Source organism: Photobacterium nomapromontoriensis, from assembly GCF_050336815.1.
In the GTDB taxonomy this organism is placed as follows: domain Bacteria; phylum Pseudomonadota; class Gammaproteobacteria; order Enterobacterales; family Vibrionaceae; genus Photobacterium; species Photobacterium nomapromontoriensis.
In genome coordinates this window covers 57,672-243,952 of record NZ_JAKJSL010000016.1, presented here as the reverse complement: position 1 = coordinate 243,952, position 186,281 = coordinate 57,672, and the positions used below count along the sequence as shown (strand labels likewise).

187 protein-coding genes, 2 pseudogenes and 1 riboswitch (1 of these 190 only partly in view) are annotated in these 186,281 nt (G+C 43.4%); of the genes and pseudogenes, 75 read left to right on the top strand and 114 right to left on the bottom strand.

Features of this window, described 5'->3' with window-relative positions:
* A pseudogene (locus L4D12_RS03115) lies at positions 1–902 on the top strand (phage tail protein); the annotation flags it as partial.
* Positions 903–1,016: 114 nt separating this feature from the next.
* Here the strand turns inward: L4D12_RS03115 and L4D12_RS03110 are convergent.
* Positions 1,017–1,454, bottom strand: coding sequence for a DUF2238 domain-containing protein (locus L4D12_RS03110; protein WP_428446357.1), 438 nt, complete (start codon positions 1,452–1,454; stop codon positions 1,017–1,019).
* A 292-nt stretch (positions 1,455–1,746) separates the two neighbouring features.
* Here L4D12_RS03110 and L4D12_RS03105 point away from each other — a divergent pair, with 292 nt between their 5' ends.
* On the top strand, positions 1,747–3,087 hold the full coding sequence (locus tag L4D12_RS03105; RefSeq protein WP_428446356.1) for a DEAD/DEAH box helicase: 1,341 nt from the start codon (positions 1,747–1,749) through the stop codon (positions 3,085–3,087).
* Between the two features lie 135 nt (positions 3,088–3,222).
* Here L4D12_RS03105 and L4D12_RS03100 read toward each other — a convergent pair whose 3' ends face one another.
* From L4D12_RS03100 to pdhA, 3 genes are read right to left on the bottom strand one after another with little or no spacing between them, the layout of a single operon-like run.
* Positions 3,223–4,410: a dihydrolipoamide acetyltransferase family protein gene (locus L4D12_RS03100; RefSeq protein WP_428446355.1), complete on the bottom strand. Its 1,188-nt coding sequence runs from the start codon at positions 4,408–4,410 to the stop codon at positions 3,223–3,225.
* Positions 4,407–5,390 carry an alpha-ketoacid dehydrogenase subunit beta gene (locus L4D12_RS03095; protein ID WP_428446354.1) on the bottom strand — a complete coding sequence of 328 codons (984 nt, stop codon included), beginning with the start codon at positions 5,388–5,390 and terminating at the stop codon, positions 4,407–4,409. The genes L4D12_RS03100 and L4D12_RS03095 overlap by 4 nt, the downstream gene beginning before the upstream one ends.
* Positions 5,383–6,471, bottom strand: a complete 1,089-nt coding sequence (pdhA, locus tag L4D12_RS03090) for a pyruvate dehydrogenase (acetyl-transferring) E1 component subunit alpha (RefSeq protein ID WP_428446353.1) — start codon at positions 6,469–6,471, stop codon at positions 5,383–5,385. Before pdhA ends, L4D12_RS03095 begins: the two co-directional genes overlap by 8 nt.
* A gap of 422 nt (positions 6,472–6,893) precedes the next feature.
* On the opposite strand from pdhA, the gene L4D12_RS03085 reads away from it, so the two are divergent.
* The 3 genes from L4D12_RS03085 to L4D12_RS03075 all read left to right on the top strand — a co-directional run bounded on the left by L4D12_RS03085 (position 6,894) and on the right by L4D12_RS03075 (position 11,214).
* A complete protein-coding gene (locus tag L4D12_RS03085; RefSeq protein ID WP_428446352.1) occupies positions 6,894–7,349 on the top strand; it encodes a hypothetical protein in 456 nt (151 codons plus the stop codon).
* Between the two features lie 579 nt (positions 7,350–7,928).
* Entirely contained in the window at positions 7,929–8,843 is a 915-nt protein-coding gene (locus L4D12_RS03080) for a cation diffusion facilitator family transporter (protein ID WP_428446351.1), read from the top strand.
* Positions 8,844–9,606: 763 nt separating this feature from the next.
* Positions 9,607–11,214, top strand: coding sequence for an EAL domain-containing protein (locus tag L4D12_RS03075; protein WP_428446350.1), 1,608 nt, complete (start codon positions 9,607–9,609; stop codon positions 11,212–11,214).
* 72 nt (positions 11,215–11,286) lie between these two features.
* Here L4D12_RS03075 and nagZ read toward each other — a convergent pair whose 3' ends face one another.
* Positions 11,287–12,291: a beta-N-acetylhexosaminidase gene (gene nagZ, locus L4D12_RS03070; RefSeq protein ID WP_428446349.1), complete on the bottom strand. Its 1,005-nt coding sequence runs from the start codon at positions 12,289–12,291 to the stop codon at positions 11,287–11,289.
* 326 nt (positions 12,292–12,617) lie between these two features.
* Between nagZ and L4D12_RS03065 the strand changes: the two genes are divergently transcribed.
* Complete coding sequence (locus L4D12_RS03065; RefSeq protein ID WP_428446348.1) at positions 12,618–13,103, top strand: DUF1097 domain-containing protein; 486 nt, start codon at positions 12,618–12,620, stop codon at positions 13,101–13,103.
* A gap of 31 nt (positions 13,104–13,134) precedes the next feature.
* Here L4D12_RS03065 and L4D12_RS03060 read toward each other — a convergent pair whose 3' ends face one another.
* Positions 13,135–14,073, bottom strand: a complete 939-nt coding sequence (locus L4D12_RS03060) for a precorrin-2 dehydrogenase/sirohydrochlorin ferrochelatase family protein (protein ID WP_428446347.1) — start codon at positions 14,071–14,073, stop codon at positions 13,135–13,137.
* 309 nt (positions 14,074–14,382) lie between these two features.
* On the opposite strand from L4D12_RS03060, the gene L4D12_RS03055 reads away from it, so the two are divergent.
* Both L4D12_RS03055 and L4D12_RS03050 read left to right on the top strand, forming a co-directional pair.
* Positions 14,383–15,504: an efflux RND transporter periplasmic adaptor subunit gene (locus L4D12_RS03055; RefSeq protein WP_428446346.1), complete on the top strand. Its 1,122-nt coding sequence runs from the start codon at positions 14,383–14,385 to the stop codon at positions 15,502–15,504.
* Between the two features lie 2 nt (positions 15,505–15,506).
* Positions 15,507–18,656 carry an efflux RND transporter permease subunit gene (locus tag L4D12_RS03050; RefSeq protein ID WP_428446345.1) on the top strand — a complete coding sequence of 1,050 codons (3,150 nt, stop codon included), beginning with the start codon at positions 15,507–15,509 and terminating at the stop codon, positions 18,654–18,656.
* A gap of 67 nt (positions 18,657–18,723) precedes the next feature.
* Here L4D12_RS03050 and L4D12_RS03045 read toward each other — a convergent pair whose 3' ends face one another.
* On the bottom strand, positions 18,724–19,818 hold the full coding sequence (locus L4D12_RS03045) for a trypsin-like serine protease (protein WP_428446344.1): 1,095 nt from the start codon (positions 19,816–19,818) through the stop codon (positions 18,724–18,726).
* 225 nt (positions 19,819–20,043) lie between these two features.
* Here L4D12_RS03045 and L4D12_RS03040 point away from each other — a divergent pair, with 225 nt between their 5' ends.
* Entirely contained in the window at positions 20,044–20,868 is an 825-nt protein-coding gene (locus tag L4D12_RS03040; RefSeq protein ID WP_428446343.1) for a DUF5718 family protein, read from the top strand.
* Between the two features lie 130 nt (positions 20,869–20,998).
* Here the strand turns inward: L4D12_RS03040 and L4D12_RS03035 are convergent, their stop codons facing one another.
* Complete coding sequence (locus L4D12_RS03035) at positions 20,999–21,991, bottom strand: lipid A deacylase LpxR family protein (RefSeq protein ID WP_428446342.1); 993 nt, start codon at positions 21,989–21,991, stop codon at positions 20,999–21,001.
* A 214-nt stretch (positions 21,992–22,205) separates the two neighbouring features.
* Here L4D12_RS03035 and L4D12_RS03030 point away from each other — a divergent pair, with 214 nt between their 5' ends.
* Entirely contained in the window at positions 22,206–23,054 is an 849-nt protein-coding gene (locus L4D12_RS03030; RefSeq protein ID WP_428446341.1) for a sulfurtransferase, read from the top strand.
* Positions 23,055–23,116: 62 nt separating this feature from the next.
* Here L4D12_RS03030 and L4D12_RS03025 read toward each other — a convergent pair whose 3' ends face one another.
* Positions 23,117–24,043, bottom strand: coding sequence for a GGDEF domain-containing protein (locus L4D12_RS03025; protein ID WP_428446340.1), 927 nt, complete (start codon positions 24,041–24,043; stop codon positions 23,117–23,119).
* 466 nt (positions 24,044–24,509) lie between these two features.
* On the opposite strand from L4D12_RS03025, the gene L4D12_RS03020 reads away from it, so the two are divergent.
* Together L4D12_RS03020 and viaA are read left to right on the top strand one after the other, a co-directional pair.
* On the top strand, positions 24,510–26,165 hold the full coding sequence (locus L4D12_RS03020) for an ATPase RavA domain-containing protein (RefSeq protein ID WP_428446339.1): 1,656 nt from the start codon (positions 24,510–24,512) through the stop codon (positions 26,163–26,165).
* 13 nt (positions 26,166–26,178) lie between these two features.
* Positions 26,179–27,627, top strand: a complete 1,449-nt coding sequence (gene viaA, locus L4D12_RS03015; protein ID WP_428446338.1) for an ATPase RavA stimulator ViaA — start codon at positions 26,179–26,181, stop codon at positions 27,625–27,627.
* Positions 27,628–27,654: 27 nt separating this feature from the next.
* On the opposite strand, the gene L4D12_RS03010 is transcribed toward viaA, so the two are convergent.
* Entirely contained in the window at positions 27,655–28,755 is a 1,101-nt protein-coding gene (locus tag L4D12_RS03010; protein WP_428446337.1) for a transporter substrate-binding domain-containing protein, read from the bottom strand.
* Positions 28,756–29,015: 260 nt separating this feature from the next.
* Here L4D12_RS03010 and L4D12_RS03005 point away from each other — a divergent pair, with 260 nt between their 5' ends.
* Together L4D12_RS03005 and L4D12_RS03000 are read left to right on the top strand one after the other, a co-directional pair.
* Positions 29,016–30,431 (top strand): NfeD family protein, encoded by a 1,416-nt coding sequence (locus L4D12_RS03005; protein ID WP_428446336.1) that lies wholly within the window; start codon positions 29,016–29,018, stop codon positions 30,429–30,431.
* Positions 30,432–30,436: 5 nt separating this feature from the next.
* Positions 30,437–31,210, top strand: a complete 774-nt coding sequence (locus L4D12_RS03000) for a slipin family protein (RefSeq protein ID WP_428446335.1) — start codon at positions 30,437–30,439, stop codon at positions 31,208–31,210.
* An 86-nt stretch (positions 31,211–31,296) separates the two neighbouring features.
* On the opposite strand, the gene pelG is transcribed toward L4D12_RS03000, so the two are convergent.
* From pelG to L4D12_RS02965, 7 genes are read right to left on the bottom strand one after another with little or no spacing between them, the layout of a single operon-like run.
* Complete coding sequence (gene pelG / locus L4D12_RS02995; protein ID WP_428446334.1) at positions 31,297–32,670, bottom strand: exopolysaccharide Pel transporter PelG; 1,374 nt, start codon at positions 32,668–32,670, stop codon at positions 31,297–31,299.
* Positions 32,651–34,195: a GT4 family glycosyltransferase PelF gene (gene pelF, locus L4D12_RS02990; protein WP_428446333.1), complete on the bottom strand. Its 1,545-nt coding sequence runs from the start codon at positions 34,193–34,195 to the stop codon at positions 32,651–32,653. Before pelF ends, pelG begins: the two co-directional genes overlap by 20 nt.
* Positions 34,192–35,160, bottom strand: coding sequence for a HEAT repeat domain-containing protein (locus L4D12_RS02985; RefSeq protein WP_428446332.1), 969 nt, complete (start codon positions 35,158–35,160; stop codon positions 34,192–34,194). The genes pelF and L4D12_RS02985 overlap by 4 nt, the downstream gene beginning before the upstream one ends.
* The gene (locus tag L4D12_RS02980; protein ID WP_428446331.1) at positions 35,123–36,469 is read right to left on the bottom strand and encodes a PelD GGDEF domain-containing protein; all 1,347 of its coding nucleotides are present in this window, start codon (positions 36,467–36,469) and stop codon (positions 35,123–35,125) included. Before L4D12_RS02980 ends, L4D12_RS02985 begins: the two co-directional genes overlap by 38 nt.
* A 39-nt stretch (positions 36,470–36,508) precedes the next feature.
* Positions 36,509–37,030: a hypothetical protein gene (locus tag L4D12_RS02975; protein WP_428446330.1), complete on the bottom strand. Its 522-nt coding sequence runs from the start codon at positions 37,028–37,030 to the stop codon at positions 36,509–36,511.
* A 14-nt stretch (positions 37,031–37,044) separates the two neighbouring features.
* On the bottom strand, positions 37,045–40,548 hold the full coding sequence (locus tag L4D12_RS02970; RefSeq protein WP_428446329.1) for a tetratricopeptide repeat protein: 3,504 nt from the start codon (positions 40,546–40,548) through the stop codon (positions 37,045–37,047).
* A 49-nt stretch (positions 40,549–40,597) separates the two neighbouring features.
* Complete coding sequence (locus L4D12_RS02965; RefSeq protein WP_428446328.1) at positions 40,598–43,210, bottom strand: bifunctional glycoside hydrolase/polysaccharide deacetylase family protein; 2,613 nt, start codon at positions 43,208–43,210, stop codon at positions 40,598–40,600.
* Between the two features lie 413 nt (positions 43,211–43,623).
* Between L4D12_RS02965 and rlmF the strand changes: the two genes are divergently transcribed.
* Positions 43,624–44,643 carry a 23S rRNA (adenine(1618)-N(6))-methyltransferase RlmF gene (rlmF, locus tag L4D12_RS02960; protein WP_428446327.1) on the top strand — a complete coding sequence of 340 codons (1,020 nt, stop codon included), beginning with the start codon at positions 43,624–43,626 and terminating at the stop codon, positions 44,641–44,643.
* A gap of 43 nt (positions 44,644–44,686) precedes the next feature.
* Here rlmF and L4D12_RS02955 read toward each other — a convergent pair whose 3' ends face one another.
* On the bottom strand, positions 44,687–46,318 hold the full coding sequence (locus L4D12_RS02955) for an electron transfer flavoprotein-ubiquinone oxidoreductase (RefSeq protein ID WP_428446369.1): 1,632 nt from the start codon (positions 46,316–46,318) through the stop codon (positions 44,687–44,689).
* Between the two features lie 203 nt (positions 46,319–46,521).
* On the opposite strand from L4D12_RS02955, the gene L4D12_RS02950 reads away from it, so the two are divergent.
* Both L4D12_RS02950 and L4D12_RS02945 read left to right on the top strand, forming a co-directional pair.
* Positions 46,522–47,280 carry an electron transfer flavoprotein subunit beta/FixA family protein gene (locus tag L4D12_RS02950; RefSeq protein WP_428446326.1) on the top strand — a complete coding sequence of 253 codons (759 nt, stop codon included), beginning with the start codon at positions 46,522–46,524 and terminating at the stop codon, positions 47,278–47,280.
* Positions 47,280–48,212 carry an electron transfer flavoprotein subunit alpha/FixB family protein gene (locus L4D12_RS02945; RefSeq protein ID WP_428446325.1) on the top strand — a complete coding sequence of 311 codons (933 nt, stop codon included), beginning with the start codon at positions 47,280–47,282 and terminating at the stop codon, positions 48,210–48,212. Before L4D12_RS02950 ends, L4D12_RS02945 begins: the two co-directional genes overlap by 1 nt.
* On the opposite strand, the gene L4D12_RS02940 is transcribed toward L4D12_RS02945, so the two are convergent.
* Entirely contained in the window at positions 48,213–49,172 is a 960-nt protein-coding gene (locus L4D12_RS02940; protein ID WP_428446324.1) for a LysR substrate-binding domain-containing protein, read from the bottom strand.
* A gap of 145 nt (positions 49,173–49,317) precedes the next feature.
* Between L4D12_RS02940 and L4D12_RS02935 the strand changes: the two genes are divergently transcribed.
* On the top strand, positions 49,318–50,709 hold the full coding sequence (locus L4D12_RS02935; protein ID WP_428446323.1) for an MATE family efflux transporter: 1,392 nt from the start codon (positions 49,318–49,320) through the stop codon (positions 50,707–50,709).
* An 80-nt stretch (positions 50,710–50,789) separates the two neighbouring features.
* Here the strand turns inward: L4D12_RS02935 and L4D12_RS02930 are convergent, their stop codons facing one another.
* Positions 50,790–51,200: an SPOR domain-containing protein gene (locus tag L4D12_RS02930; RefSeq protein WP_428446322.1), complete on the bottom strand. Its 411-nt coding sequence runs from the start codon at positions 51,198–51,200 to the stop codon at positions 50,790–50,792.
* Positions 51,201–51,529: 329 nt separating this feature from the next.
* On the opposite strand from L4D12_RS02930, the gene L4D12_RS02925 reads away from it, so the two are divergent.
* The 4 genes from L4D12_RS02925 to L4D12_RS02910 all read left to right on the top strand — a co-directional run bounded on the left by L4D12_RS02925 (position 51,530) and on the right by L4D12_RS02910 (position 54,591).
* Entirely contained in the window at positions 51,530–51,913 is a 384-nt protein-coding gene (locus L4D12_RS02925) for a LexA family protein (protein ID WP_428446321.1), read from the top strand.
* A gap of 4 nt (positions 51,914–51,917) precedes the next feature.
* Positions 51,918–53,219 (top strand): Y-family DNA polymerase, encoded by a 1,302-nt coding sequence (locus L4D12_RS02920; protein WP_428446320.1) that lies wholly within the window; start codon positions 51,918–51,920, stop codon positions 53,217–53,219.
* A 140-nt stretch (positions 53,220–53,359) separates the two neighbouring features.
* Entirely contained in the window at positions 53,360–54,217 is an 858-nt protein-coding gene (locus tag L4D12_RS02915; RefSeq protein ID WP_428446319.1) for an alpha/beta hydrolase family protein, read from the top strand.
* A 161-nt stretch (positions 54,218–54,378) separates the two neighbouring features.
* Positions 54,379–54,591 (top strand): hypothetical protein, encoded by a 213-nt coding sequence (locus L4D12_RS02910; protein WP_428446318.1) that lies wholly within the window; start codon positions 54,379–54,381, stop codon positions 54,589–54,591.
* 68 nt (positions 54,592–54,659) lie between these two features.
* On the opposite strand, the gene L4D12_RS02905 is transcribed toward L4D12_RS02910, so the two are convergent.
* From L4D12_RS02905 to L4D12_RS02890, 4 genes are all read right to left on the bottom strand, one after another.
* On the bottom strand, positions 54,660–55,532 hold the full coding sequence (locus L4D12_RS02905) for a YeiH family protein (RefSeq protein WP_428446368.1): 873 nt from the start codon (positions 55,530–55,532) through the stop codon (positions 54,660–54,662).
* A 253-nt stretch (positions 55,533–55,785) separates the two neighbouring features.
* The gene (locus L4D12_RS02900) at positions 55,786–56,109 is read right to left on the bottom strand and encodes a YdbL family probable chaperone protein (RefSeq protein WP_428446317.1); all 324 of its coding nucleotides are present in this window, start codon (positions 56,107–56,109) and stop codon (positions 55,786–55,788) included.
* 18 nt (positions 56,110–56,127) lie between these two features.
* On the bottom strand, positions 56,128–56,343 hold the full coding sequence (locus L4D12_RS02895; protein ID WP_428446316.1) for a YnbE family lipoprotein: 216 nt from the start codon (positions 56,341–56,343) through the stop codon (positions 56,128–56,130).
* 51 nt (positions 56,344–56,394) lie between these two features.
* The gene (locus L4D12_RS02890; protein WP_428446315.1) at positions 56,395–59,946 is read right to left on the bottom strand and encodes an intermembrane phospholipid transport protein YdbH family protein; all 3,552 of its coding nucleotides are present in this window, start codon (positions 59,944–59,946) and stop codon (positions 56,395–56,397) included.
* Positions 59,947–60,296: 350 nt separating this feature from the next.
* Here L4D12_RS02890 and L4D12_RS02885 point away from each other — a divergent pair, with 350 nt between their 5' ends.
* Positions 60,297–61,574 carry an NRAMP family divalent metal transporter gene (locus tag L4D12_RS02885; RefSeq protein ID WP_428446314.1) on the top strand — a complete coding sequence of 426 codons (1,278 nt, stop codon included), beginning with the start codon at positions 60,297–60,299 and terminating at the stop codon, positions 61,572–61,574.
* A gap of 167 nt (positions 61,575–61,741) precedes the next feature.
* Here L4D12_RS02885 and L4D12_RS02880 read toward each other — a convergent pair whose 3' ends face one another.
* On the bottom strand, positions 61,742–62,101 hold the full coding sequence (locus tag L4D12_RS02880; protein WP_428446313.1) for a hypothetical protein: 360 nt from the start codon (positions 62,099–62,101) through the stop codon (positions 61,742–61,744).
* Positions 62,102–62,418: 317 nt separating this feature from the next.
* On the opposite strand from L4D12_RS02880, the gene L4D12_RS02875 reads away from it, so the two are divergent.
* Positions 62,419–63,309 carry a LysR family transcriptional regulator gene (locus L4D12_RS02875; RefSeq protein WP_428446312.1) on the top strand — a complete coding sequence of 297 codons (891 nt, stop codon included), beginning with the start codon at positions 62,419–62,421 and terminating at the stop codon, positions 63,307–63,309.
* Positions 63,310–63,408: 99 nt separating this feature from the next.
* Here L4D12_RS02875 and L4D12_RS02870 read toward each other — a convergent pair whose 3' ends face one another.
* Together L4D12_RS02870 and L4D12_RS02865 are read right to left on the bottom strand one after the other, a co-directional pair.
* On the bottom strand, positions 63,409–66,120 hold the full coding sequence (locus tag L4D12_RS02870; protein WP_428446311.1) for a bifunctional acetate--CoA ligase family protein/GNAT family N-acetyltransferase: 2,712 nt from the start codon (positions 66,118–66,120) through the stop codon (positions 63,409–63,411).
* A 172-nt stretch (positions 66,121–66,292) separates the two neighbouring features.
* Positions 66,293–66,802 (bottom strand): DUF2301 domain-containing membrane protein, encoded by a 510-nt coding sequence (locus L4D12_RS02865; RefSeq protein WP_428446310.1) that lies wholly within the window; start codon positions 66,800–66,802, stop codon positions 66,293–66,295.
* A gap of 157 nt (positions 66,803–66,959) precedes the next feature.
* Between L4D12_RS02865 and L4D12_RS02860 the strand changes: the two genes are divergently transcribed.
* The 4 genes from L4D12_RS02860 to L4D12_RS02845 all read left to right on the top strand — a co-directional run bounded on the left by L4D12_RS02860 (position 66,960) and on the right by L4D12_RS02845 (position 69,722).
* Positions 66,960–67,529, top strand: coding sequence for an SPOR domain-containing protein (locus tag L4D12_RS02860; RefSeq protein WP_428446309.1), 570 nt, complete (start codon positions 66,960–66,962; stop codon positions 67,527–67,529).
* 279 nt (positions 67,530–67,808) lie between these two features.
* Positions 67,809–68,801 (top strand): D-alanine--D-alanine ligase, encoded by a 993-nt coding sequence (locus L4D12_RS02855; protein ID WP_428446308.1) that lies wholly within the window; start codon positions 67,809–67,811, stop codon positions 68,799–68,801.
* A 98-nt stretch (positions 68,802–68,899) separates the two neighbouring features.
* Positions 68,900–69,097, top strand: coding sequence for a YhfG family protein (locus L4D12_RS02850; RefSeq protein ID WP_428446307.1), 198 nt, complete (start codon positions 68,900–68,902; stop codon positions 69,095–69,097).
* Entirely contained in the window at positions 69,087–69,722 is a 636-nt protein-coding gene (locus L4D12_RS02845) for a putative adenosine monophosphate-protein transferase Fic (protein WP_428446306.1), read from the top strand. Before L4D12_RS02850 ends, L4D12_RS02845 begins: the two co-directional genes overlap by 11 nt.
* A 118-nt stretch (positions 69,723–69,840) precedes the next feature.
* On the opposite strand, the gene L4D12_RS02840 is transcribed toward L4D12_RS02845, so the two are convergent.
* Positions 69,841–70,815, bottom strand: coding sequence for a tyrosine-type recombinase/integrase (locus tag L4D12_RS02840; protein ID WP_428446305.1), 975 nt, complete (start codon positions 70,813–70,815; stop codon positions 69,841–69,843).
* A gap of 131 nt (positions 70,816–70,946) precedes the next feature.
* Between L4D12_RS02840 and L4D12_RS02835 the strand changes: the two genes are divergently transcribed.
* A complete protein-coding gene (locus L4D12_RS02835) occupies positions 70,947–71,372 on the top strand; it encodes a DUF3319 domain-containing protein (RefSeq protein WP_428446304.1) in 426 nt (141 codons plus the stop codon).
* A 79-nt stretch (positions 71,373–71,451) separates the two neighbouring features.
* On the opposite strand, the gene L4D12_RS02830 is transcribed toward L4D12_RS02835, so the two are convergent.
* Together L4D12_RS02830 and L4D12_RS02825 are read right to left on the bottom strand one after the other, a co-directional pair.
* The gene (locus tag L4D12_RS02830) at positions 71,452–71,967 is read right to left on the bottom strand and encodes an ATP-dependent zinc protease family protein (protein WP_428446303.1); all 516 of its coding nucleotides are present in this window, start codon (positions 71,965–71,967) and stop codon (positions 71,452–71,454) included.
* An 84-nt stretch (positions 71,968–72,051) separates the two neighbouring features.
* On the bottom strand, positions 72,052–72,657 hold the full coding sequence (locus L4D12_RS02825; RefSeq protein ID WP_428446302.1) for an HAD family hydrolase: 606 nt from the start codon (positions 72,655–72,657) through the stop codon (positions 72,052–72,054).
* A 115-nt stretch (positions 72,658–72,772) separates the two neighbouring features.
* Between L4D12_RS02825 and yciH the strand changes: the two genes are divergently transcribed.
* Positions 72,773–73,096, top strand: a complete 324-nt coding sequence (gene yciH / locus L4D12_RS02820; RefSeq protein ID WP_428446301.1) for a stress response translation initiation inhibitor YciH — start codon at positions 72,773–72,775, stop codon at positions 73,094–73,096.
* Between the two features lie 615 nt (positions 73,097–73,711).
* Positions 73,712–74,179 carry a phage protein gene (locus L4D12_RS02815; protein WP_428446300.1) on the top strand — a complete coding sequence of 156 codons (468 nt, stop codon included), beginning with the start codon at positions 73,712–73,714 and terminating at the stop codon, positions 74,177–74,179.
* A gap of 13 nt (positions 74,180–74,192) precedes the next feature.
* Here L4D12_RS02815 and L4D12_RS02810 read toward each other — a convergent pair whose 3' ends face one another.
* The 26 genes from L4D12_RS02810 to L4D12_RS02685 form a co-directional block, all read right to left on the bottom strand.
* Positions 74,193–74,348 (bottom strand): hypothetical protein, encoded by a 156-nt coding sequence (locus L4D12_RS02810; RefSeq protein WP_428446299.1) that lies wholly within the window; start codon positions 74,346–74,348, stop codon positions 74,193–74,195.
* A 9-nt stretch (positions 74,349–74,357) separates the two neighbouring features.
* Complete coding sequence (locus tag L4D12_RS02805) at positions 74,358–74,555, bottom strand: hypothetical protein (protein WP_428446298.1); 198 nt, start codon at positions 74,553–74,555, stop codon at positions 74,358–74,360.
* A gap of 94 nt (positions 74,556–74,649) precedes the next feature.
* Entirely contained in the window at positions 74,650–75,183 is a 534-nt protein-coding gene (locus L4D12_RS02800) for a virion protein (RefSeq protein WP_428446297.1), read from the bottom strand.
* A 2-nt stretch (positions 75,184–75,185) separates the two neighbouring features.
* Positions 75,186–76,655: a hypothetical protein gene (locus tag L4D12_RS02795; protein WP_428446296.1), complete on the bottom strand. Its 1,470-nt coding sequence runs from the start codon at positions 76,653–76,655 to the stop codon at positions 75,186–75,188.
* Entirely contained in the window at positions 76,652–77,260 is a 609-nt protein-coding gene (locus L4D12_RS02790; protein WP_428446295.1) for a hypothetical protein, read from the bottom strand. The genes L4D12_RS02795 and L4D12_RS02790 overlap by 4 nt, the downstream gene beginning before the upstream one ends.
* Positions 77,261–77,424: 164 nt before the next feature.
* Complete coding sequence (locus tag L4D12_RS02785; RefSeq protein ID WP_428446294.1) at positions 77,425–77,946, bottom strand: chemotaxis protein; 522 nt, start codon at positions 77,944–77,946, stop codon at positions 77,425–77,427.
* Positions 77,947–78,357, bottom strand: a complete 411-nt coding sequence (locus L4D12_RS02780; RefSeq protein ID WP_428446293.1) for a hypothetical protein — start codon at positions 78,355–78,357, stop codon at positions 77,947–77,949.
* Complete coding sequence (locus tag L4D12_RS02775; RefSeq protein ID WP_428446292.1) at positions 78,357–78,566, bottom strand: hypothetical protein; 210 nt, start codon at positions 78,564–78,566, stop codon at positions 78,357–78,359. The genes L4D12_RS02780 and L4D12_RS02775 overlap by 1 nt, the downstream gene beginning before the upstream one ends.
* On the bottom strand, positions 78,566–78,721 hold the full coding sequence (locus tag L4D12_RS02770) for a hypothetical protein (protein ID WP_428446291.1): 156 nt from the start codon (positions 78,719–78,721) through the stop codon (positions 78,566–78,568). The genes L4D12_RS02775 and L4D12_RS02770 overlap by 1 nt, the downstream gene beginning before the upstream one ends.
* Positions 78,721–79,002, bottom strand: a complete 282-nt coding sequence (locus tag L4D12_RS02765; RefSeq protein ID WP_428446290.1) for a hypothetical protein — start codon at positions 79,000–79,002, stop codon at positions 78,721–78,723. Before L4D12_RS02765 ends, L4D12_RS02770 begins: the two co-directional genes overlap by 1 nt.
* A gap of 9 nt (positions 79,003–79,011) precedes the next feature.
* The gene (locus L4D12_RS02760) at positions 79,012–79,845 is read right to left on the bottom strand and encodes a major capsid protein P2 (RefSeq protein WP_428446289.1); all 834 of its coding nucleotides are present in this window, start codon (positions 79,843–79,845) and stop codon (positions 79,012–79,014) included.
* Positions 79,846–80,114: 269 nt separating this feature from the next.
* Entirely contained in the window at positions 80,115–80,621 is a 507-nt protein-coding gene (locus L4D12_RS02755; RefSeq protein WP_428446288.1) for a hypothetical protein, read from the bottom strand.
* Between the two features lie 118 nt (positions 80,622–80,739).
* Positions 80,740–81,342 (bottom strand): ATP-binding protein, encoded by a 603-nt coding sequence (locus tag L4D12_RS02750; protein ID WP_428446367.1) that lies wholly within the window; start codon positions 81,340–81,342, stop codon positions 80,740–80,742.
* A 59-nt stretch (positions 81,343–81,401) separates the two neighbouring features.
* Positions 81,402–81,881, bottom strand: a complete 480-nt coding sequence (locus L4D12_RS02745; protein ID WP_428446287.1) for a hypothetical protein — start codon at positions 81,879–81,881, stop codon at positions 81,402–81,404.
* Positions 81,882–81,905: 24 nt separating this feature from the next.
* Positions 81,906–82,412, bottom strand: a complete 507-nt coding sequence (locus L4D12_RS02740; RefSeq protein ID WP_428446286.1) for a hypothetical protein — start codon at positions 82,410–82,412, stop codon at positions 81,906–81,908.
* The gene (locus tag L4D12_RS02735; protein WP_428446285.1) at positions 82,405–82,572 is read right to left on the bottom strand and encodes a hypothetical protein; all 168 of its coding nucleotides are present in this window, start codon (positions 82,570–82,572) and stop codon (positions 82,405–82,407) included. Before L4D12_RS02735 ends, L4D12_RS02740 begins: the two co-directional genes overlap by 8 nt.
* Before the next feature lie 13 nt (positions 82,573–82,585).
* Positions 82,586–84,748 (bottom strand): hypothetical protein, encoded by a 2,163-nt coding sequence (locus L4D12_RS02730; RefSeq protein ID WP_428446284.1) that lies wholly within the window; start codon positions 84,746–84,748, stop codon positions 82,586–82,588.
* Entirely contained in the window at positions 84,735–85,442 is a 708-nt protein-coding gene (locus tag L4D12_RS02725; RefSeq protein WP_428446283.1) for a DNA cytosine methyltransferase, read from the bottom strand. Before L4D12_RS02725 ends, L4D12_RS02730 begins: the two co-directional genes overlap by 14 nt.
* Position 85,443: 1 nt before the next feature.
* Positions 85,444–85,662 (bottom strand): hypothetical protein, encoded by a 219-nt coding sequence (locus L4D12_RS02720; RefSeq protein ID WP_428446282.1) that lies wholly within the window; start codon positions 85,660–85,662, stop codon positions 85,444–85,446.
* Complete coding sequence (locus tag L4D12_RS02715) at positions 85,662–85,820, bottom strand: hypothetical protein (protein ID WP_428446281.1); 159 nt, start codon at positions 85,818–85,820, stop codon at positions 85,662–85,664. The genes L4D12_RS02720 and L4D12_RS02715 overlap by 1 nt, the downstream gene beginning before the upstream one ends.
* Positions 85,817–86,104: a hypothetical protein gene (locus L4D12_RS02710; RefSeq protein ID WP_428446280.1), complete on the bottom strand. Its 288-nt coding sequence runs from the start codon at positions 86,102–86,104 to the stop codon at positions 85,817–85,819. Before L4D12_RS02710 ends, L4D12_RS02715 begins: the two co-directional genes overlap by 4 nt.
* Entirely contained in the window at positions 86,101–86,295 is a 195-nt protein-coding gene (locus L4D12_RS02705) for a hypothetical protein (protein ID WP_428446279.1), read from the bottom strand. The genes L4D12_RS02710 and L4D12_RS02705 overlap by 4 nt, the downstream gene beginning before the upstream one ends.
* Entirely contained in the window at positions 86,292–86,576 is a 285-nt protein-coding gene (locus L4D12_RS02700; RefSeq protein ID WP_428446278.1) for a hypothetical protein, read from the bottom strand. Before L4D12_RS02700 ends, L4D12_RS02705 begins: the two co-directional genes overlap by 4 nt.
* Positions 86,573–87,121, bottom strand: coding sequence for a 3'-5' exonuclease (locus L4D12_RS02695; protein WP_428446277.1), 549 nt, complete (start codon positions 87,119–87,121; stop codon positions 86,573–86,575). The genes L4D12_RS02700 and L4D12_RS02695 overlap by 4 nt, the downstream gene beginning before the upstream one ends.
* A complete protein-coding gene (locus L4D12_RS02690; RefSeq protein WP_428446276.1) occupies positions 87,118–87,348 on the bottom strand; it encodes a DUF3850 domain-containing protein in 231 nt (76 codons plus the stop codon). The genes L4D12_RS02695 and L4D12_RS02690 overlap by 4 nt, the downstream gene beginning before the upstream one ends.
* Positions 87,345–87,584, bottom strand: a complete 240-nt coding sequence (locus L4D12_RS02685; RefSeq protein WP_428446275.1) for a hypothetical protein — start codon at positions 87,582–87,584, stop codon at positions 87,345–87,347. Before L4D12_RS02685 ends, L4D12_RS02690 begins: the two co-directional genes overlap by 4 nt.
* A 154-nt stretch (positions 87,585–87,738) precedes the next feature.
* On the opposite strand from L4D12_RS02685, the gene L4D12_RS02680 reads away from it, so the two are divergent.
* Positions 87,739–88,002 (top strand): transcriptional regulator, encoded by a 264-nt coding sequence (locus L4D12_RS02680; protein WP_428446274.1) that lies wholly within the window; start codon positions 87,739–87,741, stop codon positions 88,000–88,002.
* Between the two features lie 903 nt (positions 88,003–88,905).
* On the opposite strand, the gene L4D12_RS02675 is transcribed toward L4D12_RS02680, so the two are convergent.
* Together L4D12_RS02675 and L4D12_RS02670 are read right to left on the bottom strand one after the other, a co-directional pair.
* Entirely contained in the window at positions 88,906–89,550 is a 645-nt protein-coding gene (locus L4D12_RS02675; protein ID WP_428446273.1) for a hypothetical protein, read from the bottom strand.
* Positions 89,551–89,891: 341 nt separating this feature from the next.
* Positions 89,892–90,632, bottom strand: coding sequence for an alpha/beta hydrolase family protein (locus L4D12_RS02670; protein WP_428446272.1), 741 nt, complete (start codon positions 90,630–90,632; stop codon positions 89,892–89,894).
* An 825-nt stretch (positions 90,633–91,457) separates the two neighbouring features.
* Between L4D12_RS02670 and L4D12_RS02665 the strand changes: the two genes are divergently transcribed.
* Positions 91,458–91,706, top strand: a complete 249-nt coding sequence (locus L4D12_RS02665; protein WP_428446271.1) for a hypothetical protein — start codon at positions 91,458–91,460, stop codon at positions 91,704–91,706.
* 313 nt (positions 91,707–92,019) lie between these two features.
* On the opposite strand, the pseudogene L4D12_RS02660 reads toward L4D12_RS02665, so the two are convergent.
* Positions 92,020–92,474, bottom strand: a pseudogene (locus tag L4D12_RS02660) (NUDIX hydrolase).
* A 430-nt stretch (positions 92,475–92,904) separates the two neighbouring features.
* On the opposite strand from L4D12_RS02660, the gene rpoS reads away from it, so the two are divergent.
* From rpoS to L4D12_RS02645, 3 genes are all read left to right on the top strand, one after another.
* Positions 92,905–93,780, top strand: coding sequence for an RNA polymerase sigma factor RpoS (gene rpoS / locus L4D12_RS02655; protein ID WP_428446270.1), 876 nt, complete (start codon positions 92,905–92,907; stop codon positions 93,778–93,780).
* Between the two features lie 198 nt (positions 93,781–93,978).
* On the top strand, positions 93,979–94,215 hold the full coding sequence (locus L4D12_RS02650) for a hypothetical protein (protein WP_428446269.1): 237 nt from the start codon (positions 93,979–93,981) through the stop codon (positions 94,213–94,215).
* 146 nt (positions 94,216–94,361) lie between these two features.
* Complete coding sequence (locus tag L4D12_RS02645) at positions 94,362–94,907, top strand: YceB family lipoprotein (RefSeq protein WP_428446268.1); 546 nt, start codon at positions 94,362–94,364, stop codon at positions 94,905–94,907.
* Positions 94,908–95,085: 178 nt separating this feature from the next.
* On the opposite strand, the gene chrA is transcribed toward L4D12_RS02645, so the two are convergent.
* Positions 95,086–96,237, bottom strand: coding sequence for a chromate efflux transporter (gene chrA, locus L4D12_RS02640; RefSeq protein ID WP_428446267.1), 1,152 nt, complete (start codon positions 96,235–96,237; stop codon positions 95,086–95,088).
* Positions 96,238–96,617: 380 nt separating this feature from the next.
* Here chrA and L4D12_RS02635 point away from each other — a divergent pair, with 380 nt between their 5' ends.
* Together L4D12_RS02635 and L4D12_RS02630 are read left to right on the top strand one after the other, a co-directional pair.
* A complete protein-coding gene (locus L4D12_RS02635) occupies positions 96,618–97,538 on the top strand; it encodes a LysR family transcriptional regulator (RefSeq protein WP_428446266.1) in 921 nt (306 codons plus the stop codon).
* A 127-nt stretch (positions 97,539–97,665) separates the two neighbouring features.
* The gene (locus tag L4D12_RS02630; protein WP_428446265.1) at positions 97,666–98,214 is read left to right on the top strand and encodes an OmpA family protein; all 549 of its coding nucleotides are present in this window, start codon (positions 97,666–97,668) and stop codon (positions 98,212–98,214) included.
* 93 nt (positions 98,215–98,307) lie between these two features.
* Here L4D12_RS02630 and L4D12_RS02625 read toward each other — a convergent pair whose 3' ends face one another.
* Entirely contained in the window at positions 98,308–99,426 is a 1,119-nt protein-coding gene (locus tag L4D12_RS02625) for a 1-acyl-sn-glycerol-3-phosphate acyltransferase (RefSeq protein WP_428446264.1), read from the bottom strand.
* Positions 99,427–99,697: 271 nt separating this feature from the next.
* Here L4D12_RS02625 and L4D12_RS02620 point away from each other — a divergent pair, with 271 nt between their 5' ends.
* Positions 99,698–100,381: a hypothetical protein gene (locus L4D12_RS02620; protein ID WP_428446263.1), complete on the top strand. Its 684-nt coding sequence runs from the start codon at positions 99,698–99,700 to the stop codon at positions 100,379–100,381.
* A 71-nt stretch (positions 100,382–100,452) separates the two neighbouring features.
* Here L4D12_RS02620 and L4D12_RS02615 read toward each other — a convergent pair whose 3' ends face one another.
* Both L4D12_RS02615 and L4D12_RS02610 read right to left on the bottom strand, forming a co-directional pair.
* Positions 100,453–100,902, bottom strand: a complete 450-nt coding sequence (locus L4D12_RS02615) for a hypothetical protein (protein ID WP_428446262.1) — start codon at positions 100,900–100,902, stop codon at positions 100,453–100,455.
* Between the two features lie 178 nt (positions 100,903–101,080).
* A complete protein-coding gene (locus L4D12_RS02610; protein WP_428446261.1) occupies positions 101,081–101,599 on the bottom strand; it encodes a nicotinate-nicotinamide nucleotide adenylyltransferase in 519 nt (172 codons plus the stop codon).
* Positions 101,600–101,781: 182 nt separating this feature from the next.
* On the opposite strand from L4D12_RS02610, the gene nadE reads away from it, so the two are divergent.
* On the top strand, positions 101,782–102,618 hold the full coding sequence (gene nadE / locus L4D12_RS02605; RefSeq protein ID WP_428446260.1) for an NAD(+) synthase: 837 nt from the start codon (positions 101,782–101,784) through the stop codon (positions 102,616–102,618).
* Between the two features lie 99 nt (positions 102,619–102,717).
* Here nadE and L4D12_RS02600 read toward each other — a convergent pair whose 3' ends face one another.
* The 10 genes from L4D12_RS02600 to L4D12_RS02555 form a co-directional block, all read right to left on the bottom strand.
* Complete coding sequence (locus L4D12_RS02600; protein WP_428446259.1) at positions 102,718–103,233, bottom strand: phosphohydrolase; 516 nt, start codon at positions 103,231–103,233, stop codon at positions 102,718–102,720.
* A gap of 222 nt (positions 103,234–103,455) precedes the next feature.
* Positions 103,456–103,626 (bottom strand): YoaH family protein, encoded by a 171-nt coding sequence (locus L4D12_RS02595; RefSeq protein WP_428446258.1) that lies wholly within the window; start codon positions 103,624–103,626, stop codon positions 103,456–103,458.
* A gap of 63 nt (positions 103,627–103,689) precedes the next feature.
* Positions 103,690–104,919, bottom strand: a complete 1,230-nt coding sequence (locus L4D12_RS02590; protein ID WP_428446257.1) for an NnrS family protein — start codon at positions 104,917–104,919, stop codon at positions 103,690–103,692.
* 73 nt (positions 104,920–104,992) lie between these two features.
* Positions 104,993–105,775 carry a DUF2861 family protein gene (locus L4D12_RS02585; RefSeq protein WP_428446256.1) on the bottom strand — a complete coding sequence of 261 codons (783 nt, stop codon included), beginning with the start codon at positions 105,773–105,775 and terminating at the stop codon, positions 104,993–104,995.
* An 83-nt stretch (positions 105,776–105,858) separates the two neighbouring features.
* Positions 105,859–106,521, bottom strand: coding sequence for a response regulator transcription factor (locus tag L4D12_RS02580; protein WP_428446255.1), 663 nt, complete (start codon positions 106,519–106,521; stop codon positions 105,859–105,861).
* On the bottom strand, positions 106,496–107,935 hold the full coding sequence (gene vxrA, locus L4D12_RS02575; protein ID WP_428446254.1) for a sensor histidine kinase VxrA: 1,440 nt from the start codon (positions 107,933–107,935) through the stop codon (positions 106,496–106,498). The genes L4D12_RS02580 and vxrA overlap by 26 nt, the downstream gene beginning before the upstream one ends.
* A gap of 319 nt (positions 107,936–108,254) precedes the next feature.
* Complete coding sequence (gene pntB, locus L4D12_RS02570; RefSeq protein WP_428446253.1) at positions 108,255–109,631, bottom strand: Re/Si-specific NAD(P)(+) transhydrogenase subunit beta; 1,377 nt, start codon at positions 109,629–109,631, stop codon at positions 108,255–108,257.
* 10 nt (positions 109,632–109,641) lie between these two features.
* Entirely contained in the window at positions 109,642–111,198 is a 1,557-nt protein-coding gene (gene pntA / locus L4D12_RS02565) for a Re/Si-specific NAD(P)(+) transhydrogenase subunit alpha (protein WP_428446252.1), read from the bottom strand.
* 293 nt (positions 111,199–111,491) lie between these two features.
* Positions 111,492–111,773 (bottom strand): HlyU family transcriptional regulator, encoded by a 282-nt coding sequence (locus tag L4D12_RS02560; protein WP_428446251.1) that lies wholly within the window; start codon positions 111,771–111,773, stop codon positions 111,492–111,494.
* Positions 111,774–111,948: 175 nt separating this feature from the next.
* The gene (locus L4D12_RS02555; RefSeq protein WP_428446250.1) at positions 111,949–112,140 is read right to left on the bottom strand and encodes a hypothetical protein; all 192 of its coding nucleotides are present in this window, start codon (positions 112,138–112,140) and stop codon (positions 111,949–111,951) included.
* 119 nt (positions 112,141–112,259) lie between these two features.
* Between L4D12_RS02555 and L4D12_RS02550 the strand changes: the two genes are divergently transcribed.
* Together L4D12_RS02550 and ribB are read left to right on the top strand one after the other, a co-directional pair.
* Positions 112,260–113,339: a hypothetical protein gene (locus tag L4D12_RS02550; protein WP_428446249.1), complete on the top strand. Its 1,080-nt coding sequence runs from the start codon at positions 112,260–112,262 to the stop codon at positions 113,337–113,339.
* A 139-nt stretch (positions 113,340–113,478) separates the two neighbouring features.
* Positions 113,479–113,651, top strand: a riboswitch (FMN riboswitch).
* A gap of 118 nt (positions 113,652–113,769) precedes the next feature.
* On the top strand, positions 113,770–114,441 hold the full coding sequence (ribB, locus tag L4D12_RS02545) for a 3,4-dihydroxy-2-butanone-4-phosphate synthase (protein ID WP_428446248.1): 672 nt from the start codon (positions 113,770–113,772) through the stop codon (positions 114,439–114,441).
* A 359-nt stretch (positions 114,442–114,800) separates the two neighbouring features.
* Here ribB and L4D12_RS02540 read toward each other — a convergent pair whose 3' ends face one another.
* Complete coding sequence (locus tag L4D12_RS02540) at positions 114,801–116,561, bottom strand: bifunctional metallophosphatase/5'-nucleotidase (protein WP_428446247.1); 1,761 nt, start codon at positions 116,559–116,561, stop codon at positions 114,801–114,803.
* A gap of 169 nt (positions 116,562–116,730) precedes the next feature.
* On the opposite strand from L4D12_RS02540, the gene L4D12_RS02535 reads away from it, so the two are divergent.
* On the top strand, positions 116,731–117,666 hold the full coding sequence (locus tag L4D12_RS02535; protein WP_428446246.1) for a YeeE/YedE thiosulfate transporter family protein: 936 nt from the start codon (positions 116,731–116,733) through the stop codon (positions 117,664–117,666).
* A gap of 76 nt (positions 117,667–117,742) precedes the next feature.
* Here L4D12_RS02535 and L4D12_RS02530 read toward each other — a convergent pair whose 3' ends face one another.
* Positions 117,743–118,135: a VOC family protein gene (locus L4D12_RS02530; RefSeq protein WP_428446245.1), complete on the bottom strand. Its 393-nt coding sequence runs from the start codon at positions 118,133–118,135 to the stop codon at positions 117,743–117,745.
* 221 nt (positions 118,136–118,356) lie between these two features.
* Between L4D12_RS02530 and L4D12_RS02525 the strand changes: the two genes are divergently transcribed.
* The gene (locus L4D12_RS02525) at positions 118,357–120,042 is read left to right on the top strand and encodes a DUF2813 domain-containing protein (protein WP_428446244.1); all 1,686 of its coding nucleotides are present in this window, start codon (positions 118,357–118,359) and stop codon (positions 120,040–120,042) included.
* A gap of 5 nt (positions 120,043–120,047) precedes the next feature.
* On the opposite strand, the gene L4D12_RS02520 is transcribed toward L4D12_RS02525, so the two are convergent.
* The 12 genes from L4D12_RS02520 to L4D12_RS02465 all read right to left on the bottom strand — a co-directional run bounded on the left by L4D12_RS02520 (position 120,048) and on the right by L4D12_RS02465 (position 131,800).
* Positions 120,048–120,599 (bottom strand): DUF3833 domain-containing protein, encoded by a 552-nt coding sequence (locus tag L4D12_RS02520; protein ID WP_428446366.1) that lies wholly within the window; start codon positions 120,597–120,599, stop codon positions 120,048–120,050.
* A gap of 38 nt (positions 120,600–120,637) precedes the next feature.
* On the bottom strand, positions 120,638–121,159 hold the full coding sequence (locus tag L4D12_RS02515; protein ID WP_428446243.1) for a chalcone isomerase family protein: 522 nt from the start codon (positions 121,157–121,159) through the stop codon (positions 120,638–120,640).
* Positions 121,137–121,685, bottom strand: a complete 549-nt coding sequence (locus tag L4D12_RS02510) for a DUF2878 domain-containing protein (protein ID WP_428446242.1) — start codon at positions 121,683–121,685, stop codon at positions 121,137–121,139. Before L4D12_RS02510 ends, L4D12_RS02515 begins: the two co-directional genes overlap by 23 nt.
* A 44-nt stretch (positions 121,686–121,729) precedes the next feature.
* Positions 121,730–122,968 carry a class I SAM-dependent methyltransferase gene (locus L4D12_RS02505; protein ID WP_428446241.1) on the bottom strand — a complete coding sequence of 413 codons (1,239 nt, stop codon included), beginning with the start codon at positions 122,966–122,968 and terminating at the stop codon, positions 121,730–121,732.
* A gap of 56 nt (positions 122,969–123,024) precedes the next feature.
* Complete coding sequence (locus L4D12_RS02500) at positions 123,025–123,798, bottom strand: DUF1365 domain-containing protein (protein WP_428446240.1); 774 nt, start codon at positions 123,796–123,798, stop codon at positions 123,025–123,027.
* 53 nt (positions 123,799–123,851) lie between these two features.
* Positions 123,852–125,192, bottom strand: a complete 1,341-nt coding sequence (locus L4D12_RS02495) for an NAD(P)/FAD-dependent oxidoreductase (RefSeq protein ID WP_428446239.1) — start codon at positions 125,190–125,192, stop codon at positions 123,852–123,854.
* A 2-nt stretch (positions 125,193–125,194) separates the two neighbouring features.
* Positions 125,195–125,938 carry an SDR family NAD(P)-dependent oxidoreductase gene (locus L4D12_RS02490; RefSeq protein WP_428446238.1) on the bottom strand — a complete coding sequence of 248 codons (744 nt, stop codon included), beginning with the start codon at positions 125,936–125,938 and terminating at the stop codon, positions 125,195–125,197.
* Between the two features lie 57 nt (positions 125,939–125,995).
* Positions 125,996–126,430, bottom strand: coding sequence for a nuclear transport factor 2 family protein (locus L4D12_RS02485; protein ID WP_428446237.1), 435 nt, complete (start codon positions 126,428–126,430; stop codon positions 125,996–125,998).
* A gap of 49 nt (positions 126,431–126,479) precedes the next feature.
* Positions 126,480–127,961 carry a deoxyribodipyrimidine photo-lyase gene (gene phrB, locus L4D12_RS02480; RefSeq protein WP_428446236.1) on the bottom strand — a complete coding sequence of 494 codons (1,482 nt, stop codon included), beginning with the start codon at positions 127,959–127,961 and terminating at the stop codon, positions 126,480–126,482.
* Positions 127,948–128,757: a MerR family transcriptional regulator gene (locus L4D12_RS02475; protein ID WP_428446235.1), complete on the bottom strand. Its 810-nt coding sequence runs from the start codon at positions 128,755–128,757 to the stop codon at positions 127,948–127,950. The genes phrB and L4D12_RS02475 overlap by 14 nt, the downstream gene beginning before the upstream one ends.
* A 22-nt stretch (positions 128,758–128,779) precedes the next feature.
* Positions 128,780–129,727 carry a YbgA family protein gene (locus tag L4D12_RS02470; protein WP_428446234.1) on the bottom strand — a complete coding sequence of 316 codons (948 nt, stop codon included), beginning with the start codon at positions 129,725–129,727 and terminating at the stop codon, positions 128,780–128,782.
* Positions 129,728–129,901: 174 nt separating this feature from the next.
* Complete coding sequence (locus tag L4D12_RS02465) at positions 129,902–131,800, bottom strand: alpha-amylase family glycosyl hydrolase (protein ID WP_428446365.1); 1,899 nt, start codon at positions 131,798–131,800, stop codon at positions 129,902–129,904.
* A 584-nt stretch (positions 131,801–132,384) separates the two neighbouring features.
* Here L4D12_RS02465 and L4D12_RS02460 point away from each other — a divergent pair.
* The 5 genes from L4D12_RS02460 to L4D12_RS02440 all read left to right on the top strand — a co-directional run bounded on the left by L4D12_RS02460 (position 132,385) and on the right by L4D12_RS02440 (position 135,914).
* On the top strand, positions 132,385–132,735 hold the full coding sequence (locus L4D12_RS02460) for a hypothetical protein (protein WP_428446233.1): 351 nt from the start codon (positions 132,385–132,387) through the stop codon (positions 132,733–132,735).
* 279 nt (positions 132,736–133,014) lie between these two features.
* Positions 133,015–133,869, top strand: coding sequence for a M15 family metallopeptidase (locus L4D12_RS02455; protein ID WP_428446232.1), 855 nt, complete (start codon positions 133,015–133,017; stop codon positions 133,867–133,869).
* A gap of 11 nt (positions 133,870–133,880) precedes the next feature.
* Complete coding sequence (locus tag L4D12_RS02450; RefSeq protein ID WP_428446231.1) at positions 133,881–134,411, top strand: hypothetical protein; 531 nt, start codon at positions 133,881–133,883, stop codon at positions 134,409–134,411.
* Positions 134,412–134,838: 427 nt separating this feature from the next.
* The gene (locus L4D12_RS02445) at positions 134,839–135,240 is read left to right on the top strand and encodes an MbcA/ParS/Xre antitoxin family protein (protein ID WP_428446230.1); all 402 of its coding nucleotides are present in this window, start codon (positions 134,839–134,841) and stop codon (positions 135,238–135,240) included.
* A gap of 17 nt (positions 135,241–135,257) precedes the next feature.
* Complete coding sequence (locus L4D12_RS02440) at positions 135,258–135,914, top strand: RES family NAD+ phosphorylase (protein WP_428446229.1); 657 nt, start codon at positions 135,258–135,260, stop codon at positions 135,912–135,914.
* Here L4D12_RS02440 and L4D12_RS02435 read toward each other — a convergent pair.
* Positions 135,901–136,806: an AraC family transcriptional regulator gene (locus tag L4D12_RS02435; protein ID WP_428446228.1), complete on the bottom strand. Its 906-nt coding sequence runs from the start codon at positions 136,804–136,806 to the stop codon at positions 135,901–135,903. The genes L4D12_RS02440 and L4D12_RS02435 overlap by 14 nt on opposite strands.
* 84 nt (positions 136,807–136,890) lie before the next feature.
* On the opposite strand from L4D12_RS02435, the gene L4D12_RS02430 reads away from it, so the two are divergent.
* Entirely contained in the window at positions 136,891–138,273 is a 1,383-nt protein-coding gene (locus L4D12_RS02430; RefSeq protein WP_428446227.1) for an MATE family efflux transporter, read from the top strand.
* 52 nt (positions 138,274–138,325) lie between these two features.
* Here the strand turns inward: L4D12_RS02430 and L4D12_RS02425 are convergent, their stop codons facing one another.
* Entirely contained in the window at positions 138,326–138,784 is a 459-nt protein-coding gene (locus tag L4D12_RS02425; RefSeq protein ID WP_428446226.1) for an AraC family transcriptional regulator, read from the bottom strand.
* Between the two features lie 67 nt (positions 138,785–138,851).
* Here L4D12_RS02425 and L4D12_RS02420 point away from each other — a divergent pair, with 67 nt between their 5' ends.
* On the top strand, positions 138,852–139,019 hold the full coding sequence (locus L4D12_RS02420) for a hypothetical protein (RefSeq protein WP_428446225.1): 168 nt from the start codon (positions 138,852–138,854) through the stop codon (positions 139,017–139,019).
* A 77-nt stretch (positions 139,020–139,096) separates the two neighbouring features.
* Here the strand turns inward: L4D12_RS02420 and L4D12_RS02415 are convergent, their stop codons facing one another.
* Positions 139,097–139,954 carry an endo alpha-1,4 polygalactosaminidase gene (locus L4D12_RS02415; protein WP_428446224.1) on the bottom strand — a complete coding sequence of 286 codons (858 nt, stop codon included), beginning with the start codon at positions 139,952–139,954 and terminating at the stop codon, positions 139,097–139,099.
* A 497-nt stretch (positions 139,955–140,451) separates the two neighbouring features.
* On the opposite strand from L4D12_RS02415, the gene L4D12_RS02410 reads away from it, so the two are divergent.
* Together L4D12_RS02410 and L4D12_RS02405 are read left to right on the top strand one after the other, a co-directional pair.
* On the top strand, positions 140,452–141,834 hold the full coding sequence (locus L4D12_RS02410) for a short-chain fatty acid transporter (protein ID WP_428446223.1): 1,383 nt from the start codon (positions 140,452–140,454) through the stop codon (positions 141,832–141,834).
* A 252-nt stretch (positions 141,835–142,086) separates the two neighbouring features.
* On the top strand, positions 142,087–142,983 hold the full coding sequence (locus L4D12_RS02405; RefSeq protein ID WP_428446222.1) for a LysR family transcriptional regulator: 897 nt from the start codon (positions 142,087–142,089) through the stop codon (positions 142,981–142,983).
* A 71-nt stretch (positions 142,984–143,054) separates the two neighbouring features.
* Here the strand turns inward: L4D12_RS02405 and L4D12_RS02400 are convergent, their stop codons facing one another.
* The 4 genes from L4D12_RS02400 to L4D12_RS02385 form a co-directional block, all read right to left on the bottom strand.
* Positions 143,055–143,687 (bottom strand): LysE family translocator, encoded by a 633-nt coding sequence (locus tag L4D12_RS02400; RefSeq protein ID WP_428446221.1) that lies wholly within the window; start codon positions 143,685–143,687, stop codon positions 143,055–143,057.
* A 65-nt stretch (positions 143,688–143,752) separates the two neighbouring features.
* Entirely contained in the window at positions 143,753–144,373 is a 621-nt protein-coding gene (locus L4D12_RS02395; RefSeq protein WP_428446220.1) for a hypothetical protein, read from the bottom strand.
* Between the two features lie 264 nt (positions 144,374–144,637).
* Positions 144,638–145,288, bottom strand: coding sequence for a BUD32 family EKC/KEOPS complex subunit (locus L4D12_RS02390; RefSeq protein WP_428446219.1), 651 nt, complete (start codon positions 145,286–145,288; stop codon positions 144,638–144,640).
* Between the two features lie 305 nt (positions 145,289–145,593).
* Complete coding sequence (locus tag L4D12_RS02385; protein ID WP_428446218.1) at positions 145,594–147,180, bottom strand: hypothetical protein; 1,587 nt, start codon at positions 147,178–147,180, stop codon at positions 145,594–145,596.
* A 415-nt stretch (positions 147,181–147,595) separates the two neighbouring features.
* Here L4D12_RS02385 and L4D12_RS02380 point away from each other — a divergent pair, with 415 nt between their 5' ends.
* From L4D12_RS02380 to L4D12_RS02370, 3 genes are all read left to right on the top strand, one after another.
* Positions 147,596–148,018 carry a DUF3859 domain-containing protein gene (locus L4D12_RS02380; RefSeq protein WP_428446217.1) on the top strand — a complete coding sequence of 141 codons (423 nt, stop codon included), beginning with the start codon at positions 147,596–147,598 and terminating at the stop codon, positions 148,016–148,018.
* A 71-nt stretch (positions 148,019–148,089) separates the two neighbouring features.
* Positions 148,090–148,728 (top strand): 3'-5' exonuclease, encoded by a 639-nt coding sequence (locus L4D12_RS02375; protein WP_428446216.1) that lies wholly within the window; start codon positions 148,090–148,092, stop codon positions 148,726–148,728.
* Positions 148,729–148,803: 75 nt separating this feature from the next.
* Positions 148,804–149,184, top strand: coding sequence for a PH domain-containing protein (locus tag L4D12_RS02370; RefSeq protein WP_428446215.1), 381 nt, complete (start codon positions 148,804–148,806; stop codon positions 149,182–149,184).
* A 30-nt stretch (positions 149,185–149,214) separates the two neighbouring features.
* On the opposite strand, the gene L4D12_RS02365 is transcribed toward L4D12_RS02370, so the two are convergent.
* Positions 149,215–149,874 carry an alpha/beta hydrolase gene (locus tag L4D12_RS02365; protein ID WP_428446214.1) on the bottom strand — a complete coding sequence of 220 codons (660 nt, stop codon included), beginning with the start codon at positions 149,872–149,874 and terminating at the stop codon, positions 149,215–149,217.
* Positions 149,875–149,968: 94 nt separating this feature from the next.
* The gene (locus tag L4D12_RS02360) at positions 149,969–150,412 is read right to left on the bottom strand and encodes an outer membrane lipoprotein (RefSeq protein ID WP_428446364.1); all 444 of its coding nucleotides are present in this window, start codon (positions 150,410–150,412) and stop codon (positions 149,969–149,971) included.
* A 305-nt stretch (positions 150,413–150,717) separates the two neighbouring features.
* Between L4D12_RS02360 and L4D12_RS02355 the strand changes: the two genes are divergently transcribed.
* The 6 genes from L4D12_RS02355 (at position 150,718) to L4D12_RS02330 (ending at position 157,527) form a co-directional block, all read left to right on the top strand.
* Positions 150,718–151,176, top strand: coding sequence for a hypothetical protein (locus tag L4D12_RS02355; RefSeq protein WP_428446213.1), 459 nt, complete (start codon positions 150,718–150,720; stop codon positions 151,174–151,176).
* A 114-nt stretch (positions 151,177–151,290) separates the two neighbouring features.
* Entirely contained in the window at positions 151,291–152,376 is a 1,086-nt protein-coding gene (gene rodA, locus L4D12_RS02350; RefSeq protein WP_428446212.1) for a rod shape-determining protein RodA, read from the top strand.
* 292 nt (positions 152,377–152,668) lie between these two features.
* Positions 152,669–153,937: an O-acetylhomoserine aminocarboxypropyltransferase/cysteine synthase family protein gene (locus L4D12_RS02345; RefSeq protein WP_428446211.1), complete on the top strand. Its 1,269-nt coding sequence runs from the start codon at positions 152,669–152,671 to the stop codon at positions 153,935–153,937.
* Positions 153,938–154,036: 99 nt separating this feature from the next.
* The gene (locus L4D12_RS02340) at positions 154,037–154,585 is read left to right on the top strand and encodes a hypothetical protein (RefSeq protein ID WP_428446210.1); all 549 of its coding nucleotides are present in this window, start codon (positions 154,037–154,039) and stop codon (positions 154,583–154,585) included.
* A 259-nt stretch (positions 154,586–154,844) separates the two neighbouring features.
* On the top strand, positions 154,845–156,755 hold the full coding sequence (locus tag L4D12_RS02335; protein ID WP_428446209.1) for a bifunctional metallophosphatase/5'-nucleotidase: 1,911 nt from the start codon (positions 154,845–154,847) through the stop codon (positions 156,753–156,755).
* A gap of 130 nt (positions 156,756–156,885) precedes the next feature.
* Entirely contained in the window at positions 156,886–157,527 is a 642-nt protein-coding gene (locus L4D12_RS02330) for a DJ-1/PfpI family protein (RefSeq protein ID WP_428446208.1), read from the top strand.
* A 62-nt stretch (positions 157,528–157,589) separates the two neighbouring features.
* On the opposite strand, the gene L4D12_RS02325 is transcribed toward L4D12_RS02330, so the two are convergent.
* The 4 genes from L4D12_RS02325 to L4D12_RS02310 form a co-directional block, all read right to left on the bottom strand.
* Positions 157,590–157,925, bottom strand: a complete 336-nt coding sequence (locus L4D12_RS02325) for a DUF1840 domain-containing protein (RefSeq protein WP_428446207.1) — start codon at positions 157,923–157,925, stop codon at positions 157,590–157,592.
* Positions 157,909–158,493, bottom strand: a complete 585-nt coding sequence (locus L4D12_RS02320; protein ID WP_428446206.1) for a rhomboid family intramembrane serine protease — start codon at positions 158,491–158,493, stop codon at positions 157,909–157,911. Before L4D12_RS02320 ends, L4D12_RS02325 begins: the two co-directional genes overlap by 17 nt.
* A gap of 35 nt (positions 158,494–158,528) precedes the next feature.
* Positions 158,529–159,338, bottom strand: a complete 810-nt coding sequence (locus tag L4D12_RS02315; protein WP_428446205.1) for a crotonase/enoyl-CoA hydratase family protein — start codon at positions 159,336–159,338, stop codon at positions 158,529–158,531.
* 83 nt (positions 159,339–159,421) lie between these two features.
* Positions 159,422–159,913, bottom strand: a complete 492-nt coding sequence (locus tag L4D12_RS02310) for a hypothetical protein (protein ID WP_428446363.1) — start codon at positions 159,911–159,913, stop codon at positions 159,422–159,424.
* Positions 159,914–160,078: 165 nt separating this feature from the next.
* On the opposite strand from L4D12_RS02310, the gene L4D12_RS02305 reads away from it, so the two are divergent.
* Together L4D12_RS02305 and L4D12_RS02300 are read left to right on the top strand one after the other, a co-directional pair.
* On the top strand, positions 160,079–160,288 hold the full coding sequence (locus L4D12_RS02305; RefSeq protein ID WP_428446204.1) for a hypothetical protein: 210 nt from the start codon (positions 160,079–160,081) through the stop codon (positions 160,286–160,288).
* 61 nt (positions 160,289–160,349) lie between these two features.
* On the top strand, positions 160,350–160,868 hold the full coding sequence (locus L4D12_RS02300; RefSeq protein ID WP_428446203.1) for a DUF4136 domain-containing protein: 519 nt from the start codon (positions 160,350–160,352) through the stop codon (positions 160,866–160,868).
* A gap of 97 nt (positions 160,869–160,965) precedes the next feature.
* Here L4D12_RS02300 and aroG read toward each other — a convergent pair whose 3' ends face one another.
* Complete coding sequence (gene aroG, locus L4D12_RS02295) at positions 160,966–162,021, bottom strand: 3-deoxy-7-phosphoheptulonate synthase AroG (protein ID WP_428446202.1); 1,056 nt, start codon at positions 162,019–162,021, stop codon at positions 160,966–160,968.
* A gap of 293 nt (positions 162,022–162,314) precedes the next feature.
* On the opposite strand from aroG, the gene L4D12_RS02290 reads away from it, so the two are divergent.
* The 4 genes from L4D12_RS02290 to L4D12_RS02275 are packed head-to-tail and all read left to right on the top strand — an operon-like array spanning position 162,315 to position 165,668.
* The gene (locus L4D12_RS02290; protein ID WP_428446201.1) at positions 162,315–163,052 is read left to right on the top strand and encodes an amino acid ABC transporter ATP-binding protein; all 738 of its coding nucleotides are present in this window, start codon (positions 162,315–162,317) and stop codon (positions 163,050–163,052) included.
* Positions 163,053–163,062: 10 nt separating this feature from the next.
* Positions 163,063–163,890, top strand: a complete 828-nt coding sequence (locus L4D12_RS02285; protein WP_428446200.1) for an amino acid ABC transporter permease — start codon at positions 163,063–163,065, stop codon at positions 163,888–163,890.
* Between the two features lie 52 nt (positions 163,891–163,942).
* Positions 163,943–164,749, top strand: a complete 807-nt coding sequence (locus L4D12_RS02280; RefSeq protein ID WP_428446199.1) for a transporter substrate-binding domain-containing protein — start codon at positions 163,943–163,945, stop codon at positions 164,747–164,749.
* Between the two features lie 4 nt (positions 164,750–164,753).
* The gene (locus tag L4D12_RS02275; protein ID WP_428446198.1) at positions 164,754–165,668 is read left to right on the top strand and encodes an amino acid ABC transporter permease; all 915 of its coding nucleotides are present in this window, start codon (positions 164,754–164,756) and stop codon (positions 165,666–165,668) included.
* A 15-nt stretch (positions 165,669–165,683) separates the two neighbouring features.
* Here L4D12_RS02275 and L4D12_RS02270 read toward each other — a convergent pair whose 3' ends face one another.
* From L4D12_RS02270 to cobU, 4 genes are all read right to left on the bottom strand, one after another.
* On the bottom strand, positions 165,684–166,223 hold the full coding sequence (locus L4D12_RS02270; protein WP_428446197.1) for a GNAT family N-acetyltransferase: 540 nt from the start codon (positions 166,221–166,223) through the stop codon (positions 165,684–165,686).
* Positions 166,224–166,332: 109 nt separating this feature from the next.
* Complete coding sequence (locus L4D12_RS02265) at positions 166,333–167,811, bottom strand: cobyric acid synthase (RefSeq protein ID WP_428446196.1); 1,479 nt, start codon at positions 167,809–167,811, stop codon at positions 166,333–166,335.
* A gap of 11 nt (positions 167,812–167,822) precedes the next feature.
* The gene (locus L4D12_RS02260) at positions 167,823–168,446 is read right to left on the bottom strand and encodes a histidine phosphatase family protein (protein ID WP_428446195.1); all 624 of its coding nucleotides are present in this window, start codon (positions 168,444–168,446) and stop codon (positions 167,823–167,825) included.
* 112 nt (positions 168,447–168,558) lie between these two features.
* Complete coding sequence (gene cobU, locus L4D12_RS02255; RefSeq protein WP_428446362.1) at positions 168,559–169,080, bottom strand: bifunctional adenosylcobinamide kinase/adenosylcobinamide-phosphate guanylyltransferase; 522 nt, start codon at positions 169,078–169,080, stop codon at positions 168,559–168,561.
* Between the two features lie 250 nt (positions 169,081–169,330).
* On the opposite strand from cobU, the gene L4D12_RS02250 reads away from it, so the two are divergent.
* Together L4D12_RS02250 and L4D12_RS02245 are read left to right on the top strand one after the other, a co-directional pair.
* Positions 169,331–169,705 carry a YgiW/YdeI family stress tolerance OB fold protein gene (locus L4D12_RS02250; RefSeq protein ID WP_428446194.1) on the top strand — a complete coding sequence of 125 codons (375 nt, stop codon included), beginning with the start codon at positions 169,331–169,333 and terminating at the stop codon, positions 169,703–169,705.
* 272 nt (positions 169,706–169,977) lie between these two features.
* Positions 169,978–170,784, top strand: a complete 807-nt coding sequence (locus L4D12_RS02245) for an alpha/beta fold hydrolase (protein ID WP_428446193.1) — start codon at positions 169,978–169,980, stop codon at positions 170,782–170,784.
* Between the two features lie 82 nt (positions 170,785–170,866).
* On the opposite strand, the gene L4D12_RS02240 is transcribed toward L4D12_RS02245, so the two are convergent.
* The 4 genes from L4D12_RS02240 to L4D12_RS02225 all read right to left on the bottom strand — a co-directional run bounded on the left by L4D12_RS02240 (position 170,867) and on the right by L4D12_RS02225 (position 174,229).
* The gene (locus tag L4D12_RS02240; protein ID WP_428446192.1) at positions 170,867–171,673 is read right to left on the bottom strand and encodes an alpha/beta fold hydrolase; all 807 of its coding nucleotides are present in this window, start codon (positions 171,671–171,673) and stop codon (positions 170,867–170,869) included.
* 35 nt (positions 171,674–171,708) lie between these two features.
* Positions 171,709–173,076 (bottom strand): MATE family efflux transporter, encoded by a 1,368-nt coding sequence (locus L4D12_RS02235; protein ID WP_428446361.1) that lies wholly within the window; start codon positions 173,074–173,076, stop codon positions 171,709–171,711.
* A gap of 124 nt (positions 173,077–173,200) precedes the next feature.
* Complete coding sequence (locus L4D12_RS02230) at positions 173,201–173,779, bottom strand: nucleoside triphosphate pyrophosphohydrolase family protein (protein WP_428446191.1); 579 nt, start codon at positions 173,777–173,779, stop codon at positions 173,201–173,203.
* Positions 173,780–173,872: 93 nt separating this feature from the next.
* Entirely contained in the window at positions 173,873–174,229 is a 357-nt protein-coding gene (locus tag L4D12_RS02225) for a YibL family ribosome-associated protein (RefSeq protein ID WP_428446190.1), read from the bottom strand.
* Positions 174,230–174,701: 472 nt separating this feature from the next.
* Between L4D12_RS02225 and L4D12_RS02220 the strand changes: the two genes are divergently transcribed.
* A complete protein-coding gene (locus tag L4D12_RS02220; RefSeq protein WP_428446360.1) occupies positions 174,702–175,415 on the top strand; it encodes a glycerophosphodiester phosphodiesterase family protein in 714 nt (237 codons plus the stop codon).
* Between the two features lie 181 nt (positions 175,416–175,596).
* Positions 175,597–176,889: a DEAD/DEAH box helicase gene (locus tag L4D12_RS02215; protein WP_428446189.1), complete on the top strand. Its 1,293-nt coding sequence runs from the start codon at positions 175,597–175,599 to the stop codon at positions 176,887–176,889.
* A gap of 131 nt (positions 176,890–177,020) precedes the next feature.
* On the opposite strand, the gene L4D12_RS02210 is transcribed toward L4D12_RS02215, so the two are convergent.
* The gene (locus L4D12_RS02210; RefSeq protein WP_428446188.1) at positions 177,021–178,874 is read right to left on the bottom strand and encodes a beta-ketoacyl synthase; all 1,854 of its coding nucleotides are present in this window, start codon (positions 178,872–178,874) and stop codon (positions 177,021–177,023) included.
* 126 nt (positions 178,875–179,000) lie between these two features.
* On the opposite strand from L4D12_RS02210, the gene L4D12_RS02205 reads away from it, so the two are divergent.
* The 3 genes from L4D12_RS02205 (at position 179,001) to L4D12_RS02195 (ending at position 182,746) form a co-directional block, all read left to right on the top strand.
* Positions 179,001–179,978 carry a GlxA family transcriptional regulator gene (locus L4D12_RS02205; RefSeq protein ID WP_428446187.1) on the top strand — a complete coding sequence of 326 codons (978 nt, stop codon included), beginning with the start codon at positions 179,001–179,003 and terminating at the stop codon, positions 179,976–179,978.
* Positions 179,979–180,110: 132 nt separating this feature from the next.
* A complete protein-coding gene (locus tag L4D12_RS02200) occupies positions 180,111–180,623 on the top strand; it encodes a hypothetical protein (protein ID WP_428446186.1) in 513 nt (170 codons plus the stop codon).
* 245 nt (positions 180,624–180,868) lie between these two features.
* A complete protein-coding gene (locus L4D12_RS02195; protein ID WP_428446185.1) occupies positions 180,869–182,746 on the top strand; it encodes a methyl-accepting chemotaxis protein in 1,878 nt (625 codons plus the stop codon).
* 81 nt (positions 182,747–182,827) lie between these two features.
* Here the strand turns inward: L4D12_RS02195 and L4D12_RS02190 are convergent, their stop codons facing one another.
* From L4D12_RS02190 to L4D12_RS02175, 4 genes are all read right to left on the bottom strand, one after another.
* Entirely contained in the window at positions 182,828–183,091 is a 264-nt protein-coding gene (locus L4D12_RS02190) for an FxsA family protein (protein ID WP_428446184.1), read from the bottom strand.
* A gap of 129 nt (positions 183,092–183,220) precedes the next feature.
* A complete protein-coding gene (locus L4D12_RS02185) occupies positions 183,221–184,117 on the bottom strand; it encodes an L-ribulose-5-phosphate 3-epimerase (protein WP_428446183.1) in 897 nt (298 codons plus the stop codon).
* Between the two features lie 49 nt (positions 184,118–184,166).
* Entirely contained in the window at positions 184,167–184,862 is a 696-nt protein-coding gene (locus L4D12_RS02180; protein WP_428446182.1) for an L-ribulose-5-phosphate 4-epimerase, read from the bottom strand.
* A 196-nt stretch (positions 184,863–185,058) separates the two neighbouring features.
* Positions 185,059–186,281, bottom strand: the 3' portion of a protein-coding gene (locus L4D12_RS02175) for an FGGY-family carbohydrate kinase (RefSeq protein WP_428446181.1). It continues 370 nt past the right edge of the window; only the last 1,223 of its 1,593 coding nucleotides appear in the window; its start codon lies beyond the right edge, outside the window — the gene reads right to left on this strand; it ends in the stop codon at positions 185,059–185,061.

Here is a 186,281-nt window from a genome sequence, read left to right as displayed (position 1 = left end):
AGCTGCCTTACTGGCTGTTGGCTAATACGCTCAATCCGTCCGAACTGGCGGCCATGAACGAATACACCTGCATTGTGGGTTGGTTGGCCGAGAAACCAACCAGCGATACCCTTGGTGCTGACCTCTATTACAGCCACTTTGACCGCTGGATCTACAGCCACCGGGCAAGCTTTGCGCCGTGCTCACTCTTACTTGCCCCCGCCTGTCGCACCGATACTCAGCTCAATCTGGCAGGGCGTGATTTTGCAGGACAAGAGCTGCCGATGATCTGCATGGTGGGTGACGAATTGGTTGTGATCATGAGCTTGGATGGTGATGTGGCTGAGGTAAAACGCGGGGTGCTGGATACGATGCCGCAAGCCCATAACGCCATGACGTTGGTGACCAGCCTTGATGGTGATGCACTGGCGACGGAATTTACCACCGGTGAGCGAGTCAGCCTGCGTGGCCTGACGGTAACAGCGAAAGGAACACTGGATGAAGCCGTCGCCACGGTTGCTGAGATTGAGATGGTAGGCCGAGCAATAAAACCATTATGCGTTGTGAACGTGCAGCTAAATGGCGAGTATTGGCCTGAGCAAGTCACGCTGCCATTGCTTGTGACATTGTCACACCGTAGTCGTATCAGCGAAGTGGCCGAACCCCAGCATTTATCAGACTGGTTCAGTAACAACCTACCCGAAACGGGCACAGAGACTAAGGTTACCCTGACTGATGCAGATACAGGTATAGTGTTGCATGAAGAGGTCACGGCTGAGACTGAATTGACCTTTGACGCTGTAGTGATACCGGAAGCCACCACCAACCTTCAAATCGAACTCACCGCTATACGAAATGGCCATGAAGCAATGCAAAGTTATACACAGCTGATTGCTGTTCAATATCCCCCGCAAACTGTTTAAACAGCGTTTACTGGGTTTTAATTTTTGACTGATTAAACACTGATTGCCGCTATTAACCAAAGAAACCGCATGGAATGACAAAAAATGATTTGCCATTTCATGCGGTTTCGTTTGTCAAACCTCGCGGTCGGCTACAATGATGGCAAAGAGGCCAAATATTGCGGCAAGCACGGGTTTACAATGTTCTTTTCGCACTAAGTATTCTGCAATAGGAAAGGCATAAAACCCGATAGAGTAATGAGCAATGCGATCGTAGTGATTACGTTCTGAGCCTATTGCATCATTGAACCAGTCAAAGGGGACATTGGCAAAGGTATAGTGCGCGCCGATGGCGTGCATGAATAGCCAGACAGACATGAAAATGTAAGCGGTATTGGAAAAGGTAAAGCGTTTATGAGTCAATACGAGCAATACAAAGGCAAGGGCAACAGGAACGATTTCAGCTACCCAGACCGCGTGAAATGCAGGGTTAATACCAGACCAAACAATAGTAGATCCAACCACTAACGCGAGAACCTGAGCTGTTTTTGAATAAGGTTGAGAGTTATCCATTCTTGGTGTGTCCTTTCTCTAGTTGATTTGTTGATGTAATAATACAGTGTTTTATTACAAAATTAGTGATTGTGCAAGCGCTGTATTGGGCAAGTCGCGATATGGTTCGCAAAAAAAACGGCAAAATAAGATAAAAAAGGAAGGCGTAAAACCACATGTATGGCGTGTCAGGAAAAAGAAATGTGGTATAATTCTCTGCTAACAAAATTCAGAACTATGTGAGAACCGTCACATAGGGTTAAAACTGTATCATATTTGCTCAGTTCTAGAGCATTATCACCGGAGCACCATTTTGTATTTTAAAGATCTTGGATTAGACCAGCGCCTGCTTCAAAAATTGAATCACCTGGCGTTCAATAAACCAACTGAAATTCAACAAACTGCCATTCCTGTTGCCATCATGGGCAAGGATGTATTGGCATCGTCGAAAACGGGCTCTGGTAAAACTCTTGCATTCCTTCTACCTGCAATGCAGCGTATGTATCGAAGCAAACCGTTCACACGTCGTGATCCTCGTGTATTGATTCTGACACCGACCCGTGAACTGGCTAAACAAGTATTTGCCCATCTGCGTATGTTGAATGCGGGTACACCGTATGATGCGACATTGATTGTTGGCGGTGAAAACTTCAATGATCAGGTAAAAGCGCTGCGTAACGATCCTATGTTTGTGATTGCGACACCGGGACGTTTGGCCGATCACCTTGAGCACCGTAGTACGAGTCTTGATGGCTTGGAAATGCTGATTCTTGATGAAGCTGACCGTATGCTTGATCTTGGTTTTGAAGCGCAACTTCGTCGTATTCATGAAGCGGCTAATCATCGTCGTCGTCAGACATTGATGTTCTCTGCAACGTTGGATCATACCGATGTTGTTAGTATTGCGGCTGAGATGCTTGATGCGCCAAAGCGTATCTCAATTGGTCACTCAGCAGAGCAACATACTGATATTACACAGCGTTTTTACTTGTGTGATCACTTAGATCATAAACAAGCGCTGCTTGATAAGATTCTGGAAACCGAAGATTACGATCAATTGATCATCTTTACGGCAACGCGTGCAGATACCGATCGCCTGACGAAAGAGCTTAATGAACGTAAGTTGAAGGCTGTTGCGCTAAGTGGCGATCTAAGCCAGCCTCAGCGTAACAGTATCATGAGCCAGTTTGAGCGTGACTGTCACAAGATCCTGGTAACGACAGACGTTGCCTCTCGTGGTCTGGATATTGAGAAGGTTTCTCACGTTATCAACTTCGATATGCCAAAGCATGCTGAAGAGTACGTGCACCGTATTGGCCGTACAGGCCGTGCTGGTAACAAGGGTGATGCGATTTCACTGGTTGGTCCGAAAGACTGGAAGAGCTTTAAAAATGTAGAAGCATTCCTACAGCAGGAAATTAGCTTCACGACATTAGAAGGTCTGGAAGGTAAATTTAAAGGGTTGAAACCAGCGCCTAAGAAGAAATTTACCAAGAAAAAACCAACGTCTAAGAAACCTGAAGTGAAGAAACAAACAGCCGCTGAGCAGCCGAAGCGTAAACGTGATAAGCGTTTTTACGACAATCAGGCGGTGGGTGATAACGTCTTTATCCCTAAAAAGAAAAAGCCAGTTGATCCATCAGCAGAAGATTAATCATACGTGCGCGTATAGTCAGTTTTCTATTCTTGTAATAATTTAGTTTAAAAGGCCCGTCAGCGATGACGGGCCTTTTTTATGTGTGTGTTTGTTTGGTCGCGACAGCCAAATTGGCGTCGAGGTTAGGTCTGATTAGGTTGTTGCTTGTTGTAAATGCAGTACTAGAGCTTTCATAAATCGTGCTGCTTCTCCACCAGTGCAGGCTCGATGGTCAAAGGTCATGGAAAGAGGCATGATATTGATCTGTGTGGGCTGTTTATCGTGAAGGACCAGCTTACTGATAACCCGTCCGGCACCAATAATGGCAACTTGTGGTGGAGTTACAACAGGAGTGGCATAAATACCTGCGATGGCGCCGAAGTTAGAGAGGGTGATTGTGGCATGCTGAAGTTGCTCACGGCCTATTTTACGTTCTCTGATCCCTGATACGGTCTTATCTACCCATTGCCTGATCCCTTTGTTACTGTATTCATCGGCATGCCGAAGCACTGGCACGTAAAGTCCATGCTCGCTATCGACGGCGATACCGATGTTAACCGTTGTATGGACGCAGCGGGTCATGGTTTCGGCATCAAACCACGCATTGAGTGCGGGTTCCTGACGACAAGCCGTTACAATCGCTTTAACTAAACGGCAGGTAATGTCCTCATCAGCTTGCCATTGATCTAACCGAGCTTCTTCGGTGATGGTAACGGCGGCAACAGATTGATGCGATGCGGCCATGGTATTGGCCATGGTACGTCGTGCACCCTTTAGCACTTCGGTTCCAGGCAGTTGTTTATCACAGGCATGGTAGATATCACAATCAAGGATCACTCCATCAGGCCCTGTGCCTTGTATTGCAGAAAGATCAACCCCGAGCTTTTTTGCCAGTACTCGCGCTGAAGGTAACGCCGTCAATTGCGTTGTATGGGGTTGCGACTGTGGTTGTTCATGTTCACGTTCGACCCAAAATTCATCGGTATTTACGTTGTGATCTTGCTGGGAGACATTACCAACGACAGTGGCTGCATCCATTTTTGTTTCGGTTTTTATTTCAAGATTGTTTGTGCTGTTAGTTTTGTTTTCTGTTTTGGCCTCAGGCTTGGTCTCTTCAATCTCTAACAAGAGGCTACCAATACCGATAATATCGCCTTCATTGCCGTAGCGGCTGACAATAGTGCCACTGTAGGGGGCTGGTACCTCGACCGTTGCTTTGGCAGTTTCCAGCGTCACGACAGGTTGATCAAGTTCGATATGATCACCGACATTGACATGCCATTGGATAATTTCTGATTCGGCAAGGCCTTCGCCTAAATCGGGCAATAAAAAGGTTTTCATTTCCAGCCCTCCACTAACTCTTCTGCTGCGCAGATAATGTCTTCTTCCTGAATCATGAAATACGCCTCATTACGATAATACGGCATAATGGTATCTGCTCCTGTTACTCGTTTCGGCGGGGCTTTTAATAAACACATTGCCTGCTCCGACACTCGGGCCAGAATTTCGGCTCCGACGCCGCAGGTTTTACTCGCCTCATGGACAACCAGTAGACGTCCCGTCTTCTCAAGTGAGGCAATAATGGTTGTCATGTCTAGTGGTTTGATGGTCGCCAGATCGATCACTTCTGCTTCTACGCCTTGTTTTGATAATGTCGCCGCTGCTTGTAATGATTCGACGACGCAGGCTCCCCAAGTCACTAAGGTGAGATCACGTCCTTTCCGTAGGGTAAAGCATGTATTGAGAGGAAGGGCTGTACCATCGTCAATGACATCAGACTTGACTGTGCGGTAAATGCGTTTTGGTTCAAAAAACATGACAGGATCATTACTGCGTATTGATGCTAGTAGTAAGCCGTAAGCCCGTTGTGGTGAAGAAGGTATGACGACACGGAGCCCGGGGATATGGGCAAACAGTGCTTCGATACTCTCAGAGTGATGTTCTGGGGCGTGGATGCCACCACCGAATGGCGCGCGAAACACCGCAGGGCAGGTGAGTCTGCCACGTGTACGGTTACGTATTCTGGCGGCATGGCAAATTAAGTGTTCCATGGCGGGGAAAACAAACCCCTGAAATTGAAATTCAGCAACAGGGCGCAAACCTTGGCTTGCCATACCGACGGCGACGCCACCAATCAATGCCTCTGCTAGTGGTGAATCAATTACGCGTTTACAACCGTATTTCTCTTTTAGTCCCACTGTAGCTCGAAAGACGCCGCCATTATCGCCGACATCTTCCCCCATAACTATGACGTTTTGATCGTGAGCCATTTCATGATGAAGGGCGAGGTTAACTGCTTCCAGTAAGGTAATCTCAGCCATGTTTACCCCCCTGCATACGCATTGCTTTGTTAATGATACCGTCGCGCTGTTTATTTAAGTCTGTATCTAACGACTCATAGAGGTAATCGAAACTTGACTCAGGCGGTTGAGGGGTGACGGTTTGGTATTTTTCGACGGCGGCCTCAACAACTTGTTTGCAATGGTGCAGCCATTCTGTTTCCTCATGATCTGACCAGGCGGATTGTTCAATGAGAAATATTTTCAAGCGCGACAGTGGTTCGTATTGCCAAGCTGTAGACAGTTCTTCATCACTGCGGTAACGGGAGGCATCATCAGCGGTTGTGTGATCACTAAGGCGATAGCTGATTGCTTCTATCAGTGTTGCTCCTTTACCTTTGCGGGCTTTGTTCATACAGTTGAGCACGATGTCATACATGGCAACAACATCGTTGCCATCGACGGTGATCCCCTCGATACCTGCACCCTTGGCTTTGTCTGAAAGAAATTCAGCGCCGCATTGTATTGCGCGGGGAACGGAGATCGCCCATTGATTGTTATTGATGACGAACACTAAGGGAATATTCCATGCGCCAGCACAATTAAGGGATTCCAAAAAATCGCCTTTTGACGTGGCACCGTCACCACAAGTGACAAGTGCAGCCTGATGCTGTCCTTGAATTTTAAGTGCGGCGGCGACCCCAACAGCGTGGGTACATTGCGTTGCAATAGGGACACAAAAAGGTAAGTCACGACAGTGGTGGTTATCTGATGAAAAGTCACTGCCGCGTTCATCGCCCCCCCAATATTGCAGGTTTTTTTCTAGGCCGATTCCACGGGCCCAGAGTGCCGGCAGATCGCGATAGTAGGGTATGAAAACATCGCTGGGCTTGAGTGCTTGGCCAATGGCAATGCCAATGGCTTCAGATCCTAAGTGGGATGGGTAAGTACCGAGTTTGCCCGTTCGTTGTAGGGCAACGGCTTTATTGTCATAGGTGCGGGTAAGTACCATGTCACAGTAAAACTTTTTCAGTGTAGTGAGATCAGCCCACTCTGGTAGGGGTTTTACCAAGGTACCGTGATGATCGATAAAGCGATGCATCTGCATAGCCTGTACATTCATCTGTAGCTCCTTATGTGCTGCCTCAAATGAGGCGGACAGCAAATTGAAGAGCTTGCCATTGGTAGCATATTTATTAAGCGATAACAGCAACAGCACAGCTCAATAGTACTAAGTGTAATCAAAATGTTAACCTTCGCTGAGGGTTACTGATTCAGTGGTAGTAAACAAATCGGTACACTTTGATTGCAGCGGCTTAAGTAAGACAATGAAGGCTGACTGAGAAGGCTGTCTCACTGTTGAGATTGATTGTGGATAGACAGATTATCCATATAGATTCAGACATACTTAATATCAGGCTGAATATTATTCAGCATCTACGTTCAAAATCTAATATCCCTCGTATCAAAGCCGACGGGTAACTTTGGAACCGTAAGTGTACTCGGAATAGTGGGCGGATACGGTCTACAGCGTGTGGGGGTGCAATGAAATGGTATAGTTGGTTAACCTTAATGGTTTTTGTTTCAGCTTGTACGTCACAGGCAAATGTAGATGATATTGCAAGCCAGCAGAGCCAGTTTGTAAAAGGTGAGTGCGGAACGAATAGTGTGCATTCATTGACAGATACATTTAATCAATTTATGGCCGATCGGCAGGAAGAGCTCAACATTTTACGGACTGAATTGAGTGCTGAAAATTATAAACAACTGGAATACGCACTTGAGCATTTTGTTAGTTACTGGGATCAGTTACAAGTCGAACGAAACGTCGCCTGTAAGCAGAATGCAACATGCCAGTTCTTTTCACTCAAAAATCCAGAACGTTATGCGAATAATGATTTTTGTGATGGTGTAGATTTTGAATATAGTGTTAGCCGAGCGAAGATCATAAATTTCTTTAATGATATTGAACGACTGCAATTACAAAAATCCTCACAATGAGAGGTGAGATATAGAGCTAAATATTAACTATAACTCAATGATATATCACTATTTTAGTGAGTTTGTATTATTATCAGCTCTTGATATGTTGATGTCAGCCATGCTGACAGTTGAAGTAAATAGATGCCTTGTTTGTATTTCTTTGTTATTATGACAAAAGTTAATCGTAGTGAGTGTATTTTATCTTTTTTCCAGCCAATAGCCTATATTTTGGCCTTCCTCTTTCGGTGACATTCCTGTCACTGTCTAACTGTTTTTGTCAGAAAAATGTTCAAAATAATCCTCTTAGCTACGTAAGTATAAGAAGAAAACCGCTTCTATGCGGTGTTCCGTGTGGAATACCTGCTTTGCTTTTAGCGTGTCTGATAAAGAAAAAACAGGGTGAAATGGACAGTTGGATTTGATGTCTAAATGATACTATAGCGATTAGCATGGTTGTTAACGGCTTGATTGTTAAATGTTGGCCGTGTTACAACTATAGTCTCTCAACCGATTTTAAGGGGGGAGAGGCGGAAGGGTAAATATAGGGTTGTTTCTAGCCTATTTACTTGATATTTCATTTAATTTTAGGAGGTATTTATGGCTATTAGCCGTAAAATTAGTAAAGAGCGTTTAGCGCTTAAAATGTCCCTGGCTGGTACAGTATTGCTGGCAAGCTTGGGGGTTGGCTATGGGTTGTATGTCGGATCCAATGCTATTCTGCTAGACGGCATGTTCTCATTACTTAGTATGGGTATGACAGGATTAAGCTTGTATACCGCCTACCTAGTATCAAAACCTGACGACAAATACTTCCAGTTTGGATACGCACACATTGAACCGTTAATTAACGTGGTCAATGGCTTGCTCATTTTAATAACGTGTATTTTTGCTTTTATTAATGGTGTGCAAACCATTGTCAGCGGTGGCCATGAAATTGTACTTGAGCATGCGATGGTGTATGCGGTGCTTTCGACCTTCTGTTGTTTTGCTATTTATTTTGCTGAAACCCATATTGCCAAAAGCGAACAATCAGAATTGGTTAGAGTAGATTCGCAGGAGTGGTTAATTGACGGCATTCTAAGCGCGGCTATCTTAGTCGGTTTTGTTGTAGTTATGATCATGGATCACTTAGGTTATTCACAATGGAACCGATATGTCGATCCTATTCTTGTATCAGCACTATCGTTAGCTGCGCTTGTTCTGCCAATTACAGTATTACGTCGTAACCTAAAAGAAGTGTTGTTGGTTGCACCTCAGGATGATGTTCAGCAAAATGTTGATCGTGTTATCGCGAAATTATCAAAACAGTACCATTTTGATGATTATTCACACCATTTTGCAAAAACAGGCCGTCAGTATGATCTTGAGGTGAACATCCTTGTTAAGGATGACAGTTTTTGGACGACAAAACGTCAGGATCATATTAGGCAATTGTTGTGGGAATCTTTATCTGATGAGCTTGGCGATACTTGGTTATCAGTGAGCTTTACGGGTCAGGCTCGTTGGCTGTAAAAGTGTAATAAAGATCACAAAGGGCGTTGAACGCCCTTTGTTTTATCTGATTTGTGACAATCATACTGAAATTAGATTATTGAATATGAGATAAAGCTAATGACGGATGAGCTTTATCAGCAAGATAACTGGTTATTTATTAATAATAACGGGTTATATGTTTATTTAGCATCCATCGTATCGTTGAGTTAGTCAGTATGATGATTTGCGACAAAAGTTATTAATTTTTACATTTGTGTAACTTAATGTGTGCAATTATCGCTTGTTTAGGGTATCTTTCATTGGTCTAAAAATTGCGTCTATTTTACCGACAGTGGCATTTTTTAGACCCTTAGATGAAAGGGATATGATTTTTAACAAAGATCATAGGAAATTATTGGTTTAAAGGTAGTTTATGGAAACGTTACTTGTGATTGGCTTTATCGTTGGTGCCATTTATGTCATCTGTAAAGAGAAAAAATGCACTAAAGATATCGACTACTCACGAAACTCGCTGTAACAAAAGCGCCCTATGGCGCTTTTGTTGTTTTAAGTTATTGAGTTCTATAAGCGTGAAGAATGAAGCGAGATCGGTTGTTATTTTGTGTCGTGATCGTCATCTCCTGCTCTCAGAGTCTATAGCTTGTTAATGAATATTGATCCTATCATTACGTAGTGATGGAAAACGTTATGGATGTTGAGTGATTTATCATCTGCGTATAAATAGGGAGAATAGAACGTGAGTTCTATAGGTAGTAATGGCTGATAGGCAAAACTGATAGCTATGCAATTGAAAAAACGAAGTTTTTTTAGTGAACAACAAGCATTTTCCCACAAGTGTTTTACGAATTTCTATCTTTCATCATTACTTTTTGTTCTCTGCTTTTCATTTATTACTGCCTTCTTTAGTGATTATTTTTCTAAGCAGTATTTAGCTCACCGTATTAAAACTGATTCCCAGCAGTTATTAAGCAATTACTCAATACAATTACGTGACTATTCTGATTTATTTGACACACTCAACGCTCAATTCTTATATGATTGCGGTGCTTATGATAAGCAACAGTTAAAGTCTATTGCCTACAATGATTATCTTATCCGGCGAATCACACTGGAATTACCAAATGGTAAAACGTGCACAAGCTTTGATAGCGCAGACATCGATACAGATATGATACCACTGATGGGTAACTTGACTGATGATATATCTCTTTGGGTCGTAAGAGAATCTCGAACGGACCAGCAGATTATGGTTGCAGAGAAAGAGTCAGAGCATGGTTCTATTCTGCTATATATGGAGCCACTTATTTCTGATGCGCTCAGGCATAAATATTGTGAGAATTGCGTACTGACATCGTTGTCTCCAGAAAATGATGTTACCGTATCATTTTGGCGTGGTGACGCTGCGTTGTTATCAGAATCTCCGATATTGAGTACGGTATTTGCCGATGGTCTTAGGTTGAATGCTTTTGTTAATAACCGGCTAATTGAAAAATATCGTAATGAGTTTTGGTTACCCTTGTTTTTAATTGGGGGATTGATAGGTGTTGTGTGTCTGATTATTCACCGATTGGTTGTTCATCACAGAATGTCGTTGCATTCTTTAGTTGAGCGAGGATTAGCAAAGCAAGAATTTATTCCTTATTATCAACCTATTGTTGATGTCTCAACTAATTCATTATACGGCTGTGAAATGCTGGCTCGATGGAAACGGGCCGGTCACGATTTGATTGCTCCGATGGAATTTATTCCTTATGTTGAGAAAAGCGGCCAAATCTATCCAATAACTGATCAACTAATCACTAAAACAGTGAGAGAAATTAGTAAGTTGAACTGGCACTTAACGCAGCAGGTTATCAGTATTAATGTCGTTCCTGGCCAGCTTGAGAGCCCAGATATAATGCAGAAGTCTTTAGCGTTGTTGCATAATTCAGAAATAGCACCAAGTCAGATTGCCTTTGAAGTGACAGAACGTAAGCAATTTACCAACCTGACTATGGCCTCAAGCATTATTGAAGAGCTTCGCCGCTGTGGTATTGGCGTAAAGCTCGATGATGCAGGAACGGGGTATGGTGGTTTTCGTTATATCCAGCAGCTCAATATCCGTAGTCTTAAGATTGATAAGATGTTTGTTGAAACCATTGGGACATCAGATATTAAATTGTCGTTGCTTGATTCTATCATTGCCTTTGGCAAAGAAGCAGAGATGGAAATGATTGCAGAAGGTGTCGAAACTTATGAGCAGTCAGTCTATTTAGCACAACGTGGTGTGATTTTGCAGCAGGGGTATTATTTTGGCAAACCTATGAACTTCCGTGATTTTGCTTATTACTGTAAGTCAATGATTTCAAGAGATAATAGCGAAAAAGAACAACCTAAAATAGTTGCCTAGAGTGGGTAGGGCAAGCGACCTCATAATGCGTCGTATTCTGTATTATGAGGTTGCTAGGATAGAAGTAAGTGCCTATGCTTGTTTTTCTCGCCACTGATTCAGTAGGCGGGTGATTCGTATTTCTGTTTCCTGCCATTGGCGGGAATTCATTAACGCTTGATATTCGTGACTCGGTTTTTTACATAACGACTCAAGTAGTGGAACTTGATGTTGTGGTAAACCATCGAGTGCTTGAACAGCTCCTTCACGATTATTACAAAGCATGACCATATCACAGCCCGCTTGCTGAGCGGCGATTGCTCGTTCGCTGTAACTTCCCAGTACATCGGCACCTTTCATATTCAGATCATCAGAGAATATAACACCATTAAAATGCATGTCCTGTCGAAGTACTGTTTTGAGCCAGTAATCTGAACCGCTTGCTGGCGACGCATCATAATGATCGAATATCACGTGAGCGGGCATCATTGCATCGAGTAAGCCTTGATCAATGAGGGCTTGGAAGACCTTCATATCGTGCTGTTTGATATTATCTCTCGGGTCAGTTGGTGTTTCGAGATGTGAATCCGCAATAACACCACCATGCCCAGGAAAGTGCTTTCCTGTTGCAGCCATACCGGCCTGCTTCATGCCTTTAATAAATTGGCTGGCGTACTGAATAACCTGTTCTGGCTGATCAGAAAAAGCTCTATCACCAATGGCTTTACAGTCAAACCCAAGATCAAGCACAGGTGCGAGGCTTAAGTCGATATCCATCGCCAGAAGTTCTGCAGCCATCAGCCAGCCACCATCATGTGCCAGCTCCAATCCGTTATCACTTTCAGCAAAGGCTCTGGCTGGTGGGAGCAATGTAAATTCCTCACGAAAGCGCTGTACTCGTCCACCTTCTTGATCGACGGCAATGAGAATAGGACGCTTGGCCGTTTGGCGAATATCTTTTGTTAATGCGCGAAGTTGTTTGCGATCATGGTAATTACGCGCAAAGAAGATGATCCCTCCCACCGTCGGGTGTTGGATAATTTCGCGATCTTCAGCATCCAGTTCATAACCAGATACATCAAGCATCAAAGGCCCCATGAGTTCTCCTTGGGTTTAAGCATTAGTTGTTGGCTATTATACCCAAGCTGTTTCAAGATGCTCGTTTCAGTGGGTATATTATCAGGTTCTCAGCTGATTATTGTTTACATTAGGAAACGTAATGTTGATAGTTATTTGACGATAACACTGCTTTTATTTGTTGTTGTGACTTCAAAATGGTTTCACACCCTTAATATTGGTGATCTACGTCACTTTGTGGTGAAATAGCTCGGCGCTATATTTTACCTCTTGTGATCACGATCGACTACGAGATGTGAGATATTGCTTAGACTGTTTCCAAAATACATCAACATTGAGAGCCTATTATGTCAGCATTGCTTGCTATCGCTATTACGACCGGAATTTTGTCAGGGGTCTGGGGCTGGGTCGCAGTATCTTTAGGGTTGCTTAGCTGGGCTGGGTTTCTAGGCTGTACTGCGTTTTTTGCTTCCCCAAAAGATGGTTTGAGAGGGTTAGCGCTGAGCATTATGACAAATTTGAGTGGCGTGTTCTGGGCGTTGGTGATCATTCACCTGTCGAGCATGGCACATTTAGAAATCATTGGTTACGTTGTCACGGCCATTGTGGCATTTATGATGTGTATTCAAGCGAAGCAGACTTGGTTGAATTATATTCCCGGTACGTTTATCGGTTCTTGCGCAACATTTGCTGCTGACGGGAATTGGCAACTGGTGGTCCCGTCACTGATACTTGGGGTAGTGTTTGGCTATACCATGAAAACATCAGGGCTTTGGCTTCAACAGAAGCTCACCAAATCCCCAACGGTTTTGGTTGCGACTGAGCAGGAATAAATATAGTCAGAATAACGGTACCGAAGCACCGTTAGACACACTCCATATATTCAGCATATTCCACTTTGCTCAGAGGCCTCAGACTACTTGAGGCCTTTTGCTTATTGGCCAGTATGCAAACTCTTATGCCTTGTGAAAGCAAACTTTCCACTTGTTGTTCTAGTGTATCTATTGCGTAATGTGCGCGATCTGCATCCCTGCGGCATAGCTCTACAAAAATCGAATCAGGGTCATCTGGGTATAGAATACATTCAGCCTGCTGCATCAGTCTTAACGCTTTTATACTCAGCAATTCAGGGTCAGTATTTGTTTCAATCAGGTAAAGGCCACCGTCGGGTACATGATCATCGGTGTTTAATAGCTGCTGAAAAATGTGCTCTAAAGTACTCTCTGATTGAGCTTGCAGAGTGAGCGGGTGGCGAAAAAAGCCTTCCCAAAACTTTCGTCGTTCACCAACGCTATCGAAGTGTTGTTTAATGCGATTACGTTGTTTTCCCGCATAGCTCGCTAATAGCCCAAGATTTTGGGGCAACTGTGTCTCGAGTTTTTCTCTGAGGTAGCGCACCAGTACGGGTGATGCACCACCACTGGATACTGCGATTTGTATAGGGCTTCGGTCAATAATAGAAGGTGTTATAAAGTGGCAGTAGTCGCGATCATCCACCACATTAGTCCAAATCCCTTTCGTTTCGGCATCGATAAAAACCTGATGATTAAGATTTTGATCATTGGTTGTCGCCCAGACTTGAAAAGCGCCATCAAGATCACTGGAAGCATACTGCTTATTAACCCAAAGGATCTGCTTATGTTTGCTCAGTTCTTTAAGATAGGGATGCAGGGCAGGGGATACAACGGTGATTGCTGCGCCTGCTTTTCGTAATAAGTCTATTTTTCTACAAGCTACATCGCCACCGCCAATAACGACGACCTTTCGATTGGATAATGATAAGAAAATGGGTAAATATTCCAACTGTTTTATTCCTTATTGGTATTTTTATTCTTTGGCAAACTATTCATAATTAATAGTAACCATTCTATCAATAAATAAAAGTCATGATAATGGCTATTTCGTTACATTTCGAAACAAATGACAAGTAAATCAACGTCGTAAAACGTGACCATTCAGCTTGGATTAAAGTGTTAATGCTAATTTCAACCAAAAGCTACTGTTTTTATCTATTTCTTTGAAGTGACAGTGCGTTTGGGAATTAATAATTTCCACCCACTAAGAACTGACAATAAAACCACCTTTATATTATAAAATTTCATGGTCAAATAAATGAATAAAAAACTTACGATAGCGACACTGATAAGTGCAAGTTTGCTCGTTGGATGTGGAGATAAAGTGTCGGGACAGCCAGGCGCAATGAATCCTCTTGTCGCGGTTCAGCCTGTTACTGTGATTGATTATCAACAAGGAAAGCAGTTTGTTGGTCGTACTGAAGCCACTGAAGATGTTGCAATAACGGCTCAGGTTTCAGGGTATTTAAAATCTCGGCTTTTCCGTGAAGGTGAGCTTGTTGAGAAAGGTCAGTTGTTGTTTGAAATTGAGCCTGCGGCGTATCAGGCAAGAGTTGCCAGTGCTCAAGCGGCAATATCGCAAGCCGAAGCGACATTAAAGCGTGCGAATCTTGATTGGCAACGAGGTGAAAACTTACTCCCTAAAGGGAGTATCAGCCAGTCTGAATATGATCGTTTAACCGCTGAAAAAATGAATGCAGAAGCACAATTGAAAGCGGCGAAAGCACAACGTAATGCCGCTGAGGTAGACCTTTCGCATACCACTATTGTGGCACCTTTTTCAGGACGAATTAGCGATAGTAATGTGAGTATTGGTGATCTTGTATCACCGAATTCAGGCGTGTTGACAACCTTGGTAAGCTTAGACCCGATGCAGGCATCCTTTAAAGTCAGTGAGCGTCAGCGCCTTGAGCTGGGTATCGACTCTCTTGATGGTGCAGGTAATGGTCAAAACGATGTTGACGTGGTACTCACGTTAACCAATGGCGAAGAATATGGTTCAGTGGGCCATGTTGATTTTATTGGTAATCGGATTGATTTGAAAACGGGGACGATTGCGATGCGTGCAAGTTTTGCAAACTCTGATCACGCGTTATTACCTGGTCAGCATGTTCAAGTATTCTTGCGTGAGAAAACCCCTGTTCAGCGTCTTGTTATTCCTCGCCGCGCAGTGCAAGGCGACCTAGAAGGCGATTTTGTTATGGTGCTGACAGATGGCAATATTGCTGAACGTCGCAATGTTGAACTTGGCCCGCAAACTGAATTCGGCGTTATTCTTGCCGCTGGTGTGAATAAAGATGACTTGGTGTTAACCAAAGGCTTACAGCGTGTGCGTAATGGTATCACCGTAAGACTTGATGATGCAGAGGCGAAAGGTTAATCATGCTAAGTCGTTTTTTCATTCAACGCCCAAAGTTTGCGCTGGTTATCTCTATTATTCTGACATTGGCGGGGGCGATTGCTGCCATTAATCTACCCATTGCGGAATACCCGAAAATTAGTCCGCCATCGGTAGCAGTCAAGGCATTCTATTCCGGTGCGAGTGCTGAAGTGGTTGAAGCTGCGATTGCTGACCCCATAGAAGCATCCGTCAATGGCGTTGAAAACATGATTTACATGTCTTCAAAAAGTGCCAATGATGGCTCGTACAGTTTGAATGTCACGTTTGATATTGGTACTGATCCGGATATGGCTCAGGTCAACGTACAAAACCGTATTGCTCAGATTGAATCGAAACTGCCTGCTGAAGTTCGTATGGTCGGTGTGACGGTGAAGAAGCGTTCGCCGGATCTTTTGATGGTGTTGAACTTTTATGCGCCAGACGGCCGATATGACGATAAATTTCTGGTTAATTACATCAACCTTAACGTAAAAGATCAGTTAGCTCGTGTGACCGGGATCAGTGAGGTCAATGTGATCGGGGGCGGTGAATACTCAATGCGAGTATGGTTAGACCCGGAGAAAATGGCCAACCTTGGTTTAACAACATCTGATATTAATGCCGCCCTGTCGGAGCAGAATGTTCAGGTTGCAGCCGGAAGAATTGGTGGAGCCCCATATAATAATGCACAAGAAGTACAGTTTAACCTTGTGACAAAGGGCCGTTTAGAAACGGTTGAAGAGTTCGAAAATGTAGTGCTGCGCGCTAACCATGACGGCTCTATGGTGTACTTGAAAGATGTCGCCCGTATTGAGCTGGGTAAGAAGTTCTATGACGGTAACGGCATGTTCCGCAATCAGCCTGCTTCAATTGTTACGTTGAACCTGCAATCTGATGCGAATGCGTTGGAAAGCGGTGAAGCGGTCATGGCTATGCTGGAACGTATGAGCAAAGACTTCCCCGATGGCATGTCTTATGAAACCAGTTACGATACCACCTTGTTTGTGTCGGAGTCGATTCAGGGTGTGGTAAAAACATTGATTGAGGCGATCATACTGGTTATTGCTGTTACCTACTTGTTTTTGGGGAGTATGCGTTCAACGTTGATACCGATTGTTGCGATTCCGGTTTCATTGATCGGTACATTTGCCGTTATGCTGGTGGCAGGTTTCACGATTAATACCGTGACCTTGTTTGGTCTTATTCTTGCTATTGGTATCGTGGTCGATGACGCTATTTTGGTGATCGAAAACGTCGATACCAACATGCATCGAGACCCAAGTTTAACGCCTCGCAAGGCCACCCTGATTGCAATGAAAGAAGTGACAGGGCCGATCATTACCTCTACGTTGGTGCTGCTTGCGGTATTCCTTCCGGTTGCGATGTTGCCGGGTATTACCGGGATTATGTATCGCCAGTTTGCTTTAACTATCTGTATTTCTGTACTTATTTCTGCTGTTAATGCATTAACGTTGTCTCCTGCTTTATGTTCCCTGGTACTGAAGCAAGGCGGTGGCAATACATCCCGTTGGTTTGAAGTCTTTAACCGCAGTTTAGATAAGATCACGTTGAAATATGGTTTAGTTGCCGGTTTTCTTATGCGTAAAACTGCGATATTAACCACCTTATTTATTCTTGCTGTTGTTGCCGTGACGTATTTGTCGAAAACCACATCAACGGCATTTGTTCCGACAGAAGATAAGGGTATTTTGCTGGTTAACGTTCAGTTACCTGATTCCGCATCACTTTCACGTACCGAAGCGACAACACTTAAGTTGCAAGAAATGCTGGGTCATGAACCGGGTATTGATGGTGTAACGGTGGCGAATGGCTTTGCTTTTTTGACGGGTGCTGCAGCGTCAAACGGTGCCTCGATGTTCATCAAACTGAAAACGTGGGATGAGCGTAATGAGATGGCGGGTGATCATTCATCGTTTGCTATTTCAAACCGAATTAACGCCCGTGCGGCAATGGAAGTGCCTGAAGCCGTTGTTTTTGCCATGGGGGCACCTGCCGTACCTGGAATGGGACCGGCATCAGGCTTTGAGTTTGTATTAGAAGATACTCTTGGGCGTAGCCGTACTGATCTTGCGAATGTGATGGGTGAAATTATCCAAAAAGCGAATCAACAGCCAGAGATCCAGTATACCTTCAGCACTTTCCGAGCCAATGTACCGCACTTTTATGTCGATATTGATCGCGTGAAGGCGAAGCAGCTAGGTATCCCACTCACAGAGATTTTCCAGACACTAAAAAGTAATTTAGGGTCGATGTATGTGAATGATTTTTCACTATACGGTAAGAACTTTCGAGTGACGGTGCAGGCTGATAGTGATTATCGCGACAGCTTAGATACACTAGAGCGTTTCCATGTTCGTTCGGCATCGGGAGAAATGATCCCATTGAGTACGCTAACAAGCATTGAGCAGGTTTTCGAGCCGGATGTGGCGTGGCGCTATAACATGTACCGTTCGGCGGTTATTCAGGGGGGGCCGGCTCCAGGATATTCAAGTGGTGATGCCATTGCTGCGATGGAGCGTGTTGCGGCAGAAGTACTGCCTCAGGGTTATCAGTATGAATGGACAGGGATGGCGTATCAGGAAGTCAAAGCCGGCAATCAGGCAATGTATGCTTTTGCATTGGCGTTGATCTTCATCTACTTATTCATGGTGGCACAGTACGAAAGCTGGAGTATTCCACTGGCGATCATATTGGTTGTACCTGTTGCAACGCTTGGATCCTTTCTTGCGTTAACCATAACGGGCACGGCATTGAACTTGTACGCTCAAATCGGCTTGGTCTTGTTGATTGCGCTGGCAGCGAAGAACGCTATCTTGATTGTTGAATTTGCTAAAATTGAACGTGAAGAGAAAGAGTTGGATATTGAGCAGGCTGCGGTACGAGGCGGTAAGTTGCGTTTCCGTGCGGTGAATATGACCTCATGGTCATTTATTCTGGGTATTTTACCCTTGGTTTTCGCCTCTGGTGCAGGCCATATTAGTCAAAACTCTCTGGGTGTTTCACTCGTCGGTGGACTGCTATGTGTATTGCTCGCTGGGACATTTATGATCCCTGGTTTCTTTGCTCTGGTTCAGCGTCAGCGTGAAAAATTCCACGGTGGCTCAACTAAGCTTGTTGAGTTAGATGACTAGAACACGAATGTGTTGATATAAAAAGAAAGCCTCCTTGCGGGGGCTTTTTTTATGACGCTCATTCATATTACTTATTCCGACGAAGCAGACCAAACAGGGTAAGGCCCGCGAGCGCAGAAAGCGGTAGGCTACCGCCGCCTGAGCTTGGAATGTTCACCTTGTCTGACGGGTTATCTTCACGGACTTTCTCGAAAGGGTCGACCGAGTAGTCTGCTGGTGCCGCTGAGTCAAAATCAATCCCTGTTACCTGCTCAACCCATGAATAGTATGTAGCAAGTTCTGTGTATAGGCCGTTGAATTGCGCATTGCTGTCACCATTTTCTTTATTTTCACAATATGGTCCACTACTTGTGACGCCGACGACGCGTAGGCCATAGTCACGGTCACTCGCGCGTTCTGGATTTTGCCAGATAAGAGGCCCACCAGAATCACCACGGCATGCATCTTTCTTAATGTCTGGATTATTGCTGTCAGCACAAACAAAATGCGAGTTAGATGTCAGCGGGTACCCGCCCGTGTCACAACTTTTATCTGGGATACCTGCCAGTTTAACGACCATAAGCTCGTTGGCTTGTGTCGTCGATTCCGTTAATCCCCAACCTGAAGTGATCAGATTCGCTTTAGAGTAAGCACTCTCATTCCACGTGTTGGCGAATGCATTGTCAGCGGTTGCTTGCTCCTTAACGGTGGCTATTTTTATCGGCTTGGCGACACTGGTTAGTTTACGATCTACTTTGAGAAGAGCTATGTCGTGGTCGAGATCCTTTGTACCGTTGTAATGCGGATGGATGATTTTTCTAACCACATTGAACTTATAGCGACTATCGACAGAGTGCGCATCACCTGTTGTATTTGGAATGAGGGTTGTGCCAGCAACTACAGTTGTGCTCATACCAATCCCTGTTTGAGCACAATGCGCCGCTGTAACTAGCCAAAAATCACTGATCACAACCGCACCACAACCCGCAGAAGCCTGCTCATTCGCATCAGGCATCATCAGCATCGCCGCTTGCCAAGGAAGTAGATCATTGGCGACTTTGTTGGCTTGTTCGCCATTGAGAATACGAGATTGGACAGATTCGTTATCAGCAAAAGCGATCGTTGGTGTGCTTAGTGAGAGAGCAATAAGTAACGAGCAGATATTGATTTTTTTGTTGCGCATAATACATCCCTGTTGTTGCATTTGGCTTGAATTGAACACATATCGGCTAAAAAAGATAAACATAATATACCCAAGCAGAAGAAATAATTGACCTATAGCAAGGAGTTGCGACCTATTTCTCGAATAGATGCATTTGACGTGTTATACACAAAATCGAAAGCATCGATATCGCTTGGGTTATGGGATGCTATTACGTTGATTTTTGCAGTACAGCGAGTATTTATAATGTCTTATAAGAATATGATAGGGTTAGGCGTGGCAGGTAATTTTGCCGGGCATTTAGAGCAAGCCGGGGAAGATAAAGATTTTCTTGCTGTTGAAGTGAAAGATGCCGTTCAGCCAAAAGGTATCTTTCCATTTTATGTACCGTCAGCGGCAGCGGGTTTCTTATCGACTTATCCCTTATCTGATGACTTGATAGTGTCTCCTAATGACGCAGATAATTTACAGATAGAACCAGAAGTTGCACTGATCTGCGATATTCAGTATGACGGTCATGTTGTTACTGCAATTACCCCTAGATTTTTTGCCGCTTACAACGATTGTTCAATCCGAAAGCCGAATGCAAAGAAGATCAGTGAGAAGAAAAACTGGGGGGAAAAAACAAAAGGTATTTCCAGTCAGCTAATTGCTGTCGACTCACTCTCTGAGGGGGGAGTGCTGGATACTTACCGCATTGCAAGTTTTCATCAACGGGATGGCGAAATAGCACGTTATGGTGAAGACAGCCCGGTTATTGGCTACAGCTATTTCCATCAAACATTACTGAATTGGATTGTTGAGCGAATGAATAACCAGCAGGATGTGGGGCCGACGGAAAACATTGCACAGCACTTAGCGAATGCCAATTACCCGACACAAGCGGTGATCAGTATTGGTGCGACGCGTTATACCGAATACGGAGAAACGACATTTTTGAAGTCTGGCGATACGAGTATTGTGGTTGTCTATGACGGTAACTTGTATTCATCAGAACAAATCATGGCAATGGCTGATTCAAAGGTATTCGGTACTACGGGGTTATCTGCCCTGATTCAGACGGTTGCTTAGCCACTGTTTGTGGTATAGAGCGTTTGGACTGCGGATAGTTAGTCTTTATTCTCGGTGCTAGATGTAAGAAAAATCCCCGTAAATTGAGTGTTTACGGGGATGTTAGCAACCCAAGAATCTTAGTTACGACTCATAATCGCCAGAATAGCTCTAGAGAACCGACTGAATTTGAACGGTGCTTATCTTCTTCATACTCTGGTGTTGTGATAGCAAAGCTGAGACTTGCTCCCCATTTGGGTTGGTAATAGACAGCACCAAGAACGGCGGTTGCTTGTAAGTGTTTTACATGTGTATCGGGTACGATGTCTGGGCGATCGCCATCAATGGTAATGTCATTGAAGCGATAACGGCTTTCAATACCGGTAAAGAGGAAATAGCCCGCTTTGCTCGATGAAAGTACACTTACATCAACAAATTTATTGGGTGAAAACCCGATTGAACCAAAATTATCGGCTAAGTTAGAGCCCCAGCGTGCAACACCACCAACGGCGACTTCACTCTGGTAGTTACCAACATTAATTCGTCCAACCCCGCTAATATCATAATCATTGATAAAAGAGGTTCGTTGGCGGGTGATTAATCGGTCTCCCTGATACCCCAGATTAAATACAGCCTGACTCTCAATTTGGTAGTCCCAACCCATTGGGTCTTCGGAACCAATAATGTCATGAATAAGCTTCTGGCTTTCTTCAGTTAACGCGTTAGGGCCTGTTATGCCTAGCATTGCGCTATATTTGTCAACAGCTGTTGCAGAATATTGGTAGAGACTTGTCTCGAGGAAAAGTAATCCGGCATAGGGGCGTTCATTGGTGACGGGTGTTGTTGCCTCGATATCTTCCGGCGTCCACATCTGCTGGCCGATGCGGAAACTCCAGCCTTTTTGTGTGTTATTTCTAAAAGGTAATAGTGAGGCAATATGATTAAGCGGCATGGGTGCCTGAGTGTCGAATTGTGTTATTGCGGCAGAGTTATATTCAAGAAATACACCATTAGTATAATTTTTATCGGTGCCGACAATCCCATCGTTATCCGTAGAAAAAGAGATACTGCCTGCATTATATGCCTGGGCGCTAGGTGCGATAAGCGTAAAGCAAACAAACAATGCGGATGAAAATTGTTTCATTGACAATCCTTTGATACAACATGAAGGATAATTTATTGGCGAGCTGTGCTTGTATAGTAACAACTATGTTTGAAAATCGTGTGTATTTATTTTCGAACAGTAAATATACTTACAGAGCGCGTCATAGTGTGGGTATCATATCGAATTGTACTGTTCTATCGCTAGTGATATTCCTCATTAAAACGGAAAAACTCTATAGTCAAAGGAAAACGGAATGTCTGCTCTGAATTTACCTTCATCTTTGGTCTCTGTTTCATGGTTAGCCGAGCATTTTGATGCCCCCCAGTTGATAGTGCTTGATGCCAGTTGGTTTATGCCTGGTACTGAGTGTAATGCGTTTACAGAATGGCAGCATAAGCGCATTCCCGGCGCCCGTTTTTTTGATTTTGACCAAAAAATTGCTGCACCGAATAGCCCTTTCCCGCATATGTTGCCATCGACTGCTTTATTTGAAATCGAAGTCGGTAAGTTAGGTATAAGCAATAATCATGTGATTGTGATTTATGATACTCAGGGGATCTTTTCTGCGCCGCGTGTGTGGTGGATGTTTCGGGCTATGGGACACAAAGCCGTTGCTGTTTTAGATGGTGGTTTGCCAGCCTGGGAAGCGGCTGCTTTTGAAGTTGTACAGGATGAGCCGGAGGATGTGGAACCAACGCCGTATGTTGCCCAGCTAGATGCTGGATGGGTTATCGATGCTGAAACATTACATCAACGCCTTAACGCAGAAGATGTGCAAGTATTTGATGCCAGACCAGCAGCTCGGTTTTATGGAACACAACCGGAGCCTCGTGATGGGATACGAAGTGGGCATATGCCTAACGCAAAAAGTTTGCCATTTAGTCAGCTACTAGATAATGGGCATTATTTACCTGTAAGCCAGCTACAGAAACGTTTTGATGCATTAAGCTATCCTGATCAGCAACACATTTTCAGTTGTGGTTCAGGGGTGACGGCATGCATATTGGCACTTGCAGCGGAGCTCGCTGGGCGACAGAAACTGACAGTATATGACGGGTCATGGACCGAATGGGGTAGCACGATTAAGTACCCAGTTGTTTGATGACTGTTGTTTCATGAGTCGAAAGGCCGATACGTTTATTCTGTGTGTGTCGGCCATTCCAGCTAGATATCAAACGATAGGCGCTTGCTGAGTTTTTTCTTGCGCATGGCTATATTGGCCTTGGCAAGAATGGTGTCGGGATCACTCAAGTTGCCTGGATAATAGGGAGAGAGGCCAATACTAATATCAATGTTGTAATGATGCATAGCCTCTTCAGTAGCATCATAGAGAGCCGTTATCCATGCTTGGCTGGATTCATTGTCTTCTGATGGTAACAATACGACAAATTCATCACCGCCAATACGGTAAATTTGACTTCCTATTGGCGCTGTTTCAACGAGTTTTTTTGCAACAGAGATAAGCAAGTCATCGCCACATTGATGACTAAAGTTATCATTAACGTGTTTGAAGTTATCGAGATTAATATACGCAAGAACGCCGCGTTTTAAATGAATAGCCATGCTATCAAACCGTTTGAACAGGGCTCGACGATTTTTTAGACCGGTGAGGTCATCTTTTAAGGCGAGTTGGGATAATTGAGCTTCAAGTTGATGTGTCAGCTTAATTTGATGCCGTAGTTTACTATTGGTTTCACGCTGTAGTCGTAACATTTTTATAATGCAAAAGCAGATCAAAAAAACACCAATATGAATAAAAATATCATCGATAGAATCAATTAACCAATGGCTATTAAGTTCAGGAATTTCATCCAGTAAGTCCGCCAGTATACCAATAGCGTAAGTACATAAAGCAAGTACCATCCAACTGCGAAGTTCTTTACTGAAATTCTCCCGCAGTAACATAAAAATAAGGGAAAGGGTTAGGATTGAGACCACAATCTCCAACTGGCCATTTGACGGCACAAGAGCTGAAAGTAAAATGCCAGCGCATATTACAAGCGTAAGGCGTGTAGGAAGTTGCGACAAAATGCTCATGAGGCGATGCTTTACTCTTATTTTCTTAGTTGCAGAGCTTGTATGGCTATACAACGTGTTTACAAAGTTAGATTGATAATTTTAATTTTTGTCAGCGCTATGGGAACATTTCCTATCTGGCTGAGTTGATTGTGACACTTTTATCAATTTGTATTATGTGTTTTGTCTATGGGCTAGCTTAAATCATGTCAGGTACCGTGATAATTATCACAAGATGGAATGGTGTACTGTAAGAGGATACTGCTAATAGGTTTCTTTGTAAATTTATGTAGTTAGTTATATCGGTGAGCGGCTATTTATATATCGTAATTTAGAACCAGTATAACGATCAAAAATGGGTAATTTAGTTTGCATAAATGAAATCATAGATTGTGCTCTAGAGGTATAACGATCTCTTTGATATATAAGGAGTGTAACAATTCATTTCAAGCAACAAGATTGTAACACTATGCGATTTGTGTCTATTCTAACTATAAATATGAGAGTAGAAGGATAGCGCAACGAGAGAGGTCGGAAACATATGCTGACAATGGCAAGAAGTGCTCAACCCAATAAAGCGTTGGTTTCTGAAAGGATACAGAAGCTCATTAAAGTACTTTCAAATGGCGTTTATGAACGAGAAGAAACAATAAAGCTATGCCTTCTTGCTGCCCTTGCTGGTGAGAGTGTTTTTTTACTCGGCCCACCGGGAATAGCGAAAAGTCTTATCGCCAAAAGGCTGATACTCGCCTTCGACAACAGTAATTTTTTTGATTATTTGATGACTCGCTTTTCGACACCTGAAGAAGTGTTCGGTCCACTGTCCATTCAAGAATTAAAAGATAATGGAAAATATGTTCGACTTGTTGATGGATACCTTCCAACGGCGCAAGTTGTCTTTTTAGATGAAATTTGGAAAGCTGGCCCTGCAATATTAAATACTTTGCTGACAGTTGTTAATGAACGTACGTTTAAAAATGGTCAAAATGTATTACCCATCCCTATGCGCCTATTGATTACGGCATCTAATGAATTGCCCGACGAAGATAGTGGCCTTGAAGCGCTGTATGATCGGATGCTGGTACGAGTATTTGTTAATCGAATTCAAGAGAAGCAAAACTTTAAGGCCATGCTCATGGGGGAAGCCCCATTAGTTGTGCAATTAGAGCCTGGTTTAGCCATCACTGATGAAGAGTATGATAATTGGCAGGTTCATATTGATGATGTAAAACTGTCGGAGTCTATCTTTGAGAAGATTTATCAGCTGAAAGTGATGATTGAGCGACGTTCAGAAGAAAGTCATTGTACAGATGCGCAAGATAGTGAACTGTATATCTCGGACCGACGGTGGAAAAAGTCGGTTCGCTTGCTTAAGGCGAGTGCTTTCTACAATGGTCGTGATGAGATTAACCCACTTGATATTTTACTATTGCAAGACTGCATGTGGAATAGCCCTGAATCACGACATGTGATCCGAACAGTGGTTAATGATTTCGCGACTCAAAAGGCATTTGATCAAGAGTCCGCGCAAGTTTCAGTGACAGACGCTAAGAAAATTCTTGATGAGGTACAGTCTGAAATAGCGAATGAACTGAGCATGACGTTTACTCGTGAGAGCATGATGCGAAAGGAGTGGTTTAAATATGACTTTAGTAATGGTCGCCGCTATACCGTCAATCATAATTCACGCATGATAAAACTGGTTATGTTGCAACAGAACCCTTCCGTTTCTGAACAGGAAAAAGGTGATAGTCGCTGGGTATATGTCGATGGTGACGATTTCGAAAAGAAAATTAAAACCGGTCAGTGTGATATATACGGCTTCGTGAATAAGAATACGCACCTATGTCGCCTACAATTTGAAATTGACGCTCAACAACGCCTTGTCATTAAAGACATTGCAAACCGGTCAGTTCTAGTCGGTATTGCGGGAGATAACGGCATAACGGTTGATCAGCAAAACCATTGGCTGAAGATGGCAGAGGATGCGTTAGCCAAGGCTGTTGATGCTGAACATCGTCTTAAAATATCTAGAAGCAGCTTTCATGGAGCCTTGCCTCATAATTTCATTGATCCACAATTACCCGAGCTGATTGAACTAAGCTTGTCACAGGCATGTGATTCAGTACATGAACTGAAATTGGTGATTGATAAGAGTGCTGTGCGCGTGACGCATCTTTCTGAATACTTTGCTTAGGAGAATCTTGCTTATGCCAGTATCTGAAGGTGTAAATTTGGCGATGATGTTGTCGGAGTCAGGCATTATTGATAATGCTATCCATGAGTTAATGATGCGTCCTCAGTTAATTATTGCGGCGGAGTCGAATCCCGGTATCAAAGCCGCGATGAAAAATCAGATAACGAAGTGGCGGGGACACGTACAGCAAAGGATATCAAAGTTAAGCGTTGAGGATCGTTTTCAACGTGAAATAGAATTGTACCAAGATGTGAGTCAGTGGGATCCCGCGTTTTTTTCTGAACATGTTCATGAAGTGGTTAAAAAACTCGAAGGTGACTCTACGTTTTATTTTAAGTCTAAATCTTTACTTGAAAAAGAGCATCAGACACATAATCCAATGTTTCAGAGTTTTTTTTGTAATCAGTGGTATCAATATTTGACTCAAGCATTGGCTGAGGCTCAATTTAATACCTTAGAGAAACATAAAGAAAAACTCTTGGCTGACTTGTATCAACGTATTGAAACAATGCAGAAAATGGAAGATGTCACTGAATCGGGTGATGAAGCCAAAGCGGGGCGATTATGGGATATGGCGCAGGCTAAGCTGACGAAGACTGATGTCAGTACGTTGAAGTCGATGGCAAATTTTCTCAAAAAGAACGAAGGGTTACAGGAGATTGCTGAGAAACTAGGCAGGATGGCGAATGAGATTGATGACCCGAACAAGGAGCGGGTTCGATCTGAAGACTTAAAAATGGTGGAAGAGCGTAGTGACAATGTCACTGATGACATTGTTGGCATTCATGAAAGTGATGATTTATCGAAACTACTGCCGAATGAGGCGATGTTCCTCGCTTATCCAGAATTAGAAGTGGTATTTTACAAACACCTTGTCGATAAGCGGTTGATGAACTATCGGGTTCAGGGTACTCAACGTAAGCTACGCAGAGTGAAAGCGTTTAAGCGACAGACGAAGCAAGTCGAGCAAGATAAAGGACCGTTTATTGTATGCATAGATGCATCCGGTTCAATGAATGGTTTTCCTGAGCAATGTGCGAAAGCGATTGCTTATGGGTTGATGCAAATTGCGCTGGCTGAAGATCGTGATTGCTATGTCATTATGTTTTCGACTCAACAAATTACTTATGAGCTCACTAAACAAGATGGTTTAAGTGAGGTGCTTAACTTTTTGTCTTACTCTTTTCATGGTGGAACGGATTTGGGGCCAGTTTTAGATCGGTCGATTGATTTGATGCTTGGTGAAACATACAAAAATGCAGATTTAGTGGTGCTGTCAGATTTTATCGCACCGGCACAGCCTGCCGAAATGCTCAAGAGGATCACTAAACTGAAAGAACATAAAAATCGGTTCCACGCCGTTAACCTGTCTAAATACGGAAACCCGGAACTGATGGCTATTTTTGACCACTGTTGGTCATATCACCCTTCTAAACTTGGACGCTTATTAAAGTGGCGATAGTGTTGGCAAGTTTTGCGTTGGTATCTTCTATTCTGCAAAATACTCATGCAAAGCTTGTCGCCATTCCGGGCTCTGGCGGATTTTCAGTAGGGCTCGGTTGAGTTTTTCTCGATGCGGGCTGTTGTTTTCAATAACCAAGCCGTAATTTTGTTTTTCGAACCGGTAAGGCAGAACCATTAAGTTTTCGTAATTACCCGCTTCTTTTGATTTTTTGATGAGATATTTCAAGATGGCATCATCAGCCACAACGGCATTTATCTCCTCGTTATTTAACGCGGTTAGTAGGCTTTCGATATCTTTATATGTTCGATGAACGATACTGTGAACAATAAGAAATTCAGAGGACGTTGAGCCTCTTTTTGCCCCAACACTCATGTTAGCAAGATCATTGGGGCCCTTTATATCACTGTTTAACAAGCCCAGCGTGAATGTACTGGCAAGGATTGCTGTAACACTGGCAATAAAAAATGTTGTGAATATCGCGAGAATGACCGTCAATACCCGTCCTGCTAATGTTTTGAATTCAAAATAGTTAAAAGGGCCTTTAGTAATAAATAATAATCCGAGAATAAACCCTTCGACCATTTGTGCTTTGTTTGATCGCATCGAGTAGAGCTTCTCGTTGACTCGGTGTTCTAGGAAATAGTAAATCGCGCCAACTATCGCCGCGAGAATAAAGACAACGGCTAATGCAATAAGTAGGTTAGTGTTGGTTAGGATGCTTTTTATGGCGTGTAGGTAGCCCTGTTGTTTGATTGCGATAGCAAGATGGGTTTCATAGAAGGAATGTGAAAAATCTAAAATTTCCTCTCTTTCCGATGTGATTGATACACATGACACGCCGATATTCAATGCACTGTTAGCAACATCATTGAGTAACTCCGGTAAGTTATGGTTACTGATTACATAGTCAACTTTTAGTTCTAATGCAATTTTCTCCCATAACAAGATAGCTAATCCGGAATAGGTATTGTCGGTATTTCTGATGACAAAAGGTGGGCAGTTGTAACTCCCCACTTTTATAATTTGTGCTGTTTCAATATTAGTTGTTGCAAAGGTAGGCGGACTGCAAATGAGTAAGATCAATATTATGATGCGTGATGCTAACAGCGATTTGATTGTTGTCATGCCAATACCTCTTTTTAGCTCACTCGAATCCTGTATTTTGAAGTATAAGCATCATTTCATGTTCATTGGATTGCTTCATTTGAACTTTGGATCCTGTGTTTTGTTGTTACTTAGCTGTCTAAATTATCTGGCTTGATACGTGGCGAAATAAATCAATGAGCTATGCTTATACCCAAGCTACCTAGTGATGCTCATTCTGTGTGAAGGCCGAGAGTCTCTAATGGTTAGACGACGAAGTGCCTATTAGGTGAGGAGGGTGTATGAGAATGCTGTCTTTCTGCGCCGCAGTGTGTCTTTGGTTTGTGAGTCAAATAGCAATAGCCCAGGATGTTTGGGTGATAAAAATAAATGGTGGTATTGGGCCTGCTACCAGTGATTACGTATCACGAGAAATTGAGCAGGCAGAGCAAGAAGATGCCCAGTTTATTGTTCTTCAGATAGATACCCCTGGTGGGCTAGACACCTCGATGCGGGATATTATTCGAGCTATTACCACGTCATCCGTTCCTATCGCGTCGTGGGTCGGCCCTGCAGGTGCACGAGCGGCGAGTGCCGGGACGTACATCTTGCTAGCCAGTCATATCGCATCGATGGCTCCAGGTACCAACCTTGGTGCTGCGACCCCTGTTTCGTTAACCGCTCCAAAGGGTAATGATCCTGATGACTCGGCGGATAATCCATTTTTCCCCAAAAAAGAAGAACCGTCAGATCAGGAAAAATCACCTCAAAAGCAAGCCGATTCACCGAATGATGACAGAGTAAAAGCCAAAACGGCGATGGAAAAGAAAGTGATCAATGATGCACGTGCTTATATCCGAAGCTTAGCAAAGTTACATGGCCGTAATGCTGAGTGGGCTGAAACAGCGGTGACGGAAGCTGCTAGTATTGATGCAGAAGAGGCCTTAGAACTTAATGTGATTGATTTTTTAGCATCAGATATTGATAGCGTTGTTAGTCAGTCTAATGGTCGGTCTGTAACAATCAATGGCTTGAAAGAAAAAATTGAGCTGTCCAATGTAACTTATATTGAACGTGAGCAGGATTGGCGTTTTAAGCTGTTATCAGTGCTGACTAATCCGAATGTTGCCTACATATTAATGCTGATTGGTATCTATGGCTTATTGTTGGAATTCTATAATCCGGGTGTCGGTTTGCCAGGCGTGCTTGGCGGTATTTGTTTATTGTTAGCGATGTATTCGTTGCAGATGTTGCCAGTCAGCTACGCGGGATTGGGCTTATTACTGTTGGGGATCGCGTTAATGATTGCAGAGGCGTTCAGTCCGAGCTTCGGTATTCTTGGTCTGGGTGGAATTGTCGCTTTTGTGCTTGGTTCGGTCATGCTGATGGATACCGAAACACCGGGTTATCAAATTGCTATTCCATTAATTGTCGGGTTAACCGTTGTGTCAGCACTATTTACGTTTGTTATCTTAACGATGTTGCTGAGAACACGCCGAAAACCCGTTACAACAGGGGTTCAGGTTTTAGTTGGGCAGGAGGCGATTGTGATGAGTGGTTTCCCTGGTGAAGGACGCGTGCTGGTGGATGGTGAAGTTTGGCAGGCTCGCAGCAAAATAGCATTAAAGAGAGGTCAGCGAGTGAAAGTCACAACGGTTAATGGTCTGTTCCTTGATGTAGCGTCGAGGCAGGCGACAGAGCGTTTCGATAAGGAATAACAATTATGATTACTTATTCATTAGCGACAATCATTGTGTTGGTGTTTGTACTTATCGCCAGTATGTTTAAAGTGCTGCGAGAGTATGAAAGAGCGGTTGTTTTCTTACTGGGTCGGTTCTATGAAGTCAAAGGGCCTGGTTTGATCATTATTGTTCCTATTGTTCAGCAAATGGTGAGAGTTGATCTACGTACTATTGTACTGGATGTGCCTACGCAGGATTTGATCACCCGAGATAATGTATCGGTAAAGGTCAATGCGGTCGTCTATTTTCGTGTGGTTGACCCTAAAATGGCGATCAATAATGTTGAAAACTACCTTGAGGCCACCAGTCAGCTGTCGCAAACGACCTTACGTTCAGTATTGGGTCAGCATGAGCTTGATGAATTACTTGCAGCGCGGGAAGAATTAAATAGAGATCTTCAAACCATACTTGATCAGCACACCGATAATTGGGGGATCAAAGTAGCGAACGTGGAAATTAAGCATGTTGATTTGGATGACAGCATGGTTAGGGCGCTTGCTCGTCAGGCTGAAGCAGAACGCTCACGGCGGGCAAAGGTGATCCATGCAACGGGTGAGCTTGAAGCGTCAGAAAAACTGCGTGAAGCGGCAGAAGTTCTCAATAAATCCCCGAATGCATTACAGTTGCGTTATATGCAGACATTGACAGAAATAGCCAATGACAGAACAACCACCGTTGTGTTCCCGATGCCGATTGATTTGGTCAATAGCGTGACTGATCTTATTAAGGTGTCATCGGGAAAGAGTGACAATTGATTTGAGCAGTTCAATGTATACCTGAAGTCAGAGCTTGGGTTTTCGCAACGCCATAATCCGGATAACTAAATTATCAGGCTTATGGCTTAGGAGCGCTGGAGCATAAAGGTTTGATATTCAAGATCATCAAACTGGTTATCGAGCATCAGCATACCAATAATGGTGGTAATAAGCATGGTGACGGCAAAACCATAACCATAGAAAACAGGGCCAAGTTCGATACTTACGTTAGCTAAGACAAAGTTACCTATGGCCATGAGGGCTGTTAAAGCAAGGGCTGAATAGCGTTTATCCAGATAATACATGACATTGAGAATTGCCATTACCAATACTTGCAAACTCACACCGACCAAATCAACATACAGTAAGTGCAAATAAGCCAAATCAATATTGAGTGCTTTCAGTATGTCTTCGGCCCACAAAATTAACAACGCTAGTGTCAGCCCTTGAACCTTGAATATTTCATAAATACTCTGCTGGCACGCCATTACCATTTTGTCTTTTAGCAATTGAATAGATTCAAGTGTTGCACCACCTCGAACTGAATCATAAAACTTCAAACAGGCATCGGAAAAATCGGTTTCCATTCGAAGCATAAAAACAGCCATGCCGGGGACGATAGCGAGGTAGGCGATAAAAATGGGTAAGTCATAGATATAGGAAGCTCTAAATAAATCAATGACCTGATGAGATGTTTCATCGCGGAACCAGAACACAAACTTATCGAGCCAAACACCGAGGTTATAGAATAAGCCACAGAGGATCAGAGAGAAGAACGTTTTTTTATGATCCAAAAACTCAAAAGACACGAGCTGCTCAGAAGGAAAATCCCGAATAATATGAAATAGGAACGCAAAGGTTAAAATGGCTTGGCAAAAACAAAATATTGCCATCAATCCTAATAAACCATATGAGGGCAGTGTTAAGCTCATGAGCACCATTAGCCCGTAACTGAGCATCATCGTCAAGAGGATGCGGTAATACTCTTTCATGCCACTTAAAAAAATGATAATTAGCCATTGATTACACAGCAGTACCAGGGTCGTAAATAAGGTCAATTTTACTGCTGGCTCAATGGTATCGCAAAAGGAGAGAATTGCGCCACCTACAACCGCTGCAATAGCACTCGTGACCAGCATGGAGCCAAGTAAATTGGGCACTATGCGTTTTTCTTGTTGACTAAAGAGAAGATCTGATATATAGCGAGTTAAGAGTAGCTGGAATAAACCACTAATAATTAACGAACCGGCCATCAAATATGTGACTAAGACTAGAAACTGAACAATGACGTACGACGGAAAAACCACTCCGACACTGATCAAGCCAATCGTGAGCAAGGCAAGAATGGAGAGTACCCAAGGACCTGAGCTGATCAGCCCCGCGACCCCATAGGCCTCTAATACTGCAAGCAATGAATTTTTTTTCAGTATCTTTCTTATTTCAAATCCAATCCCGGCCACAAATTGCCTCCTTATAAAGATTACGATAAGCATCGTACATCGATTTTTCATCGTAATAGCGCTTGACGCGCTCTTTACCTATATCGCCTGCAGTACGCCATGCATCCGCATCCCCAAGTATTTTTACAATGGCTTTGGCCCCGTCGAGAGGGCTTGCAATTGGGATGATTTCTCCGGCAGAGCCTAATGCTGCATCTTCGCCCGATGCACCATCAAGGATCTCGCGGCATGCACCGACCTCTGTCGCAATACAAGGGATCCCAGATGCCATCGCTTCCAGTAACACTAAGGGTTGGGCTTCACTGATAGAGGTTAGCATCATGACACCGAGTTTTGGCATCATTTCGGCGACGTTTTGGTTTCCTAGCATTTTGACATTATTCGATAGCCCTAAGCTTTCAATTAACAACTCACATTCCCGGACATAGTTTTTATCTTCCTCTTTAGGGCCAATGATCCAGCCTTCAAGATCTGGAAGTGTTTCAATGGCTCCGCGAATAGTACGAATAAATGTTTTGATATCCTTAATTGGTACCACTCGGCCAACTAGCCCGACAACGAGAGGTGGCTCAGTAGGGCGTTGTTCATAGGCTGCGTGAAAACGGTCTGTATCAATACCATTTACAATGACTTTTGTTTTATCTGTTGGCGCGCCATCATCATGTTGACGTTGTCGATTCCCTTCAAATAGCGCTACTATTTTATCTGCTTGGCTGTAAGCGGTTAGCCCTAATTGCTCGAAAAAACGAATCCAGGTTTTCCGTGTAAAATCCATGCCCTTATGCATTGAAATATCAATCAAGCTATAGTTGTCTTTTATCCAACTGGCTTGTGATAGGTCAATTTTGCGCTCCTTGGTATAAATGCCATGTTCAGTCAACAAGAAAGGGCGTTGAGTTCGTTGGTGGGCCATTGCACCAAGAAATCCAGCGTAACCGGTGGAGACACTGTGAAATACTTTTGCATTGGGAATCTTCTGAGAGATTTGCGATAAAATAAACAAGGGTTGGTAAATATTACGGTACGTCCAAAAGTAATCGACAAACGAATGCTTATCAGCTGACGCATAGTAACGCTCTGTTAATACTTCCCATGATGCACGGCTATATAGGAAATCAGTCAACGTGAGCTGGCCTTTTTTCCCAAGGAAATCTGAAACTTCAAGGAGCAACTTATCTGGGACTGGTTGCGTAGATTTTTCAAAGAATGCCAGAAAAGCCCCCCACGCTCGGAATAGTTTGGTTTTCCCTGAACGTGGCGACGGTTTTATTTTGCCCTGATCCGCCAGCAAATAGTGTACTTCAAAACCGATAACATTCTGAGGGAAGTCATAGGCTGGCTTGGTATAAAAGTCAGGGTGTCCGCCAAGGAAAATAATATGAAATGTATATTCTGGCAGTCCACTGATGATTTGGTGTACCCAGCTCGATACACCACCACGCACGTAGGGGTAGGTACCTTCTAGTAATAAACAGATATCAACATCAGGCTCGGTATTGTTGGTGTTTTTCTTGAAAAAACTCACTTCCAATACTCCTTAATTTGACTGAGGGTACCACCTTGCTGTTCAGGGAAGTAGGCAATGTATTTACGGACAGTTTGGTAATCTTCAGCAATATAGGCCGCCTCGGCCAGATAGGGGGCTACTTGTTTCACTAATAATCCACCATCCATGGCTTTTTTGAGGTGGTTTACGGCCTCTACGGGTCGCATTTGCTCAAGTAGAACCCGTCCTAGTAATAGATTGGCAGAAGCACTTTCTTTTAATTTGTTGGACTGATTGAGATACTGCTCTGCTTGTTCAAGGTAATGTTTACGGAGAATACCTTCTGCTATGCCTAGGTAACATAGTTCCCAGTATTGCTGAGCAACTTCATAGGTTTTAGCTGCTGTTGCTTTTTTCTCTAACTGTTTTTTTCCTGATGCAATAGCCATGTTTACTTGAGTTTCAATTCCTTCAAGTGATGCATACGCGAGTAATCGAACATCATCGACAAGATCTTTTAGTGCCAGTTGTAGAAGAGGAACAGCATGCTTACGTGGTAAGTTACGTACAGCACTGACGGCTAATAATCGCCGTTCTGGATCGTTGTTATAGAGTAAAATCTCCCGCAATGCACCAGCACCAAATTGGGTATGGTGCACTTCACCTGGGTTTTGTGGTAATGAGTTTTTTTTACACTCTTGCCATGTCACTTCATCATGTTCGCGTGGTAGGTAGAGCGCAACCAGTAAAGAAAAGCTCGTACCGATCATGCCAATTAACGGCAGGAACAAGTTAAAAAAGAAAAGAAAACTCACCGAACTATAGATCGGGAATTTGTATTTTTCAGGGAGTATGATCCAACATAGCGCACTGAAGCTCATGCATGCAATTGCATGAGTTCCAGTAAACGTTATCCACATCGCGGCTGTCATCTGCTTATCGAACAGTAGATATAAGCTGATAGTTTCAAAGGTTATGGTCTGTAAAACTAACCAAGGCTTCATCGTATGCTCCAAGTTCACTCATGAGATGGCGAATTTCTGGTTTATCTTTTGCCATGGATAATGGTCCAATAATATCAATATCTTGAATATCATCATCTAATGCTTCCATCAGAAGATCTTTGAGGCGATTTATGTACATTTGAGCGTCATAAACGGTCGTAAGGGGAAGCAATACAGCCAATGCGGGTTGTCCTTTTGCACTTTGACAAGACCAATAAACATCGGCACCTCGGCGGTAATTGATGAGGCTGTCGAGTACATGTTTGTGCTTGTTTTGGCTATCAATACAGACGACCAAAGAACTGTCTGCGCCATAGTGGCGTTTATTGTATTTGGCTCGATTGAGATAGCTAAGAAATAGATCATTTTGATGAGGCTGCAGTATAGGTGTCATGATTTCATCACTCAACAGATCTGCAGCATGGTTGGCAACTAATGCAAGTAATGCAACATTTGCGGGTGTAAGCATGAAGAATTTCGCATTTTCTGCAATGATTGCAGCTTGCATAACCCCATGGGTATCCAATAATGGGATGCAAAGTTGGTAGCGTGATTTATGCTCTTGTTCTTCTCTTAATGTTGCTGGAGAGAGTAACTTTTGTGTTGTGAGCATATCCTGTAACATCGGGTCGCTTTTTACCAGTTGATGGTGATCTCCCAGAATGGCTTCAGGGTGAGATGAAATTGTATTACCGTGTACTTTGTAGATACCAGCGACTTCTATGCCTCCTATTTCAGCCATTAGATTCAGGAAAGGATGGCCAAGATGCTCCAGTCGGTGTTCAGCATGCTGTGTGGCGACTTTTTGTAATGCACTAATGCTTGAGCGCAAGCTGACAGTTTGTCCAGCGGTACGCTGTTCAAGTTGATCATGAGAGACTTTTAGCAGATGGTAGTTTTGCGTGAAGCTGTCAAGCTTTTGAGCCATATACTTATGGTCAAGGATATGGCGTTCGTTGATATTGTGCCAGTAATCTTGAAATTCACCCGCAATCATCGCCACCATGATTGTACCGATAGCCAAGGATAACGGGTAATACTGAATATGTCCTGTCATATTCATGACGGTAGCAAGGCCGGCGGTAGTGAATAACGCGCAGGTAAAACCTTTTGCAAAGCCGTAGCGCAGAGCAATTAAAAGAGGGCCAAAGAGTGGCCAAAAAAAGTTATGCTCGGTTGAGGTTGCCGCCAGAGAGTCGGATTGTACCCATATAACAATCGAAAGAATGCCCACAATGACGGTTTCAAGCCAAGCAAAATGGCCTGTTTTGAAACCGATAAATGCTTGTCGGTTGATGTTAATTTTCATTGGCAACTCCCAATCATCAATACATTTTTACAGTAAACGTTATTTATTAGTTGTTACATTGAGGCCATCAAGTAGCTCTTCGAGTACAATTTGACCAGTGCCACTCACGCTTTCCCGTCCCCAGCCACCTCGGCTACCTGATGCTCGCCAGTAAGCAATGCCATTTTTGGCCGATTTGACCTCAAGTGTAATACCGACTGCTGGCTCACCATCAAGACCACTTTTGTAATGCCACTCTTCTACTGAACCTGTAATGATATAATCAACAGGTTGAGAGGCTAACCATGCTTGCGCTTGTTTTTGTTTGGCAGTGGTATCAAGAATGCTTTGTAGGTCATTGGTTGCAGACACTGGATACATTATAACATTGAGCCCTTTGGCATAGAGTTGAGTGTTGAGAAGCTGTTCAACTTTTTCTGCAGCAAGCGGTGTATTTGAGTTATTAGTCATCGGCATGATTGCCCAAGTGCTAGCGGCGTTAAATGCCGGGCTCTCTGGAACCTCATAGGTAGTACAAGCACTTAATGTCAATAGGCCTGTAAGTAAAATGATTCTTCTCATTATCGAGTTCCTTGTTAAAAGCTGTAATAGTAGCCTAGTGTGAGTTTCAGTGATTCGTCGCCATTGCGATCCTGACTTTGCCAGTCAGTAGTGACGTAAAGTTCATCATTACCAATAATTCGCCAGCCTAAACCAGCGCTCATTGTAACATCAATTTGTGAATTGGTGACGTTGTAACCAAGAGACGTGTCAAACCAATACCTTGGTGATGGTACTGTGGGGCCTGGGATGCCTGGATCCCCATGCGATAGCCTTTGACCAATGGCGAGACGTTGGTACTTGTCCTCAATAAAGTCACCACTCGTGAGTGTATTGCCGCTTTGGTTCCAGCTATTGATACCGGTGAGTGGCTTATTACTTAAATTCATCTCATGCATGCTGATATCGCCATATAGCTGCCATCCGGGGTCAGCAAAAAATACTTGTTCAGTCATCCGTAAGTTTAGATCCCAACCTTTCCCGATATCATCATTAAATCGTGTTGAGACATCATGATAATTGAGTTGCAAGGCAACAGACTCTCTGGCAGTTGGTTGATAGTTTGCACTAAGTCCAATTAGGTTTTCTTGGCCAGCAAGGTTAAGTAGTTCACTGGCTTCAATGTGATTGTTTAATCCCAGTTTTATGTCTGCTTGCCAGTAATCATTAATAACAAATCGGTATTCGCCTTTAATGCCGAGTCGTTGATCGCCCATGCCGTTAGCGAGGTCAAAGCCTGCTATCCACGTGGCATTTTGTTGCTGAAAGGCATAACTTCCGCGAATTCTTGATTCGTTTTTGATATCGTTTCCACGTAATTGTTTAGGCGTTCCTGCATGTTGATAGTCAGAGCCTAATCGCCAGTACCCATTATGATGTGGCGAATAGTAGTCAAGACTAAAACGGGTTACGTTCCAATGGCTTATTTCTGTCAATTGACTACGTAGACTGTGAGTTTTATTCGGATGCTGAAGAACGTGCTGACGACGAAGTTGGTTCTCTGTGTCTTTATCGGTAATCTGACCAAGCTGTTCTTGACCTTGCTGCCAAGCTTGTTGATGCTGTCCAATAAACTGCAATGCCATGTTTTTATCTGCAGGTGGCAGATTTACAGCTCTCTCAAGTAATGATTTGATTTGTTTTTGGTCTTTTTGACGAATCGCGAGAGAAAGCTGCTCCCAATCGGGGAGTTGGTAATGACCAAGAGCTGTACGTTGTTGCCAGGTGATGATGTTGTCTACTTGATTGCTTGCCAGATAGTGTTGAAATAGTTCAGCTGTACGTGCAGCGCTAGGGTGTTCGAATGCTTCTATTTCAATCATTTGACGAGCAAATTTATCACCCATAAAGAGGGCGACAAGAGATCGGTAACTGACATCCCCATCGGGTAACGCGAGTAAGGATTTGCTCATCCTCGATGCAATATAACGACGTAATCTATACGCTTTTTCTGCTTGTCCTTGCTGTTCCAACAAAGAGGCGTAGTTGAGAACGATGGATGCATCTGGAGTGCTCTCAGGTTTTAAAAGCTGGTTATACCAAATATCAGCATCTCTATAATTACCGAGCTGTTGGCTTGCGCTAGCAAAAGCTAACCAGAAATCATGATTACCCGCATATTGGACTTTATATTGGTTATATAATTTCTTTAGTTGGGCCGTGTCATTTTCCTCTATTGCTATCCATAGAAGATTGTTGGCTGCCTGTTGTTGGTTGGGATCTTGTTGTAAAATGGCCAAGTACAGTTGTTTGGCTCTTTTGTGTTGATTATCTAATTGAGCAAGCTGTGCCTGGTACATCATCACTTCTATATTTTTCGCCAGTACAGGATTATCACTGGCAATATTCAATAGTTTTCTCGCTTGCTCGATATTTTTTGCATCATAAGCCGCACGAATTGCGGCGAGTAATAGTGGCAACTCACCAGTATTGCGGTATAGCTGTATTATGTGATCAATATCGTTGTCGGTCAGTGGGGTCATGATGCTGATGTACCGGTACACATCCAGACTTCTGTCTGACCGATTCACAAGCTGTTGCTGAATTTGCTCAGAAATTTCACGGTTGCTTGTATCCCACGCGAGTGAAGAGACTTCTTCAAGGTAATCATTATCCGCGTTGAGCCAGTTTTTAGGCTGAGTGAGTACATTCAATGCCAACCGTGGCTGATTGGTCATAATGTAGGCATTGGCAATTCGTGTCGCTTCGTTGAAAGTAGGGTCACGCAGTACTTTTAGCTTTTTCCATTCATTAATTATCGCCGGATAATCGCTTTTATAGTCGTATAAGCGAGCGAGGTTACTGATAAGGGCACTATCATGAGGGCGTTTTTCCATCAGTTGCTGCACACTTAATAAAGCTTCATCAGTACCTTCTGCTTTTTCTAGTGCATTTAACCAGCGAGTGTATTCTGAAGGTTGAATATGGTCTTGTTTCGCTAATGCCCGGTAGAAAATACCTTCATAATAAATATCACCTAAAGCACTGGATTCATCAATACCATCTCGAATTTGCATTTCTGTTGGGTGGCTTTTCAGCAACTGGATGCTGGCAGCCTGTGCTTCTGTGATGTCACCTTGCCAGCGGTAGATATCATGTAACATTTGTAAATTTTGCGATTGAGGTTTAAAGGCTTGTGCATCTAGAAGTAACTTTTTAGCCAGGTTAATTTCGCCTAGTGCAATAGCAATTTTACTCGTATCAACAAATAATTGGCTGTCAGGCTGGACGGAGAGAAGTTTTGTGGATTGCTTTAATACTATATCCTGGTTCCCCATCAGCTTTGAATGACCAATTGATGCTTTTAAAAAATCGGGAGTATCATGGAGAGGACCATCGTAGTTTTGTAAGAATTCACGGCTTCGTTGGGGTTGATATGTTTTTACTAGAAGGGCAAATAACGCATCGGCTTGCGCAATGGTCTCATCGTGATGGAACTCATCCAGCTGGATCGCCATCGCTTGTTTGTAGTTAGCACTTTGCAGCGCTAATGAGACTAATTCTTGGGCATTGGTTTGTGTGCTGTGTCGGTGGGGGTAAAGAAAGTCAAATGCTTGTTTAGGCATTGATAACGCGATAGCAGCATCAGCAAATTGTCGGGCGAAAATTGCATCTGGGATTACCGTAATGCTACTGAACAGTACATTAATTTCTTTTGCAGCGTGTTTTTTAATCACAGGATCTTGCTGAAAGCGCTCTTTAAGTAGCAAGGACAGATAAAAATCCATCGTGTCCCAGTCTGTATTCTCATCGCTATGCGCTAAAAGAGCAGGGATAAGTTGGTTCGCTTTGTTAAAATCGCCCAGCTCTGCATAGTTTCGAATCATCTGAAGGATAATGTGTCGATTATTTGGATCGTTAACATTAAGTTGTTGCAGAAACGCTAATGAGACTTCAGGTGATGCAGAGCGTGCGATCAACTGAATGAGCATGGTTTTTGTTGGAGCGACAAGCCACAACGCCCAAAGAGACGTCAGTGTTAATACCACCAGCGTCAACTTATTGATTAGGCGGATTCTAGGCTTTTTATTGTTCACCATGAGCTAGAGTGTCATCCTTATTCTAGTTTTGTTTATTGTTTGTAACAAATTAACGTGTTGAACAGTGTAGTTTGCCAACAAGGTGCCCAGAGCGGTTAGATTTAAGACTAACAGTGTTTTTACCCGTATATTTGATCTTTAATGCCTCGCCTGATACCACACTACATGTTGTAGCCCCTGCAATTTCCATTTTTAGTGGTACATGGCTGTTAATTTCCCATGTGATGTTTTTATCGTTAATGTGCCATTTTTCTAGTTGACCATTAGCACTCTTTAGTCGTAAGGATGTCATGGGTTTCGTTGATGTGGCTAGAACAGTCCGAGGCTGTGTCAAAATCAAATATTTACCATCAGGGCCATTGTTCCAACCTGCGATATTTTGATTACTAGGGTAGCCAAGTGAATGAGGCAGACGAATACTACGGATGCCAGAACTAGTGATTAACCATTGCCCATCCAATGTTTTCGCCAAGCCTGTCTCGTAAAGTGTTCTGGCTCGTTTCGCATATTCACTTAAGTATAATGGCGTTATTTTTTGGGTGAGTGCCCAGTCATAAGCTTTTTGTAATCCTTTCAAAGAGGCAGGATAAGCGCCTGAATACATATGGTAGTAAATACTAATACTTTTTAAACGACGCGGATTACCAAGGATGTTGAATGTCTCAACAGAACGACCATAACCATCATGGTGTTCAGTCCAAAGGTTAGTATAGAGATTTTCATTCAAGACGGGAGCGTACACCTGTACAGCTGTGGGATGCCAAACGATCGTTGGCGATACTTGGGTAAAACTGCTGTTTCCGCTTACGACATAGGTATTGCCGCCATTCACATTTAAGAGGCCGGCTTGCTCGGCGATGTCTAATACATCTTCTTTTGGATCGGCGTTACCGGACCATAGGATGAGATTCGCTTTTTTGTTTTTAGGTGCCAAATTATTATTAATGTAATTAATACTGCCAATAATTTCGTTGTCGTAGTCCACGGTGTAGCCAGGGATTGGGAGGTTATCGCCGTATTTTTTTTCTTTTACAGTTTTAGATTTATCCCAAAAAAAAGGGTGGCTGAAGGTATGTGATGCAATTTCAATGTTAGGCAGTGCGAAGATTTTTCTCGCAATCGCTTCCATCGCTGGACTTTGCTCAGGGTAGAGCCCTCGTTTACCTACTTCTCCTTCGATAACGGAAACTGTCTGCGGTAGTGCATATTTTTTGAATATATGCTCATACAGTACCTCTGCGGTGTATGGTTTGCCGGGAAACCATGCTTTTGATGGAAAACCATCACCATCTACATGGCTGGTAAAAATACGTAGTCCTGATTCCGTCGTCGCATCTGCTGCAGGAAGTGTTGGTAATGCCAGCGTTTCATCAATCAGTTTAAAAGGGTTGATAATCCAGGCTTCGGTATCGTTCGCAAGGCTCTTGATAGGGTATGGTGCTAAAATGGCGCCACCCCAAGGGGCTTTGAATAATAAAGATCCTGATTGGTTGTGCTGATCTGTAATTGTGATCAGTGGAATGACATCAGATTTAGTTGACTTCCATGCCTCTTGTTTTTCAAATTGGCTGAAGGATGCAGGGTAGTAACCTTTTGTCCAGCTATTACCGGTTGTTTGTGACATTTTTCCAGATAGTTGTCCAGCTTCCGCAATACCAAGCTCATTTAAGATAGCTTGATCGGTTGGTAAGGTGTTGATGAAAAGCAATGGCAGCTGATTTAGTGCCGTTTTTATCCATGGTTGCAGTGCGGGTGTACGTTGGTATGAAGTGGGCTCTAACCAAAAGAAAGCCGCAGCATAACGACTGATATCAATATTGTTGTAGTTGGTCGTTCTGATATCGACACAGTCAGGAACGTAACCTAAATACTCTATTGGCATTGCCATCATTCGGTGGCATTGTGAAATAGTTAGACCACCGAACTGACCGTCATAAAATCCCAGTACTCGCTTGGCAACCGGAACGATAGTACTAACTCCAAACTCATAGAGCATTCCGTCACTGACGTAGGGCGTGTATCCGTCTTGGATGATTTGTTTTGCATCTTGTATCTGCGCTGCTCTGTCAGAAGCGGGAATATAATCGATAACAATCGCTTCAATCTCTTTTTTCTGTACATCATCTAGCTGAGCTCTTAGCCAAGCTCTATCATCCGCAGAGACAGGGTGGTAAGTGTTATTTTGTGGATCGTATTTGTGGTATAGCGACTCGGCAACCACTGCATGTGGTTTGAAGGTGAGTTTATCCAGTACTTCAAATCCACGATTAAAAATTAATTTGGGCTGGGATGGCGCATTATTTAGAGACGTTAAAATTTGTGCGAGGGCTTGTTGTTCATGCGCTTGGGCTAATGGTTTTTTCGCAAAGAGTGTGTAACTGTCAAGCGTATCAAGAAATAATCCATCAAACCCTTTACTCATAATGTTGCTGGTTTGCGTTTGTAAGTACTGTTGCCATGGTTGAGCGGTGAGATCCATCACATGACTAGACCAGTTGGTATTTTTTACTGGCGAGTAATTAACCAGTGATGTTGGTAGTTGTTCACCATCGAACTCTCCAACACTCAGATACGCAAAGACTGACGTACCAGCATCGTGTAATGTGCGAATTTGTTTTTTAGTGATGAGTGACGGCGTCACAACAACGCGATCGTAATCCATCAGCTCTCTGACAGAGTCAACATTGTTATAGTAAAAAGCGATGGATTTAGGGGTTGCGGCCCACGAGCTGGTGCTTATAAGTACTAAGAGTGCGCAAAGTATACTGTGTGCATATTTTGATTTCATACCAACCCTTAAAGTCAATCTCTGTAAGGTATCTATTCTTTACTTGTTACAATTAAGAGTAAATATAAGATGATGAAAATGCCTGATTTTTCATCTTATTTTTTAAAAAATAAGACAGGGCCAACAAAAACATATGCCGGATTTGAATATAAATATCTTTGTGTATATCAAAAGTCGAGCGCAAGAGTGAATATTGTACTGAATTGCGAGGATGACTCGCGTAAGATAGCGTCCGATTTGACAGTCTGGTTGAATAGACTGGTCTACTTGATAACAGTGATAATGAAATGACCATAAAAAATAAGCCACAGGCACCGAAAAAAGGGCTTCATCCACGTAACCCACATCGTGAGCGTTATGACTTTGATGCACTGACAAAAAGTTGTCCGGCATTAGCCCCCCTTGTGGCTAAGAACCGTTTTGGTGACTTATCTGTTGACTTTAATAACCCTGAAGCCGTTAAGACGCTAAACCGTGCGTTATTGAATCATTTTTATAATGTACAGTACTGGGATATTCCTGCTGGCTACCTGTGCCCGCCGATCCCTGGACGTGCCGATTATCTGCATTATCTGGCCGATCTTTTAGCGGATTCAAATGAAGGGGTGATCCCTAAAGGTAAACAGGTTCGTGGCTTGGATATCGGTGCAGGTGCAAATTGTGTTTATCCGATTGTGGGTCATCGTGCATATGGCTGGCGTTTTGTTGCATCAGAGATTGATGCGCTGGCGGTGAAGTCAGCGAAATTCATTGTTGAAGCGAATAAATCGTTATCTGGTGCAGTGCAGTACCGTTTGCAGAAAAACCCGGATCATATTTTCACTGGCATGATCAATGCGGATGATTTGTTTGATTTTACATTGTGCAACCCACCATTCCACGCTTCGCTTGAAGAAGCTACCGCTGGCAGTGCGCGTAAAGTGAAAAATCTGGCAGCAAATGCTCAGAAGAAAGGCACTAAAGCTGCCTCTAAAGCGAACGACGTGCAATCAATGCAAGGTAAGCAGCCCGTGCTGAACTTTGGCGGCCAGAACGCTGAATTGTGGTGTCCAGGTGGTGAAATTGCCTTTATTAAGCGGATGATTAATCAGAGTGCAGACGTGGCTTCCCAGTGTTTTTGGTTTACGACATTAGTTTCGAAAAAAGAAAATCTGGCGGCTATTTATCAGCAATTGAAGAAAGTCGGTGCAGTGCAGGTCAAAACCATTGATATGGCGCAAGGCCAGAAGGTAACGCGCGTTGTTGCGTGGACCTTCTTGACCGAGGAACAACAAGCTGAGTGGCGTGAGGAGCGCTGGACACAGTAATTTTACGTACAGTCGTTTTACGTTGAGTTAATTATTGGTCCCGTTACATATTCGGATAACGTGGTCCTCCGCCGCCTTCAGGCGTAGACCAAGTAATGTTTTGTGACGGGTCTTTAATATCACATGTTTTGCAATGCACGCAATTGGCGGCATTGATTTGAAATACCGCCTGACCATCTACCTTAATCACTTCGTAGACACCTGCCGGACAATACCGTTGACTCGGTTCCCCGTATTTTTCCAGATGTACCTTAATCGGGATATTTTTATCAGCCAGCGACAGATGACAAGGCTGATCTTCTTCATGCTGTGAACCGGATAAATAAACCGATGAATATTTATCAAAGCTCAGCACGCCGTCGGGTTTTGGATAACAAATAGGCTGGTGGCGGGATAAGGGGTCTAAGCATTCATGATCGGGCCGACTGTCTTTGACAGTCCATTTGAATTTTTGTGTTAGCCATTTCTGTTCAATGGTGGCGATGGTTCCGCCGATGAGATCACCAAAGCGATGTATTTCAGCGCTAACATTACGGGATTCGTATAATTCTTGATAGAGCCACGATGCATGGAATAATTGGTCATAACCTGGTGTGGTTTGATGATATCCTTGTAATAGCTCAATAAAAATGGCTTCGGCAGCAAGCATGCCAGATTTCATTGCGGTGTGGTTACCTTTAAGTTTTGCCATGTTCAATGTTCCTGCGTCACAGCCGACCAGTACCCCTCCGGGAAATTGCTGGCGAGGCAGTGATGACAGGCCACCTTTGGCAATGGCTTTGGCACCATAGGTAACACGGTTTCCACCCTTAAGGTACTGAGAGTAGAGGGGATGGTGTTTTAACCGCTGGAACTCATCAAAAGGGCTGAGATACGGGTTATGGTAATTAAGATCCGTGATTAAACCGACCGCGACTTGATTATCGTCGAGATGGTAGAGAAAGCTACCGCCATGGGTATCGGTTTCACTGAGTGGCCATCCGACACCATGAATAACGAGGCCAGGCTGGTGGTTCTCAGCGGGGATATCCCAGATTTCTTTGATGCCAAGTGCGTAATGCTGCGTTTGCTTTCGGTGATCCAGATTGAAGTTGGCGATCAATGATTTGCCTAGGCTTCCCCGAGCCCCTTCGGCAAAAATAGTGTACTTGGCTTTAAGCTCAATCCCCGGTTCAAAATTGGCTTTAGGCTGTCCGTTTTTATCGCGGCCCATGTCTTGTGTCGCGACACCACAGACCATCCCTTGTTGGTTATAGAGGATCTCGCTAGCCGGAAAACCAGGAAATATGTTCACGCCAAGTTGTTCGGCTTGCTCTCCGAGCCAGCGGCAGAGGTTGGCGAGGCTGATGACAAAGTTATCGCTATTTTGCATCCCGTCAGGGACGAGAGATTCATCGATGGTCAAAAAATTGAACTGGTTAGTTAGGTAGCACATTTTGTCGTTTGAGACGGCGGTGTGTAATGGTGCATTCATGCGTTCCCAGTCAGGAAATAGTTCATCGAGGGCATGGTGTTCAAAAATGGCACCCGACAAGATATGCGCACCAATTTCTGCGCCTTTCTCGACCACACAAACGGACAGCGGATGATTATGGTCCTTGGCGAGCTGCATGATTCGGCAGGCTGCTGATAAGCCCGCGGGACCGGCCCCAACAATTACTACATCAAACTCCATGCTTTCTCTTGCTTGAATAGACGCCATGCTCGCTACCTTACCCTTAACTGTTATGGATAAATATAGTCCAGTTGACGTAAACGTAAACTCAACTAGGCTCAAAGAGTTATGGCATATACCCAGTTACTTCATGGTGCAGGACTCAGAATGCGCTGAAATAACAATTTAGAGGTAGCTTGGGTATAGAAGACGAGGGAATGCATGTGAAAGTACTTGTAGCGATAAAACGTGTGATTGATCCTTACGTGAAAATCAGGGTGAAAGCGGATGGCTCAGGGGTTGAAAAGAGTAATGTAAAAATGACCATTAATCCCTTTTGTGAAATTGCGGTCGAGGAAGCGATTCGGTTGCGTGAAGCAGGCTATGCTGATGAGGTTGTCGTGGTATCAGCCGGTGACTCTCAGTGTCAGGAGCAACTACGAACCGCATTGGCATTAGGTGCTGATCGGGCTATCCATATTGATTCTCCCTCTGAACTTGAACCGTTAACTGTCGCCAAATTATTGCAGGCTGTGATGACAAGTGAAATGCCCCAGTTGGTATTGTTAGGTAAACAGTCTATTGATACCGATAACAATCAGGTTGCCCAAATGCTGTCGGCATTAACACAGTATCCGCAAGGCACATTTGTCTCAAAGCTCGCCTTTGATGGAGAGGAACGTGACGGTGTCACTGTTACCCGAGAGATCGATGCAGGGTTAGAAACCTTGCGCTTGTCATTACCCGCCATTATTAGTACTGATCTTCGGCTTAATACGCCACGTTATGCCTCTCTGCCAAATATCATGAAAGCCAAAAGTAAACCTTTGGATGTGGTCACGCCAGATGCACTGGGTGTTGAGATTCACCAGCACCAAATGATCCTTGATGTCTTTACCCCTCCAGAGCGTCAGTCTGGTGTGCGGGTTCACTCGGTCGAGGAATTAGTGGATAAGCTGAAGAACAATGAAAAGGTGATCTAATGACGATTCTTGTGATTGCAGAACATGATAATCAGGCCTTGTCAGTGGATACGCGTAAAGCGGTTGGAGCGGCTTGCAGCTTGGGTGAACCCGTCGACGTATTCGTGGCCGGTTATCAGTGTGCGGATGTGATTTTGGCGGCGGCGAAAGCAAAAGGGGTGAGTCGGGTATTGTGGGTTGATCACGGTGTTTATCAGTATCCATTGGCAGAGAACCTATCGGTTTTAATTGCAGACGCTGCCGATAGTTATACTCATATCATTGCAGGATCGACCACCTTTGGTAAGAATTTACTGCCGCGTGTCGCAGCCTTGCTTGATGTTGGGATGCTGTCTGATGTGATCACAATAGAAAGTGAAGACACCGTTGTTCGTCCGATTTATGCCGGTAATGCCTTAGTGAGGGTGAAGTCAAATGATCCCATTAAGGTGATCAGTATTCGTAGTTCAGCCTTTGATGCGGTTGAGATGGTGCCAGATCCTGTTGCGACGCAAGTTGCCTTGGATAGCGTTATCGCTAATGAACAGTCGTGCTTTATGGGGTGTGAAGCTATCCCCAGTGAGCGGCCAGAGCTCTCTGCTGCACACGTTGTGGTCTCGGGAGGGCGAGGCCTGGGTAGCAAAGAACATTTCGCAATGATTGAGCAACTGGCAGATAAACTCGGAGGCGCGGTGGGCGCTTCTCGAGCTGCGGTCGATGCTGGTTTTGTTTCAAATGATTTACAGGTAGGCCAGACGGGTAAAATCGTCGCGCCAGAGCTGTATATCGCCGTCGGCATTTCCGGGGCTATTCAGCATCTGGCAGGAATGAAAGATGCAAAAGTGATCGTCGCGATTAATATTGATCCCGATGCCCCCATTTTCGAGATTGCAGATTACGGTTTGGTGGGTGACTTATTTCAATTGTTGCCTGAGCTGATTGACGCTGTTTGATCACCCTAAAATCTGCCAGCCATGCTGTTCAGCCATTGCTAACAGCTCAGCTTCTTCAATTCGCTGTTCATTGACCAGCCATTCAATAAAGTTAGTGACAGCGTCACTTTCAACTGTGGTCTGGTAGATATACTCCCAACTGCTGCTTGTCACAATGGTTGCGTGTTGAGGCAGTTTTAAATATCCCTGTTTCAGTTCATGGACCACCAGCATGAGATCGGTAATGGCGACACCTTGTCCGGCAAAGCAGGAGGTAAGTGCCATATCAAGCGTATTAAATGTCAGCCCTGCCTGATTGATTTGATCACCTCGTCCATTGCGATCTAGCCATGTCTGCCAGTCACTCTTATCTGGGCTGGGATGCAGACGAGGGAAGGAAAGTAACGCATTGATAGAGATTGGCTGCTCATTTTTCGTCAGTAGCGCAGAATAGACCGGAGCCAGATATTCGTTACGGATAATTTGTTGTTGGTCGTGGTCTACCAATGCGTTCGGCATATTATAAATGGCAATATCATAGTTATCATCTTCCAGCTTAAAGTCTTCATTGTTGTGACCTAGACTTGAGAGCAAAATAATATCCAATTCAGGGTAGAGTGCTTTGAATGAATGCAAGCGGGGGATCAGCCAGCGTACGGCAAAACTCATTGCAACTTTCACTCTTAAGCTGCCATTTTGTTGGTTTTTAAGCTGACTAATGTTTTTATTTAGCTCGCTATACTGGCGGGTCAACAGCTGTGAGATTTCTTTTCCCGGGGCCGAGAGCTCAAGTGCTCTGTGGTGACGAATAAATAACGGAAACTCAAGATGTTCTTCTAGTTGGCGAATTTGTCTACTGACGGCACTCTGAGTGACATTTAGCTCTTGTGCTGCTCGAGTAAAACTCAGATGGCGCGCTGCTGATTCAAAGACTTTCAGGCCATTGAGCGATGACGGTAGGTAAGAATGCCTTTTCTTCATTAGAGATTCCTCTTCTTCAAACTGGATTCAGTATTCTTGCATGAGTTTAATGCATGCAAAGGTACTATAAATGTTGTTTGAATCACACTCTAATAAGTCCTACATTAGCCGGATATGTTGTATCCCCTTTTTGTAAGGACAAGAAATGAAGAAATTGATCAGCCTTGCTGTGCCGCTCATTATCTCGCAGCTGGTTGCCCAATTATTGGTATTTACCGATGTCTGGATGATGGCAAAGATGAGTATATTGGCAATCGCCGGTGGTGGCTTGGGGGCCGCGGTATACTCAATTATTTTTATGGTTGCTGGTAGTACTGTTGGCTGTGTCGCCAACTTAATCGCCATTTCGTATGGCAAGGCACAAAGCGCCCCTGAAAAAGGTGAGGTAGAAATAGGTATATCACTGAAAAGCGGTATATTACTGACAGTTATTATGACGCTTGCATTGCAACCTTTATTTTTCTTATTGCCTAATTTATTGCATGCAGCGAATCAAGACCCTCAAGCCGTTGTGATGGCAATGCATTATGTTGATGCGTTGAAATGGACGATGTTCCCTACATTGATGTTGCTGGTCTTGCGTAGTTTAGTCAGTGCCTTTGGCGATACTCGCTCAATCATGGTGATGTCACTGGCAACGGTTGTATTGAATGTACCATTTAGTTATTTTCTTGCATTCCACTTGGATATGGGGCTAGCCGGGTTAGGTTACGGCACCGCCTTGGCGGGCTTAATTGTGATGTTGGGCTACGGTTATTGGGTGTTTAGCCGTCCGAAATATCGCCGTTATAATCCTTTGAAACGGCTTAATGAATATAAGTTAGGCATTCTTCTGCCACTGCTGGCGATCGGTGTGCCGATTATGATCGCCACGATGTTAGAGCATGCATTATTTTCCACTGCCGCACTCTTAGCGGGTACGTTAGGGGCAGTGTCACTGGCTATTCATCAAATTGCGTTGCAGTGTTTAAATTTATCATGGAATATCGCATTCGGTTTTTCACAGGCGGCATCAATATTGGTCAGTCAGCACGTGGGCCGTCAGGAACCCGAAATGGTGAAACGGTATGCAAAACTGGGTTTATTGATGGTAACGGCTACCAGTGCAATTTTTGGTTTGCTAGTGAGTGTTAAACCTGAGTTTTTGACCACGATATTTAATGTAGAAGGCGATGCGCTGGCCACTGAGTTGGTTGCGGAGCTGCCTGGTGTGATGTTCATGGTCGCGTTATGTTTCGTGGTAGATGCCTGGCAACTGGCTGCGATCAGCATTTTGCGTGGGATGAAAGTGGTGAAGTCACCGACGATAACATCTGCTATTGGTTACTGGCTCATCGGTCTGCCATCGGCTTGGGTATTAATGCACATGATCGGACTAAGAGGGGTATGGGCCGGTTTGGGAATAGGTCTTGGTGCGACGGGTATTATGTTGGTGATCATTTTATGGCGAGAGCTGCGTAAGATGGAAGGTCGCATTGATCAGAGACAAGATCCAAACGGTACTGCCCATGAGGTTAGCTCTGTGCTGTTAACCTAGTTTTGATTTCGATACTCAAACGTACAAAAAAAACCGATGCGATTGATGCGCATCGGTTTTTTATTTCTCAAAGATATGATTTAGCGAAGGCGGAATACTTCGGTTTGCTTATCATTTTGTACATCACCGAAACTGCGAACAAATGGGCCTTGCTGACGTACTTCTGTGGGTAATTGGTCGATCATGTATTTTGCTTCTTCCTTGGTAGCGAAGTCGCCATAGATCACTGCATACCAGTGATTACCCTGACTCTTTTTCCAGTTAACCCAAATCGGCTGCTGGCCTGGGATGTGATTAATATAGTTCTTCACATCGGCTTGGCGTTCTTCCGTCAGTGCTAATACTTGAATCGTGAAGCGGTTCGGATTCAAATGTCCGTATGCTTCTTGTGTCGTCATGACACCGATACACTGACTTGCAGTATGCGTTGTATCTGTGCTTGAACAACCCGCGAGTAATAGCACGGCAACTAATGCAAAAATCTTTTGCATAAAATGTCTCCTCTCTATGTTCTTGTAATATGTAACTATGTTTTTATTTTTATGATGACGAGTCTATCAATTTAGGTAAGTGATTGATTCTATAAATACATCGTCAAGGCTTGTTTGCTCGTTATTAGAGCAACTCGCGTTCAAAATATAACCATTGCGAGATCTGATTAAAGTCAGACAGTGTAATTATTTGCTGCCAGTAGCGTGATATTTCATAAGATTGATTGCAGATTGTGCATTTATATTTGAAAAGTGAATATCTTAAGTGACTATTCTATAGGTTCTTTATTAAACTGTACATATATACAGTTAACTTGGGTATGCAGACAATGACGGCGATTCCTTTTTTTCTCGAAGCGGTAAGATGTGGCTTCCCTTCGCCTGCGGATGGTTATCAGGAGGAGTTAGATCTTGATAGTTATTTGATCCGTAATCCTAATGCAACTTTTATGCTCAAGGCTGCTGGTGATTCGATGGTGGGAGCGGGGATCTATGATGGCGATTTATTGGTTGTTGATCGTGCAGAGTCTGTGGTACCTGGTCGTATTGTGATTGTGCGCATCTATGACGAGTTTACCTGTAAGCGTTTGGTGCGCCATGATAATGCATGGTGGCTGAAAGCGGAAAATCCAGCATTTAAACCTTTTCCGATCCCGGAAGATGCTGAAATTTTCGGTGTGGTAACACGGAATATCCATAACTTGCTGGCGTGACGTAATGGCACAAATTAACGGTTATCGTGATCAAGTCTGGGCGCTGGTGGATGCGAAAAGCTTTTATTGTGCGTGCGAACAGCTGTTTGATCCTAAATTGGCGAATAAACCCGTCGTAGTGTTATCAAACAATGATGGTTGCTGTGTTGCACTATCAGAAGAGGCAAAAGCACTGGGGATCCAGCGTGGGGTTCCGTGGTTCAAAATCGAACGAGAAGCTCGGCGGCTGGGGGTTGAAGTCAGAAGTTCCAACTATACCCTTTATGCGGATATGAGCCGGCGTTTTATTGAAGAGCTTCATCATTTCTCGCCCTATGTTGAGCAGTATTCTATTGATGAAGCTTTTGTTCGGTTAGATGGATTTAAGTTAGATGGACTAACTCAGTATGGTAGTGACATACGTGAAACGATCTTTAGACATATCGGTTTACCCGTCAGGGTCGGGATTGGCGCGACCCCTACGTTAGCGAAGTTGGGCAATCAGGCGGCTAAGCGCTATGAAGGGCGGGTAAAAGGTGTGATTCAGATTGATACTGAGCATCGCCGTCATTGGTTACTTGAGCGCAGCGATATCCAGGATATTTGGGGCATAGGGGCGAAAACGGCAACCCGCTTACGCACTAGTGGTATTCAGAATGCATGGCAGTTGTCTGAAAAAAGCGCGCCTGATATGCGACGGCTATGGAATCTGGGTTTAGCGCGAACGGTATTGGAGCTACAAGGTGTGGCTTGCATTAATCCTGGAGATATTGATGAAAAGCGAAAGCAGATCATATCAAGTCGTAGTTTTGCTGCGGGGGTTAGTAAGCGGGATGAACTTAGGGCGGCTCTGGCTTTTCATTGTCAGCGAGCGGGTGAAAAACTGCGGCGGCAAGGCAGTCAGGCTTGTGTGGTTGGGGTGTTTTTACGCACAAACCGGTTTAAAGATTTGCCTCAGCATAATAAAAGCAGTGTCCGGGTATTATTGTGTCCCAGTCAAGATAGTTATAAATTCCTTGATTGTGCATTGGAGCAGCTTGATCAGCTTTATCGGCCAGGCTACGAATATCAGAAAATTGGGGTGATTTTAGATGAATTGAGTAATGCCAATAATGATCAATTTCAGTTTGATATGTTCGATACCAGTGCCGTGGAGGAAATGAAACGGCGTGATTTGATGGTGGTAACTGATCAGATGAATGCCAGATTCAAAAATGGAATTAAGCCCGCATCAGTCATTGGTTCGACAAATTGGCATATGCGACAGGCTTTTCGCTCCAATCGGTGGACGACGAGGATCGATGAGTTGCAAGTGGCTAAATGCTAAATGCTAAATACAAATGGAAAAGTATGTAACAACGTCATTATTAAATAGTACTAACTCAAGGAACAGATAAATTTAAGGTGAGTTATAGCTCGGAACTGAGTATTTTAAATTCATATTACTCAATAGGTTAGGTTTACTGTATGCGTCTTTCTGCTTTCTTTCGTTGTGCCATTCCCGGTGCTATCATGTTGACTGTTACAGGGTGTAGTACAGTATTACATACTGATGACGTATTGGCTTATCAAGTCAGTAACCCCATTTATCTTGACCGATATTATCAAGCCGATTGGTTTGAGGCCGATCAGCATAAACTTGAAGAAATTACTCTCCGCCAGTCAGATGGTCAGCTAAGTCGGGGTCTGCGTTTATCTGTAAAAGGCAGTCAAAATACCGTGGTTTATTATGGTGGTTCACCGTATCGAGAGAAGAGTAATGATATTGATATCATGGGGCAGTTTGCTTTCCTTGGCCTTAATGTCGTTACCTTCAAGAATCGTGGTATTGATAATGATGGTGAATGGCCGTCATTAGCGCAATTAAAACAAGATGCAGAGTCAGTTTATGATTACGTCCGTAAGTTGTATCCAGATGAATTTTTAATTATCCATGGTACTGCCATGAGTAGCTTCTGGGTTGCTGATATCGCAACGCAACAAGATGTACAGGCACTGGTATTAGAAGGGGCAGTGACAACGGTACAAGAGCTGGTGGATGAAAATAACAAGTTAGCATGGCTGCAGAAAGTTGATATAGCTGATGATCTTAATGCGTTGGATAATTATCAAACTCTTCAAGCCTTTGATGGGCCAGTCTTGTTACTTACAGCGGAAGATGATGCCGATGTACCTGCTGAATTAGCCGAGCGGTTATATGGAACATTGCCGACAATGAAGAAGTCTATCGCTCTGGTCCCCAATAGTGATGAGCAGGATTTATTACTCCATGATGACTCTCTTGCGGCTTATACGATGTTTATTCATAAGTATGGTTTTGAGTAATCTCAGCGGTGTTATAAAGCAGTTGTGCTAGTAAGATGTGTATTGAGAGTCCATTAACAATCATATAACAAAAGGTTATTTTATAGAGATAAAGTGAATTTCTGTTTATCTAAAACTAGATGATAATCACTGCAGATTAGTAAAGATTGATAGGCAGAAATATGTTTTTATGGATAGGGATTGTTGTCGGCTTATTGATTGCGTCGGCGTTTAATGCGGGATTAACCAGTGCGTTGTTTGATTTTTTCGCATTCTTAATTCTATTGATTCTTGGGGTACGAAGAGCAACCGCGTCCCATTCCACTAAAGGGAAAACCAGCATGCTTAATGAAAGCAATGAGCAATCGCCAGAGAAAATTGACCTCGCACCGTAACGAACGTTTTCATCACGGTGCGTTGAGTCGTTATCGAGATCTTGATTTCTTATTATCGCTGGTGGTCATTACGCAGTGTGTAAGATATAAGCCAACGAACTCCCACCAATAGAGACCCACAGTAAAAGACCTAGCAGCAAGGGTTTGAACCCAGCAGCGCGTAGCTTCCCAATGGTAATGCTAGAACCGATCAAAAATAAGCAGACGACCAGTAGACGTTTAGACGCAGTAAAAATAGCGTCATAAGCGGGCTGAAAATCCGGTAAAAAATGGGCGATCAAAATCGCTAAGCAATAGAAGACGATAAAAAAAGGAACCCCGATTTTTTTGCTATTGCCTTTAAACATTAATGCACTGAGAAACGCGACAGGAATGATCCACAACGCGCGAGCCAGTTTCAGTGTCGTTGCTGTTTTTAACGCCTCATCACCATAAGCTCCCGCAGCACCAACCACCGATGATGTATCATGAATCGCAATCGCAGCCCATGTACCAAAGGCGTGTTGGCTCATCTCGAAGAAATGCCCAATCACCGGGAAGATAAACAGTGCTATTGCATTGAGGACAAAGACAGTCGCTAATGCTAAAGAGATCTGTTCATCTTTTGCGTTGATTGCTGGGGCGACGGCCGCAATGGCACTGCCGCCACAAATCGCAGTACCTGATGCGATTAAGTGTCCGGTTTTTTGCTCGATACGCAGTGCTTTGGTGAGTACATACCCGAGCAACAAAGTACAAAAAATGGATGTAATGATCAGACCAAAGCCTTGCTTACTGGCCTCAATGGCTTGATCTAAATGGATCCCAAAACCGAGACCAATAATTGAATAGGATAATAGCTTTTTAGTTATCGAGGCTAAATTAAGCTGGGTGGGGACGATGCCGACAGTTGCAAGAGCAAAACCCAGCACTAAGGCAATAGGGGAGCTGATAAATGGCATCAGACAGATGAGGGCTACTGCGTAGTAGAGGAAATCTGACTTACGAGATTTAGCCAAAAAATTATGTAAAGAAGTCATTGAGAGTGGAAGACAGGAAAAGGATGACCATGATTATAAAGAGAAAAAAGGTTAAATGTGAGTTTAATATGCTGATGCCAGGGTTAAGGGTGACTTAACCTTATGTTCAATGATAAATAATATATATCATTGCATTACCTTGAGATGCAGTATTTTTCCCATTTTATCTAGTCATTTATTTTTTTATCCATCTGCCGGATGAGTTTTGGTAATAATGGCCCGCCTGAGTTTTTTCTACCGCTTTTTTATAAGCGAGATGGCTTACCTCCCGAACACTTAATCCGTGTGATACGGCGATTTTTTTGAATTTTGCGTTACGTTGGTTGTTCACCATGATGATCAATTGTCTTACTTCTTTAGACGGGATTGCTGTGGTAGCGGCAACAAAACCCGTATTGGCTTCACCAATCAAACCTTGAGTTTTAGCCTGCTGAAGATCTAATGCGAACGCATTGAAAGCGATGAAGCTAAAAATGAAGTATATCAGTAGACGTTTCATGGCATGCTCCCTGCCAGATTAAAAGACATCGCTGTCACTAAATAAGTCATCAATTTCCTGGTCAACTTTAATGCGAATTTCATGTTCAATTTTTACATTTAAGTTAACTTCAATAGGCTTATCCGGTGCGGTCACTTGAACGGTTGGGGTACAACCAGAAATGAAACCAACGGGTAACGAAATCACTATCACCAAAAGTATCGGAATGTAAGACAGCTTAAGTTGAATATCCATTAGCTACAACCTTGAAAGGGCTTTTTGTTTAAACGTATAAGCGCAATACAGCTACTCATCCACACCCATCTGCTTTAAAAACATACGTTCCAGCTTGGAAGCGTTAATCACACTTAATGTTTTTAGTAATGCTGGAATATTTTCTTGTATGCTGAGGTTTAAGTTCACTTGCCGTCCCGATAAAATATCAGGATTATGGCCTTTGAACGCCGCTCTCGCATTCATCTGTCCACTATTAGAGTAGTCTAGATCAACCTCCAACGTGTTGTAGTGATAGTTTTTGAGAATTTTACTGATCACCAGAAGGTTATTATTGCCCGCTGCTTCAATATTCTGATCGATGGCTGATCCTTCCTTGTACTTCAGAATCCCTCCGGGATAACGAGCTTGAAGTATGCCGTTTGTCACCACTGGCAAACCGTCGACAACCGCTAAAGGCAAGGTGCCATCCAATGTGCCTGTCATTACGATATCGCTGATGTCAATAGTGTCGATAAGTTTATCCAGCTTAATCCCATAGACCAAGAGAGGCATCGAGGGTATATCGGTTAAGCGTGAGGTGCGCACATTATGGACGCTGATTGCCCCCCCCATGAGATAGGCGTTGGCACGCTGCAATAGGTATAAAGGGGCTTGGGTGTCAAACTCGAACACGGCAAACAAGTTCTCAAGTAGTATTCCTGCATTGAGGTACCCGGCATGCAGACTGATAGGGTGAATTGTTCGGATCCCCTCTGGTGTGAAGGCGGTGGTAATGGACACATTGAGATCCGCAAAGTGTATGTTATGGATGTACCCTCCTAGATTATGGGTAAATAGAGCGATGTTTCCATGCCACTGATTGTTGGTTAATTTAATTCTGGATTCAACGCTGATGCTTCCTGTATAGAGATCGTACTGAACGGGGATCTTAGGCAGATAATGTTTCTTCAATGATTGTTCAGCTGTGAATTTCACCTCGTTACGATGTAACTTAATGTCAGCTTGTGATTGAGTAATGTTGTAGCCGATACTGAATAACAGCAGTTCAGTTTGCTTGGCAGTAAGTAGTGAGCCATCAATCCCCAATATACTGTTGTTGAGTGTAAGCTGACCGATTGATTGTAATTTTGGCAGGTGTTGTTTGTTTTGACTGAGCTTGAGACCAACATGGTAATTCGTTTCTAGTTTGGTTTGTAAGTGACTGTCAGAGGTTTTTATGCCTGAGGTCTTTGGGGTTGGGGATATTTTGTTAGACGTTATCTGATCGGATGATATAGGGGCAGACCGTTGTGCGGACACGAGGTTGAAATCTGAAAGCACTAGGGTGAACTGCCCAGTATACCGTTGAACGGGTAATTTGCTCTTTTTGTTTCGTTTCTGTTGAAGAGATTGTGATGTGTCATCGTTTATAACTTGTTGGGCTGATAGCTTACCATTTAGGGTTATGGCTGGTGTGCTCGTTGCTTCAATCGCCAGAGATTGTTGTGAATTTGGACTGAATGGTTGGCTGAACTGTATACGTTTAGCGTGTAATGATAGATCGTGTGCCAATGCTTCAGTCCATTTTTCACCGAAATCAAAGCGCATCTGACGAACGGTAATCGTATTGTTGTTCAGTGCCATATTTAGTACTTTATTTGACCAATCAACCTCAAGATCACTATGAAGGGCAATATCGTCGAGAGCGGTTGTCGCTACAGGATAGAGGTTATTTAATCTTACATCGATCTGTGATTTTGCGTTACAGTGTAACTGACTCGGGCTGTCATCTCGTTTGGTGACTGCTTTATCTGTTGCTGTATATGGCTTTGGTGATTTTGATGTCGATGTTGGCGATGTGGCTAATACTGGGAATATGCATTGTGCGTCAGCGAGTTTCATGTCTAACTCGCCAGTTAACTGAGGACTACCAATACGCAATCTTTCGATGTAATTACGGCTCGTTTTATTAACGGGTAAGCCGATTTTGATAATGCCATTATTGTACTCGGCGCTTAATGACAATGTGCCATCAGTCTGTAAAGTTAGTGATGAAATTGACCTGTCAGCGGTGTGATGATCATGCCGACTATCGGGGGAATGTGCAGTTAAGGCCGGATGCGTAAATGCAAACTGATTTAAATGAATATCAACCGTTTCAGGTAACGTGACCGTAATTTGATAGCTTGCCTGATCGACGTGCTGAAATTGTTTAATTGGTTGGTTTTGATTGCGATCGTTCAACGTAAGGTTGGTTTGCGTTGCGGTGACCGTAATAGGTTTGAAGAGAACGGCATGGGGTAACCCTATCAGTTTAAATTTATTAGCCAGGGCCTGAGGGTGTTTGAGGTTGGTATCACAAATAAGTAATTTAGGCAGTGGGCTCGAGAAGCTTACCTGTGCATGGCAATCCAAACTATTACCGTGATGACCTGTAAGAGTGGCGGACAATTTCGCCTCGCTCTTTCCTTTATGCTTGATTAATACATTTATATCGTAAGGGTCAGGCCCTAAGGCTCTACCTTTTAAATGAAATTTCGCCTGCCTATCAGGCTTGTTCATTCGAAATTTCGGGGTTTCAAGCACAACGTGAGATTGAATAATCAAGTTGCCATAGGTCAAGCTGCGAATGCGGAGTTTTCGAAAGGGTAATTGAGCCATACTTGCAATGGCTTGCCCTAAGTGTAGCCCTTGGTGGGTATCATCGAGTTTATCAATAAATTCTGGCAGGTGCAGAGGTTGGGCGAGACTAAGGCTATCCCCTGAAACCTTGATTGTGGTTGATGGTTGGCTTAAATCCATGATTAAAGTGAAGTCTTGACCTGACTGTTGAAATTGCGGGTCGATAGTTGGCCACTGAGGCTGGATATGAGCAATGTGCAGCGCAAGGGGAATATTGTTTCCTTGCCAGCTTATGGAAAACTGCGCTTGATTGAGCGTGATGGGGTAAGCGGTGGTATGAATATCTTGCGGTAGGAACAAGACAAATTCTGCATGATGGGCAACGCCCGTGATAGTGGTATAGGGGGCGGTTGTTAAAATAAGATTTAAGTCATCGATCTGTTGGGTAAAAGGCGCCTGATTACGTCGAGAAAAGCGGGCTGTCGCATGACGGGTATGAGCGCTAAAAACATAAGGTGGAGATAAATCTGTAAGGTTGAAGTGAATATCAGTAAACGTGATGGTGCTGAGCGAAAGATCTTGCTGCAGAAGTGCTTTCTGGATACTGGGTGTGAGATTAAGTTCCACAATGGGGGAGCGTAGCCGCCAGGACGTATCAGAAATGGCGCTGTCTTCATCAATAAAATGTTCAAATGTCAGGTCTTTTATCGTAAGGGTATTTTGATTAATGGCGATAGATAACTCACTGATCACCATTTTATGACCAAGACTGATCCCTGATATCGCATTGATAGTAATCCCTTTTGATGCCAACCAGAGTGGCAATACTATCGCTGGGATAATAAGCAGACAAAGTAAAAATATCAGTCCATACATAAACATCCGTACATATCGGCGTCGGCCGATAGTCGGTGGCATCGCTTGTTGCGACTTGGTTTGATGGGGTAAGGGCGTTAATTCGTTATCCATTAAATAATCAGCAGCATCTATCCATTTATCATCAGCAGTACCATTAAGCATAAACGCTGACTGAGAAGTTGACGTAAATATCGATTAAAGCAATTGTTTTTGATGCCGCAGGAGTAGGCGAAGCGCGATATTATTCTGATTGTAAAGTCATGAAATACTCAGCATAAAATATCGATAAGATAAAAAGTGACTGAATTGTCATTATTTTTTATTGTTTTTTTTCTGTGGTTCTCATTACAACCTGATCGCCGCTAGTAGTGAAAATGAAATATTTATCTACATATTTGCCATTACTTAGCAAAATCCTTTTATTGTACTAATTAGCTAGGTTGATCATTAGTCCTGAAACTGAGAAAAAGGAAGCTGCAATATGGATATAACAATAAAAACAGGAAAAAAACATGACAGACACAACACCAGAACAACCTGCTGCCAATAAACTATCCCGGCTTAAGGCATGTATTCACTCGTTAGGTCCAGGGATAATGATGGCAACGGCTGCCGTGGGGGGCTCGCACCTTGTTTCGTCAACTCAAGCAGGGGCGATATATGGCTGGCAACTTGCTGCGGTGATTTTATTAGTCAACTTGCTTAAATACCCGTTTTTCAGGGCTGGTGTGCAATACACCATGGGCACCGGAAATAGCCTGATTCAAGGTTATGATGGTATGGGGCGTGGCTATTTGTGGGTATTTACCGCGCTGAGTGTGATTTCTAGTGTGGTTAATACCGCCGCATTACTGCTATTTAGCGCGAGTTTACTGGGGTATTTTCTTCCCGTGACGCTGTCACTACCAGTGCTGTCTGGTATTGTTGTTATTGCTTGTTTGGCGATCTTAATTGCCGGTCACTATAAAGCACTTGATGGGTTATCAAAAATCATTATGGCAGTATTGGTTATCGCAACCGTCACCGCCGCTATGATTGCGGCGGGGAACGGCAGTGTTGCCCCTGCGGATTATCAATCACCCTCAGCTTGGTCTATTGCCTCTATTGGCTTTATCGTTATCATGATGGGTTGGATGCCAGCACCCATTGAAATCTCCTGTTTAACTTCTTTGTGGTTAAAGAGCCAGCGAAAAGAGCAGCAAGTCACAGAGCAATCTGCGTTATTTGATTTTAATGTCGGTTATATTGGTACGGCGATCCTTGCGGTGGTGTTTCTGGCATTGGGCGCACTTGTTTTACATGGTTCAGGTACAGAACTAAAAACGTCAGGGATCGGTTTTTCCCATCAATTAGTGAGTATGTATGCATCAACCATTGGCGAGTGGTCGCGGTATTTGATAGCAGTGGTGGCCTTCTTCTGTATTTTTGGCAGTACAATTACTGTGATTGATGGTTATGCGCGAGCATTGGCGGAGTCACAATTATTGTTACAGAACAAACCTCTGGGTCAACGTCGTTGTCATAACATTTGGATGTTGTTCATTAGTGCTGCTGCAATGGGGATCATTCTCTTTTTTAGTTCGGCACTGATGCCATTGCTGGATTTTGCAATGATTCTTGCGTTCATGACCACACCTGTCTTTGCTTTGCTGAATTACCAGTTGGTTTCTAATACCGATCTTCCGCCTGCATTGCAATGGTCGCAGAAAATGAAAGTGCTATCATGGATTGGTTTAACCTATCTATTTGGTTTTTTAGCTGTATTTATTTGGTGGAAGTGGTTGATGTAAGTGAGAGCAGTGGCCTGGAAGTTATAACTCGATAAAAAAAGGCCGGATACAGACAGGACGATATTGGTATATCATTGTGTATCCGGCAGATTCCATGTTACAGATATAATTATAAGAATTCTTTGTTAGTGCTATTTGCCTTATTATCGCCAAACAGGTGAAGGCAATTATCCTGCAAGAGCGGGTTCACTTACCCCTTGTTGCATTCTTTCTTCAGTACGTATCTTTTGTCGTTGGCTCGCAATGTCTACATTACTATTCAGTAGTTCAATGGCATCAAGTAAGGATTGATGGACGGTTTCTGTGTTACCCGCATCGACGGCGCATAAGGCACGAAAAAGCATTTTTTGAATGTGAGACAACTGTTTGTTCGCATGTTCAAGTTCAATAGACTCAATGGAGATAATCTGATTGAATCGCTGTATTGTGACTGCATTTGGCACAACGGCTCGGTTTGCCATCAGTTGTGAGTTACAGTGTTTAAGATAAGTAAGCGTTTGAGATAATGATCGAGAAGCGTGTTCCATTACAAAATTCCTTGTTAAGACATTCTCGCTGAAATGATCACGCTGCTGTTGTCTGTTTATACAAAGCGCGTCATTTTTGATCTTGCTTTACGTTCTCAGTTGAATCTAGTGCATTGAAAAAGAAGGAATATTGGCGTAGATCAATTTCATGTGAATATAATGGGAAGACGTGGGTTGTTTTAATCAATAATATGACTAACTTATCATCTCAGTTAGAAATTTTACGGGGATTATACGTGTTATAGTGAATAGATATTCTGTGATGTGAATAAATCGTGCTATGCCGTTTATGTTGCTTTCAAAGATTAGGAGAATACGTGAATAAATTACTGTCTTTTGAGGCATTGATGGTACTTGATGCTATCGATCGGCGCGGTACGTTTGCTGCTGCTTCTGAAGAACTCGGTCGTGCGCCGTCATCTTTGAGCTATCAGGTGCAAAAACTTGAACAAGATTTGGATTTAGTGATCTTTGATCGTTCTGGTCATAAAGCGGTGTTTACCAAAGCCGGGCGGTTATTATTGGACAGAGGCCGTATATTACTGACGGCGGCTGATGAAATGATTTCAGATGCCAGTGCGCTTGCCCATGGTTGGGAACTCGATATTACCATCGCTTATGATGGTCTGGTTAAGCTTGAACATCTCCTCCCGTTAGTGGAAGGGCTTGGCAAACAAAGTAAAACACGACTTCGATTTCGTGAGGAAATTTTAGCCGGGAGCTGGGAGGCATTAGCGCAAGATCGGGCAGATATTTTAATCGCATCCACACACAATATGTCACCGACCGATTTGAAAATTAAGTCGCTTGGAAAGATTAAAACAGTGTGGGTTGCGCACCCCGATCACCCTATTCACCAACATGCAAATCCATTAGACCCAGCGGTTAGAACGCAATATCGCGGGATAGCAGTGGCCGATACAGCCAGAAATCTACCGCCAATAACCTACAATATTCTCGACGAACAACCATTACTGACGGTAAGCACCATGAGTGACAAACTCCTCGCTTTAAAAGCAGGCTTGGGTATTGCGACCTTGTCATATAGCTATGCGAAAGAGGCGATAGAATCCGGCGAGTTGGTGGTCATTGGCGACGCGCCTGCATACGAAATTGAGATCGTTATGGCGTGGAACCGAAGTAGTATGGGTAAAGCAAAAAGCTGGTGTATTGAGCACATCGAGAAGGTGTGGAATAAGTATTATTAGGTGATGTGGGCCAGCACGTCCCTACGGATTTAAACAGGCTGCTAAGGTGGACATTCACCTGTTTATTTGTCCTGAATCGTACGTGCTGGATTTCATTGGCTATGGTTGCTGGTGGCTTGACTCCAACGGGAGTTGCATTTCAACAACACCATCTTCCATCTGAATATCAATATCAAAGCCCACTTTTTGTGCCAGCATGATCATGCCTCGATTTGCAGGCATCGTCATACCGGTAATACGTTGTAGCCCCGTTTCTCGGCAATAACGGATGATCTTATTCATCAGAATTCGCCCGAGTCCAACACCTTTGAGATCAGAACGAACTAGGATGGCAAATTCCGCATCGATGTTATCGGGATCAGAGAGAGCGCGTGTGACACCAATAATGGATTCTTCTAACTCGCCATAGACATTCATTACCTCACGGGTCGCCACAAAGGCCATTTCACGGTCATAATCAATTTGAGTGAGGTTCGCGAGAGCTTCGTGATTCAATTCACCCACGTCAGAGAAAAAACGTTTATAAAGATCGTCAACTGAAACTTGCGAAATAAATTGCGCATGCTTGGGTTCATCTTCTGGCAGAATGGGGCGTAGCAGTATCATACTGCCATCTTTCAGGGTAACGTGTTCTTCATACTCTTTGGGATAGGGTCGGATAGCTAATCGCTCAGCTTTATTGCCTTTAAATATAGCGATGGTCATTGAGGCATCAATCACGGTCATCTCATTGCCTGAAGCCAGTAAAGGATGGATATCAAATTCTTTGATTTCAGGACAATCAATGATGAGCTGTGAGATTTTAACCAGTAGCTTACACAGCGCGGGTATATCAATACGATCTGGCAAGCTACGCTGTTTAATTTTGCCGGTTTTGATGGCATTGATGACCATATAGCGTGCAAGCGCCATGTTTAAGGGGGGGATCGCAACGGCTGCGTCTTTGTGAATGTCCCATTCGGCGGCATCTTCACCCAATAAGATCACCGGGCCAAAAACAGCATCGTTATGAACTGAAACTCTTAACTCCTGTGCGCCAGCGCGTTTGGCCATACGTTGAACGAGCAAGCCATCGATACGCGCTTGAGGATAATCAAGTGAAACACGATCTAGAATAGCTTGCGCGCCATTGGCAACTTCAGTGGCATTACGAAGATGGAGTAAGACACCGTGTACTTCTGATTTATGGCGAATATCTGGAGACCGTAATTTTATCGCGACAGGGTAGCCGATCTGCTCGGCTATGTGGGCGGCTTCAGCTGGGTCCTCAGCGATCCAGGTTGGTAACGTCTTAAACCCGTAGCTTTCCAGCACCGGTCGAACTTCATGGGTTTCGAGATGGCAAATGCCTTGTGCCAGTAAATGATTAACGACGTCATGTACATGGCGAGGATTTGCTTGGATTTCACCATAAGAAACAGGGGTTTCCATCAGCTGTTTCTGGTTGCGTCGATACTCGACTAAGTGCATGAAGGCGGATATTGCGCTTTCTGGTGTTCGGTAAGCTGGGTAACCCGCTTCAGTGAATGTGTTTCTCGAGCGTATCGCTTCATTTTCGCCTGCCCAGTTGGTTAAAATATTAAACTTCCGACTCCTAGGATGATTGTTAAGTACATCAACAAGGCGTTTTGCTGTAGCGTTACCGGGCGCTATTGCAGAGGGGGAATGCATGATGAGCAGCGCATCAAAATCGTCGCTATCAAGCAGAATATTGACCGCTTGTTCGTAGCGGGTGATATCGGCATCACCGATAATGTCGATTGGGTTTGCGTGTGACCAGCAAAAGGGCAGCACAGCATCAAGTTTAGCGATTGTATTGTCACTGAGTTGCGCCAATTTTCCGCCGCGATCGGAAAGCGCATCAACAGCCATAATGGCAGGGCCACCGCCATTGGTCAGTATGGCTAAACGCTCACCCCGAAGCGGTACAGAATGCGCGAGTGTTTCTACTGCAGCAAATAGCTCATGGGTGTTATTAACACGGAGCATCCCCGATCGTCGTATTGCGGCGTCATAGACGGCATCTAGCCCCGCAGATCCGCCTGTATGTATGGTAGCGGCAGCACTACCAGCTCTGGTTCGGCCACTTTTAACCACCAAAATACGTCGATTCCTTGCAGCAGCCCGTGCTGCTGACATAAAACGACGTGCATCTTTTACAGAATCAATATAGAGCAAAATAGCTTCTGTTTTACTGTCGCGGCAAAGTCTATCAAGTAGTTCAGCGAAATTGATGTCACAGGCATCCCCAAGAGAAAGAAACGTAGAGAAGCCGATGTTTTTATTTTTGGCCCAATCAAGAATAGTGGTGCATACCGCCGCTGACTGAGAAATAAAGGCAATATTGCCTCTATTGGCAGCTATGGGTGAAAAAGAGGCATTTAGATTAAGCCAAGGTAAGATCAACCCGATACTATTGGGGCCGACAAGTCGCATATTGTATTGTTTAGCGATTGCAAATATCTGATCCTCTTTCGTTGTACCATCGCTGTTGTAGAGGGTGTTCATACCTGCAGCCAGTACGATCGCAACTTTGACGCCTTTTTCACCTAATTGTCGAATCACTTCCACGTTCCGGTGAGCGTTTGTACACACAATGGCAAGATCAGGAACTCGTGGCAGGCTATCGATGGTGGGATAGGCTAGAACACCTGCAACGGCATCATATTTAGGCGTGACAGGCATAATTGGCCCATGAAAACAGCCCGATAATAGATTCCGGATAACAACATTACCTGCCCGTTCGGGATTATTAGACGCACCAATTACAGTGATAGATTGCGGTTTAAGAAGTTTGTCTATTCCGTCCATGGCTCGACTCTTTTATTGGGCAATGCCAAGAGTGTAACGAATGCTAGAGCGAGTTTCTGACTATCTTGCAGGAGCTGTGATCAAGGACTAGATATCAAGAGTGTAACAATATTTTTAGTAAGCAACTGATGTCCTTATCAGTTGCTAGCAGGCTAAAGGCAAGAGAGCGGGATTAAATCTGATAACGAGATTTATCACCAATATCGTAATGAAGCGGCATGCGCCATTTGGCAAAAGCGGCGACGGCAAGCAGAATGGCCCCGGACATACTAAAGGCAATGCTAATTTGATCCTGACCGAAAACAGTACAAAACCAAAAGCCAGCCAGCGCTACCGGTGTGAGTAATAACGCTTTGACCTGGAAACAAAAGTATTCTTTGATGGCTAACGCACTAAATGCAAACAGGGCTGCACCTAATGCGAGTGGTTGCCAGAGCCCTAAGAGTAGCCATACGGAAGCAAACAGTCCGCTCCCGAGGATCAGCCAACGAAAGCGCTTATCATAAATGTGAACGGTCGTGGTGGCGAGCAACGCGGTAATGACTAATGCCGTCGTTGCAAAGTGTGGCTCCCATGCAACAATGGACATAATGCCTGCAGAGGCGGTAAGCGCAGAGCGATACAGTAAGACAGTTAATCTGTCTAACATATCAAGTTCGCTCTGAATATGAGGATCTGCCATGATGGGCTCCTATCGATAAGCAGTATGATCGTAAAGGAGTATATTACGCTGTTTTGATGTGACGTAGGACAGATAGTTATTGAATTATCTTGAAGTTAGGCTTGAATGGCGTAAATTCAGACGGCAAAATAGCACAAGAATTTCAATCTGGCAGAAAATGATGAAAAAACTAGCCGTATTAGCCGTAGCTACGGTATTAGCGGGATGCGCATCGGATACACAATTAACGCAGTTGGTTAGCTCTTCATCTGAAGAAGTGTATAGCGGCGGGCAGAGTGAGACGATAATTAACAACGACGACTTAACCGTTTCGAAGAACATTGCAGAAAGTGAAGTAGTGATTCAAGATCAAACTGTTGAGGCCACGCCAGCGAAGAAAACGCAAGTACTTGTTAACGATCATGTTGAACAACCAAAGCCAGTCATTTACAAATATGCTGAGCCTTCACAAAGCGGTTATACTATTCAGGTATTAGCGCTAAGTCATAATAAAGGATTTACTAACTACGTTAATAAGTTGCCGTCAGATCAGCCTGTATGGATGAATGAAAAAGACTTACATGGTGTACCATGGTTTACTTTGTTATATGGACATTTTGATACCAAAGATCAGGCTCGCCGTGCATTAAAAGCACTGCCACAGGATGTGCTGGACTTTGGGCCATTTATTCGAGATTTAGCCGTCATTAAAAAATCGCCGAATCCGAAGCTTACAAAATTACACTAACTAAACAAATCACTCGTATTAAAAGCAGCTAATAAGGCTGCTTTTAATATATTTTCATCAGGGGCATGAGTCTCTCGTGCAGTAAAAACAGAGTTAAAGGCTTAATCAAGCGGATTTGTTGGTTTTATGCCCAGCTTAAGCAAAAATCATTGCAAGAATTCGAGAATCTAAGCGATATGTGGTGCCATCGTGCGCCATTTTTTATTACTATTAGCTCAGATATTCAAGCAATATAATGTTGCTGTCCTAGGCGGCCAGTGACTAAGACAAGGGATGATAATGAGCTCAATCCATGTATTACTACTTTGTGGCGGCGGTGCAGCTGAACACGAAGTTTCTCTCGTATCTGCAAATTTTGTTGAGCAAAATCTTCAGCAGATTGATGGTATTCGCTATACCCGTGTTGAAATGAAGTCAGATGGCTGGTTTAACGTGGAAGGCGTTCCATGTCAGCTGAACCTTGATCGCAGTTTATTAATTGGTGATGACCGCATCAATATTGATTATGTGATTCCATGTGTTCATGGTTTTCCAGGTGAGACGGGCGATCTACAATCTTTCCTTGATATGGCAAAATTACCATACTTAGGCTGTGGTGCTGAAGCAAGCACGAACTGCTTTAATAAGATCACGTCTAAGTTGTGGTTTGATGCATTGGAAATTCCCAACACACCTTATGTTTTCCTGAGTGAAAACAGTGAAGCGGCTCATTTTCAGGCGGAAAATGCACTGGCTAAGTGGGGGACGATTTTTATTAAAGCTGCTTGTCAGGGATCATCTGTTGGTTGCTACCGTGTAACGGATAAAGCAGCCCTTGCTGATGCCGTGAATGCTGCGTTTACGTATTCAGAGCAAGTGCTAATTGAAAAAGCCATTAAGCCTCGAGAGCTTGAAATTGCGGCATATCAATACGGTGACGAGTTGGTCATTACTAAACCTGGCGAAGTAACATGCCCTGATGACAAATTCTATAGCTATGAAGAGAAATACAGTGCGGACAGCCATTCAACAACGATGGTTGAAGCTACGAATTTAACGGATGAGCAAGTTGAATTGCTGCGCGGCTACGCACGTAAAGCGTTTGTGCATCTGAAACTTAAAGACTTATCTCGTATCGATTTCTTCTTAAGTGAAGATAACGAAATTCTACTTAATGAGATTAATACCTTCCCTGGTATGACACCCATCTCTATGTTTCCGAAAATGCTGGAGAATCATGGCCACAGTATCAAGATATTCCTTGAACTGGCCATTAAAACAGCTATAAAATAACAAAAAAGCCGGGATAAATTATCCCGGCTTTTTTTGTATATACTAATGCTATGAATTGATCGTTATTGGTTCCTGAATCAAGCCACTTAAACGGTTCAATGCGTCAGAATCCGAAGGGAAAAATGCTCACAGAAGAAGAAAAAACGTATCATTTCAAGCGATTACAAAGTCGAAATTATAAGGCTTCACTATTGCTAGAGGGGATACACCTTGACCCAACAGAGAAGCCTCAAAAGCATGGTATGCAAACAGAGGCCAAGCTGATAGCGGAATTAAAAGCACGATATGCGAGATAAGTACGGTGTAGACCATGATCCTGATTGTTACCCTGGCACGAATGTGCTGATAAACTGCTTATCAATCCAGGATGAAGCGAAGTTAGAAGCGGCAGAGCGTGACTTTACTCGTGTTCGTGCTCAACACTTTGACCCCGCTTTCAATCAGTTCACATTTGCCTATTTGCAACAGATACATTTTACACTGTTTCAAGATCTTTACTCTTGGGCAGGACAACCTCGACAGGTCGATATCACCAAAGGGGAGACGCGTTTTTGTCATTGGAAAAACATTGAACGTGAAGTTAACAAGTTATTAGGGCAACTTGAGAAAGAGGATTTTCTTTGTGATCTAGCGCTTAGCGAATTTATTGAACGCATTGCGGATTACTATTGCGAGCTCAATGTTATTCATCCGTTCCGTGAAGGGAACGGTCGAGTTCAGCGGATATTTTTTGAAATACTGGCTATTAACGCTGGCTATGAAGTTTGTTGGGAAGGAATCAATCTCAAAGAGTGGGTTGCCGCAAACCAAGCGGGTTACTTTGGTGAACTACAACCCCTTGAGCACTTGTTCAAACGTATCACGGTACCGATTGATCACGATAAAGGCTATGGTGAACATTGGAATGATGCTCCTCAATAGTAGTTAAAAGCCGATTGTGACTAATAATATAAGACGCTAACGCACTATAACTAATTGTATGAAGTTTACTAATATCCAATATCGAGAACACTAAACATAGGCTAAGTGTAAAAAACGGTTAGTTTTCCCATGGTTTCGGCTTGATGAACTTCGCTACTTCTTTATCGTGACGATCTTTATTCCCAACATATTGCGCAGGCATTGCAGGACTTTTCCAGCGTCCTTGCTCTTGAATTTCGTTAATAGACAATCCAGAATCCGCTAGATCTCTTGCGGCTCCAACACGTGGTGATTGCCCTGAGAACAAACCTGATTGCGGCATACCTAATTCATCACTGGCTCGACGAAAAACTCGGTAAATAGAGGAGTGGTCCAGCGGACTGTCACCAATGTTGCTATGTCTATCAATACGTCGAAAGACATAGCCAGCACAGATCATACTAATCACTAACCAACGTTGAAGGGCTTTTGATGAAATACGGCTTAACGCTATAGTGTTTGGGCCCACATTAATGTCAATTAACCCATTAGGATGCACATACAAACAATCAACCGTGAGAGCAGCAAGCTCGCTGCGCTTTAACATCGCCTCAAACATTACCGCCCAAATAGCAACGTCTCGAATATCTTTCGGTTTAGTCGACAATTCAAATCGAAAAATAAGCGTCTGAAGATGTTCATCACGGAAAGCAGAGGCATTTTCGTAGTCATCATGCTTTTCAAGCTGCTGTTTTTTCATCGCTAATCGAATTTCTGTCTTCGCGCACGGGTCGGGGAGATTGTGGCAACGATGTATCAGTGAGATAGTCACCATATAGCGTTTAAGACTAGCCAGCTTACGTGATTTTGCCATTTCGTCAATGTAACGATGAACGGTATCAGCGGTGGCTGGTAATGCGGATATTTGACATTCATGACAGAATGCAAGAAATCGATTCCAGTCAGTGTTAAAAGAGATCAGTGTATTGGGTGCATATTGTTTGTGAGTTAATTGATTGATGGCATCTGTTGTCAGCAGAGGAACACTAAAAGATTTAATACTGCTGATGCATTTTTGTTCATCCGCTATAGGGGTCAAAGTCTTTGCCATCATGCTATCCTAATGCATTATAACTTTTTATACTGACCTAATAATACATGCAAATTAGTAATAATTAAATATATTGCACTAGATAACAATTATGTGCTCAACGAAAAGACAAAAAGCTAATTTAGTGCTTCAATATGAGCTCACTTCATGAGAAAGTTTTAAGTAAACCCGTTCAGCTCGATGAGGCTAATATGAAGAAAAGGCTGTTCCACAGAGGTCATAATATAGAAAATGCCTCAGGCTCTCCAGATGATTGGAAGACTTTTATTAACGGTAATCCTGTTGTTAGCAAACTGACATTAGTAAAAAAAAGCATTGACTGGTGGTGCGACATGAAAGCCTTCATGCCACCAGAGAAATTCATAGGTGTTGGTAATACGGTGAAGCAGGGCAGTCGTAAAGTTGAAGAATATAAGGGGTTTAAGCTCTTTAACGATACAGGTGAAACGAATCAGTGGTATGTTATGTTAGGTGGTAAATTGCTCAAGGGATCACCTGCCGCCATAAAAAAACATTTGGACCTTGTTCTGCTGAAAACACAACAACAGCAACGGCAATAAATAAGCGCCCAAAGATGAGCGCTTATTGATTTTCACTCAAGCTATCTTAGCGTTTACTTGAGATAGCTTGCGTTAGTTATTAATCTGAATCGTCTGTTTTATCAACATCTACAAGATAATCATTGCTTAGCCAGTTGCGTCCGATAAGTAATTTGTATTCCAACTTACTGCGGTCGCGTAGATTTACATTGACCGTTTTATGTTCGCCGTTCCAGCCAAGATCCATTTTTACAGCGTAGCGTCGCTCAACGCCTTGCGCATTTCGAATCTTGCTTACCTTTACAATTCTGCCTTTATATTTGGCTTCTTTACCTTTGCCATTAACAGTTGTGAACTCCACCATGTGGCCTAAGTGATCACGCATATTGTCGCTGTCACTATCATCACCAATGACTTTTATGTCTTTTGCATTGATCGAGGTTGTCGCGGCACCAGTATCGATGCGCGCAAGATAATCCATATTGAGTTCATAGACTTTGATTGTTTCTACCTGACCAACAATCGATTTTCCACCATCACATTTTGAGTCAGCCAAAGCAACATCGATATTCACAAGAGACAACAGTAACAATGTTGGAATGAAAAGTTTCTTCACGAAAACTCCTTCTGGTTCAAAAACACCGTGATTGTGCCATTCACGTCATGAACGTGAAATGAATTTTTTCTGTATCTATGAATACTAGTTAATTTTGAGCAAATCACGAATTTCAGTACAACTCTCGGAAGGCGTTTGGAAATGAAACACTTGAAAGCCTAGTTGCTTTGCAGCGGCTAAATTTGCGGGCTGATCGTCAATGAACAGTGACTCGAAGGGAATAAGATCAAAACGTTGGGCTAACAGCTCAAAAATCTCAGGTTCAGGTTTAAGCAGCAGTTCTTTACCCGACACAAGACCACCATCAAATAAGCTGTACAGGCCATGTAACTCATTCAATTTTTCAAAAAAAGCGCTACTCATGTTGGTGAGAAAGTACACTGACAGATCACTATCAATTAACTGAAGAACTAATTGCTGAGTTTCGCCGATCAGCGTGAGGCTTTTTTGGATGTGTTCCAAAAAATCTTCTATACGTGATAATGGTAGATTAGTCCTAGCTGCAAACTTTGGTATCACTTCAGCCATTAGCATGGTACCACGGTCGAGAGATAACCAATCCGGATGGCCTAACACATGATTAAGTAATAGATCTTGCTCTTCAGGTGATTGAGTGAAGGTTGCAACAATCTGTTTTGGTTGCCATTCAAACAATACCGCACCAAAGTCAAATATGACGTTTCTTATCATAACTGTTTCCGTTACAGTACAAGCGTTACTAATATTCTGGTTCAGGTAGTCGTGAAGTGAGAACTTTATGACGGGTCCTGGCTCACAGATTCAAGAATATATACGAGATTTTCCTATGAACGATAACAGCCGCTTAGTATTTTCGACGGAAACAGGTCGCATTAAAGAGGACAAGCCTGCGCCACAGCGTCCACAAGGTGATGGCATTGTCCGCATTCAACGTCAGACAAAAGGCCGTAAAGGCAAAGGTGTTTGCATCATTACCGGCTTAGATCTTGAAGATGCCGCTTTAAAACTGCTGGCAGCTGAATTGAAAAAAGTATGTGGCTGTGGTGGTTCAGTAAAAGATGGCACTATTGAGATCCAAGGTGACAAGCGCGATGTCATCAAAGCAGCCCTTGAGAAAAAAGGCCACACCGTCAAACTAGCTGGCGGTTGAGCATCAATGTTGGCAACAGCATTTACAACAAACCCGAGTTAAGCTCGGGTTTTATTTTTACGTTAGACAAGCATTCAATGGCGCTTTTCAGGTAATAACAAAATATTGTTGTGCAAGAATGCGTAGCGTCCGCAGAACAACAATATTGATGGTTATTAGCTATTTTATGGTAAATAAAGAATACTGTTAAATACTCAATCTTCCATGGACCATGACCATAGCAAGACAATTACAAAACCATAAAAGAAGGTTGTCTGTAGTGATGAAGAGGTAAGCCATAGAGATTTATCCATATAAAGCACAAACCTTATTTAACATAAGGTACATAATGCGCACCGAGGGGTCGAAATTTAACATTAAAGCCAGCCAATGAGTCAGCCCTGAAATATTTGTATTATTTCGCTAATTATCCTTTGGAAACAGTTATTTAAAATGGTTTCTTGTGATTTCAGATGACTAGCTATCGCTGTATAACGTGGCGACTCACGACAGACACTTTTGTCGATGATGTCCAAACGTTCCGGTTTAAGGCTGTTTAATAGCGAACAGCTATTGTTTTCACAAAGATTAATCGGAAAAAACTTTCATCTAATAATTAAAATTGTGAGGTTCATCATGCTGCATGAATCATTCAAACGGCTTTTCTGGCTCCATTTCGAATCAATCCCTGAAGCGGCGGCTTGGTTTCATGTCCGTCCGGTGACGGTCAAGCGTTGGTTATCCGGAATGATTGACGTTAATCCGATGGCTGAAAAGCTATTATTGATCCGTGCCCGTGGCTATCTGCCGGATGATACTCGCTGGCAAGGTTTCCGAGTTGATGAGCACTCCTGTGTGATCATTACCCCGGATGGCCGCCGTTTCAGTCCGAAGGAATTAATGGGCTGGGCATTGCGCTTTGATGAGTACCATGCGCTCCGGCGACTGTATGAATTGGACTATGTGCCAGTGCGTTCCAATGTCGTTACGCCGTTGCCGTTTCGTGGTGGCCGCCGACTGACCTCGCCACAAAGTGACACTGTGACCAAAGACAAAAAGAAAGCCTATCGTAAGRTTCAGRCTAAAAGCGCGACCCGCAAATAAAGCCAAGRGCGCATTACGCGCCCTTGTTTTCCATGGTACTGAGTCGTTTCTCATGGGATTCAATRATTTTCTTGATCCACATGATATCGGTCTTCATCGCAATCCCGGTACCAAAGGCCGAGAAAAAGCCTGTCGCGGCAGCAACTAAGACCGTCTGGTAAACATCCATCYAAGTCCCCTAGTCTTTTTCCTTGCGAACCGTGTCGAACAAGCCAATGGTCGCGGCGGCAATCATGGGGATCAAGCCGCTAATCTGCGCGCCCGTTTCGCCCAATGTCAGTGTCACCAGTTCGCTATTGCCCGTCAGTAAGCCAGCGGCCACGCTGCCAAGCAAKATCAGGCCCGTTTTGGTGCTCGATTGTTTGAGATTAATCATAACCATCCTTGTTTTTTAAGAAATTTAAGTGTGTATGCGCCAATTACCACGCCCGCYACACTCAGTGCGATGGACGTGACYGCTTTCTGGGTTGTCATGCGAGTTTGACTCCTTCCATGACCTCATTGAGTGAATACTGATAGCCGACTTCCATCCGGGCCATGGCCTTGATAACGSTCGCTACCGTGTTATTGTCGCGGGCGTCAATCAGGTCGAATTTGCCGATCCCCGTCCATTCGGCCACCATGTCGGCATAGTGGTCGCTGTCATTTTCATGRCTTGGCGCAAACGTGTGCACAATGCTCTGAATGGTATTRATGCCGCGCCGTTGGTAGCTGCGMAGYACACGCGCAGCRGCACGAAAGCCCCATTTATCATCGTCAAAGACGACAAAGCGGCCATCGGTGCCAATCTGGCCGCGCCATTTGTTGTGGATGCTGTATTCAATGTTGAGCGGGTTCTTGTTGCGTATCCCGCGTGGTTGTCCTGTTGCCATGTCTTCACCTGTCCCGGTAATGTCTATCCATGATTGGCCGCTGCTTGTCGGTGGTTTCGTSACAGGCGCGGCCTGTTGTGTGTGGCGGATGAGCCACAGCATGATGATTGAAAGTGCCAAGAGCCATTTCATGGCTATGCCACTGGCCAAATTTTTCGGCCTTGTGCATCACGCGGAATGACGGCGTCATTGAGGGGCGTTGTCGGTAGCCATTCCCCATCAATTTGCGCAAACATCCCTAGTGATTCGCCCTGCGGCTCTGTCCATGTCAGGCCGTTATCGGTTGAGCGCAATGTCACCCCGTTGTGAGTCATGAATATGCACTCGCCCCGGTACGTGATTTGGCCTGTATCGACAATGTGATCCCCGGATTGTTTAACCGYGGGTGCATAGGTATGTAATACACTCAATACATTGGTGGTCAGGTTTAAAGCGCAAATTTCAGCTCGRGCGCTGTCATCAATGGGTGTGGCGGTTCCCGTCCATTCGTAACCCTCAGCCGGGCGACCAAAAATGAACACCCCATTGCAGACATAGAGCTGTGAGGTATTGCTCCGYAACGCACCGCCAAACAACCAATCTGTCACTTKCCATGAATACAGCGCATTATCGGGAAAAGTATGGCGAGTAATGCCAGCGTTAGGGTCTACAACGCTATAACTGCGCTCAGCATTGTGATCAAACAAATACGTTTTCTGGRTAACGCTATCAACCGCCAGTGTGCAGTGAAAATCCCCAACAGGCTGAGTGCCCTCAATGGCCGTGAATGTGATGTCATTGGCATCAGATAAGTCGAGTTTTATCAATGGCTGCCAGCCACCGACAAACATCGCAAACGGTGAGTTTCCGCCCGTACAAACAAGGCAGTCATTGGCAAATGATGCCCCGGACTCTGTGGCAAAGTTATAATCGGCTGGGTCAACTGGAGTGCCCACCATTCCGGTAAAGCTGAGTCCGCCATCAAAGGAAACCGCRAAACCACGATGGGTGTTAAACTGCTGCGAGAAAACCGCAATAATGTCCCCGTCAGCACTGAAGGTATATTTCGGCGCACTGTCCGGCATATCAGGATCTAAACCCAACGCATTAAAGCTTTCCCCCGTCTTTGAACAAGTCACATGCTTGAGCTTGTCAGTGAGGCTCTCCCACGTTGACCCCAAATCCTTGCTGACGTGCACATGCTCACCCGTACCGTGCACAATCAGAGGATTCCCATTGCGGCTTGGGTTTATCCCCATTTGCAAACCTTGGCCGACCGCGAACACATTCGGCGCYAGRCTGAATGGCRCGGGTAACTGTTTGTAATGGAAGTTTTTACCATTATTGACAGACACAGCCAGTGCATCACTGCTCGCTGATGAAACAATGATGATATTGCCGCTGGTACGCACGTATTCCKGGGTAAAGCCCTCACGCCATGGCTGCGGGCTRASCATCAGAAACGGTTGCCCGTCTTTATCGAGATCAATCTCGGGTAATTGGCTTCCGTAGTTTACGGGCGTCGGTGATGTGKTCTGCAAACTATCAATGTAGTCCGCCAGAAATTCAATCTTGTTTCGCGCACAGCCCGAAGGCAGTTGGTCGCGCAGTGTTTTCCCTGTCATCGTGTGACCTCGATAATCTGAATGGTGTCACCGTCCGTCCCGGCAAACGTCAGCGCGGCGGTGGTGTCGAGTTTCAAYTGCTCCCCGGCGGCCAGTTCCCAACCGCTGCCAAGGGTAACGGCTTGGGTATTGGTAGACGCCGCTTTAACCAAAACGTGACAGCGTGACGTATTTTCCGCCAACGCTGCCGTCCCGGTGGCAATCGTTAATACGCTATCGGTCAGGCCCGCGCCGCCAACGGGTTTGGTGAGTAGCGGATTGGTGGCGTAAACGCGCACCATCTGCCCGGTTTCAAGTTGTACCTTGGGCAAACTGCTGACCGCGAGCTGTTGCCCCGCCGCCAAGGCCACATCCGGCAGGTGTGACACACTCACTTGCTGGTTGTCGGCTAGCTGCATGGGTGGCATCTGTGAAATGACCACCGCCTGACCGTCAACCAGTGCTACTTGAGGCAGTTGGGCAATATTGACCGCTTGCCCTGGCGCAATAGCCATGGCGGGAATTTGAGTCACGGCAACCTGTTGGCCGTCGGTAGGCGGAATGTAACGACCGTAGCCACACATAATGGTGACCGTCCCCGCCTCGCCCATATTTTCAACGGTCACGCGCCCGGCTAAGCGCGGGTCGATAACCTGCGCCCCCTGCTTGAGCCGATATTCGCCACGCTCGGTGGTGATGCTGACCGACGCGGGACACGCTTCAACATACAGAAATTCGCCCACGGCCTGAAACTGCGCCCGCTGGCGCGGCTGCATCATCTGGTTAAAGCTCATCGTTTCCCCTTAATCATCATGATTGCCACAAAAAACATCACGATCCCCACCATGATGGTCATCTGCTTGGAGGTAGCGACCTGCCCGCCGTCGGCCTTCATCACCGCCAGCTCTTTGAGCGCCTCAAGGTTCTCGCTGTTCTGCGTCGCCTGATTGCCCGCCAGCCCCGCTAGCATCTGCAGGTTCTCACCATGGGCTTGGCTGACTTGGTTGATGGCGTTGTTGCTGACCTCGGCATTGAGTTCCATCGCGCCAAGACCAAAATCCAGCGCCTCGCTCACTGAATTAGCCCCCATTTCCAGCGCGGCGGTGGTGACTTCGGTATTACTGGCAAATGCCAGCTCACCTAACTCGGTGGCACGTTCTATGGCACCATGGTCGGTCATGGTGACGTTAATGTTGGAATCATTAACCCCAGAAATCGCGACCCCGAGGTTATCGCCAGAAATGGCATTCTGCCCGCTGACATTCGTATTGGTTGTTTGATTAGAGCTTGAACTTTTACCGCCGCCACCCATCTAGCAACCCTCCAAGTAAAGCGTCATCACCGTGTCGTGTTCGGTTGTCGCTGTCATTGAAAACCCAAAACGCTGTAAAATGCGTTTCATCCCTTGGCGTACGGTGTGGTACTTGATGGCGCGGTATCCTTGTGATTTCACCGCGTCGATAATGATGGGAGCAGCAGCAACTAATCCATTGCCTGTCATGGCTAAGATCAAATAGTCATTATCACTCGTCACTATCCCCACGAACCGCACAGATACCCCTTTGCCTTTAAGGTGGTACAGGCTGGCTTGCTTTTGCGCCACGGCATCACAACAAAAATCAAATTCCAGCTTGGCATCGCGTACTTGGTTAAACGCAGGGCGCAATAACCGATATTGCGCATTGATATCGGGTCGATTGGGGCGGATAAGTTGAAGACGCATCAGCCCACCTTCTTAATCAGGAACCACACCACGGCCAGCCCTAGCGCGACGGTCAACCACTGAGAGACGGCAGAGCCGCCTCCCATGTTGATGCCACTGACCTTAAAGCTGTTATTCGCATCAGCGTTGGCATTGGATGGCCCCGCCGCACCACCGCCCGCATTAATCGGCATGCTGCCGGAGTTGGTAACACCGGGAATACTGAGCATTACTTCATCACCCCCGTGATATTCGCCAACCACAGCGCCAGCAGTACTGCAATCAAGATTTTGAAGGTACGGGCAAAGGTTTCACCGCTGAACAACCCGGCGGCATAGCCCACCGTCCCTGTCAGTAACGGCCAAAAAAATAACGGTAATGGCATTATTTCCCCCTCATCAGTATGGCAACGGCTAACACCGCGACAATCACCCCACCGCCAATCATCAAGGCGGTATTGGTAGTGAAGCCACCGGAATAAATCGGCTGTCCGTCGGGTTGCTTGGCAGGCTCTTGGTTTTGTGGCACCCGGTTTTCTTCTGGCGCGGCAGAGGTGACTTTGTCCGCCTCGTTGTCAAACCACGATTCAACCCACTGCTCACCGCCGTTGACGGCAGAATCCCAAATGCCGCCCAGTGATTCGCCCCAGCTATCGAATAAATCCATAGCGTCCCCTTATGCCTTGGTCGGTAAGGCGTTCACTTGCTCAACCGCTTCGATGATCACCGGCACACTGCCCACCTTGTTTTTATCCAGCTCAAACGCCAGTTGACTACGGGCGGCAGTGTTCAGCATGCCGTCAGCGCCAAAGCCATAGCGGATAAAATCGAGGCTAAACCAACCAGAGTTTTGCTCTTTCTTCGATTGGGCCAAATCAAAGGCGTTATCGGCCTTGGTGACGTTCATTTCTTCGAAGGAATCCCGCAGGACGCGAACACGTTCAATCGAGTCATCAAGGAAATGGATGCGCTTGAGGTTCAGCGCCGGGCTACGCTCGGAGAAATCAAACGGTGTGCGACCTGTTGCCGAGGCAAACCACGTCAGCTCATAGATGCGTGGCATGTAGTAACGCACCGATTGCGCGGGTAACACATGCGCACGGGCACGGATGCTTGGCGCTGGCGTGTCAGCAGGCTTGCTTTTCAAGGTGATGTGGATGAACCAGATTTCACCACCCAAGGTAACAAGGTCGGTTTGACGCACACCGATTTTGGTGCGCAAGGTGGGATCGCCAAATGACAGAACATAGCGCCCGTCAACGGCGTAGTTCTTACGGTGGGCTTGCAGCTTGACCAGCGTTTCACCCGTCACATTGATTTTGGCCGAACCGTTCAGCGACACTTCGACACGTTCAATATCTTTGGGGTCGGCAATGTTCGTGACTAGCTCAATGCTGTGGTACGTCGGGCCGGAAACCAGACGCAGTGATGCCCGGTTGCCCCAGCCAACACCTTCAACGGGATCAAGCTCTTTAGGGCGCGGCGCGAATTTGGTTTGAAGTAGTTCCATGTCCTACCCCTTAACCAATCACGTCTTCGACGGAATCAACGTTGTTTGATGCCCATACCACGGCACCCGCAACCAGTAATGCAATCACACCTGTGATCACATAGCCTTTGGTTTTTGCACTCATGTTGTTTGCTCTCTGTTGGTTTACGTAAAATTCCCCAACAGGAAAGCAAGTGATTTGGTTTTAAGGCAAACACAAAAAAGCCCGCTAAGGCTATAGGCTTGCGGGCTTTTGGAAATGTGATTTGAGGTGGAAAATTAAAGCCGCATTATGCAGATGCCAATTCTATACGCATTAATTTAATTAGCTCTTCGTAGCTGCTGTAGAATTTTTCATACGCTTCCTTTTCAGGTTGCTTGTACTTTAATGTAGGATCTGGTGATTGAATTATTATGTTGCAACTATACTCCCCTATTTTTATTGGTGCTGGGAACGCTTTGAGATATAGAGGGATCCAATCTTGAAATAAGTCAGCAACATAAAAATATTGTTTCGCCACATCATCTGAAGCAATTAGATTAATTTCTGCCGTCAATTTACTAAATAATTCCGATAAATGGTTATTATTGTAATTTTTAGTGCACTTTATCGCACTTTCATAAAGCTCATGAGTTTTAACATACAATGCTTTTTTCTCATTAAATTTTGCATCTTCTTTAGCTTGTTCTCGTGCACTTTCACTTGTTTTATGTGCCAGTTTCCACACGATGAAAGCAGAAATAATCGTAAATAAACCAGCGACTACCGCTGCTATTATTGCCACATACTCTTTCATTATGCCCCTTCGCTTAATAACGCTGCATTAAAGTGCTAGCAATGCTACCTCAAACCTAAACTATTATACCGTAAACACTAAATATATAAATCCATTTAACTAGTTGATTTTTAAACCACTACCAACGAATCATGCCTTTCTCCCATACCTTCCCATCCTGCAAAATGTATTCGAGCTTCTGCAATGGGATGATCTCACTGGCGGGTATCCCTGTTTTTTGCTGTAGGTATCGGGCACTATCATCGGCTTTTTGCATCATCACACACGCAAACTGGCAGTTGTCGATAATGGTCTTTGATACTTCTTGCCCACGCTGGAACATGTTGATTGAGTGCAAGCCGTACTTGCGCCCTAGCCTCAATATCTTACCGTGGTAGCCAGTGGCTTTGGCGGTGGTATTGCTATGCTCGGCTACTTCCTCACAAATTACCTTCAATGGTTTTTTGTGCTTACCATTCCCCACGCCCCAAACGACCATACAAAACTTGTCAAAGTCGGCTTCGGTAGTTTCATGTTTTGGCGCGTAGGCTATCTTAAAACCTTGATTGGTTTTACGCCCGGCGATCAAGGCACTGGCAAAGTCTTTCAAGCTGGCATAGCTGCGAACCTTGCGCCCTTGTAATTCACCTTGGTAGTCATTCAGCGGATCGAAAATAGCCACTTGGTCAGTGGCTTTCACAAACAGCTTTTTGGCTGCGGAAGTTTTCCCGCAGCCTGACATACCAACCGCATACGCATGGTGATTATCTAGCGCGTTGTTTTGGTTGATAGGCTGTAGTTTCACGCGGCGGCCTCCGCGTTATGGTCATTGGCCGCTTGTTTGGCTTTCTCTTTGGCGGCGGTAATGTCTTCCGTTTTGAGTTGTTTCACCTGCATATAGCTAGATAGCCCGAGCATACCAATCGCAGCAACGGCCATGATTTCTTCCATGTACTTGGCTAACCATGGTGGCGGGTTCGTGCCGTACTTCACCAACAACGGGGCAACTTTATTGGCTACTGTTTCGGCTTGGTCAGGGTCAAACTTGAACTTGGGGTGTGCCAAGGTTTTCATGAACTGTTCGATGGTCATCATGCCAACAAACACAATCGCAGCGGCGGCTTCGGTTTCAAGTTCCTGCTGTTGCCCTTTGCTATCCGCAACCGTGGGATCAAAGTCATCATCGAGTTCTTTCAGAAAATCTTTTTCTTCCTGCTCACTGTGAGTTTCCAGCACTTCGATGCTGGCTTGTTCGTTTTCGGTTTGTAATTTGGTTTCCATTCCTAATTTCTCGCTTTGTTTGGGTTAAATACGGGTAATAAGTCCGCCAGTAAGGCCACCAAGGACGATTCCAGCCAGAATGGCTTTCCATGTACTCGGCTTGGCTTCGGGTTCTTTTTCAGGTTCGATTCGGCTTGTAACACTTTCTGTTCTAGCTGCTGTTGCTTCACTATCGCTGCTTTCACTGCCTGATTTTGGCAATATTGGCGGTGTTTCTTTAGTGAGGCTTTCGGATTCGCTTTGATGCCCATGGGTTACGGCCTCTTGGGTTAATTCATTCGGTTCAGAAACCTTAACCACAGTGGCTTGTTCGGCTTCCGTTAAGGCTTCAATGGCCGGGTAATGCACATTAAAACGGCTTTGCCAGAAAGCGCCCGTTTGTTGATTAGTCCCGCAATCATCACAAATCGAATACAGGAACTTTGCACGCTTTCCCCTTGCCCGGTGAATGGTGCGGATTTTGCCGCACTCACACCGATTAATACCTTCCACTTGATTCGTCGATTTACGGACGGGCATCAAATCAGCCATGCTTTCCCCCTTGTTCTAATTCCATCAGTTTTTGATTAACGCCGTGCATCCAAACCAGTACAAGCCGCAATGGGGCTATTAGATTTTTAGCAAACGGATTGCCCGAGGCTTTTTTGACTTCACCGCTTAGCTGCTCGGTGATTTGGTTCAGTTCATCCATGAGTTAGCTTCCTTTATGCTGCAAATGGTTGAGTCATATAGTGTTCAAGGTCGGCCATGTAGGCTGAGCGTTCGAGTTCGGTAGGTTCTGCCCGGTTCGGTGTCAGCGGGTCGTTGAGTACGCACCGCCAATAGGCGCGTTTTTGCTGGAAGTGTTCATAATGCGGCGCGTATTTATGCCGGGCGGCAGCTCTGATTTCCTGATAGACTTTCTTTTGCTCTGACTCATCACTGACAGGCGTCATTGACCAACCTCGCGCCCCTGCGGCCCACAGCAAAAAGTCATAGGCTTTTTCTTCAGCATTCTCGCCATCAATGGAAAAACAAAAAATATTCTTTGTTGTGGCGAACACCTCACGGCTTCTCAGTTGATCACGTCCCGCTCTCGCTTGGTGCTCAAGGCGAATAATGCGGGCGGTCAGTTTATTGATTTCCTGCTCTGGCTTTTTGGCCTGTTTGGCAATGGCTTTCGCTTTAATGGTTTGGTCTAGCTGCTTTTGCGTTCGCCTTAAACTACGGTTTAACGGCTTACGCCATTGCTCCAAAATGTAACCGCATTCTTTGATAATCGCCGCCATGTTGTCGGCTTCGAAACTGGCAAGGCACGTCCAATCCGGCGCCCGGCTACACTGGGCAATGTTGTAGCGGTTACCTCTAATCAAACCTTGGTCGGCGTTATCCCCTTTTGCCGCATAGCCAACGGCCTTAATGATGTAGGTACCTGCAGCCATTGGCTGTCTGATTCGTTCCAAATGAGCGAAACCATTACCCCACAGCTTTTCAAGGCGTCGAGACCATGCTTCAAATTGGTTACGGGGAACTTGCCAGTTAAGCAAAATATGCACATGGGGATTGGGTTCGCCGTCATCATTGGCCGGGCATTCTGCCACCCAAATATAATGAAAATCAGCAGGCTCATCGGTTGGGCCAAATTCGCCAGGCTTGCTATAACCGGGAATGTCTTTGCTCTCCAATGTGCAATATTTCGCTCCCGACTCAATATCCGTTTCGACGGTATGCGAAGCGACCCAGCCGCGCTGATACATCTTTTTGGCGCCATCCAGAAAACGGGAGACCTCTTTGCCTATGGTGGTTTCAGCTTTTTTTGTAATCGTGAAGGCTTTTTCAGGCTTGAGGAATGTTGGCGTATATGGCCCGGCAATTTCCCCGTTTTCATTCATCACTTTCACGGTGCAATCATCAAGAATCTCTACGGTCGCAGCAGGATCACCGGCAGCGGTATCGATGTAGCAATATGGCCCGGCAATATCGACAACTGGATCGGCCATGTTGCGCTTAATATCTACGGGGGTATTGGTGCCATCGGTGCATTTAAGCTCAGGACTACCCGATAACATCGATCGCGGTCCACGGGTTTTGCTGGCAGGTAGTGGTGGTTTGGGCAGCGTGCAATATGGCGCGGCATCTCCTTCGACCATGCCACCAAATATCTGAGCGCGTTTTTCTTTGCTAAATGTCAGGGTCAGGAAGGTTGAGAACCCACTGTGGCAGGTTGCCACATATGCCGCTGACTCAAAAATTTTACTCACTGCACGCTTAGTCAGTTTTTCGGTATAGCGGTCGCCCTGCTGTTGGTCGGGTGCGGCGCTGCTTGGGGTCTGGGTGTAATACTGGACTTTGCAACGTCCTGACCAATCCTGTTTCATCAAGCGAACCGTATTGGGGGCAATGTTAGGTTCAACAACCTTGGATTTTTTCTCAGGCGATAAAACACGAGCACGATTACCCGCCTCATGGATGCCGTAGAGCGTTTCCGCGTTGTAGGCTGACTCTGTATCTAACTCGATAGCACAGCGCTTTGAGTGGGCTAACTGGCGGATTCTGTGCGATAAATGAGCGACCTTTGGGCGTGTCGGACTTTTGCGCCCTTGGACAAGCCTATTGTTTTCGTCACTCCGTGCCGCCGCTTCGCGGAGGTGTTCGGCGTTATAGTCCGGCAAAGAAGCGGTATGAACTTTTTGCTTCTCGGCATAATAAGCATTGTCRCGRTTAACGCGATTTAAGTCCCAAAGTCYTTGCGGTGTGAACGGTTCTGGCCGCGCACCACAAAAATCGAATCCTAAAAAACCAGCATGATAGCTGGCTTCATTATCTTTGGTGATGTTTGCGGGCTGCACTGCGCCCGCTACAAACAGGAGATCGTTAGGAGGGAGCATTGGTGTGTCCCCCTAGCGATGTCATAACACTATGTGCCCATGCTGTCGCCAAACTCTTTGGTACACCATCGGCTAAAGCTTCTTGTAAAACATGTGTTTTTTCATCTAGACCGGAAAATTCAGGCCAGCCTTGAATAATTGCTCCACGTTTTGCACCGTATGATCGCCCTGCAACAATAGGATATGCGATTAAATCATTAACTGAACCGGCTAATTTTAATTCAGGTGGTTGTATATTGTTTGAATGTGTAAACCAACGGGGGCGGCTCTGGCTAATCACATGACCATTGTAGTGCTCTGGATAGTTCATTGCATTTCGTTTGGTATGGATTGAACCGGCTAAATCAATTGGAACAACATTCTCGAACAAATATGCATCATGACTGACTTCCATCAATAGCTTTTGTACTAGCGGCGTTAAATCTGGAAATTTAGGCGTATTCATTGCCTTTAACTTTGTATGCGCCTGGCAACTTGGGCCACCAAGTATTAGGTCATAGTGTTGGTTTTTTAAGTAATTGGGTAAATCAGCCAGGTCATTACAAACATGTTTTCCACCAACAAACTTTTCATATAAGCGCCGCTTATGCTCTTTTATTTCACAGCCAGGGACCACGGTAAAACCTGCATCAATAAAGGCTTTATCCAAAAGGCCAGCACTTGTGCAAATTGATAACACTCGCAAAGGTCTCATATCAATCTTCTTCACCTTTCAAAAAACAAAAGCTATCCGGCATCATGACCAAATGAGCGCCATGGTTGCTCAATAAGTCGTGTGCTTCTTCTTGGCTAATCAGGTCAAAACCATCTGCTGTTTCTATCGCCTCTTTTGAGGGAGCGACAAATACTTGCAATATTTGCCCCGGCCAAATGACTTTCCCAAACGCGGCACAAGGTGAAGTGGTAATCAGCATTAACATCCCTCTAATTCGATAAGCTCACGACGGCATAAAGCCGCATCATTTAAAAACTGAATCGCCAAACGGCGCTCGCCGCTGAGTCGGTAGTTACGCGCCAGCACAATACTGGCGCGGATTTCCCTTTTCAGGAGGTGGTAAAGGTTGTGATTCATGACAGGCCACCCATAACATCAATGGCTTTCGTAAAGGCTTGATATACAGCTCGAAACTCTGCGGCTCTATTCAAATAGAATCGGGCTCTATTCTTCTCACCTTCTTCTCGGTAATACTGTGCGACCTGAATGTTTTTCTTTGCCTCATCAAGTGCATGCAATGCAAAAACATCAGCAACCATAGCGGTTTCAAGTGGTACATCTGCAACATGCAACGGCATGGAAGAAACCGCCGCCCCCGAAGGGGCTTTGGTGACTTGCTTAGGGATTCGGTTAGTTGTCATGACATCACCACCAAACGACGGTTTGAGTCCACCGGGATAATTGTTATTGCTTGGCGTATATACGTTGGCTCGTTTCCTGTGAAATCGACACATTGAGCAACGGCACGGTAATAGTTGGTTTCAGGCTCGAACGGTAGCGGCTTATCAACCACTGCGCCGGAGTTGGAATACCATTGAATTGATGTGGTCAAAATGGGCACGCCTTATGAAATAACAACCGAGTTGAAAGTGACAGTGTGGCTCGAGTTCGATCGCGTTGAAGTAGTGAAAGTTCGGCAGAAAATTTTGCTCTATGCATGCGACGCATCATGACTTCGTCATCTACAGCTATATAGGCAATCGTAATGACATCATTAATTACGGCCATCGGGTTGTTCCCTTTGACAGCCATCCGGTGCGCACGATAAAACAGCTTGAAAAAGTCTTGTTGTGTCCCGGCTTTCATCGAACAATCATCTAATATAGCGCTCATGACTGCACCTCCAATTGCTTATTCACGGCCATAATGATTCGGCGGGTAATTTCACAATCTGCTTTGGCTCGATGCGCTGTCAGGTCTGAAATATCAATACCCTGCTGGCGAGCGGCATTGGTGAGGCTTTGCCACTTATAGTTACCATGGTAGCCATTCCACTCACCGTAAAATTCGGCATACCATTCCATGACACATTTTGTTTTAAACGGCAGGACTTCTATACCATAGCGCTTCATGCTTTGGCGGATTAAACGTATGTCATAATCTGCGTTATAAATCAGCACTTCACGACCTTTAACAACTTCCGCTAGTTCTTTAAATACATGCGGGAATATTGGAGAACCTGCAATCATGCGATTGGTGATACCATGAATAGCAATGGCTTCCGCTGGAATGAGTTGAACCGGAGTAACTAAGGTGTCGATTAGTGATTTCCCTGTTACACCATCGAGAACGGTTAATTCCACTATCTCTGCATCAGAATATAACCCGGTGGTTTCAGTATCCAGAATGACGGTATTTTCAAGGCTAATAGGTTTCATAACTTGCCTCCAGAGATCCAATCAAAGGAGAAAACGATATAGCCGTCTTGTTGTGCATAGTCAGTAATGTATTTAATTCGAACGATGATGTATTGGGTACCATCACTTAGGCGAACACGATCACCCACTTTGTAGTCACGGTCGTTCTTACGAATTTCAAAAGTTTTACTGCCATCAATAATGGCAATCAGGTATTCAGCTTTGATTTTCAAGTCATGCATGTTCATAGCACACCCCCTTTTGCCATCATGGCGCGGCGAGCTTGAACCTGAAAAGGTCGGCTGAAACGGAAATCTTTACCGCCTTGGGTGCGGCATCCGGTATTGAGGCCGAAGCGTTTGCGGAGTGATTGAACGATGGTGAGTGATTTTTCGGTAAGTGCTTTATCAAAATTAGCCGTGCCCGCCATATCTGGGCAAGGTTTGTGTATTGGACTGATTACATTTTGTTTGACTGTTTCCATGTCTGTATCCCCATACAAGCAAGTTTTTGTGATTGTTTCGTGCTTAAAGTCACTTTAATCAAACAAATCTTGATACTCAAGATGGCCTGAAGCATAGGAATGATCATATTGATCGCCTATTATTTAACATTCAAAGGACTTTGGCGGGGTCGTTATGACTTACACAAATGAACTACTGGATATGGTCAAGGCCAAGTACAGTCTGACTTCGGAATACCAGCTAGCGAAGAAACTAAGTATCTCGCAATCGAGGCTGCATAACTGGCGAAAAGAGCTAAACTCAATGGATTGGGAAGTAGCCTTCCAAATTGCTGATTTACTTGAATTTAATGATCAAAAAGTCGTTTATGGCCTTCTTGAAGATAAATATCAGAACTCTAGATTAATCAATGCGTTATCTGAAGGACGCCCCGCCTAATCGGGGCGTTTTTTATTTTACCCTATGGTACATAATGCGCACTGAAGGTGTTAGAACCATTTAGAAGTGTCAGGTTTGAGCCAGTTAGAAATGTCATGTTAAACTACCTTCAGAGCTTGGTATTTACTGTGCTCTGGAGCCAATGAGATGTTGCTGACTATGACTGATAATGAACTCTTAAGAATTAAGCTCATTCAAGACGTTTATGATAAACGGATCACTGGTGTTAGAGCTGCACAGATTCTTAAGTGCCCGACAAATTTACCGCTTAGTGCAACGCTTCCTGAAATTTAGTTCTAGTAGATTATTTTCACTTAAGCGTGGTCGTCCAGGTAATCATCGTCACAATGCAAAATTAAAACTGCGGAAACTTGCCATCATCCATGAGTACTACGCTGACTTTTGCCCCACACTAACTCATGAAAAGTTAGCTGAAGTACATGGCATTCACATAGGCCTGGAAACCCTGCGCCAATGGATGATCGTAGACGGCCGGCCTTACCTCATACCAAACGCACTCCACGTGTTTATCAAGTTGCCAGTAAGGCTCACCCAATACAGTACCTTTATAACCCACACGCAATGTGTTTAGCTTTTAATTTGTTACGATGTCACTTTGTACGCTATAGCCACTTATGCGGGTGATTTTAGCTTCTGTTTGTTCAATATTTACTACACACTCCGGTATGATTTGCTAGAGTTCCAGTTCAACTTCCAATTTCGTTTAATATCTGTTCTTTATGGGGGCATTTCCCCCTCCATTATGGCTAACGGTCGGGAAGTTTATCTTAAAACGATTTTGCCTGAATGCCCTGTTTCCTGATTTGTTCCGCAATCATCACAAATCGCTTACAAAAAACCTGTCGTATAAATCCACAGCACAAGCGTATTTGGGAATAGAGCCTATTTTGAAAAACCGTCAACAGATACGTTGATACGCTTCTCTACCTTTTCATCGGGTGCTTCAGAAAAGCTTTGTTTCTGACTATGTTTAAAGTAAGCCACATAGAGGCTGGAAGTAACATCAAACGGTTCATCTACTTTCAATTCCTTAATTTTTATTCTGTCTCCGAGAAAGAGTGTATCTATTTGGTGAATATCGGCTGTTTTAGTATCCAATTTAAATAGCCCCAGATACCAGAAGATTCCAGAACCTTGGTTTGAGACAGCAAATGGGGCGGCAAAAAACATTTCATTTTTGCTGCTGCCAAAGTTTAGATTAGTGATTTTTGTGTAGTCTAAGCTGACTACTCCATTCTCCTCACCATCGTGGTATTTCCCTATGGCAAAACGAGTATCACCATATTCTTTTAGCTCTGTCAGGGGAGCTTTTGCTTCAGATTCTGGCACTTGTATGTCCCAATCTTTGTCTGTATGAAAATTAAACAACGTTAACATAACACTAGAATTGCTGTTAGTATCCAACGGAACAACGTTACCATCTGCTTGCACGACATAGATATCATCATCTGTGAAGTTGAAACGATATATTCCAACGGCAACGCCTATCGCGATAACCATAAAAATCAGTAATAAAAACTTTTTCATTATGTAATGTCCTTACGTATTATTAATTTATAAATTTTTTAACGAGTTTTGACTGTAGTTACGCTTAGAAAACTCACCTTGATAATCAATTTTGCAGGCATGGTATCTACAGTTAGTGATGATTTAATCAATAAAATCATTCTACTGCAGGAATAATTTTCAATGTGTTGTTTATGCAATCACAAGCAAACAACTGGAACGATGGTTGGTCCCCCCCCATTCAACGTTGCAGCCAGCAATGACTCTATTGGTAACTGGCAAACTTTGTTTCTCACTCTATTCATATTTTAGTAAATCCCTCATCCAACGAGGCAGCTAGACTAGCTTGATGATCGCACCGCTTATTCGCCTGACTCAATCTGTTTAATGACAGACGACAATACAAACTCACTGAGAAAGAGATCATGAGCACCAGGAATTTTGTCGTATTTTACCTGCTTACCGCTAACTATTAATTTGTTAACATAATTTTCACTGAGATACGGCTTTGTTACAGTATCATCTGCACCACAAATCACATGGATCCCCGTACTATCTGAGATGCGTTCAACTAATTCGATGGGAGATGTTACGTTTAGTTTACCTAAGAACAACGGGTATTTGAGTAATTTGAGCATATCTTTGCGCCACGGATTGATATCTGCGGGGCAAGAAACAATAAATGAAAAATTGGCTATATCTGGGTAATAGGCAATCAACTTTGCTGTGATGGCAGCACCGCCTGAGTGGCCAGCTATAATGACTTTTGAGGGGCTATATCGGTATTTAAGGTCTAAAATAGCATTCGCTATCTGGTCTATTCTTTCGCGATTGTAATTGTCTCCGACCGTAAATCCCCTACGGCCACTCGAACGATGGCCTTGACCATCTTTGTATCCGGGGCGAAGCAAACCAGCAGCAACTACATTTGACGATCTAGAAGCAATTTCTTTGGCAAAGTCATTCTGATAAGAGGCCGGACTAGTTGGACAATCACCGTGAATGGCTATAACCAGACATGGACGTGATAGCAGGCCATGTTGATGGATATTGACAATGGTTGTTTGATTTGCAATTGTTAACGCGGTAAACACACCTGACAAAATGATGCTCCTTTGCTTGGTTATACCCACTCACCTTCTTCGCTTTGTCAATGCGCTTTAAATGTCGAGCAGAATCCAGTTATTCTCCTGCCCTATGAGTTAATCATATAACTGACCATTACGCCCAACTTTCTTCTCTGACCAGTATGAGAATTGCTTCATCATGGCTAATGATAAACGGGCTTATCTATTACTTTGCCACAAATACAAGTGACAGCGTCACGTTTATCGTCTATCCAAAACTCATCATCTTGATGGCATTCAGGGCATTGTAAGTATTCAGCTTCAGATTGATTTATCATATCCATATCGTCTCGTCATTGTTCCGAATCTATTGTTTTTAGCAACTACGTATTAATTGTGGGGAATTACATTACGCATCTACGGGGGCCTTCTCAAAGAAAAACTCTTACTTGCCCGCTACTGCACTAATGATTTGCCCTAAATCGCGGAATTTTGTCATCGAGTATGCTGTCAATGACGTCGTTATTGATGTTAAAAAATTGATAAGATAATGGCACTAATCATATCTCTTAGTAATTAAGTGATACCAATATGATACTGAGTAATTCCCTCTTTAGTGGTAAATTATCAAATATAGACCATATATCAGCTAACAGTAAGGGAGGTTAAGACATAATATGCCAAAATACATCATCTTTGCCGCAGTCTATAATTATTTTATAAAAATAAAACACACGTCGCGAATTTATTGCAACATAACAATGATTAACAATAATGATGAGATATCTGCCGTGCCGTATCTTATCAATTGTTTACAGGTGGTGAGGTAATCGGCATATTGTTTTCTCGTACGGAGGTTGCATGAATTTGGCATCGATAATATTTTTATTTTTTATATTTTTACCTCAAGCGCATGCTACATCGGTAAAGCATTATAAAAACAAATATGCCGGACTACCCTGTAGCGGGTTAGTAACTGCAATCAGTAATATTGAAATGAAATATAAGCATACGAATAACAAAAAAATAAAGGCTCGGTATAAAAAAGAGGTAAAAGCACTTGGCATTCTTCGTAAAAAGAATAAGTGTTTTGGACGAGCTTATCACTAAGTAAATTTATCAGTTATAGGTGAACACATGGAATGTTGTAAACATCAGAATATCGTCCGTATTCGACGAAATTTCTTTCAGAAAATTTTCTTTAAAGCGTGTTATCGTTGTAGTAACTGCAGCAAAATAATCAAAGTATGAGTAATACAGAAAATCTGTAATATCTATGATCTTTATGCCGAAGTTGAAAAGCTTACATATTTTTACGTGGCTAACTCATACATATTGCTAATGGCTTTTGAAAATAGTCATCAAATTATTAATCTTGTTAAGCTATAATTTGTAGAACAAAAAGCCATTGGCAGGTTATTTGTTATTCTGCTAATACGATACGCATGAATTGAGAAGGTTTGCTATCGACAAATACTGCCCAGATATGTTCATACAGCGCTCGTTGATTGGGAAATGGAACCAATGCTTTGGCTTCACCCAGTGTACACCAACGATATTCAGTATGTTCCCTGTTTAAGATAACGGCTTGTTCCTTCAGACAATAGATTGCAAAACAAGGAATAATGACTAATTCATTTTCGTTGCCTCATAAAACTGTTCTTGATATTCAGCATTATATAGTATTGAGACATTAATTTGAGTTTCTTCATGACATTCGCGAATTATCGCTTCCCATCCTGTTTCTCCCACTTCAATTTTACCGGCAATATGACACCAATAACCTTCTTTCGCACGTTTCATTAGCAACATTTTGATAGTGTTATCGAATTCAGCCAATACGACTGCTGAAACGATACTTGTATTTATTGGAATCATACGCCCTCTTTATTGATAGCTGTATTTTTTATGATTATATGATCAGTGAGTATTATTTTTCTATAAAAGTTGACGATTAATAGTTGATTTATCGCTCTTAATCAACATTGCTAGTAACAAACCCAACCATAAACAATATACCCAAACCTCATACATACATTTATTTTATAACTTATAGTTATACTGTTTTAAGTGATCTATCAGTATCAAACTCTGCAAATACTATATTTATGGAGGGAATGGCGCTAAATATGATAGCGGTCAAACCAAAATGCCATCACTGTGTTTGTTAATCAAATTAAATGGAAATTAACCGAATAATCACAATTCCTATGTGGCATATGCAATCTGTTCGTGATAATGTGGGCATGTTACAAATAAAAACAAAAACACAACATATGGACATCATTGTAAACGTTAGGGGTAAGATATGGATATCAAATCACAAGACATGAATGGTTTCGATACTGACGTAATTCATCTGTATCTACAAGAAATTTCACATAAGCCGCTGTTATCTAAAACAGAAGAAGTCTTATACAGCCGTAAATCCCTAGTTGGTGATAAGGCAGCTAAAGCAACGATGATCGAGAGTAACTTACGACTTGTAGTGAGTATAGCCAAAAAGTACCGAAGCAGCGGTATGTTATTGAGTGATTTGATTGATGAAGGAAACATTGGTCTTATTACCGCAGTGGAAAAATTTGACCCTGAACGTGGCTTTCGTTTCTCAACATATGCCACATGGTGGATTAAGCAAACCATTGAACGTGCTATTCATAATCAAGCCCGTACTATTCGTCTTCCTGTTCATGTGTCAAAAGAGATCAACACTATTCTTCGGACGCACAAGCTGCTAATGAAAAATTCAAATCAAGAACCAACGCATGAACAAGTCGCAATGCAGCTAGAGCGTTCTGTTGATGATATATCAAATGTTCTTGCTTATGATGCACCTGTATTATCAATAGATCAGCAAATTACAGATGACTCTAATTCTCAAAGTATCTCTGCATTTATCGCTGATGATGAAGGTATACAGCCAGATAGCGAACTGAACAAACGAGACATTAGCCGGTTAGCGATATCAATGCTTGAAAGTCTTAATAGCCGTGATCGCGAAATTCTATGCCGCAGATTTGGTCTACTTGGCTACGAGACACAGACACTGCAGCAAGTAGCAGACGAAGTTGGACTAACGCGCGAGCGAATTCGACAGCTTCAAGTCAGTTCATTGAAAAAACTAAAAAATACATTAAGCAGAGAAAACTATGATATAGAACTTCTGTTCGCAGAAACGGCATAGCCACCTACTATTTTGCTTAATTAGCACATTAATAAACACGTCTTTATGGCGTGTTTATTTCATTTCCACACCTATTAGTAATTGATGAAATTATGTTTCATTATAATTGCTAAACCGCCTACGTTTCCAATATTTACAGCATGATATCAATGCCCATCATCACTATGATGTTTGTTTAACTAACATCTGGTGCTGTTTATGAAATTATCACTGTTATATCGACTTCCCTTATTTGCACTTATCATGACCTCATTGCTCATTGTTGATGCCAATGCATCATCAAGCACGACGAAAGCAAAGCAGTGTAAAAAGACAAAGGCCAAAATTGAACATATTCAGAAGAAAATGCGCCGAGGTTATACCGCTTCACAAAGTGTGAAATATCACAAAACACTAAATAAACTGTATAAAGAGGAATTTAAGTACTGCTTTTAGATGAACGTTGGTGGTTGTATCACCATTATCACAGAAACGAGCATCTTACGATATCTTGGATTTAACGCTATAAGTCTCGAACATGAACAGGCATAATTCGTTGAACTTGATAATAGTTACGCTAAACCATAAAAAGAGATATCGATGTGAAAACCATTTATGCACTGATCACGGTCACATTGGCCATGATCCTCTCATCTTGCGCTAGTTACACCGTCACAGAGGGTGAAATCCAGCAGTATCTGGATGATAGAGCGAGCTTTGAAAGAACTGTGGGAATCAGAGGCTTGATACATGCGAATGTAAAGTTTGATGATATTAACGTGGGTATAGGGCGCATAGCCAACAATCGCATTAATTTAGAAGCTAAGTCACAAGCTAATATCTCTGTTTATGGTAATAAACCACAACAGGTACAGCTAGACATAAACTTTAGCGCGATCCCCTATTATGACAAAGATGAAGGTGCTATTTTCCTAAATGATCTTAACGTCGAAGAGATAGATATTGAACCAAATACGCTCAATTTACCGAGTAAGGAACTGCTGTCGCCGATTGTGGAGATGGTTGGGCAATTTTTGTTAACTCGCCCTGTTTATCGACTTGATGAAGATGATTTTAAACAGTCTATGCTAAAAACAGCCAAGCCTGAATTATTGATCAAAAATCACACCTTGGTTATACAAATGTAAACAAGGTGGCTATTTACCGACAGCCCCGTAACTTGGTTATTCATCATTTAGGGGCTTTTGGGATAGCGTTTTAAATAGTAAGCTGTTTATTTTTAAGGAAAAATAATTTATATCATAATCAAATGAAAAGTTATAGTGCACTAGACACATAAAAAACACGACCCAAAGGCCGTATTTTTCACATCATACTCACAATATATTGATATGCACCAAGTAACGTGATCAAGACCCATACTGGGCACTGTCGATATTTTAGAAGATAGAATTCAATTGCAACAACGAACACGTCTAATAACGAATGAATCGAAGATGTAATCACTGGCTGAATAAACGCGCTAGCTAACAAGCCTACAACTGAAGCATTAACAAGCAGTATCGCTGCTTTTAGCTTATGATGAGCAAATAATGCATTCCACGCGGGTAAAAAAGCAAACAGTAATAAACTACCAGGTAAAAAAATAGCAATTGTCGCGACGAAACTGCCCAGCATCGGATTATCTGTTGCAACTGATGCCCCAAGGTAACTTGCCATTGTAAACATTGGACCGGGTACCAGTTGTGCTGAAGCGTAGGCACTTAGGAATGTTCCTGGCTCAACCATTCCATCAAGCATCGGTTCAAGCAGTGGTAATACGACATGACCACCACCAAATACGAAACTCCCCGCTTGGTAAAACACATTAAACAGGTTCAGCAGTTGTGACTGATGTGCAATGATTGGCAACCCCACAAGCAATACCACAAATAAAATCAAAATAATCCAATTGGGTTTAATTGAGTCAGTCACAATGCGATAGGAAGCACTCGTATTTCGAAATGACAAAAGATAGCCTAACAGCGCTGCAGCTAAAATAGGCACTATTTGACCCAGTAACCCACTGCTAAAAAACACACTGACACTGGTAATAAATGCGACTACTGCTGTTAATTTATCGGTTATGTTTTTCTTAAACATCCCCCACAGCGCATCGGCAACAACTACCACTGCAAGTAACTTCGCAGCTTGGATCACCGTATCAATAATTGCTACACCATTGTACTGCTCGTTCCCAATAGCAAGAAAAGTCAGCAATATAAACGAAGGAAATGTGAACCCCATAAAAGCAGCAATAGCACCGCAATAGCCTGCTTTTTTGTAACCAATGAACATCCCTAACTGACTGCTTGCTGGGCCAGGTAAAAACTGACATAACGCCACTGCGTGTGTGAAATCCTGATCGCTAAGCCACTTCTTTTGCACAAACTCCCGCTGAAAATAACCAATGTGCGCAGCAGGGCCACCAAAACTATACAAACCAAGCAGAAAAAACTGCCACATTACTTTGAACATACATCCTCCTATTTATGGAGGAATCATATCCATTAGTACAAAATTAATGAAATCGTTCGTTTTAATATTTAGGATTAGTACAATTAATACCATTGAGTGATAACTGTACAGAGTAATATGCTAGCTTCAGACTCATGCACACAAACACCCATTCAAAACCATTCTTGTTGTTTACCACAAGAAACGATTACTTTAAGTTATTGATCTGTAATATTTTATCTAATAATTCATCGGTTAATAATAAAGAAAATATCCAGAATATTTCGCTATATTAGCATCATTCTATAATGTGACATGGTCACCGATATGCGGTTTTGGGCTTTTTACCCCTGAATATTCAATGTTATAATTGCTTCGTTAACATGGAGTGGTCATACCCTATGCTTGAAAATCTGCAACAGATGGTGATTCTTGCCACCGTCGGTCATGAACAGAACTTTACCCGTGCGGCTGAAAGACTTGGTATTTCAAAGTCACAAGTCAGTAAACAAATCCGTTTTTTAGAAGAGAGACTTGGCTGCCAGCTTGTTCAGCGAAGCACTCGTGCTGTTGCCTTAACTGATATTGGCTTGCAATACTCTGAGTATGGTCAGCAATTACTCGATACCGTGAATGAAGCGGAGGCATTAGTTGCTGGCTATAGGAATGAAATTAAAGGGGTGCTGCGAATTGGTATTGCTCAGTCCTTTGGTAATGTCCATATCACTTCAGCACTGGCCGAATTCCAAAAGCATCATCCAGAACTTGAACTTGAAGTCAGCTTATTTGATCACCGCCCTAACCTACTAGAAGAGGGGTTTGACTGCTGGGTCGCTATCCATGAACATCCACCTGAAGGTATGGTTGCACGTCGATTAGCTGATTGCCATTTCGTGGTCGTAGCTTCTCCAGCTTACCTTCAAGAATATGGCAAACCAACGTTACCGGGTGACTTACGCCAGCATAACTGCATTACCTACCAAAGCCGCGAACGTAAATATGTAAACTGGGAATTTACGCGGGATGGTATTCATCAATCAATTCGAGCTCGTGGAAACTTTAGAATTGATAATGCACCTGCCGTTCTGGATGCGGCAAAATCAGGTTTGGGAATTGCCTATCTGGCCACATATTTGCTTACCGATGAATTAGAAACCGGGACTTTAGTGCAAATTCTACCCGAATGGAAAGCGGATGTTGAGCTGCCGATTTATGCCGTCTATCCCCGCCGTAAATACTTAGCACCTAAAGTACGTTCATTTATTGATTTTATGGCAGAACGTATGTCTGTTGCGCCCTATCGAGCCCCTAAGTCACTCTAATTTTAATATCGCATGTTACAGCAGTAGGTGTGAAACCTAGTGTTTCATTCCTACATTTGCCATTCTTTACGATTGGGCTAAACCTAAAGTATACAATCTTTACGATTAGGGTTAGCTGGAACACATCATGCGACCACGCGATCTAACTATATTTTATCATCTGTTTTATTGCGCCATTATGTCGGTAATGCTGTCGGCTTGCGGTAACGGAAGTGACGATGTCACTAAAGACCCATTCAAAACCAGTCCCCCCCAGACACAGCCTGTTGTTCCGCATGCAAAAACGCTGCTAATCACTCTTCCTGAAATGGGCACATCTGTTTATTTCGGCGAGAGTAGTGTCGAGCTAACAGTGGAAGATCAACTACTGATTGACCCAATTGCAGTAAGACTTCGTAAGCACCCCGATAGCCATGTGATTGTTATCGGCTATGGTAATGACTATACCAATGAAGACGATAACCTCGCCATTTCATATGAAAGAGCGTTGAGTACGGCCATCTATATCGCATCGGTTTTTACCATTGAGGAAGAGAGAATACAAATCGTTGCAGCAGGTAGTATTCAATCCCCCAAACAGCGACCTCAAGTAATGCAACAGGGGCGTCGCGTTGACATCATCGCACCAAAGGTCATTGTCAGAACATTAACCCCCCACACTCATAAGAAGTACTAATGTTTGCATCAACGCCAAGATATAGCATTGCGTGGTTTATAGACCGAAAAAAAGCAGCGTCAAACGCTGCTTTGGGTCCAATAACTTGCAATATTATTGCTGTAATTGTTGTTTTTTAATCGCGGGTAATGCGTACATTTGCGTCAAAATTTCCATTACACCATCAGGGAGATCTGAGCCTTTACTTTGAAAACGTTCTCTTTCACTATCGGTAACAGACTGATCTTCAATCTCTGCAGCAATATAGTTCGCAGGAAAAAGGTGGTAATTCTTGGTAATTTGACGATCAATCTCTTTCGCTAACTCTTCCGGCGTATCAAACCCACCAGTGATAACATCACCAAAGCTGACATGTATACGACGTTTCTGGCCAACGATTCCCTGAATAATGCTTTCAATATCTTCAAACTCACCTTTCTCATAACTACCATGAGTCTGCTTTTGAAATAATTCTTTCGCTTTAGACACATCACAAGGATCGTTTTCATAAGAAATTGCAACAGGGACGATGTTAAGTAGTGGCATAAATTCAGGAAAAGACAGCTTACGCTTACGCCCTTCCATGAAGAACATTTTTAAGATAGCAGGATCAGTTTTGTCATTACCGTCCTTTGCTCGACCTTCCTTTTGAGCAATCCAGATTGAATTTCCAGTTTCAAGTGAATACGAAATATAGCTTGATAGCTGCCCCAGCGTTTTCATCATTTCACGAGGCGCTTTCACTGAACGTTTAACAATAAAACTTTTATTCAGGCGCATTAGCTCTGTCGCACACGGTTTTTTCAGCAGGTTATCGCCAATAGCAATACGCACAGTATCAAAACCGTTGTTAAACATACACCAGTTAACCATCGCGGGATCCATAGCGATATCACGATGATTAGAGACAAACAGATAAGCCTGCTTAGGGTCCAGCTTATCAAGCCCGCTATGAGTGACACCGTCACATGAGTGATTTATCGTGCCTCGCATGTATTTTTCAACCTGCCGCTGAACTGCAGCAACAGATTTCACATTTGACCATTTCTTGACTAAGAAACGCTTCATTAATGGGGTTAACAGCCAACCAAAGATGCCTGATAATTGAGGAAATCGATACTTTAATATCGCATTAATAAATTCTTTATCATTGATAAGGCGCTTAATCGCCTCGCTGACTTCGTCATCATTATAGGGACGAATGTCTTTATAGATATCGTTATCTGTATGCACAATTATGCTTCGTTAATGAAAAATCTGCGGTATTTTACGCAGATTTTTGGTTGAACCCAATGACATAACCCCTCCATTTTAGTGGTTGGAGGTCACACCAGATGAATCTGTTCTAATTTTATACACTTAACAGTCTAGCTAAGCAATAATATGCATTTTAAGCATCATTAGTACTTAAATTTTCATCACTTATTTACCTAACTATACGTGTTGGTTGACGCTAGCTTCAAAACATAACACTATGTGCAGGCTTTTTTGCTAGAGATTTGCTATGAAACAGGCTATCGATTTTTCCACTCAACATCAAACATTCTTAGATGTCGGCTCTCGCCGAAAGAGCCCTAATGCATTTATGCTCCTCATATCTAACGGCTGTGCATTAATCCGCTTAGGTAAGCATGAGTTCGTCATTACTGCTGGCTCCGGTTTCTATATTCCGTTTGACTGCCTGCATGCAGTCACTATTTTGCCTGGCACTGATTATAGTAAAGTGGAATTCTCTGCTCGACTTACATTGCCAATCTGCCGAGATGCGGGATACATCCATGTTAATCCGCTCATTGCTTCTGTTGCCGCTGAATTGGTATCTGTAATAGCGCAAGACAATGCTATTTCACTTTCTGGTGAAACAGGCAATTTACTGCGCGTATTGGCCGATCAAGCCGCAAAACTAACAGTGAGTAACAAATCTATCTGCCCTGGACTTTCTCATCACTATCAAACCCCGTTAATGGCGCTGCTTAAAGGTGACAAGGTAACTGATTCAGATACAATAGCGTCAATCAGCCAGTTTATGGGGTATTCGATTAAAGAAATTGAGTCATGTATTTTAATGCGAGAAGCATTAAAATTATCACGCTCTGGCCGTAAGATTCACTATATTGCCGAAACACTTAACACATCTCAAGAAATGCTAATTGCGATGGCTGACCCGATTCTAGGCCACACCTTGTAAGTCATATCAATTGCGACAAAAACGACTCAGATGAGGTCGTTTTTGTCTAACCATTTAACCGGTAATCGTGGCTATTGAAACGGTATTTCGACTTGAATGAAAATATCGTCCAATTCGTTATCCTCATGCCAGCGATAATCAAACCGTACTCGTGGCGAGTCATTATCATCGCCACCAATACCAAAACTCATCTGTAAGCCGTATTTCTTTATCAACTCCATCGTATCTTCAAAATCTATACTCGAATACCGTTTAGGTAACCACACACCTAATCCGTAGAAATTTGATGCAGAATTTGACGATAGAACAGGCGAGTCTAATTCATTCGCCCAATCATCCCAAAAAGTGCTAGTCCGATGTTGTTCAAGTAACCAAGAAGCACGATAAGACTCACTCGTGGAAGCATTGCTACTCGTCGACGGTAGAACCTTATTAGTCTGCTTTGTCCTATCAGCGATCACGGTACCATCCTCGATATTACAAGAAGCTAAATGCGCCTCTTGCTCCTCGTTAGACAACACGAGAAAACTACTTTCATCAAGATAAGGACAGGCTTTTGCCTCATGTGATAAAAACGTTAATACTAGTCCAAAAGCTACGTAAGAATAAAACATTTTTCCCTATAACCAGACGTAACAAATACAGATTTCCCACTCACTTAGCGCCAAGCTATTTGTGCGAAACAGCATCAATAAATAGTCATCTATACCATTTATTGTCAACTAGCATTTTAGCGACTTTTTCAGTTGTTAAATGCAAAAATGAGTGATTATTGATAATTGATTCACGAATATGCGTACTTCTTATCGTTACTGTCTCTGGACAAGACAGTACTTGCCACCGATTCATGATTTCAACAGCTTTATAGAATTTACTAAAATTTAAAAAATTATCAGGACCAATAACAAATGTAAGATCTGCATTAGGGTTACGCGCTTCGAGCGCTTCAAGTACAGAAAACGTTGTTATCGCCTCATCACCCTGTGCAATTTCTTCTTCTAGCCGCGACAACACCACATTGTCTAACTGAATGTCTTCAATAAATGCGGATACCAAATCACAGCGTGAATTGTAATCAAGCATCCATTTACCCCATGCGTGTGTATAACTAGGCAAAAGAAGGACACGGTCGAAATGATGTAACCTCTCCAGCACTGACTTATGGCCAAGTGAGGGTGGATTAAATGCGCTTCCAAAGACAGCAATTGATGTTGTCATGACTAAAATGCCCCTTTTTTATTCCATTTCTCTACTAATTCTATTTTATTATCATCAGAGGATTGATCCCGGCATAGAGTTATCGCATGATTTTGTAAAAGGTTTAATGCATTTCACTTTTTTTCTGCATTACAGACGCCATATGGTTACAAAACGGGCAATGCCCTGAGGATTTATTCACCATGGAACAGCTGATTCGCCAAGAAATGCGCGTATTACCAACAATAGATGTTGATTTTGAAATTAAGCGCCGTGTGACATTTATTCAGAAAAAACTGAAGCAATCTGGCTGCAGATCCCTCATTTTAGGGATCAGCGGCGGCGTTGATTCAACAACTTGCGGCCGCTTAGCCCAACTTGCGATTGATGAACTCAATGCACAAGAGAACACACAAAACTATCAGTTCATTGCTGTACGATTACCTTATGGTGAACAGCAAGATGAGGATGAAGCACAATTAGCACTGTCTTTCATCAAGCCGTCGCATTCAGTTAGTGTCAATATAAAAGCGGGTGTTGACGGCACGCACGCAAGTACGTTAGATGCGCTAAAAAATACCAATTTAACACCAGAATGCAATGCTAAAATAGATTTCGTCAAAGGGAATGTTAAAGCACGTACTCGCATGATTGCACAATACGAAATTGCAGGCTTGGTGGGAGGCCTAGTGCTAGGCACTGATCATTCAGCAGAAAACATTACAGGCTTCTATACAAAGCATGGTGACGGTGCTTGTGATCTTGCTCCGCTATTTGGCTTGAACAAGCGTCAGATACGTCTATTAGCTGAGAAGCTTGGTGCGCCTGATCAACTAGTTAAAAAAGTACCTACGGCTGATCTTGAAGAACTCGCCCCCCAAAAAGCAGATGAAGATGCTTTACAGGTAAGCTACGATCAAATTGATGACTTTTTAGAAGGCCGTCCCGTTGAACAAAGGGTTATAGATCGACTGGTTAGCATCTATAAAGCGACTCAACACAAGCGTCAGCCTATACCCACTATCTACGAAGATGAATAGTTTTTATAAAACGGGGACAATTTAACCCCTACTACCGACAATAAAGGGCTCTTTATGAGCCCTTTACGCTTATGTTTCAGCCCAAAGTGCTAAATCACTTTACGAGGCTTCAGAATAACGTAATAAATTATCTAGCTCCCACCAAATTGCTTCACAGAGCCCATGACGATAAACGGCCCGCTTGAAGTCAGTATGTTCCTGTTGATAAATCTGATAATACTTTTGCTCACCATGGCGGCTTGCTCTTACGTTAGCCAATCTGTCGCATGCTTTCACGATAAGTGCAATACGGGCAGACTCTTCGTCCACATTCAGTGATGCTAATCGTTCATTCTGATTAACTTTCCTAAGGTATCGGTCACTCAATTTACTGTCCGTAATATAACTGACTGCATCGGCGACAATAAAACCAAAATCGCCAACTAATTCACTAATCGTCGTATCAGTATCTTCAACCGTGTCATGTAATTGAGCAACTATCATGGCATCCGTTCCAAACGGACTGGCTAAGCGTGCAACGGCTTCAAGATGAATATAATAAGGAATATCACCGTACAGTTGCCCTTTGTGTTTAGCCCTAGCCAATGTACGAGCTTTAAGGTAGCGGTTGTTCATCCTGCCCCCATCAGTCAGTGAGATTCACCTAATTAACGGTGAATAGATTTAAGTCTGTATACCCAGGCCACTTCTATATGCAACATTGGGAGTATACTTATGTACAACTACAATTTTACTTAAATCGACACAAACAAATGAGAGTCATTGCACGCTTTGATGAAAAAACAGGCACCCAAGGGCACCTGTTTGTATGTTCACGTAGTAGGTATGTCAGATGTATTATTCTGAGTCACTATCCGATTCATTTTTTTTTGCTTCAGCTTCACGAATTGCATTAGCGACTAACATGATAGCTTGGCCACTACTCATCCCCTGAGCCATCAGCTCATGAATTTTTTCTGCCGCTTCTTGCTGCTGCGCATGAGTCAGTGTCGGTGTATTATTGAACATAGATCATCTACCCAAGAAAAGAGCCGTTAGTTTAGGGATTTTATGTAACCTTGTCATCTGCTTTTAGCCTGGTCGTCCATCCAAACGAGGCTTAGTTAAAATAGGAAAGTAAACAATCGTAAAAATGGTAAACGCTAAAACCCAAAGCAAAGCAGAAACCACATAGCTATAAATGATCAAGCTCGGCATGGCAATAACGAACAGTGTACGTACCAGCGATGCTAGCACTAAAGCAACAAATGCTATCATCATCATCGGGCCGACTTGCAACGAGCGCCCAGTATGTCCTAGTGACACCCGTGCAATCATCGCTAAGATCATACAGCCAACGCCACCGACAGTTAAACTATGAAGTGCAACACCATAGCTGACTACACCAAATGCATAATGAGTAGCAAGTAACAGTAGACCAATGATCATAAACCCATACGCAAAATGAAGTAACCACAGCAATGGAACTTTTCGGGTTGATAATGAGCGCCAACGCATAAAACGAATCAAATGACTTACTGCCGTTACTGCAAGTAACAATGGCAATGAGTACTGATTAATAGTTTCCGGAATAGGTAATAACACATTAAAAAGCAATAACCAACTTGGAATAAGCGAACTTAATTCAATCCATTTCACCCGTGTAATCTGATCCGTTTGGGTACCACGCCACGTAAAAAACGGAATCACACGGCCACCAACAATCAATACAATGACACTAATGACAATCACCGTTGCAAAAGAGACTGCCTGTATAGATATATCACTAAAGCCAAGGACATTTAGATGAAACAGCGCATTAAGAACCGTCATCAACACAATCAAAGGTACAAAAAACAAATTATTCCATTGGCGACGCCTGATAATAGGCATAGCAAGAAAATAAGCGGCGACTGGCATCCATAGTAGGTCAATAAACATCCAACCATAATGAGGATTCCCTAGCATCAACCCTACTCTAGCGATAAGCCAGATAGCAAAGATACCCGCGAGCTTCCAACCACGAACTCCCGGATTCCCGGTCCAATTCTGTACTGCTGTCAGCAAAAAACCGATGATAATCGCGCCAGTAAATCCAAATAGCATTTCATGACTATGCCACCAAACAGGGTTTGCATACATAAAGCAAGTAACAGAATAATTACCGGCCCAGAACATCGCCCAGAGCAACATTGCTACAATGGAAAATACACTTGCAGCAAGAAAAAAAGGACGAAAAGCTAATCGAAAAACAGGAGCGATCTTTTGCTCCTTTTCATTATCAAGTATTTGCATCATGGTGAGATACCACTTCTTTAACATGCATTAATAATACACCTTTAAAGTTGCAATTGAAATATACCTTTACAGTTTTATTAATCTGTTCGTCGTTTAATTATTGCCCAGGGTAGTCAACAGGTCTCGTAATGCTCTGAATATCTAAAATACCAATTTCCCCCTGCCACCGACTTTCTATAATGCCGACGCTTAACCAATAGCGGCCATCAAGCAAATCAATTTTTGGTAGAGTCGTTGGTAACTTACCATCGACATTTTCTGTCCAGAGTGGTGTCCAGGTCGTATCATTCAAGTCATAGAGATTCATTGACAATATCGGAGATGGACAGGCTCGGTTAGGTAAGGTATTTCGTTCAATACGCCAATTACGGCTATCAATCCATCCTATACGCTGTTTACTTAACGGACGAGTGAGCAATACCCAAGCCTTGAAGCTATCGACACCCTCTGCATTGATTACCAATTGATATAATCCATCACTACTCACCTTCTGTAATCGACGCGTTTCTAGCGAAAAATATCCACCATTATCCATTTTTGGGGCTGACGATAATACAGACTGTTCTGGCCACTGGATGAAATCAATGTTCGTGATTTTCACTGTGGATGTACCAGTAATCGCTAAGCGGGGTAATATTTGGTTTTGGTTTTGAACCATTTCACGCTGAATAACAAGACTGGTTAACCACGTTGGCAACGGTGTCGTCGCTAAACTGTGACCACAATCTTCCGTTATCGCAAGCTGAAGTAAATCACTGAGATTATCCTGTTCAGCCTTTGAGGGGGTCTGCTGCCAGGCTTGAACCATTGAATCAAAACTTTCGCTAGTTTTACCTTCCAGCAACTTTTGATGTGCTACCGTATAGATGTCTTGGTTCATAAACCACTTCGCATTGACACTCGGCGCCATAAGCGCCGAGTTCAACAGTAATAATGAACATGTAAATGCTAATTTCGACATTACTACGCAGACTTCATCCGATAACCTACTCCACGTAACGTTTCTATCTCGATACCAGGTAGCTTCTGACGTAATTGAAGAATGTGTGTGTCAACGGTACGTGTCGTCGGATAATGATTATAGCCCCAAACTTGATCAAGCAATTCATCACGAGTGAAAACACGCCCTGCGTGCTTAGCTAAAAATACCAACAATTCGAATTCAGTACGGGTTAATGTGACGTTGTCACCGGCCTGTTTCACCTCTCGACTGTCAAGGTCAATGATAATTTTACCCACTTTGACCACATTAGATGATGGCATTTCTGGTGCACCATCTCGAAGGTGCAGGCGAATACGCGCCAATAACTCTTCTTCTGCAAAAGGCTTTGTTAAGTAGTCTTTTGCACCTGAATCCAGACCAATCACTTTGTCAGAAACAGATACCATCGCAGTAAGGAGAATGACTGGCACATGTTTTATTTGCAACCAATTATTTAAATAACTTAGCGAATCCCCTTCAGGTAACTGACGGTCAAGAACCACCAGATCCGCATTTGGCCACAATTCAGCGACAGTTGATGCACAATCTGCGTAGAGGCAATGGTAACCAGCTTCTTTTAAGCTCTCGAGCAAACCATCAGCAAGGTTGCGATCATCTTCAACCAGTAGCAGAGTTTGATTCACACGGTATCTCCAATATAAAAGTTGTTGGTGGGCCAATCAGTTTCATCCGCCCACCCATTCTTCGGATCATCGATTCAACGATCGTAAGACCAAGCCCCAAGCCTCTTTCACTCACGAACGGCTTTCGTAATCTGGCCCAATCTTTTGAGCCAAGTTCTCCATTATCAGAGACGCTTACAATCAATTTTCCATTATTGAACGATGATGATAATTTAACGGGCTTGACGCCGTATTTATGGGCATTAGACAATAAGTTATCTATGCAAGTGCCCAACCAATATATGTTTACGTCTATAGAGCGGTCTTCCGCCAATTCAAGTGTAACGTCGTAAGACTCACTTAAGTACTCAATCCATTCGTTAAATGAGTCTATATGCTGAACACTCAATTCCTGTTGATTCGCCTGTAAGTAATCCTTACTTGCCTCAGCAAGTTGCCTTAACCGTCGCGAATCATCAGTCAAACGCCTAAACTCATCATATAGGCTTTCGGGCAAATCATCAAAATGACGTCGAAAACCTTCAACGGTCATCGCGAGACTTGCGATAGGTGTACGTAGTTCATGCGTTAAAATCTGCAAGACTAACATACGCTCTTGCATTGCTCGCCGACGAATACGCCAACGGTAAAATCCCCAACCAAATAATAAGCTAACATTAACAACCAACAAGCCAATCAGAAGATACAGCGTCAAATGAGAGCTATCTTCTTCTTCCCAGCAGATGTTCCCACTTTTCAAGATACAGAAGCTACTTTGATTTAAGCGGGTAAAGTTAACATCATACTTATTCATGACTGGCGCCCACTTTGCCTGATCATAAAGATGGTATTCATTACCATTTCTTAACCATAGCTCTCCGTTTGAAACAAAGGCATCGGCACCGGCAATATAGACTTGAATTTCGTCATAATTCATTCTCTGTAATCGCCCCAGCACTGTATTGGTTGGCGCAAGTTCACGTTCTTGAATATGTAGAAATGGTTCAAGTTTTTTAGCCATTGTGGGATATTTCTGCAAAAAACGCTCTGCGTAACTTCCACCACCAGGATGGATATACCCCGCTCTTGCAAACCAGCCAATAGGTAGAACCGCGTTATTACAGACAGCACGAGTATAAACCAGAGGTTGAGTCAGCAACGGCGTAACAGGCCATGGCCCCTTACATGTTATTGAGTTTCTGTATAACTGTTGAAGTGCCTTCAACGGATATGCTGATGATTGCGGTAATAATGACGACTGTACTAACAGCTGATTCGGGAACTGACTTTGTAATTGCCTGAAATCATACGTTGCTACTGGCTCACTCGCTAATAGCTCAGAGCGAACAGCACTAAGGCGTTCAGGCAAGTTATCTGCCAATGCGGGGTTAGCGCCTAACAGCAGCAGTGAGATCAATAGAGCATATTTTTTCATGGCCGAAGTTTATCATCCAATCACACTAATTTGTCAGGAATGTGTCATTAGCTTGTTGGTTTAATAGGCAAATAATAAGCTTTGCTGCGCAATCCCCCCAATAGTCAGTTAGCTTTATGCTATTTTATCCCGTAGATATCGCTTATAAAAATATCAACAGCTTGTTGTATCAATCCAGAGAAGTAAAAGATCAGATAATTACACTGAATAATCAAAGACTTTGTTAATTAGCATTATTTCACATACGATCACATTTACTTCGAAGTGATATAAAAAAAGGGAACCAAATAGTTCCCTTCATCTCACTTGTACTTATTGACTATAAATGCTCAAGAATCTTGTTACAAGAGTCTTTCGCATCACCAAATAGCATCTGTGAATTATCTTTAAAGAACAATGGGTTCTGAACCCCTGCATAACCCGTATTCATTGAACGTTTGAATACGATAACATGCTTGGCATTCCACACTTCAAGCACCGGCATACCTGCGATTGGACTGTTTGGATCATCCATTGCTGCTGGGTTAACCGTATCGTTCGCTCCAATGACTAATACTACATCTGTTTCAGCCAAGTCATCGTTGATTTCGTCCATTTCGAGTACAATATCATATGGCACTTTTGCTTCTGCAAGCAGTACGTTCATATGACCAGGTAAACGACCTGCCACTGGGTGGATACCAAAACGAACATTCACCCCTTTAGCACGCAACTTACTTGTGATTTCATGAACAGGATATTGTGCTTGTGCAACCGCCATACCGTATCCAGGTGTGATGACAACTGATTTGGCATCACTTAACATTTCAGCGACTTCTTCTGCTGATGCTTCATGGTATTCGCCTTGTTCTTCGTCTGACGCTGAAGCAACAACGTTGGTCCCAAAACCACCGGCAATAACGCTAATAAATGAGCGATTCATCGCCTTACACATAATGTAGGAAAGAATCGCACCTGAAGAGCCAACTAATGCACCTGTTACAATCAGAAGATCATTAGACAACATGAAACCTGCTGCTGCCGCTGCCCAGCCTGAATAAGAGTTAAGCATTGACACTACAACTGGCATATCTGCGCCACCAATTGATGCCACAAGGTGATAACCAAATGCAAAAGCAATGATAGTTACAACAACCAATGCAAAGGTAGAACCTTCAACATTGACGAAATGCAACATTAAGAAAAATGAAACAACGATCGCGGCTAAGTTAAGTTTATGACGATGAGGAAGCATCAAAGACTTAGAATCAATGATCCCACGTAACTTACCAAAAGCAACAATAGAACCGGTGAAAGTCACAGCGCCGATAAACACACCTAAGAAAACTTCAACAAGGTGAATATTCAGTAGCGCACCGGATAGATCGCCGTGATCAATGTACGTATTAAAACCAACAAGCACAGCCGCCAAACCAACGAAGCTATGAAGAATAGCAACAAGTTCTGGCATTTCTGTCATTTCAACTTTCTTAGCAAGGCGAATACCGATAGCTCCACCAATGGCCATTGCAAGGATAATCCAAGCCGTGCCTTGAGCATCAGGGCCGAAAATGGTCGCGATAAGCGCTATACCCATACCCGCGATGCCGTAGTAGTTACCTGCACGGGCCGTTTCCTGCTTAGACAGTCCAGCCAATGACATGATAAATAGTACCGCAGCAACAATGTATGCCGCTTGTACGATTCCTGCAGACATGTATTACTCCTTATTTATCTTTACGGAACATTTCAAGCATGCGCTTGGTGACGGTAAAGCCACCGAAAATGTTTATACTGGCGATAAGTACGGCGACAAACGCCATGACCGTAACAAAACTACTTCCCTGACTCATTTGCAATACAGCACCGACAATGATGATGCCAGAAATGGCATTCGTTACTGACATAAGAGGCGTATGAAGCGCATGAGATACATTCCATACCACGTAATAACCAACTACACAGGCTAAGACGAATACGGTTAAATGTGCAAGGAATTCAGCCGGCGCATAATTTGCGATCCAACCAAATGCGATAACGCCAGCGGCCATTAAGCCGTATTTTTTCGCAGGAGAGGCGGGTTCTTCAACTTTCTTAACGGGTGGCGCAACCGGTTTTGCTTCTACCGCAGGTGCTGCTGAAACTTTAATAGGGGGTGCAGGCCAGGTCACTTCACCTTCTTTGATAACGGTCAGTCCGCGAAGCACTTCGTCATCAAAGTTGATATCAATATTGCCATCCTTCTCTTTACAAAGCAGTTTTAGGAGGTTGACTAAGTTGGTGCCGTATAGCTGAGATGACTGAGTAGGCAAACGTCCTACCATATCGGTATAACCGATAATTTTCACACCGTTCTCGGTCATTACAACTTTATCAGCTTCAGTGTATGCACAGTTACCACCATTAGCGGCAGCAAGGTCAACAATCACACTACCTGACTTCATTGAGTCAACCATTTCTTTGGTGATCAGTTTCGGTGCCGGACGCCCAGGGATCAAAGCAGTGGTAATAATAATATCAACATCTTTCGCCTGCTCAGCATAAAGACGTTCAGCTGCTTTATTGAATTCATCTGACATCTCTTTGGCGTAACCGTCGCCAGTAGAGGTATCTTCTTTGAAGTCAACTTCTAAGAATTCAGCCCCCATTGACTCGACCTGTTCTTTTACTTCAGGACGAACATCGAATGCACGAACAATTGCGCCAAGGCTCCCCGCAGCACCAATCGCAGCCAAACCGGCAACACCCGCACCGGCAATCATCACTTTCGCTGGTGGAACTTTACCCGCAGCAGTAATTTGACCTGTAAAGAAGCGGCCAAATTCATGCGCTGCTTCAACCACAGCGCGATAACCCGCGATGTTAGCCATTGAGCTCAATGCATCCAATGCCTGAGCACGTGATATACGCGGTACGGAGTCCATCGCCATCACATTGATCTTTTTGCTTGAGAGCTTTTCTAACAATTGAGGATTCTGAGCTGGCCAAATAAAGCTAACCAGACTCGCGCCCTCTTTGATCAGATCAAATTCATCAACGCCAGTTTCTTCGTTAACTGTCGGTGCATTAACCTTTAAGATTAAATCAGCGGCCCAGACCTCTTCGGTACTGACAACTGTTGCACCAGCAGCTTCATATGCTGCATCGCTGAAACTTGCGTCTATGCCAGCATTGTGTTCTATAGCAACACTGAATCCCATTTTTATAAGCTGCTCTACCGTCTTCGGAGTCGCAGCCACTCGCGTTTCATGTGCGAGTATTTCGTTCGGCACACCAATTTGCATTATTATTCCCTAAACATTGGCAAATAAGTTACTTACTTGTATCCAACCATTGGCTTAATATCAAGTAATTTGTAGAAAGAATACAACATCAACTCATTTGTGGGTTGTTATATACGACAAATGTTACCCTTTAACAGAAAGAAAATAACACTTTTATTCTCTGGACAGAGGTCAAACCACACTTCTGTTCTCTGTTCAATACAACTAATAATGCTTAAATCACCCTTATCCGTAGTTAAATAAGCATCGGTTCTCACGCAGGTAAACCTCTGCAGCAAGATTTTCAGGCAAATTTACCGAAACATGCTCTCGCCTGTTTGATCAATAAACATCTTGGCTTTATTTACCATGAAGTTTTCCGCATCCTGCTTAGAAGACAGTAAGTCAGAACGTACAAAATAATGGGTTTTCAATTCATCGCCATAACGTTTACAGATCTTCCCCGCTATACGGTACTGCCCGCCTTCTGCTTTTGGCTCGGGATATATCAAGTACCCTTCATACTCAATTGGCTCAACATCAAGTGCTAGAGACTTGGATTGTTCCAATCCAAATAATTTTGAAAAAAAGCCCACAGTTAACATCTCCAAGACACGTATTTATACCCTGCCATAATCTCATAAAACGATATCAAACTCAGGTGAAAATATTTAAATTTGTGTCGGAGAGTATAAAATATGATGGATAGCTGAAACAAAAAGACGCCAGTTAAACTAGCGTCTTTGTTGGGTACTGGTTGAGTGGCCGTACTTAACGATACATCCCAATGTCTTTCTGAATATGTGCGGGAAGATCTGAGATATTGTAATGCTTGGATGATTTTGAATCACCAAAAATGATATCAAGCGCGTGTGCAATCAGTCCTTTAACATTGACCGCATAGGCTTTATTGTCCAAAGCGGTTGACGTTGCGATGGTATCAAAATTCATTGCCTGTGCCATGATTGCCTCTTGTTTGATTTGATTTAATTCTAAAGTGGGATCATTCTAACCCGTTCACTTATCAGCCAAAAATGACAATATTTCAGCACCAAAATTACCTTTTCTAATGTGTTACCACAATGTTACCACCCATTGATGCGGCACCAGTCACACATACGAATTTAGTGTATAATCAATCGGTTATGCTTTTGTTTATCATTACATTAAAACGACCTTGTACATCGCATCGGTTTCAGGTAACAATACAGCAACAAATAAGTGGTGTGTTCATTATTATGCTTGCATTTCTCAGTAGACATTCTTCAATATTACTTATCCTAGCGGCCATCAGTGGTTTTTTAACACCTCAAGCTTCCACAGCCATATTCCCCTATCTACCGTACATTCTATTTTTTTTAATGCTATTCACACTGCTTGGCATACAACAAAAGACATTAATTCGATTGCTCTGCAAAAAACGAATCTGGCGATACGGACTTTTTCATACATTGATGATGACCGTTTTAAGCTGTGGGCTAGGATACCTTTTGGGAGCATCTGGAGATTTACTTCTCGCCATTTCGGGTATAGCCGCTACAGGCTCTTTATTTGCAACCCCAGCAATAGCGCGTTCTGTTGGCCTCGATGTATTAGAGGCAATGGCGATGACAATCACATCAACGTTATTAATGCCGATATGTCTTTATATCAACCTGATGATATTTCAAGAAGGGAGCTTTACGCTTGATTTAGACCTCTATCTGCAACGACTGCTTATCTTTATTGTTTGCCCGATGCTATTTTCAGCCTTTGTTTACCATTATACCCCACATGACTTATTGCAACATATCCATAGTAAAATCTCACAAATAACCATTGTGCTTGTCTTTGCTTTTCCATTCGGCTTAATTAGCCCTTTTCGTACACTGTTCAATGACTCGCTAGAAAAGGCACTCACTTATCTTCTGATTGCTACCACAATTTGCGTACTATATTTCCTCGCAGGTTTCATCTCTTTTCGTAAGCAAGGATCCAATGCTGCACTCTTAGTTGCGATTACTTCAGCTAATCGCAATGTCTTGCTTACTTTCACCGTTGCGGGTAGCGCATTAGGGCCTGATTTTGTTTTATTGTTAGGCGCATTACAACTGCCGAGCTATGCATTACCAATTCTGGTTCGTTTTCTTAATCGCCACTTGATCCCGCAACCAGCCAACTGAGCGCGGTTAATTAATAAGCAACAGTAAAACCACGGATTTTTACTGTCGATAAAACCGTCAATTAGGTGTTAACTTCAAAGAAATTTAACCCAAAAAAGCATTCACCTTGCACTACTCCTCCAATTTCCCTATATTGCTGAGGAATTCTCAGGGCGGGGTGAAATTCCCCACCGGCGGTAGTCCCTTACAGGGAAAGCCCGCGAGCGCTTGCAGTGAGTCATTATTGCAAGGTCAGCAGATCTGGTTCAGTATTCGCATCATGCAGTATGATTCCAGAGCCGACGGTTAGAGTCCGGATGAAAGAGGATATCAGCGGAGTATGTCTTTGCCATTCTTAATGGCCTCTTGTTCTATGGGATAAGTGTAACCATTTTCTGCTGACTTTCCATGCCCTGATTCTGGTAACTATATTAATACGGAGTTTCTTACCATGAATCAGTCTCTACTTACCCCTTATGGCACCCCATTTGAGCGTGTTGAAGCAGGCCTAAACGCAATTCGTCAAGGCCGTGGCGTACTCGTTGTTGATGATGAAGATCGCGAAAACGAAGGTGATATCATCTTTGCAGCACAGACACTGACAGCCGAACAAATGGCGCTGATGATCCGTGAATGTTCAGGCATTGTTTGTCTTTGTCTAACAGATGAGCGCGTTAAGCAGCTTGAAATACCAATGATGGTAGAAAATAATACCAGCGCAAACCAAACTGGTTTTACCGTTACCATTGAAGCGGCACACGGTGTCACAACGGGTGTCTCTGCTGCCGACCGTGTTACAACGATCAAAGCTGCAATTGCTGATGATGCTAAACCGTCTGATCTTAACCACCCAGGCCATGTTTTTCCGCTTAAGGCAAACCCTGAAGGCGTACTAGCCCGCCGTGGTCACACAGAAGCGACGATTGATCTGATGCGTTTATCGGGTTTTAAACCTTACGGTGTACTTTGCGAGCTAACCAATCCTGATGGAACGATGGCACGCCTACCAGAAGTGATTGCATTTGGTGAACAGCACAACATGCCAGTTCTGACTATTGAAGACCTAGCCGCTTATCGTTTGGCAACAGAAGTTGCTAACGAGGACATGTCTGCTATTGCTTAAAGACTGTTGGTATAACCAGTAATTATTATTGCCTCTTTTTAAAACCAGCATTTTTGCTATGGTTGATAAGGAAAGAGGCAATTATCTTGCGAGTAACGGCTGCTCTTCAGACCCCTATCGTAGGCATAAAATAAATGAGTGCCCCCCATGCAGAAACCCAACCTGTCACCATTGCGATATCATACCAATCACTCATCATCCTATCCTCAAAGAAATGCCAGTGCCTACCTCTTTGTATCGACAGTCGCACCACGCTCTTTAGGCATTTTTGATGAAAACAGTGACAACATCGTCCATGATAATAAAAACAACAGATACTTTTAAACAAGCATCTGTTGGTATCAAACGCATTGATTTTTTTACGCTACGATCACTTGTTCATATTCACATGGTATGAAATTGACCAATGACTCTTTCGCCGCAGAGAGTTGGCCTTGTGCGCGAGCATAATTTTCAAAGGCATCTGCCATGGTGACATTCAATGGGGTGGGTTCTTTCATATCAACAAGCAGTGCACCATACCCTTCTTTACCCATTGCGGTATAACCAGACGAAACAGATTTGTACATTTCATCATCATCAATCTCGACCCAGGCGTCATTACGCTTCACCATCAAATCTTGAATGCGTTCACCTTGTGTAGCACAGCAACGGTAGGTATAGCGTAAATCCGATGTGTAAGGAAAACTACCACTCCCTGTGCCTTCTACGCCATTATCAATAGCATTATCTATCGCACCTTCTAGCGCAGCACGTATCTGCCTACCTTTTACTTCATATACCATTAACCCAATAGCAAACGGCAATAAGCGACCAGCTATATCCGCTGCTGTTATATCACCTTGATGCAATGATGAACGAACACCACCAGCATTATGAATTCCAAAATCAACATCATGACCCAACTGACGACCTTGCCATACAAAGCTATCCACCACTAATGGGGCGATTTGGCTGCCACCTCGCTGATCAGGGATACGGACATGACGAAGGGGTTCCATGACTTCTGCTACACGTTGAGTTTGTAGCTGCCTCACTGCAGGCCGGTAGTGCTCATTAAGCAGATTTTCAACCAATGGGTCTTTCACGCAAAACCTGACATTCGTCTGTGCTAATAAGTACTGTTTTACGGCCTCATGACTGGTTTCATCAAGATGCTGACTGCGGCTGGCATCCAAGGTAAATTGGCGTCCCAGTAATAGCTGATTCTTACCACCAGCATGAGCAAGTGTACCGTCAGGGTTAAAGTCCAATTCAAGTTGACCTAAAGCTAGAGCGTTACAACCAGCTTGCACGACGCAGGTTCCATTCACCATTTGCGCATAGTCATCAGTGATACCGTAACCAATGTTACTAAAGTCACCCTGCATGGTATGGGTATGCCCACCAATGATAGCCCCGACGCCATCTATCTGCGCGGCAAGCTCTAAGTCTCGGTCATAACCAAGGTGGCTAAGGATGATGATTTTATTGATACCACGCTGTTGAATTGCCTGAACCGTTTTTGTAGCGACATCGAGAACATTTAAAAAATGCGTATCAGGATCGGGATTAGCAATACCTGACATATTTTCAATGGCTAAACCAAATAAGGCGATAGATCCCCCATCGACCTCTTTAATGATAAAGCGCGCATGCTGATCCACACTGTCATAAGCAAATACATTTGCTTTTGGTGCAATCGGATTCAGTTTCGCAGGATTTTCCTGTGATAAATCCCAGTTACCGACAAGTAGTGGAAAATCTACAAGATCCATAAAGTCAGCAACCGCTTGGTTACCCATGTCAAGTTCATGATTACCTAATGCCATGGCTTCAATACCAATCACATTGAGTAACGCGGCATTGGCGACACCTTTATAGAGCGAAAAATATAACGTGCCTTGAAAACAATCACCCGCATGCACAAACATGAATTCACGTGCATTAAGATGAGCCTGTCTTTTTACATCTTTAACAGCTGATGAAACTCGCGAAAATCCCCCACAACTGGCAAAAACCGACATTTCAGAGCTAAGGACTTCATTAGGAAGCTTCAATGAAACTAATGACGGTTCAAAATGCGAATGCGTGTCGTTAATATGGGCAATCGTTATTTTCGCTGAGCGATGATGTGACATAAACGTATTGATCTCCCCAAGGGTTTCTGTAAGCCGCTATCATATAACAAGATGAGATAAATCTCAGGTTTTGCTTGCATGACAGATCATTAGATTGCAGTACATCGTGATGGTCATCATTTCCCTATTATAGTTAGAGACATGACACCAATATGTCAGGTTGACGTTCATGATCAATTATTTACTTCCGATTTTTCTCGCTACCATCGTGGGATTTCTTACTCAGCGAACAGGTCTATGCATGGTTCGAGCGGTACAGGAACTCACCGCCAAACGCCCTGCCTTTCTTTTTACCATACTCTGCTGTGGTTTCTGGTTTTGGTTTATTATCCCTTTTCTTGGTAGCGACATAGTGAGCTTATCAATCAAACGCTATGACGGCACACTGCATTTTTTGCTCGGCGGATTACTCTTTGGTTTAGGTGCAGCGATCAACAAAGGTTGTTCCATTTCAACTATCTCTAAACTCGCCCGTGGTCATATATATATGCTTGCGACTATAGTGGGATGGATTATCGGTTGGTGCATTTTGGCCAGTATGAACATACCGTTCAGTTATGAACCTATTGAAATGCTACACGAACCCATTTACCCTATATTTATCATCATATTGCTACTATTTTTGCTCACCATATGGCGTGTAACAAGCGATCATCGCCCCTTGCTATTTGGGATTCTATTATTTGGCATCTGTGCAAGTCTGCTAACCTACTTAGTGCCAGATTGGTCGCCAAGTCAGTTACTTAAAGACATTTCAGGTAAGCTCTTCCACCAGCAACATGTAAGCTGGCCGTCTTTGCAACGGTACTTAATCATTGCTGGCCTCGTTATTGGTATGAGTTACGGTGCTAAGCAAAAAATGGGGTTCAAACACTACAAATTCAGATTGAAACAGCTGGTGACTCATCTCTGTGCTGGCATCATTATGGGACTTGGAGCATCGCTCGCATTAGGCGGAAATGATTCACAACTATTAATTGCCCTGCCTGCCTTCTCACCCGGTGGTGCAGTTTCTGTACTCTTTATCATTATTGGTATTGCGACAGGCTTAGCACTACGTAAAGCCTTACATCGGCTGCAATCTCAGACGAGAAAGCCAGATTAACCACTAAAAAGAAAAACCACGCCAATTGGGCATGGTTTTGTTATAGCTAATCCCACATGATGCACAAGACACACGATTATTGATAACGACCGTGACGCTGTAAAAATTCAATTTTATATCCATCGGGATCTTGAACAAAAAAGAACTTCGCCAGTAATTGACCGTCACGGAAAAACTCTTTGATCTCTGCGGGTTCATAACCAAGTTCAGCTAGCTTAGCGTGTTCAACCTCGAGCTCTTCAACGGCAACCGCAATGTGACCATAGCCCGTTCCGTGAGTATATGCCTCTGTACCTTCGTTCCACGTAAGTTCCAACTCCATGTCGTTTTCATCGTTACGTAGGTAGACCAAGCTAAAGCCATCAAAATCCAGACGTTCAGCAATATCAAGATCAAGAGCTTCCTTGTAAAACTTCAACGACTTTTCAAGATCAACGACACGAACCATTGAGTGAATAAATTTCGCCATCTAACATCTCCAGTATGTTTGATCGAGTTTGATATCAATCAGTTATGCTTATATTTTAGTGGTGCGAACTATAGCAACTCAGACTCGCCACAACAAGCGCACTACAAGGACAATTTGAATCAATAGTTTTCAATAATGTGACATCTACATCGCCTATCAAAACGCTTGTAATATAGGCTTAATGAGTAATATGAGTGGAAATGTGACACGTTGAGGTGGTTATGCAGTTACAACGAATTGAAATATCGGGCTTCAGAGGCATCAAGCGCCTCTCTCTTGCATTTAACGAACTCACAGTACTAATTGGTGAAAATGCTTGGGGTAAGTCATCGTTACTTGATGCACTTGATATTGCCTTATCGCCAGATGCAAAGTTTCATACGTTTAACTTTGATGACTTCCATATTGATTACAGCGCTGGTCATGCCAAGATGAAACACCTTTCGATAATTCTTCGTTGGCAAGAAGATTATCCCGGTGAGCACAAAGCACGGCGCTATCGATCATTTAGCCCTCTTTGGATTGACACTCTTCATCAACATAAAATTCTCTATTATCAAATCACCAGTTCAATAAAGGACGATAAAATCACGACGATTCGCCAGTTTCTTGATGGCAATGGCATCCCTATCTACTGCGAAGACGGTGAAAAGCTCGCTCACCAGCTAATGATTCTTCATCCTATTGTCCGTATTCGTGATGCTAGGCGACTTAGAGGACCTCGAGAAGAAAAATCGAATGGCAACGGGAATGGAAACGGTAATAACAGTGATAATACAGCGGATAAGCATCTGACAGAGAGTCAACGGATCCAGCGGCGACTAGATAATACCTGCCGCAGGCTCATGACTCGTCCAGGCCATGTTAGCCAGGGCGAAATTAGAAGTAGTATCAATGCACTTCATATCTTGGTTGACCATTACTTTGCATTTACGCCACATAACCAAAGCCATGGGTTTGATCGAGCCCACCTCCCTGAACGTGCCCAATATATGGTTAACCCTCTGGAGCAACTGACTCAACCTCAGGTGAGCAAACAAAGCCGCTTAGTGCTCATGGGATTATTGAATGCTTTTATTCGCGCACGGGGCCCTGTTGAACTAAAACGTCTTTCCCGTCCAATCCTGCTTCTTGAAGATCCGGAAGCGCGATTACATCCCACAATTCTTCATCAGGCATGGACTTTTATCACTCAAATGCCAATGCAGAAAATTCTCACAACTAACAGCCCTGATCTATGCTCCGTTGTGCCTTTAAATAGCATTAACAAACTCATTCGAAAACCAGATAAAACACAAGTGTTTTCGCTTGAAAACAACATTCTCAGTTTAGATGAAGAACGCCGAGTGACCTTTCATTTACGAGTCCATCGCCCCAGTGCGCTATTCTCCCGTGCGTGGTTACTCGTTGAAGGTGAAACAGAGGTTTGGTTGTTTAATGAGTTAGCGCGTATTTGTGGCTACAATCTCGCTGCCGAAGGTGTGCAAATTATTGAATTTGCCCAAAGTGGTTTACGACCATTGATCAAAATAGCACGCAGCTTAGGGGTTGAATGGCACATGGTTGCAGACGGTGACATGGCAGGTAAAAAATATGCGGAAACTGTACGACGTTTATTGGGAACTGAATCTGAAAGTCACCGGCTTACCGTTTTACCTAAGCGTGATATTGAACACTTCCTTTTTCATCATGGTTTTGAACCCTTATTCCGCGAATTAGCACACGCCCCAAAAAATTCACCCTTATCAGCCAAGAAAATCATCCAGCGCGCACTCAAACATCGTGCAAAGCCGGATGTTGCTCTCGCGATGATAAAATACATTGATGAAAACAATATAGACTGTGTTCCACTGTTATTACGCTGGATCCTCAAGCGTATTGTCGCGATGTCTCGAGGGCAGAGTTAATGACTTTACTCTTGCTTCTCAAAGAACAGAGTGATCGTTCCCACATCAACGCCCCACTTACTCATTTGGGCAACATTAAATAGGTGCTTCTCATTCTGACGATACATCCAATCGTTAATGCTTATGTCATAGGTTGTCCCATCAACAGGCACGCGTAGTACATACCGCCAATTTAAGGCGTTACCAGCAACGTCTCCTATCGCGTCACCAATAACATCATCGGCTTTCCCGATATAACGCCCGTGGCGATTTTGAGTAATAGTCCATACCCGCCGTTGCTCTTCATCATCATCAAAAATAAAATCTTCCTCAAGAATCAATTCCTCCCCTACAACGCGGCCTTTAATTCTAACTTCAAAACGTCGAGTCTGCTTACCACTTCTATCTTGCAACATTCCCCATGCTTTCACGCTGCCACTGAAATATTGAAAAAGGGCAAAATCAGGTTGTGTGCCTTGATACTCATCAATAGCCGTTGTACACCCAGCCAACGTAAGACTAAACAAAAAAATAAAACCTAACTTAACGTCACGCAAACATGTCGTAACTGATTTCATCATGGTGATACACCTTAAGCTGACAATATTATTAACAATTAATTACCCATTAACTGCTGTCGCATTCTTGGGTAGGCCGTGTTGGGTGAAAGCCAGATATTGAGAAAATATTGTGACATTTCATTTTCAGGGATAGCGCCAATCACTTTATTGTCTTGGTAAAAACGACCACGCTTCTGATTTAAAACAAAAATAAGCCTATCGCCATCTTTTACATCTGGCCAAATCGTGGCTAACACGTGTAGCCAACGTTGCCGCTTTAATGAACTCACATTTAAGTGCTGCCATTGTTCATCTGTCGCTTCAAGAAGTTCTTCTTTATCGATATTGCGTCGATACTTAATCACCAGAGCGACCTCACGTTGGCCTACCGTATAGTCACCGTCAGGTGTTCGTAGCTCAGAGTCATAAATCACCCAAGGCCCCCAAGTTAATGTTGCACTCCCCACCGTTGGCCATGACTGCCAAGGGATTGAGGCGCTCACCATAGAAGAGACACAGATGATTGATACCATGAATAGGCATAGCATCACGTATTTACCGGTGTAGTTGTAAATCATAAAACCTCCGACTTAAACAAGCTGTCAGCCATACCAAAATGGTACCAAGTAGCGACCATGTCACTAACAGCACACAAAATGTCATTGGCACGCCAAAAGGCCATTGAACTGCCTCTAATTGGCGTCCTGCCAAATAACTCATTGCGCCACCGAGAGTAAAAAACGCAATCACAATTATTTTGGGATAACTCAGTACGGTATGCCGCATAACCCAAACAAATGATCCAAAACCTATCCAAAGTAACATCAGCCAATAAGGGATCATCAGATTGGTGTTATCTAGTGCGTCCTGCGGCAACGTTGTTGCAGGGGGAAACACAAATAAACCCGCATGATACCAGACACTGTCAATCGTTATCCCAAGCAGACCCACGACGATCCCTGCGATGATTGACCCGCGATAGAACCACCAACAATTGGCGATAAGTACAGCCGAAAGCCATAAATAACTGTTTTGGCCAATGACACACACAAACCAAAACACATTGAACAATGCACCCACAATCACGGCTTCTTTCCAGTTCATTATGTCGTCCCATTGCATGTCAATCATTAAAGTCAGTCACGTTGCTATACACGCCACCCGCTACGGCTTACAACTATCTGAACCGTACTGATGCTTCGCTCGCGAAATCCTCCTTCACAGTAACAGAGGTAATATCGCCACATGCGTATAAACCGTTCATCAAACCCCTGCTGAACCAGTTGTTCTATATTGTTATTAAAACGAGCATGCCAATCTGACAATGTTCTTGCGTAGTCCATTCCGATATCTTTTATATCGCGGATGATAAAATCAGTCTGATCGGTCAACTGGGTCGTCAGTAAGGTAATGGATGGTAAAAAGCCACCAGGGAAAATATGTTTTTGGATAAAATCGACCCCTGTACTGTAATTATCATAACGCTGATCAGCGATAGTGATCGTTTGAATCGCCATTAAGCCATCAGGCTTAAGCAATGCCTGACATTTTTTTAGATACGTTGTTAAATACTCTTTCCCCACCGCTTCAATCATTTCAACGGAAACAACCTTGTCATATTCACCATCAAGATCGCGATAATCATTTAATAGTAATGTGATTTGATGATTTAACCCTTCTTCTTCAATTCGCGTCTTCGCCCACAGATACTGTGCTTCCGAAATTGTCGTTGTCGTGACACGACAGCCATAATGTTTCGCCGCATGAATGGCTAAAGCTCCCCAACCCGTACCAATCTCAAGCAGGTGATCACTAGGCTGTAAATTCAATTGCTGACAAAGCCTATCCATCTTATTGATTTGTGCATCTTCTAGGTTACAACTCTCTTGATCATAAATACCCGATGAATACAGCATGTTTACATCTAAGAAGATACGGTAAAAATCATTACCGAGATCATAATGAGCCATGATGTTTTGTTTAGCTGCCGCCTTATTATTACGTCGTGAACGGTGTAACCATTTTTCTTTGATGGTTGTTAACCAACCAACTTTGGCTTCTATTTTATCTAATATCGCTAAATTTCTAGCTATCACTTTAATAACTTGCGTTAAATCAGGAGAGTCCCACCAGCCATCTATATATGCCTCTGCGGCGGCAATGCTTCCCCCCGCTAATAGACGTTTATAAAATCCACTATTGTGCACAATAATCTGAGCCTGACATTCTGCAGAATGATCACCCAAATAGTAAGTTTCTCCATGATGTTCTGAAAAAGTGATGCCGACATCATTCATCTGGCCAATAATGTCGAACACCACTTTTTTTGCTATGTTATCAGACACAGTCAGCGCGCGTTCATTATTATTTACTTCACTTTTTATCATTAGAAAATCCTCATCTCAACGTTGCTTTCTGGCTGTAAAACGGACCCTTTTTTTGTTTATTCAGCGCGTGGGTAATCATAAAAAGGTGATTTTTTTAACCATAGCCTTAATGCTTGCCAATATATTCCGATAACAACTTTTATTGTCTGTATTGGCGTAGCGGCAATCAAACGCCACAGAACCAACGATGAGAAAGGCATTCGCTTCATACCCATAGTGGCATCAAGTACTTTTTTATCATTACTATTGTCGTGGATATCAAGGTGGACCAACACGTGCTTGTGTGGCTCATTCAATCGCCAATTATAATACTGTGTCATCGGATTAAACGGTGAAACATGAAACTGTTTATCTTCACGCCAATATGGGCTTGACCAATACTCGGTAGCGGGGAGTAAATAATAATGACGTTTATTCCACGGGGTATTACTCACTTCAACGAGTACCGATTGCCACCTCCCCGTATTATCGTAGAGGTAATAAAGATTGATTGGGCTAAAGTAGATACCAGCATAGCGAAGCTGGCATAACATCATCACTCTCCCATCGACAACCTGACTTCCCAGTGACGCCGATTTCGCGATCACCGCATGCTTCAGGGTCTGGTAATCATCCGCAGCTGTGGGCCTAATGATTTCATGGGGAAGGTAGTCCAAGGCATTAAGCCGGGCGAAGTGCCACCAGCGATGACCAAACCCTGTCACTGTACTTTCAAGCTGCTCCACCTCATCAAGATCAATCAGCGGCATAAACATCGGATAGCTGAAACGATGAACCACGGGCATAAAGCGTCGATGTCGTACGGTACCGATAAACAACGCACTATTCATACATTATTCCTTAAGATCACTACTTTTGAACTGACTACATTGAAACCATGCCTTTACAACAATTGCTGCTGATCATTTTTCGCCTGAACAACGGCTTCAGCCAATGGGTGTTCTTGCCTATCGTGACAATCATCAGAAACGTCCATACCCTCTATCGCCTCGACAATATCTAACCCACTTCGAACCCCGTCTTCATGGAAACCGTTATACCAATATGCCCCACAAAACCATGTATTTGGCTTACCATTGATCCGATGCCGTTGTTGTTGCGCAAGCAGACTACTGGTGGTGAAAACCGGGTGATCATAATTAAACCGTCGTAATATTTTTTGCGAATTAATCTGATCCGTTTGATTTAACGTGACACAAAAAGTTTCTGGGGACGAAATACCCTGCAAAATGTTCATGTTGTACGTCAAACTCGCCAGTTTGTGATCACGCTGACCATCAATCTCTTTTCCTAAATGGTAATTCCACGCTGCCCATGCCTTTTTTTCTCTGGGCAGCATTGCTTCATCCGTATGGAGTACCACTTCATTGTTCTGATAAGTCATTGCCCCAAGGACGGCGGCTTCATCAAGTGTTGGGTCTGCCAGTAATGCTAATGCCTGATCACTGTGGCAGGCCAAGATCGCATGATCATAAATCTCAGACACACCCTGCGCTGTCACTATCACTTTGCCATGACTGCGTCTAATACTCTTTACCGGTGTTGATAACCGAATACTGTCTTTAAACGGTTCAATTAGCCTAGTCACATATTCCCGAGATCCCCCCGGAATGACATACCATTTTGGTCGATTAAACACATCAAGCAGCCCATGATGACGAAAGAACCGAATGAAAAAGGCCAGCGGAAATCCCCGCATATCAGACAATGTCGAAGACCAAATCGCAGCGCCCATGGGGAGAATATAATTTTCAGAAAAATAACGGTTAAAAGCATTCGCCTCAAGAAACTCGCCTAGTGTTCGTGATTGTTCTGTATTCAGATCAACGTCAGTTGCTAACCGATTAAAACGGAAAATGTCCATAATAAAACGATAAAATCGAGGGTTTAACAGATTCCTCACCTGTGAAAACATTGAGCTTAACGTATTGCCATTATATTCAAGGCCATTCTCATCATTGTGTACACTGAAGCTCATCTCGGTCGGTTGACCATAAATACCTATGTCTGCCATGAGCTTTTCAAAATGGGGATAAGTACGATCATTAAACACAATAAAGCCAGTATCAATCGCATACTTTCCACTATTTACCTCAACATCTACCGTTGCCGTATGGCCGCCAACATAATCATTCGCTTCGTACAGCGTGATGTCATGATTTTGATGTAAATGATAAGCACATGTTAGCCCTGAAATACCGGTTCCTATGATGGCAATTTTCATTCTTATCTCCTTATCATTCGTTTGATAATGGCAATCTGTAAGTTTATGGGAAGCAATGCAATGGCTTTTAAAAGCAGGCTAAATGTCAGCGGAAAATAAATTTCATTCTGTTTACGTGCAATACCCTTCATAATTTTCGCCGCAGCAAATTGTGTCGTAACAAGCTGCGGCATCGGAAAATCGTTTTTATCAGTCAATGGGGTTTTTACAAAACCCGGACTCACGAGTGACACCGTCACGCCTTTATCAGCAAGATCTAATGACAAGGTATTGGCAATATAAGCAACAGCGGCTTTCGATGAGCCATACGCTTCAGCCCGAGGTAACGGTACGTAAGAGGCCGTTGAACCAACAATAACCAGATGCGTCATTGCGGTAAAACGATCCTGTACCGCTTCAATACTGTTGAGCAAGCCAAACACATTAACCTCATAGATGCGTCTAACCAAGGCTACATCTATCTGGCCATTTTCAATATATTCGCAAGTGCCAGCATTCAAAATGATAAGATCAGGTAAGGGGCATAACCCTTCTAACGCTGATCGTGTTTCATTTAAATCAACAATATTAAAACAAAGACTGACGATATTTTCATGCCGTGAAGATAAGCTATCCAGCCGGTGTTTATTTTGTCCGCATGCATACACATTCCAACCGCTATGGGCATATTCAACTGCGAGTTGCTCACCGATGCCTGAACTTGCTCCAGTAATTAACACCTGATTATTCATTGTATGCGTTGTCATATTGTCACCGCCCATCACCTATAACGAATCATCTGTAACCAATAACCTGAGTAAGCATTACACTTGTGATTTTAATTTACGGATCAGCGCACCAACGAAGGGGATACCTTCATAGATCATTTGCCCCATATCAAAGTAATCTCGATGCTGAATAACCTTTTCACCTGAAAACTGAATTCGTGAACAGCCTACGACTTTCTGCAACCTCCCATGAAACAACTTAGAGTGCGAAAACAGCATGGTCCATTGCAGATAGGCAACATCATCACGGCTTATACTTTCATGGATCTGAAACTGACACTCATCAACGGATTTAAATAGTCGTTCAAAATATGCCATTAGCGCGCTCAATCCTTCGATACGGTGCACCGGGTCTTCAAAAATCACATCATCATGGTAAATATCCGCAATGACCGAGACGTTATCTTTATCCATGTCAGAATATACTCTGGCAAACCTGTCAATTAGGGCTGTTGCGTCTTTATCCACCATACAATAAACCTCAAGATTCAAAATGTAAGCACGAGACAGCACTGTGTGTTTACCGCTCTATATTTAAAATATCCTGCATTGATTTTGCGTCCTTAAATGCCGCTATGGCTCTAACACGCGCAGTCTTGTGGTCAACTATGGGTGTCGGATAATTCAACCCATGGGCATTGGGCCACGCATGTGGTTGATGAATATATCTGTCTGGTACATCTTTCAGCTCTTCAACCCACTTCCGGATAAATACCCCATTTGGATCAAATCGCTCGCCTTGGGTTGTTGGATTAAATACCCGGAAATAAGGCTGCGCATCTGTCCCGGTAGATGCAGCCCATTGCCATCCACCATTATTCGAAGCGACATCACCATCAATTAAATGCCGCATAAACCATTGCTCACCGACTTGCCAATGAATAAGCAGATCTTTAGTTAAAAAACTGGCAGTGATCATTCGTAAGCGGTTATGCATCCAACCCGTTTTCTTAAGTTGTCTCATCGCGGCATCGACGATCGGAAAGCCTGTTATTCCATGTTGCCATGCGGTTAATAAGGCCTCTGAATGCTGCCAGTTAACGTACTTTGTCCATGAATGAAAGGGTTGATCACGGCTGAGCTTCGGCGCTGCCACAATAAGATGACGATAGAATTCGCGCCAAACGATTTCATTGAGCCAGATAAACGGTCCGCTTTCAGGCTCATCCAATCCATCGGGATACACATTCAATAATGCTGAGAGACACTGTCGTGGTGATAACATACCCAATGCTAAATAAGGGGAAAGGCAACTTGTGCCGTCTTTCGCCGGCAGATCTCTGCATTGATGGTATTCCATGGCCTTTTCCTGACAGAACATCAATAGTCGCTGACGGATTGCCTCTTCATCAACAGGCCAGTTCATACTTCCCGACCGAGTATCAGGTAAGGCATAAGTCAGGTCTATATTCCTCCCCATTCGATACGCGGTATGATGAACAGAGGTATCATTGTGCTGATAGCCGTCAACCTCTGGAAGCGGTGAAGGCCGGTTCGCTCGATACAACTTTAACCATTGCCGCCGAAATGGCGTAAAGATCTTAAACGGAGCTTCCTTCTGAGTGAGCACAGAACCAGGGGCAATCACACATTGATCATCATAAGCACTGAATCGTATCTTGTTATTCATCAGCAATTGACCAGCCTGTTCATCTCGCTGGCTTTCATTCCATTCATACTGCTTATTGCAATACACATGGTGAATCCGACACTGATCACTGATTTTAAGTAACGCCTGAGGCACGAGGCTATAGTCAGCCACTTCCACCACAATCAATGGGATTTCCTTTGCTCTGAGTTGATCACGCAAAACAGTTAATCGACGGCGTATCAGATCAATTTGTATGGGCGCAACATGGTGTTCATACCATTGCATCGGCGTTGAAATATAAATCGCCAGTAACGAGTCGCTGTTCGCGCGGGCTTGTGTCAGTGCGGTATTATCAACAATCCGTAAATCAGTTCGAAACCAGATCAATCCTCGGCGTTCATGAAGGCTCATATTGCCACTCCAGCAATTCAGGGTGGATTGAAGCAAGACTGCCTGAAAGATGTAATATGCCGGTTGTTTCTCTTAACAGGTTGTCTAATTGCACCAATTCAGCACGTTCGATTTTGTGGTCCCCATCCAGATAAATAACCTTCTCTGGCCATGCGTTCATCACCGAGATTAGCGGGATAAGCTTTCCTGTTATCTCAGTCAGCATCGTCACACTGTAACCTAAATGTGCAAGCTGACTGGCTTTAAGCCATACGCGGTAACTGGGCTGAGGGTCAAAACTCAACAGTAAGCATGGCTTCTTGTTTCGTTTACGGCTTGCTGCAACAAGGGCCATGCAACATTCATTCAGTACATTTCGCCACAGAGCAGACTGAATACTCAGCAATGGGTTATCACTGCAATCTATGATGCCGTTGAGCTTGTCTGCTATCTGGGTTTCAAATACATCCTCTGGGTACTCTTTCATCAATAATATCAATCGCTGATGAAGCAGTTTCGCATCCATGGCATTCAGTGCAGTGAGTAAACTTTCTACCGCTTGCCGACGATCACCATTCAGCTCATCAACCAGTGGTTCGACGGCTTTACCTTCCAGTAAGGGACGTACTTTCCCAATCGCGACGCCTTTTTCTAACCAACTCAGAATTTCCTTGATCTTGTTAATATCCTGCTGACTATAGAGCCGGTGACCCTTTTCGGTCCGCTGTGGGTTAATTAAACCATAGCGTCGCTGCCATGCACGTAACGTGACCGAATTCACCCCAGTGATGTCAGAGACATCTTTGATGGCGTACAAGCCTTGGCTCCTATTCTCTGTATCACAGTCCATAGCGTAGCTTTAGCTCCTCTGGATACGGGTCAATAAAGGTCTGAATTTGTAAATAGGGATCGGGGTACTCACGTAAATAGTGCTTAATCAACGCCATCGGTGCCAATATGGGCTGATGGCCTTGTTTATAACTGAGGATCAAATCTGCCAGTTCTTGCTTTTGCTCTTTGGTTAACGCCCGCTTAAAGTACCCTTGAAGGTGCATCAACACATTGGTTTTATTTTTGCGGCTTGCCCGTTCTTTAATTGCATCCATAAACTGCTGGCGATATTCGATGTAAAATTCATCTAAATTCCACGATTTAATTTCTGCCACCATCGGCCCCATGGCTTTGTAAGCTCGCGGTGAATGAGCCATCAGCACTAATTTGTAACGGGAGTGGAATTTGACAAAGGCATCGACAGACAAGTTATCGCGTACACAGTGATAAAAGTCACTTAGCGCAAAGATGCGAAAGACAAAGTTCTCTCGTAATACCGGATCGTTTAAACGGCCATCTTCCTCGATAGGTAACCATGGCATTTTGGCCATGAGTTCTTTGGTGTACACACCTACAGAGCCACCTGGCACAGTGTTGTTGTTGGATAGATATAATTTTACTCTCTCCATCCCACAAGTGGGGGATTTAGCACAAACCACATAACCACACAAGTTATCAAATTGGGTGATCTGCTTATGAGCGAATTTTTTCATTTTATCGGTATAGTCGAGGTCATCTTGCTTACTATCCACCAATCTTTCAGCACCTGATGGCAACTGTAGTAATCGGATTGCCGGGCGAGGGATTGTCATCCCGATACCTACTTCAGGGCAGACGGGTTTAAAGGTAAAATATTGCGATAATTCATCAACTACAAAGCGGTTCTGTTTATGCCCACCATCAAAACGAACTTGCTCGCCCAACACACACGCACTTATCCCTACCGTAATCGTCATAACAGACCCTTGTACAAATCAATCTTCTTGTACAAGTAACAATAGTGCAGGTTTTGATGTTGTACAAATGTTAATTTTGTATAACTCTGTGTACCCTTTCTGCGTTAGAAAAAGCCTTTTAACCATCAACAAAAAGGGAGCTTCAAGCTCCCTTTTTGTCTGATCAGTTATGCGTTACTGGCACTTTGAAACCATAATTTGCTCAGGTTCACCACTATCGGTAAATGTTAGGCTCCAAACATATCGACCTGCTTCCGGCAAAGTAACTGCCGTGTCTTTACCATAACCACCGGCTATAAGGGTTGCGGCAACACCCGCCTTTAGCTTCAACCCCTCAGCAGTATACTGTGGTGTCCAATCTTTACTGGCGTACTGCATTTTATAAGCCCCTGCTTTTTCTTCAACAATGGCCTGATAAAGATTATCCCCTTTGTATTGGTAAGCACGTTGTTCCTTGTGTTTCCAGCCTGCATCAGCAAAATCACCCACAACATAAAGCGTCTCTGAAATAGGGCCATGACCTTCTACCGTCGGGTTATCACATTGCGCCATGATCCCTTCACCCACCAGCGATACTGCGGCAGCAGACTGTTTGATGACGCCTGCCGCTGTAGCCTTTTCAATCTTAAGAAAACGAGGCTCAAAACCCGCTAAAGGAATCGCATACTCGCCGTTGTGTGCAGCGAAGGTCTCCCCTGTTAATAAGTCACGCAACTCACCTTGCGAGCCGATATCGTTGGCATTAAGGGTGATAGTATCAGCCTTATCCGTTAAACTCACCATATACAGCAGTGCCTCGTTATCTGCTTGTTTATGGTCAACATACACACTATCTGTCGCTAATACGTTAGTACGAATACCTTTAGATAATGCAGGATGTTGTTCACGTAGTGCCATCAGCGATGCAACGTAATTTTTAAGATCAATCTGCTTGGCATTAAGTGACACGGTCACTCCCTCAACTTTGGCACTGGTCCGTGCAACATGATCATCACACAACCCTTTTACCGCGCAGTCTTGTTTTACTTTCTGAGCAAATCCATCAACCTGATCACCGATTTCTTCACCGTAATACAAAGTTATTGGACCGGTATAAGCTGCCTGGAACGATAACGCAGCCTTATGCCGTTGCCAGTATTCGGTTTGCTCTGGTGAGGCAATTCCACCACGTTGCAGCAGATCCCCAAAACGCACTAAATCATGATTACCCAGCATCAAGTTTGGCTGAGCGTGATCAGGATACAGGCTATGTAGCGACATGCCTTCATTCAACCATTGTCCACCTTTGCGACTAACGCTGCTTTCATTGACAGCAAAAGTTTCAACAACACGATAACGCATTGGGAAATCAAACGCTGAGCACAAAGCAGGATCGCTTTCTTTTCCGTAGCCCGTATCCGTGATGTATTGTTCGTTGTTCCAGATTTCAGCCACCATATAACCTAACGGGTGGACAGTTTCTCCCTTATCGTTAACGTACGTCACCGACTTCGATGCGTTATCAACGCTTTTTCGAATGGCTTTCCAGGCATCTGTCGGCACTTGGTAGGCCTGATCAAGACGCCAACCATCAATCTTTAGCTCTTTAACCCAATAACTCGCCACTTCTTCATAAAACGCAAGGCTTTCTGGGTAACTCACTGGATTACTCTTACCTACTGGTAGACGTCCTTGCGGTGAGGCCACAACATTGCCCTTATGATGCCCGAACACCCCATCAAAGAAGACATACAGTCCTTTAGCGTGAGCCTGCTCAACCAATTGACGCGCTTGTTCCATGGTGCCAAATCGAGGATCAATAGCAAAATAGTTACTGGCGAAATACCCCGTCGCATCAAGCCTGTCAGCCCAGTGGTCTTGACCGTCAACAGGGATAGAATCAAACACAGGTGTCATCCAAATGGCATTCACACCCAATGATTTTATGTAATCAAGCGAATCAATGATCCCTTTCAAATCACCATTATGATGGCTGGTACCATAACCGGTGCCATGACCAACGGCCTTATCACCATCAACAAAGCTTTCAACCATAACCTGATAGATACGGAGATCATCCGTCATCGCGGCCATTTGGCTATCACAGGAGTAGCGGGGACCACTCACACTAGCTGTAGTATTGTCAGTTGCTTGATCCGTATTGCTGCAAGCGGTTAACGATGCAGCAATGGCCAATGCAAGATAAGAGCATAGATTCCGTTTCACGATGAAGATCTCCGAAGATTGGGTACACAACCATTATTCATACTGTCAACACATTAAAACCCTCCCTCGACTGGGGTTACAAGGCGTAGAGAGAGGGCGTAGAGAGAGGCGTAGTCATCAAAACGGTGTTTATTGATTTATTACCGCGATGTCATACTATTCCTAGCCCTACAAAATGAGACAAAACGCAATTACTGAACTTTTGCTAGCAGTGATAGCGACGACATTCTGTTATGTATTTCAGGTTTTCTCTATTCGCGTTTACCTAACGGGTATGTTTGCGATATTACGCCCAATTTCGAACATTTCTCTATAGAGAAGGCAAAGTCGGCTTTCGCCATGATGCTCAATAAACCAACAACTAGCGATTTTATTTAAAAGAATCCTGCTTCAGCTATTCTTTCCGCTGGTACAATATCGTCATACCAACGGGTATTTTTGAGGTAAGTAAAATGCAACATGACCAATTTGAAGCTTTGATTAAATCCCTGTGCGAGAAAGCAACCCTACCTGAGGTTCTGGATGCACTTAAAGCGTGTGAAGACACCGAGATTGCTGAAGCGGCTGAGTCTCTAACCGGACAATTCAATTTGGCGGAAATTGAGGGTGAACAACGAATTTACCATATTTCCATTGAAGAAAACGATGACGGTGAAGAGCAAGAGTACGCAGAGTGGATCATGAACGTCGGTGACGACGTAATCAAATTTGTCGCATGGTTCTTCTATGACATGTTTGATGTGAAACAAAAAGATGTTTACCAAGCGGCAGGTCGTACCTACCAGCAACCAAAGCGTAAATAATCTTTGCATCTAATCGCCGGTACGACCTTGCTATACAGCAACGCATTCTTGGTAATGCCGGCGTATTTTTAGTTTGGTGAGTTCAAATTCAGTGAATAAGGCTACATAGCCCCATACCGTCATCCCTATCTGTATCACACTAACGTTGAAAACTAGCAGCATTACCGCCCTGAAAGACTAACCTCATCCAAATTCACTCAACATCATACAAATGCCCTACTGGCTCTTTTTCGTAATGAAATACTATGGCGCATCTATACAGTAAAGTGGATATCTACAATGAGAAAAGTGCAATTAATTAACTCTGTTGGTATTGGCGGAGAGAACAAATACAACGATATTAAGAGTGTCCAAATAGCTCTAAATTTATTAGGCTTTAAAGATGGCAATAACCAAACACTGAGTGAAGATGGCTCATTAGGGCGAAATCCAGAGAAATCCAAAACAGTCGCCGCTCTAAAACGTTGCCAAAAAGACCTTGTAAGAATGGTCCGTCCCGATGGCAGAATCGATATTAATGGACGAACGCATAAAAAAATCAACGATAAACTCTCATCCATTGCCCCTGTCGCAGCGGCGGGGAATTCCTCAGCAACGGCGACTCAAGTCAACGCTAATAGCAAAGATCCTCGAAAGCTAAAGACACGAGAGGCCGTAGCCGCTGTGTATGGCGAAATCAGCGCTAATAAAACGTGGGCTAATCAGATTAAATATCACACCAAGTATACTTTGCCGAGCAGCCTTACTTCTCACCGCGATTACAATTGGATTAGCGTTTTTCACCCCCAAAAAATAAAGCTCAAACATTTTTACTGCAACAAAGATATGATTCCATTTCTAGACAAAGCATTAAGCTTTGTTGTCGATAGAGGGCTAGTTGCTGAACTAAAAGAGTTTGGAGGATCGATTTTTATAAGATCGTCTCGCGGAGCGTCTCAATGGTCGGCACATGCTTGGTCCCTGGCCATAGATATAAATATGACAGGCAATGGATTAGGCCAAGAGCCTTCGATGAATAGAGAGTTAGTAAAGTGCTTTAAAGATGCTGGTTTTGGTTGGGGAGGTGATTACAGTCGCAAAAAAGATGGAATGCACTTTACGTTAGCGGGTTTTGATATGCCGGCCTCAAGCTAGGAGTCTTTATCGTGAAATACGCCATTATTTTACTGTTAGCAGCAACCTTTTCATCGCTAGTAATGAGCAATGACGCTAACCACTACAACTTTAAAGAAACGACTACATGCAAGGAGACTGGCGATAACCCAAATCAAGCAGCGGTAACATCGACATGTGGTAACATTGGACGTTATTCAGTCGAACTAGCTCAAGTTCTACCTGACATCCAAGTTATTTCGCTTTTACGTAAAGACATTAAAATATTAAGTTGGTTTCATACTGTAACCAAGGAGCTCCCTTTTATACTGGACTTTCCAATCTACTGGCTAGTTGAACAAAATGAACCTCGCTATCTGCTTACCAAACTGAATATCGGTAGCGAAGAAGCAAATTTTGATTATCAACCTCACCTCGTCGTGAGTCGTGTTCAGAAAGATAAAATTTGTCCAATCCTTACACTTTCAACATTGGATATAAATGAAGCAAAGCAGTACATGCTAGAGAAAGCAGAAACGCAACTAGCCCAGCTACCTTGTCTTAAACCTGTAAATGAGCAGTAACAATTAAACCATTTATGGGGCTAAACTCACTGCTGACTTGTCTGTAATAAAAAGGGATATGTATTAATCAATCACCTACTGATGCATATCCCCTATCTACTCAGAAATAGCCATTCCTCTTCAAGCTTATTTGACACGCTGGCTTAACTTTTATCATGCTCTAACACCCCCATTGAATGATTGCAAAACAATAAAACCAAAGAGATCCAATATCTAAGTGATAGCTTTTCTTTGAAGTGGATAAAAACCAAAAACTCATTAATGCAATCGAATACCCACAATTATGCGCTGAGCTCATCAATGGCATTTACACATCAAAATACACCTAAAAGCAATCAAGTCATCTGTTATCCGCGCTCAGGAAACATTTTACAATGCTCCATAAATGGACTAAATTATAAATATACTCCATACAAGGACTATCATTATGAACCTAGCGAAAGAAAGTGGCTTTAGCACTAAAGCGTTGTCCATGGCTGGTTTTAAGGCAGCAGACAACATCCTTTCATCGTGGGGATGCACCGCGCAGCAGAGCCAGAATATACTGAAGCTCTCAAAATCGTCTTACCACAAGTACAAGGCAAACCCTGATAGCACGAAATTGAGCGATGATCAGCTTGAACGAGTAAGCTACATCCTGAACATACATCAGGCATTACGCATTGTGTTCGGCAATCCTGCTAACGTAAGCGGTTTTATGAGTATGAAGAATAACAATGACTACTTTGCTGGTCGTACACCGCTTGAAATTATCGAATCAGGTAAATTTGGTGACTTGTACGAGGTTGCTCGACGTATTGATGCATTAAGAGGTGGATTGTGGGGATAACGGATAATCAGCAACACATGAAAGGACATCGTCTGATTAATACCAAATACCCCCCTATCGATTTATTCGATAACGTGGCGAGCCCTGAAGAGTTTGAAATGCTTTATGCCATTCAAGCCATGACCAATCCACGATTACGTGATGAAGTCGGAGATATCACCTTAATTCACTCATCAGAAATCCCTTTTCATTGTGAACGCGGTAGAAGTTATGCCATGGCACCGTTTACACACATTAATCCTAATGGTGGTCGATTTAATGACGGCTATTTTGGTGCACTGTATATCGCGTCAGATGACCAGACAGCCGCATTAGAAGTTAAGCACCACCAGCAAAAGTACTGGTCAAACATAGAAGGGTTAGAATATGACCGCTTCTTGTTTCGAGGGTTGATCGTTACCCACGAACCCGCCCCCATTCATGTCGTCGCGCCAGATAACGCAGTGATGCTTAATCCTGATTGCTATGCGGCATCACAACAGCTCGCCCGCCATTTAAAAAAAGAGGGTTATCAAGCGATACAGTATCCATCAGTGCGTTCTGACAGTGGTATATGTTGGGCACTGTTCACCCCTAAGCCTGTTTATGATGTTGTACAAACTTACCTGCTTGAAATGATCTGGGATGGTGAACAAATAACAGAAGTCAACAAAGTCAAGATCATGACGGCGTAAACAACCGCTTGCGGTATTCCCGCGGTGAGCAACCATGATACTGACGGAATCGGTGGGTAAAGTTAAACGGGTCTTGATACCCCAAACGCTGTGCCACCATACCGACCGTCCATTCGCGGTAATAAAGTAAGTCGACAGCTTTTTCCATCCGTAATTCAATCAGTTTTTGCTGCGTCGAACAGTTATAAAGCTGCTTGGTGATTCTGTTCAGTTGCTCAGTGCTAAGATAACACTGCTTCGCAATTCCTTTTACTGACCAATTCAGGTGGAGCTGAGATTCAATCTCATTAAAGACACTTTGTACCCGTAATACCGAGTTAGACGGTGCCAGTGTTGCGGTTCCCAGAAGTAGGCGGGAAAGTTCGCTGGTAAACAGTTTTCGATAGCTCGATCGTCCCCCGGTCTCACAATGTAATAAATGCATGACGGACCAGATCTGCTCACATAAATACGAATCCTCTACCCGCTGCCCATTAAGTGCCAATGACTTCCATTTTCCTGTCGGATCTAACAGTATCCACGCCATTTTCCAATGGTTAGATAACTCGCTCAACTCAAAACGAAACGGCTGACCCGCGGGCAATACCGTCAGTGTATTCGGCGCAAGGCAATATTCCCGGTCTGTGGTGGTCAGTTTGCCCATCCCATCCAGGGTAAAGAGTAACGTATGATGGAACGTCAACTCACGTTCGATTTCGTAGCCTTCAGACAAATCAGCCAACCCAGCCATAAAAAAATCATTATCTTTAAACTCGGGTAAATCTGACTGAGTAAGAAACCGCTCCTTACAGGCTTCAGCTAAATAAACAACCTCTTTCCATTCCGTTATTTTCTGTGATAACGCGCGCCCTACCGTGCCAGATTTGCACAGGTTTTGTGGTTTTTCTAACATGTCGATTCTTTCCCTGCTCCGTTATAGTTGCCACCGTAATCAATGGGTATAAGACCATCATCGTCAGACTAACAAGGCGTCATCATGACAACACAAAATAACACACAATCAGCGCTACCTGACGGACTCGTCTCCCGTGTGGCGAAACTGGCTTTTCCCGTTGCCATTCAAAGCGCACTTGTCGCTATTCTGGCCCTTGCTGACGTTTTGATGGTCAGTGATTTTGGCCAGTCAGCCACTGCTGCAGTGGGTATTGCCTCTAAATGGCACTTTGTTGCCATTATGATCATGGCAGGCCTTGCCTCTGCCAATGGCGTGTTAGTCTCCCAGTATTGGGGGAAAAATGACAAAGTACATGCGAAAACCGTTACTTTACAAGCAATGAAATTTGGTGCCTCTATTATGGTGCCCGTGACGTTTATCATCACGTTTTTTGCGCCGCAAATCATGCAACTGCAAACCAATGATTTTCAAGTTATTGAGCAAGGTGCGCAATACCTTTGGTACAGTTTTCCTGTTTTAATCTTGACCCATATCATTATCACCGCAGAATCTAGCCTTCGCTCAAGTGGCGATGCCATGCTGCCGTTAATTTTAGGGGCAATCACTATTGCATTGAATATTTCCCTCAATTTCCTATTAATCAAAGGTGGATTGGGGATCCCTGCAATGGGGGTTGCAGGAGCTGCACTGGCAACGACCATTGCGCGATTTGCACAGGTATTGATGATGTGGGGTGTGATGGCATACCGCCATCATTGGCTATTAACCAGCAAAGCCATTCCAAAGCACCAAACGCTGTGGATGACCTACCGTAAACTGGCTATTCCCAATTCAGTCAATGCTCTACTTTGGGCGCTGGGTACTCTGACTTACCAAATCATTTTTGGTCACATGGGTACCACCGAATTGGCCGTATTTAGCATGATTGGTCCGTTTGAATCACTGCTGTATGCAACATTCATGGGTATTTCTGTCGCGTGCTCGGTGTTGATCGGTCAGTCTCTTGGTCGTGATGAATTTGATGTTGCTCAGGCAATGACTAAGTTTTTCTTAAAATTTGTCCTTATCTTAGGTATGGGGGTTGGTCTGTTCCTCTATATCAATCACAGCTTTGTATTGCAGTGGTTAAACTTGGATGCCGAACCACTTTCGCTTCTGGCGCAGCCTGCAATGCTGGTGATCAGCGTGGGGATCAGCCTGCGTATGCTAAACATGATCATTATTAACGGGATATTGCGGACTGGCGGTGAGAACTTATTCTGCCTAAGAATGGATTTTATCGCGATGTGGATGATAGGAATCCCTGTCACTGCATACAGTGCGTTCATTGGTAACTGGGATTATGGGACCGTGTATCTTGCAATGCTGACAGAAGAAGTCGTCAAGTTATCTCTGTGTTTTAATCGATATCTCAAGCGTCGTTGGCTAAATAACCTAACGGTACAGCCACAACCGGCAATCTGACCAATTTAAGCGCCGATAGTAATCGTATTATCGGCGTCTACTCGATTCAGCATCAATGTGTACCATCCTTTACTGCAAGGTAAAAACCGACATCAGCGACGTGAGTTTCAAGATCATAGCTGTGGTATAGCTCAAAGCACGGTCGGTCATCAATCATCAGTCCTGCTGTAATAGCTTCACCTTTCAATTGGTGCCAGCGTTCTCCATACTGCAACTTAGATTTTACAATTCCCCGCACCGTACAATACCGTCCTGCCGGCAACTGTTGCATTGCGATATCCCCGTCACACACAGTTCCCGGAGGTACAGTCAAGCACAAATCTGTGGTGCACTTTTCTGGCGCAATGTATTCCGGATCATCATGATATATAAAGAGACACTGCCCCCCCTGCACATTGTGCTCACCCGCCCACTGATATAAGCGGTCCAGAGCCGACTCATAATTCTCACCATAAGGACCCACGACTCTGATGTATGCGAGGCTGCGTTCAGTAATTACTTCACTCTTCATAATCTCACCTAGACTTAGTAGTGCTTAAGAAATCTATTCACAGTGGCCCTGCCACTAAGGTTAGTCTATGTTTGAATGGCTTAAGAATATCTTCAATGCAAATAATGCACATCACGATAATGTTGTGGATGACAACAAACCATCGCCTGAAGTGGATGATGACCTTGAAAGCAATTACGCCAAAGGCAGTCCCGGTGAGGAAGGCAACGATGGCAGTGGTGATGACGGCGATTAAAAAACAGAAGAAAAATAGAGGAAGGCTGAACACTCAGCCTCCTTTTCTTAGCGTCATGCGCCGAGGCGATAAACTAATTACAAACAGCTAAGTCGAAACTCCCCATCTAAATCAGAAGGTAATATTAGTGTACTGAACTGCATACCCAGTGATTTTGTACACAAAGCTTCTTTCTCTTTTCCGTCTTGAATATATTTTGTTGCATATTCGACATTCAATACCGGTTTTCCATTATCAATAAAAGGGATAAGTAAGTTACATTCTGAATTATCAAAACATTGCTCATTGACAGCAAAGTCATAATAATCAACAAGTTCTATAGCTTGCTCAATGTTATTTTTCAAACCTACCGCGAGATTTCTCGAATGCGCTTCGTTTGCTATCGTACGATTGAAACGAAGCTGATCGTTAAAAGTAAGATTAAAGCCAGTATTATTCGTGTAACCATCCACATTGTCAGGTTCAACGCCATCGCAACCTTTTTTTGCAGCAAGATCGAGCCTCTCTTTCACTATCAACAATACATTAGGTGATCGGATATCTAACCAGTTCTCACCAGGCCAATTATCCAGAGGGAGACCAATATCTGAAAGATTAAATTTATTTTCATCCGAACGCCATTGCTCATAAGTCCCGGCTGAAAAGTAACAAATAACCTTTATTTTATCAGCTTGAAGCTGTTGAATGAGAACTGTTGATGAATCAAATAAATCAATGTCATATATGTTTACATTATAAGATGTATTAACCTCGCCACTTAACTGCCATTGCCATGTAGAAAAAATAGGCGGTCGATACCAGTTACCCGTTGTTTCTGGCGAATTTTCCACATCATCAGTTACAGTGGTGATCTCTGTTTCATCGCCACCACCACAGCCAAACAATAGTAAAAAAGCAACGATTTGAATGATTAATGATTGTATTATTTTATTCATATTCTACAGTCTACATTCCACCCTGAAATAACGCTAATTAATATTAGTCATTCACTAATGTAAACATGTCGCATAAGCTAATATTTTATCAGAACCTCCTGCTCTTTGTTCTTAAATCTTATTTTGATAACAATCCACGCACCGGAATAATCTTAATTTTTTCGAGCACAGAAGAAATAACACAAACTGAATTTCAACTTCGTATTAACACGAACGTACGCCATGAGGAACCATCAAGCGTGTGAAACACTACATTCTTCACATTGAAAATATGCAAAGTCTCTTCCTGTTATTACGACTACTCAATAAGCATGAAATCAGTTTGAATGAGGCGGTAGATACACATCCATAACGTGAAATTTATAACTATCAATACCAAATCCAACAACGTAGAAAATCACAATATACGCCTGCCACTGATCACCTTATTCACCGTCGATGATACAGTGAATTCGCAGTAGCTAGCCTACTCTGGATTTGAATGGAAAGGAGTTCCTATGACAATAACAACAAGTGCTTCGCCCACCCCGACCCTGTTACAACGCGTATCCTCGTTCTTCACCCATGTAGTACAACGCTATCTGCCTGATCCCTTTTTATTTGCAGCCATCCTTACTTTTGTTGTTTTCCTCATTACCATTCCCGTTACCAATCAATCCCCCCTTCAAGTTGTTGATGCTTTTGCTGGCGGATTCTGGAATTTACTGGCATTTGCAATGCAAATGGCAATGGTCGTCGTAACGGGGCATGCAATGGCATCTGCACCGGTTTCAAAACGTTTTTTAGCTAATCTTGCCGGTTATGCGACCACACCAACGCAAGCGATAATGATTGTTACCTTTATTTCAGCAGTCGCTTGTTTGATCAACTGGGGCTTTGGTTTAGTGGTTGGCGCTATTTTCGCTAAAGAACTTGCCGCGCGAGTGAGAGGCGTTGACTATCGCTTGCTGATTGCATCTGCCTATACCGGATTCCTCTTCTGGCATGGTGGATTATCTGGCTCTGTACCTCTATCGCTTGCCACAGGTATCGGCTTATCTGAAGCAACGTCTGGTGCGCTTACCGAGGCGGTACCAACGAGCGAAACTATTTTCTCTGTGGTAAACATGACGATCGTCGGTGTTATGCTAATCGTCATTCCATTGGTTAATAAAGCAATGCACCCTAGCGCGGAAAATACCTTTGTTATTGACCCATCACTATTAGATGACAGTGAAAACCAAGTACAGGAAGCGACCCCAACGACCCCGGCCGAACGTTTAGAGCAAAGTGTGTGGGTAAACCGTGCTCTAGCTTTACTGGGATTTTCTTACATCATCAGCTATTTCATCGACAATGGTTTCGCTCTTAACCTAAACATCGTTAACTTTGTATTCTTGTTTACCGCTATATTGCTACACGGAACCCCCAAACGCCTTCTCCATGCCATTGCACAAGGGACAAAAAACACATCGGGTATCCTACTCCAGTTCCCATTTTATGCTGGCATTATGGGCATGATGGTCGCAACTGGCCCTAATGGCGTTTCAGTCGCAGGTGCGGTATCTGATTGGTTTGTTGCTATCTCGAACGAAACCACATTCCCGATGTTCACTTTCCTCAGCGCGGGTATTGTTAACTTCTTTGTTCCTTCTGGTGGCGGCCAATGGGCAGTGCAAGCCCCCATCATGATGCCTGCAGGCTTAGAGCTTGGTGTTCCCGCAGCGAAAACAGCAATGGCGATTGCCTGGGGTGATGCATGGACTAATATGATCCAACCGTTCTGGGCTCTACCCGCCCTGAGTATTGCAGGTCTCAATGCTAAAGACATTATGGGTTACTGTATCGTTACCTTGTTCGCATCAGGTGTCATCATCTGCACAGCATTTTTGTTCCTATAACCGATAAAGACAAGCCATCGCCTGCGGTGGCTTGTTTACTCCAACCATCCGCACCCTGCTACTAACCCACAATCCTTGTAACATGGCTTACCCTTATCCCTTCAAAAGTAAAACGGTTTAACTTATTAATGAAAGTATTAGTTTGTGATCAATAGCTATACCATAAACGCAATTCGTGGATTCAGTCACTGAATACATTTGTGCTTTCTCTTATCTTTGCGTCCTCAGGAATTTGCCGTAGTTAAGGTATCTATGCTAGATAAAATGGACTTTTTCGTTTGTGTTATTCGCTGCGGCTCAATTTCTGCTGCTTCGCGAAAATTCAATATATCTTGCTCGGCAGGCAGTCGGTGGTTACAAGAGCTTGAGTCCCATTTTGGCATGACATTAATGCGCCGCTCAAATCGATTATTAACGCTCACCCCGGCAGGACAGAAGCTGTTTGATGATTTTTCCCCCTTAGCTGACAGCGCAGACCAACTACGTCGCTCTATTCAAGACTTTAAAACCGAAGATATTGGTCACATCAACATTGCCTGTACGCCGGTTTATGCGAATCATTTCTTAATGAAACGAGTGGCCGAATACATGGATGAGCACCCCAATGTTACGTTTAATATCGTGGTTTCACCCTGGGCGCTCGATTTAGCGGCTGAGTCTGACTTGATGATTTCGGCTAATGCTCATTATCAGGGCTACCGCGAAAAAGACTTACATCTAGTGCGCCGTGAATTGTATCAATGCCCTTTCATTCCGATTGCGACACAAGCTTATATTGACAAATATGGCTTACCCTTACTACCTTCGGATCTCACTCAACATCGCTGCTTATTTGCCTCAACACTGACTGGCAGCAATGATTGGATATTCTCATTAGGCGATGAATCCGAGATGATAAAAATTCCCAAAACGCTCGAAGTCAACGACAGTGATTTATTGCTCGACGGCGTGATGAATAATGCAGGCATAGGCTACCTGCCGGAGTTTTTGGTGAGTGAGTCAATCGAACGAGGCGACATTGTGCGTTTACTTCCCGACTATGCCACCAGTATTTGGAGTGTTAATCTCTATTATCACCCACCACAAAAGGCTTCTACCGTGGCAACCCATTTCAAAAACACTCTACTTGCCGCCCCTTTCAATAAATAAACCGTCATTTAGCCAGCATAGTATGTATGCTACGTTCTATGCAGGCTAAACTAAATTTGAGTACACCATAATCACGATGAAAGCATAACTTTTATACCTAACAAGGCAAATAACCCACCCGTTACGTAGTCCATTACACCTGAAATACGGCCATAAACGCTTTTTGCTGATTCATGTGAGAATGCAGTCGCAAGAAACAAATGCCAACTAAGTGTAATAGAGGACATTGTTAACATTATGGCTAATATCATCCCTGCACTCATATTTAGTGGCATAGAAACACTGAATAAACTGATCACAAAGAAACCCGTTTTAGGATTCAAAATACTTGTCATAAATGCAGACATAAAAACTTTTTTCTTCGATGGTAATATCATTTGATTGTTTCCATCCCCGTCACCTAACTTCTTGGTCTTTCTAGTCAGGTAGATTTGACGAACACCCAAATATAATAAATAACAGCCACCTACGACTTTCATAAGATCAAAGACATTTGGAAAATTAGCGAATAGAATAGCCAAACCCGAACCACCCAAAAGAGCCCATAATAATGTTGCACAACTAACACCAAAAGCTGAAAACATAGCAAGATAACGGTTACAACGAAGTGCTGTATTGATAGTTAAAAGTACATTTGCACCAGGTGTCGCAACAGCTAGCATCCAAATTAAGGCCACATGAGAAATAACTAATAAATATTCCATCAACTCCAATCCCAACAAAATCAGTTTTAAACGTAAAAAGCATGTTATGCCTATGATTGTGCACTTTATTTAACAACGCTAGTCACCTCTTTCGTAAATTGTTTTCCTGTCCAAACAAATTTAATCTGATTCACTATTTCTCGGAACTCCCACTCAGGACTCATCCAAGTCCATGGTGATGCATCAATGCTGCCATCTTCATTTATATACAAATTGACAGGAAAGTTATTACTATCAGAAAAATACTGCTTTTCATCCAAAAACTCATTACTCAATACTTGAGTTAAACCAACATCTTTAAAATCAAGCGACTGAACAATATGACCATCTTCACTGATTTGATAAAAACTTATGTATTGAGATTGACCATGGTTCCCTAAAATAGAAGTGACAGAAATAACATACCCACCATTTTCTACTGGGTAAAGATGGATATCGACAGATCTCAATTCTAATCGATACGGCTCATTAGACATTACAGCAAAAGGACTACTACTGTCTTTTGTAATTGCAAACTCAGTATTTATTATATGTTCCTTCTCTTTTTTACTTATTGCTTCTTCAGCAGAAATATCTTCCAATTTTGAAGCAACAAAAAAATCTTGTGCGCTATATCCTGCAACACTTTCTGAAACATACACAATAAAAAACAGAATCAGCCAAAATTTCACCTGTTTATCTCTCACTACATAACACTCATTAAAATATTCACCAATTTTACTCAACCAGACAAATAAATACAGCGAAAAAGACAAAACAAGTGCTTTTAACGTGTTTTTACATTGGGCTGTGTATTCAAATTGAATCCCAGTGATACCAACAGCCCTCGCAGCAACCTCAACGTTCTATGCATATCAGCTATAAATACGGTAACGCCACCAAACCATGACCATTAAGCGCAGCGCACCAGATTGATTTATTGGTAACCTTATCCGTTATATATTTTATATTTATCCGTATAACTGACACCATTCACGTAACATGCTATCAAATGGTGATTTAATGGGGATGCCTGAATCACGGCTTTGATTAATATGGCAAGCATCCTTAGTCTCTTTATAGCATTTCATTCCAGCAGAGTTTGCCCAATAATACAGTCCCCAATTAACTAAATCCCAGTTCTCATCATACTGATTATATTCGTAATCGATGTAATATAAGCTATCCCCTATAGCAACAAAATTATCAGGAAAGTAATCTATATTCATGCCCGCATTCTTTAAAGCATAAGCCATTTCAAAAACCTGCTTAATGCAACCGTTTGGTAACGACCGTTTGATGATCAAATTCGTTACAAGATCACCATCGATATACTCTTTCACTAAGAAGTTTTCTTCTGTATTAACATCTAATAACTGTGGAACATTAATACCAACTCTCTTCAGTACATTGAATGCTTCAACTTCCAGTTCTACTTTATTTGCTTCACCAAACGTGTAATATGAACAAGGTTCATAGTGCATAAACTTGATCACATACTCATCACTGTCATTTTTAGCCAGGTAAGAATAGCCCGACTTGCCTTTGCCAAGAAACTGACAGATCGTTAACTTGCCAACTTTTGTGGTAACCGTTTGACCAACTGCATTAGAAATATCCATTTTTCCCTCTCACATATAAAATTCAATAAAATCTTTTCGAACTTATACTAGTTATTTAATAAATATTGTGATACACATGGCAATGCTTAATAAGCGTGGCTTTAATTCACTAAAAATAGAAACTCCCTACTTTAATATTTACCATGACAATATCGCACAACCGTCACTCAGATACACTGTGGAAAATTTCCACACAACAACAGCTGTAATAAACGATAGTAAGAAAACTAATAAATACATAGTATGTAGAATCATCCAAGTAGAAAAACGCCTATTTCAGGCGTTTTTATCATTCAAATATACACCTATTTTTTCCAGTTCCCATCAGAGAACTCACGTAAAAGACCATTGGATAGGACGCAGTAGTATTGTCCACTATCTTGGCTAGCAATTACCCCTCTACAATCTGTGTCAGATACCGTTATTGGTGTCCATTTGCCGTTTTCTTCCAACTTGTCAAAATCTAAATTACTTGAATTAAAGTTCATGGCAATACTCCATGACACGGTTTCACCTGATAATTCATTTAATACAAAGATCGGATTTGCTGGAATTCCTTTTAGCTCGGCCCATGTCGCACCATGATCCTTACTTTGATAGGCACTTGAGAATAATCCTTGATTACGCCATATAGTTATAACGCTTCCCTCATCACTAATAGATGCTCCACTAAACACCTCTGGAGTTTCCAATTTCGTATACTCCTTGCTACCTTTACTTACTCTAAATAGAGTATCACCAGGCAAAATTATGTATAAATAATCGTTGTCATCAATTAATGACATTTTAACTCCAAATGGAAACATTTCTTTTCCATTGATAGTAAATAATTTTTCAGCAATATTATTTTCAATTGTATACAAAGAAATTTGCGGGCTTATTTGTGTGTTAGACAAAACTGTAAATTTACCATCTTTAAGCGTTGGCTTCCATGTTCCCACATATAGTTTTTCTTTATGTTCTTTAATCCCGAAAATAAGTTCATCGCCTCCTAAACTAATTACCTCATTCCAACCTTTTTCAAAATCATTAGAAACCAATACCTTACCAGTTTCTAAACCTGCATATACTGCATTCAATTCTGTTACTTCCAATGCTAAAATTGCGTCAGTCGTTCCAGTATCGCTCACAGACCAGATTCCATTATTATTCACTTTCACTTTACCAAAGAAAGTACCAATCAAGTCATTTCCAAAATTATCAGACACTACTGCATTTGTAGTAGGAGATAATGACTTCACAAGCTCAAATACTTGGAAATGGTCTAAAGAGCCATCAAGAGTCAATTTATCCTGTGTCTGTTGAGATTTTTTACTCGCAGTAAGAATGGTATCCACAATGAAACCCATTCCACTTGAGCTAAACTTAATATCTCCAACGGATACCTTTCTATCAGATGAACTCCATTCTATTGGTTCTTCGTCTAACAATAGTTTAGGATTTTCTTGTACAACATCTGCTTCATATGAACCCTGACGAGGTAAGGACAGTAGTGTATATTTCCCGCCACCAAAATCTATTGGTATTAATTGATTCAAATCAGTCACCCTGCCAATTTCAACTATAATGGGGTTAAACTGCTCTTTATTCAAAGGCACAGTGTCAAAGCCAAGAATAGATTGAACCAATAAAGCATTGATCTGGTATTTACCAGGAGGAAGCCAACTCCATACGTTTTTTGTAGGTTTGTAACTATAGGTTGATGAATAGTTAAATACTTCGCCATCCTCTCTTTCTAGTACGAGACCAACAGGAATAGGACTATTGAACGATGCAATAACAATTCCTTGATCTTTAATTTGAGTGTAAGGGTCTATTTTAGGAGTAATTTGGCAGCCATTAACAAAAGACAAAACTAATAACAATGAAAATACGACTTTTATCTTATACAAAATGAAATTCCTTTTACAGCTAAGTTAAGCAGCGTATTACTGCATAATTTAAACTACTGTAATCACAGCAGTCGATTGAATTTTATTCGCCTGTATTGTTGCCAAATAAACTGAATTCTTACTTTCACCCGCCGACAAATTAACACTTCACATTACAATACTCTTAACTACACCGTTTAAAGTCAATAACTTACATATTTAAACGTTAACTGGTTCGCACATTCCTCCATGGATAACACACATAAATAACAAATCAATGCTAGCTATTTCTCAACGCGTAAAATTCAGAGCCTGTAACCCTCCACCAAAGGGTCAGCTATTACAGAAACGAGAAGCTTGAGGTTGCTTGGGTATGGATGTTGTCTCAGACTATCAGGTATAATGACTACCTCATTTTTAATCCAGTGCATCTTCAATGGCGAAAGCAAAACCTGTTGTTAATATTGAAACCTATGGGATTCATACCACCTGGGATGCTGAATCTAAACACCTGCCAAAAATCAAAACCTTCACAACAGATGTCCCGGCTGAAATTGATATCGAATTTGGCTTTACCGTGAACATCAAAAAAGCGCGGGGTGAGAAAATCCGCTATTGTATCTACCATCCGGATATTATGGACGATGATGGCAAAACCATGCTTCCATTTGATGGTGAACTTCATATCCGCACTAACGATTGGGATTTTTATCTGGGTGATACTATCTGGGCCCCTATTGCGGATAAAATAGGTCCTTGGTGGATGACCATTGAACTGCATGGAAAAATTGTCGCCGAAAAAACCTTTAATCTGTATGCCAAAGACGAAGCGGATTTCTGGAAACGCCGTGGTTACTGATACCCAGATGCTAATAGCTAGGCACAACTACCCGAACGCAACCGTAATGACTTTTCGTAATAGGAAATACTGTGAATACCCATAACCCTGCCGATACCATCATTGTTCTGGATTTTGAAACCACCGGCCTCTCACCGAATATGGGCGACCGCGCGATTGAAATCGGTGCGGTAAAAATCGAAAACGGTCAAGTTGTTGATCACTTCCAGCAGCTCATGAACCCAGGCTTTCGGATCAGTCGCTTCATTGAAAACTATACGGGTATAAGCAACGCCATGTTGGCACAAGCCCCGTGCTGTGAAACTGTGATGGATCAATTTGCTGACTTCATTCAGGGATATAACCTGCTTGCACATAATGCGTCTTTTGATCAGCGTTTTCTTGATGCTGAGCTTGAACGGATCAATCGTAGCTATGATGGTCAGTTTGTCTGTTCTTTATTGATTGCGCGCCGTGTCTATCAGGAAATGCCAAATCATAAACTGGGCACCTTGGTTCACGAGCTCAACATTGATAACGACGGAACATTCCACCGAGCCTTGGCCGATTCGGAAATGACTGCCAAACTTTGGTTGCGTTTACTCAATGATATTGAGCAGCAATATCAGCTACCAATGCCCTCGTTTTCTATGATGCACAAATTAGGTAAAACAACGAAAACCTCTGTACCCACTTATCTGCGTAAACTTGCCATACAGCAGACGAAGTAGCGATGACATTAATCCCCAAGTTCATTTGAAACACTTGTGGATACTCGATGAACAATAAAATTGGAGCTTTATGATATGGGACTGTTTAGCGCATTAATCGGCAACGCTGGCGAAATGAGTCAAGAAGATGCCACTGAAGAGTTAGCAACAATTCTTGGAAATGGCGAGCAAATCGAGCTCGCCTATAAGCTGATTCGAGACATGATTATACTGACCAATCGTCGCCTCATCTTGATCGATAAACAAGGAATGACCGGGAAAAAGGTAGAATACCGCTCTATCCCTTACAAATCTGTCACGATGTTTACCGTAGAAACCAGTGGCCATTTTGATCTTGATGCTGAATTGAAAATTTGGGTTTCAAGCCAATCGGAACCTCTAAACCTTGAGTTTAATGGCAAAACTAACGTTTATGCCATGCAATCACTATTGGCCGAAAAAGTCGCTGGCAAATAGTGACGGCATGACGAGCCCCTTTATGGGGCTCTACAACAGTATTTTACTAATCCATTGGGCAATATCTTTAATCTGTGGATAGCACACTTGATGCTCCATCGGATATTCTCGCCAGTTAGGTGCAAAACCCAGTTGTTGCAGTGCAACAATGGCGTCACGCCCCATCGATGGCAAAACCACGGGATCATATATTCCGTGCATTACTTCAATCGGCAGCGCTTGGTTGGCCGCTGAGACGACCACACGATCAGCTGTTGGGAAATAGGTTGAGAGCGCCAATAACCCGGCTAACTTTTTCGGATAACTGAGTGCAGCATGGTAAGCCACTGCACCACCCTGAGAGAAACCAGCCAGGATGATACGTTCGCTATCGATACCACTGGCAATCTCATGATCAATTAAATTCGCGACTTGATTAGCAGATGCAATCAGCTGTTCCGTATTGAGTTTTCTTCCGGATCCCATTTCAAGAATGTCATACCAAGCGGGCATTACCATGCCACCATTCACCGTAACAGATATAGAGGGCGAATGAGGAAAGATGAAACGAATGGCCGCATCAGAAGGCAACTTTAATTCTGGCAAAATGCCTTCAAAATCATGACCATTAGAGCCAAGGCCATGTAACCAAATAACAGCGGCGGTAGGTGTTACCGTCGGCTCAACAATAACAGCAGACAGTGCATTCATCGGTGGATTTCCTGAGAGGACTAAAAAAATAGCCCTCATCATATACCTAAATTTCATTCACGCCTAAAGGCTATTCGAATGAGGATACAACATATTATTCAGGAACCACTCGTGCCGTACTACCATCCATATTGACTCTGACACGCTGGCCAACACGAAACATCATATTCGGGTTAGCTTCTTGCACCACAGCAACGGTTTTACCCGTGTTATCCATCTTAATGGTGATATTAACGCCGTTACGACGTGTGACGCCTTCTCCCGCTTTACTGCCCGCATAGCCACCGAGTAACCCACCCCCAATTGCGGCAATATCCGATCCAGAGCCACCACCAACTTTCGAGCCTAAAATGCCCCCGACAGCGGCCCCAGCGAGAGCACCAATCATCTGTCCTTCGCCTTCACCTTCTATGGTTACTGGCTCAAGTTTCGTAATCGTACCATAGTAGACCTGCTGTATCGTTCTGGTATCTGCCACCCCGTATGAGTCACCATAGGGGTTGCTTGAACAACCGTATAAGCCGAAAAAGCACAACATAATTATCAGAGGGTATAGATTTTTCACATCATCACCTATTGCACGTTGGGTTATGTACCTTGCCGTAAGTATAGCAAGCACACCTAGTGGCTTTGTCGCAGACAATGGGCTTACCCCAATAGGCAAGACAAGCATTGCTCGATAAACAAGCAGCCAGTAAATAACTGCACACCTATCAGCGCTAAAATATTGCTTTTTTCTGCTAAGCGGTTAACTTAAGCTGCCGCTGTTGATTTGTTAGACAGGTGGTAGCGTTTTACTATCAACTTTCACTTGTCAGCTTAAATTTAATGTAGACACAAGCAATGAAAATTCATCTCACAGTACAGCAATTCACCGTGTTGCTGTTTGGCTTATCGCTTGCTGCGCTTACCGCTTATTTAAGCCAACTTTTCACTACGGCTTATAACAATACAGACAGCCATCTTTTCACTTCAGACATTCTCGACTCTCGCCGTCAAAATGGGCTTTTTGACAGGGATACTCACTCCCCCCTATTGCACAGTAATGATGCAATAGTCCGAAATATGGATGGACCGTCCTTCGACAGTCAACCACTGTTAGTAACATTAACGCAATCCATTCTATGCGCCGAGTATATTCACCCCTATAACCGCCGGGCATTGGTGCAAAACTGGCGTCTCATCGCAATGATCGCAACAGTACTACCTGCTGAATTTTATCATCATAGTATCAGTAACCATCGACTGGGCGGGTGGAAAGAAACGAACATCCAGTTCCGATCTATCTCACAGCATGCCTAATACACCAACATTTTATGTTCTTATAGTACCAGCAGATAGTAGTTCTCTGGACCCGATCAGTACACTCGTGCAATGAGTGATACTTCTTTTGATTTTTAATAACTTTGCATTTTTATGTCCAATTACAGACCAAGAATTGATTTTCCTTTATTGATTGCTATTTCGTTGCTGATTTTACTTGGCTCACTGACGGTATGGAGCGCCAGTGGCTTTAGTGAACCGATGCTTGAACGTCACTTGATCCGCGCCATGATTGCAATTGGTTGCATTGTGGTAATGTCATCCATTCCTCCAATTAAATATCAACTTGCGGCCCCATATTTATATGGCATTGCCGTGTTGTTACTAATCGGGGTTATCGTCATGGGTGACAGTACCAATGGCTCTCAACGCTGGCTGGCCATTGGTCCTATTCGTTTTCAACCATCGGAAATGGTTAAAATCGCTGTGCCAATGATGGTTGCATGGTTATTGGTCGTCGATGCGGGTCGCCCTGACTTAAAGAAAATTGCAATTTGTCTTCTCGTCACGGGGGTTCCTGCGGGGCTGATCTTCATTCAGCCAGATCTTGATGGTGCCATTTTTACCGTGATATATGCGCTGTTTGTGCTCTATTTTGCGGGGATGAGTTGGAAAATAATTGGTTCATTCCTTGGGGGGATCGCTACGGCAGTGCCGCTATTATGGTTTTTCGTCATGGAAGCGTATCAGAAAAAACGAGTCACTCAGTTTCTTGACCCAGAATCAGACCCACTTGGTGCGGGTTACCAAATTATTCAATCACTGATTGCGATTGGTTCTGGCGGATTACGTGGTAAAGGTTGGACAAACGCAACTCAAGGCCACCTTGGCTTCATACCAGAAAGCCACACTGACTTTATTTTCTCAACCTATGCCGAAGAATGGGGATTTTTTGGTAGCTTGCTACTACTAGGATTGTACCTATTCATCACTGGTCGAGTGATATGGCTAGCCTGTCATTGCGAATCCCCGTTTAACCGCCTAGTGAGTGGCGCACTGGCACTAAGTTTCTTCCTATATGCATTCATTAATATGGGCATGGTAAGTGGCGTATTACCGGTTATGGGTAGCCCGTTACCTTTCTTTAGCTACGGAGGTACCGCCATGATCACCCAGGGCGTCTGCTTCGGGATCATCATGTCCCTGTGTTTGTACAAACCGTACAAAAAGACGAAATAGTATCAGGCTCATTCAAATGTAATCTGAATATCACTATAAACGCGGCTAAGCCGCGTTTTTTTTACACGCACCAGCAAATAGCCAATACGGGTGATCAATCCGATTCATTAGTTCAGCGTATAAACCCAAGTTACCACTATATATAGAACTCAGAGCAAGCTCAGCAGGCTCCATTCAAGAAGATGACACGAACATCTTGAGGTTGCTTGGGTATAACGAAGTCACTCTTTTCTTGATTTGTCATTCGTTTTCATGTTTATTCGATACAATATACTTAATTCAAGGAAGAGTTATGAAAGACGAAACATTATCTATCCATTTTGGATATGAAACAGACCCCACCACAAAGTCTGTTGCCACTCCAATTTATCAGACGGTTGCCTACGAATTTGACGATGCCCAGCATGGTGCTGATCTTTTCAACCTTGCCGTACCCGGCAATATCTATACCCGCATAATGAACCCGACCAATGATGTTCTCGAAAAGCGGATGGCCGCTCTTGAGGGGGGGATCGCTGGGTTAGTGGTCAGTGCTGGCAGTGCTGCAATTAACTACGCCATTCTCACACTGGCACAATCTGGTGATAACATCGTATCAACACCACAATTATATGGCGGCACCTACACCCTATTTGCCCATATGTTACCTCAACAAGGCATTGAAGTTCGCTTTGCTAAAAACGACAAGCCTGAAACGCTAGCGGCACTGATCGATGAAAAAACCAAAGCGGTTTATTGTGAAAGCATCGGTAATCCGGCGGGTAACATTGTTGATTTAGAACGCATTGCCGAATTAGCCCACCAGCAAGGTGTGCCTGTCATTGTCGACAACACGGTGGCCACCCCCGCGCTATGTAAACCTATCAAGTTTGGTGCCGATATCGTCGTACATTCACTGACTAAGTACGTAGGTGGGCACGGCACAACTCTCGGTGGCGTCATCATTGATTCTGGTAAATTCCCTTGGGCAAAGTTCAAACAACGCTTTCCGGTAATGAACCAGCCTGAGCCGTCTTATCACGGTGTGGTTTATACTGAAGCGTTTGGTGATGCAGCCTTCATCGGTCGCGCACGCACTGTGCCGCTTCGAAATACGGGTTCTGCCTTATCACCGATGAATGCCTTTATGCTACTTCAGGGGCTAGAAACACTTCCTCTTCGCATGGAAAGACACACAGAAAATGCCCTTAAGGTTGCTGAGTACCTCAAGACTCACAGTAAAGTCAGCTGGGTCAGTTATGCGGGCCTGCCAGACTCACCCTATTACCCATTCGCGGAAAAATACATGGGGGGTAAACCATCAGCAATCCTCTCCTTTGGCCTCAAAGATGGTTATGAGGCAGGCATACGTTTTTACGACAGCCTGAAAATTTTCAAGCGACTTGTAAATATTGGTGATGCTAAGTCATTAGCCTGTCATCCGGCCTCCACCACACATCGACAGCTCAGTGAACAAGAACAGCATCAGGCCGGTGTTAGCCCTGAAATGATCCGGTTATCGGTGGGTATCGAGCATATTGACGATATTCTGGCCGATTTAGAGCAAGCGCTACACGCATAACCACAACATTATCAGGCCCAATGATAGGGCCTGATATTGTTGTTGGTATATTATTTGGCATAATGAAAAAATATATTACTTCAAACTATAATGGTTACCATGATCTCATTACATCAACTATTTAATGCCACATCACACACTTTTATTTTCGCTACAGTCGTGTTTAGCTCTCTAACATGTGCTAACAACTTTACCTATAACTACGTTGAAGTACGGCTTCCCATTAACCCTAACGGTATTGGCGCAGCCGCAAGTTTACAATTACATCCGAATGCACATGCTATTTTTGATGCGGAAAGTAATTTCAACAATGACTGGCAAGTAAAGGCAGGCGTTGGGTTTCATGCACCAATCAATATCCGTTCAGACATCACAGGAGACTTTAAAGTTGTCTCAGTAAAAAATGACAAATTCGATACGACTCTTGGCCGCTTAGGGACAGAATTAAATCTTGGGATTTCAATGTGGTTGTTGCCGCGAGTGCAAACTGGTACTGTTTTAGGTGTTATGCATCTCGATAAAGACATAACGAAATTTAATCTATATGCCCGATTTCATGCCACAGATACATTCTCGATTGGGGCAGAATGGCGTATAAAAGACATAGAAGATCAAAGTGTTATGATTTCTGCAAGATACCCTTTTTAACGCTCCTCTCTAGCATTCATCGTTGAATAAATATACTAAATCCAATAAAACATTTCGCGCTTCCGATTATAAATATCAAGCATTATTGCTGACTTATCATGACCAATTTTTCTTAATAACACAGGACAATAGTGAGACAGCACTCACAAATAAAGTAGAATATGATCACTATTTGCACCCATTAGTGATCGTGATCTCACAATATTATCACTGTGACTCATATTATTGCGCCTACTTTTAGACAATATAATAAAGCGTTATGAAAAAGAACCTATTAGCCTCTACCATACTTCTAGCATTATGCGGCAATGTATTTGCTGCCGATGGTGACCTTGTGGATGTCACTATTCTTGGCACGTCTGATATTCACGGTCATTTTATGCCTTGGGATTATGCCAGCGATAAAATCAATATGCGCGGAAGCCTGAGTCAAATTGCAACAAAAGTAAAAAATATTCGACAAGAACAGAATAATGTCATTCTAGTTGATGCTGGTGACACTATTCAGGGTAATTTTGTTGAAACATTTAAAGACGAGCCAACCGATCCTATGATGCTCGGCTTCAATGAAATGCAATACGATGTTTGGGTATTAGGTAATCACGAATTTGACTTTGGTCTTGATATTCTCAACCGCTCACTGACTCAGTTTAAAGGCACCTCGTTAGGCGGTAATATTAAGCAACCTGATGGCAACCCTTTCCTTCCTGCCTACAAAATTATCGAAAAGCAAGGGATCAAAATCGGAGTCATTGGGATGGATACCCCTATGACCCAAGTGTTTGCTGAAGGCACCAACCGCCTAAATGGCGTTACCTTTACCAATCCATCTCTTGAAGTCAAAAAAGTCATCAAACAAATTGATGACAAGGTTGATGCTATTGTTCTAGTCGCTCATATGGGCTTAGATAACGAAAACAATATTGCTGCTACCGGCGTCACTGACATAGCCAACGATAACCCTGAGCTAGATGCAATTGTTGCTGGTCATATGCATACCCGTATCGATAAAGCGACCGTCAATGGAGTGATCATCACTGAACCTGATAAATATGGCCGTGCACTTTCTCGTATCGATCTTCAATTTGAAGAGAATGATGGTAAATACACACTAGTCAATAAAGATAGCTACACCTATAAAATAAAAGGCACTCAGTCTGATGAGAAGATGGAGGATCTTTATGCCCCTTACCACAAACGCCTGCGTGAAAATGCCAATCGCCCTGTTGCGACGCTGACGGGTGTCGATCTTGTTCCTGAAAACGAAATACGTGGTATTCCACAGGTTCACATTCAAGATACAGGTATTAGTGCCCTATACCAAGAAGCCAGTATGCATTACGCCCCTATAGCGAATGTTATTGCATTGCAAATTGACAATGATAAAGCCGAACTGGATGTGGGCCCAATCAAATCTAAAGACATCGCCTTTAACTATCAATATGCAGGTGGTGAAATTACCGTCTACGAGATGACAGGGAAAGAACTCAAAACTTACATGGAATGGTCGGCTGGTTACTTTAACAGCATAGAGCCCGGCGATATTACCTATAGCTTCAACCCTGAGCGCCGAGCATCTAAATATTCAACTAACGATTTCTTTGCGGGTGTGAACTATACAATTGATCTAACAGAACCTGCAGGACAGCGAATCAAGCAACTGCAATTTAAAGACGGTAGCAAGATCACTGATTCCACAAAAATTCGTTTAGGTATGAACAGCTACCGCATGGGCCATCTGACTAAAGATGGTGGCGTATTAGAAGGTAAGAGCTTCCCTGTTTTATTTGATACAGAAGCGGAATTCGGTGAAGATGCCGGTACCATTCGCAATCTCACCATTCGCTACTTGAAAGAAGTGAAGCACGGCCAGTATGAAGGAAAAGCGATGCACCGCTGGGCCTTATCTGGTCTTGAGGGATATGAAAAAGAACGTGAAATTGTCAAAGCACTGATCAATGAAGGCAAAATTTCCGTACCAATGAGTGATGATGGGCGTTATACCAATATTGCATCCATTAATGTTAAGGAACTGATGTTTGCTTCTGCGAAAGACGCCGCAGCTTTCATCAAAAAGCAAAAACAGGCACTTAAAACCGCCAAAGGTGTGCAAGCTGATAACATTCAAAGAAACATCATCATTACCGAAGCATTAAACAAAGCTTCTTAAGTACTTCAGGCGGTAGTATCTTTCATCGATGCTACCGCTTAAAGCTTTACCCCCATTCGCCCTTCCTTCTTTCATCCCCTAATTTTCAGTCTAAGCTTGATGGTAACGACCCACACACACATAGGCTGTTATGTCTGAATATCAACAACCTGCCCTACAATCACCTTATACTGTTTGCCTCTTGCTTTATGAGAATTTTGATCTTTTAGAGGTGGCATCGCTGATTGAAATCTTTGCCATGCTACCTGAACAGTTTGTCATCCAGCTTGCTTCCGAACACGCTAAACCCGTTCAAAGTCAGCAAGGGATACGACTTGATACGGACTTAAGTTATTATGGCGCGCAGGAATTTAACATACTGGTTGTTCCCGGAGGAAAGAGTATAGAGAATGCAGTCCACAATGCCCCGCTTGTGGAATGGTTAAGTAAACAGGATCACGCTAATCGATATATTTGCGGACTCGGTACCGGCACTGCACTGCTAGCAAAAGCAGGTATTTTAGCTGATAAGTCAGCGACAACGAATAAACGTTATTTCCATTGGGTTAGTAGTTTCGGTGAAGATGTGAATTGGATACCCGTCGCTCGCTGGGTACAAGATAACCGTATTTTTTCCTCGTCCGGAGGCACAGCTGCCATCGACATGACACTGGCACTTATCGCTTGGCTCATTAATGAAGAAACAGCCCGAAAAGCGGCTATCAATCTAGAATACATTTGGATAAATGATCCTAGGGACGATCCCTTTGCGCCACTCCATCTTGTTGAATAAATGCGAGCAGAGCAAAGGCATCTTTCGGTATCAATCTAACAAATAACAATAAGCCTAGTACTTTATTCCCACATCACATAGCAGCCTGCTTTTTCCGCTGCTTTAAGTAAATCAATCAGCGGTGTAGCCCTGGTATAAAGGCTAACAACAGGCTCTACATCTAAATCGTCAACATCCACCTCTTCTTCCTCGGGTAATTCAGTGATCTCAGGCTGTTGTTCGCTCTGATGAATTTGTTCAGTGGCGAGTGTCAGTTTCTCTAATGCTTCTGCAATATCTTCAGGTTCGATAGCTCCCGGAACATTCTCACTATGTCCCATCATGCGCAACATTTGCTTCGCTACATCACCAAACATCATGACATTGCCACATGCTTTACACTTAAATGTTACTAACATCTCTATATTCCTTATTTCGCTTATCACGCCGAGCGTATAGATAACCGGTTACAGCGCCAGATATTGCCCCAAAAAGATGGCTTTCATAACTTATCCATTGGTTAACAGGGAAAAAACCCCACACCATCGAGCCATAAAAAAACATAACAAGCACTGCAATCGCTATCGATTTGATACTTCGATACATTACGGCATAGATCAATAAGTATGCCCATAGGCCATATATTACTCCACTTAGGCCAATGTGGTAGTGCATTCGACCAAAAATCCATATACCTATGGCACTACCAACCCAACTGATCACAAAAACAGCAATGAGTCGAGATACACCTGAACGCGAGACCAAAAAGGCTAATATTGAAAATGAGATTAAATTACTGACTAAATGCCCCCACGAGCCATGAATAAAGGGGTAAGCGGCCAAGCCAGTTAAATGACCAAAGTGGCGAGGTAACACTCCAAAATCAGACAAAGAACCAGCAGTCATGATATTAATAATATGCGTAACTATGCACACAATCACAACCAATGAAATAAATTTAAGGGTATCCTGATCCTTTGTCTGCAAGTATTGCCTCCTTGGTAATTATCAAAATATCAGTGTTACCAAAACGATTGGCGCTGCTGATAATCTAATTCTTTCTGCTTATTACGTTGCCGCTTACCTGCAATCATAAAATTTCGGCCAAGCAGCAAACGTATTTGACTAAATGTTTCATGGGCCAGCAAAAAACGCTCCGAGCGATTCCAACATCGATTAGTGGTTAATTTAATGGCAGCCAAAGCATCAGGGGACCCTTTCGTGAGTTGATCGCACAACGCTCTTGCCATAGCTAATGGATTATCACTGGTATCTGTAATTAAATTCATCTGCTTTGCATCATAACCTGTGACAATCTCGCCCGTCATGGTCAGCTTCATTGCTATATCTTTTGCTACGATTTCTCGAAGTGATAATAAGCCCGCCATATCGGGAACTAAACCCCAACGAACTTCCATGATAGAGAGTTCACTGTCAGGGGTCGCAAATCTAAAGTCAGCCCCCAAGACGATTTGCATGCCACCACCATAACATTTGCCTTCAATCACTGCGATAACAGGAAATGGAAGTTTACGCCAATTTCGCGAAACACGTTGTGCAAGGTTTGCATTACCCGGCAACCACTTAGCCAGCAATGAGAGTGCTTTTGATTTAGATGTCGCGACACTTTTAATATCAAGTCCGCTGCTAAAGTTTTGCCCCGCTCCCTGCAAAATAAGTGCTCGGACATCTTTGCGGTGCATTAACGACTTACTGATCTTATCTAGCTCTTGAAACACAGCCATATCTAATGCATTGAGTTTATCAGGACGATTAAGGGTCACCGTCACTATCCCTTGATCTTGCTCTACAATCAGTCGATCCCATCCCATTTTGCTACTCCCCTAATCTGGTCTGTCCAGCTTAATGAAAGTACACATTAACATAAAAACAACATATAAAACCCAGAGCATTATCAATTCTTTTTAAATCCCAATACTTCTGCAGATAAAATCCACTCTGAGGCAGTTGGTGATGATAATGGCTCAATAGTATGAATAATGGTGGTTATGTCACCACCTGTACAGGTGGTACCTGTCGGTGCTATCGTAGCGCTAAATAAGGGAAGACCATTTCGATCAGAAACGCACCAATCATCACGCATTTTTCCGCTTTTCAAGCGACAAACTCGTGCGATTAATTGGCGATATTCTGCTAATGAACCCATTTTTTCATCCAAGCACCACAACCGCTCATACGCAATATATCCATCTCTTGGGTGATAGACTTTTCCTGGGATCATTGATGTTAAATCAAGCACGCCTCCCCGGGTTGCTTTCACGTACTCTTCAGATAATGTTGCAATATCTTTCCCGAGCTCAGGTTCCGGCTTGGAATACAAGCTACTCATGCACGCTACGGAAAAATAGCATATTCCGACTATCAGCCATCGTTGATGATTCATCATATTCAATGGATCTCCACTCGATTCATAGGTGGCTTGGCTATAAGCATAGTGGGTAATGACTTCTGCTGGGGACTCATTCCGATATCATTAGACTGGCAGAGCTGCAGGTTTGCTATTGATCGTCTACGCTATTAATTACCTACTCAATAATGGTTTGTGGTTCCAATGAATGTAGAGTCTGATTCACGTTTACTGATCGCCGATACAACAGATATTCTTGATGCTTTTTTGGATAATGGTTTACATCGCGACTTTCAAATCTATTGTCAATTTCCTCACTGTGCCACGATCAATCAAAAGGTTCGACAAGCACACCCTCTATTAGTTGAGTTTAATGATGGCATCGTTATCTCTGCTTACCATTCATTGAGCTAAATAGATTTAATTTACAGTATCTTCGTCACACCCTAAGGTTTCTAACAGATAGGAATCAGCCATGCATAAATCGTTATTTATTATTGCGTTTACTGGCAGTCTAATAGCTTGTACTTCCGCAGTAACAACCGATTACAGCGACACCGCCAATTATAGCCAGTACAAAACTTATCAATTTGCCACTACCCCTCCAGATGCCGTCACTACATTGGATGGTGAACGGGCTAAAGATGCCCTCTCTACAGCACTATATACCAAAGGACTGAAGCCTGTGACGAAGGATGGTGACCTCACCGTTCGATATTCTATTTTGGAACAAACCGATTACAAATCATATGGTACCGGGTTCGGTTTTGGCTATGGCTACGGTAACACCACAGCAGCATATGCCATGCCTGTTGATTATCGCGAATACCACTATGGTAAACTGGTGGTTGAACTCATCTCGAATGCGAGCAATCAAGTCGTATGGCGAGCTGAATCACAGCGTAAGTTGACAGAATCAATGTCTGCAAATGCTAGAAGAGAATTTATTGATAGCCAAATCAATCAAATGTTCAGCCAATATCCGCCACCATAGTCACTAAGCACAACAGGAATCTGCGAGTATGGGTAATTTCAGACATAAAAAAACCTGGCATGACACCAGGCTCTCTGCTTATTACCCAACCGTTACGCTATTTTGATTGGCGACGAGTTGCGACATCATCGGCTAACTGACGCAGCACTTTCTCTGTATCGGCCCAACCAATACACGCATCCGTGATGCTCTGACCGTAAGTTGGTTTCTGTCCATCAATAATGTCCTGACGGCCTTCAACCAGGTGACTTTCGATCATAACCCCAAAAATTGCACGATTTCCGTTAGCAATTTGATGGCCAACATCTTCAGACACAAGCAGCTGACGCTTAAATTCTTTAAGACTGTTAGCATGGCTAAAGTCAATCATCACTTTCTCTCGCAAGCCCGCATTATGCAGCTGATCGGTAACCACCGTAACGTCCTCATGGCTATAATTGGGCGCTTTGCCTCCACGAAGAATAATGTGGCAATCTTCATTACCCGCGGTTGTTACAATCGCAGAATGCCCATATTTAGTTACAGATAAAAAATGGTGCGACGCACTCGCGGAGCCAATGGCATCAGTTGCTATCTTAATATTACCGTCAGTACCATTTTTAAAACCAACCGGGCAAGAAAGACCTGACGCTAACTCACGGTGTACCTGTGACTCGGTCGTACGCGCCCCAATCGCCCCCCAACTGATCAAATCACCCATATACTGCGGTGTGATCATATCAAGAAACTCTCCGGCTGTTGGTACACCCATATTGGTAAGATCTAACAATAATTTTCGGCCGATACGTAAACCATCATTAAGCTGAAAACTATTGTTCATATACGGGTCATTGATAAGGCCTTTCCATCCGACCGTTGTGCGTGGTTTTTCAAAATACACACGCATTACGACTTCCAATTCACCCTTTAGTTCTTCACGTAAGGCTTGTAGCTTCTGACCATATTCTAAAGCAGCATCAGTATCGTGGATGGAACAAGGACCAACAATGACTAATAGACGATCATCCTTATCATTTAAGATGTTATGAATTGCATGGCGTGATTGATATACCGTTTCTGATGCACTTTCAGTTGCAGGGAAACGCTCCAGTACTGCGACGGGAGGAAGGAGTTGGTTTATTTCGCTAATGCGAACATCATCTGTCTTATACATTATTACATCCTGATTTGCACATCGTCTTCCGTATAGCTAACTTTACACTTTTGATTGGCGGTAAATTTAACTTCCAATTGACTTTAACTTATCTGGCTTTTATCCATAGTGCAAATTCTTATTAAAGAAAGTCCCTTTTTTCTTGTATCGACGAATAGTTGAGCAAGATCACCCACATCTACTGATAAATCATACTGAACCACTGTTAATATGAACATTACTTTGAAATCTTACTTTTAAAGCAATAACATATGCGCAATAACTTATACCCATGCTAAATCAAGGTTAGTCTTATGGCTGAAGATACTGTTATTGCATTTCATAACATTGATAAATGGTATGGTGAGTACCATGCGCTCAAAAACATTAACCTCACCATTTCACAAGGTGAGCGTCTCGTTGTCTGTGGTCCATCCGGTTCGGGAAAGTCGACGCTGATCAGGTGTATCAATGGCCTTGAACAATTTAATAATGGCTCGCTTGAAGTGGCAGGACAGCGACTAAACCGTCAGCACCTCAAAGCCATTCGAGGCAAAGTCGGCATGGTTTTTCAGCACTTCAATCTTTTTCCTCACATGACGGTACTTGAGAATCTCACTCTAGCGCCTCGCCGAACCTTGAAACTCAGCAAGCCAGAAGCCGAGGCTATCGCGATGAATTTTCTTGAGCGGGTGCACATTGCCCATCAAGCTGATAAATATCCCGCCCAGCTCTCTGGGGGGCAACAGCAGCGTGTCGCTATTGCACGTTCGCTGTGTATGAAGCCAGATATTTTACTCTTCGACGAGCCAACATCCGCACTCGATCCTGAAATGATCAGCGAGGTGCTCGATGTGATGAAAACACTCGCCAATGAGGGCATGACCATGGTGTGCGTCACCCATGAAATGGGATTTGCCCGCCAAGTTGCTGACCGTGTTGTTTTTATGGATGAAGGTGAAATTGTTGAAATTGCCCCACCCGATGAACTCTTCGACACCCCCAAACAACCACGCACTCAAAAATTTCTTCAACAAATCCTGAGCTATTAAGGTTATCACCATGACAAAACCTTATCGGCACTCATCATTTATCCAAACAGGCTTCAACATTGCTAAACCCGTGCTCTCCGGTTTACTTCAAATCGCGCTAGTGGCTGGTGGTATCTTCTGGTTACTGGATAGCGGTGCAGATGCGATGAACTATCGCTGGCAGTGGTATAGGATCCCGCAATACCTCTGGTTTGTTGAAGATGGACAATGGTATCCAGCAGAGTTGCTTGAAGGGTTGATAATTACCTTACAAATCTCCGCTATCAGCTTGGTTTGTACGCTAGCGATTGGTTTAACTACCGCAATGCTCCGTGTGTCCGACTCTATTGTCGGACGAGGTTTAGCTCGTGGCTATATTGAGCTGATTCGCAATACCCCATTACTAGTACAAATTTATCTACTGTACTTTGTCTTTGGACCTATTCTCGACCTTGAACGTTTCACAACCGCAGTATTGGCACTTTCACTCTTTCAAGGTGCCTATACCGCAGAAATTTTCCGCGCTGGATTAACCACTATTGATAGAGGCCAATTTGAAGCCAGCGATAGTCTAGGCCTAACAACGTTTGATAAATATCGCTATGTTGTTCTACCACAAGTTATCAAACGAATATTACCACCACTCGCCAACGAGTCTGTTTCGCTAGTAAAAAACTCGTCAATTGTCAGCATCATGGCGATATTTGATCTTACAACAGAAGGACGCAATATTGTTGCAGATACAGCGATGCCGTTTGAAGTCTGGTTTACGGTTGCGGGGATATACCTCTGTGTCACTCTCGCTCTGTCCGGCTTAGCCGCTTGGTTTGCACACAGGTTGAATACACCAACAAATTAATACGTTAGTAACGTTAATTTCAAATTTAACAATAATAAAGGAGAAAGGAAGAATGAAACGTCTATTATCCGCATTGCTCGCGGTTATTACACTCACCCTCTCAACAACGGCCATTTCTGCACAAAACAACACCCTTGATGTCATCAAGGAACGGGGCACGCTACGTGTCGGCCTATCAACGTTTGTGCCTTGGGCTATGCGTGACAAACAAGGTGAACTAGTGGGGTATGAAGTGGATGTTGCCCGTCGTCTTGCCAAAGACGCTGGCTTGAAAGTGGAATTTATTCCGACTGCATGGGATGGTATTATTCCTGCCCTCCTCGCAGGAAAATTTGATGTCATCATCGGAGGCATGTCAATCACGCCAGAGCGTAACATGAGTGTGTTATTTACCACCCCTTATGCCCATTCAGGTGTCCAACTGGCGGCGAACAAAGATTTGTCTGCGGGTAAAACCAGCATCGCCGACTACAACAAGCGCAGTGTTACACTCGCTGTACGTCGTGGTGCATTCACCGTGCAAACGGCAAAAAAATACTTTCCAAAAGCCAAGTTACGTCAATTTGATGATGAAGCGCAAGCATTCCAGGAGGTTCTCAACGGTAATGCAAATGCAGTACTTGCCTCTTCACCCAAACCTGAGCAGATGACACTTCAGTATAGCGATAAGCTCTTCGTTCCATTTAGTGAGCGATTAAGCCGAGGATCAGAAGCCTTCGCTATCCGCCAGGGTGACTTTAATTTATTGAATTTTTTCAATAACTGGATTTTACTTCGCACAGAAGATGGCTGGCTGAAAGCACGCCATGATTATTGGTTCACAACCCTAGACTGGCAAAATCAAGTTGCAAAAGGATAATCCTTTGTCACACTGCAAACTCCAATCATTGCCGGGGAAAAAATCTTCGGCAATCATTTCGTTAAACAAATTAGATTGGCTATTGCTCTTACTACTGGGGTGCGCCACCGGATGGTTATGGTACCGCTCATCGGTAGGAATTCACTATCAATGGCATTGGGATAGAGCATTCGATCTCATTTTCACTCGAGGTGTTAATGGGGAGCTTCCCTACTTTATCCAAGGCTTCTTAACCACCATACGCTTAAGTCTTTGGGGGATGTTTTTTGCGGCGATCCTTGGCCTAATTCTAGGGTTAGCACGTAGGTCTTCATGGGTATTTTTTCGATTACCAGCACAAGCGTACATCCAGCTAGTTCGGAATATCCCACCGCTGGTATTTGTGTTTATTTTTTACTTTTTTATTTCAAATCAGCTGATCCCCGCTATCGGTCTTGCAGATATACTGCGAGAAACACCTGATTCTATCAATGAGGTACAAGCCTTTTTGTTTGGCCCCGCCAAACTCTGGGAAAACGTGTTTTCCGGTGTCTTGTGTGTCGGGCTTATCGTCGCTGCTTACATTGCTGAGATTGTCCGAGCCGGTATCGATGCCGTCACTAAAGGCCAATGGGAAGCCGCCGATTCCCTCGGATTATCACGCTGGAATCGGTTCCGATTTGTTATTTTTCCTCAGGCGTTAAGCGGTATCGTTCCGCCATTAGCGGGCCAGTTTATTTCACTGGTTAAAGATTCATCCATTATTTCACTAATCTCTATTCAAGAGCTAACGTTTGTGGGCAGTGAAATAGCTAATTCATCGGGGCTTATATTTGAAATTTGGCTACTAGTCGGCGCAGGATACCTCGCATTATGCTTGACGCTATCTTTTCTCTTTTCCAAACTGGAACGACACAGTCAAAAACACATGTTGCGTTGAATTGAACGGGAGCGTTCATCGCTCCCGTTCAATTTGAAAAATACATAACTTACGATGATGCTGTTCGCGATCACCTATGTGCTCCATACCAATTTTTTTCATCACCTGACGGGCAGACATGTTTCTGATCGAAGTAAAACCGATAATACTAACGAATCCACCATCCCGAAACCCATATTCAAGAATAGCTTTACCTATTTCAGTGGCGTATCCTTGATGCCAATGCTCTTCAGAGATAGTCCATTCAATTTCTGCAACAGAATCGTTATCACCGTATGGGTTTAAACCGACCCGGCCTATCAAAGTGCCACAATCAGCAAGAATCAACGGACAGTTAAAATAGCCACCTTTCCATTTCCAACCCATTTTATTGGATTGAAACCAGTCGAGCTCGGTTCGGGCTTTTTGTTCCGTCCAAGGCTCTTCTTCAGTAAAAGTATGAACAGATTGATTGGACATAATCCGGTGTAAACTAGGTAGATCACGTTCATGCCAAGGCCTGACATAAAGACGTGGCGTTCTAATACTCGGCGGTATATCTAAAATCATATTCATCCCTCTTGTGGGAGCCTTGAGCCGATCCGTCATCACAAGGCTCAGTTCATTTTCTGCTTATCGCGTACACCCTTAAGTTTTATCGATCAATGTGTTGTCGAATAATCTCTTATCGCACAAATTTTTCTGACCATTCAGGCCACAGTTTTGCAAGATCCATGTGTTGTTCCAGCATATCAGCGACCTGATCAATCCCTTTTTCACGGATAAAGTCAAAATCAGGTGTTTGAGTAACAGCAAGACCCGCCCAACTCAATATGGCATCACACGCTTCACGCTGTTCAAAGATCCCGTGTAAATATGTCCCAAAGACCTGGTTATCAACACCCAATTGTCCATCAGGCCCATCCAGCAACTGCACCGGGGCATCCTCAAGAACCCCATTTGTGACACCCGCATGGATCTCATAACCTCTGACTGGAGCCGTTTGTTGTTCCGGCATCTTCAATGTTCCTGTTACTTGCTTCAGCTGTTTATGGGGGGCAAGTATTGTTGAGGTTTGTAAATATCCCAACCCTTGGCTTGAACCGGGTATACCTTCGATACCATCCGGATCAGCAATGGATTCACCCAGCATCTGATACCCTCCACAGATCCCCATCACTTTGCCACCAAGGCGTAAATGACGTTCAATTTGTTGGTCCCAGCCTTGCTCTTTCAGGTACGCAAGATCGCTACGAACACTTTTTGTCCCTGGAATAATAATAAGATCAGATGGCGGAATTTTCTGCCCTTTACCTATAAATTGTAGATTCACTTGCGGGTGCATGCGCAATGGATCAAAATCTGTATGGTTGCTTACCCGTGTTAGTACCGGTACAGAAACACGCAATTGCTCTTCAGCTGCGTCAACTTGTTGGGCATCAATTGCATCCTCAGCTTCAAGCATTAAGCCATGAATATACGGCAACACACCGAAGACTGGCTTGCCGGTTTTTTCTTCCAGCCAATCGAGTCCTGATTCCAATAATTTTATATCGCCACGGAAGCGGTTAATCACAAATCCTTTTACGCGAGCTTGTTCTGATTCAGACAATAGCGCCAATGTGCCATAGAGGTGAGCAAAAACGCCGCCACGGTCGATATCTGCCACAATAATAACAGGCACATCCGCTGTCTCGGCAAAGCCCATATTAGCAACGTCATTCTCACGAAGATTGATTTCTGCCGGGCTACCAGCACCTTCAATGATCACGGTCTGATATTCTTGCTGTAGCAAGCCAAAAGACTCCATGATCGGCGTTATCACTACTTTTTTATAATCGTGATAACCAACCGCGTCCATATCAGCTAACGCTTTACCTTGAACAATAACCTGTGCGCCAACATCGGTATTAGGCTTAAGAAGTACTGGGTTCATGTGGACAGTCGGCTCAATACGGCAAGCCTGAGCCTGTACCGCTTGCGCACGGCCGATCTCTCCACCGTCCTTTGTTACTGCGCTATTCAGCGCCATATTCTGAGATTTAAACGGCGCCACTTTTATCCCTTGGCGTGCCAAAACCCGGCACAACCCAGCAGCCAATACACTTTTACCTGCATCCGAAGTCGTTCCCTGCACCATTAAGGCTTTAATCGTCGATTGCATCTATTTCTCACTTAAAATTGTTGTTCGGTAGGCCACTGGATTTGGGGCCAGTGTTCCCCATTATGGTCGGTATATATAGTGACGCGGTAACGAGCCGCATACGGCAGTTCAATACGTTGAAGGTATCGGGCATTCTCAGGCATTTCGAGCAATATTCGTACTAATTGTTTCATGACGCCGGCATGGGTAACCAGCAACACTTTTTGACCTAAATATTCATCTAATAATGCGTTCCAGACCTGTTGAATACGAGAATCAAATTCACGAACAGATTCACCACCATGCGGTGTAGACAGCCAAGGGTTATTCCAATATGACGATAAACTTTCTCGGTGCTGTTGCCAGAGAGACTGATGGCTTTGACCATCCCAGTCACCAAAATTCATCTCCATCCAGCGGGGGTTTGGATGACATGGCACCGTATACTTCGACGCAAACTGCTGGGCAAAGTCACTACACCGTTTGAGTGGCGAAGTAATAACCTGTTCAACATCCGTCAACCCCTTTACCGCTCGTTGCATCTGCTCCAGCCCTTGAGGTGTAATGGCAAAATCGGTATGCCCTCGCAGACAGCCATGCCCCTCAGGTAGGCCGTGACGTAAAATATCGACGCGTGTTGTTATACCGTTTTCCATGCTCATTCCCCCTTTTCCATGCCCCTAATTTGAACTACCATCATGACAACATTCGCATAATAAATATTATTAATTAGCGAGTTAAACGACCAATATTTCTACTCATGTTTTATTAACTGTCTTTTAATCTTTGCGGCAACCCTGCGGTAACAAACGTCACCCGATCAACCTGCTTCGCGATTGCTTGATGCAACCAGCCGCTTTCATCAACAAAACGACGAGACATTTCTCCCATAGGAACAATGCCCTGCCCAACTTCATTACTTACCAGTATAACGTGACCCGTCACACTACTCAGTGCGGACAGTAAATCTGCTTTCTGACTTAACCAATCTACCGTAAAATCATCGTTGAATAGGCAGTTTGTCAGCCAAAGTGTCAAACAGTCGATCAATAAACAACTATCAGGGTGATCATAAGTACGAATAGCACCAGCCAGATCAATGGGTTCTTCGACAACTTGCCAGTTCGCCGGGCGATCAAGCTGGTGACGAGCAATACGCTTTACCATTTCATCATCACCCGCCGTCGCAGTCGCAATATAAATCACATTTTTTCCTGACTCAGTAGCCTGCAATTCTGCGAAACTACTTTTGCCAGAGCGAGCCCCTCCCAAAATTAATTCTGTCCTCAATGTATCTAAACCTCTGTTGTTCACTCATTCCACCATTCTATGAAACTTTCGTCGGACAACAACCGATTTCAAGCATTATTGACTACTGTGTCAATTTATCTGCCACTCTTTTTAAAAAGATGAACAGAAACTGAATATTAGACTCATCAATAGTTCAGCTCCCATGTTGTTTAATAGACGTACTCAAGCAATCTTAGATGCTCGTTTCAACGAGAATAACTTGGGTATAAAACAACAAGGAGATCAAATCATGCTTAAAAATACAGTAATTGCTATGGCCACCGCGGCTGTTATTCTACCTTCCGTTGCATTTGCCGGTGATCACGCTCAGCAAGAAAGCACCATAAACTATACCGGTCCGATTGAAACCGTCACAGTGACGGACTTACTTAGCGACACTGGTATGTTTACTGAGAAAAAAGCCATTGTTGACGGCGTACTAATCAAACAGATTGATGCTGATACCTTTATGTTTAGTGATGGCGTTAAAGAAATTCAGGTTGATATTGATGATGACATTGTTCTTCCTCAAGCAATCAATGCCAACACCAAAGTACGCCTGTTTGGCGAATATGAAGGTGGTAATACACCAGAAATCGAAGTAGAGCGAATTCAAGTACTGTAATTCCAGTCGTGCACCACAGTAGACATCGAATGGCATAGCGTTGGTATATTTTCCGATATACCGACGTTAACATTCGATCCTTTCCCTCGTTATCTCAACGTAACATTACGTGATCATTATCACAAATACGTCACCTCACTAAACACATTAAACAAGAAAATCAAATTGTTACACCAAAACTTAATTTCCTGAAACAAACACTCACAGTTCGACGCTAAGAGTTCACATACATCATGATATAATCGAAACAGCTGTTTTTAATGAGTAAATACATGTCAGATTCATTGCTGTTTCACAAAACATATCTTCATCCTTCCAGCAAAGATTGGGTTGTATTTGTCCATGGTGCAGGTGGAAGCTCTTCTATCTGGTTTAAACAAATTAAGGCTTATAAGCAGCACTTCAACTTACTGCTATTAGATCTTAGAGGTCATGGACGATCCAATAACATGTTTCAGAACATGATAAAAAACCCATATACTTTTAAAGCCGTCACGACAGATATTGTGCAGGTCCTCAATCATCTTAAGATTCAATCCGCACACTTCGTTGGGATTTCGCTTGGCACAATCATTATTCGTAATCTCGCTGAGCTAGCCCCTGAACGCGTTAAAACCATGGTGCTTGGTGGTGCGATCACACGCCTTGATGCACGCTCACAACTGCTTGTAAAAGCGGGAAATCTCTGTAAGCATATCCTTCCTTATATGTGGCTATACGGTTTATTTGCCTACATTGTCATGCCACAGAAAACCCAAAAAGAATCACGAATAATGTTCGTTAACGAAGCGAAGAAGTTATGCCAGAACGAATTTAAGCGTTGGTTTAAACTAGCTGCCGACGTGAATCCATTAATGCGTTATTTCAAAGAAAAAGAACTTCCTATCCCAACGCTTTATTTAATGGGAGGCAATGACTACATGTTTGTTAAGCCGGTTCGAGAAATGGTAGGTAAACACAAAAATAGTTATTTAACAGAATTCGAAAATTGTGGCCATGTGTGTAACGTTGAGCGTCCTGATGAATTCAACCTGCACTCTATCGAATTTATTCAGCGCCATCAGACAATGGCCGCTTAATTGCCCAAACTACACTAATCTCTATTTACACAAAGCAGCCACTTAATGGCTGCTTTTTTGATTTTTGTCTATTTTTCTTTGTTTAGAGATGCTTACTGAAAAAATCGACCAACTGCCTGTTTACAAATTCCGGTTGTTCAATATTACTGATATGGCCCGCATTGGGGATCAATACAAATTCGCTGCCTGTGATGCCATCATGCATCAGGTAAGACTCTAGCACAGGCCGCACTCTGTCTTGATCGCCCACCATGATGAGTGTCGGTAAAGCAAACATTTCAGCGGCTTCAAAACAATCTCGGCGACCAAAAACCATTCGACCAACCTGTGCTAACGTCACTGCTTTTTCACTATCGGCCGCCAGTAAATGGGTTCTGAATTCATTCATCCGATCACTATCAACGAAAAGCGAAGAAAATTGTAGCGCCGCAAAAAAATCCACCACATCAGTCGTTAACGCCTTTGCCTTATCAACCCTGGCAAGCATATCAAAATACTTGGTATGAACCACTTCAGGTTCAAGACCAACAAATGTATCCATCAACACCAATGTTTTCACACGTGACGAAGCTTGAATAACGACTTCTGTTGCCCACATCCCGCCGGATGACAATCCGACCAATGAAAATTCATCGATATTCAACGCATCCAGCAATGCCAATACATCCCTTGCATAATCAGCTAAGTTATGTGTCGAGACAGGCAGACTATCAGACTGACCATGCCCCCAAAAATCAGGGACAATACAACGAAAAGACTGACTTAATACGTCAACCTGAGGCGCCCACATTTTACTGTCCCATAAATAGCTGTGACCAAAAACCAACACAGGCCCATCACCGATATCTTGGTAATGCATGGTTTGTGCTTCAACGGTAAATGCACTCATTAACACTCGGTCCTTAATTTAATCGAAATCGATACCTAATATGATTCACGGCAAGATTGCGCTTTGGTGTACTTCAGCTCTACCGCACTGAAGCCTTTAGAGTACAGCACCCAAGCCATAATACCGGCGAAAGTATTACCCACCAACATACCTAAAAACAAACCTTCTATGCCCGCAAGACGCGCACCTAGCCATATAGCAGGTAGAAAACAAACAAATAATCGTAACGCAGAAATCAACAAGGCCCGCATTTGTAACGTCAGTGCATTACAGACAGACACCATCAGCATACAAACGCCAAGCGGCCCCAAACTAAGTGGTACCCACGTCAAATGTATCTGTAATATATGACGTACACTGTCCTCGCTGGTCAGCAACGTCGTTAAGCCTGACGCAAAAAACCATAACAGTGCAGCGATAGCCAACTGCCAAACCAGAACAAATTTCACTGCGAGGCGAATCAATGATTTAACCTTGTCCAGTTCACCACTACCGAGCATTCGACCGACCATGGGGGGCATCGACATCGTTAACGCCAATACGATAACAATGGAGAAAAACTCAAGTCGAGAGCCTAATGCCCATGCACCGACGGTTGCAGCACCAAACCCAGCGACTAATTTTGTTGCCAGCATGGAGGACAAAGGAGGCAATAACTGGCTTAGCATTGCTGGAGCCATAATACCCACCAGCTCCTTCATTGACTCAGTCACATTGAGACCATGCCAATCAAAACTCAGCCAATGACGCTGCAACACTTTAGGATAGACAGCCAGCATACCGACGATAAATGCGCTTACTGTTGCCCATGCAGCCCCCACAATTCCCATATCGAAGGTAAATATAAAGATAGGATCAAGGATCATATTGATAATGCTGGTCACGACCATCATGATGCCTGGCAGCATGGTGTTTCCATTCGCTCGACATAGACTGTAAGCAAAATAAAGCATTGCCCCAGCCCAACAGCTGGCTAACCATACGGACCAATAACCATCAATAACGGCATACACATTCGCTGGCGCACTCAGCAACGTTAAAATCGCTCCACGGGTGAACCAGATAAGTAGACAGATCAGAAAAACACTGACCGCACCAGTAATAACAACCAGCCCACCCAACTGCTTGGCACGCTGTAAGTCGCCCTGCCCTAACACGCGAGAGATCAGTGATGTGGTAGCAATACCCAGGCCAACTTGAAGGCCAATAATTACCATTTGCATCGGCAAAGTAAAACCCTGTGCAGCCAGTGGTAATATGCCAAGTTGACCGATATATGCACTATCGACGAGCTGAAAGCTCATAAGAGAGAGAACACCAAACAACATCGGCCATGTCATTTGAAATAATTGACGGCCTAATTCAGGCGTAGATTGAGATGAATGAGATGTCTGTGAGACCATAATGACGAAGAAAAGACCAGTTAGTAAATATTCTACAACATAGTCTACGTGCTTTTTGCTCACAGAAAAATAAGAAGCGTAAACATATACCCAGAGGACAAGCCTCTGGGCACTCGAAAAAAAGTTACGCCGTCACGAGCTTAACCAAATCTGCAGGTCGGTAGTAGACTGATTTCAATACTTTACCCTGACGAATCAGCTTACCGCCAAGATCAACATCTTTACCGCATTTCGCAATGATGTAAGCCCCTTTCTGGCTACCAACAATCACGACGCCTTGAGCGGCATAATACGCTTTCGTCTCGTCGAATTCTTGTTCGTTACGACACACCTTGCTCATATTGCTAGAATGCACTTCGTTCCAACAAGAAACAAAATCAAAGCCGAGGCGTTGCGAAATCTGAAGAAGCAAATCAATCAGGTAACTAATACCGATATTAGCCTCAAGATTTTCGTCACCCAGATGAACCAAACGGCCCATTAATACATAAACTGAATCAACAATTGCATCCGCCTGCTCAACCAATGAATCAGCTTCTGCCAACTCAGTTAGCTCTTCAACAGCCAATGAAGTGTGTAGCGCATCAGCCTGTTCATTCAAGGTTGATGGCGACTCGATATCTAAGTCAAAAGTGTTGCGAAACTCACGAATATCGCGATAGAGATGATCGAATAACGTCTGATCCAAAACAGCCAGCTTCATGCCATTTCCTTTATGTTAAAATACCTCTGAGGCAGAAAGGTACCGCCTCAGTCATCAATACACAGTCCTAGACCATGAGGGAAAATCTTGACGTTAGAATTCTTTCGGTGCAAAACCGGTTACTTCTTTAATGCCCATTTCACGACCCAACGCCGTCATTGGGTGAACAACGACCAAGCCTTTTACTGACTTTTTCAGTTTACCCATATCTGCTTGTTCTGCTTTCGTTAGTGCTCGCTTAAATGGTAATGAGCTAACATCACCACCTTGCTGGCCAAGAAGGCGCTTCTGCTGAGCTTTGATCTTATTTAGCTTTTTGGTCGTTGTTTCGATTTCTTGAGCTGCTTGACCTGCAATCGCTTGGTCTCCGCGATCTTTTGCCCCAGCATGTTTACGACGAAGTTTGTCTAAACGGTTAGTCAGTTGCTGAAGCTCTTGCTTTAAATTCATGTGGTTACCTTAATATTACACTACAACATCCCAGCAAACCTAGCATAGGAATGATTGCTGAACCGGTGATTATATAACATGAACAGATAATATGGCGCAGATTTCTTTTTCTTGCTGTTTTTTTAACTCGGTTGAATGGATTTCAATCAATCAAACCACGCTACACATAAATGCATTATTTTATTGAAGCAAGATCACACTATTGCCCATTTACACCGAATATACTCCGCCCATACATTGACGTTAAAGGACTATCGAATGTGTCAAAAATGTAATATTGCTAGTGGTATACGAGTTAAACGCTCATTTATTGAAAAAACCTTCACACATAAACGTAGCCAGAAGTATCGCTGCCACCAATGCAATTCGCATTACTTCATACAAATTGGCAGACCAGTGAATTCTATATCTTGAGATAACATGGGTATATGATGCTCTATAGGCAATAAATAAACAGATGGTCAAAAAAATGATAGTCACTGGACATCGTGGTGCAGCAGCACTTGCACCTGAAAACACCCTAGCAGGAATAAAACAAGCAGCCCAATCAGGTGCCACATGGATAGAAATTGATACTCAACTTAGCGCTGATTGCATTCCTGTTATTATTCATGATGAAACCGTCAACCGCTGTACGAATGGTAAAGGGAAAGTAGCCAATCTCACTCTTGCACAATTGAAATCATTCGATGCAGGAAGCTGGTTTAATACGGTTTTTAACGCAGAAACGATTCCAACACTTGAAGAAGCACTGAATGCATGTCAAGTATTAGGCTTAAAGCTTAATCTTGAACTGAAAATTCACCACCCTCATCAAATTGAACCGCTTATTCATGCTGTGGTTGATGTCATTAAGCAAAGCCAGTTTCCTATCGAGCACTTGGTACTTTCCAGTTTTGAAAAAGAGGCTCTGACATTATGTCAGGATTTACTGCCTAACGTACGTCGTGGTTTTATCTGTGAAGTCTGGAACGATTTCAGCTTAGAATCGATACAGCCTCTCGCGCTTTACAGTGTCCATATAGATCATCGAATTTTAACGGCTAAAATTGCCAACGCTATCAAAAATGCAGGTATGGTTTTAGTCATCTGGACACTGAATGACCCGCAAAAAACAGCCCATTTCAAGCAGCTAGGTGTTGATAACATCATCACCAATAAACCCCATTTATTTGTTGCTGATTAACCTTGTGATGTACATTTGAGTCTAATTTCCAACGTCGATGGGGTTAATGACCCCATCCTCGCCATCAATTGGACAATTTATCAACACTTATTCCAAAATAGTCCCCACAGCCTCCTATTATTCATCTATAATCACCGACCATAATTTTGTCAGGCTCAGCCGTCTGCTTTAGGAAATAAGAATGTCATTTGCATCACAAAACTTTTCTCCGGAAATTGTCCGCGCACTTACTGAGTGCGGTTACGAGAAATTAACGCCAATCCAAAAACAAGCGATCCCACACGCTCGTCGCGGAAACGATATTCTTGCCAACGCTCAAACGGGTACGGGTAAAACAGCGGCGTTCTCTCTCCCTATTATCCAACAGATCGTTGATACGCCTAAATCTCGCGGCCGTTTCAATGTTCGCGCACTGATCCTTGCACCTACTCGTGAGCTTGTCGCGCAGATTGCCAAGAACATTGAAGATTACACTAAATACGCAGATGTGAGTGTTGCTGCCATTTATGGCGGTACTAAGATGTCTTCACAAGAGCGCGTACTTGAAAAAGGCGTCGATATCCTTGTCGCCACACCAGGACGTTTGCTTGAACACATGGAGCTAAAAAACGTTACATTAGCTAACCTTGAGTTTTTAGTGTTTGATGAGGCAGACCGCATGCTTGATATGGGTTTTGTCACTGATATTCGCCGTATCATGGCGGATGTACGTACCCAACCTCAAACCATGCTGTTCTCTGCAACATTCTCTAGCCAGATGAACAAATTAGCAGGCGATATTCTTCGTAAACCAATCCGTATTTCTGTCAGCCCTGAAAATGCGACAGCAGATACCATCTCGCACGTGGTTTACCCTGTTGATGAAGATCGCAAGCGTGAGTTGCTTTCTGAACTGATTGGTAAGAAAAACTGGCAACAGGTTCTGGTCTTTGTAAACTACAAAGAAACGGCTAATGAACTGGTTAAAGAACTTAAGCTTGATGGCATTAAAACGGTACTTTGCCATGGTGATAAAGCACAAAGCGCACGCCGTCGCGCGCTTGATGAATTTAAAACAGGTAAAGCACGTGTGATGGTTGCAACTGAAGTGGCTGCCCGTGGCTTGGATATCCAAGGCCTACCGCATGTCGTTAACTACGACATGCCATTCTTAGCTGAAGACTATGTACACCGTATCGGCCGTACTGGTCGCGCTGGACTACAAGGCCATGCCGTTTCCTTTGTTAGTCGCGACGAAGAATTAACACTGGTTCAGGTTGAAAACCTGATCAAGCAACGTATCCGTCGTGTTCAATTAGAAGGTTACGAGCCAGCAAACCGCGATGCTCTGCTTGAAAAAATGCATAAGAAGCCGGCTTTCAAAGATCGCCGAGGCCGCACGAATAACCCAACCGATCAGTCTGATGCTGAACGTCGTGCCCGTTTACGCCGTGCTGTATTGAACAAGTCAAAAATCAGTAAACTTAAAAAGTAATCACGACTACATCACCATGACATCAAGTTTTTGATGATTCAATAACAAAAACGGGTTAGCCAATTGGCTAACCCGTTTTTTATCGAACTGACATAACACACTTTAAGTTATTAGACTGAAGTACATCAATATCAGGACATGTAATCTGCATATGGATTATTTTTCACCAGCGATATTGGCTTACCAAAAGCCGTTAGGCTGATTGTCGACTGTGACAATGTCACTGATGTTTCATCCATTACACTGTCACCAAAGTGGTAACGAATGTTTTCTATGCCGCAACAAGCATCAATATCTGCCGTTTGTGCCACTTGAAATACATTACGATTTTTCAACGAGTAGGCTTCTAGCGCTGCCTGACCATATTTATTGGCTAGCATTTGCATTGTTTGCTGTGGTGATAAAACCAACCCTGATGCATTGTTACCGCCAAAACCCTTCGCATTAAGAATGACCGCTTTATAATCCTGCCCTTTATCGCCAGCAAACAAGTGCTCCGTTAAAATATTCAGGTTTGATTGATGCACATCATCAGCAATATGATCAATGGTTTGAATGCCGGGGATCCAACCGTACTGCCAAACACCTAATGACGCTATTAGCTGATCGCCGGACGCACTACTCATTGAATGACCGACATACGATTTGATTGCCGCAACAGGCCAGTTATCAATTTCAAATGTTTTTGCAATTTCGTTCAGAATATGACTTTCAGTCACTCGGTTTTGTGGCGTACCCGTACCGTGTGCTTGTACATACGTTTGCTTAACACCTTCTTTGCCGAGAATTGCTTGAGCCAATGCAGTCGCTTTAGCCATGGTGACATAGTTACCAACACCGGGCGCAGAAATAGACTTTTTATTGGCGTCTGCACTGATAAATACGTCAGCGACAGAACCGTACACATTAGCCCCGAGTTCAAGTGCCAGTTCATCGTCCATCAGCACGACAAACTGAACAGATTCAGCCATGGTAAAACCGGCATTGGCCGCAAAAGGTCGACAGGCGCGTCGGTTGTTCACTTTATCGCTGTTATCCAACGCTTTCAGTTGCTCATCTTCTGCCAGAGCGCCCATCACACGGAAACCTTCCATGATTTCAGCCACAACAGGAGCTTCTGCATTCCCCACAATCACAACACGTGAATGGCCGTTCTGAATATCATGCATACCCTGACGAAGGTTATACAAAAATGTCGCACAGGCCCCCATGTTCGTTCCTGTGGCGCCAATACTATTAATGACATAACCATTAATGAAATCGGCAGGCATTTCCGCTAAAGACAATGCCATCATTTTTGAGCTTACACGCCCGCCAGTCAGTGGTGCCGCTAACATCCCGGAAAGCGATTGGTCGTCAACTTGTGCCAGCGCGCTACCGGCATAAACAGAAACCTGATCGGGCTCTATATGCTTAAGGATCTCACTCCAGTCCATCCCCATGGAATTCAGCGCATCCGAAGCGCCGTATACAGCCAGTTTTAAACCACGAGGATGAAAACGGGAATTATACAGCTTACCTGGATCAAATCCGCTCGGGATATTACCGCCGCTAGAGACAGGAAATGCCACACGATCTTCTAGCAACGCATCGAGTTGATCCGTTACGGTGATCTGTACTTTGCTACCCTGCTCTTCAACCTGCCAGTTCTCAGGAATACGTGTTGGCATTTTAGATTTACGCAGGGTAAAGGTAATCTGGTCATTACTACTCAATGACGCTTTATATTGATAAAGCAGGCTATCAGGATCAAAAGATTCAATACGACGCACCAATGTACCGGCTTTTATCGCATCAATTATCTCAGCATCAATACTGGTATCTTTGGATAGGCCCATCATTCTACAAGCAAGATCCTGCCACGTTGACTGCATATCAGCATCCGATAAGACATCTGCCACCATGCGCTTGTAACTATGAAAGCCAGAACTGCGTCCGGCAGCATTCATACCACCGAATCCGACAATGAGAGGTAACTTTGTCATCTTTAACCTGCTTTTAATCTTTAGTCTGTATAGATTACCAATTTACACTGTTCATTCACCTGTCATTTATGCCATTATGACTGTCATATGCGCCAAATATGCAATAATTAGGTTATTTACTCCATTATGAAAATTGGATTTCTATTATACGAACGCGCATTAATCACTGGCGTTTCTCTCGCAGCAGAAATGTTAAGCAGCGCATCCAGCCTGCGGTCTCGTACCGAACAACGCCTTTCCCCGCTAGAGATAAAACTCATTGCGCCAAAACTCGGCCCCACAAAAGTCACCGCCGGTCTTCGCCTTCAGCCTGATATTACCTATGATGACAACCAGCCATTCGATATTTTGATCTTACCGCCAATGTGGGGCAACCCTCTACAGTCTGTCCGTCGAGCACCCAACATCGTACCTTGGATCAAACAGCAATATCAGCAAGGTGCGAAGCTCGTTGCCACAGGTACGGGTGTAATATGGTTGGCAGAAACGGGGTTGTTGAATAATCAAGTCGCTACTACACATTGGTATTACTATGATAATTTCGCTATCCGCTATCCCAAAGTGACGCTAAATCGACAGGCATCGATCACCGCGGCGAATGGAATATATTGCACGACCAGTATTAACTCGCAGTCAGAGATGGTCCTTTATCTTATTGCTGAGTATTTTGGTCAAAAAATTGCCGATACGATTGAAACACACTTTGGTCACGAGATTTCAAAATCAAATCAGCAACCGTTTTATCAGATTGGTGGACAGCTACAATTTGATGAATCGATCGCCCTTGCTCAGGATTGGATGAAACGCAATATCTCACAACCTATCACGGCACAAAAAGCCGCCGATCACTGCCAATTACCATTGCGTACATTTAATCGTAAATTCAAGGATCAAGTTGGTGAAACGCCACATCAATACCTGCTGCGGTTACGGCTTGATACAGCCCAACAACTGTTACGTGATTTCGGCATGTCAATACAAGATGTTGCTGAACACGTCGGCTATAAAGATAGCTACCATTTTTCGACTCGCTTCCAACAGCAGTTCAGCCTGACACCGAGCCAATATCGTCGAATGGTAAAAGCCAAAATCTATAATCCATAGGCCTATACTGTACCTAAGCGCCCTCTGATCAGGCATTATGAGTGCACGTTTTTATGCTGTTGCGGACCTAAGACATCACCACCTAATGCTATTACTATGCTTACGGTAGTCTTTAATCAGGAAAAACGTTGCATGTGGTCTCTATATTTTACTGCTGGCTTAATTATTAGCTTATTCAGTTGCAGTGTACTCGCTGAAATTCATCCAACCAGCAGTACATTACTGACCGAAGAAAAATGCCGATTAGATATCTATCATCTGGTAAAAAATAACCAGAACCAATATGAACCAAATCTGCAACTTGCCGTCATCACAGACAATACACTTCGCCACCGTTTTGTCGCCCTGAAAACAGATATTAGCCACCCTACAGGGTTTGAGAACATCAGCTATAACCGCTCGGGTCGACCTCATAAAATATTTACTGTGAACTGGCGAAACAATGGCACCGCACACACGGTTTCAAGACTCGTCATGTTAGGCGGTACCAGCGATAAGCAAGCATTCGACATATTCACCCGATCAATCAGTAATGATAACGGACACTTCGAATTAGTAGGAAACGCGGGGAAATACCGATTTAATGTCAAAAATAAAGACATCGATGACTTTTTTCAATGTATGAATACATTTTATCAATACTAATCACGCACCATAATCCAATGAATAATAAGACACAAATGGAATATAGAATCTATACCAATAAGATATATCCGATACTATCACAGGACTAAGAATATTATTTGAAACAAGTTTTGTGATATGTAGCTCAAATATAAATCACATTGATACAATTATCATTAGTAAAATACAAAGTCTACCGACAATGTAATTATTCGTACGGAATACGTTGCCACTTATAAGCCAAATACGTAGTAAAAGGACGTTCAGTGAACCTATCCATCAAGCATAAGCTCTGCTTAGCATTCGCAATCATCATTTTATCTATATCCGCAATGCAAACATGGTTAACCCATGAAAGGTTGACGACAGATGCCAAGCATTCAACGCAACAATTGGTTACCTCTGTCAACCAAGCAACACTCACCACCATTGACCAATGGCTAAAAAGTAAAGCCGTGATCATTCAATCGACAGTGGCCGCTTTTAATCATCGTGCTGAGCCTATTCCTGAATTGGCGCAAACTATGCGAGCTGGCAATTTTGATCTGATCTATGTGGGGGTAGATACTGGTGCAGTCATTACAAGTAAAGACATTTCATTCCCTGATGACTTTGACTCACGACAGCGGCCTTGGTATCAAAAAGCAAATGCCGCACAAAAGACAATTATCACCACCCCCTACATTGACGCTTCAACAGGCAAACTGGTAATCACTGTCGCGGAACCCTTCTCTGCCACCATGAATAAAGGCGTCATTGCCGGCGATGTATCAATTGAGACACTCGTAAAAGATATTTTGGCAATTAATCAAGAGGGGATGTATGCCGTACTGATTGACGGTGAAGGCGAAATCATTGCCCACCCTGACGCATCATTGACATTAAAACCATCCACAATTATTAACAGTTCATTGACTCCGTCACATCTGCAGGCATTAAGCCGAAATAGTGAACTGGAGCCAATGACAATCAGCAAGGTAGAGAACCTTGTCCAAATCAGCGCAGTACCCGGCACAGACTGGTATTTCATGCTTATTCTGGATCAGAATAAATTCTTTAAACAGGTCGATGAAGCCTTACTGGACTCTCTGCTCAGTACGTTAATCCAAATTATCATCGTCATTTGTGCTGCTCTATTCTTGGTTGGCCGAGCTTTGAATCCACTGAATCAATTATCGGAAGCGATGAAAGATCTCTCACAAGGTAATGGCGACTTAACTCATCGCCTTCACATCGATCAAGATGATGAAATTGGACGACTGGGCAGACACGTAAATGCCTTTATCGAGAAATTACATATTTCCGTTACGGGGATATCGGGTGCAACTGAAGAGCTGTCTGTACAAGCAAAATCCAGTTACGATGTCGCTTGCCAAGCCAGTCAGGCGATTCAAGTGCAACTGGGTGAAATATCACAAGTTGCAACAGCCATTCATGAAATGTCGGCAACAGCTCAAGAAGTCGCAAGCCATGCCGAGCAAACAGCAAGTGCAGCGGTCGCCTCGAACCAGAGTTGTAATGAAGGTAAGGCGGTGATCACTCGAAATCAGCAGTCCATCACTCAACTTGCAACGCATGTTGAAGACGCCGCTACAATTATTCGGGAGTTAGATTCAAACGCACAAGGGATCAACACCATTCTGTCAACGATTCAGGGCATTGCAGAGCAAACAAACTTACTCGCGTTAAATGCCGCCATTGAAGCAGCCCGCGCAGGTGAACAAGGCCGGGGATTTGCCGTGGTAGCCGATGAAGTCCGCGTATTGTCACAGCGAACTCATAGCTCAACACAAGAAATACATGGCATGATTGAAACGCTTCAGCGCAATACACAAATCGCCGTTGCCACGATGGAGCAAAGCCAGACCATGGCAACAGAGAGTGTTGACGAAGCGAACAATGCTACCGCGGCCCTTGAGAAAATCACTGAATCTATCGAACATATTTCTGATATGTCGACCCAAATATCAAGCGCCGCCGAAGAACAGCGGGCGGTCACTGAAGAAATCAGCCGTAATACACAAGCGGTAAATGATCTTTCAGAACGTCTATCACAAGAGGCGCAAAAATCTCAAGTGTTAGCTAAAGATCTGAATGAGGTTGCCAGCCACCTTGGCAACGAAGTGAACAAGTTCAAGATATAATCACCGATACGTGACTGGGTATATCTCAAAAGCAAAACGCCAGCAATTGAAGTCGCTGGCGTTTTTTTAAACTGAATAGCCTTACGCTAACCGATGGGTTCCTGAGTGACCCGCCGATTTAGGCGTCACATCTTCATACTCACCATCAATGGTAGACCCTTGAGACTCTTGAGATCCATAACCTTGCTGCTTTAGCGCTTCATTATACGCAGCACTCAATTTCTTTTTAATGAATGGTTTGGCGATCAACGCAGCAATACCAATAAACAGCCCCATTACGGCAGCGAAAGTAACAGTAAAGAAACCAAGTACAAGAGCAAACACACTAGCAATGAAGTTTTTCATATCTGACCTTTCTTTCCTTCTTTGATAGTAAGCAGTGTATGACAGCGAAAATGAACCACTGATGAACAGTTTGTTTATTATTCGCCGCATCATATTTTCAGTCACTTACCTTAGATCAGACACGGTCTATTAGGCGCAACAAGCCTTCAATTGAAATAAAAGATCAACACCTGCCCTCTCACAAGATGCATTCAATCGCTGCTGTGCGGTGACAATATTTTCACGCCAGTTGTCATCATTAGCCCACATTTCAACCACCAAAGGAACACTGCATTGTATTGCTTTCAGCGTACTGAAAATGGTATCGAAATCGACATCACCTTCACCAATAATCAGATCACGAAATTGACCATCACTTTCATCTGTCACTGAGCGTGTATCCTTAAGGTGTATCTGTACAATGCTCTGCTGACTCGTTCGAAGCTCAGCAGCGACATCATTATTCCATGCTGAAATATTCCCTACATCAGGGTAAGCATTAAAAAATGGAGAATCCACTTCACGATTGAGTGCTGCAAACTTACTCAATGAATTTAAATAATCGGTATCCATAATTTCAACAGCAAGCATAATACCTGCTCTTTCTGCTAATGATGCCGACCATTTCATCCCATCAATAAATCGCTGATGAGTCTCTGCGTCTGAGCTTTCATAATAGACATCGTAACCAGCCAGTTGAATTGTACGAACACCCAATTTATAGGCAAGCGCTATGGCTTTCTCCATATGAATCTTCGCCTGATCCCGAATAGCGGAATTACGTGAACCAAATGGAAATCGACGATGAACACTCAGACATATAGATTGAATAGGCAGCTGGAATTGCTCACACCATCGGCGTAGCTGGTACACCGTATCATCATCCCAGTCTAATCTGGCTCGACGTTCATCACTTTCATCGATAGACAATTCAATAAAATCAAAACCCAGATCTTTAGTCATTGCTAATTTTTGCTTTAAATCAATATAACTTGGCAACGCTTTTTCGTACAAACCAATACGATGTCTGAACACATTATTGTACATAAGTCCTTCCCTCTATTGTCATTACAAAGCATCATTCACTACAAACCATTCATGATGGCTGGCCATAGTAAGCGCCGTCACCATGCTTTCTCAGATAGTGTTTTTGTGACAGTTCAGGTTGCAGCTTAATTCCGCTATTGAGTGTTCGTGTCGCCAGTGCCATAGCGGCCACTTCTTCCAACACGACAGCATTGTGCACCGCATCCATTGCATTTTTTCCCCATGCAAATGGTGCATGCCCCGCCACAATAACCGCAGGTATCGCTTGAGAATCCAATTGGCGCTGATAAAACGTTTCAGCAATCACGGTACCAGTGTGCTTCTCATAGTGTTCGGCTATTTCTTGCTGCCGTAATCGACGAGTACACGGTATATCGCCGTAGAAGTAATCAGCATGTGTGGTACCAAGAGCCGGTATGTCTTGTTCTGCTTGAGCCCAAATTGTGGCACTGCGAGAATGGGTATGAACGATGCCACCTATCTCAGGAAACGCTTTGTATAATTCAATATGCGTCTCGGTATCGCTGGACGGATTCAACCGCCCTTCGATACGCTCACCCGCTAAATCAATCACCACAATATCATCCAGTGTCATATGAGCATATTCAACGCCAGATGGCTTAATTGCAATGACTCCTTTTTGACGATCTATTTCAGAGACATTTCCCCATGTGAACGTGACTAATTTATATTCAGGTAACAATAAATTTGCGTGAAGCACTCGTTGTTTTAATTCCGTGTACATGATGATTCCTTCGATTAAATACAGATAACTCTGTCGTCACCATCAAGCATTCATGCCTGCCATACTGCTGACTGAGCGCTGATGTCTCTGTATTTAGACAATGACTGGGATGCATCCCGACTAATGTACAATGAAGGCAAAGGTGCGGGTAGGTTCAAAGAACTTAGCCTGAACACACTTTGCCCTAAATGATAAATCAGGCCTCCTCTAGCGCAGGGACGGCTACTGGCTCTTGGTTTAGTTCCACCACACGTTGCGATAGCGCTTTTAACGCATGCATATCCTGTTTCAAGTTTTGATAGCACGATTTATACACGTCAAATAATTGCTCGTAATGCGCAACAGAAAGAGGGTTCGGCATCACCGCTTTTGATAAACTGAACCATGATTTTATCTGCTCATAATCACTGACTAACCCAACAGCTTTCGCCGCTAGGAATGCCCCGCCAAGTGGTGCTTCGACCTGTTCTTCTATCGTTCGGACAGGGTATCCCGTCACATCCGCGATGATCTGTACCCACAGCGGTGAGAATGCCGCTCCGCCCACCACAATCAACTCATCATCCAACACTCTCGCGCCTTTTTGGCCACATTCAATATTGTGTTTAAGCGCAAATGCCACGCCTTCCAGTACGGCTCGATAAAGATGGAAACGCGTTGAATTGAGTGATAGACCGACGAAGGTGCCCGACGCTTTTGGATCCCAAATCGGACTCCGCTCCCCCATTAAGTAGGGTAAATAAAGAACGCCTTCTGCCCCAGGAGAAATAGCTTTAGCTTGCTGCTCTAATAAATAATGAGGATCATCTCCCGTTATCGACGCAAGCCTGATTTCTTCCTGACAAAAATTATCTCTAAACCAGCTGACAGAGGCTCCCGCTGTCGCCGCACCACCAAAGATGTAATTATCCTCTAGGGCATTCGCAACGTGTGGCATGCTGATCAGGCCGTGTTTTGCATCCACATCTGGGTTTAAAAATCCCCAACACATACTTGTGCCCATCATTGCAACATGACAGCCCGGAGCAACCACCCCCGCCGCAAGCGTGGCTACCGCCGCATCAACGCCACCAGCCACAATCGGCACGCCACTAGGTAAACCAAGATCAAGCGCCATTTCACTATCTATATACCCAACAATATGATCCGATGGCACTAAGTGCTCAGGCATCATAGAAACAGGGATACCCAGCATATTAAGTGCTTCAACCGACCAGCATCGATTTTTAATATCGTATACCCCACCAATATTTCCGGCAGAACTGTGGTCAACGGCAAGATTACCCGTTAGCCAATATTGGACATAAGCGTTTGGCGGTAAGAAATAACGCGTTTTAGCCCAGACCTCAGGTTGATGATTCTTCACCCACAATATTTTTGTATAACCGTAGTAGCTATCAACACCATTTCCGGTAATGG

Bases quoted from the DNA above. Each gene is read 5' to 3' on its own strand.
- L4D12_RS03110 (WP_428446357.1), bottom strand. From the start codon at position 1,454: ATGGATAACTCTCAACCTTATTCAAAAACAGCTCAGGTTCTCGCGTTA.
- L4D12_RS03100 (WP_428446355.1), bottom strand. From the start codon at position 4,410: ATGAAAACCTTTTTATTGCCCGATTTAGGCGAAGGCCTTGCCGAATCA.
- L4D12_RS03095 (WP_428446354.1), bottom strand. From the start codon at position 5,390: ATGGCTGAGATTACCTTACTGGAAGCAGTTAACCTCGCCCTTCATCAT.
- pdhA (WP_428446353.1), bottom strand. From the start codon at position 6,471: ATGAATGTACAGGCTATGCAGATGCATCGCTTTATCGATCATCACGGT.
- L4D12_RS03085 (WP_428446352.1), top strand. From the start codon at position 6,894: ATGAAATGGTATAGTTGGTTAACCTTAATGGTTTTTGTTTCAGCTTGT.
- L4D12_RS03080 (WP_428446351.1), top strand. From the start codon at position 7,929: ATGGCTATTAGCCGTAAAATTAGTAAAGAGCGTTTAGCGCTTAAAATG.
- L4D12_RS03075 (WP_428446350.1), top strand. From the start codon at position 9,607: ATGCAATTGAAAAAACGAAGTTTTTTTAGTGAACAACAAGCATTTTCC.
- nagZ (WP_428446349.1), bottom strand. From the start codon at position 12,291: ATGGGGCCTTTGATGCTTGATGTATCTGGTTATGAACTGGATGCTGAA.
- L4D12_RS03065 (WP_428446348.1), top strand. From the start codon at position 12,618: ATGTCAGCATTGCTTGCTATCGCTATTACGACCGGAATTTTGTCAGGG.
- L4D12_RS03055 (WP_428446346.1), top strand. From the start codon at position 14,383: ATGAATAAAAAACTTACGATAGCGACACTGATAAGTGCAAGTTTGCTC.
- L4D12_RS03050 (WP_428446345.1), top strand. From the start codon at position 15,507: ATGCTAAGTCGTTTTTTCATTCAACGCCCAAAGTTTGCGCTGGTTATC.
- L4D12_RS03045 (WP_428446344.1), bottom strand. From the start codon at position 19,818: ATGCGCAACAAAAAAATCAATATCTGCTCGTTACTTATTGCTCTCTCA.
- L4D12_RS03040 (WP_428446343.1), top strand. From the start codon at position 20,044: ATGTCTTATAAGAATATGATAGGGTTAGGCGTGGCAGGTAATTTTGCC.
- L4D12_RS03035 (WP_428446342.1), bottom strand. From the start codon at position 21,991: ATGAAACAATTTTCATCCGCATTGTTTGTTTGCTTTACGCTTATCGCA.
- L4D12_RS03030 (WP_428446341.1), top strand. From the start codon at position 22,206: ATGTCTGCTCTGAATTTACCTTCATCTTTGGTCTCTGTTTCATGGTTA.
- L4D12_RS03020 (WP_428446339.1), top strand. From the start codon at position 24,510: ATGCTGACAATGGCAAGAAGTGCTCAACCCAATAAAGCGTTGGTTTCT.
- viaA (WP_428446338.1), top strand. From the start codon at position 26,179: ATGCCAGTATCTGAAGGTGTAAATTTGGCGATGATGTTGTCGGAGTCA.
- L4D12_RS03010 (WP_428446337.1), bottom strand. From the start codon at position 28,755: ATGACAACAATCAAATCGCTGTTAGCATCACGCATCATAATATTGATC.
- L4D12_RS03005 (WP_428446336.1), top strand. From the start codon at position 29,016: ATGAGAATGCTGTCTTTCTGCGCCGCAGTGTGTCTTTGGTTTGTGAGT.
- L4D12_RS03000 (WP_428446335.1), top strand. From the start codon at position 30,437: ATGATTACTTATTCATTAGCGACAATCATTGTGTTGGTGTTTGTACTT.
- L4D12_RS02985 (WP_428446332.1), bottom strand. From the start codon at position 35,160: ATGAAGCCTTGGTTAGTTTTACAGACCATAACCTTTGAAACTATCAGC.
- L4D12_RS02980 (WP_428446331.1), bottom strand. From the start codon at position 36,469: ATGAAAATTAACATCAACCGACAAGCATTTATCGGTTTCAAAACAGGC.
- L4D12_RS02975 (WP_428446330.1), bottom strand. From the start codon at position 37,030: ATGAGAAGAATCATTTTACTTACAGGCCTATTGACATTAAGTGCTTGT.
- L4D12_RS02970 (WP_428446329.1), bottom strand. From the start codon at position 40,548: ATGGTGAACAATAAAAAGCCTAGAATCCGCCTAATCAATAAGTTGACG.
- L4D12_RS02965 (WP_428446328.1), bottom strand. From the start codon at position 43,210: ATGGATTACGATCGCGTTGTTGTGACGCCGTCACTCATCACTAAAAAA.
- rlmF (WP_428446327.1), top strand. From the start codon at position 43,624: ATGACCATAAAAAATAAGCCACAGGCACCGAAAAAAGGGCTTCATCCA.
- L4D12_RS02955 (WP_428446369.1), bottom strand. From the start codon at position 46,318: ATGGAGTTTGATGTAGTAATTGTTGGGGCCGGTCCCGCGGGCTTATCA.
- L4D12_RS02945 (WP_428446325.1), top strand. From the start codon at position 47,280: ATGACGATTCTTGTGATTGCAGAACATGATAATCAGGCCTTGTCAGTG.
- L4D12_RS02940 (WP_428446324.1), bottom strand. From the start codon at position 49,172: ATGAAGAAAAGGCATTCTTACCTACCGTCATCGCTCAATGGCCTGAAA.
- L4D12_RS02935 (WP_428446323.1), top strand. From the start codon at position 49,318: ATGAAGAAATTGATCAGCCTTGCTGTGCCGCTCATTATCTCGCAGCTG.
- L4D12_RS02930 (WP_428446322.1), bottom strand. From the start codon at position 51,200: ATGCAAAAGATTTTTGCATTAGTTGCCGTGCTATTACTCGCGGGTTGT.
- L4D12_RS02925 (WP_428446321.1), top strand. From the start codon at position 51,530: ATGACGGCGATTCCTTTTTTTCTCGAAGCGGTAAGATGTGGCTTCCCT.
- L4D12_RS02920 (WP_428446320.1), top strand. From the start codon at position 51,918: ATGGCACAAATTAACGGTTATCGTGATCAAGTCTGGGCGCTGGTGGAT.
- L4D12_RS02915 (WP_428446319.1), top strand. From the start codon at position 53,360: ATGCGTCTTTCTGCTTTCTTTCGTTGTGCCATTCCCGGTGCTATCATG.
- L4D12_RS02910 (WP_428446318.1), top strand. From the start codon at position 54,379: ATGTTTTTATGGATAGGGATTGTTGTCGGCTTATTGATTGCGTCGGCG.
- L4D12_RS02905 (WP_428446368.1), bottom strand. From the start codon at position 55,532: ATGCCATTTATCAGCTCCCCTATTGCCTTAGTGCTGGGTTTTGCTCTT.
- L4D12_RS02900 (WP_428446317.1), bottom strand. From the start codon at position 56,109: ATGAAACGTCTACTGATATACTTCATTTTTAGCTTCATCGCTTTCAAT.
- L4D12_RS02895 (WP_428446316.1), bottom strand. From the start codon at position 56,343: ATGGATATTCAACTTAAGCTGTCTTACATTCCGATACTTTTGGTGATA.
- L4D12_RS02890 (WP_428446315.1), bottom strand. From the start codon at position 59,946: ATGCTTAATGGTACTGCTGATGATAAATGGATAGATGCTGCTGATTAT.
- L4D12_RS02885 (WP_428446314.1), top strand. From the start codon at position 60,297: ATGACAGACACAACACCAGAACAACCTGCTGCCAATAAACTATCCCGG.
- L4D12_RS02880 (WP_428446313.1), bottom strand. From the start codon at position 62,101: ATGGAACACGCTTCTCGATCATTATCTCAAACGCTTACTTATCTTAAA.
- L4D12_RS02870 (WP_428446311.1), bottom strand. From the start codon at position 66,120: ATGGACGGAATAGACAAACTTCTTAAACCGCAATCTATCACTGTAATT.
- L4D12_RS02865 (WP_428446310.1), bottom strand. From the start codon at position 66,802: ATGGCAGATCCTCATATTCAGAGCGAACTTGATATGTTAGACAGATTA.
- L4D12_RS02860 (WP_428446309.1), top strand. From the start codon at position 66,960: ATGATGAAAAAACTAGCCGTATTAGCCGTAGCTACGGTATTAGCGGGA.
- L4D12_RS02855 (WP_428446308.1), top strand. From the start codon at position 67,809: ATGAGCTCAATCCATGTATTACTACTTTGTGGCGGCGGTGCAGCTGAA.
- L4D12_RS02850 (WP_428446307.1), top strand. From the start codon at position 68,900: ATGCGTCAGAATCCGAAGGGAAAAATGCTCACAGAAGAAGAAAAAACG.
- L4D12_RS02845 (WP_428446306.1), top strand. From the start codon at position 69,087: ATGCGAGATAAGTACGGTGTAGACCATGATCCTGATTGTTACCCTGGC.
- L4D12_RS02840 (WP_428446305.1), bottom strand. From the start codon at position 70,815: ATGATGGCAAAGACTTTGACCCCTATAGCGGATGAACAAAAATGCATC.
- L4D12_RS02835 (WP_428446304.1), top strand. From the start codon at position 70,947: ATGAGCTCACTTCATGAGAAAGTTTTAAGTAAACCCGTTCAGCTCGAT.
- L4D12_RS02825 (WP_428446302.1), bottom strand. From the start codon at position 72,657: ATGATAAGAAACGTCATATTTGACTTTGGTGCGGTATTGTTTGAATGG.
- yciH (WP_428446301.1), top strand. From the start codon at position 72,773: ATGAACGATAACAGCCGCTTAGTATTTTCGACGGAAACAGGTCGCATT.
- L4D12_RS02785 (WP_428446294.1), bottom strand. From the start codon at position 77,946: ATGGGTGGCGGCGGTAAAAGTTCAAGCTCTAATCAAACAACCAATACG.
- L4D12_RS02780 (WP_428446293.1), bottom strand. From the start codon at position 78,357: ATGCGTCTTCAACTTATCCGCCCCAATCGACCCGATATCAATGCGCAA.
- L4D12_RS02775 (WP_428446292.1), bottom strand. From the start codon at position 78,566: ATGCTCAGTATTCCCGGTGTTACCAACTCCGGCAGCATGCCGATTAAT.
- L4D12_RS02770 (WP_428446291.1), bottom strand. From the start codon at position 78,721: ATGCCATTACCGTTATTTTTTTGGCCGTTACTGACAGGGACGGTGGGC.
- L4D12_RS02765 (WP_428446290.1), bottom strand. From the start codon at position 79,002: ATGGATTTATTCGATAGCTGGGGCGAATCACTGGGCGGCATTTGGGAT.
- L4D12_RS02760 (WP_428446289.1), bottom strand. From the start codon at position 79,845: ATGGAACTACTTCAAACCAAATTCGCGCCGCGCCCTAAAGAGCTTGAT.
- L4D12_RS02755 (WP_428446288.1), bottom strand. From the start codon at position 80,621: ATGAAAGAGTATGTGGCAATAATAGCAGCGGTAGTCGCTGGTTTATTT.
- L4D12_RS02750 (WP_428446367.1), bottom strand. From the start codon at position 81,342: ATGTCAGGCTGCGGGAAAACTTCCGCAGCCAAAAAGCTGTTTGTGAAA.
- L4D12_RS02745 (WP_428446287.1), bottom strand. From the start codon at position 81,881: ATGGAAACCAAATTACAAACCGAAAACGAACAAGCCAGCATCGAAGTG.
- L4D12_RS02740 (WP_428446286.1), bottom strand. From the start codon at position 82,412: ATGGCTGATTTGATGCCCGTCCGTAAATCGACGAATCAAGTGGAAGGT.
- L4D12_RS02735 (WP_428446285.1), bottom strand. From the start codon at position 82,572: ATGGATGAACTGAACCAAATCACCGAGCAGCTAAGCGGTGAAGTCAAA.
- L4D12_RS02725 (WP_428446283.1), bottom strand. From the start codon at position 85,442: ATGAGACCTTTGCGAGTGTTATCAATTTGCACAAGTGCTGGCCTTTTG.
- L4D12_RS02720 (WP_428446282.1), bottom strand. From the start codon at position 85,662: ATGCTGATTACCACTTCACCTTGTGCCGCGTTTGGGAAAGTCATTTGG.
- L4D12_RS02715 (WP_428446281.1), bottom strand. From the start codon at position 85,820: ATGAATCACAACCTTTACCACCTCCTGAAAAGGGAAATCCGCGCCAGT.
- L4D12_RS02710 (WP_428446280.1), bottom strand. From the start codon at position 86,104: ATGACAACTAACCGAATCCCTAAGCAAGTCACCAAAGCCCCTTCGGGG.
- L4D12_RS02700 (WP_428446278.1), bottom strand. From the start codon at position 86,576: ATGAGCGCTATATTAGATGATTGTTCGATGAAAGCCGGGACACAACAA.
- L4D12_RS02695 (WP_428446277.1), bottom strand. From the start codon at position 87,121: ATGAAACCTATTAGCCTTGAAAATACCGTCATTCTGGATACTGAAACC.
- L4D12_RS02690 (WP_428446276.1), bottom strand. From the start codon at position 87,348: ATGAACATGCATGACTTGAAAATCAAAGCTGAATACCTGATTGCCATT.
- L4D12_RS02685 (WP_428446275.1), bottom strand. From the start codon at position 87,584: ATGGAAACAGTCAAACAAAATGTAATCAGTCCAATACACAAACCTTGC.
- L4D12_RS02680 (WP_428446274.1), top strand. From the start codon at position 87,739: ATGACTTACACAAATGAACTACTGGATATGGTCAAGGCCAAGTACAGT.
- L4D12_RS02675 (WP_428446273.1), bottom strand. From the start codon at position 89,550: ATGAAAAAGTTTTTATTACTGATTTTTATGGTTATCGCGATAGGCGTT.
- L4D12_RS02665 (WP_428446271.1), top strand. From the start codon at position 91,458: ATGAATTTGGCATCGATAATATTTTTATTTTTTATATTTTTACCTCAA.
- rpoS (WP_428446270.1), top strand. From the start codon at position 92,905: ATGGATATCAAATCACAAGACATGAATGGTTTCGATACTGACGTAATT.
- L4D12_RS02650 (WP_428446269.1), top strand. From the start codon at position 93,979: ATGAAATTATCACTGTTATATCGACTTCCCTTATTTGCACTTATCATG.
- chrA (WP_428446267.1), bottom strand. From the start codon at position 96,237: ATGTTCAAAGTAATGTGGCAGTTTTTTCTGCTTGGTTTGTATAGTTTT.
- L4D12_RS02635 (WP_428446266.1), top strand. From the start codon at position 96,618: ATGCTTGAAAATCTGCAACAGATGGTGATTCTTGCCACCGTCGGTCAT.
- L4D12_RS02630 (WP_428446265.1), top strand. From the start codon at position 97,666: ATGCGACCACGCGATCTAACTATATTTTATCATCTGTTTTATTGCGCC.
- L4D12_RS02620 (WP_428446263.1), top strand. From the start codon at position 99,698: ATGAAACAGGCTATCGATTTTTCCACTCAACATCAAACATTCTTAGAT.
- L4D12_RS02610 (WP_428446261.1), bottom strand. From the start codon at position 101,599: ATGACAACATCAATTGCTGTCTTTGGAAGCGCATTTAATCCACCCTCA.
- nadE (WP_428446260.1), top strand. From the start codon at position 101,782: ATGGAACAGCTGATTCGCCAAGAAATGCGCGTATTACCAACAATAGAT.
- L4D12_RS02600 (WP_428446259.1), bottom strand. From the start codon at position 103,233: ATGAACAACCGCTACCTTAAAGCTCGTACATTGGCTAGGGCTAAACAC.
- L4D12_RS02595 (WP_428446258.1), bottom strand. From the start codon at position 103,626: ATGTTCAATAATACACCGACACTGACTCATGCGCAGCAGCAAGAAGCG.
- L4D12_RS02590 (WP_428446257.1), bottom strand. From the start codon at position 104,919: ATGTTAAAGAAGTGGTATCTCACCATGATGCAAATACTTGATAATGAA.
- L4D12_RS02585 (WP_428446256.1), bottom strand. From the start codon at position 105,775: ATGAACCAAGACATCTATACGGTAGCACATCAAAAGTTGCTGGAAGGT.
- vxrA (WP_428446254.1), bottom strand. From the start codon at position 107,935: ATGAAAAAATATGCTCTATTGATCTCACTGCTGCTGTTAGGCGCTAAC.
- pntB (WP_428446253.1), bottom strand. From the start codon at position 109,631: ATGTCTGCAGGAATCGTACAAGCGGCATACATTGTTGCTGCGGTACTA.
- pntA (WP_428446252.1), bottom strand. From the start codon at position 111,198: ATGCAAATTGGTGTGCCGAACGAAATACTCGCACATGAAACGCGAGTG.
- L4D12_RS02555 (WP_428446250.1), bottom strand. From the start codon at position 112,140: ATGGCACAGGCAATGAATTTTGATACCATCGCAACGTCAACCGCTTTG.
- L4D12_RS02550 (WP_428446249.1), top strand. From the start codon at position 112,260: ATGTTACCACCCATTGATGCGGCACCAGTCACACATACGAATTTAGTG.
- ribB (WP_428446248.1), top strand. From the start codon at position 113,770: ATGAATCAGTCTCTACTTACCCCTTATGGCACCCCATTTGAGCGTGTT.
- L4D12_RS02540 (WP_428446247.1), bottom strand. From the start codon at position 116,561: ATGTCACATCATCGCTCAGCGAAAATAACGATTGCCCATATTAACGAC.
- L4D12_RS02535 (WP_428446246.1), top strand. From the start codon at position 116,731: ATGATCAATTATTTACTTCCGATTTTTCTCGCTACCATCGTGGGATTT.
- L4D12_RS02530 (WP_428446245.1), bottom strand. From the start codon at position 118,135: ATGGCGAAATTTATTCACTCAATGGTTCGTGTCGTTGATCTTGAAAAG.
- L4D12_RS02525 (WP_428446244.1), top strand. From the start codon at position 118,357: ATGCAGTTACAACGAATTGAAATATCGGGCTTCAGAGGCATCAAGCGC.
- L4D12_RS02520 (WP_428446366.1), bottom strand. From the start codon at position 120,599: ATGAAATCAGTTACGACATGTTTGCGTGACGTTAAGTTAGGTTTTATT.
- L4D12_RS02515 (WP_428446243.1), bottom strand. From the start codon at position 121,159: ATGATTTACAACTACACCGGTAAATACGTGATGCTATGCCTATTCATG.
- L4D12_RS02510 (WP_428446242.1), bottom strand. From the start codon at position 121,685: ATGAACTGGAAAGAAGCCGTGATTGTGGGTGCATTGTTCAATGTGTTT.
- L4D12_RS02505 (WP_428446241.1), bottom strand. From the start codon at position 122,968: ATGATAAAAAGTGAAGTAAATAATAATGAACGCGCGCTGACTGTGTCT.
- L4D12_RS02500 (WP_428446240.1), bottom strand. From the start codon at position 123,798: ATGAATAGTGCGTTGTTTATCGGTACCGTACGACATCGACGCTTTATG.
- L4D12_RS02495 (WP_428446239.1), bottom strand. From the start codon at position 125,192: ATGAAAATTGCCATCATAGGAACCGGTATTTCAGGGCTAACATGTGCT.
- L4D12_RS02490 (WP_428446238.1), bottom strand. From the start codon at position 125,938: ATGACAACGCATACAATGAATAATCAGGTGTTAATTACTGGAGCAAGT.
- L4D12_RS02485 (WP_428446237.1), bottom strand. From the start codon at position 126,430: ATGGTGGATAAAGACGCAACAGCCCTAATTGACAGGTTTGCCAGAGTA.
- phrB (WP_428446236.1), bottom strand. From the start codon at position 127,961: ATGAGCCTTCATGAACGCCGAGGATTGATCTGGTTTCGAACTGATTTA.
- L4D12_RS02470 (WP_428446234.1), bottom strand. From the start codon at position 129,727: ATGACGATTACGGTAGGGATAAGTGCGTGTGTGTTGGGCGAGCAAGTT.
- L4D12_RS02465 (WP_428446365.1), bottom strand. From the start codon at position 131,800: ATGGCCGCGATGACGGATGATCTCCGTATCTATCAGGTTATGGTTGAA.
- L4D12_RS02460 (WP_428446233.1), top strand. From the start codon at position 132,385: ATGCAACATGACCAATTTGAAGCTTTGATTAAATCCCTGTGCGAGAAA.
- L4D12_RS02455 (WP_428446232.1), top strand. From the start codon at position 133,015: ATGAGAAAAGTGCAATTAATTAACTCTGTTGGTATTGGCGGAGAGAAC.
- L4D12_RS02445 (WP_428446230.1), top strand. From the start codon at position 134,839: ATGAACCTAGCGAAAGAAAGTGGCTTTAGCACTAAAGCGTTGTCCATG.
- L4D12_RS02440 (WP_428446229.1), top strand. From the start codon at position 135,258: ATGAAAGGACATCGTCTGATTAATACCAAATACCCCCCTATCGATTTA.
- L4D12_RS02435 (WP_428446228.1), bottom strand. From the start codon at position 136,806: ATGTTAGAAAAACCACAAAACCTGTGCAAATCTGGCACGGTAGGGCGC.
- L4D12_RS02430 (WP_428446227.1), top strand. From the start codon at position 136,891: ATGACAACACAAAATAACACACAATCAGCGCTACCTGACGGACTCGTC.
- L4D12_RS02425 (WP_428446226.1), bottom strand. From the start codon at position 138,784: ATGAAGAGTGAAGTAATTACTGAACGCAGCCTCGCATACATCAGAGTC.
- L4D12_RS02420 (WP_428446225.1), top strand. From the start codon at position 138,852: ATGTTTGAATGGCTTAAGAATATCTTCAATGCAAATAATGCACATCAC.
- L4D12_RS02415 (WP_428446224.1), bottom strand. From the start codon at position 139,954: ATGAATAAAATAATACAATCATTAATCATTCAAATCGTTGCTTTTTTA.
- L4D12_RS02410 (WP_428446223.1), top strand. From the start codon at position 140,452: ATGACAATAACAACAAGTGCTTCGCCCACCCCGACCCTGTTACAACGC.
- L4D12_RS02405 (WP_428446222.1), top strand. From the start codon at position 142,087: ATGCTAGATAAAATGGACTTTTTCGTTTGTGTTATTCGCTGCGGCTCA.
- L4D12_RS02400 (WP_428446221.1), bottom strand. From the start codon at position 143,687: ATGGAATATTTATTAGTTATTTCTCATGTGGCCTTAATTTGGATGCTA.
- L4D12_RS02390 (WP_428446219.1), bottom strand. From the start codon at position 145,288: ATGGATATTTCTAATGCAGTTGGTCAAACGGTTACCACAAAAGTTGGC.
- L4D12_RS02380 (WP_428446217.1), top strand. From the start codon at position 147,596: ATGGCGAAAGCAAAACCTGTTGTTAATATTGAAACCTATGGGATTCAT.
- L4D12_RS02370 (WP_428446215.1), top strand. From the start codon at position 148,804: ATGGGACTGTTTAGCGCATTAATCGGCAACGCTGGCGAAATGAGTCAA.
- L4D12_RS02365 (WP_428446214.1), bottom strand. From the start codon at position 149,874: ATGAATGCACTGTCTGCTGTTATTGTTGAGCCGACGGTAACACCTACC.
- L4D12_RS02360 (WP_428446364.1), bottom strand. From the start codon at position 150,412: ATGTTGTGCTTTTTCGGCTTATACGGTTGTTCAAGCAACCCCTATGGT.
- L4D12_RS02355 (WP_428446213.1), top strand. From the start codon at position 150,718: ATGAAAATTCATCTCACAGTACAGCAATTCACCGTGTTGCTGTTTGGC.
- rodA (WP_428446212.1), top strand. From the start codon at position 151,291: ATGTCCAATTACAGACCAAGAATTGATTTTCCTTTATTGATTGCTATT.
- L4D12_RS02345 (WP_428446211.1), top strand. From the start codon at position 152,669: ATGAAAGACGAAACATTATCTATCCATTTTGGATATGAAACAGACCCC.
- L4D12_RS02340 (WP_428446210.1), top strand. From the start codon at position 154,037: ATGATCTCATTACATCAACTATTTAATGCCACATCACACACTTTTATT.
- L4D12_RS02335 (WP_428446209.1), top strand. From the start codon at position 154,845: ATGAAAAAGAACCTATTAGCCTCTACCATACTTCTAGCATTATGCGGC.
- L4D12_RS02330 (WP_428446208.1), top strand. From the start codon at position 156,886: ATGTCTGAATATCAACAACCTGCCCTACAATCACCTTATACTGTTTGC.
- L4D12_RS02325 (WP_428446207.1), bottom strand. From the start codon at position 157,925: ATGTTAGTAACATTTAAGTGTAAAGCATGTGGCAATGTCATGATGTTT.
- L4D12_RS02315 (WP_428446205.1), bottom strand. From the start codon at position 159,338: ATGGGATGGGATCGACTGATTGTAGAGCAAGATCAAGGGATAGTGACG.
- L4D12_RS02310 (WP_428446363.1), bottom strand. From the start codon at position 159,913: ATGATGAATCATCAACGATGGCTGATAGTCGGAATATGCTATTTTTCC.
- L4D12_RS02305 (WP_428446204.1), top strand. From the start codon at position 160,079: ATGAATGTAGAGTCTGATTCACGTTTACTGATCGCCGATACAACAGAT.
- L4D12_RS02300 (WP_428446203.1), top strand. From the start codon at position 160,350: ATGCATAAATCGTTATTTATTATTGCGTTTACTGGCAGTCTAATAGCT.
- aroG (WP_428446202.1), bottom strand. From the start codon at position 162,021: ATGTATAAGACAGATGATGTTCGCATTAGCGAAATAAACCAACTCCTT.
- L4D12_RS02290 (WP_428446201.1), top strand. From the start codon at position 162,315: ATGGCTGAAGATACTGTTATTGCATTTCATAACATTGATAAATGGTAT.
- L4D12_RS02285 (WP_428446200.1), top strand. From the start codon at position 163,063: ATGACAAAACCTTATCGGCACTCATCATTTATCCAAACAGGCTTCAAC.
- L4D12_RS02280 (WP_428446199.1), top strand. From the start codon at position 163,943: ATGAAACGTCTATTATCCGCATTGCTCGCGGTTATTACACTCACCCTC.
- L4D12_RS02270 (WP_428446197.1), bottom strand. From the start codon at position 166,223: ATGAATATGATTTTAGATATACCGCCGAGTATTAGAACGCCACGTCTT.
- L4D12_RS02265 (WP_428446196.1), bottom strand. From the start codon at position 167,811: ATGCAATCGACGATTAAAGCCTTAATGGTGCAGGGAACGACTTCGGAT.
- L4D12_RS02260 (WP_428446195.1), bottom strand. From the start codon at position 168,446: ATGGAAAACGGTATAACAACACGCGTCGATATTTTACGTCACGGCCTA.
- L4D12_RS02250 (WP_428446194.1), top strand. From the start codon at position 169,331: ATGCTTAAAAATACAGTAATTGCTATGGCCACCGCGGCTGTTATTCTA.
- L4D12_RS02245 (WP_428446193.1), top strand. From the start codon at position 169,978: ATGTCAGATTCATTGCTGTTTCACAAAACATATCTTCATCCTTCCAGC.
- L4D12_RS02240 (WP_428446192.1), bottom strand. From the start codon at position 171,673: ATGAGTGCATTTACCGTTGAAGCACAAACCATGCATTACCAAGATATC.
- L4D12_RS02235 (WP_428446361.1), bottom strand. From the start codon at position 173,076: ATGGTCTCACAGACATCTCATTCATCTCAATCTACGCCTGAATTAGGC.
- L4D12_RS02230 (WP_428446191.1), bottom strand. From the start codon at position 173,779: ATGAAGCTGGCTGTTTTGGATCAGACGTTATTCGATCATCTCTATCGC.
- L4D12_RS02225 (WP_428446190.1), bottom strand. From the start codon at position 174,229: ATGAATTTAAAGCAAGAGCTTCAGCAACTGACTAACCGTTTAGACAAA.
- L4D12_RS02215 (WP_428446189.1), top strand. From the start codon at position 175,597: ATGTCATTTGCATCACAAAACTTTTCTCCGGAAATTGTCCGCGCACTT.
- L4D12_RS02210 (WP_428446188.1), bottom strand. From the start codon at position 178,874: ATGACAAAGTTACCTCTCATTGTCGGATTCGGTGGTATGAATGCTGCC.
- L4D12_RS02205 (WP_428446187.1), top strand. From the start codon at position 179,001: ATGAAAATTGGATTTCTATTATACGAACGCGCATTAATCACTGGCGTT.
- L4D12_RS02200 (WP_428446186.1), top strand. From the start codon at position 180,111: ATGTGGTCTCTATATTTTACTGCTGGCTTAATTATTAGCTTATTCAGT.
- L4D12_RS02190 (WP_428446184.1), bottom strand. From the start codon at position 183,091: ATGAAAAACTTCATTGCTAGTGTGTTTGCTCTTGTACTTGGTTTCTTT.
- L4D12_RS02185 (WP_428446183.1), bottom strand. From the start codon at position 184,117: ATGTACAATAATGTGTTCAGACATCGTATTGGTTTGTACGAAAAAGCG.
- L4D12_RS02180 (WP_428446182.1), bottom strand. From the start codon at position 184,862: ATGTACACGGAATTAAAACAACGAGTGCTTCACGCAAATTTATTGTTA.